At 64.1% G+C, this 230686-nt stretch carries 176 protein-coding genes, 2 tRNA genes, 1 other RNA gene and 1 pseudogene (2 of these 180 running past the window's edge); 78 read left to right on the top strand and 102 right to left on the bottom strand.

Annotated elements, in window-relative coordinates; translation table 11 throughout:
- Window positions 1-381, bottom strand: partial view of a hypothetical protein gene (locus VT84_RS01810; RefSeq protein WP_082838283.1) — the start only. 921 nt of this gene lie to the left of the window's left edge; the window shows 381 of its 1302 coding nt (coding positions 1-381); its start codon is at window positions 379-381; its stop codon lies off the left edge, out of view.
- A gap of 675 nt (window positions 382-1056) precedes the next feature.
- Between VT84_RS01810 and VT84_RS01805 the strand changes: the two genes are divergently transcribed.
- On the top strand, window positions 1057-1740 hold the full coding sequence (locus VT84_RS01805) for a metal-dependent hydrolase (protein WP_052561062.1): 684 nt from the start codon (window positions 1057-1059) through the stop codon (window positions 1738-1740).
- Here the strand turns inward: VT84_RS01805 and VT84_RS01800 are convergent.
- The 4 genes from VT84_RS01800 to VT84_RS01785 all read right to left on the bottom strand — a co-directional run bounded on the left by VT84_RS01800 (window position 1737) and on the right by VT84_RS01785 (window position 3393).
- Complete coding sequence (locus tag VT84_RS01800; RefSeq protein ID WP_052561061.1) at window positions 1737-2039, bottom strand: hypothetical protein; 303 nt, start codon at window positions 2037-2039, stop codon at window positions 1737-1739. The two genes, VT84_RS01805 and VT84_RS01800, sit on opposite strands and share 4 nt — an antisense overlap.
- 18 nt (window positions 2040-2057) lie before the next feature.
- Window positions 2058-2129, bottom strand: a tRNA-Arg gene (locus VT84_RS01795).
- A 4-nt stretch (window positions 2130-2133) separates the two neighbouring features.
- Window positions 2134-2218: transfer RNA gene (locus tag VT84_RS01790), tRNA-Ser, on the bottom strand.
- 65 nt (window positions 2219-2283) lie between these two features.
- Complete coding sequence (locus VT84_RS01785; RefSeq protein ID WP_052561138.1) at window positions 2284-3393, bottom strand: N-acetylglucosamine-6-phosphate deacetylase; 1110 nt, start codon at window positions 3391-3393, stop codon at window positions 2284-2286.
- 86 nt (window positions 3394-3479) lie between these two features.
- Between VT84_RS01785 and VT84_RS01780 the strand changes: the two genes are divergently transcribed.
- Window positions 3480-4193, top strand: a complete 714-nt coding sequence (locus VT84_RS01780) for a hypothetical protein (protein ID WP_157469093.1) — start codon at window positions 3480-3482, stop codon at window positions 4191-4193.
- A 59-nt stretch (window positions 4194-4252) separates the two neighbouring features.
- On the opposite strand, the gene VT84_RS01775 is transcribed toward VT84_RS01780, so the two are convergent.
- Both VT84_RS01775 and VT84_RS01770 read right to left on the bottom strand, forming a co-directional pair.
- Window positions 4253-5872: a serine/threonine-protein kinase gene (locus tag VT84_RS01775; protein ID WP_082838281.1), complete on the bottom strand. Its 1620-nt coding sequence runs from the start codon at window positions 5870-5872 to the stop codon at window positions 4253-4255.
- A gap of 91 nt (window positions 5873-5963) precedes the next feature.
- The gene (locus VT84_RS01770; protein ID WP_082838280.1) at window positions 5964-7535 is read right to left on the bottom strand and encodes a serine/threonine-protein kinase; all 1572 of its coding nucleotides are present in this window, start codon (window positions 7533-7535) and stop codon (window positions 5964-5966) included.
- An 87-nt stretch (window positions 7536-7622) separates the two neighbouring features.
- Between VT84_RS01770 and VT84_RS01765 the strand changes: the two genes are divergently transcribed.
- Complete coding sequence (locus tag VT84_RS01765; protein ID WP_082838279.1) at window positions 7623-7997, top strand: sirohydrochlorin chelatase; 375 nt, start codon at window positions 7623-7625, stop codon at window positions 7995-7997.
- 40 nt (window positions 7998-8037) lie between these two features.
- Here VT84_RS01765 and VT84_RS01760 read toward each other — a convergent pair whose 3' ends face one another.
- The 7 genes from VT84_RS01760 to VT84_RS01730 all read right to left on the bottom strand — a co-directional run bounded on the left by VT84_RS01760 (window position 8038) and on the right by VT84_RS01730 (window position 14158).
- A complete protein-coding gene (locus tag VT84_RS01760) occupies window positions 8038-9072 on the bottom strand; it encodes a DUF1464 family protein (RefSeq protein WP_082838278.1) in 1035 nt (344 codons plus the stop codon).
- Window positions 9073-9085: 13 nt separating this feature from the next.
- A complete protein-coding gene (locus VT84_RS01755) occupies window positions 9086-9724 on the bottom strand; it encodes a PEP-CTERM sorting domain-containing protein (RefSeq protein ID WP_082838277.1) in 639 nt (212 codons plus the stop codon).
- A 72-nt stretch (window positions 9725-9796) separates the two neighbouring features.
- Window positions 9797-10672: an NADP-dependent methylenetetrahydromethanopterin/methylenetetrahydrofolate dehydrogenase gene (locus VT84_RS01750; RefSeq protein ID WP_052561051.1), complete on the bottom strand. Its 876-nt coding sequence runs from the start codon at window positions 10670-10672 to the stop codon at window positions 9797-9799.
- 86 nt (window positions 10673-10758) lie between these two features.
- Window positions 10759-11256: a formaldehyde-activating enzyme gene (gene fae / locus VT84_RS01745; protein ID WP_052561050.1), complete on the bottom strand. Its 498-nt coding sequence runs from the start codon at window positions 11254-11256 to the stop codon at window positions 10759-10761.
- 180 nt (window positions 11257-11436) lie between these two features.
- Window positions 11437-13278: a DUF1501 domain-containing protein gene (locus VT84_RS01740; RefSeq protein ID WP_082838276.1), complete on the bottom strand. Its 1842-nt coding sequence runs from the start codon at window positions 13276-13278 to the stop codon at window positions 11437-11439.
- Window positions 13275-13508: a hypothetical protein gene (locus tag VT84_RS01735; protein WP_052561049.1), complete on the bottom strand. Its 234-nt coding sequence runs from the start codon at window positions 13506-13508 to the stop codon at window positions 13275-13277. Before VT84_RS01735 ends, VT84_RS01740 begins: the two co-directional genes overlap by 4 nt.
- A 56-nt stretch (window positions 13509-13564) precedes the next feature.
- Entirely contained in the window at window positions 13565-14158 is a 594-nt protein-coding gene (locus VT84_RS01730) for a DUF2760 domain-containing protein (RefSeq protein ID WP_052561048.1), read from the bottom strand.
- A gap of 275 nt (window positions 14159-14433) precedes the next feature.
- Here VT84_RS01730 and VT84_RS01725 point away from each other — a divergent pair, with 275 nt between their 5' ends.
- The 9 genes from VT84_RS01725 (at window position 14434) to VT84_RS01680 (ending at window position 24117) form a co-directional block, all read left to right on the top strand.
- Window positions 14434-15276, top strand: coding sequence for an SDR family NAD(P)-dependent oxidoreductase (locus VT84_RS01725; RefSeq protein ID WP_082838275.1), 843 nt, complete (start codon window positions 14434-14436; stop codon window positions 15274-15276).
- Between the two features lie 4 nt (window positions 15277-15280).
- Window positions 15281-15679: a hypothetical protein gene (locus VT84_RS01720; protein WP_082838274.1), complete on the top strand. Its 399-nt coding sequence runs from the start codon at window positions 15281-15283 to the stop codon at window positions 15677-15679.
- A 16-nt stretch (window positions 15680-15695) separates the two neighbouring features.
- Window positions 15696-17699, top strand: coding sequence for an asparagine synthase (glutamine-hydrolyzing) (gene asnB, locus VT84_RS01715; protein ID WP_082838273.1), 2004 nt, complete (start codon window positions 15696-15698; stop codon window positions 17697-17699).
- Window positions 17700-17775: 76 nt separating this feature from the next.
- Window positions 17776-18903, top strand: a complete 1128-nt coding sequence (locus VT84_RS01710) for an ABC transporter permease (RefSeq protein WP_052561045.1) — start codon at window positions 17776-17778, stop codon at window positions 18901-18903.
- A 68-nt stretch (window positions 18904-18971) separates the two neighbouring features.
- Complete coding sequence (locus tag VT84_RS01705) at window positions 18972-19700, top strand: ABC transporter ATP-binding protein (protein ID WP_052561044.1); 729 nt, start codon at window positions 18972-18974, stop codon at window positions 19698-19700.
- 91 nt (window positions 19701-19791) lie between these two features.
- Window positions 19792-20916: an HlyD family secretion protein gene (locus tag VT84_RS01700; protein ID WP_082838272.1), complete on the top strand. Its 1125-nt coding sequence runs from the start codon at window positions 19792-19794 to the stop codon at window positions 20914-20916.
- 34 nt (window positions 20917-20950) lie between these two features.
- Window positions 20951-21922, top strand: a complete 972-nt coding sequence (locus VT84_RS01695) for a phytoene/squalene synthase family protein (protein WP_082838271.1) — start codon at window positions 20951-20953, stop codon at window positions 21920-21922.
- Window positions 21922-23442, top strand: coding sequence for a hydroxysqualene dehydroxylase HpnE (locus VT84_RS40405; protein WP_315850294.1), 1521 nt, complete (start codon window positions 21922-21924; stop codon window positions 23440-23442). The genes VT84_RS01695 and VT84_RS40405 overlap by 1 nt, the downstream gene beginning before the upstream one ends.
- 183 nt (window positions 23443-23625) lie before the next feature.
- Entirely contained in the window at window positions 23626-24117 is a 492-nt protein-coding gene (locus tag VT84_RS01680) for an acetolactate synthase (protein ID WP_052561038.1), read from the top strand.
- A 71-nt stretch (window positions 24118-24188) separates the two neighbouring features.
- Here VT84_RS01680 and VT84_RS01675 read toward each other — a convergent pair whose 3' ends face one another.
- Window positions 24189-26816, bottom strand: coding sequence for an amidohydrolase family protein (locus VT84_RS01675; RefSeq protein ID WP_082838270.1), 2628 nt, complete (start codon window positions 26814-26816; stop codon window positions 24189-24191).
- Between the two features lie 138 nt (window positions 26817-26954).
- Here VT84_RS01675 and VT84_RS01670 point away from each other — a divergent pair, with 138 nt between their 5' ends.
- The 4 genes from VT84_RS01670 (at window position 26955) to VT84_RS01655 (ending at window position 28876) form a co-directional block, all read left to right on the top strand.
- The gene (locus VT84_RS01670) at window positions 26955-27386 is read left to right on the top strand and encodes an amino acid-binding ACT (protein ID WP_052561033.1); all 432 of its coding nucleotides are present in this window, start codon (window positions 26955-26957) and stop codon (window positions 27384-27386) included.
- A 489-nt stretch (window positions 27387-27875) separates the two neighbouring features.
- The gene (locus tag VT84_RS01665) at window positions 27876-28142 is read left to right on the top strand and encodes a helix-hairpin-helix domain-containing protein (RefSeq protein WP_052561031.1); all 267 of its coding nucleotides are present in this window, start codon (window positions 27876-27878) and stop codon (window positions 28140-28142) included.
- A gap of 75 nt (window positions 28143-28217) precedes the next feature.
- Window positions 28218-28475: a hypothetical protein gene (locus tag VT84_RS01660; RefSeq protein WP_082838269.1), complete on the top strand. Its 258-nt coding sequence runs from the start codon at window positions 28218-28220 to the stop codon at window positions 28473-28475.
- 113 nt (window positions 28476-28588) lie between these two features.
- The gene (locus tag VT84_RS01655) at window positions 28589-28876 is read left to right on the top strand and encodes a PIN domain-containing protein (protein ID WP_204249705.1); all 288 of its coding nucleotides are present in this window, start codon (window positions 28589-28591) and stop codon (window positions 28874-28876) included.
- A gap of 3 nt (window positions 28877-28879) precedes the next feature.
- Here VT84_RS01655 and VT84_RS01650 read toward each other — a convergent pair whose 3' ends face one another.
- The 13 genes and pseudogenes from VT84_RS01650 to VT84_RS39415 form a co-directional block, all read right to left on the bottom strand.
- The gene (locus VT84_RS01650; protein WP_082838268.1) at window positions 28880-31096 is read right to left on the bottom strand and encodes a DUF1549 domain-containing protein; all 2217 of its coding nucleotides are present in this window, start codon (window positions 31094-31096) and stop codon (window positions 28880-28882) included.
- Between the two features lie 130 nt (window positions 31097-31226).
- Complete coding sequence (locus tag VT84_RS01645) at window positions 31227-36017, bottom strand: hypothetical protein (RefSeq protein ID WP_082838267.1); 4791 nt, start codon at window positions 36015-36017, stop codon at window positions 31227-31229.
- 57 nt (window positions 36018-36074) lie between these two features.
- A complete protein-coding gene (locus VT84_RS01640) occupies window positions 36075-39503 on the bottom strand; it encodes a hypothetical protein (RefSeq protein ID WP_082838266.1) in 3429 nt (1142 codons plus the stop codon).
- Between the two features lie 164 nt (window positions 39504-39667).
- A complete protein-coding gene (locus VT84_RS01635) occupies window positions 39668-41239 on the bottom strand; it encodes a glycosyltransferase family 87 protein (protein WP_082838265.1) in 1572 nt (523 codons plus the stop codon).
- A 74-nt stretch (window positions 41240-41313) separates the two neighbouring features.
- Window positions 41314-43380: a hypothetical protein gene (locus VT84_RS01630; protein WP_157469090.1), complete on the bottom strand. Its 2067-nt coding sequence runs from the start codon at window positions 43378-43380 to the stop codon at window positions 41314-41316.
- 72 nt (window positions 43381-43452) lie between these two features.
- On the bottom strand, window positions 43453-44946 hold the full coding sequence (locus tag VT84_RS01625) for a TIGR02996 domain-containing protein (protein ID WP_162271559.1): 1494 nt from the start codon (window positions 44944-44946) through the stop codon (window positions 43453-43455).
- 514 nt (window positions 44947-45460) lie between these two features.
- Complete coding sequence (locus tag VT84_RS01620) at window positions 45461-46738, bottom strand: alpha/beta hydrolase family protein (protein ID WP_082838262.1); 1278 nt, start codon at window positions 46736-46738, stop codon at window positions 45461-45463.
- A gap of 273 nt (window positions 46739-47011) precedes the next feature.
- Window positions 47012-48976 (bottom strand): hypothetical protein, encoded by a 1965-nt coding sequence (locus tag VT84_RS01615; protein ID WP_082838261.1) that lies wholly within the window; start codon window positions 48974-48976, stop codon window positions 47012-47014.
- Between the two features lie 139 nt (window positions 48977-49115).
- A complete protein-coding gene (locus VT84_RS01610; RefSeq protein ID WP_082838260.1) occupies window positions 49116-50528 on the bottom strand; it encodes a DUF1501 domain-containing protein in 1413 nt (470 codons plus the stop codon).
- 122 nt (window positions 50529-50650) lie between these two features.
- Window positions 50651-52300, bottom strand: coding sequence for a DUF1800 family protein (locus tag VT84_RS01605; protein WP_082838259.1), 1650 nt, complete (start codon window positions 52298-52300; stop codon window positions 50651-50653).
- Between the two features lie 190 nt (window positions 52301-52490).
- Window positions 52491-53246, bottom strand: coding sequence for a YHS domain-containing protein (locus VT84_RS39915; protein WP_082838258.1), 756 nt, complete (start codon window positions 53244-53246; stop codon window positions 52491-52493).
- Between the two features lie 367 nt (window positions 53247-53613).
- Window positions 53614-53781 (bottom strand): annotated as a pseudogene (locus tag VT84_RS42080) (carbon storage regulator); the annotation flags it as partial.
- Window positions 53782-54211: 430 nt separating this feature from the next.
- The gene (locus VT84_RS39415) at window positions 54212-54928 is read right to left on the bottom strand and encodes a hypothetical protein (RefSeq protein ID WP_162271558.1); all 717 of its coding nucleotides are present in this window, start codon (window positions 54926-54928) and stop codon (window positions 54212-54214) included.
- Between the two features lie 270 nt (window positions 54929-55198).
- On the opposite strand from VT84_RS39415, the gene VT84_RS01580 reads away from it, so the two are divergent.
- A complete protein-coding gene (locus tag VT84_RS01580) occupies window positions 55199-56038 on the top strand; it encodes a hypothetical protein (protein WP_052561003.1) in 840 nt (279 codons plus the stop codon).
- Between the two features lie 148 nt (window positions 56039-56186).
- Here the strand turns inward: VT84_RS01580 and VT84_RS01575 are convergent, their stop codons facing one another.
- Window positions 56187-57344 (bottom strand): WD40 repeat domain-containing protein, encoded by a 1158-nt coding sequence (locus VT84_RS01575; protein WP_162271557.1) that lies wholly within the window; start codon window positions 57342-57344, stop codon window positions 56187-56189.
- A 385-nt stretch (window positions 57345-57729) separates the two neighbouring features.
- On the opposite strand from VT84_RS01575, the gene VT84_RS01570 reads away from it, so the two are divergent.
- Window positions 57730-58077 (top strand): HU family DNA-binding protein, encoded by a 348-nt coding sequence (locus tag VT84_RS01570; protein WP_052561001.1) that lies wholly within the window; start codon window positions 57730-57732, stop codon window positions 58075-58077.
- Window positions 58078-58264: 187 nt separating this feature from the next.
- Here the strand turns inward: VT84_RS01570 and VT84_RS01565 are convergent, their stop codons facing one another.
- Both VT84_RS01565 and VT84_RS01560 read right to left on the bottom strand, forming a co-directional pair.
- Window positions 58265-59134: a hypothetical protein gene (locus tag VT84_RS01565; RefSeq protein WP_082838253.1), complete on the bottom strand. Its 870-nt coding sequence runs from the start codon at window positions 59132-59134 to the stop codon at window positions 58265-58267.
- An 18-nt stretch (window positions 59135-59152) separates the two neighbouring features.
- Window positions 59153-60178 carry a histone deacetylase family protein gene (locus VT84_RS01560; protein ID WP_162271556.1) on the bottom strand — a complete coding sequence of 342 codons (1026 nt, stop codon included), beginning with the start codon at window positions 60176-60178 and terminating at the stop codon, window positions 59153-59155.
- Window positions 60179-60356: 178 nt separating this feature from the next.
- Here VT84_RS01560 and VT84_RS01555 point away from each other — a divergent pair, with 178 nt between their 5' ends.
- Both VT84_RS01555 and VT84_RS01550 read left to right on the top strand, forming a co-directional pair.
- Window positions 60357-60785 (top strand): response regulator, encoded by a 429-nt coding sequence (locus tag VT84_RS01555; RefSeq protein WP_052560998.1) that lies wholly within the window; start codon window positions 60357-60359, stop codon window positions 60783-60785.
- Between the two features lie 326 nt (window positions 60786-61111).
- The gene (locus VT84_RS01550; RefSeq protein ID WP_082838251.1) at window positions 61112-62299 is read left to right on the top strand and encodes a class I SAM-dependent rRNA methyltransferase; all 1188 of its coding nucleotides are present in this window, start codon (window positions 61112-61114) and stop codon (window positions 62297-62299) included.
- Window positions 62300-62438: 139 nt separating this feature from the next.
- Here VT84_RS01550 and VT84_RS01545 read toward each other — a convergent pair whose 3' ends face one another.
- Complete coding sequence (locus VT84_RS01545; RefSeq protein ID WP_082838250.1) at window positions 62439-65150, bottom strand: fused MFS/spermidine synthase; 2712 nt, start codon at window positions 65148-65150, stop codon at window positions 62439-62441.
- A 279-nt stretch (window positions 65151-65429) separates the two neighbouring features.
- On the opposite strand from VT84_RS01545, the gene VT84_RS01540 reads away from it, so the two are divergent.
- The 6 genes from VT84_RS01540 to VT84_RS01515 all read left to right on the top strand — a co-directional run bounded on the left by VT84_RS01540 (window position 65430) and on the right by VT84_RS01515 (window position 70946).
- Window positions 65430-67289, top strand: a complete 1860-nt coding sequence (locus VT84_RS01540; RefSeq protein WP_082838249.1) for an Hsp70 family protein — start codon at window positions 65430-65432, stop codon at window positions 67287-67289.
- 27 nt (window positions 67290-67316) lie between these two features.
- Entirely contained in the window at window positions 67317-67811 is a 495-nt protein-coding gene (locus VT84_RS01535) for a hypothetical protein (RefSeq protein WP_082838248.1), read from the top strand.
- Window positions 67808-68407 (top strand): hypothetical protein, encoded by a 600-nt coding sequence (locus VT84_RS01530; protein WP_082838247.1) that lies wholly within the window; start codon window positions 67808-67810, stop codon window positions 68405-68407. Before VT84_RS01535 ends, VT84_RS01530 begins: the two co-directional genes overlap by 4 nt.
- Window positions 68404-69213: an ATP-grasp domain-containing protein gene (locus VT84_RS01525; RefSeq protein ID WP_082838246.1), complete on the top strand. Its 810-nt coding sequence runs from the start codon at window positions 68404-68406 to the stop codon at window positions 69211-69213. Before VT84_RS01530 ends, VT84_RS01525 begins: the two co-directional genes overlap by 4 nt.
- Before the next feature lie 384 nt (window positions 69214-69597).
- Window positions 69598-70671, top strand: coding sequence for a DUF1559 domain-containing protein (locus VT84_RS01520; RefSeq protein ID WP_082838245.1), 1074 nt, complete (start codon window positions 69598-69600; stop codon window positions 70669-70671).
- Window positions 70672-70745: 74 nt separating this feature from the next.
- Window positions 70746-70946 (top strand): hypothetical protein, encoded by a 201-nt coding sequence (locus tag VT84_RS01515; RefSeq protein WP_082838244.1) that lies wholly within the window; start codon window positions 70746-70748, stop codon window positions 70944-70946.
- A 102-nt stretch (window positions 70947-71048) separates the two neighbouring features.
- Here VT84_RS01515 and folK read toward each other — a convergent pair whose 3' ends face one another.
- Complete coding sequence (gene folK / locus VT84_RS01510) at window positions 71049-72353, bottom strand: 2-amino-4-hydroxy-6-hydroxymethyldihydropteridine diphosphokinase (RefSeq protein ID WP_082838243.1); 1305 nt, start codon at window positions 72351-72353, stop codon at window positions 71049-71051.
- An 87-nt stretch (window positions 72354-72440) separates the two neighbouring features.
- Window positions 72441-72674, bottom strand: coding sequence for a small basic protein (locus VT84_RS01505; protein ID WP_082838242.1), 234 nt, complete (start codon window positions 72672-72674; stop codon window positions 72441-72443).
- A 188-nt stretch (window positions 72675-72862) separates the two neighbouring features.
- Between VT84_RS01505 and VT84_RS01500 the strand changes: the two genes are divergently transcribed.
- Complete coding sequence (locus VT84_RS01500; protein WP_082838241.1) at window positions 72863-73840, top strand: hypothetical protein; 978 nt, start codon at window positions 72863-72865, stop codon at window positions 73838-73840.
- 107 nt (window positions 73841-73947) lie between these two features.
- On the opposite strand, the gene VT84_RS01495 is transcribed toward VT84_RS01500, so the two are convergent.
- Window positions 73948-75105, bottom strand: coding sequence for a tetratricopeptide repeat protein (locus VT84_RS01495; RefSeq protein WP_162271555.1), 1158 nt, complete (start codon window positions 75103-75105; stop codon window positions 73948-73950).
- 175 nt (window positions 75106-75280) lie between these two features.
- Between VT84_RS01495 and VT84_RS01490 the strand changes: the two genes are divergently transcribed.
- Window positions 75281-75628 (top strand): hypothetical protein, encoded by a 348-nt coding sequence (locus VT84_RS01490; RefSeq protein ID WP_157469087.1) that lies wholly within the window; start codon window positions 75281-75283, stop codon window positions 75626-75628.
- Between the two features lie 272 nt (window positions 75629-75900).
- On the opposite strand, the gene dps is transcribed toward VT84_RS01490, so the two are convergent.
- Both dps and VT84_RS01480 read right to left on the bottom strand, forming a co-directional pair.
- Window positions 75901-76413, bottom strand: coding sequence for a DNA starvation/stationary phase protection protein Dps (dps, locus tag VT84_RS01485; protein WP_082838238.1), 513 nt, complete (start codon window positions 76411-76413; stop codon window positions 75901-75903).
- Between the two features lie 127 nt (window positions 76414-76540).
- Window positions 76541-77452 carry a hypothetical protein gene (locus VT84_RS01480; RefSeq protein WP_082838237.1) on the bottom strand — a complete coding sequence of 304 codons (912 nt, stop codon included), beginning with the start codon at window positions 77450-77452 and terminating at the stop codon, window positions 76541-76543.
- A 370-nt stretch (window positions 77453-77822) separates the two neighbouring features.
- On the opposite strand from VT84_RS01480, the gene VT84_RS01475 reads away from it, so the two are divergent.
- Window positions 77823-78164, top strand: a complete 342-nt coding sequence (locus tag VT84_RS01475) for a hypothetical protein (protein ID WP_082838236.1) — start codon at window positions 77823-77825, stop codon at window positions 78162-78164.
- Between the two features lie 81 nt (window positions 78165-78245).
- Here VT84_RS01475 and VT84_RS01470 read toward each other — a convergent pair whose 3' ends face one another.
- The 3 genes from VT84_RS01470 to VT84_RS01460 all read right to left on the bottom strand — a co-directional run bounded on the left by VT84_RS01470 (window position 78246) and on the right by VT84_RS01460 (window position 80631).
- On the bottom strand, window positions 78246-78803 hold the full coding sequence (locus VT84_RS01470; protein ID WP_052560981.1) for a hypothetical protein: 558 nt from the start codon (window positions 78801-78803) through the stop codon (window positions 78246-78248).
- A gap of 86 nt (window positions 78804-78889) precedes the next feature.
- The gene (locus VT84_RS01465) at window positions 78890-80110 is read right to left on the bottom strand and encodes a PQQ-binding-like beta-propeller repeat protein (protein WP_052560980.1); all 1221 of its coding nucleotides are present in this window, start codon (window positions 80108-80110) and stop codon (window positions 78890-78892) included.
- Between the two features lie 26 nt (window positions 80111-80136).
- Complete coding sequence (locus tag VT84_RS01460) at window positions 80137-80631, bottom strand: hypothetical protein (protein WP_052560979.1); 495 nt, start codon at window positions 80629-80631, stop codon at window positions 80137-80139.
- A gap of 249 nt (window positions 80632-80880) precedes the next feature.
- Between VT84_RS01460 and VT84_RS01455 the strand changes: the two genes are divergently transcribed.
- Both VT84_RS01455 and VT84_RS01450 read left to right on the top strand, forming a co-directional pair.
- The gene (locus tag VT84_RS01455; RefSeq protein ID WP_052560978.1) at window positions 80881-81870 is read left to right on the top strand and encodes a DUF1559 domain-containing protein; all 990 of its coding nucleotides are present in this window, start codon (window positions 80881-80883) and stop codon (window positions 81868-81870) included.
- A 91-nt stretch (window positions 81871-81961) separates the two neighbouring features.
- On the top strand, window positions 81962-82393 hold the full coding sequence (locus VT84_RS01450) for a hypothetical protein (protein ID WP_082838234.1): 432 nt from the start codon (window positions 81962-81964) through the stop codon (window positions 82391-82393).
- 40 nt (window positions 82394-82433) lie between these two features.
- Here the strand turns inward: VT84_RS01450 and VT84_RS01445 are convergent, their stop codons facing one another.
- The gene (locus tag VT84_RS01445) at window positions 82434-82868 is read right to left on the bottom strand and encodes a YkgJ family cysteine cluster protein (RefSeq protein WP_082838233.1); all 435 of its coding nucleotides are present in this window, start codon (window positions 82866-82868) and stop codon (window positions 82434-82436) included.
- A 148-nt stretch (window positions 82869-83016) separates the two neighbouring features.
- On the opposite strand from VT84_RS01445, the gene VT84_RS01440 reads away from it, so the two are divergent.
- Window positions 83017-84018 carry a beta-ketoacyl-ACP synthase III gene (locus VT84_RS01440; protein ID WP_052560975.1) on the top strand — a complete coding sequence of 334 codons (1002 nt, stop codon included), beginning with the start codon at window positions 83017-83019 and terminating at the stop codon, window positions 84016-84018.
- A 209-nt stretch (window positions 84019-84227) separates the two neighbouring features.
- Entirely contained in the window at window positions 84228-86558 is a 2331-nt protein-coding gene (locus tag VT84_RS01435; protein WP_052560974.1) for a spermidine synthase, read from the top strand.
- Window positions 86559-86914: 356 nt separating this feature from the next.
- Here the strand turns inward: VT84_RS01435 and VT84_RS01430 are convergent, their stop codons facing one another.
- From VT84_RS01430 to VT84_RS01370, 13 genes are all read right to left on the bottom strand, one after another.
- Entirely contained in the window at window positions 86915-89113 is a 2199-nt protein-coding gene (locus VT84_RS01430; RefSeq protein WP_082838232.1) for a protein-disulfide reductase DsbD family protein, read from the bottom strand.
- A gap of 170 nt (window positions 89114-89283) precedes the next feature.
- A complete protein-coding gene (locus tag VT84_RS01425; protein WP_082838231.1) occupies window positions 89284-89868 on the bottom strand; it encodes a hypothetical protein in 585 nt (194 codons plus the stop codon).
- A gap of 149 nt (window positions 89869-90017) precedes the next feature.
- Window positions 90018-91841 carry a thioredoxin-like domain-containing protein gene (locus tag VT84_RS01420; protein ID WP_082838230.1) on the bottom strand — a complete coding sequence of 608 codons (1824 nt, stop codon included), beginning with the start codon at window positions 91839-91841 and terminating at the stop codon, window positions 90018-90020.
- A gap of 90 nt (window positions 91842-91931) precedes the next feature.
- On the bottom strand, window positions 91932-93473 hold the full coding sequence (locus VT84_RS37935) for a M48 family metallopeptidase (protein ID WP_157469081.1): 1542 nt from the start codon (window positions 93471-93473) through the stop codon (window positions 91932-91934).
- A 341-nt stretch (window positions 93474-93814) separates the two neighbouring features.
- Window positions 93815-94465 (bottom strand): TIGR03000 domain-containing protein, encoded by a 651-nt coding sequence (locus VT84_RS37930; RefSeq protein ID WP_157469078.1) that lies wholly within the window; start codon window positions 94463-94465, stop codon window positions 93815-93817.
- A 20-nt stretch (window positions 94466-94485) separates the two neighbouring features.
- Window positions 94486-95088 carry a hypothetical protein gene (locus VT84_RS01405; protein WP_082838228.1) on the bottom strand — a complete coding sequence of 201 codons (603 nt, stop codon included), beginning with the start codon at window positions 95086-95088 and terminating at the stop codon, window positions 94486-94488.
- Between the two features lie 66 nt (window positions 95089-95154).
- Complete coding sequence (locus VT84_RS01400) at window positions 95155-98616, bottom strand: efflux RND transporter permease subunit (protein ID WP_082838227.1); 3462 nt, start codon at window positions 98614-98616, stop codon at window positions 95155-95157.
- A gap of 75 nt (window positions 98617-98691) precedes the next feature.
- Window positions 98692-102354, bottom strand: coding sequence for an efflux RND transporter permease subunit (locus VT84_RS01395; protein WP_082838226.1), 3663 nt, complete (start codon window positions 102352-102354; stop codon window positions 98692-98694).
- A 146-nt stretch (window positions 102355-102500) separates the two neighbouring features.
- Window positions 102501-103622 carry an efflux RND transporter periplasmic adaptor subunit gene (locus VT84_RS01390; protein WP_162271554.1) on the bottom strand — a complete coding sequence of 374 codons (1122 nt, stop codon included), beginning with the start codon at window positions 103620-103622 and terminating at the stop codon, window positions 102501-102503.
- A gap of 343 nt (window positions 103623-103965) precedes the next feature.
- Window positions 103966-104601, bottom strand: coding sequence for a rhodanese-like domain-containing protein (locus VT84_RS01385; RefSeq protein ID WP_082838224.1), 636 nt, complete (start codon window positions 104599-104601; stop codon window positions 103966-103968).
- A gap of 110 nt (window positions 104602-104711) precedes the next feature.
- Window positions 104712-106145 carry a DUF1501 domain-containing protein gene (locus tag VT84_RS01380; protein ID WP_082838223.1) on the bottom strand — a complete coding sequence of 478 codons (1434 nt, stop codon included), beginning with the start codon at window positions 106143-106145 and terminating at the stop codon, window positions 104712-104714.
- A 37-nt stretch (window positions 106146-106182) separates the two neighbouring features.
- Entirely contained in the window at window positions 106183-106590 is a 408-nt protein-coding gene (locus VT84_RS01375; protein WP_082838222.1) for a hypothetical protein, read from the bottom strand.
- A gap of 45 nt (window positions 106591-106635) precedes the next feature.
- On the bottom strand, window positions 106636-109284 hold the full coding sequence (locus VT84_RS01370) for a PSD1 and planctomycete cytochrome C domain-containing protein (RefSeq protein ID WP_082838221.1): 2649 nt from the start codon (window positions 109282-109284) through the stop codon (window positions 106636-106638).
- A gap of 161 nt (window positions 109285-109445) precedes the next feature.
- Between VT84_RS01370 and VT84_RS01365 the strand changes: the two genes are divergently transcribed.
- Window positions 109446-111791, top strand: a complete 2346-nt coding sequence (locus tag VT84_RS01365) for a serine hydrolase (RefSeq protein WP_082838220.1) — start codon at window positions 109446-109448, stop codon at window positions 111789-111791.
- 187 nt (window positions 111792-111978) lie between these two features.
- Here the strand turns inward: VT84_RS01365 and VT84_RS39910 are convergent, their stop codons facing one another.
- Window positions 111979-112755: a hypothetical protein gene (locus VT84_RS39910; RefSeq protein ID WP_082838219.1), complete on the bottom strand. Its 777-nt coding sequence runs from the start codon at window positions 112753-112755 to the stop codon at window positions 111979-111981.
- A 207-nt stretch (window positions 112756-112962) separates the two neighbouring features.
- Between VT84_RS39910 and VT84_RS01355 the strand changes: the two genes are divergently transcribed.
- Together VT84_RS01355 and VT84_RS01350 are read left to right on the top strand one after the other, a co-directional pair.
- The gene (locus tag VT84_RS01355) at window positions 112963-113592 is read left to right on the top strand and encodes a sigma-70 family RNA polymerase sigma factor (RefSeq protein ID WP_052560960.1); all 630 of its coding nucleotides are present in this window, start codon (window positions 112963-112965) and stop codon (window positions 113590-113592) included.
- 134 nt (window positions 113593-113726) lie between these two features.
- A complete protein-coding gene (locus VT84_RS01350) occupies window positions 113727-116222 on the top strand; it encodes a serine/threonine-protein kinase (protein ID WP_082838218.1) in 2496 nt (831 codons plus the stop codon).
- 134 nt (window positions 116223-116356) lie between these two features.
- Here VT84_RS01350 and VT84_RS01345 read toward each other — a convergent pair whose 3' ends face one another.
- Window positions 116357-117376: a ThuA domain-containing protein gene (locus VT84_RS01345; protein ID WP_082838217.1), complete on the bottom strand. Its 1020-nt coding sequence runs from the start codon at window positions 117374-117376 to the stop codon at window positions 116357-116359.
- Window positions 117377-117578: 202 nt separating this feature from the next.
- On the opposite strand from VT84_RS01345, the gene VT84_RS01340 reads away from it, so the two are divergent.
- Window positions 117579-119984 (top strand): prolyl oligopeptidase family serine peptidase, encoded by a 2406-nt coding sequence (locus VT84_RS01340; protein ID WP_082838216.1) that lies wholly within the window; start codon window positions 117579-117581, stop codon window positions 119982-119984.
- Between the two features lie 144 nt (window positions 119985-120128).
- Complete coding sequence (locus VT84_RS01335; RefSeq protein ID WP_082838215.1) at window positions 120129-121067, top strand: N-acetylglucosamine kinase; 939 nt, start codon at window positions 120129-120131, stop codon at window positions 121065-121067.
- 13 nt (window positions 121068-121080) lie between these two features.
- On the opposite strand, the gene VT84_RS01330 is transcribed toward VT84_RS01335, so the two are convergent.
- The 4 genes from VT84_RS01330 to glnA form a co-directional block, all read right to left on the bottom strand.
- Window positions 121081-121800, bottom strand: a complete 720-nt coding sequence (locus VT84_RS01330) for a hypothetical protein (protein WP_157469075.1) — start codon at window positions 121798-121800, stop codon at window positions 121081-121083.
- A gap of 224 nt (window positions 121801-122024) precedes the next feature.
- Entirely contained in the window at window positions 122025-123224 is a 1200-nt protein-coding gene (locus VT84_RS01325) for an anhydro-N-acetylmuramic acid kinase (protein ID WP_052560954.1), read from the bottom strand.
- A gap of 101 nt (window positions 123225-123325) precedes the next feature.
- Window positions 123326-124111, bottom strand: coding sequence for a gamma-glutamyl-gamma-aminobutyrate hydrolase family protein (locus tag VT84_RS01320; protein WP_082838214.1), 786 nt, complete (start codon window positions 124109-124111; stop codon window positions 123326-123328).
- Window positions 124112-124298: 187 nt separating this feature from the next.
- The gene (gene glnA / locus VT84_RS01315; protein WP_082838213.1) at window positions 124299-125735 is read right to left on the bottom strand and encodes a type I glutamate--ammonia ligase; all 1437 of its coding nucleotides are present in this window, start codon (window positions 125733-125735) and stop codon (window positions 124299-124301) included.
- Window positions 125736-126015: 280 nt separating this feature from the next.
- Here glnA and VT84_RS01310 point away from each other — a divergent pair, with 280 nt between their 5' ends.
- The gene (locus tag VT84_RS01310; protein ID WP_082838212.1) at window positions 126016-128037 is read left to right on the top strand and encodes a hypothetical protein; all 2022 of its coding nucleotides are present in this window, start codon (window positions 126016-126018) and stop codon (window positions 128035-128037) included.
- 788 nt (window positions 128038-128825) lie between these two features.
- Here the strand turns inward: VT84_RS01310 and VT84_RS01300 are convergent.
- Window positions 128826-131222 carry a hypothetical protein gene (locus VT84_RS01300; RefSeq protein ID WP_082838210.1) on the bottom strand — a complete coding sequence of 799 codons (2397 nt, stop codon included), beginning with the start codon at window positions 131220-131222 and terminating at the stop codon, window positions 128826-128828.
- A gap of 25 nt (window positions 131223-131247) precedes the next feature.
- The gene (locus VT84_RS01295; protein WP_082838209.1) at window positions 131248-132663 is read right to left on the bottom strand and encodes a VWA domain-containing protein; all 1416 of its coding nucleotides are present in this window, start codon (window positions 132661-132663) and stop codon (window positions 131248-131250) included.
- A gap of 1034 nt (window positions 132664-133697) precedes the next feature.
- Here VT84_RS01295 and VT84_RS01290 point away from each other — a divergent pair.
- From VT84_RS01290 to VT84_RS01260, 8 genes are all read left to right on the top strand, one after another.
- The gene (locus tag VT84_RS01290; RefSeq protein ID WP_052551189.1) at window positions 133698-133988 is read left to right on the top strand and encodes a hypothetical protein; all 291 of its coding nucleotides are present in this window, start codon (window positions 133698-133700) and stop codon (window positions 133986-133988) included.
- Between the two features lie 134 nt (window positions 133989-134122).
- A complete protein-coding gene (locus VT84_RS01285; protein WP_157469072.1) occupies window positions 134123-135049 on the top strand; it encodes a hypothetical protein in 927 nt (308 codons plus the stop codon).
- 81 nt (window positions 135050-135130) lie between these two features.
- Window positions 135131-135344: non-coding RNA, 6S RNA (ssrS, locus tag VT84_RS01280), on the top strand.
- A gap of 838 nt (window positions 135345-136182) precedes the next feature.
- Window positions 136183-139005 carry a homocysteine S-methyltransferase family protein gene (locus VT84_RS01275; protein ID WP_157469069.1) on the top strand — a complete coding sequence of 941 codons (2823 nt, stop codon included), beginning with the start codon at window positions 136183-136185 and terminating at the stop codon, window positions 139003-139005.
- Window positions 138954-139781 (top strand): vitamin B12 dependent-methionine synthase activation domain-containing protein, encoded by an 828-nt coding sequence (locus VT84_RS37915; RefSeq protein ID WP_157469066.1) that lies wholly within the window; start codon window positions 138954-138956, stop codon window positions 139779-139781. Before VT84_RS01275 ends, VT84_RS37915 begins: the two co-directional genes overlap by 52 nt.
- Before the next feature lie 127 nt (window positions 139782-139908).
- A complete protein-coding gene (locus VT84_RS01270; protein WP_157469063.1) occupies window positions 139909-140766 on the top strand; it encodes an ABC transporter ATP-binding protein in 858 nt (285 codons plus the stop codon).
- A gap of 9 nt (window positions 140767-140775) precedes the next feature.
- On the top strand, window positions 140776-141108 hold the full coding sequence (locus VT84_RS01265; RefSeq protein WP_052562190.1) for a hypothetical protein: 333 nt from the start codon (window positions 140776-140778) through the stop codon (window positions 141106-141108).
- Between the two features lie 30 nt (window positions 141109-141138).
- Window positions 141139-142365 carry an ABC transporter permease gene (locus tag VT84_RS01260; protein WP_082838206.1) on the top strand — a complete coding sequence of 409 codons (1227 nt, stop codon included), beginning with the start codon at window positions 141139-141141 and terminating at the stop codon, window positions 142363-142365.
- 72 nt (window positions 142366-142437) lie between these two features.
- Here VT84_RS01260 and VT84_RS01255 read toward each other — a convergent pair whose 3' ends face one another.
- From VT84_RS01255 to VT84_RS39410, 5 genes are all read right to left on the bottom strand, one after another.
- The gene (locus tag VT84_RS01255; RefSeq protein ID WP_052562194.1) at window positions 142438-142677 is read right to left on the bottom strand and encodes a hypothetical protein; all 240 of its coding nucleotides are present in this window, start codon (window positions 142675-142677) and stop codon (window positions 142438-142440) included.
- Window positions 142678-142860: 183 nt separating this feature from the next.
- Window positions 142861-143415, bottom strand: a complete 555-nt coding sequence (locus VT84_RS01250; protein WP_052554770.1) for a transposase — start codon at window positions 143413-143415, stop codon at window positions 142861-142863.
- Window positions 143416-143431: 16 nt separating this feature from the next.
- Window positions 143432-143923 carry a winged helix-turn-helix domain-containing protein gene (locus tag VT84_RS01245; protein WP_082838205.1) on the bottom strand — a complete coding sequence of 164 codons (492 nt, stop codon included), beginning with the start codon at window positions 143921-143923 and terminating at the stop codon, window positions 143432-143434.
- A 55-nt stretch (window positions 143924-143978) separates the two neighbouring features.
- Window positions 143979-144245, bottom strand: coding sequence for a hypothetical protein (locus VT84_RS01240; protein ID WP_052562196.1), 267 nt, complete (start codon window positions 144243-144245; stop codon window positions 143979-143981).
- Window positions 144246-144480: 235 nt separating this feature from the next.
- A complete protein-coding gene (locus tag VT84_RS39410; RefSeq protein WP_052562198.1) occupies window positions 144481-147000 on the bottom strand; it encodes a S8 family serine peptidase in 2520 nt (839 codons plus the stop codon).
- 593 nt (window positions 147001-147593) lie between these two features.
- Here VT84_RS39410 and VT84_RS01230 point away from each other — a divergent pair.
- Complete coding sequence (locus VT84_RS01230) at window positions 147594-148517, top strand: HDOD domain-containing protein (RefSeq protein ID WP_162271553.1); 924 nt, start codon at window positions 147594-147596, stop codon at window positions 148515-148517.
- 38 nt (window positions 148518-148555) lie between these two features.
- Here the strand turns inward: VT84_RS01230 and VT84_RS01225 are convergent, their stop codons facing one another.
- Window positions 148556-149560 (bottom strand): leucine-rich repeat domain-containing protein, encoded by a 1005-nt coding sequence (locus tag VT84_RS01225; protein WP_157469060.1) that lies wholly within the window; start codon window positions 149558-149560, stop codon window positions 148556-148558.
- Window positions 149561-150234: 674 nt separating this feature from the next.
- Between VT84_RS01225 and VT84_RS01220 the strand changes: the two genes are divergently transcribed.
- On the top strand, window positions 150235-150465 hold the full coding sequence (locus tag VT84_RS01220; RefSeq protein ID WP_052562201.1) for a hypothetical protein: 231 nt from the start codon (window positions 150235-150237) through the stop codon (window positions 150463-150465).
- On the opposite strand, the gene VT84_RS01215 is transcribed toward VT84_RS01220, so the two are convergent.
- The 10 genes from VT84_RS01215 to VT84_RS01170 form a co-directional block, all read right to left on the bottom strand.
- On the bottom strand, window positions 150458-151912 hold the full coding sequence (locus VT84_RS01215; RefSeq protein WP_082838202.1) for a DUF1501 domain-containing protein: 1455 nt from the start codon (window positions 151910-151912) through the stop codon (window positions 150458-150460). The genes VT84_RS01220 and VT84_RS01215 overlap by 8 nt on opposite strands.
- 11 nt (window positions 151913-151923) lie before the next feature.
- Complete coding sequence (locus VT84_RS01210; RefSeq protein WP_082838201.1) at window positions 151924-152811, bottom strand: hypothetical protein; 888 nt, start codon at window positions 152809-152811, stop codon at window positions 151924-151926.
- A gap of 80 nt (window positions 152812-152891) precedes the next feature.
- The gene (locus VT84_RS42075; RefSeq protein WP_410000388.1) at window positions 152892-153320 is read right to left on the bottom strand and encodes a type II toxin-antitoxin system VapC family toxin; all 429 of its coding nucleotides are present in this window, start codon (window positions 153318-153320) and stop codon (window positions 152892-152894) included.
- A gap of 69 nt (window positions 153321-153389) precedes the next feature.
- Entirely contained in the window at window positions 153390-153677 is a 288-nt protein-coding gene (locus tag VT84_RS01200; RefSeq protein WP_052562205.1) for a hypothetical protein, read from the bottom strand.
- Between the two features lie 35 nt (window positions 153678-153712).
- On the bottom strand, window positions 153713-156256 hold the full coding sequence (locus tag VT84_RS01195) for a PSD1 and planctomycete cytochrome C domain-containing protein (RefSeq protein ID WP_082838199.1): 2544 nt from the start codon (window positions 156254-156256) through the stop codon (window positions 153713-153715).
- Window positions 156253-156744, bottom strand: coding sequence for a type II toxin-antitoxin system VapC family toxin (locus VT84_RS01190; RefSeq protein ID WP_082838198.1), 492 nt, complete (start codon window positions 156742-156744; stop codon window positions 156253-156255). The genes VT84_RS01195 and VT84_RS01190 overlap by 4 nt, the downstream gene beginning before the upstream one ends.
- Window positions 156741-157007, bottom strand: a complete 267-nt coding sequence (locus VT84_RS01185; protein WP_052562211.1) for an antitoxin family protein — start codon at window positions 157005-157007, stop codon at window positions 156741-156743. Before VT84_RS01185 ends, VT84_RS01190 begins: the two co-directional genes overlap by 4 nt.
- A 34-nt stretch (window positions 157008-157041) precedes the next feature.
- Window positions 157042-161481: a PVC-type heme-binding CxxCH protein gene (locus tag VT84_RS01180; protein WP_082838197.1), complete on the bottom strand. Its 4440-nt coding sequence runs from the start codon at window positions 161479-161481 to the stop codon at window positions 157042-157044.
- Window positions 161482-161658: 177 nt separating this feature from the next.
- On the bottom strand, window positions 161659-162825 hold the full coding sequence (locus tag VT84_RS01175; RefSeq protein ID WP_082838196.1) for an ROK family transcriptional regulator: 1167 nt from the start codon (window positions 162823-162825) through the stop codon (window positions 161659-161661).
- 388 nt (window positions 162826-163213) lie between these two features.
- Window positions 163214-164575, bottom strand: a complete 1362-nt coding sequence (locus VT84_RS01170) for a sensor histidine kinase (protein ID WP_162271552.1) — start codon at window positions 164573-164575, stop codon at window positions 163214-163216.
- A 279-nt stretch (window positions 164576-164854) separates the two neighbouring features.
- Here VT84_RS01170 and VT84_RS01165 point away from each other — a divergent pair, with 279 nt between their 5' ends.
- The 3 genes from VT84_RS01165 (at window position 164855) to VT84_RS01155 (ending at window position 170181) form a co-directional block, all read left to right on the top strand.
- Complete coding sequence (locus VT84_RS01165; RefSeq protein ID WP_052562224.1) at window positions 164855-168778, top strand: hypothetical protein; 3924 nt, start codon at window positions 164855-164857, stop codon at window positions 168776-168778.
- Window positions 168779-168832: 54 nt separating this feature from the next.
- On the top strand, window positions 168833-169222 hold the full coding sequence (locus VT84_RS01160; RefSeq protein WP_082838194.1) for a virulence factor: 390 nt from the start codon (window positions 168833-168835) through the stop codon (window positions 169220-169222).
- 110 nt (window positions 169223-169332) lie between these two features.
- The gene (locus tag VT84_RS01155) at window positions 169333-170181 is read left to right on the top strand and encodes an alpha/beta hydrolase family esterase (protein WP_082838193.1); all 849 of its coding nucleotides are present in this window, start codon (window positions 169333-169335) and stop codon (window positions 170179-170181) included.
- A gap of 6 nt (window positions 170182-170187) precedes the next feature.
- Here VT84_RS01155 and aat read toward each other — a convergent pair whose 3' ends face one another.
- Together aat and VT84_RS01145 are read right to left on the bottom strand one after the other, a co-directional pair.
- Entirely contained in the window at window positions 170188-170916 is a 729-nt protein-coding gene (gene aat / locus VT84_RS01150; RefSeq protein WP_082838192.1) for a leucyl/phenylalanyl-tRNA--protein transferase, read from the bottom strand.
- Between the two features lie 31 nt (window positions 170917-170947).
- Window positions 170948-171559, bottom strand: coding sequence for a hypothetical protein (locus VT84_RS01145; RefSeq protein ID WP_052562235.1), 612 nt, complete (start codon window positions 171557-171559; stop codon window positions 170948-170950).
- 224 nt (window positions 171560-171783) lie between these two features.
- On the opposite strand from VT84_RS01145, the gene gyrA reads away from it, so the two are divergent.
- The 5 genes from gyrA (at window position 171784) to VT84_RS01120 (ending at window position 179467) form a co-directional block, all read left to right on the top strand.
- Entirely contained in the window at window positions 171784-174498 is a 2715-nt protein-coding gene (gene gyrA, locus VT84_RS01140) for a DNA gyrase subunit A (protein ID WP_082838191.1), read from the top strand.
- 179 nt (window positions 174499-174677) lie between these two features.
- Entirely contained in the window at window positions 174678-175691 is a 1014-nt protein-coding gene (locus tag VT84_RS01135) for an NAD-dependent epimerase/dehydratase family protein (RefSeq protein WP_204249704.1), read from the top strand.
- A gap of 342 nt (window positions 175692-176033) precedes the next feature.
- Window positions 176034-176219 (top strand): hypothetical protein, encoded by a 186-nt coding sequence (locus VT84_RS01130; RefSeq protein WP_052562243.1) that lies wholly within the window; start codon window positions 176034-176036, stop codon window positions 176217-176219.
- A 296-nt stretch (window positions 176220-176515) separates the two neighbouring features.
- A complete protein-coding gene (locus VT84_RS01125) occupies window positions 176516-177790 on the top strand; it encodes a hypothetical protein (protein WP_157469057.1) in 1275 nt (424 codons plus the stop codon).
- 123 nt (window positions 177791-177913) lie between these two features.
- Window positions 177914-179467, top strand: coding sequence for a DUF11 domain-containing protein (locus tag VT84_RS01120; protein ID WP_082838189.1), 1554 nt, complete (start codon window positions 177914-177916; stop codon window positions 179465-179467).
- A 126-nt stretch (window positions 179468-179593) separates the two neighbouring features.
- Here the strand turns inward: VT84_RS01120 and hflX are convergent, their stop codons facing one another.
- From hflX to VT84_RS01105, 3 genes are all read right to left on the bottom strand, one after another.
- The gene (hflX, locus tag VT84_RS01115) at window positions 179594-180952 is read right to left on the bottom strand and encodes a GTPase HflX (protein ID WP_082843198.1); all 1359 of its coding nucleotides are present in this window, start codon (window positions 180950-180952) and stop codon (window positions 179594-179596) included.
- Between the two features lie 241 nt (window positions 180953-181193).
- Window positions 181194-184256 carry a hypothetical protein gene (locus VT84_RS01110; RefSeq protein WP_082838188.1) on the bottom strand — a complete coding sequence of 1021 codons (3063 nt, stop codon included), beginning with the start codon at window positions 184254-184256 and terminating at the stop codon, window positions 181194-181196.
- A gap of 25 nt (window positions 184257-184281) precedes the next feature.
- The gene (locus tag VT84_RS01105) at window positions 184282-185697 is read right to left on the bottom strand and encodes a VWA domain-containing protein (protein ID WP_082838187.1); all 1416 of its coding nucleotides are present in this window, start codon (window positions 185695-185697) and stop codon (window positions 184282-184284) included.
- Between the two features lie 505 nt (window positions 185698-186202).
- Here VT84_RS01105 and VT84_RS01100 point away from each other — a divergent pair.
- Window positions 186203-187216, top strand: coding sequence for a hypothetical protein (locus VT84_RS01100; protein WP_082838186.1), 1014 nt, complete (start codon window positions 186203-186205; stop codon window positions 187214-187216).
- Window positions 187217-187375: 159 nt separating this feature from the next.
- The gene (tkt, locus tag VT84_RS01095; RefSeq protein ID WP_082838185.1) at window positions 187376-189427 is read left to right on the top strand and encodes a transketolase; all 2052 of its coding nucleotides are present in this window, start codon (window positions 187376-187378) and stop codon (window positions 189425-189427) included.
- A gap of 50 nt (window positions 189428-189477) precedes the next feature.
- On the opposite strand, the gene VT84_RS01090 is transcribed toward tkt, so the two are convergent.
- Complete coding sequence (locus VT84_RS01090; RefSeq protein WP_052562277.1) at window positions 189478-189837, bottom strand: STAS domain-containing protein; 360 nt, start codon at window positions 189835-189837, stop codon at window positions 189478-189480.
- A 108-nt stretch (window positions 189838-189945) separates the two neighbouring features.
- Between VT84_RS01090 and VT84_RS01085 the strand changes: the two genes are divergently transcribed.
- Entirely contained in the window at window positions 189946-190941 is a 996-nt protein-coding gene (locus VT84_RS01085; RefSeq protein WP_082838184.1) for a prenyltransferase/squalene oxidase repeat-containing protein, read from the top strand.
- A gap of 171 nt (window positions 190942-191112) precedes the next feature.
- Here the strand turns inward: VT84_RS01085 and VT84_RS01080 are convergent, their stop codons facing one another.
- The gene (locus VT84_RS01080; protein WP_082838183.1) at window positions 191113-191871 is read right to left on the bottom strand and encodes a DUF1080 domain-containing protein; all 759 of its coding nucleotides are present in this window, start codon (window positions 191869-191871) and stop codon (window positions 191113-191115) included.
- 328 nt (window positions 191872-192199) lie between these two features.
- On the opposite strand from VT84_RS01080, the gene VT84_RS01075 reads away from it, so the two are divergent.
- The 3 genes from VT84_RS01075 to VT84_RS01065 all read left to right on the top strand — a co-directional run bounded on the left by VT84_RS01075 (window position 192200) and on the right by VT84_RS01065 (window position 195033).
- A complete protein-coding gene (locus VT84_RS01075; protein ID WP_082838182.1) occupies window positions 192200-193279 on the top strand; it encodes a hypothetical protein in 1080 nt (359 codons plus the stop codon).
- Window positions 193280-193581: 302 nt separating this feature from the next.
- Window positions 193582-194037: a hypothetical protein gene (locus VT84_RS01070; protein ID WP_082838181.1), complete on the top strand. Its 456-nt coding sequence runs from the start codon at window positions 193582-193584 to the stop codon at window positions 194035-194037.
- A gap of 126 nt (window positions 194038-194163) precedes the next feature.
- Window positions 194164-195033: an isochorismatase family protein gene (locus tag VT84_RS01065; RefSeq protein WP_082838180.1), complete on the top strand. Its 870-nt coding sequence runs from the start codon at window positions 194164-194166 to the stop codon at window positions 195031-195033.
- A gap of 71 nt (window positions 195034-195104) precedes the next feature.
- Here the strand turns inward: VT84_RS01065 and VT84_RS37910 are convergent, their stop codons facing one another.
- Window positions 195105-195551 (bottom strand): carboxypeptidase-like regulatory domain-containing protein, encoded by a 447-nt coding sequence (locus tag VT84_RS37910; protein WP_157469054.1) that lies wholly within the window; start codon window positions 195549-195551, stop codon window positions 195105-195107.
- Window positions 195552-195568: 17 nt separating this feature from the next.
- The gene (locus VT84_RS01060) at window positions 195569-196573 is read right to left on the bottom strand and encodes a DUF1559 domain-containing protein (RefSeq protein WP_162271551.1); all 1005 of its coding nucleotides are present in this window, start codon (window positions 196571-196573) and stop codon (window positions 195569-195571) included.
- A gap of 266 nt (window positions 196574-196839) precedes the next feature.
- Here VT84_RS01060 and ettA point away from each other — a divergent pair, with 266 nt between their 5' ends.
- The 6 genes from ettA to VT84_RS01030 all read left to right on the top strand — a co-directional run bounded on the left by ettA (window position 196840) and on the right by VT84_RS01030 (window position 205114).
- Entirely contained in the window at window positions 196840-198507 is a 1668-nt protein-coding gene (gene ettA / locus VT84_RS01055) for an energy-dependent translational throttle protein EttA (RefSeq protein ID WP_082838178.1), read from the top strand.
- Window positions 198508-198542: 35 nt separating this feature from the next.
- Window positions 198543-199280 carry an ABC transporter ATP-binding protein gene (locus VT84_RS01050; RefSeq protein WP_239465640.1) on the top strand — a complete coding sequence of 246 codons (738 nt, stop codon included), beginning with the start codon at window positions 198543-198545 and terminating at the stop codon, window positions 199278-199280.
- A 49-nt stretch (window positions 199281-199329) separates the two neighbouring features.
- A complete protein-coding gene (locus VT84_RS01045) occupies window positions 199330-202053 on the top strand; it encodes an FtsX-like permease family protein (RefSeq protein WP_082838176.1) in 2724 nt (907 codons plus the stop codon).
- Window positions 202054-202129: 76 nt separating this feature from the next.
- On the top strand, window positions 202130-203185 hold the full coding sequence (locus VT84_RS01040) for a Gfo/Idh/MocA family protein (RefSeq protein WP_082838175.1): 1056 nt from the start codon (window positions 202130-202132) through the stop codon (window positions 203183-203185).
- Between the two features lie 69 nt (window positions 203186-203254).
- Window positions 203255-204106, top strand: a complete 852-nt coding sequence (locus VT84_RS01035) for a class I SAM-dependent methyltransferase (protein ID WP_082838174.1) — start codon at window positions 203255-203257, stop codon at window positions 204104-204106.
- Window positions 204107-204130: 24 nt separating this feature from the next.
- A complete protein-coding gene (locus VT84_RS01030) occupies window positions 204131-205114 on the top strand; it encodes a lysophospholipid acyltransferase family protein (protein WP_082838173.1) in 984 nt (327 codons plus the stop codon).
- A 12-nt stretch (window positions 205115-205126) separates the two neighbouring features.
- On the opposite strand, the gene mnmA is transcribed toward VT84_RS01030, so the two are convergent.
- On the bottom strand, window positions 205127-206200 hold the full coding sequence (mnmA, locus tag VT84_RS01025) for a tRNA 2-thiouridine(34) synthase MnmA (protein WP_082838172.1): 1074 nt from the start codon (window positions 206198-206200) through the stop codon (window positions 205127-205129).
- A gap of 88 nt (window positions 206201-206288) precedes the next feature.
- Here mnmA and VT84_RS01020 point away from each other — a divergent pair, with 88 nt between their 5' ends.
- Together VT84_RS01020 and VT84_RS01015 are read left to right on the top strand one after the other, a co-directional pair.
- Complete coding sequence (locus VT84_RS01020; protein WP_082838171.1) at window positions 206289-207230, top strand: PLP-dependent cysteine synthase family protein; 942 nt, start codon at window positions 206289-206291, stop codon at window positions 207228-207230.
- A 30-nt stretch (window positions 207231-207260) separates the two neighbouring features.
- A complete protein-coding gene (locus VT84_RS01015; protein WP_052548952.1) occupies window positions 207261-208478 on the top strand; it encodes a hypothetical protein in 1218 nt (405 codons plus the stop codon).
- Between the two features lie 39 nt (window positions 208479-208517).
- Here VT84_RS01015 and VT84_RS01010 read toward each other — a convergent pair whose 3' ends face one another.
- The 7 genes from VT84_RS01010 to VT84_RS00980 form a co-directional block, all read right to left on the bottom strand.
- Window positions 208518-209555: a class I SAM-dependent methyltransferase gene (locus tag VT84_RS01010; RefSeq protein WP_052548956.1), complete on the bottom strand. Its 1038-nt coding sequence runs from the start codon at window positions 209553-209555 to the stop codon at window positions 208518-208520.
- Window positions 209556-209646: 91 nt separating this feature from the next.
- On the bottom strand, window positions 209647-210198 hold the full coding sequence (locus tag VT84_RS01005; protein ID WP_052548957.1) for a hypothetical protein: 552 nt from the start codon (window positions 210196-210198) through the stop codon (window positions 209647-209649).
- Window positions 210199-210273: 75 nt separating this feature from the next.
- Window positions 210274-210909 (bottom strand): hypothetical protein, encoded by a 636-nt coding sequence (locus VT84_RS01000; RefSeq protein WP_082838170.1) that lies wholly within the window; start codon window positions 210907-210909, stop codon window positions 210274-210276.
- Window positions 210902-211453 carry an RNA polymerase sigma factor gene (locus tag VT84_RS00995; RefSeq protein ID WP_052548961.1) on the bottom strand — a complete coding sequence of 184 codons (552 nt, stop codon included), beginning with the start codon at window positions 211451-211453 and terminating at the stop codon, window positions 210902-210904. The genes VT84_RS01000 and VT84_RS00995 overlap by 8 nt, the downstream gene beginning before the upstream one ends.
- Before the next feature lie 49 nt (window positions 211454-211502).
- A complete protein-coding gene (locus tag VT84_RS00990; RefSeq protein ID WP_082838169.1) occupies window positions 211503-212336 on the bottom strand; it encodes a hypothetical protein in 834 nt (277 codons plus the stop codon).
- A 121-nt stretch (window positions 212337-212457) separates the two neighbouring features.
- On the bottom strand, window positions 212458-212973 hold the full coding sequence (locus VT84_RS00985; protein WP_052548964.1) for an NUDIX hydrolase: 516 nt from the start codon (window positions 212971-212973) through the stop codon (window positions 212458-212460).
- 265 nt (window positions 212974-213238) lie between these two features.
- Window positions 213239-214708, bottom strand: a complete 1470-nt coding sequence (locus VT84_RS00980; protein ID WP_082838168.1) for a tetratricopeptide repeat protein — start codon at window positions 214706-214708, stop codon at window positions 213239-213241.
- Window positions 214709-214804: 96 nt separating this feature from the next.
- Between VT84_RS00980 and VT84_RS00975 the strand changes: the two genes are divergently transcribed.
- Window positions 214805-215806 (top strand): L-threonylcarbamoyladenylate synthase, encoded by a 1002-nt coding sequence (locus VT84_RS00975; protein ID WP_082838167.1) that lies wholly within the window; start codon window positions 214805-214807, stop codon window positions 215804-215806.
- A 69-nt stretch (window positions 215807-215875) separates the two neighbouring features.
- On the opposite strand, the gene VT84_RS00970 is transcribed toward VT84_RS00975, so the two are convergent.
- Window positions 215876-216796, bottom strand: coding sequence for a DUF1559 domain-containing protein (locus VT84_RS00970; protein WP_162271977.1), 921 nt, complete (start codon window positions 216794-216796; stop codon window positions 215876-215878).
- A 374-nt stretch (window positions 216797-217170) separates the two neighbouring features.
- On the opposite strand from VT84_RS00970, the gene VT84_RS00965 reads away from it, so the two are divergent.
- Window positions 217171-218937 carry a sigma-70 family RNA polymerase sigma factor gene (locus VT84_RS00965; RefSeq protein WP_162271550.1) on the top strand — a complete coding sequence of 589 codons (1767 nt, stop codon included), beginning with the start codon at window positions 217171-217173 and terminating at the stop codon, window positions 218935-218937.
- Window positions 218938-219069: 132 nt separating this feature from the next.
- Here VT84_RS00965 and VT84_RS00960 read toward each other — a convergent pair whose 3' ends face one another.
- The gene (locus tag VT84_RS00960) at window positions 219070-221067 is read right to left on the bottom strand and encodes a methyl-accepting chemotaxis protein (RefSeq protein WP_082838164.1); all 1998 of its coding nucleotides are present in this window, start codon (window positions 221065-221067) and stop codon (window positions 219070-219072) included.
- Between the two features lie 32 nt (window positions 221068-221099).
- Complete coding sequence (locus VT84_RS00955) at window positions 221100-221585, bottom strand: chemotaxis protein CheW (protein WP_052548973.1); 486 nt, start codon at window positions 221583-221585, stop codon at window positions 221100-221102.
- A 436-nt stretch (window positions 221586-222021) separates the two neighbouring features.
- On the opposite strand from VT84_RS00955, the gene VT84_RS00950 reads away from it, so the two are divergent.
- The 5 genes from VT84_RS00950 to crcB all read left to right on the top strand — a co-directional run bounded on the left by VT84_RS00950 (window position 222022) and on the right by crcB (window position 227249).
- Window positions 222022-223698 (top strand): hypothetical protein, encoded by a 1677-nt coding sequence (locus tag VT84_RS00950; RefSeq protein WP_082838163.1) that lies wholly within the window; start codon window positions 222022-222024, stop codon window positions 223696-223698.
- Window positions 223607-224284 carry a hypothetical protein gene (locus tag VT84_RS00945; RefSeq protein ID WP_157469048.1) on the top strand — a complete coding sequence of 226 codons (678 nt, stop codon included), beginning with the start codon at window positions 223607-223609 and terminating at the stop codon, window positions 224282-224284. Before VT84_RS00950 ends, VT84_RS00945 begins: the two co-directional genes overlap by 92 nt.
- Window positions 224281-225126 carry an IS5 family transposase gene (locus VT84_RS00940; protein WP_239465478.1) on the top strand — a complete coding sequence of 282 codons (846 nt, stop codon included), beginning with the start codon at window positions 224281-224283 and terminating at the stop codon, window positions 225124-225126. Before VT84_RS00945 ends, VT84_RS00940 begins: the two co-directional genes overlap by 4 nt.
- 151 nt (window positions 225127-225277) lie before the next feature.
- A complete protein-coding gene (locus tag VT84_RS00935) occupies window positions 225278-226774 on the top strand; it encodes a hypothetical protein (protein WP_082838161.1) in 1497 nt (498 codons plus the stop codon).
- Window positions 226775-226829: 55 nt separating this feature from the next.
- Window positions 226830-227249, top strand: coding sequence for a fluoride efflux transporter CrcB (gene crcB, locus VT84_RS00930; RefSeq protein WP_052548978.1), 420 nt, complete (start codon window positions 226830-226832; stop codon window positions 227247-227249).
- A gap of 13 nt (window positions 227250-227262) precedes the next feature.
- On the opposite strand, the gene VT84_RS00925 is transcribed toward crcB, so the two are convergent.
- From VT84_RS00925 to lpdA, 4 genes are all read right to left on the bottom strand, one after another.
- Window positions 227263-227985 carry an FHA domain-containing protein gene (locus VT84_RS00925; RefSeq protein WP_082838160.1) on the bottom strand — a complete coding sequence of 241 codons (723 nt, stop codon included), beginning with the start codon at window positions 227983-227985 and terminating at the stop codon, window positions 227263-227265.
- Window positions 227986-228234: 249 nt separating this feature from the next.
- Window positions 228235-228528, bottom strand: a complete 294-nt coding sequence (locus tag VT84_RS00920; protein ID WP_052548982.1) for a hypothetical protein — start codon at window positions 228526-228528, stop codon at window positions 228235-228237.
- Between the two features lie 116 nt (window positions 228529-228644).
- On the bottom strand, window positions 228645-229277 hold the full coding sequence (locus tag VT84_RS40400) for a hypothetical protein (RefSeq protein WP_239465638.1): 633 nt from the start codon (window positions 229275-229277) through the stop codon (window positions 228645-228647).
- Window positions 229278-229291: 14 nt separating this feature from the next.
- Window positions 229292-230686, bottom strand: partial view of a dihydrolipoyl dehydrogenase gene (gene lpdA, locus VT84_RS00910; RefSeq protein ID WP_082838159.1) — the 3' portion only. Its footprint extends 21 nt past the window's final position; only the last 1395 of its 1416 coding nucleotides appear in the window; its start codon lies off the right edge, out of view; the stop codon is at window positions 229292-229294.

The raw sequence follows: 230686 nt of genomic DNA, 5'->3' as shown, positions 1-230686 counted from the left end.
CTCGTCGTCGTCATCGTCCCGGCGCCGGCTTTTGCTCCGCGGACGGTCGTCCTCATCGTCGTCGTAAGAACGAGTTTTCTTCTTCTGGGGCCGGTCGTCTTCATCATCCTTGTAGTATTGGAGCCCCTTCCGCGGCTTCTCCTCCACGACCTCAAAGTCTGCGTCGTTTGCGACAACGGGCTTCGCGGGTTTCGGGACTGCAATCGACCGTGATCCCGGCGCGGGGGCCTTTGGTGCGGGAGTATTCACCACCTCAAATGCGACCGCTTGAGGTTCAGTTATGGGGAAGATCGTGCTGCATTTGGGGCACTTCGCGCTGCCCTTAGCCCCGTCGGGGATCTTCAGTTGAGTGGGGCACTTGGGGCAAGTAACGACCGGCACCGGGGCGTCCTCGGCGGGGGGCGGTAGTGGGGAGAATTATTGTTTTAACGTGTCCCCCGCGGAGTGAGCAATGCCGGATGCCCTGGAAAACGTGACCGGTCGGGCGAACGATGGCCGCACCACAATTTAGCCCCGAGAAGCTCCAAGGGCCTCGCGATCCGGGCGCAAATCGTTTCCGAACACACGTTCGGCAACGACGACCCTGGCCTGTGTGGACCTCCGAACCTTCGAGCAGGTCGCCCCGAAACAAGGTGATGACGGGTGTGGCGAGTACGGGAACGGTGCGGTCCTTTGATGGCGCCCGAGGCCCAGGAACGATACTTCCACCAAGCGCCTCGTCGCACGTTCGTGGCCGGTGGGAGTGCGTGTAACGGTCGATCCGTCAGGTACTTCGTTGACTCCGAGCCGAGCACTGGCGCCTCGCACGCGGTCCGTTGCGTATCGTTGCGCCGTGCGGTACGCGCGGATGAGTCGGCGCGGCGGGTCGTAATGTGCGGCACGGCAGCGTGTGGGCGAGGTCGTACAGGTACTGTCGGAGTTGAGCACCGGGCGCGAACGCGCCCCGCAGCGTAACCTTTCCAGGGCCGGTGCCCGCGACCCGGCTAGACCGCGGGCGCCCGGAGGTGGTAAAAGAGCGTTCTCACGGACGCACCGAGAATTGGCCGGAGGAGAACCGTGGCCGGATTTCGCACACACATTACGGTGTCGAGTGCCCTGGGCATCGCCTACGGCGGGTTCGCGGTACAGCCCGTGGGGTTCACGACCGAGGCCGGGGTTCTCGCCGCCGGGGTCACCGCCGTGGGCGGGATGCTCCCCGACCTCGACAGCGATTCCGGAATCCCCGTGCGCGAGATGTTCGGGCTGCTCGCCGCGGTCGTGCCCCTCATGCTGGTCCCGCGCCTCATGCACGCGGGCGTCTCGCGCGAGGGCATCCTCGCGACGCTCCTCTTCGGCTACCTCTTCATCCGCTACTTTGTGGCGAACGTGTTCAAACAGCTCACGGTTCACCGCGGGATGTACCACAGCATCCCGGCGATGTTCATCGCGGGGTTGTGCGTGTACCTGGCGTACCCGGAGCGCGGCGTGCGCATCCTGCTCAGCGCGGGCGTGATGGTCGGGTTCCTGTCGCACCTGGTTCTGGACGAGATCTATTCGGTGGACTGGCGTGGGTTGAAGCCGAAGTTGAAAGCCTCAGCGGGAAGTGCGGTGAAGTTCGGTTCGTCATCGATCGCAGCGACCGGGACGTGTTATTTGCTGCTCGGCGGGCTGATCTACCTCGCGTACCTCGACTTCAAGAAGAACGGTGGCGACCTGAGTTGGTTAGAGGGGTTCGGGACCGGTCGGGCTCCGGGCGGTTAATCTTCCACCGCGACAACTTTACCAATCACTGCCGAGCGCGCGACCCAGCCGTTGATTTTACCGACGTTATTGCCGATCAGCAGTTGATCGCCCTTCGCGTCTTTCACGATGTGCAAAAGGAACCCGCCGCGCCAGGCGACCAGCACTGCGTCGTCGACGTTCACCGCGAGCGGATCGACCGGGGCAATCGTGACGAGCTGGCCGCTTTCAATGCGCCCGCGCATCGAGCCGCCAGTGGGCCTGACTTGCACCGTTCGGCCCGCGGTAAGACCCGCTCGCGCGTCGTTCACCCAGCCCATTTCGCGCCCTCGCGACAGTACCCCGGCCAGGAGTCGAACCCGGAACGTCTCGTTAGGACCGAGATGTGATGTCCGTTTCACCAACGGGGTGCAGCGGAAGGGACAGGATTTGAACCTGCAAGGGCTTGCGCCTCGTCCGCTTTCCAAGCGGGTGCCTTCGCCAATCGGCTCGCCCTTCCGTGTTCTGCGAAGACGGACAGGCAGGCCGCGTGAAAGGTTCGCTGCGCGATCTGAAATGCCGGGCCTAAAAGACCTCGCGAACGGCGATCTCGCCGCCCGGTTTCCAGTCGAAGAGCATGAGGGACGCGGGCGCGCCCGTTTCGATTCGTGTGACCGGCAGCCCGAGGAGCTTACGCGGTTGCACGGACGCCAGATCGATCGCGTCCTTTAAGCTCATCCCGGTCATCCGAATCACGTTCGCGACACACGTATCGGTGAAGTGCCCGCTGCCGGCGAGAAACGGCGCCCCCGCGACCACGATCTTGCCCGTGGGCAGAACTTCCAGGTCCGTGCCCCACTCGCGATACTTGCCGGGCGGCATTCCGGCCAAACTCCCGACGTCAGATGTAATCAGCAGTCGATCAAGGCCCTTCATGCGGCTGAAACACTTCACCAGCGCCGGAGGCAGGTGATAGCCGTCTGTAATGATGCTCGCCCACAGATCGTCGCACGCGAGTTGTTCCCAGATGTAGTTGTCGTGCCGCGGGAGGACCGCGTGGCACCCGTTACCGAGGTGTGTACTCGTGCGGGCACCCGCCGCGACCGCGTCGCGGATCTGCTGACCAGTGGCGGCCGTGTGGCCGATCGCGACGACTACGTTTGCCGCAGTGAGCCGCTCAATGAACGCGAGCGCGCCGGGGCGCTCGGGCGCGAGCGTGACCATGCAAATCCGTCCACCGGCCGCGTCCTGCCAGCGGCGGAACTCGTCCCAGTTCGGGTCGCGGGTGTGTTCCCGGGGGTGCGCGCCGCGCGGGCCGTCTTCACCGGACAGGTACGGCCCTTCCAGGTGGAAGCACGGCATGAGGCGCGCGAGTTCGGGGTCCGTATCGAGCGCCCGAGTGAGTGTGATGAACCCGTGGTGTAGGGCCTCGAAACTGTTCGTCACGAGCGTGGGCGCGAACGCACCGATACCGTGCCGCCGGCACACGTCCGCCACTGTACGCACCTGGGCGGGCGTGAGTGCCGGTGAGTTGAAACTGGTACCGAGGCACCCGTTGATTTGCGGGTCGAAGAACGCGGGCGCGATCCACACGTCCGGCTTCTGGTCAGAGACATTCACGTCTGTGATGCGCCCGCGCGCGACTGTGACCGCGATCGGTTCACTTGTGGCGTAGTGACGGGCGTGAAGGATCATCGATTTTGCCATTGGTGCGGGCGAACCGGCGCAGGTAGATTAAAAAGTTGGAGTTTGCACTTCACTACGTGTTTCGGATGAACACCATGCCGCGGTACGCGCTTCTGGTGCCCACGATCTTGTTCGCGGCTCCCCTGTTCGCCGCTCCGGTGCCCCCGGCTCCCAAGGGGGACGATCCCGTTGTACCGTCTGCCGCCAAGCTCCTCCAGAACCGCAAGGTACAAAAAGAGCTGAAAATGACGGCCGAGCAGCGCATTGTCGTTCTCGACGGCCTGGCGGATCTCGATGAGGAGTACGAAAAGAAATTCGAGCAGTTGTCGCGTGCGCCGAACCCGGCCGAGGACGCTTACGACAAACTGGACAAGGAACGCAAGCAAGGGGTCGACCGGTTGCTCACGGAAGTGGCCACGAAGAGCCTGACCAGCGCGCAGCGAAAGCGACTCGCTCAGCTCGATCGGCGCGTCCAGGGCATCGGGGCGTTCAACGACCCGCGCGTGCAGAGCGTGCTGCAACTCACGGACGCCCAGAAAAAGAAAGTCGCGGAACTCGCAGAGCGGCAAAAAAGCGAACTCACCCGCTACTTCGACAACCTCGGCAATGAGGACGACGTGAAGCGGAAATCGGACCTGCTCGAGTTTCGCAAGGACATGCTGAAACAAGTGGACGGCATACTGACCGCGGACCAGAAGACCGGTTGGGCGGTGCTGCTCGGCGAAACCGCCACCGGGTTCGTGCCCGATGAACTCTGGATCAAGATGGAAGACGAGATGGACCTGCCTCTACCGGGCATCGCGAAGTAGGTTCCACCAACCGGTAAGGGTGTTCGCTCCCCCTATTCTTGGCGAGCACCCGCTTGCGCTCACTTTTCTTCTTCAGTCGATTCCGGTTTACGGCGCAGCGCGCGCGCCAGGCCGTAGCCGATGCCGACCGCGGACAGCACGCCTGTTGCCCCCACCGCCAGCATGATCCAGTCGCGCCGGTCCGGTTGCCAGAGCGGGCGCGGTGGAACCGGTGCAGGGAGTGCTTGGGGAATCGCTTGAGGGATCGCAAACGGTTCCGTGACCAGTTCGACTTCAACCTCTTCGACTGCCGGGATGGGAATGGGGAGCGGAAGGGGCTGCGGTGCCGGCGCAGCCACTGGTACGGGCATCGGCACCGCGCGCGAACCGCCGGGCTTGGTCGGCTGTGGCGTCGCGCCGCTTTTGTGTGAGGAAGCTAGTTTGGGCGCCGCAGCCTTCGATACGGCGCTCGGTACGGGAGCTTTCGCAGGTGCGGGGACACTCGAGTGGGGCCGCACGACTGTGTCTTGGAGCAACTCTTTGGGTTGAGGCAGGTGCGCTTCGCTCGCCAGCCAGTCTTTGTAAGCCGGCATCACCTTCGAGGGCGTGGCGGGGGCGCCGGTGGTGTCGAACGGCTTCAGCGCTTCGGCCGCTTCTGCGGGCGTCTGGAACCGTTCGTTCGGCGATTTCGCCATGAACCGATCGAGCACCTGTTGGAACCCGAACGGAAGACCGGTTACGAGTGAGCTGATCGGCGCCGGGGTTTCGGTCGCGTGCCGGAGGATCTGGGCCATGATGTTCGTTTCGGGGAACGGCGTGCGCCCCGCGACGCAGTGGTACAGCACACACCCGACGCTGTAGATGTCCGCCCGGATGTCGGCCGCGCGCGCGTCTTTCGCCTGTTCCGGGGCGAGGTAGTCCGGCGTGCCCAGGACCGACCCTTCTTGCGTGAGTTGCGTCTCGATCTGGGCTTCCGGCATCTCGTCGTCGAAGAGTTCGCGCCCGAGTCCGACGTCCAGAATCTTCGCGGTCGCGTCCCAGGTGGTGTCGGGTTTCCCCTTCGCCGGCTCCGGGGTGAGCATGATGTTGGCGGGCTTCAGGTCGCGGTGGACCATGCGCCGATCGTGCAGGTGCTGGAGCCCGTCGAGTACCTGACGCACCAGGCGCGTGGCCTCGGCCCACGGCAACTGCTTGCGTCGATCCAGCACTTCGCCGAGGGTTTCGCCCTCCAGGAACTCCATTGCGATGTAGTGGATGCCCGAACTGTCCCCGACCTGGTACCCCCGCACCACGTTGGGGTGATCGAGTTGCGTCAGCAGCCGGGCCTCGCGCTGGAACCGGCCCAGCGTGTGCGGGTTCTTGGCCTTCGATGCGGGCAGGATTTTGAGCGCGACGAGCTGGCCGAAGTTGTGAACGGCCTTGTACACGCCCCCCATCTGCCCCTTACCGATGCGGTCGAGGATCTTGTAGCCGTCCAGAAAGAACCCGTCGGTGCGCCCGCGCTGGAGGAGCGCGGCCTGGTAGTCCGTGAGGCACTTCCGCGCGACGAGGAACCGGCGGAACGAGTCCACGCGCTCGTCCGATCCGGGGCGATCTTGCTGCCACTGGCGGTACTGGGCTTCGATTTCCTCTGGCGGCAGCAATTTGCTTTTCGCGATGAGTACCCGGTACTCGCGCGCGGTCGTGGCGGGTGTGGCCATGAGTTGAGACGTGAGTAGGAATCGGAATCAAAACGGGTTCGCGAATACGAGAAGCAGAGATCGTGCCCGGCTCCGCTCCTCACCGCCCATTTCACTTCTTTCGTGAGTCGTCGACCATCTGGCGCACGACCGGGTCGCCCTCGGCGAGCGCGATCAGCGCGTCCCGGATCGCCCGGGCGTCGGCGTCGCGCCCCTGCGCGTCGAGTTCCTTCGCGCGATCGAGGGCCGCGCGCACGGGGTCGCGGTCGAGCGGCTGGCGCGCGGGGCGGTTGTTCGGTTGGGTCAAGAACGTCACGCCGGCTCGAGAAAGAGCCACCCACCGTTCTTCGCTCTTCACCGAACCGAACGCCGTTACGACCCCGTCCCACGTGGCGCGTGCCTGTGCGACCTCACCGGCCTGAGCGTACCGCAGCCCCCGGAGGTACCCGCGTGCGGCGTCCGTGCGCGGATCGACTCGCGTACCGTCACCGATCGCGTGGCGCAAGTCCCGGCGGTCTTTTAGCTTCCGCCTTGCATCGGCTACCTCGTCCTTATATCGGTCGGGGTACTTTCGCGCAAGCGGGTCCAGGTACTTCTCCGCCGCGTCCCAGTCGTCCGGGTTCTCGGATTCGATCAACGGGCGCGCTGCGGTGAACAGCTCGTCGGCGGATGGCGAGGGCCACGCGAATGGGAGCACCAGTGCCGCGATCGCGAGCAAGAACAGTGGAATCACGACCACGGGGCGTTTGAACAGAGGGCGTGGCTCCTGTGGCGCATCGTTTCCCTCGCCAACGCCCCCCAACGCCGCGGGTAGTGCCGCCATTTCCGCGGTGTCGGGCGTGATCTTTGTGGGCCAAGTGAGCTTTTCGCCCTTGCGTTCCAGCTTACCGCGAATTCGTTCGAGTTCTTCGAGCAGTGCGCCCGCGGTACCGGGTCGGCGCGCCGGGTTCTTGTCCAGGAGCGTGCAAATAAACTCGTCGATCTCGGGCGGGAGATCGTTCACCAGGAGCGCCGGGCGCTCGGGAAGCGTGTAACACTGCTTGTGCATTAACTCGACGACGGACCCGGCCGAGAACGGCGGTCGGCCGGTGACGAGAGTATAGAGAACGCCGCCGAGCGAGTACAAATCGCTGCGCCGGGTGAGTGGTTTCCCGCTCGCGGCTTCGGGCGGCAGGTACGCGGACGATCCGATCGCGGGGGCGTGGTTGGGCGGAGGGGAGAATACTTTCGCGAGGCCGAATGCCAGCACCTTGAGCGTGCCGTCGGGCATAAGAACGAGGTGCGCGGGCTTGAGATCCCGGTGAAGCACGTTCCGGTTGTGGGCGTGCTTGAGGGCGCGGGCGGCCTGTACCGCGATGCTGAGTACGTCGCGCCACGGCAAGCGCCCGGCTTCGAGGCGCTTCGCGCAGTCTGTGCCGGCCACGAACTCGGTAGCGACAAACGCCAGCCCGCCGTGCGTCCCGCAATCGAGCGTTTTGGCGATGTTCGCGTGGTCGAGGCGCTGGAGCGGGAGCAGCTCCGCCGACAGGCGCTGGACCGCGGCCGGGTCGCGGACCTCGGTGAACACTTTGACCGCGGCAATGCGCTCGGACTCGTCGAACCCCCGGGCGCGGTACACCACGCCGAGCGGTCCCCGCCCGATCTCCTCTTCTGCGAACCAGTTGCCAACGCGCGCTCCGAGCATGCGACTAATATAGAAAAGCCCGTTCGTCCCAACCGCTTCTCTAAAAATACGGGACGAACCTGTTGCGCCGCACCCCTGGAGAGTTCCGTGCCAACCGCGCTTTTGCTCATCGCACACGGGAGCCGTCGGCCCGAAGCGAATGCGGACCTGGAGTTCGTCGCGACCGCCCTGCGCGAGCGCGGGCGGTACCCGATCGTCCGGGTGTCGTACCTGGAACTGGCCGAACCGAACATCGAAACAGGCGGCGCCCAGTGCGTGGGAACCGGCGCGACGGACGTGATCCTCGTGCCGTACTTCCTCTCGCCCGGTGTCCACGTCGCCGAAGACCTGACCGAAGCACGCGACACATTGGGCGCGCGCTTCCCCGGCGTGCGCTTTGTGCTCGCGGAGCCGCTGGGCCGGCACCCGTTGTTGGTGGATGTGGTGGAGCAGCGTGCGAGTGAGTCTTTGGGCAGGCGGTGAGTTAAGTCCGGAAGGACACCCTACAATCGCCCTCGATCGCTCACTCCGGTCGTTCGCCCAAGGCAAACCACTCCCGCACTTCTGCCGCACGCGGGTGAGCGAGCCAATCCAGCACGGTCCCGCTCGCTTCGCGCAACTTCAGCCACTCAATCAGCGGAGCGAACGTACCCCCACACAGCCCCTCCGCGATCAGCGTTGCGCCCTGCGCGGCGTGCTTCACCCACGCGCCCGGAAGGTCGCCCGCGTAGTGCAATCGATAAAAGCTGGAGGGCAGTTCGCCGAGAGCTTGTTGCACGAGGTCCGAATCACTGCGGAGCAGGCTACCACCGTAATAAACGTCCTGGAACCCGTGGATGTTGAGTAACCCAGAGACGGTCTTGGTGAACGATTCGCGGAACGCCGCGCGTGCCGTTTCGCGGTCGGGGATGTTAGCCACCCCTCCGCGGAAGAGGTCCATTTTCTGGAGCGGCGAGAGCAGGTACGCGGTTTCGCCGTCCCACGAACCGCCGCTCCGGGCGCCCAGTGCCCCGCACGTTCCGCCCAATCCGTCGACGATCTGTTTGTCCTTAAGAACCACCAGTGCGGTGAACGCGGAGCCGAATTCCACCGCGAGGGCCGGTTCGTCGCGATTGTGCTGTGCGAGCGCCAGAGCCGCGACGCATAGTTTGTCTGCGGTGCCGAGATCGATTTTGTTCAGTTTCCGGTGAACGGGAACCGTCGGGAGGTGGATGACACCGGGTAGGAACACTACGGGTAGCCCGGAGTCGCGCAGCGCGCGGACCATCGCGGAGAACCCGCCAACGCCGCCCGCCCCCCGCTCATCGGGGCGCACCAGCGACATCAGATCGAGTTGCGCGTCCGTGCAATCCGCCGCGTGTACAAGAGGCAGTCCGTAACCTGATGGTCCCGCGATGAGGTCGAACGGTCCCTCGGCTCGGAGCCACTGCACGGGAATGGTCGGGTCGGCACGCAGTTCATCCGGTTCGATGCGCACCTGGGCCACGACGCGCCCGTCTTCGAGTGCGAGCATGTCGAGCGACGACGATCCCGGGTCACAACCGGCTACGCGGGGCATGAGAAGAGTCCTATCAGATCCGCCGTAGCCGGCGCAGGCCCGCTAGAGGAGCCAGTCCCAGTGCGAATAGCGCGAACGTGCCGGGTTCCGGGCTGAGTGTGGCCGGCACGTTCGGGCCGACCCAGACCGAGAGCGCGGGCAGTTCGGACGTGTACTGCCCCTGGCTCCCCGGTCCCCAAATCGTGTAATCGTTACCGCCGAGCGTGACCTTCTGGACGCCCCCGAACCAGAAGTACGTGGTCCCGCTCCACTGGCCGTTGCCGTACACGTTGTACATGTGGGCGCGCCCCCACGCCGAGAACTCCGCGGACTCGCCGGAGGCCACGTCCGTGAAGCAGTAATCGACGCGGAAGTAGCCGTCGTTGTTCCAGTGGGTGGTGCCGTCCGGGTGGATGTCGATCGGCGCCGGCTGTGCCAGGCGCGTGGGATCGTAACCGACTAGAGGGACGACTGTCGGGGCACCGGTAATGGGATCGAACGTGTTGCACATACTGGACGGTTCGAGTGAATAGAGCGCGGCGGAGATCGCGGGCGTTCCCGGCTGGACCTGTAAGTTGGTCGGGGTCAGTTGGAACTCGATCGGCCCGGCGGAGCACAGCGCGGGTGCGCAGAACAGCCCAAAGAGAACGAACACGAAGCCTCGAACGCGCATCAGCCGCTCCTGGTGGGGTGGGCGGCTGATGATCAATAATCGGTGCGCGCGAGTCAACCCGAATTGCGCACCTTACGGCAACTGCAGCGCGAGATTGTACACTTCTTCGACATCCAGAACCGCGTTGTTCGACTCGAAGAGGCGGTTGACCGCGGCCCGGTGGATCTTCATCTTGGTGCCGCCGACGCCGAGCGCGCCGTAGCAAATGTGCCCGTCGCGGTCGGCTCCCTTGTCCGGAAGCTCGACGCCCTCGATCCCGGCCGGGGGAACACCGTTCAGGTCGATCGCCACTTTCAGTGACTTGCACCCGAGTCGGAGTTTCCTGGGGAGCAGCACCGCGCCTGCGGCGCCCGCGGCGACCACCAGGTTGCGCCCATCAAGTGCGACCGGGGCATCGGAACTGGAAGCCACGCTCACGGCCTGGATGTCCGCACCGGGGACGTGCGCGCGGATCACGGCGCACACCGCTTCTGCCCGTTCCTTTTGCCGGGAGCCGAGCCGAACGTTCCCGCCCGCGCGGGCCAGTAGTCGCGCGACCCGCTGACCGACCGGTCCCGTCCCACCGAGCACGAGCGCGTTCGCGCGGCTCAGGTCGAGGTGCCGGCCGGCGGCGCGCACGGCAGCCGCGGCGGTGGTGTTCGAGCCGTTGGAATCGAGCATCAGCGACACGCTCAGCCCGTATTGCGGGATGAGGTGTTTTTTGACCTCCGCGAGCACCGCTTCGCCTGCATTCACGTCGGACCCGCCGACGAAGATCGCGGTCCGGCGCAGGTCAGCCCCGCCGCGCGTGAAGATGCACCCGTGAATGAGCGGCATCACGTTCTGAGGCGTCACCCCGCCGTAGCTGAAAATGTGCTGAACGCCCGCGTCCACCGCGACGACGCGGTCGAACACGCTCGGGAGCGGGTCGGTATCGAGTTGGACGAGGATTGTTGCTTTTTCGGACATAGTGAAGAGAGGGGTGAGCGGGTGAAGGGGTGAACGGGTGAGAAGACGAGTTCGGGAGTCACCCCTTCACCCCTCCGCGTGCAGCGTTACTTCGGGCTGAACGGGTGCTTGACGCTGTCCTTCTTGGCGAGGATGTCGGCGATCTTCGGCTCGCCGGTCATCGCGCACTTGATGGCCAGTTTCGTGGCCTCGTAGTTGTACTGGTAGATCTTGGTGTCGTCGGCCGCGTCCCAGTGGATGAACACGCCACACACGATCACGTAGTCGTCGGCCTTGCTCGCCGGGATCACGCCTTCGGCGACGCTGTCGGCGACCGCACGGGCGACCGCGGCCTGGGCCGGCCCGAACATCTGAACGGCCTGCTTCGCGCCCTTGATGGTGACCTTGGTGATCATCACCGTGGCGGGCTTACAGATCAGGTTCGGGGTGACGACTGCGAGCAGGCTGGAGTGGCCCTGGCTCTGGGTCGCCAGCGCGTTCGCGAACGCGACGCCGACCGGACCGGTCTTTTCGCCGATCAAGAGGTCGATGTGCGCGATCTCGTTGCCGTCGCCGACCAGACCTTCGCCGATGAACATGGACATTGAAACGCCTCGGTGGTGAGAGGGAGTAACTCGTGGACCGACGGCGTAGATGGTAGCGGCACAGCGCGTGAAGGCAACCACGAAGGCCGAAGAATACGGGTTCGACCCGCACCGGCGCAGGCCACGTGTTCCAATTCGGGGCAAGGAACACGCGGCCTGCGCGAGTGATTACGGCGGTCGTTACGCGAGAACTTCGCGAATCGGATTCCCCCACGGGCACAGGGTGAACGGCCGGGAAAGGCGGTCCCGCAGTTCGAGATCGTGTGGCACGCCGAGGCACTCGTAAATTGTGGCGATCACGTCCGCCGGCGACACCGGGTTGCGCCCGGGCTTCGCGCCGATCTTGTCGCTCGCGCCGTGGACGTACCCGCCCTTCACCCCGCCCCCGGCGAGCACGAGCGAGTAACAGAAGTTCCAGTGGTCGCGCCCGCCCCCGTTCGTGTTGATCTTCGGCGTGCGCCCGAAGTCCCCCACCACCACGACCAGCGTGCGCTCCAGCATCCCGCGCGCGTCGAGGTCGTCGATCAAGGCGGAGTACGCCGAGTCCAGTTGTGGGAGCAACTCACCCTTGAGCTTCGTGAAGTTGTTTCCGTGCGTATCCCAGGTCGCGTTCGCGTCCGGCGCCCAGGACACGCACGCGACGCGGGTGCCGGCCTCGATCAGCCGGCGCGAGAGTAGTACGCTTTGGCCGTAAATGTTGCGCCCGTAAGCGTCTCGGAGTTTGCCCGGTTCGCGGTCGATGCGCACGGCTTCGCGCATCGCGGGCGCGGTGAGCAGGTCGTAGGCCTTCGCCCGAATTCCCTCCAGGTCGGGGTCGGAACTTGTGGCGCGGGTGGCGCTCAACTTCTCTGAAAGAAGCTTGCGCGCGTCGAACCGCGACGGGTCGATGTCCGGCCCCAGCGTGAGTTCGGGAAGCGCGAAATCGGCCGCGTTCGGGTCGCGGAGGACGACGAGCGGGTCGCGCGGTTTCCCCAACCACCCGCCGAAGAACCCGGGCTGTGGTGGGCCGCCGGCGCCTTCTTTCGTGATGTACGGCATGAGTACGTGCGGCGGGACCGCGGTCGCGGGCGGGCGCTGCGTCCCCACAACGGACCCGATGCACGGGTAGTCGTCGGGCCGCGCCCCGCCGCCGATCTCACCGCGGTCGTGCCCCGTGAGGGCACAGTACACGGCTGCGGCGTGGGCGTTGTTCACGCTGTGGTGCGCGGAGCGGATGAGCGAACAGCGGTGCATCCGGCGCGCGAACTTCGGCAGGTGCTCGCCGAACATTACCCCCGGCACACTCGTTTGAATCGGCTTGAATTCCCCCCGTACCTCCGCCGGCGCATCGGGCTTCGGATCCCACATATCGAGGTGGCTCGGCCCGCCGTTCAGGAAGATTACGATGCACGCATCCGCGGTCGCGGCGGTGTTTTTTCGTGCTTCCTTCGCGCGGAGTAGTTGCGGGAGCGAGAGCCCGAAGTACGAGGCGGCTCCGGCCTGGATCATCTGGCGCCGGGACAGGCGCGGACCGGGGCACGCAGGGAGGGAGGGCATGCGGTGGACCTTGAATGGGAGTGGTCGGCGGGTGAGTCGATTGTGCGGTACCCGCGCGCGAAATGCAAGCGCGAGGTTTAGTGCCAAAACTGCCACCAGCGCTTCGGCGCGTCGAGCGCGACCGCGTGCGAAGTCGAGCGTGAGGACGAGGTCGCGGAAGAAGTCCAGACCGAGGAGTCCGTCGATCATGACGCCGGGATCGAACGGGAACCAGAGAACCGGAAACTCGGTGCGCACGCGACCAAGCGCTTGAATACGGGTGACTGGTACCATCCCGGCCCGGGTTGAGCCGCTTCCGGTTCTGGCGATGCGCCGCGCTGCGGGCGGCGGTTCGTGGTACCCGAGTAATTCGAGCACGTGCGCGGCAACAGCCGTTCGCGTTGCGCCCGTATCGACGCCGAAACGAAACAGGTGCGTCCCGGTCGGTCCGGTGAGCACGACCCGAATTAAGACCAACCGGCCCGTCGGATCAAATGCTTCGCTCATAGGACGAAAAGTACGTCTTCGGGAATCGGGCCGGTGTAAAATATCGCAACGTCGCGCGGGACGGGGAGCGATTCCGCGATCTGGTATACGGCGCCGCGTTCGGCGCCGTGGGCCGCGACGATTCCGCCCACGGCGAACCCGTCGCGCCCCTTTTTCAGCTTGTCCACGAGTACCCACTCGTTGGGGTACTTGGCCTCGATCTCGGCCATCGTCAAATACGGTTCGACCATGCGGCACCTCCGCAACCAGTATCTCACGTTCCGGGACCGGGGCCAAGCGAGCGCGACTACGGGATCTGCACTTCGGCCGGTTGCAGCACGAACTCGTCCGCGCCCTCGGCCGGGGCCGCGAGCTTCATCTCCTTCACGCGCCAGCCCGGGTGCTGGATCGCGCCCTTAAACGGCGGTTCTCCGGTCACGTTCCCCACCACCCGGACCGCGGACGGGTCGAACCCCTTCGGCACCGTTACCTGCTCGTCTTCGTTGCCGGGCAGGACCGGTTCGAGCACCAAGTGCTGTTTGAGTGCCGCTTGCGCCTTTTTGTGGACCTCGCGAACCGCCTGACCGATCTGTTCGTCGCTCGCGCCCTGGATGTCTTCGAGCAGGAAGTCCACCAACCGCGACTCCGCCTGGAGCAGCGCGAGCATCCGCAACGGCGCGCCGCTCGGTTTCACGGGCTTCGGCGGTTCCGCGGTCTTGACGTCCCCGCCGCCCAGAATCGCCTGGAGCTTGGCCGCGAACGCCGCGTCCTGGTTCGCCCGGCCCGCGACCGAAAGCCCTGTGATCGCCTTCCCCAATCCCCCGGCCCGGGCGATCGCAAGCCCCAGTGCGGCGAGGAACCCGAGCGGCAGGCCGATCGCTAATCCGATAACAATGTCCATTTTTCCCCTCGTAGTTCGGTCGGTCGCGGGTGCCCCTGTGCACGCACTTTAACGATACCGATGAGCACTTTCGGCCACGATTTCCGTGTCCGGGCACGCGAATCGCCGCTGTTATACGGATGGGCGGGCTGGGTGAACTGCGTTGGCACTACCAGTTATTAAGGCAGGTCTGACGCTTCTGGGGGCCGTGCGGCTCTGGCGAATGGGACCGATAACACTAAAATGCCCGAATAGATTTGATGTGCTGTGTGTACCGAAGACGATGAAGGGTGAACATGCGCCGGGACGTGCGCGGGCGGGTTGTGCTGGTCACCGGGGCCTCGCGGGGCATCGGGCGCCGCGTCGCCGAACGGCTCGCGAAACTCGGCGCAATTCTCGCCCTCACCGCACGATCGGTTGACGATCTGACCACGCTCGCGGAGGCTCTTAAAGCGACCGGGGCGCGGGTGGAGGTGTTCGCGGGCAACCTCACAAAGTCGGAAGACCGCACGCGGATCGTATCTCAGACCGTTGAGTGTTTCGGTCGGCTGGACGTGCTGATGAACTGTGCGGGCGTGTGCAGCTTCGGCGAGTTCAGTTCGTCGAGCGAGGACGTCGTGCGGAAGGTGCTGGAGGTGAACTTCTTCGCCCCGGTCGAGATGATCCGCGTGGCCGCCCCGCACCTCACCCGCAGTTTCGAGACCGCACGCGACGGGTGGCGCCCGGCGATCGTGAACCTCGCGAGTATCTGTGGGCGCTGGGGCATCCCGTCGATGTCCGAGCACTGCGCCAGCAAGCACGCATTCGTCGGGCTGACGGAATCCCTGCGTGGCGAGTTCGAGCGGTTCGGGATCGACGTGCTCCTTGTACTCCCGGGGCTGGTTCGGAGCGACGATTTGCAAAAACACTTGCTCCGAAACGAGGGGAAGATCCATCTCAACTTCGAGGGCGCTCAGCCGTCCGACGAGGTCGCGGATTCGGTCGTGCGGAGCTTGCTGAACAACCGTGTGGAGCGGGCGGTCGGGTTCGCGTCGTGGTGGGTCTGGTTCGGGAAGCGGATGTTCCCGCGCGGGGTGCGGTTCTTCATGCAGCGCAAGGTCTGGAAGTACGCGCGACGGGAGCGGGCCAAAACGGTGTAGTGCAATGGGAATGGGATTCGAGATCGTTGACGTCACGTTCACGAACCCCGCCTTCCTCGCGCTCACCGGTGCCGAGCGGGCGGACGTCGTGCGGCGGTTACTGGCCGATCCGGTGATGGCCGAGTTCAGCCGGGTGTCGAAGCGGCGCGGCCGGCGGATTTTTTGGCGGAGTTTCGGCTTACTCCTCGCGCTGTTCTTCGGACTGGATTTCGTTCGCCGCGAGGTGCCGTTTTCCTCAACGATCTATGCCGTGAGCGTACTCGGGCTCAGTGCGCTGTGGGCGGTTGGCGAAGTGTGGTTGTGGGTTCGGTGGATGAAACGGGAGTCGACCCGGCGGATGCAGTCGCTCCTCCAGGTAGAACTCGGCCGCGTGCGTATCAAGAACCGACTGCCGAAGGACTAACAACGAGGCGTTTTGCATGTGTGGGATCGCGGGGATGTTCGACCTGAGCGGCCAGCGGCCGGCGCCGGCAGGCGTTGTGCATGCCATGGCGCGGGCCATCTACCACCGCGGCCCGGACGAAGACGGGTACCTCGAGCGCCCCGGGTTGCACATCGCGAACCGCCGGCTGTCGATCGTGGGGCTCGCGGACGGCCAGCAGCCCATCGCGAACGAAGACAAGAGCGTGTGGACCGTCTTCAACGGCGAGTTCTTCGATTACAAGGAGAAGCGCGCCGCGCTCGAATCGAAGGGGCACGTCTTCCGCACGCACACCGACACCGAACTAATTCCGCACACGTGGGAAGACCACGGCGCGGACCTGTTACAGCATCTGAAGGGCCAGTTCGCGATCTGCGTGTGGGACAGTCGCACGAACGAGGTGCTGCTCGCCCGCGACCGCAGTGGAATCTGCCCGCTGTTCTACACGGTCGTCAAATACGACGGGTCCGATTGGCTTTTGTTCTCTTCTGAGATGAAGGGGCTGCTCGCGTCCGGGCTCGTCGAGCGCCGGGCGGACTTGCAGGGCCTGAACCACATTTTCACGTTCATGGCGATGCCCGGGCCGACCACGGTCTTCCAGGGCATCAAGTGCCTCGCGCCGGGCCGCTACCTGCACTTCAAACTCGGTCAAACGACGGTCGAACAGGCGACGACCCAGAAGACGTACTGGCAGATCACGTACCCGGACCGCGGGCACGAGGACTACGGCACCGACGAGAAGAAGCTCGTGGACGGCTTCGAGGAGGTGCTGTTCAAAGCCGTCCAGCGCCGCGTGTGGGCCGACGTACCTGTGGTGTCGTACCTCAGCGGGGGCGTCGATTCGAGCCTCGTCGTCGCGATGGCGAACAAGGTGATGGGGCGCCCCATCCCGACGTTCACCATCTCCGTGACCGACAAGAAGCTCAACGAAAAGTCCGAAGCGCTCCAGGTCGCGAAACACCTCGGGTGCGACCCGGTCGTAGTGGACTGCGGACACGACGAGCTGCGCGCGGGCTACCCGGAACTGATTGCCGCGGCCGAGTTCCCGGTCATCGATACGTCGTGCCTGGGGTTGCTCCACCTCGCGCGCTCGGTTCACCAGCAGGGGTACAAGGTTGCTCTAACCGGCGAGGGCGCGGACGAGTGGCTGGCCGGGTACTCGTGGTTCAAGATCCGCAAACTCGTCGGGTGGATGGACAAGATCCCGGGGCTGCCGCTCGGCTTCGCGGTGCGCCAACTCTTCCAGATGGTGAACGGCCAACCGCGGTTCCCGTACACCTCGTACCGCAACACGATGCGGCACATGGGCGGCTCGAACGGCTGGCTCGACGTGTACGGCCTCGTCAGTACGAACAAGCTCCGGTTCTTCACCGGGGCCGCGCGCGACGCGCTCCTGGCCCGATCGCCGCTCGAAGACCTGGAGATCTCACCCGACCTGTACCGGTGGCACCCGTTCAACCGGCAAATGTACTTCGGCGGGCGCGTGATGCTGCCCGGCCACTTGCTCGCGAGCAAGGGGGACCGGATCGCGATGCACTCGTCCGTCGAAACGCGGTACGCCTTCCTGGACGAAGACGTGATCGCGTACATGGCGAAAATCCACCCGCGCTGGAAGCTCCGCGGGGTGATGAACGACAAGTACATCGAGCGCAAGGTCGCGGAGCGCTGGCTGCCCAAGGAGATCGCGTGGCGGCGGAAGAAGATGTTCCGCGCCCCGATGGACAGTTGGGCGGACACGGGCGCCGCAGGCCGCGGACCGAACGCGCGCCCGGCGGAGTCGTGGATCGATCAGGTGCTCTCGCCGGAGTCGATCCGCAAAGCCGGGTACTTCGACCCCAACGCGGTCGAGAGCGCCCGGCAAAAGCTCGCGAAGCCCGGAGGCGGGTTCGCACGCACCAGCGTCGAGATGGGGCTCACCGGGGTGCTCGCCACGCAACTGTGGCACCACCTCTACCTGGACGGACAGTTGTGCTCTTTGGAGTCGAAAGTCGCGAAGCCATAAGGCGTCTCGTGTGGCGACCGGTGGCCCGAGTGCTTTCGACCTTGTCTTGTGACGGTGACCTTACGGCGTTCGACCTATGTCCTATGCCCTTCAAACACTCTGGCACGAGCGCTCGCGGTACGCTTCCGGCGTGCTGGCGGTCACGTTCTCGGCGGTGCTCATCGCGCTCCAGTGCGGACTGTTGCTGGGGCTGTTCAAGATCACCTCGATCCCCGTGGACAACACCACCGCGGACCTGTGGGTCGGGTCCACGGAGGTGCCGAGTGTGGATTTGGGGAAGCCGATCCCCACGTCTTACGTGTCGCGCGTCGCGGGGATGCCCGGGGTGACCGACGTCGAACTCTACATCGCCCACTTCGCGAATTTCACCAAGCCGGTCGGTGGGACCGAGCTGTGCTACCTCCTGGGGAGCAACCTGGACGAGGGGGCGGTCGGATCGCCGGTGGTCCTTAGCCGCGAGCAACGGGACGCCCTGACCGAACCGAACAGCATCATCGTCGACCAGTCCGATGTGGGGCGCCTCAAGTTAGATACCCCCGACGGCAAGGCCAAAATAAACGGCAAGGAAGTGAAGTTGGTCGGCACCGTGCGCGGGCTCAAGAGCCTCGCGGCGCCGTGGGTGTTGTGCAGCACGCACACTGCCCGGCACCTGCTCGGGTTCATCATGCCCGCGGAGCACGTGACGTATCTGCTGGCGAAGTGTGAATCGCCCCAACAGGCCAAGAAAGTGGCGTCCGAACTTCAGAACCAGTACGGCACCGAGATGGGGGCGTACACCGCCGAGGACTTTTCCCTGCGCTCGCGGTGGTACTGGCTCCGGCGCACGAAGGCCGGCATCGCCATCGGCTACGCGGCTCTGCTCGGCCTGTTCGTGGGTGCCGTGATTACCGCGCAAACGCTTTATTCCGCGACCACGGCCAGCGCTCGTGAGTTCGCCATTTTGCTGGCACTCGGGATTCCGCGGTGGCGGATTTCGCTGATGGTGCTGGGGCAGTCGTTCTGGGTCGGGTTGGTTGGCATCGTGCTGGCGTACCCCGTGTGCCAGGGGTTGCGGTACGCCGCGCGCCAGGTCGGTGCGGACGTGGACCTCCGCTGGGAGGTGCTCCTGGGTACGGCCGTTGTGACTATTGGTATGGCGCTCGTTTCCGGCATCTTCGCGCTGCGGAGCGTCCGGCAGATCGAGCCGATATCGCTGCTGCGTTAGCGCGAGGGTGGTCGGTGGCTCGACGGCTGCAAGGCCGCAGGCCCATAACCCGCGAAGAAGGACGTGCGATGGCCCGGGCCGGTAACAGTACGATTCCGAGCTTGAGGGGCGTGAAACTGATCCGCACCTTCGGCGACGGTACGGCCCGGCGCGCGGCCCTCCAAGAAGTGTCGATGGACCTGTTCCCGGGGCAACTCGTGCTCCTGATGGGGCCGTCCGGGAGCGGGAAATCGACGCTCCTCGCGATCCTGTCCGGGCTGCTCGAACCGGACTCCGGGCAGGTGCTCGCGGACGACGACGGGGTGCTGCGCGACGTGTGGCAGATGACCGGTAAGGAGCGCGAACAGTACCGGCGCAAGCACACGGGGTTCATCTTCCAGGGGTATAATTTGTTCCCGGCGCTCACCGCGCGCCAGCAGTTGGAAATCGTGCTGAAGTGGGGCGAGGGCACCGGCCCCGGCGACGCCCGCCGGCGCGCCGACGAGATGCTCGACAAGCTCGGGCTGGCGAAGAACAAGCACAAGAAGCCGGCCCAGTTGTCCGGCGGCGAGAAGCAGCGGGTCGCCATCGGGCGCGCGCTCGTGAAGAACCCCAGCTTCATGTTCGCCGACGAGCCGACGAGCGCACTGGACTGGGAAAACGGTCAGAAGGTGATCGAGCTGCTGCGCGACGCGGCCCACCAGAACGGCGCCTCGGTGCTGTGCGTGTCACACGACCACCGCATCCTGCCGTTCGTGGACGTGTACTACCACCTGGACGACGGGCACCTGGAACGGCGTGCCCTACCGCACGAGTGACCGCGAACGATTGCCCGAGCGGTACGAACGAATCGGGTCCGACGCACTGGTTCTCGCCCGGCCCGTGGCCGGCTCACACCGGAGGAACCCCATGAATTGGCTTCACAAGGCACGACCCGTACTCGTCGTCACCGGTCTGGCCCTAGTGATCGGGAGCCTGATCGGGGCGCGCGAACTGGCCCACGGCAGCACCTCTGATGCGAGTGCCAAGGGTGAGGCGCCGCGCGGGGGCGCAGGGACGATCGTCCTCGGGACGGTGGACACGGACCCGCCGCCGGTTTCTTACGGTCTCCCCCCGGTACTGCAGTCGGGTACCGTACTGAAGGTGTTCGTCAAAGAGCACGAAGACGTCAAGGTCGATCAACCGCTTTACGCCTTCGACGCGACACTCCAGCAGGCGACGGTCGATAGCGCGAAAGCCGCGGTCACGCTCGCCGAGACGAAAGTGGCCGAGGCCAAAGAAGGGAAGAAGCGGCACGTTCGGAACATTGAAGTGATGAAACAGGGTGTCGAGGCCCTCGAACGCCGGGCGCGAGATGTTGTCAATTACCGCGACAAGATCGTCAAGAAAAATCTAGAGGATTCTTACAGACGGAATACGATTCCGCCGGAAGAGTGGCCGGCGAAGTTGAGCATCGACCCGACTTACGCCGAAGCGGAGAACAAGTACACGGCCGCGTACAACGAGCTGGAAGTGGAAAAGGCCAAACTCAAGGCGCTCGAAGCGGTCGACACTCAGATACCGGTCGAGCAGGCCGAGGCCGCGGTGAATCAGGCCCAAAAGGAGCTCGCACGGGCTCAGGTCGTTGTGGACCTGTGTGTGGTGAAAGCGAAGACGGCCGGGACCGTGGAACAAGTGTCGATCAGCCCCGGCGCCACGCTCGGTATTAGCACGCGGACGCCGGCGCTGTGGCTCATCCCGGCCGGTCCGCGCGTCGTTCGTGCTGAAGTGGAGGCCGAGTTCGCCCACCGTGTCGGTAACGACCGGATCGGCAAGCAGGTCACGATCTCGGACCACAGTGATGCGAAACTTACCTACACGGGCACCGTGCGTGACATCGGCAAAACGTTCCTCCCGAAGCGCGCCAACGCGGAGAACCTCATCGGTAACGACACGCGCGTGATCGAGGCCGTCATCGACATCACCGACGCATCCCCAGCGGGCAAGCCCCCACTTCGCGTCGGTCAGCGCGTTCGGGTGAACTTGGGCCAGTAACATCGCCGAAGGGCGCGACGGCGAAGGGCCAAGGATGAGGGGCGAAACCAACACGTTCGAGACCGGGCCGGGGCGCTTGCTCGCGGCCCGCCCCCGTTCCCCCTCGGCCCTTCGTGCGTCGTTCGCCGCGTGTCGCGCGATCACGTCTGCTGCGAACAGTTCCTTTCCATTCGCGTTCCGCCTGCTCGGACCTGCCAAGCGCGACGCGATGTACGCCCTGTACGCCTACATGCGGGCGACGGACGATCTCGCCGACGAACCGGCCGACACCGCTCAGAAATCTGGTGCGTGCTGCAAAATGGCTGGCGCCGTAGCGCGCAAGAAACTTGCCGCGTGGCGAGAGAGCCTGCGTGCCGCGCTCGCGGGAGATTTTACCCACCCGATTCACCCGGCGCTTGTGCAGACCGTGCGCCGGTTCAACATTCCGCCCCAGTACCTGTTCGACGCCATCGACGGCATGGAAACCGATACCGAACCGGTGCGGATGGGGACGTTCGCGGACCTGTACCCGTACTGCTACCGCGTGGCGTCGGCGGTTGGGCTCGCGTGCGTTCGCATTTGGGGAAATCAGCCTGGGGTATCGGCCTGCGAAACTGAGCCCAGCGCGGAAGCGGCCGGGATCGCGTTCCAGCTCACGAACATCCTGCGCGACCTCGCCGAAGATTACGCCCGTGATCGCGTGTATCTGCCGGCCGACGAACTCGCACGGTTCGGATGCCCACCGGAGCGGTGGCGCGATCCCGCCGTGGGCGAGAATTTCCGTGCGCTGATGCGATTCCAGATCGCTCGCACGCGCGAACACTACCGGCGCGGTGCCGCGCTTCTACCGCTGCTCTCGGCCGAAGGACGGGCGATTTTCCACGTCATGCACGGCACTTACCGCGGCCTGCTGGACGAGATTGAACGGAACGATTACGACGTGTTCACCCGGCGGGTGCGCGTGCCCAAGTGGCGCAAGTTGCTCGTGTGCGGGTCCGGGTACTTCGTGAAGTGGGGCTGGCTGTAATGGCGACGGGGACCGCGGTCGTGGTCGGAGGTGGGCTCGCGGGGCTGGCCGCCGCCGCGGGACTGGCGCAACACGGGATCCGGGTTACGGTGCTCGAATCGCGCGGGCGGCTCGGCGGGCGCGCCGGGTCGTTCGTCGACCCCGCGACGGGCCAGATGGTGGATGCGTGCCAGCACGTCAGTATGGGGTGCTGCACAAACCTCGCACACTTCCTCCGCACCGTCGGCGTCGATTACCTCCTCGCACCACAACCGAAACTCTACTTCGTCACACCGGACCGTCGAACGAGCGTGTTCAAAGCCGACCCCTGGCCGGCCCCTTTTCACCTCGGCCGCGCGCTCACGGGCGCGCACTACCTCACGCCGCTGGACAAGCTCCGGGTGGGCTACGGCTTGGTGCGGATGCTCGCGGAGCACCCGGACGCGGACCCGCCGCTGTTGCCGTGGTTGTGGGCGCACCGCCAGAACGATCGCACCATCGAGCGCTTCTGGGCGATCGTGCTGACGAGCGCGCTGAACGAAACCGTGGACCGCGTGGGGCTGAAGTACGCGCGCAAGGTGTTCCGCGACGGGTTCGTGCGGCACCGCGACGGGTTCACCGTTCACGTCCCAACGGTGCCGCTCGGTCGGCTCTACGGGGACGAACTGTGCGCGTGGTTTGGGGAACATAATGTCGAAGTGCGAGAGAACGCCGGGGTGAAGCGGCTGATTGTTGGGGAACCTAACCCCCTAACCCCCTTCCCTAAGAAGGAAGGGGGAACCGAACCAAATACACAGGCGTCTGCGCCGCAAGCACTGATTTTAAGCCCCTCTCCGTTTAGGGGAGGGGTTGGGGAGGGGTTGCAGACACAACCTCTTCCCTCTCCCCTCCCTGAAGGGAAGGGGAGAGGTATCCGGGGCGTCGAACTGCGCGACGGTTCGGTCCTTTCCGCCGACTGGTACGTTCTGGCGGTGCCGTTCGATCGCGTTGCCGATCTGCTGCCCGAAGACTTGGTCGCGCGCGAACCGTACTTCGGCAACGTGAAGAACCTCACCGCGTCCCCGATTACTAGCGTCCATTTGTGGTTCGACCGGGCCACGATGAAACTGCCGCACGCGGTCCTGATCGACTGCCTGGGGCAGTGGGTGTTCGATCGCGGGGAGGTCGCACCGGGCGAGTTCTATCTGCAAGTGGTGGTTAGTGCCGCGCGCGACCTGAAGGGGCTCGGGCGCGACGAAATTCAACGGCGAATCGTGGAGGAACTCGGGCGCGTGTTCCCGCCGATCGGTGCAGCGAAGTTACTCCGCGCGAAGGTGGTGACGGAGCATACTGCGACGTTCAGTGCGGTACCGGGAATCGATCAGTGGCGCCCGGTGCAAGCGTCTCCGATCGCAAACCTTGCTGTGGCGGGCGACTGGACCGCGACCGGTTGGCCCGCGACGATGGAGGGAGCGGTACGCAGCGGCTACCTCGCGGCGGAAGCGATCCTCACTCGCGCTGGCCAACCGGCAAAATTGGTACAACCCGATCTCGGTGCGTAACCACCCGCCCGGGCGCGCCGAGTCTCGAACGGAAGGCGCCACGCGGATTGATTGTTGCGCAACTCCGGCCCGCCTCCGCCCACACACCGGCGCAGTTCCGTTGACCCGCCCCCTTCGCAGCCGGTAAACTCACTCTGTACAAATCTTTGCACACGCCCGCCGAGACCGCGGGCAGGAGCTTCGATGAGCTTCGGCGATGAAGCCAACATAGAGTTCGATACCGCGAAGGCACGCGGGTGGCCGAGCGTGCGGCAGTTCAACGTGTTCCTCTCGAACCGCATGGGCGCGCTGCTCGATCTCGTTCGGCGCTTCGAGCAGACCGACGTGCGCGTCGTGTCGCTGACCGTGGTAGAAACGGCCGACTGCGCGATCATCCGGCTCGTACCGAGCGATTACGAGCGCGGGTACGAGATCCTCACATCCGCGAAGTTCGCGTTCACCGAGAGCGACTTGCTCGTGGTGAAGTTGCCCGACGACGACCGCCCGCTGCTGACGATCACGAAGGCGCTCCTCAGCGCCGAAATCAACATCTGCTACATGTACCCGCTGCTGATCGGGGTCGGGCCGCTGGGCAACACGGCCATCGCGGTGTACGTGGACGATTTCGAGAGCGCGGCCCCCGCACTGGAGGCTCAGGGGTTCACGCTGTTTACTGAAAGCGATTTGAGCGAGTAGTTTCCCCTGGGACCGTGGGCATCTCGCCCTCATGGTTTAGTGAGACGCCCGCGGTTCCAGGAAAGATCCCGTCACCAACCCATACAGCACCCCACGCCGCTCCCACCGCCGGTGAGAGTGAGAATGCGGCGCTCGAACGGCAGTTTCAGGTAATCGCTCCGGTCGTAGACGATCTTCCCGCGCATGATCGTCTGTGTGACGTGTGTCGCGTGCTCAAACGGGTCGCCGTCGTACAGCACGAGATCGGCGACTTTACCCACTTCGATACTACCGTACTCCTTCTCGATCCCGAGCAGTTTCGCCGCGTTGATGGTGATCGCACGCAGCGCGCGTTCGCTTTCCATACCGGCAGCAACGGCCATCGCCGCTTCGTAGCGCAACACGCGCGTTTTGGGCACGTAGCCCTCGAACCCGGTGCAGATCGTGACCGGGATTCCCGCCTCTTCCAGCACGCGAGCAGTTCCGGTGTATGAGTGAAGCGTTTCCATGCTCCCGCCCGCGCGCTGCATCGTCGGGTGAACCACGACCGGTACTCCGGCCTTCTTGAGTTCGTCCACCATACGGTACCCCTCGGTCCCAAGCGCGATGACCGGCTTCAGCTTGAACTCGGACGCGAGGCGCAGCGCGGTCTGGATGTCGTCCTTGCGGTGCGCAGCGAAATACACGGGTACCTTGCCTTCGAGTGCGGGAATCAGCGCTTCGTGCTTCGCGTTCTTGGTGGAGCCTGCTTGCTTCTGGTAAGTCTGAGCGTCCGCGAACGCCTTCCGCACGAGGGCGGCGACACCCATGCGCGACGTCGGCGTTTTGCCCTTCGATGACTCGCCGAGGTTCACGATCACCGAGCCGACCGGGACAATCGCCGCGCTATCAACGGTCGGGCCGTCCGCACGGAACACGCCCCCGCGCCCGGCGATCGGGTTCTGGCGGCCCGGGGTCGCGTGAACAACCGTGATCCCGTTCGCCTGGAGGAAGTCGAGGAGCGGCTCGCGCGGATTGAAGCCGTCCAGCGCCCGGAGATCGGACTGGTTCGGGTCGCTCGGTTCGTCCTGGTCCTGGTCCGCGGGGATGTTCCACGCACCGCTCAAGCCCACTGAACAGAACGGGTCGATCAACCCTGGCGTTACGTGCTTGGCCTTGTACACCGGCATGTTCTTGAACGTGTGCTCGCCGCGGAGGACGTGCAGTACCTTCCCATCCTTGACGATGACCGTTCCCGCGAACGTGCCGATCGGACCTGTTGTGTGGATATGATCCGCTTGTACCGCAACGGCGCCTTTCAGTTCGGCCGTGTTCCCGTCGAACGTGCGGTTCTCGGTTTTCGGAACGGGCCGGGCTCCCTCTCCGAAACGCCCCTTCTCTGACGGCAATTTCTCGCTCACGGGCAGCGCGAACCCGCCGTCGCGGTAGGCCCGGTCGGTCGTCTCGTCGAACACCTTTTTGCCGTCGATCCAGGTTTGCGTCACGCGCGTGTACACGCTGAACGGTGCGCCGCTAAGGATTGCGAAGTCCGCGTCCTTGCCCTTCGCCAGCGAACCAAGCCGGTGGTCGAGGTGGAGCAGTTTCGCGGCGTTAATGGTGACGGCCTTTAGCGCGTCCGCTTCGCTCATGCCGCCGCGAAGGGCGATCGCCGCCGAGCGAAGCATGAACCGCGATTCGGTGATACTGTCGTCGGTGTTGATCGTGACCGTCACGCCGGCCTTGTTCAGAACGGCCGCGTTCTCTTCGAGTAGCCCCATCGTTTCGGCTTTCCCACCAGGGCTGTCGATGATCGTGAGCGAAACGGGGATCTTCTTTTTCGCGAGCACATCCGCCACGCGGTACCCCTCGGTCGCGTGTTGCAGCACGATCTCGAAGCCGAACTCTTCACTGATGCGGACCGCAGTGAGCAGGTCGTCGGCCCGGTGGCAGTGGAAGTGGACCGTGCGCTTGCCTTCGAGCACCTCCACGAGCGGTTCGAGCGTGATGTCGCGGTCCACTTTTCCGCCCGCGTCGATCTTGGCCTTGTACTCCTTCGCCTTCTGGAACGTTTCGCGCTGGAGGGCCGCGATCTTCATGCGCGTGAACGGTGCGACGCCTTTGCCGCGCCCGTACCCTTTCGGGTTCTCGCCGTTGGCCATTTTTAAGCCACCCACGATCTCTTTTGCACCCGCGCGCCCGGTGATCCGCATCTCTTCAATGCTCCGCCCGCGGTACTTCACGTACACGGTCTGACCGCCGATGACGTTTCCGGACCCGGGCATCACGTTTGCAGTGGTTACGCCACCGGCGGTGGCCATGCGGATGCCGGGATCGTCCGCGTTGAACGAGTCGATCGCCCGCACACTCGGTTGCACGGGGCCGCTCATTTCACTGAGGTCATTGTTGGCCGAAACTCCCGGGCGGCTCGCCACGCCGACGTGGGAGTGCGTGTCCACCAAACCCGGAATAATGACCGCGCCCCTAAGATCAACCACCTCCGCACCGGCAGGAATCCGGACCGCGGTTGCCGCACCCAGGTCTATAATTTTGCCCCCGCGAACGACGAGCGTTGCGTTTTCCAGGGGCTTATCGTCGACCGCGGTGTGGATCGTTGCGTTCTTGAACGCGAGCACCTTTTCGGCATCGGCGCTTGTGTTTGTGACGGGTACGGGGTCACGCGCAGGAACAAATGGGAGTGACAGTGCGATGACAATTGGGGTGTACAATGCGAACCGGCGCATGCGGACCTCGTGGGGTGGTGAGCGACAGATTCAACAACGCTAACCTGTTGCAATGCACGGTGCTAGAGTTATCATCCCGAATGGCAGACCTGTCGCGTAGCACGTCACAACCGCGACATTATTTAGGAGGCAACTCTCATGAGCTTCAAGATGCAGCGGGTCCACCTCTTTCACGCAGAGGTAGAGGACAAGCCGGGCGGAACGGCGGCGAAGTTGAAGAAACTGGCCGAGGCGGGTGCCCACCTGGAATACGTGTACAGTCAGCGCTCGCTCACCAAAGCGGGCGTGGGCGACCTGTACGTGGCCCCGCTCCACGGCAACGGTGAGTTGGCCGCCGCACGCGCTGTGGGGTTGCACGAGGTCAGCGAGCCGATCGTCATGCGGGTCGAGGGCGACGACAAGGCCGGACTGGGCGGGCGCGTGACCCAAGCGTGGGAAATGGCCGGCATCAACCTGCACGGGTTGGTGATGTCCGTCGTCGGCGGGAAGTTTATCGGCTACGCGACCTTCGACTCCGTTGCAGACGCAAACAAGGCCGCGACCATCCTCGCCGAGCTGGGCACGGCCTGAGAGTGAACGCGGGGCGCGGAATTCAGAGCGAGAAACAAAGCAGGATCGCTGAATCGGACCGTTTCTCCGTTTTCAATTCCACGCCCCGCCTTCCACGGGGTGTAAACCGGGTGTGCAATCAAACAACCTCGGCACTCGTTTTGCTGTAAACTGAGCCCGGTCTAGTGTCGCGGTGCTTGGTTTGCTCTACCTCGTCAAAAATCGGTATTGGGTACAAGCTCGTCGTCGCCGTATGCGTTCCGAGTGACGATTTCGGCCTACTGTTTGGCGAGCCCTTCACGACAGCAAGTGATTCAGGTGACGGTCTATATTTTCCCATCGGCGCCCCTGCCTTACCCTTAAAACCAAATCCGGAATTAGTTTTCCATCCTTGTACCCCAACCGCGCCCAGTTCGCAAAACGTGCCCTATACCCACACCGAGCACGGAGCCACCACCGACATTGTGTACAGATGTTCCTTCTGGCACAATCAATCTTAGGAGGTGCGCTATGACGCTGACCAACCAGGATATTGCCCGTCGCCTACGCGAACACGCCAACAAACTCGCACGAGCGGGGAACAACCTCTACCGCATACGTGCGTTTCGCTCGGCGGCGATGGCCGTTCTCGGCTTGCCCGCGGACGTGACCGAACTCCTCGCGAGCGGCGGTCCCGGCGAACTGGAGCGCGTGCCGGGCATCGGTAAGAGCCTCGCGACCACCATCGCGGGCTATTTGATCGCCCCTGTCCCAACCGACGGCGGCATGGCGGCTTAAAGTGCGACGCGGGATTTGGGATCGTGACCGGAGCGGTTAGAATCACGCTTATTCACACCCGCTCGGAGCCAACACGTGGACGTGATTCGTCTCAACGCAACATCCGGCCCCGACGGGGTGTTACACCTCACGGTTCCGGTCGGAGTACCGGGCGAGTTCGAGGTCGCGGTCGTCGTGTCCCCGAAACCGACCGTTCACGGCGCGAAACCCAAAACGCCCGAAGAACTCGGGTGGCCGCCCAAATTTTTGGAATCCACGTTCGGCTCGGTGCAAGACGAAGCCTTTGCGCGCTACCCACAAGGGGAGTTTGAGAAGCGAGAGGTGCTCGATTGAAGTACCTTCTCGATACAAACGTTTGCATAACGTACATGCGCGGAAAAGACTTGCTACTTTTGAATCGGTTCACCGCACACCAGCCGAGCGACATCGTGTAGTGTTCGGTCGTTTTGGCCGAACTGCGGTACGGGGCCGAGCGAAGTGCCGACCCGATCAAAGTTCACAACGCGGTCGACGTTTTCGCGAGCCAGTTCATCAGCTTTCCGTTCGACGACAATTGTGCGCGTCGTTTCGGGGAAATTCGGCACGCGCTCATGTCCTTGGGGAAACCGATCGGGCCTTACGACACGATGATCGCCGCTGTCGCTCTGGCGAACGGCCTGACGCTGGTGACACACAACACGAGCGAATTCAGCCGGGTAGCGGGTTTGGTGTGGGAAGATTGGCAAAACCCGTAGTCATCACCGGTTGAACAAGAACTCTTTACTGTTGAGCAGTGCCCAAAACACGTCGCGGTAAAGTTCCTCGCGGGAAGCGTCCTTGTTTTTGAGTAACTCGGTGACCTTCGCTTTCTCCTCCACCTGCGGCTTGCGCGCGTAGGCCCGCAGGAAGAGTTCGTCGAGTAACTTCGCGTCGTCCTTCTCGTCCGTCAGGCGCTTCGCGAGCCAACCGCTGCCGTTGCTCACCTTGTTAGTCACCGTTTCGCCGCAAATCAGGTGCAGCACGTTCGGCAGCGTCACGTCACCCACGCGCTCACAGGCGCACGCGGTCACGCGCTCGCTCCGCCCGAACGCACGCAGAAAGTACGACGCCGAACCGGGATCGGGCACCTGTACCGCGCGCACGCCAACAGGATAGCCGTCGAAGCGCTCGGGCACACCGGTCGCGTCGCTGATCGCGTCGAGCATCACTTCTGCGGGTAGCCGCCGGGCGTAGTAGTGGGAGTAGAACCGTGCGTCCGTTTCGTTCCCCGGGCGCGTCGAGCTGGAAAGCTGGTACGTGCGCGACGTAAGGATCACGCGCATCAGTGCCCGTAAGTCGAACTTCTTCTCCACAAACTCCTTATTGAGCGCCTTCCACAGCGCCGGATTCGTCGGCGGGTTGGTCGCACGTAGGTCGTCCACCGGCTCAACCAGTCCCACACTCATGTAATGCCGCCAGATGCGGTTCACCATCGCGCCGGCGAAATACTCGTTGTTCGGGTCGGTGATCCACTTCGCGAGCATGATCCGGGGATCGTCGCCCGGTTTTACGTCACCCGTGGTTCGGTCCAGTGGTTGCGGGCGCATGAACGTGCCCGTGCGTGGTTGGCTCACCCCGACCGGGTTCTTGTTTTGGTTCTGGTCCGGGTGGCTGACGTTCAATCGCGTCGGCCCCATCTTCGCTTCGGTGCGGTCGAGCTTCACGCGGCTGAAGTACGCGGCGAAGTGGTAAAAATCGTCCTGCGTGTACCGTTCGAGTGGGTGATTGTGGCACTTCGCACACCCAATGCGCGTCCCGAGGAATGCTTGCGCGACCGATTCGGGAGCCTCCGAGTTCTCACCGTGCCGCTGTTCGCCGACCGTGACAATGAAGTACCCGACCGCGGGGTTATCGGCGTTCGAGCCGGTGGCGGTGAGCACGTCGCGTGCGATGCTGTCCCAGCCCCGGTTCGCCGCGACCTGTTTCCGCAACCAGTCGTGGAACTGCCGCACGCCCTTCGCACCGCGGACATCGTGATCACGTTCTTTGCGGTTCTGGAACAGGTCGCCCAGTTGCAGCGCCCAGTAGTCGTTGAATTCCGGGCGCGCGAGGATCGCGTCTACCAGTTTTTCGCGCTTCTTCGGGTCCGAGTCGGCGCTGAACGCGGTCGCCTCGGCCGGAGTGGGCAGCGCACCCAGCGCATCAAGAAACACGCGCCGGACGAACTCGTCGTCGGTGCAGAGGTCCGACGGCTCGATGCGAAGTTCCTTGAGCTTGGCCGAAACGTGTGTGTCAACGAAGTTATTTGCCGGGACGAAGCGCTTCTCGTCCACCGGCCGATCGAACGGCACGCTGAACACCGTGACGGCGACTTCGGTGAGGTACATCGCGCGCACCGCACTCGCCCCGTTTCGGACGGCCCGCGCTTTACCGGTCGCTGATACGTCAAGGTAAGCCGGATCGTTGGAATCGAACTTGGTGAGCCAAGTCACGTCGCGCGTGGTGCCATCGGTGAACGAGGCGGTCGCGACCAGTTGCACCTCTTCACCCGGCTTGAGCACCCGCACCGCGGGGGTCAGTTCGAGTTTGCGGACCTTCGGTTCGTTCTTGCCCGGCCCGGGGTACCCGGCCCTGAGCCAGTCGAGCAGGAGCTTGTATTCGCGGCTCGTGGTGGAGAAGAGGCGCCCGCCCTCGTGCGGTGTCGCACCGGTCGCTTTACGGAGGAACAGGCTCTCTTCCGGCCGCGTGCGATCGATCCGCCGGCCGCTGAACTCGCGCGTGATCCAGTTGTAGTCCTGGTCCGGCGCGAACCCGCGGAGCGACAGCCGGAACCCGTTCTGGCCGGCCCCCTTCCCGTGACACGCACCCTGATTGCACCCGGCCTTGGTCAACAGCGGGATCACGTCCGTGCTGAACGAGGGCGCGTCCCCCGCGAACGACACCGCGGGCGCACCGGCGACAATGGCCGCGCTGAGCAGGTACGAAAACCGGGGCATACGGACGCTCATGAAGAGGATTTCTGGCGAGCGGGGATAATACCCCGGAGTGCAGGCGGGCCACTTTCTGTAGCAAATCGAGTTTAGGTGAAGCTCTCGATGTGAGCAAGCGGAAAGGGTATCGCGCAACTCAGCGCGACGGGGACCGCGGCGACATCTGGACGCGAAGCCCCTGGGCTGCGGAATCCGTCCGGAATCGCAGTTCGCCTCCGGAAGCGGGAAGTGATTGCCACCCGCGAACCCGATCCGCGATCAGCGCCCAACCGTCGATCGGGCGAACGCGAACCTCGTCGGACACCAGAGTCGCGTGCGCGATCTTCGGGTGAGTGGGATCGAACGATAACGGGGCGGGGGTCTTGCCCGGGGGCGCGGGGACGGTCGTTCCCGTCCACTCGATCGTGTCCTCTTTGGTACCCGAGCGGAGCCAGACCTGAACTCGCGCGCCGGTCTGGTTCCAGCTCACGACATCCGGCCCGCGAACCTCCAGAACGTTCACGTTCGCGACGCTGAATTCGAGGAACGCGACCGATTCGCGCGCCGTCCACATCACGGTTCCGGTCACATCAGCCCGGTGCGGCCCGACGTGCCAGGTAGTGACCGTGCGCACGGCCGGCAGTTCACCCGCATGGAGATCGGGGCGTAGTTCTGCGATCGCGCCGGGCACCAAGCGAAACGCGCGAACCGGCTTGTTCGGATCGAGCTTCAGGTCCGGGACCGCGGCGAAATCCCGGAGCGCGTCGGCCGGGAAATCGATCACCCCCCCGCGCACCACCTCTTTCACGGTCACGCGAGACGCGCGCAAGCCGTAGACCGCTTCCGTTTCGCCCTTCACGGACCCGAATGCGACCCGCGGGAAGCGGAGCACGGGGCGCTGTGTGAGCGGTTTGCGCGGGGAGCACTCCAGTACAACGAGGAACCGCCCGCTGGTTGGCGTTTGGAAGTCGATCTGCAACGGGCGCGCGCCGGCCTGTTCTTGGCCCAACGTCCAGTCGCGCAGTGCGAGCGGTGCGGTCAACAAATCGGTGGACCGCACCGCGACGCGCAGAACCTCCAGTTCCGCGGGCACATCGAACCGCAACCCGTTCACCGCCCCCTGTTCGACGCGCACGAGATAAGCCGCATTCAGCTCGGCGCCGGCCTCGGTCACGTCCCAAACGCACCCCTCGCGAACCTTGACGACGGCCGATCCACCTGCGCCCTCGCGCCAGCGCAACTGAACGCTCCGCACCGCTCCGAGTTCGGCTTCGACGGTCGCATTCTCACCCGCGCGCGCCACTACCTGGCGCCCGATCCGACCGGCCGCGTGCGGTTGGGCCGCGGTTCCCGGCAGCACGGCCGACAGTTTCGTGTCCGCGATCTCGGGCACGCTGAACCGGACCTCGCGCTCGGACCCGGACACCGTCGCGGTCACGGCGAACCGGGCCTCGATCTCGTGCCGCCCCGAACCGGGCAGTGGTACGGCGTACCCGTCCGCGCGCACCACCGGGAACGCGGGCGCCCCGCCCACCGTCACGCGCTCCAGGCGCGCGTCCCCCAGTGGGAGCGGCACGACGTTGTCACTCGAGCGGAGCGCGTGAACCACGAACCGGGCGGTCACTTTCGCGCCTGATTCGTCCGCGCGTACTTGGTACGTTGCGGATGTAAGCGCGGGAGCAGGAAGTTGGGGGTAAGCAACCGCGTCGAGGCGGTCCAGGACCGCGCGCGGAGCGATGATCTCTTCGCTCCCGTCAGCCCCGGGCACAATCAACACGGTTACCGGGGGCGATTGCTGAGCGAAGGCACTAACCGAGTGCAATGCGACCCCCGACACGAGAACGCCGGCGACCACGAGTTCCCCAGAACGCCGGCGGATGCTGAGGTGCGCGAGTACCCCGCCCAGAGCAACGACCGCCATGCACAACACCGGCCACGCGACCCGCGCCCACCACGGCGGGCCGAGTTCCGTAATCACGAGCGCCCCAACCACGGCACTCGCCAACACGAGCGCCCCGCGTGGGCGCCGGCGCTGCGCCACGAACCACCCGAGGGCACTCACCAGAGCGACCGCGCTCACAGCGAGCGCATCGGCCGCGCGCACCGATCCGACCCGCACCCACTCGTCGTCGGATCGGGTCACGAGTTCCGGCCCGTCGCTCACGAGCGGTCCGCCCAATAGCGGAGGAGAATCCATGACCGCGTCCCCCGGGTACGCGGGCCATCCGGGAAGTACACCGGACGCAAAGCTCCACCACCGGCGCACGGGCGGGTCGCCAGGCACTGTCGGCACCGGGCTGGTAACAGACCGCGTCGGCCACCCGGTCGTCGGTGGCAGCCGGTACCTCACTTCAAAATGCACGCTCGAACCTGCGAGAACGGGAATGTGCAATGTCTCGTCCGGTCCGTGCGTACCGAACGCAGCCGGGTTCAGCCACCGACCTCCAACGCACACTCCGCGCACTTCCGCGCCCGGCGGCAACACGATCGGAAGTGTCCCACCAGAGGAATCACGCACCGTTCCGCCAAACGCGACGACCACATCGTCGGGAGCACTCACGGCCGTCAACAGGTACGCATCCGACACTGAAGACGAGCTACTCGTAGCCCGCGACACCGCACCCACGCGGACCGAGTCCCCGGTCACTTCGACTGTCACGCGGTCTTTGAACGCGGGAACGACATCCGCTTTCGTTGTTTGGCTCGCCCCGAGCACGCGCGGAATCGGGATCGAAACAGCGGTGTCACCGAGTGCGGGACCGGGCGCGGTCGTTTCGAGAACAGCCGTTTCGGTGAGCGGGCGGGCCAGCTGCAGCACCCACAGTGTGCCTTCAACCGCTCCGCGCGATCGTGCCCCCGCCGCGCCCGCGAGCACATCGACCGGCACAAACAACGGAACCATTTCCAGCAGTTCGGGTGAAACAACGGTCGCACCAGTCACCGAATTGGATGAATCAAGCAGTTTCCACGAGCGCTCGGGCGTGCGCGGCCCCGGAACGAATACAGTGAGCGTGGGAAGTGCGCCCTTTTGCACCGAGAGCGCGAGGCGCGTGGTCGCGACCCATCGCGTGCCGGGTGCGTCGAGAGACACAACGGCTTGCGCGCTGATTTTGGGGCGCGCCGGTACAAGGGTCACGAACCCGTCCGGCTCTTTCGCACGAAACGAATAGATGGCTCGCGCATCACGAGGGGCATCCGTCGTGAACCAGCCCCACAATCCTGCCGGTGTTGCACCCGCGCCGGGGGCGCTGCGCACGGACCAAACAGGATCAGCGACAATGCTCAGCCACCCGGCACGTTCGGTCACGCCGGCGACCGCGAACGCCGGAAAGGGAACGGCCTCACCGAGCTTCGTACTCGCCCCACGGAATTCGAGCCGGAGTTCGGCAGATTGTGACGCAAGCAGCGGCCGGGCCAGCTCGATCACTTGCCCCGCGGGGGTCGGTGCGTCGATGTGTGCGATCAGTTCATCGATCCCGGCCGAATTACGATCGAGTGTGAAACCCGGCGGCGGGCGCACCGTGAGTTGGAACAGCGGCCCCCTCAAGACGTGAACGCGCACGCGCGCAACGAGTACCGAATGGGACACACGAAGCTGCCATTCGAGCCGTTCGAGCGCGGTGAATTCGACGTCCGGGGCACTCGTCCGAACGGACGGCATGCGCCGGAACACTTCGTCCGTGCCCGTCGGGAGTAATGTCCCCACCAACGACACCACGCGCGTTTGTTCGGCTACACCGGTCGGAGAAAGGGCCGCGTCAACGAGGCGGTAATCACCGGGCGCCCAGGAATCGATCTTCAATCCCGGCGCGAGGCGCAATTCCACGCTCTCGCTCTCGAGTACCGCACCGAGCGGGCGCACGACCGGCAACGGCGCGTCCGGCGGGCGCGAGAGATCGGGTAACGGCGCGACCGCGTTGATGAGAACTTTCCCGCCGGGACCGGGTTGCCGGAGGCTGACGCGCACGCGGCGCGGGCCGTTGGGAGTTGCGGGCGGGTCCACGACCCACCCGGCGCGGTTGTTCGTGACCACTTCGGTCACGCGCAAACCGGGATCGGCCATAAACACCCATTCGCCCACGGACCCGCGCGTCGGGCGCAGGTCGTACTCGAACGTGGCCGACAGTTGCCCCGGGTTCAGCTCGTACTTTGCGACGAGGGCCGCGGTCGCAACCGTAGACGGGGCGCCCCCCGTGCGGACGGCGAATTCGAGTTTCGAGCGCCCGCCGAACCGCAAGTTCCAGGCGCGCCGGGCCGGTTTACCGGGCACCTCGAACGGGCCGGTGAGGAGCACGTCCGCGGACGTTGTGGGGACTTGATTGGCCGGCAGATCAAGCTGGAGTGCCGTGGTGGGGCACGCAGGGACGCGCAACTCGAACCGGCGCTCGCCGGGTTCTGCGGTACCGGCCAGGGACCACCGGAATTGTAGAACGCGGCGCCCCTCGCCGCTCACCCAGACGAACGGCGCGGACGTAATCGGGGAAGTCGACAGAACGGCCATCACCGCCTCGCCGCCCTGTGCCCATTTCGCGCCGTTCACGGCCAGTTTGAGGGGATCAAGCGGCAAAAGTGCGCCCGCCCCGCTCGCGTTCAGGACGCCGAATTCAGCCGTACCGGTCAGATCGCCGCCCTCGAGTTCGGCCGTGAAGTTCGCGTCCAGGATTCGCGGGCCGTGTTTTACCTGGGCACTAGCGCGCCCGGCCGCTCGCACACGCGCCTCAAATTCCGGACGCGACATCTGCACAACGGGACCGGCTTCGAGTTCTTTGAGCAAGAGAGGCAGCCGATCGTCCGTAGCTCGCACGCGCCGAATGGGGAACGGATCATCGGCTGGTATGATGTCGAGCGCGCCGCGGAGGATCGCCTCCGCGGGTGGACGCGGAACCGCCCCGAGCGCGGCACCGGCCGCGCACACGCACACCAGAAATAGCCAGCCCGAACGGGGCATGGTGTTAGTTCACCGGGGTTGGAATCGTCAGCTCGGATCTTCGTCGCGGTCGGCCGTTTAAGAACCACTTCCCGTCGGCGCCGGTGTTCCTGTGCTTCCCGGGCGCACCCGCACCGATGCCGCGGGTGTGGCATGAGAGATCGTTCCGGTCGCCGGTTCCGGGGCCGCCCGCGTGAAGCCCGGCAGGTTGCGCACCCGGCGCCGAATCTCCCAGCGCACAACCATCTGCAAACTCAAAGCGAGCAGCGCCACAACCAATCCCGGCTGCCCGGCCGCGACCACTTGGGCCGCCGGTTGCGGGTACAACACGGCCGCAACACCAAACGTGCCCCCGAGCAGCGCGACGGCCAAACCGGACGCGACCGTGTTCAACCACGTCAACAGAACCGCTACGAGGAACACGCCGAGCGAAGACACAATGACCAGCGCGATCCACGGCACGCGGGCTACGCGCAATGTGCCTGGAGTGTTTTGCCGGGCCGCGAGCGGTTCGCCCTCCTGAGTGGGCGTTAAGCCGACCGCGTCCGGTTCGCCGCCCGAGTTGAACCAGCGCTCGAGGTCGGACCGGGGCACGGCCGTGGGCGCGAGAACGGGGCCGCGCCAGCGCCACCGGAGTTCCGGACGGGCGCGGTCACTGAAGAGGAACGGAGCGGAGCCGGACGCTTCGGTCACGAGCCACCGGACCGGGCCGGAGTGCGCGGCTGAGAAGATGCGCGGCGGCTGGTACGCCGTTTCGCCGAGTACGCTTCGCGAGCCGGGTAGGGTGTATTGCAACTCCAGAACCACCGCACGCACGCCCGAGATTTCGGGCAAGTTCACGCGGAACCGGTGCCGGCCGTCCGCTTCGCCCGCCGGAACCAGCGCCGTGCCCGTGCCGTCTATGCGGGCCGTCGGGTTCGGCCCGATCGCACCCGGCAGCCACACTTCGATTGCAGGCGCGAGCCAGCGCGAGAGCCGGAACCGCGCGCGGTAGCTCACGGCCCCGTCTTCGGTCGCTCCGGCTTCGACAAGCGCGCGGTCGACCCATACGGCAACCGCCGACTCCGTAGTCGCCCGGCGCAATTCCAGCGCGAGTGAGTGTTCGGCGGACGCAGTGAGCGTGAGCGCGGGGAGCGTGTCGCGTTCGGGTAAAGCCTCAGTCGGGAGTTCGCGCCACCCGGGGGCCGCGGCACTTACCGTGCGCCCGGTCACGGAGTTCACCCACACGCGCACGTTCGTTTCGGTGCGGGCCGCGTCCGCGAGCCAGAACAGGCCGATCGGCAACGTGAGCGGCCCGTCCTGGGTCGGCAGCGGGAGCGCGAAACTCACGTTCAGCGTGGCTTCTTTGGCGTCCGGGGGCAAATAGGTCCACGCGCCCGGCGAAACCGAGTCGAGCGCCGGGGTCGCTCTCAGCCCGAACGCTTCCGCGGGACCGTGCAACCGCACGGCTTTGGGAAGGCCGTCCCCGGAGCGAAGGTGGAACTCCTGCTTCACCGTGATTTGCCGCTCCCCCACGGTGACGTCGGTTTTTGTGGTAACCGCGACATCGGGACGGTACGGCTGCCAGTTGAGCGCGACCCGTGCGAACCCGAGTTCCGATCTGCCGGTTACCGCAGTAACGGCCTTCGGAGTTTTGCCGTCGGCGCTCACAACGGCGGTAAGCGGAGAACTCCACCCGGCCGGCTGGTCGCCCTCCCAACCGCGCCCCGTACCCCGCACCTCCATTCCCTCATAAACCGTCGCGGTCACCACTGCGTCGCGCTCTACGGCTTTGGGGTAGCGCGGAAACGGGATCGTCACTTCGCGCCCACCGGACGGAACGGCGATCGTACCGGCCAGCACCACGTTGAACGGCAGTTTCGTCGCGTTGGCGAGCCGCACCGTAACCGGTACCCACGCCCCTTCGACCTTCCCCGGACTCGCGCTCTGCACGGTCTCTGGGTCGAACTCGGACTCTAGCCCGCGCCACTCCGCGGGCACGTTGATCGTGATCGCGTCCACCTCGGTGCGGATCGGCTTCACCGCGATCTCGGCGCGCACCTTCCAACTGGCTTCCGTTAGCTCCAACTTGTAGACGGGGCGCACCCGAACCGCGCCCTCGACGGGCCACGCCTCGACGGTGAGGAGCGGTGCGTTAACCGGCGTCGCACCCGTAGGGCCGGTCGTGAGCCGGAACAGCGCCGCACTCACGTCGTCATCGAGCGCGATCGGGAGTTCGACCCGCCGCAAATCCGGGCCGTGTTTGAACACGAACCGCGTGTGTGGTCCGGCTTTTACGTTCACCGTGCCGGTTTGCTTGAACACATCCAACACCGCGAACGGGCCGATCGGCGATGCGGGGGCTTTCGTGGTGCCGGTCTTCGGCCGCGCCTGGCGCACTACGACAGTGATGATCCAGTCGGCCGCTGTTGAACCACTGGGCAATTCGATCTTCCAGGCCGGCTTGTTCGGATCACCGGGCTTGCTCACAACGGGTTGTTGTGTCGGTCCCGTATCGCTCACCACCGCAACGCGGTCCACGCTCACGTCTGCGGAAGCAGGTGCCACCAGTTTCCACTCGCGTGCCGGTCCCCGGACCTTGATCTTGGCGGTGGACTCCACGAACCCGTCGGTGAGGAGCACGGTCACGTCGATGTCCGCGTTCTGAACCTGATCGACGGGCTGTGCAACGGCCGCGGGCGGCTCCCAGCTCACTTCGAGCGACTCCACCGCGCCGAGCGCGACGCCGGTTTCGCTGCCCTTCGCGGCCAGTTCCTTCACGTCCACCGTCGTGCGCCGCGGTTGGATCTGGTCCGGCGCCTTGGTGACCAAAGTGACGCGCTTCACGTCGCCGCCCGGCGGGTCGAGCGCGAAGGTCGTGATCGGCGCGCGGGGGAGGCCCAGATCGAAGCCGATTTCGGCCTTCGTGACCCGCGCGGTTACGGGCGCTTCCGTGTCGAACACGAGCGTGTGATCGCCCGCGGCTTCCACGAGGACCGTGAACCCGTCGTCGCTCGTGTCGAGTACGGGTAGTTTTGAGCCGTCGAGTGCAGCGCCGACCAAAAACGCCTTGCGCCCGCCAAGCGCGATCGCGGTGTTCGCCTGAGTCGTGCGGAACGTGTACGTGAGTTTGAGTACGGCAACAAGTTGCTCGCCGCGCTTCTCCACGCGCCCGCGAATGGCGCACCCGCTCGGCGCGGTCGGTTTGCGCGCGGCCAGTTCCTTCTTCAACTGGTCCACGCGATCGAGGAGTTTCTGGTACTCTTGCGGCGAAAGAGTAACGCGCTCGCCCTCACCGGAACCGAGCCAGAGAAACGTGCCGTCGGGCAGTTTCACAGCGAGCGGTTTACCGTCGGGCTTCTCGACCTTGCTGTCGGGTTTGTCGCTCTTTTCGGTTTTGGACGTGTCCGCCGGCTTCTTGAGAGGCTCCGCGCCCGGGGGCTGAGCAGAAAGTGTGACCGTTCCCGCCACCAGCGCCGCGAGGGCGAACGCGCCTGCGAGCGACCGGTGGCGGTTGCGTGTCGGCATTGGTGGTACTCGGAGCGGAATGTGACGCTATTCGCTGATGCGCTCTCATCCCCACACCCGCACGCGAGAACCACGCGAAAGGGCGGGCGACGAGGAATTCACCACCAGAGCGAAAGCGGCTATCTCCGCTCAGTATACCCAAACCCCGCAGCCGTTCCGCCCCATCAAATAGGAATCGTTTCACGCGCGGCACTGCGCGACCCGCACACGTCATTCACACGTCCCGACCGGCACGCAAGGAGCGTGCCCAGAGCTAAAGTCTGAAGGACGAACGCGATAGTGTGTGTGCCGTACACCATTGCAAGGTCCGCGGCCCGGCCCGCGAGCATTCCCGGCCCGGCCATCAACACAAACGACGCGACCAGTACCCCAATGAGAAACGCCCGAACGCGCCGCGGGAGTTCCACGACCGCAACGGCATAAGTGAGTGCCGCCAGTGGCAATAGCAGCACAACGGCGTGGTGCTTCCAGGTGCGCTCACTGAAAAGCAGCATCCCCAAGCAAATTAGCCCGCATTCTGTGGCGAACCGCCACCCCTGCCGCGCATCGTTCGGCCCACGAACCGGCCAGCGGCACAAGAACACGACCGCGAGCGCGAAGCACGCCGTGAGCGCCTTCACAATGACCCACGCGGCCGGGCGCCCGATGTCCGTGAGGTTGTGGTACTCGGCCGGCGTCGGGATGTTGTCCGGGTACACGATGTACGACGGGCTGTAGGTGAAAAGCCGGTACACGAAACCGGTTACTGCTTGGTTCGGGTGCTCGGTCGTGATTTCGCCCTTCAGAAGCGGCCGCTCGACCATGAGCGCGTACCAGCCCTCCATCAACTCGCGGTTGTGGTTCCAACCGAAGGTGAGTCCGGGAACGACCGCGAGCCAGAGCGCCAGGCCGACGAACGTTGCGCCGAGTACGCGCCAGCACCGTTTCCATGCGAAATACGCGACGAACAGCGCCGGCGTCACTTTGCAGGCGATCGCAAGGGCGAGTGTCAGCCCCGCGAGCGTATCGAGCCGGCGCCGGAACGCTTCCAGGCACCCCATAACTAAGAAGAGAATGAAAATATTCACGTTGTTGTGCGACAGATCACCGAGTAACGGCGGCAGGCACAACATGATCGCGACCGCACGCGCGAGATCGAGGGCGAAACCTCCAGCGTTCTGGGAAGAACCTACCCCCCCGTCCCCCCTCCCTGAAGGGAAGGGGGAGAATGAACGGTCGCGGCGCGTGGTCCCAATCTCTGAGACTTCGCGCGCCAGCTCCCCCTTCCCTTTAGGGAGGGGGGACGGGGGGGTAGGTTGTCTTTGGTCTTTCCCCCTCTCTTCGGAGGAAACCGAGAGGTTAGGTTGCCCCCGACAGAGTCGGAACGCCCACACCGCAGACAGCACCGCGAGCAGCACCTTCGTGTAGAACCACGTGAGGGCGCCGACGGTCGGCGGGAGCGCGGTGAACGGGCGCAACAGCACCGCCATGATCGGCGGGTTGGGGTACTCGTTCACACCGACGTAAATGTTTTCGCCGGCGAACACTCCGTTCACCATCTGTCGCCAGCGCAGGAACGCGGACCGGCTCTGCTGGCCGGAGTCGCCCGGCTTGGCGATCTTGACCGCATACTTGACGCTCATCAGCAGTACGATCGCGGTCAGCACCGCCAGGAACGCGATCCGCGACCCGCGCGGGTTCGCGGTGTGAGTGGCGCGAAACCAAGTTGCGAACCGCGAGAACGACAACACGCGCACGAATCCGCCTCCTGCGGGACGAGGAGGCGAGATGATGCCGGATGCGGGCACCCGCGGTCAACCCGAAGGCGCGGTCACTTGGGCAGGATGACGTCGTGTACAGCGGAACGGGTCGCGCTTCGTTGTGCGCCGCCGGTTACCGCCCCGGCCCCGGACTCGATGAAGCTCAGAGTTCCGAGCGAGTTCTCGCGCGTCACGAGTCGGTGGACGATGTACCGCCCCTGGTTGTTTCGCGTGCGGAACACGGTCGGCTGGTTGAACGGGAAGTCGGTGGGGTACGGGGTGACGACCGGGAGCAGGTCGTCCGGCGGGTTGCGCGCCGGGGCCAGGAACGGCGCCCGTTGCTCCTCGGTTTTGGCGGGCAGCGCGACCCACTCCAAGTCGTTAATAACAAACCGGGCCTTCGGCGTTTTCGTGGCCAATTCGCGCATCACCTTTACGCGGCCGTCCTCGCCGTTTGCGTCCTCGCCGATGGAAATGGCCGTGTACACGTGCATGAACCGCAGCCCCGGCTTCTGGTTCAGCATCAGGTACGCGGCGTGCGGCGAATCGAACCACGCGATCACCTCACCGTCGCTCACGCCCTGTCCGCGCAAGAAGGTCACGACCTCGTCGAGTTCTTCCCAACTGATTACCGCCTCGTGCGGCGGGTGCAACCGGAGCCGGTCCCACATTTTGTACCGCTCGGCATCGTCCAGATCCGGGCACCAGCACTGGGGCCACAGTCGGAGCCGCTCGGGCGCAAAGATCGGGTGCCGCGGAACGTAATTCTCGCGATCGTAAATAGGAATGCTGTCGATCTTTTCCCGGACGGCTGCACTGTGTTCGGCCAGGAACCACGCGCTCGTCGTCACCGCGAGCCAGAGCAACACGAGGAGCACCCACGCCCACCGGTGCGAGGCCCATACGCCCAACATGAGGAGCGTTTCCGGTACGTGTGCGTACTGGAACCCCCGCTGGAGGAAAAACGCTTGCGCGACCCAGGCCAGGTACAACCCACCCAGCACCCCGCGTGCGAACCGCGCGTCCGCACCGGCTTGTTTTTCCCACAACAAGGCCGGGAGTTGGTGCCCGGCGAGTCCCGCACGGTCCGGGTGCGCATTCGCAGCCGACCGACTCGACCAGGGGGCCATGTCCAGCACCGACACGAGCGCGAGCGGCACGGTCGGCAGCAACCCGAGGCTCCACGGAGGGAACCAGTAGAGTTCCTGCCCCACGCGCATCCCGATTTCCGCTTTCACCAGTTGTAAGTAGCCGGGGTTCCACTGCGTGAACACTTCGAGGAACGGCCCCCACGTCCCGGTCGCGAACAACCACGCGAGCCCCGCGAGCCCCACAACACCGCCGCCGAGCACGTTCCCGAGGAAATCGGCGCCCGCCGCGTGCCAGGGACGCGGGGACGCACCTGCGATGCGCCGCGCGGTGAGCAGCCACACCGTGGCCGCCATAATCACGATGTGCGGCTTGATCCAAACGCCCGCCCCCCACAACAAGCCTTCAAGAAGCGACGCTCGAAAGGGAGAAGGGGCGATCCATGAAGAACCTCCCCCCCCGTCCCCCCTCCCTGAAGGGAAGGGGGTGCAGGCGCGCGCAGGCGCTGTGCTGGAGACGACATCCGACGGTTCTGTCTCCCCCTTCCCTTCAGGGAGGAGGGACGGGGGGGTAGGTCTCCCCATCCCGCGGCGCACGCGGAGCGCGACGGCGGCGAGGGCCGGCAATGTCATCCAGGTGTCGCGCTGGGCGTGCGACATTTCCACCGTGAACGGGTAGAACAGCGCCACGCCCGCGAGCGCCCACCAGCGCGCCGCGAGCGACGCGCCCCCCCACTTCGCCAGTCGATCGATGAGGAACACGGTTCCCGAGACGATGAGCAGGTCCGTGGCCCGCACCGCGACCACGCTCTCCCCGAACAGCCACTGAAGGACCGTGAGCACCCACACGAACCCGGGCAGGTTGGTGTCGAAGATGTCCCGGTAGTGCGTTCCACCGTTGAGGATGTTGCGCGCGGCCATCTGGTACAGCGTGATGTCGCACCACGGCGGCGTTCGCAGAAACAGGGGGATGCCGATGACCAGGGCGACCACCGCGACGACTCGCGCGAACCAAACCGACCGCCACGGACAACACAGGGGAACAGTCATTCGAGGTGCGCGTGAGGAACGGGAGAGGGTACGGGAACAGGATATGAGGTCGCGCGCGGCACACCAGCGGCGTCAGTAGCCGTCCGGGTGCTTGAACCGCTCCCGCAGCCGCGCTTCCGCTTCGCCGCTCGCGGAAACGCACAGGGCGCTGAGGTTTGCCAGGTTCGGGCTGTCGAGCAACGTTCGCACTCCCGCCTCGGTCATCGGCGGGTTGTACTTCAAGTGCAACGCACTCAATGCGGAAGCCGCTTTCCACTTTGCCAGCACCTTCGCGCCGCTATCGTCGATCCGGTTGTACGCGAGCCACAATACCGGCGGGCACCACGTCCCCAACCCGCGGACCAGTGCGCGAACCGATGTCGTGCTCAAGTTGTTGTCATCAATGTCGAGATACCAGAGTGTGCGAACGCGCGGGCTCCGGGCGAGTGCCCGCACGTCCGCGGTCCGGAGCCGGCTCCCGTGAAAGTGGAGCATCCGCAGCGCGGCAGGAGGCGCGGCAGCCAGTCGCTCGGGGTCTAGTCCGTTGCACGGGTTCTCGTCCAAGCACAGGTTCACAAGGCTCGCTAAGTGCGGTGAGCACAGCAAGTTCGTGACACCGCGCCCGGTAATGTGGTTACCCGTCAAATCGAACGTGCGCAACCGGGCGAAATCGGGGCACGCGGCCAAAATCTCGACCGCATCATCTCCCAATCCCGCGTGCTCGAAACGAACCGAAGCGAGATTAGTGAATTCGCCCGCAGCCAAGGTTCGCGCGGTATCAACGGTCCAATTCCCACGCCAACTCTCTGACCCGCACAGGTGCAAGCGACGGAGCGTGCGCAAACTCTTGGCCCGAAACAATGTTTCAGCCGCCGTCGCGCTAATGTGCGGGGCCGATATATCGAGTGTTTGTAACCCGGTGAAGTGCGGTGAATCGGCCAGAGCCGACGCAATCTCTTCAGCGTCACCGCCCTGAACCTTGATCGTGCGCACGCGGGCCGCTTCGGGGCGATTACCGAACTCGCGCAACCCCGAAGCGCTTTCGTTCGTGAGTTCCAGTGAATCAATTCGATCGAGCAATCCCGTATCGGCAAGTTGCTCAACGACGCGCCCTGTGAGTCGGTCGGCTTTGAGTGTGACGGCTGGTAAAGTGGCGCGAATCCAATCCACCACCTTCGGCAAGTTTTGCAGGCTATTGAGCTGAACACGGCGCGGGAACCCGCGGTCGAATTCGTCGATCTCCACCTCGTACTTCTTCGGTACTTTGGGCACCCACCGGTTCTCGTGTTGTCTCAGCAGCTCCTCGCTCCGCTTTGCGAGCGTAGCGAGCCTGTGAACGCCCGAATCGATCCGGGGCCAGTCGGTCGCAGTCAGCCCAACAGAGTAGCGGTCGCGGAGGAAGGCGTACATCGCGTAGCTGTTGCCGTCCTCGGCAACAACGCGCGCGAACTCGCACTGCGAGCGGATGAACTCGGCGCGAGCGGCGTCGCCGTTTTCGTCGAGCCAGTCCGCGAAGACCAGGCGCGGGGTGTCGTCCTCCGAATTGGCCCGAATCGCGGCTAACAATGCGTCACGGTCTGAGGACATTTGGCTAACTCGCTGACCTCCGAAATTCGTTACATAACAACAACTTACGGCAAAAAAGCTAACATTTGCTAACATTTCCGGCCCGCACGGTACCGGAAGCCAAACCAACAATAAACAAGCACGCGCGGTGGCTACTTATTGTTCGGAGTGCGGTTGTGGTTCTTTGTCACCTCACGCGCATTGCCAGTATTTCTGGCTTCCATCAACGCCGAGTAACTCGGCACGTCTCACACATCATAAATCACGCGACTCATGAACACAAGTTCATATTCACAAAATATGAGCGAAGAATTTTGACAGGATTTACAGGATAAACAGGATCAAAACCACAGCCCCGGTCAAACGGGCTACATCCACGACAGCGGGATCGCACGTGCGTCTGTTTTGAATCCTGTTTATCCTGTAAATCCTGTCAAAATTCTTCTGTTATCTTCACCGGCCGGCTTACACCGGCCGTTCGCCGAGGCATTCGCGTGCCTGCTTTCTGTCCTCTGTCCTCTGTCCTCTGCTCGCCTCACTTCAGCCACTTGTCGGCGAACTGCGTGAACACCTTCCAATCATCGGGCGTCATGCTGTGCTTGCCCGCGCGAACAAAGTAGCCGAGGCGGTCGTCGCTCAGTTTGCCCTGCTCCGGCATTTTGTCCGCGACCGGCTTCGTATCGCTGTAGAGCTTGTACGCGGGCGCGGCGGCCGTCAGCACGTCGAACTGGCCGCTCGGGTTCGCCCACTGGTCGTCCTCCGCGTTGGTGAGGAGCACCGGGCGCGGGGCACAGATCGCGACGAGGGCGTGCTGGTCGAACGGGATCTTGGTGGTGTCGCCGCCGAACGCGCGGAAGTGGCCGCAGAACCAGTGCGGGAATGCGGTCGTGATGCGCTTGACCGTTTCCGCCTTCTCGTTCTTGCTGCGGCTCGGACCGGCCCCGCCGCACCCCGATTGGTGCGGAATCACTACCGCAATGCGCTCGTCGAACGCCCCGGCCAGCAGCGCCGTTTTGCCCAACCGCGAGTGCCCGACTACCGCGATGCGCTTCGCGTCGATGCTTTTGTCGGTCACGAGGAAATCGACGGCGCGGTGGCAGCCCCACGCCCACCACATGACGGTGGCCGTCTCATCGAGCAGGGCGTCGCCCTTGTAAACGGGCAACGTGGCCCGCATGCCCTCGCGCACGTCCGGGCGGTCGGGCTGGATATCGCCGCAGTAAAACGTCGCGACCGCGTACCCCTTCTCGACGATCTGTTGCAGCGGCCACGTACCGGGTTGCTTCCCGCGCCCCGCGGCGGTCGCCTTGTTCGTGCCCTTCTCGACGCCGGGGTAATTAGCCGGAACCCACGCGGTGGGGATGCGCACCTTTTCGTGCGACGTGAGCAAGTGGTTCCCACCGAAGTTCGGGCCGACGAAGCACGCGGCCGGTGCCTTCCCGTTGGGTGTGGCGATCAGCAAGTAAATCTTCGGCCACTGCGATTCGCTGAAGCTCACCTCGATCTCGCGGAGCGTTCCCGCGCCACCGAGGGCTTGTGCGTCCTCGAACAACACCTTCCCCGTCACCACGACCTTCACCGGTTCCATCAAGTGCGGGTACCGACCATACATGTAGTGCTGAAACAACTCCTTCAGCTCGGGGCGCCGTTTCTCTTCCCAGTCCTTCTTGCTGGTGATCTTGGTGCCGTCGCGCATCGCGAGCACGTCCGGGAATTCAGCGACCGATGGCAATTTGTCTGGTGGAGGCAGGTCCGCGGGCGTGGCAACGACAGTCATGACGAGGATTCCGAAGCCGGCGAGGGAGAGTCGCATCGGGAACGCGCTCCGACGAGGTGAGTGACTTACCGCACGGCGTTCCGTTTGCGCACACCCTGTTGAAATGACACGTTTGAGCCTTGATTTCGTGGCACAGGCCTCTGGCCTGTGGGATCGCTTCCACAGGCCTCTGGCCTGTGCCACGAGCAAAAACGCAAACTCTCAACACGGTGTCCACATCACAGACGCGCCGAACTTACTACGAAAACAAAGCGGGCCGGGGTTGCCCCCGACCCGCACAGTATCCGACGCGACCCGCGCCCGCAACGGTCAGAACACCAGCCCCAAACCGCTGAAAATGACGAGCGGCTCCAGCCCGATCACTTCGAGCGGCAGACTGAACGATTCGTTCACCTCGACGCGGATCGTTTTGCCGTCGTCGCGCGTCACGGTGAGGTTCGGGAACAGGTGACGGCTCAGCTCGTGCCCGTTCGGGACGAGCCCCACGTCGATCGGGTCGAAGTCGGTTTCGTTGTTCTCGCTGAACTGGTTCCGCAGCCCGAGCGTGCTGACCAGGAGCGGCCCGACGCAGCACAGATTCTGCACGGTGGACTTCGGGTTGCAGTATTGGAACCCGCACCCGTCCTGCGGCATCTTCGCGAGGCGCTTGACGGTCTCGGCCTCCGGCTTCCACTTTTCGATATCGCCCTTCGTGCGGAAGATCACGCCCTGCACCGCTTGCGGGTGCCCGGCGATTACGAGCCACTCGCCCACGATCGCGTAGGTGGGAGTGATGACGCCGAACCCGCGTGCGTAGAACTCGCGCACCTCGACGCCCTTCACCATCTTCTTCCGCACCTTGATCGGGCTGTTGGCGACCGCTTCGAGCGCGCGCTGCACGCGATCGGTCGCGGCCCGCACCTTCGCCGGATCTTTGCAGGACACGCAGACCACCGTGCCGAACACCGACAACCCTTCCGACGGGCTCTGGTACATCACGAACTTGTCGCCCAGGTGCGGCAGCAGATCGTCCTTCATCGAGATACCGAGAAACTTGTCCACCTCGCGCGCCATGAAGTCCTTGCGCGCCTTGATGATGTCCGACGGGGTTTGCTTCTTCCCACCATCCTCGACCCCGAAATCCTCGTTCATCGTGAGAAAATCGATGAGACTCAGGCCCGCATCGTAGGTCGCAGCCGGGTCGAGCCGGAGCGCGGAGAACCGGCTCACGTCCGGCGGCATCGGCGGCAGATCGTTCAGCCCGAAGGGTTGGTTCTTGAGCGCTTTCGCAAACCCCTTGCGCTCGCCGGGCACATCGAACTCGTACACCGCACGCGACTCCTTACCGTCGAATCCGGAGGTGAAGACGATCGCCTTCAGCCCGCCGATCCCGATCCCGTCGAGCCGCTCCTTCAACCCGGGTACGAACGGTCCCGCCAAACTCTTCGCGAGGCCGACGACTTTTTCAGTATCAACGAACCCGCGCGTGATCGTCTCGAACTCGCCCGTCTTCAGAGCGCGTTGGAACAGTGGGTGGCCGGTGATCCCGCCCTTCTTGGCGTTCGCTTCCATCTCCGTGATGATGGCCTCGGGCTTGCGCGTCCCGGTGTAGAAGACGAAGTGCTTGCCCTCGACCCACCACGCGACGTTTAACGAAACAGGCCCTTCGTCGTGTATGCCCAACTGGAACCCCTTGCGCCCCTTCACACTAAGCGATTCGATCTTGGCTTCGGCCTTGCGCATCAGGAGCCGGAGGGAGCCGAACAGCACCTCGGCCTTGTCGCCCGAGTCCGGCACGATGACGATCAACTGCGCGTCCGGCAGGATCGCGTCGGTGCTCGGCAACTTCCCGCTCAGCAGCCCGGTGAGCGCGCCGCCCACGCCCCGAATCGTCGGTGCGGGCTCGCGCACTTCCCCCGCGACGATCACTCCCCGATCCGTGATGAGATCGATGAGCTTCTCGGCCGACTTCAGGTCGACGAGGTTCGATTTGAGTTCCGCCGGCGACTGGCCGTCGAGCAGCGGATCGGCGAGCACGGAGGAACCGATCAACTTCGGCCCCTTAGCAACTAGCGCGCGAACGCTGTCGCCGGTCGGTCCGGCCATCACCGACCCCCAAACCGACTTCTTGTACGCCTCGTTGTGGGCCGTGATGCCGTCCCAGCGCACGTAAAACTGCGTCGTGGGCGGGAGGAGCCGTTCGGGTGCGGTATCGGATGCGGGCGACCCGTCCGCCGCGAAAGTCGGAGACGCGAAAGCCAGCGCGACCAGCGCCAGCGCGAGCGAACGGGGCATGGGAACTCCGGTCCGGGAAGATGAAGGGGTGAGAGGGTGAAGGGGTGAGAAGGGCGAAGCGGCGAGAGAATAAAGGTGAGGCGACAGAAGCGCGCTCCTGCCTTTCCCCCTTCGCCCTCTCGCTCCTTCACCCCTTCTCTTACATCTTCTCCAGCGGGGGCACATCCTCTTTCACCGGAGGTGCGCCCGCTCCCGGAAGAGGCGCATCGTCCGGGACCGCGCCGGGCGGGAGCGCATTGCCGGACTTGCTCGGCCCCGAGCCGGCCGGCGCCTTCTTCTTGCGGTCGATGAGCGGGAGCTTCTCGAACTTGTCGTCGAGGACGCCGCGACTGTCTACTTCGAGCCAGTCGTCGAGCAAAGTGGCGTACACGCGGCGGAAATCGGTGTGGTACTTGATGTCGCCGTCGGTGAGGTCCGAGAGGCTCGGGTGCTTGCCCACCAGCCCGCCGACGACCTGCGAACCCGCCAGGAACATGCACGAGCCGCTCCCGTGGTCGGTCCCGCGGCTGCCGTTCTCCTTCACCCGGCGCCCGAACTCCGAGTACGTCATCACGGCGACGCGCTCCGAGTGCTCCGCTTGCAGCCCGTTGAAGAAGTTGCCGATAGCGCTCGACAGTTCGCTGAGTAACTTCCCGTGCATCTCGGCCTGCCCGGAGTGCGTGTCGAAGCCGCCGAGCTGGACGTAATAGAGCCGAGTACCCAGCCCCTTCTGGATGAGGCGTCCGACGAGGCCGAGCTTGCCGCCGAGCGTGTTGAGGTCGTCCGGGTCGCGCTGCACGACGCGACCGCCCACGAACTCGTTGGTCCGCCCCTGGCCGCTGCCGCCCGCTTCGCGGAGCGCGTCGTCGATCTTCTTGAGGCTCGTGTACGTTTGGAGCTGGCGCTTCCGGACGAACGACGCGAGGTCGGCCTTACCCGTGTCCTTCTCGCCGTTCAGGTCTTCAATGAGCGCCTTGCGGTTCGCCTGATTGCCCGTCAGTTGGAGCTTGAAGCTCGCGCGATCGGCAAGACTGATGACGCCGCCGTCCGCGCCCTGCATCGCGACGGGAAGGCGCTCGTTCCCGAGGTACATCCCCGGCACGCCCGCGTCCTTGATGCTCATGCCGGGGATGCTGCGTGCGAGCCAGCCGCTCGTGTGCCCGCGCTTCGGGTCGGCGAGCTGCCAGATGTCCATGCTCTCAAAGTGCGAGCGGTCCGGGTTCGGGTACCCGACCCCCTGAATCACTGCGAGCCGCTTTTCGTCGTACAGGCGCTTCAGCTCGTTCATGCGCGGGTGCAGTCCGTGGTAGTCGTCGAGCTTCTGCACTTCCTTCTTGCCGAACGCGAGCGTGGGGCGCGCCTTGTGGTAGAGGTCGTCGCCGTAGGGCGCGACGGTGTTCAGTCCGTCGTTCCCGCCGGTGAGTTCGATCACCACGAGAACGGTGTCCTTCTTCTTGTCTTCCTTCTCCGCGGCGCGCGCGGTCGAGGCGAGGAACTCCGGCACCACCCCACCGACGGCGAGCAGGCTCGATGTGCCGAGGGTGGTCTTTAGGAAGTCGCGTCGGGTGGACATTGGCGAACCTCGGTGAAAGGGATTGGGCGAACCCCGACCGCAAGGTCGGGGGTAGTAAACCGTAGTGGCGCCCCGACGCAGCGGGGCGGCGATACACCCCGACCGCAAGGTCGGGGTTCGCCCTAGTTCAGTTGGTATTCCGGCAGACACATCATCGCGTGGTAGGCTTCGCGAACGCGCGCCTTGAACTCCGGCGAATCGAGCTTCACGTCTTTCGGATCGAGCGGTTTGGGCGGCTCCGCCTTCTTGGGCTTGGGTTCGGATTCCGTTTTGGCCTTTGGCCCGTCCGCCGATTTGGTCTCGGGAGGGGTTAGCCCCTTACTCTTTGGCTTCGGTCCCTTCGGGGCCGCGGGTGCAGCGCCCGCTGTGGGGCCGGGCGTCAACAGGAACGTTTCGAGCTTCTTGACCTGCGCGGGAGCGGCCGCTTCGCCGTAGAGCAGCGTGCTCATTTGCTTCACGACCGCCGCAATGTCCTTGGGATTCGCCGCGAAGATCGCGGTGCAGATGTCGTGCTTCGCTTCCGGAGCCGGCGGCGGAGCGGGCTCGCTCGGAGGGGCGTCCACTTTCGTCGGCTCGGCGACGAACCCGAACTGCTGCGACGGGCGCGGGCGCCCATTGCGGCTCCATTCGCCGACCGCGACCTTCTCCGCGAAGTTGTTCCGCGCGAGCAGCGTCGCGCTGTTCAGCCAGTCGGTCCCGGTGCGCCAGCCCTTCACGTTCGGCGGCGCAAACAGCGCCTGCCCCATCTTCGCGAGTGGATCGACCACGTCGGAGAGCGGGATGCGCTCTCCGACCGCACTGCGAACCGCGCCCAGCGCGCATTCGACCGGCCACTTCACGCACTTGTGGTAAGCGTGCTCGCTGAAGAACAACCGCGAACCGAGGATCGTCTTCACAAGGGCCGCGATATCGTAATCCGATTTGCGGAACTGGTCCGCGAGCGGCGCCAGCAGCGCCTTCGGCGGGGGCGTTTCGCTCACGAGGAACGAGTAGAGTTTCGACACCAGGAACGTCGCACACGCTTGCTGATCGCAACAGAGGCGAACAACGTCCTCGCCGGTCCACTTACCCGTTTTCCCGAAGACCGTCTTGCTGCCCTCGTCGTGTAGTTCGTGGTTAAACTCGAACTTCAGCACCTCGGCGTCGTGGTGCCAGCCGGTGAGTGCGCGGGCCGCTTCCTGAATGTCCTTCTCGGTGTAATTGCCGACCCCGAGCGAGAACAGTTCCATCACTTCGCGGGCGTAGTTCTCGTTGGGCGCACCCTTCACGTTACGGTTGGAGTCGAGCCACACCAGCATGGCCGTGTCCCTGCTCATATCGAGCAGGAACGGCCGGAACGCTCCGAGCGCGTGCTTCCGAATGGTGACGTTCTGTTCGTACATCAGCTTCGTGCTGCGCACCTTCGCGTAGCTGGTGGCGAAGTGGTTGTGCCAGAACAGGGCCAGCTTCTCGCGCAGCGGGTACCCGCCCTCCGTCATCGCGTAGAGCCACCACACGCGGAGGCTCACCGGCTCGGTGTAATACTTGCCCGTTTCGGTGAGCAGTTCGAGGCGGTCGGCCGCGTCCGCGTCCCCCGTCATGAAGTGTGAAAGGGTTTTGCTCAAACCCTCAGCGAGCGCCTTGTCTGTTTCGGCGGGCGTCGCGCCAAACCCGGCGCGGCGGAAGAGGTGCGCGACCCACTTGCGGTTCCACTCGCCGTTGGCCGGTTTCCACGGCGCCCACGCCTCACGCGGATCGACCTTGGCCAAATCAGAGGGGAGGGCTTCCGCCATGAGCGTGCTCCGAGAAGCAACCGGCGCTCGGCCGGTCGGGGGATCGGACTGGCGACCGCATTATTGCCGCCGGGGAGCGGACTTCAAGTTCCAAGTTGCGGGTTCCGCGTTTTGCGCGCGGGATCGAAACCAAGTAATTCGCGTCGCCTCTTGAACTTGGAATTCGGAACCCGGCGCGCGAATTCTGGAACTATTGCTTCTTCGCTTTCGCTTCGGCTTCCTTGATGTACTTTTCCGGATTCTCTTTGAACTCGTCGCGGCACCCGGAGCAGCACACCCAGTAGTCCTTGCCCTTGTAGCTCACCTTCATCGTGCCCAGTCCGCCGCTGACGATGCACTCCGGCCCCTTCGTGGTGGCCGCGAACGGCTCGCCCTCTTTGGTCGCACCCACTTGGTACTTCTTGCTGTAGGCGACTGTCGTTCCTGCCGGGCGCGTTTCCAATCGGTAAAGATGACGATTGCTGTGCAGCAGGCTGAAGACGATCCGCTGGTCTTCGGTGGTCGGACCGTCGGTGCGGGCGAGCGTGAGCACTTTGTCCTTGTCGGTCAGGCCGCCGACGAAGGTCGCGGTGGACTTGTCAACGGCCGTCAGTGTGAGTGTGAACCGCGGCGCTGCCTTCGTGTCCTTATCTGGGGTGTAGCGCAGCTCGCCCTTCGTGAAGTGCTTTCCCTTCTTGAACGTAACGGCCAGCCACGCATCCTGGTCCTTGAACTTCCACTCCCACGCGACCGTCTCTTCCCACGCGCCGGCCGCGCGCTCTTCCTTCGTGCCCTCGGGCATCCCACTTCCCTTCCAGGAACCGACTAACACGTTAAACGGCTGAAGCGCCTCCTTGGGGGCAACCGTTTTCGCCGGGTCACACTGGTCGCTCGGGGCTGGCTCAAAATGGCCCACAGGGTGGTCAGAAATGACACAGCTAACCACCAGCAGAATCGCGGTGAGCATGCCGGCTCCCAAGGTGTGGAAACGACGGAGTCCCCGGGTGGTTCTCCGGAATGACGACGCGGACGGCCAGGGATTTCAAACAGGTGAAAGAAAGAAAGCCCGCGCGAAGGCGCGGGCATTCATTTCTCATTGAAGAGAACTGTTGAGGCGAATGACGTGCGGAGTTGTAACCAACAGCGCGATTAGCGACCTAGCGGGGCTTGCGCGGCAGCCGGTACTTGCTCAGCTTCCCGAGCGGCGGCACCGTGGCCGGCGCCACTTGCGGCGCACCAACTGGAGCCGTGCTGATGGTGGTCGTGTCCGGGCCGCTGCTAATCATCGTGTTCTGGGAGTCGATACCGACTTCGCCACCCACGGCCGCCAAAACGTCGGCGGATTGTTCGATCTTGTCGTGGATTTCCTGGCGATCGACACGCACGTGCGGTGGGGCTTCGATACCCAACTTTACGCGGCCGGGGCCGACATTAACCACCGTGATCTTGATGTCTCCGGCAATGATGATAGATTCGCCGGGGCGCCGAGTGAGAACGAGCATGAGATGTCCCTCCTGGATGGTGCCGGCAGGCGGGTGAGGTTGGTATTGCCCCCGCCGGCGTTCCTCATTACTAGAGTCTACGACACAATTCTCCGCATCTTGCAGGCCGGACTCATTTTTCTCTCAAGTTCCGTCCTGCTGTTACCGAGACGTTACTATCCGCCCGCCTCCGAACCGATGTCGGTTGCGAGCGAAAGAAACATTAGCAATTCCGAAGCCAACATAAATATAGACGCAGGAAGAGGCCAAATGTTTCTCGTTCTGCGGAAAAAAGATACCGTTCTGTGTGTCAAAGCACACAGAACGGTATTGGGAGTCAATTTTTTGAGGCTATAGCAGAATTATCTGAACGTCGAGCACTCAGACGACGTACAAACACGCGCACGGAGGTTCGTGAACGGGCACCCGAGTGCGCAGGTCGCGTCGGGCGTCACTTTCCGAGCGTTGATTGGAGCGATTTCAGCCGGTCTGCTCCTTCTCCCGCTTTGAAGGGGTTCGGAGGCGGGGCGCCCGCGCCCATCCCTCCGCCCCCCATCCCTCCACCGCCCATTCCGCCACCGCCCCCACCGGGCCACCGGTAGCCGGCCGCCTCCAGCGTTTCCTTGTTGGCTTCAAACAACTTGAGTAGCGCGTCCAGTTTGCTCTTCGCGTCCTCTTCTTTTAGGTCGTCAGCCGCTTCCAAGCCGGCGAGCAACTCCTTGGTTTGCTTCTTCTGGTCCGCGGTCAGTTCGACCACGAGCGGTTTCTTGGTAAGCGCATCGAGCTTGTTCACGAGTTGCGTGAGCTGGAACTTGGCACTCGGTCCCCTCTGACCACCAGGAGCGCCTCCACCACCTCCGCCACCGAACCCACCGCCACCAGGCCCACCTCCCCCTCCGCCACCACCTTTCGCCCCTCCACCCTTTCCACCCCCTCCGCCTCCGCCACCCTTCCCACCCTTTCCGCCTCCACCACCGCCGGGCATGCCGCCCTTCCCACCTTTGGGATCACCGCCCTTCTCCTCGTCCCCGCCGGGTGCGGCTGCGGCCTGTTGGTCCGGCTTGCTCAGACTGTACGTCATGACGACCCCAACAAGGCCGCCCCCGAGTAAGAAGCCAACGATGCCGGTCGCAATCGCAACCGGCACCTTCGCGGTGAAAACTGCCATGAGCGACTTCCCAATAACTGAGGGAGGAATGAACCCGCCGTCATTGAGTCCGGTGGCACTCACGAACGCAAGTTAAAAATGGAAGCGGCGTGAGACTCTCACCGATGGCTCATACCAATGCGTGCTGATGGAGACGGGAAGCGCGAGAACTCGCGCTCTACGCGAACGAGCGTGTCGGTCGGGCGGCGTTATTTCTTTGACTTTTTTCCTTGCTTGGAACACACCTCTCGCTATCGTTCGCGGGCCATCACCATTACCGAGGGATCACGGATGAACCTGCGACTCCTCTGCGCTCTTTTTGTTGCCGGAACGCACCTGGCGCCCATCGCGGCGGCTGAGCCGGCCTCCACCCGGACCGCGACCGCGCCGCTGGTCACCTTCGAGGTGCGAGTCGTCCGGGTGTCCGCTGAACCCGGAGCCGTACTGAAAGCGGTGAAGCCGGAAGAAGGCGGCGTTGCGTTCCTGTCCGACGAACAACTCAAAGCCCTGTTCGCCGACGCACAATCCGATCCGCGCGCGAACATCCTCTGTACGCCGAAGGTGGTCGCGTCGAGCGGCGAACCCGCAACGGTCCGGGTCGGCAGCAACCGTGAGTTCGTCACCGGGCTCGAAGCCCGGCAGGTAAAAGGGAGCGTCGCACTGGTCGCAAAGAAGACGGTAGTCGAACTGGGCGACGTGCTGACCGTGTGTGGGAGCGTGTCTGCCGATCGCCGGTCCGTGTCCGTATCCACGGGGTACACGAACACGAGCCTCGCAAGCGACCTCATACCTCTCGTCCCGGTCACGACCCAGACCCCGGCAATGAACGGAGGACCGGCGATCCCGTTCACTCAGTTCCTTCAAGCCCCTCAAGTACGGACAATCGCGATCGAGAAGAAGGAACTGTCCCTACCGTCGAACGGGCATGTGGTGATTACCGGACCGGTGACGACGGTGGAAGAACGCACCGAGTACGGTCCCCCGGTGCTTTCCAACATCCCGTACCTCGGGCGCCTGTTCAAGTCAGTCGCGTATTTCAAACGCGAGGTGCGCACACTTCTCGTGGTGTCGGCGCGCGTGGTCGAAGAAGAGCTCCCGGTCGCCCCGGCACCTCGCTCGGTTGGGCGATAAGGGCTCCGGGTGCCATCAAAAGCCGTTCCACCCTCGTTGGCACTCGCGGTTCGCCCAGAAAGCTCCAGGCGAACCGCGAGTGCCAACGAGCGGGTGGTGCTTCTCGCACCCAGTGGCTTTGGATTGCGGTCGGTCGAACGGTTCTGCTTCACACCTTCCACACGAGGACGGCGCCATCCGCCCCGCGAATCTGGGCGCGCCCGTCGGTCGTGAACGCGAGGGCGTTCGGCCTCGTGCCCTTTTGCGGCCACGTGCGGAGCAATTTCCCGCTCGTCACGTCCCACAACTTCACCGCGCCGTCCTCGCCACCAGATAGTGCGCGCGAACCGTCAGGCGCGAACGCCACGCACGTCACCCAGCCCGCGTGCCCCGGAAGGCGCCGAAGCTCCTTCCCAGTGCGGGCATCGAACAGGCGCAACTTGCCATCGTAACGCGAACCGCCCAGCACACGCGACTCGTCCGGCGAAACCGCGAGGACGCCGTTCGTCTCGTCGCGGAACCGGTCGGCGACCGACGGGACCGGAACCTCCACGAACTCTTCTGCTAGCGGCAGTTCCTGGTCGCGCAGCGTCGCGTGCAGTGCGTCGAGGCGCGACATCACTCCCGCGAGGGCGCTCGCGGCGTCTTCCTGTGCCCGTCCGATGCGCTCCAACTGCGAGAACGCGAGCCCTTGAAAGAGGCGCGGATCGTCCTCCACCGCGCGCCGGAAGTAGTACCGCACCGCGACCGCCAGCAGCGGGTCCGCGTTCGGGTCACCGGCGGGACGCAGAACCAGGAACGCCGCGAGCGTGCTGAACCCGCGTGCGCGCAGTTCGGCACCGATTTCGTCCGCGAGCACCCACTGCCCGCGAACAACGGCCGCCGGGTCGCTGAAGTGCGCGAGGTCACCGAGGCGCGCGGCGAGCGCGTTCGGGTCCGCGTCGCCACCGAGCACCCCCGACATGCGCGCCGTGCGCAGCTCATCCAGGCAGCGCACGGCGAAGTCGGAATCACTCGCGGCCCGGCCGTCGAACTGAGCATTCAGTAGGAACAGGCGCGCTTGCTCACGAAACGCCCGGTCATCGGCACGGTCCGCGAAGGCGAGCGCCGAATCGCCCGCGAGCACAAGTTCCAGTGCGTGCCACGCGCGAGTCGACGCAGCACCAAGGGCGTCGGTCACGCGCCGGCTTTGGTCGGTCAGGCGCTCGGTGAGCACGCGGGCAACGGCCGAAACCCCGTCGGAAACCGCCGCCGCACCCGCGGCCCGGCACGCGGCCGCGGCCAGCGGCCCCAGAGCCAACAGCGACACGCGCGAAACCAGGTTCATTCGGATCACTCCCTGCAACCCCAATAACCGCAACAACCGCACTCGCGGTTCCGGCACCATTAGGGGACGCCCTGGAGCGACCACCGGTTCGTGTCATCCTGTCCCGGCGGGTCCGATTACGCGGATTGTGCGACTTGTGCCAATGAGCCGAAGCTCACGTATCGGCTCAATACTTGCTGTGGGCGGTTCGGGCGTGGCGCAAGTAGCAGGTGTAGCGTTGCGGAAGCCTGAAAATTCAGGCGAAATTCGCTCCCGTGTGGGTCCGATGGTGGGAAATACTGGATATTTCCAGGGAAATTGCGTTGTCTTGTTGACAACCAACTGCAAAACCCCTTAGTTTTCAAGCAGTTTCGGATTTTCCCCTCACCCGTGTTGGAGTGCTGTCATGGCAAAGGCTGCGAAGGCCGCCCCGAAAAAGGCGGCGAAGAAGGCGATGACGAAGTCGCAACTCGTCGGTCACCTCGCGGAGAAGACGGAACTGACCAAGAAGCAGATCGAAGCCGTGCTGGGCGCGATCGTCGACACGGTCACGGAACAACTCAGCTCGAGCGGCCCGAAGAAGTTCGTGTTCCCGGGGCTGGCCCGCATGTCGCTGACGCAAGTCAAGTCGCGGCCGGGCGGCGAAGTGAAGAAGAACCCGCTCAACGGCAAGGAATACACCACGAAGGCGCGCCCCGCGTTCAACAAGGTGAACATCCGCCCGATCAAGGCGATCAAGAGCGCCCTCGCGTAAGGCACGAGCACTCACCGATCGATCACTCACGCCCGGCCCGCGCCGGGCGTCGGCGTTTTGGGAGGTTCAAAAGCGTTTTGACAGGATTAACAGGATCGACAAGATGAAAACCAAAGCCATTAAACCTTTTGGCTCTTATCCTGTCGATCCTGTTAATCCTGTCAAAACGCTTTCCCCACAACCCGTCTCACGGGCGCCCGAACTGAACCTTCGCACCGGTGACCTCGAACGAGTCGAGGAACTTGCGCACGTTGGCGTTGCCGGGACTCACGAACCGCCCGCCAGCAACGACGAGGTACAAGTACCGGTTGGAGATGACGATTCGCCCCACATACGTGCCGCCGTCTTCGTAGAGGTACTCGACCTCGCGCCCCGGGTACCCGGACACGGTCACGCGCTCGTCGCGCACAATTCGCTTGATTGCCCGGTCCTTCCTCATGTCGTTAACGGCTTCATCGAGCAGCGCCTGCTCGGTCATCGCTCGCTGACCGACCGGGGGAATTGGCATGTAAGAGATCAAATAGACCTCCCCGCGCTTCCACAGAATCCCGCCCTCGGCCCGCTGCCCCGGTTCCAGTTTCACTCCCGGAATCGGCATGTCCTTTTTCACGGGCATTGGCACATCGACCGCGAAACTGCCCTCGGCCGACTGGTGCTTGTGCCACTTCTCACCCGGAATGAGCAGAAACCCGCCCCCACAGCACGCACAGGTTCCCAGAAAGAGAACACCGAAAATGATGACGATCCAGAACAGTGGTCCGCGCCCCGGTGGAGGAGGCGGTGGCCGGCGCCGCCGGCGCGGGCGCGGCTCCTCGTCGTACTCGCGGTCGTATTCACGATCGTAGTCGTCGCGCGGCTCCCGGCGCCGCGGTTCGCGCGGCGGATCGGGTTCCGGGTACCGGTCGTCGATCGGGAGCGGCTCAACCGTTTCGAGCAGTGGCGGTTCGGGCGAGGGGAAAACGGCCTGACAATTCGGGCACCGGACGTCGCGCCCGACGCGGTCCGCGGACCCAATCATCGCGGTCCCGCACGTCGGACAGTTGAACTGGAACGCCATCGTGCCCCCGTCTCCGGATCAGTTCGCGTCGATCGCCTTCAGCCCCTCGGTCACGCACGCGCCGAGCGTCGTGAGATTGTAACCGCCCTCTTGCACGATCACAGTCGGCAAACCGATTTCGCGCACCGCCGTCCCCATTTCCGCGAAGAACTTTGTGGACAATTTGAAGCCACCAATGGGATCGGACTCGTGCGCATCAGCCCCGAACGCGAACACCAGGAACGCAGGCTTGAACCGGCGCACCGCCTCGACCGCAGCGGCGAGCGCCGGGCGATATTCCTTCACACCGGTGCCCGGAGGTAGCGGAAAATTCGCGTTCGCACCGAGTCCAGCCCCGGTCCCAGTTTCGTCCGCGAACCCCGAAAAGAACGGATACAGCCCGGCCGGGTCGCCGTGGACCGAAACAGTCAGAACATCCGCGCGCGAATAAAAGATGTGCTGCGTGCCGTTCCCGTGGTGAACGTCGAGATCGAGCACCGCGACCGATCCGCGGTTCGCGAGTCGCTCCGCTGCGACCGCGGCATTGTTGAAGTAGCAGTAGCCCCCACAACGGTCGTGTTCGGCGTGGTACCCGGGCGGGCGCGTCAGCACGTACACGCTCCGCTCGGCGCCTTCGGCGATCAGGTCCGCGGCGCGTGCGGCCGCATTCGCACCCCCGAGCGCGGAAGCGAACGTACCCGGAAGAATCGGTGTGTACGTGTCGAAACAGAACTGTCCCCGGAGGGCGCGCGTACCAGTTGCACGCGGATTTGGCCCGAACGGGAATACGGTGGGCCAGAGCTGTTTCGCGGCCGGGTCGCGTGCCCGCTTCGCCTCCGCACTCGCTTCGCGCAGGTACGTGATGTACGCCGCGTGGTGAATCGCTGCGACGCACTCCTCGCTCGGCTTCGGCGGCTCCTCGAAGCGGAATCCGCCCGCGGACTCCAGTGCCGCGCGGATCACCTCGAACCGCCCCGGCGCCTCATAAGAGGGGATGACCGCGCCGCCCTCCATTTCACCGGGCGGGACGTGGTCCGCGTGCTTCGGGTTCAGAATCACTCGCATTAACCGCCTCCGGCTCGATCGGTGCCTTCCCAAGTTAATCGAGAAAGCCAGTTCGCGCATCACCGCGTTCCCCTATTCCCAAAGGAAATCGCGAGTCCCGGAACGCGGAACTCCGCCGCCCGGTGGGGCGGAGCTTTCGTATAATGCTTATCGAGCAAAAGGTACACAAGAGGGCGCCATGCCGCGGATTCTGATTGCCGACGACAACCCGTCCAACGCGGACCTGTTCGACGCCCACCTCGACGGCACCGGGTTCGAGACGAAGCTCGTTTACAACGGCGTGGACGCGCTCGCCGCGGCCAGCGAGTGGAAGCCGGACCTGATCCTGCTCGACGTCATGATGCCGAAGATGAGCGGATTCGAGGTGTGCCGCCGGCTCCGCGCCGATCCCGCGACGCGCGACGTCTCCGTGTTGATGGTCACTGCACTCGACCAGGCCAACGACGTGGAGACCGCCGTGGACGCGGGCACGGACGACTTCATCACGAAGCCGATCAGCGGGCGGGAACTGGTGCTCCGCGTGAACGCGATGCTCGCCAGCCGCAACGAACCGACGCCCACCGACCGCGCACTCGCGTACATCGGGCGGGTGCAACAGGGCCTCTAGGCGAACGGCCGGTGTGAGCCGGCCGGTAATTGCTCCACACGGCACCACCCGCGAGCGTTAACGAACGGGTGGAGTGCGAACGTAAGAAGTATTTTTGACAGGTTTAACAGGATCAACCGGATTAAGTCCGAACACAAACTTGTCTTCGGAATCCTGTCGATCCTGTTAATCCTGTCAAAAATGCTTCTGCGTTGAAAATTTGCACCGGCCGGCTCACACCGGCCGTTCGCCCAGAAACTTCTGAGCGAACCGCGCGTGTCAACGAGCGGGTGTGTCTACGACTAAATCCACCGGCCGGCTCACACCGGCCGTTCGCCAGGACCACCATGTCTGCCAAAGTGATTCTCAAGGCCAAGCGCGCACAACCGTTCTTCGGGCGGCACCCGTGGGTGTTCGCAGGAGCGATCGAGCGCGTCGAGGGCGAGCCCGCGGACGGCGACGAGGTCGAACTCGTTTCGCACGGCGGGAACTTCGTCGCACGAGGGCTGTATAACTCGCAGTCCAAGATCCACGTGCGGCTCTACTGCTGGGAGCCCGATGTCCTGCTCGATCGGGCGTTCTTCCACAGCCGGATCTCGCGCGCGGTCCAACTCCGGCACGACGTCCTGAAGCTCAACACCCCGGGGGGCGGGTACCGGGTCTGCTTCAGCGAATCGGACTACCTCTCGGGCATGGTCGTGGACCGGTACGGCGACTGGCTCACGGTGCAGTTCACCGCTTTGGGGCTGGCGAGGCGCCGCGAGATCATTATTGACGTGCTCCGCGAGCTACTGAACCCGAAGGGCATCTACCTCCGCACCGAAAAGGGCATCGGCAAGCTCGAAGGCGTCGAGCTTCACGACCAACTGCTGTGGGGTGAACCGCCACCCGCGGACCTGAGCATCGCGGAAAACGGGATGCGATTCCTCGTGAACCTCACGGAAGGGCAGAAAACGGGGTACTACCTCGACCAGCGCGACAACCGCGCCGCAGTCGCCCGGTTGTGCGTCGGGAAGCGCGTGTTGGATGCGTTCTGCTACTCCGGCGGGTTCGGGCTGTACGCGGCGAGCGCCGGCGCGAGCGAAGTGCTAAGCGTGGACGCATCCGAACCGGCACTGGAACTGGCCCGTCGAAACGCGAATGCTAACAACCTGAGCAACATCACGTTCGCGAACGCCGACGTCTTCAAGCACCTGGGGGAACTGGTCGCGGCCGGGCGTCAGTTCGACGTGGTGGTCCTCGACCCGCCGAAGTTCGCGCGCAACCGCGCGGCCGTGCCCGAGGCACTCAAAGGATACCGCCGACTGCACCAACTCGCGCTGAAGCTGCTCGCGAAGGACGGGATTCTCGTCTCTTGCTGCTGCACCGGGCTGATCGCGATGACGGACCTGGAAGAACTGCTCGCCCAGGTATCAACCGAAGCGAGACGCGACCTGCAAATCATCGAGCGTCGCGGACCGGCCGCGGACCACCCGGTCGCGGTAACGTGCCGCGAATCCGGGTACCTCAAGTGCCTCGTCAGTCGCGTGCTGTAGTCCGTCACAAAGAAAGACTGAAAAGCGCCGCGGATGACACGGATCACGCAGATCAAACAAGAAGGGTTTCAACCCATTCTTCTTGTCTGATCTGCGTGATCCGCATTATCCGCGGCGCTTTTACTGCTCTATCACCCGGCTACTTGTAGCGCTGGCGGAAGACTTCAGCCATCAAGTTGTCGATGGGGCAGAACTGGTCGGTGAGGATGACGCCCGGTTCGCGGTCAGTGTACGGTTTGAGGCGCGCGGCCGGCACCTCGGCCGTGTAGATCCGGACGCCGTCGCGTGCCAAAGGTGTTGCCGAAAGTGTGATCGGCAACGCGGCTCGAATATCGGCGCCACCGGCCGTCCCAACGGCGAGCCCGGCCGCGAACCCCGGGGACAACTGATCGACCACCGCACCGTGAAGCTTGTCGAGGTCTAAGGGCTTATCGGAAGCGTAAATCACCAGCACCCGTCGCGTTTGGTCCCACGAATCGCCCGCGGCGGTCCCGGCCGGCGCGGGCCTCTCGGCGGTGAGCAACACGATGTTCTCCGCCGGGAACGTTTTGGTCAGGGTCGCCATCGCCGCCTTCCACAGTTTGCCGTAGGCGATCGAGTCGATGATGGTGAGCAGGTACGCGCCGCCGGGCTTCAGCGACACTTTCACCGCGTCGTTGTACTCCTTCGTCATCAGGTGGGCCGGGACCGAGAGGTCGTTCACCGCGTCCTGAATGACCAGATCGTATGAACCGGGCGCCGCCTTCTCCGAAACGAACTGGCGCCCGTCCATGTGAATCGCCTGAAGCCCCGGGTAGTCCCGCAACCCGAGGTGGTCGCGAGCGACCTGCGTCACCTTCGGGTCGATCTCCACCACGTCCACGTGCGCCTCGGGCATCATCTCCAGCGCGTACCGCGGGAACGTGTACCCGCCGCCGCCGATGACCAGCGCCTTCGGCTCGGCCGTTTGGGTGCGCGCGAGCCGCAGGAACTCCATCTGCGTGTGCTCGTGGTGGTAGTACAGGTACCCGGGGTCGTAGGGGTCGACGCTGGAGTGAACCAGGTGGTCCAAGGTGAGCTTCAACCGCGTGTTGAACGGGCTCTCGCGGGTCACCTTAATCGTGTAATAATTCGACTCCACCATGATCCCGGTGTCGCGGTTGGTGCGCGCGGTCAGGATGAACCCGCCGACGATCCCGCCGAGGACGATACTGAACAGGTAGAGCAAGGAATTGTTGTTCCACACCTTCGCGACAATCAGGCTGGTAACCGTTACGACGAAGGAGGCCGCGAGCAGCGTCCGGTTCATACCGGCGGCGGACAGGAGCACGTACCCCGCGGCGAACGTGCCGACGATCGCCCCGACCGTGCTCCAGGCGTACACGCGCCCCGCGACCGCGCCGGCCTGTGACACGTCGGGCACTGCGAGCCGGATCACCTGCGGGGACACCATGCCCAGCGCGAACATGGGCAGGAAGAACATGCTAAACGTCCAAACCAAAACCTGAACGACCGGATCCCACAACTCGAACAGGTGGTAGCGCGAGATCAGGGCCATCGTCACGAAGAGGAAGACCGTAGCCGCGCCGCCGGCGCACAGCGTCGCCGCGAGAACGGAGCGCGGGTCCGGCGCGGAACCCCGCTTCAGCGAGCCGAACACGAAGTACCCCAACAGGGCACCCAGTATCACCCCAATGCCCACGCCCGCGAGTAGCTGGATCCGCAGCTTCGGAAGCAGTTCGGGCACCTCCCCCCGAATAAACACCCGGATCTCGTCACCGCGTTCCTCGAACGCCTCATACGAGAGGGGCGCGTACTTCGCCCAGTTTTGGGCCGGGATGCCCAGAACATGTTCGACCACGGGTTGGTCCTGGTCGTAAGCAGCCACCAGTGCCACCACGCCCGCGACCGCAATGGTGCCCAGGAACGTGACCGCGCCGGCTAACCACGCCAGCGTGTTCTTTGGCCGGTCCGCGAACTGCCCACCGGTGAAGTTCCCCAGCGCTGTGCCGGCCAGCATCACGCCGATGATCCCGGTCCAGGTGAACAGCGACACGCCGAGGTACTGCGCGAGCACCCGCGACGCGGTCAGTTCGAGCGTCATCCCGCAGAAACTCGCGAGGAAGACGATCAGGTACGCCCGGCGGATGTCGGAGAAGGCGTGCGGGTTGAGGCCAGCGGACGCATCAGTCGCTTCCGTCCGCCCACCGTTCGTGGCTGCGTCCGGAGCCGATGGGGACGGCTTCACCACAACCAGCGCCACCATCGCCAACACAACTAGTGCCCCGGCTGAGAACAGGACCAGCGCGTTCACGGTGAACGTGGGAATCAAATAGAAGCCGGTAACGTAGTTCCCCACCAAGCAACCGAGCGTACTGAGCGCGAAGATCAGCCCCGCGACGCGCCCGGTGTGGGCCACGTCCGGCAGCCCGAGCTTGATCGCGAGCGGCGTGAGGAGGCTGAGCACGAAGCCCGCGGGCAGGCACAAGATCGCAGCCAGTACCGGAATGCGCGGTCCGAGCGGGATCGACTTGTAAGCCCCGTTCGACGCGAGCAATTGCGGGAACAGGAGCATCCACAGCGCCGCGACCACACCGACACCCAGGAGTATGGCGAGGGTCTTCGGGGACGGGTAGCGGTCCGCGAGCCGGCCGCCGAAGGCGTTCCCCAGTGCGATACCCGCGAGGAACACGCCGATAATGGACGTCCACGTTTCCAAGCTCGAACCGATGTACGGCGAGAGCAGCCGCCCCGCGACCAACTGGAGCACGAGGAGGGCGGCGTTCGCGAAAAAGATGATCGCCCCGACACCGACGAGCCGGCCGACCGGCAACGGGATCGGGGCACTAACCGGAGCGGGTGCGCTACTCATGTGGTGTTCAAGGTCCGGTAGTGCGGGTGGTGCGTTGCACGCAAAGCTACGTTTGGAACCACCGAACGGCCATTCGGTTCCGCCGGAACGGTAGAATGTCGAGGTAGTGATTGGTATTTGATGGTGCGTGTTTCGTGTTCCTCTCGTTCTGGCGCGGAGCGCCGGGCGCCTCTCCCAGCGCTTCGTCACGGCCCGAACAGAGCCTGCGACCGACGGACACAAGCCCCACCGCCGAACACCCGGTCCTAAACACCGAACCCTCCACACTGGGGACACGCAATGTCTTCGCGCTTTGTCGTCGGTATCGACCTGGGAACCACCAACAGCGCGCTGGCCTACGTAGACACCGGCGCGGGCAAGGACGCGAAGGTCACCCCGTTTCCCATTCCGCAAGTTGTGGCGCAAGGTTCGGTCGAGGACCGGCCACTGCTGCCGTCGTTCCTGTACCTGCCCGGCGACGGGGAGCAACCGGCCGGCGCGATGAAGCTCCCCTGGGACGCCAAGCGCGATTACTGCGTCGGCGAGTTCGCCCGCGCGTTCGGGTCGCAAGTACCGACGCGGTTGGTCGCGTCCGCGAAGTCGTGGTTGTGTCACCCGGGTGTGGACCGCAAAGCTCAAATCCTTCCGCACCGCGCCCCGGATACCGGCGCCCGAAAGGTGTCGCCGGTCGACGCCACCACGCGCTACCTGAAGCACATCGCGGAAGCGTGGAACCACGTCATCGCAAAGGAAGTCGCAGCGAACCGGCTCGAAGCCCAGGACATCGTGCTGACCGTACCGGCTTCGTTTGATGCCGGCGCACGCGAACTGACCGTCGAAGCTGCGCGCGCCGCGGGCTTCGAGCACCTCACGCTCTTGGAGGAGCCGCAAGCGGCGTTCTATGCGTGGCTCGACCGTACCGGCGACGAGTGGCGCAAACAGGTATCCGTCGGCGAACTGGTGCTGGTCGCGGACGTGGGCGGCGGAACGACCGACTTCACGCTCATCGAAGTCGGCGAAGAGGACGGCAACCTGGCCCTCACGCGCCTCGCGGTCGGCGACCACCTGTTGCTCGGCGGCGACAACATGGACCTCACGCTCGCCCACCACGCGGCCCAAACGCTGGCCGCGAAGGGCACGAAGCTCGACGCGGGCCAGATGGTGCAACTCACTTACGCCTGCCGCAACGCGAAGGAAGAGCTTTTCGCGCGCCCCAAGCTCCAGAGCGCGCCGGTAACGGTACTGGGCAAGGGCCGGTCGATCGTCGGCGGCACGATCAAGCACGAACTCACTCGGGCCGACGTCGAGAAAGTGCTCGTCGACGGTTTCTTCCCGGACTGTCCGCGCGACGCAACACCCGGTTTGGGGCGCAGCTCGGGTCTTCAGGAACTTGGTCTGCCCTACGTTGCAGATGCGGGCATCACCCGACACCTCGCGTCGTTCCTGGCGCGTCAGGCAGAAGCGCTCGCGAACCGTGAATCGACGACTGCAGCCAGCAAAAAGAAGAAAGCCACTTCGGACGCGGCCAGCATTCCCGGGGCGATTCTCTTCAACGGTGGCGTATTCAAAGGCGACGTGCTCCGCACGCGGATGCTGAACGTTCTGGGCAGTTGGGCCAAATCCGCCAAGGCCGACCCGACTCGTGATCTCCCCGGCGCGGACCTCGACCTCGCGGTCGCACGCGGGGCGGCCTACTACGGCCTGGTGAAGCGCGGAAAGGGCGTGCGCATCCGCGGGGGAACGGCCCGTGCGTACTACATCGGCGTGGAAACGAACATGCCCGCGGTACCGGGGTTCGCGCCGCCGATCAAGGCGATCTGCGTCGCGCCGTTCGGCATGGAAGAGGGCACCGAAGCCGACATCCCGAGCTATGAAGTCGGCGTCCGCGTGGGTACGGAGGCGGAGTTCCGGTTCCTCGGCTCAACGGTCCGGCGCGACGACGGCGCGGGCGTGGTGGTCGAAGAGTGGGAGGGGCAGATCGACGAACTGTCCCCTGTGAAGACCACTCTTGAAGCAAAAGGCGCAGCGGCCGGCGGTCAGGTCGTGCCGGTCCACTTGCACAGCAAGGTAACGGCGGTGGGGCAACTGGAACTGTGGCTACAATCGCGCGACGGCAAGAACCGCTGGAAGCTGGAATTTAACGCCCGCGAGGGGAAGTAGAATAGCTGAATACAGGAGGGCAAAACGATGGGCAAGCTCAGAGATCTGTTGCAAACGGAGGCCGATAGATACCGCAATGAAAAGACCAAGCGTCAGCAAGCACTAAACGAGTGGCTAGAATTATTGAACAGCTTATTTGCCCAGATCGATTCTTGGCTGAAAGCGAGTGACCCAGACAATTTGCTTGAAATTTTGTCCGACGAACTCGTCGCTAACGATCCCGCGCTCGGAGAGTATAAGGCGCCGATGCGCCGAATCACACTCGGGAAAACGTCCGTGGAAATCGTTCCACGAGCACGTTACGTGATCGCCACCATTCAGCCCCCAAACGAACAACCGGTTCGGGCGCACGGATTGGTAGAAATTCGCTCACGCGGTTTCGCGACCCACAATTTGTATCAGCTCCCCGGCGGGCTCTGGTACATTTTCGATCGCTCCAGCCCACTCAGCACTGGAATCAACGCAGTAGAGCCACTCAATGCGGACCGCTTTGAAGCGGCCCTCGCGAGCCTGCTGCGATGAAAACTCTGGATGAAGCTTGGGCGTGGTACCGTGCCGTGGCAGAAAGGGCGAAGCGGCTCACGCACTTAGCGAAATTTTGGGACGGCTTCCCGTGGGATCAAGAACACGATTGGGTAGAGCAAGTTGCAAGAGACAGCGTTCTGCGGCAAGTCGCCGCCAACCAGATGGAAAAGGACGCACAGTTAGTCACGAACGAACTTGATGATCTCGCGGTGCTCCTCCTGTTCTCAGTTTTTGAAGCAAATGTACGCGATCTGGTTGAAATGCAAGTACGTCCCGAAGTCGACAAACTCTTACATCCGGCACTACGTAGCGCCGGCGAAGACGTGCTTCAAGCAATCACCGAGGGCAGTTTCTTCCGTGTACTAGAACCGTTCAAGTCGCAAGTCAGCCACTACCTCATCGAAACGGTCAACCAAGTCAGGCGCTACCGCAATTGGGTTGCCCACGGCCGCCGACCCCTCAAAGAGGATGAACAATTGGCAAGCGTCCAGCCAATCGAGGCGTACCAGCGGCTGAAGCGTTTTCTTGAACACCTCGCTCCTCCCCCCAATGTCGCAGAAGAAGCCCAAGCACAAGAGCACCCTCCCACGTGACTCTTCCCGTTTGGCTCATCGAGTCCGGCGTGTACGGTTCCGAGATCGAGCCGTTTGCGGCCGAGGTGAGGCGCCAGGGGATGGAATGCCGGTTCGTCACGTACCGCGAGATCGTGAAGGGACCGCCCCCGCTGCCGCCCGGTTCGTGTGCGATCACCTACGGCACGTACCCCACCGTCCGGCACGCGATACTCCGGCTCGGCTGGACGCCCGGCGGGTGGTGCTCGCCGGAGAACCTCGATTGCACGGCATACTACCCGCACTTCGCCGATTTTCTGCTCAATCAACGGCACGAAATCATTACGGGTGCGGGCGCGATTCGCGAGAAGGAGAGACTGTTTCATACGTTCGGCCGCAACGGGTACGTGTTCGCGCGGCCCACGAGTGTTCACAAGCTGTTCGTCGGGCGACTGATCGCGGAAGACGACTTCGAGACCGCACCCGCCCCGACGCGGTACGATCCCGAAACGAAGATCGTGGTCGCGGGGCCGCGCGAACTCGGAGCTGAATGGCGGTTGGTTGTTGCGCACAACGAGGTGATCGCCGCGAATCGGTACGCGGAAGGCGGCACCAGATCCGTTGCCGCGGGCTGCCCGAACGAAGTGCTCACTTTTGCCAATGCAATGTTTGAAACGGTCGGATGGCGACCAGACGATGTCTTCATGCTCGATGTGTGCGAATCGACCGATGGCTTACGACTCGTCGAACTGAACAGTTTTAGCTGTTCGTGGATTTATGCGTGCGACCTAGTTAGCATTATTCGCGCCACATCTCAATGCGCAATAAATGGGCGATTATACAAATAACGTGTGCTATGCGCTCGGTTCCTGAGCAATCTGCGCCATCTATCACTTCAACACTATACGATCTAATAGTTATCGCCTCATCTGAAACACGGGCCGGAGATGTGAAATTGGTGAAAAATGCGATTGACGTGCAGCGAAATTGGACGAAAATAGTATCGGTTACCGCGGAGAATGTTTTAACTGTTGATGACTCGCTTTGTGGCTTTGCAAGCCACATGTATCTGCCATCAACTCTCTCTCTCCTCCGCCCCACCCTCCCGGTCTTTTTGCTCTTTTTTCGTTCGCCGGTACAGCCGGCGTAATCGGGAGCCCGTTTAGGTACGCCGAAAGCTATTTCTGCTTATTCTCTTTCGGCTACGATGCGCGTTCCAACTCGGAGACTCAATGATGCCCGGTACCCGTCCGAATCGCAGCCGCAGCGCCTTCACGCTGATCGAGCTGTTGGTGGTGATCGCCATTATCGCGATCCTCATCGGTTTGTTGCTCCCGGCCGTGCAGAAGGTCCGCGAAGCCGCGGCTCGCATGAAGTGCCAGAACAATATGAAGCAGATCGGTCTGGCCGTACACAATTTCGAGAGCGCGAACGGGGTCATCCCGTACAGCAAGAACCGCTGGACGCTCGTCGGGCCGCTGGTTCAGTTGCTCCCGTATGTGGAGCAGGAGAACATCTACAAGCAACTCGACCCCCGGATCTACAATCTGGTCCCGTCCAGTGTGACGACCAGTCCGATCGACGGTGGCGACTGGCTCGTGGCCTTCTGGCCGTCAACGTTCTCCGTGAGCCGCAACCGGGTCAAGATGTTCGAGTGCCCGTCCGACCCGTCGCTGTACGAGGCTTCTGGCGCCATCGCGACCAACATCGGTCAAGGGAACATCAGCTCGTCGGGCGGCGCCACGCAGTCCGGTGCGGGGAGCGGGGGCGGCTACACTTCGTCCTCTCTTATTAACGCGGGCGGGCTGCCGGGGCTGACGAACTACATGCCCAACGCGGGTACGCTCGGCCAATACAACGTCACCAACACGGCCAGCCTCTCTCAACCGTTCTACGCGGCCCACGCCGGCCCGTTCACCTACGAAAACCGCACGACGATCATCGGCATCACCGACGGTTCCTCGAACACGATCGCGTTCTTCGAGTACACCGGCGACTTCGCGAACTCCGGGGCCTCCAGTGGCCCGCTCGGTGCACGGACCTGGAGCACCGCGTGGATGAGCGCGACCGGGATGCCGCTGTACTGGTCGGCGACCAGCCGGCCGGGCTTCTACTCGGCCAGCAGTTTCCACACCGGCATCATCAACGCGGTTTTCTGTGACGGGTCCGTTCGCAGTCTCCGCTCCGGGAACGCGCTGCCGACCTCGGCGGCCGAAATCGCCAACCGCACGAACACATCGTGGGACGCCCTCCAGCGCTACGCCGGGAGCCGCGACGGGGATACTCCGACCGACGCGATCAACTGACCGAAACGGCTGTCAAAAATCCGACCGGGCACTGCTCCCGGTCGGCTCTTTATTTTAGTTCTCACGGAGGCGATATGAAGCGTTTCACATTCCCGGTGCTTTTGGCCGCGTTCGTCGTCCTTGCCGCGGGTTGCGGCAAGGACGACGATCCGAACAAAAACCTGAAGCCGATTGACCCGAACACCCCGAAGCCCATGGGCGCGGGTGCCGGTCCCGCGCCGAAACAGGGTCCGGGTGATGGTTCTAAAGCCCCCGCTCCCGTTTCCCCTCCCTAAAAAGAACGGAATCCAGGCCCCACGATCAACGGACGGAAGAACCGAGCCGTCGATCGTGGGCAATCTCACGAACAATTGGAATCGGTCAGGACAGCACCCACTTCACGCCCGTACCGCCCCGCCGTTGACGCGGATCGTTTGACCGGTGACGAACGCGGCCGCTGGGCTTGCCAACCACCGTGCCGTAGTAGCGATATCTTCGGGCAACCCCCACACTTCCAACGGCGTCTCATCTCGCACGCGACTCTGCCACACCGGAGAAGCCGTCTCCCCCCACGCGGTGCGAATCCAACCCGGCGCAATGCAGTTCACACGAACTTCCGGCGCCAGCGAGAGTGCGAGGCTGCGAGTGAAGCACGTCACCGCTCCCTTCACGGCCGCGAACAGTTGACCACTATCGCCTTCCATGCCCGTTTCGGCCTGATCCCAACCGATGGTGATGATGCACCCGCGCCCGCGCTCTTTCATGCGCGTGCCGATGTCGCGTGATAGGTGCATCGTCGCTTTAAGATCGATGGCGAGTAGCGCGTCCAGTTTCTCGTCGAAGGACCATTTCGCCGCCGCGCCGGTCAGCGTGTCCGCGCCGGCGTTGCATACGAGGATATCGAGGCCGTCAAAGGCGTCCCACGCGCGAGCCGCGAGACGTTTCGCGGCGCCCGACACGCTCAGGTCTTCCCCAATACCCACAGCACGAACGCCTCGATCGCGGTACGAGCGCAAAATTGCCTCTGTACCGATCCCGAACGCGGTCATTTCGTCTTCGCTCGCGGCACCGAGCGGCGGAATAAACCCGCGCCCGTGAAGCACCACATCGGCACCGTGCTCCGCGAACGCGGTCGCAATGGCCCGGCCGATGCCTGATGTGGACCCGGTGACGAGCGCTCGCAGTCCGGATAGTTCGCGCGCGGGCGGTCGGCCCGGTGCGGATAGCACACGCACGTCGTCACGTGCGAGCGCGGCCGCGAGTTCTCGGATCGTCTTCTTTAGTACCGGGTGAACGACGTCGGGAGCGATCTCAGCCAGCGGTACGAGCACGAACGCGCGATCGTGTGCCCGCGGGTGCGGGACGAGCAGTTCCGGGGTGTTGATAACCGCGTCGTCGTACAGGACGAGATCGAGATCGAGCGTGCGCGGGGCGTTAGTTTCCGTGCGAATGCGCCCGAATTGGTGTTCGACTTGGTGCAGGAACTGGAGCAGATCGTGAGGGGAGCGGTCCGTCTCAACGCCGACGACCGCGTTCAGAAATTCGCCGGCCCCGGGCGGACAATCGACCGGGGCCGTTTCGTAGAACCCGGACCGCGTGACCACGCGCAAACCCGGTTCGGCCCGAAGGCGCTGAACCGCGGCCGAGAGCGTGCCCCAGCGGTCGCCGAGGTTGGAACCGAGAGCAATGTACGCGAGTGGCATGGTTCAAGGGTATCGGTAACAGTTCGCGGCATCCGAGGGACGAATCCCCTCAATACCTTACTGGAACCGACACCCCGAGAACCGCAACTACTTCTTCCCGCCCTTGCCGGCCGCGGGAGCCGCATCGCCTTCGGCCGCTTCCTTCTTGACCTTCTTCTTCAGCGCGACCTTTTGAACGCGGGTCTTCGGCAGCCCATAGGGGCTGCTGTCGGTCCCGAACTTGCCGTTCTCCAGCATCTTCGCGATGCGTTCGGCGCGGGTGAGGACGCACCGTTGACGAGACATGCCGGCTTTGCGCTTCAGGCTCTTATCGATGGACATTGTCGTGTTCGGTGTTCGGTGTTCAGTGTTCGGGGTCGGGGCGACAGGGCACCGACCACCGCGAACTGTGATACTATAACCCCTACATTCCGGCGGCAAGCCAACCTCTCCGCCTCTCGGCTCCAATATGGCCCGTGTGTAGCGCTAGAGCCGTCGTTGCAAGGACGTGACCTAATTCGGAGCACGAAATGGCCGAGGAATCTGACGAACTGTTTATTCCAATGGTCGACGCGCAGGGACGCGTTACGGGCGCTATGGATCGGGCGACGGCCGACTATTTGGCTTCAGTCGCGCCCGATCCGACACAAGCAGCGCTCGACTCGGTCCTCTCCCGCACGACGCGAATCAAATTGTTTGCCTCGCGCGTCGACGAGAATCGCATCTTTCAGTTCGATGTGTTGCGCCTCGACATTTCCGATCCGGCGAGGCTCGCCTCACTTCGTGAGGCGCTGCGTATTGTTGAAGATCCCGACTCGTTCGGGCACCTGCTGTCGATCGAGGACCACCAATTGGAGTTGTGGGCGGGGGACGAACACCTCTCGACTCTCTCGCTCCTCTACTGGATGGCGATCCGCTGGCCGAATATTTGGAAGCACGACGCGCGGTTAGCCGATCGCCGGCGATTGGAAAACTGGCTCGTCGAGCACGGCATTCCCGACGCACAGCAGCAACGTGAACAAGATGAGCAGCGCGAGATCGAGCGCCAACAGCAAATCGAACAGTGGCGTCAAGCAATGCCGGAGTGCCTGCGTGCGCTGTGGCCGGACGGGTTCGGGCAATACGGCGATGATATCAGTACGGCGCGATCTTTATTGACCACCGGAGTTCCAGACGCGCGCTCTCGCATTCGGGCTTTGTACCACTGGCTTGGCTCCGGAGCCGGGCCGTGGAGCGGATTTCCGTCCTACGAGTCTGCGGCCCGACGGCTGTTAATGGAGTACCCCATTGATTCCCTGCTTCGTGCCATTGGGACAGAAAGTGCCACAGAAACCGAGTTACTGGGCGCGGCACGTCTTTTGAGTGATTGGTCTTTCGAGCAGTCGCGCGCAGCCGACCGTGCGAAGTGCCCCACCCCGCTGCGCGACCGAATGATGTCGCTCGTGCAGAAACGAGGCATCCTCGATAACCTTCAACGGTTTCAGCACGCATTCGATCTCCCCGAGTGACCAAACTGCTCGCAGCAAGTGCAGTTCGTCGGTACCCCGAACTCGAAGCAAAACCGTACCCGGCGCGAGGCGATACCCACCGCGCCGCACCGAGCGACGAACTACCTTCACTTCTTTGCGGGGTGAAGCACCAAGTCGAACGTTGGGCGTGTAGTGCCGTCCTTGAACGTAACACCCAGTTTCGAGTACGCGATCCGGTCCGGGTGCTTTTGGTCGCGGGTGAACTTGCACGACAGCGACACGATGCCGTGTTCGGATAGCGGCTTCACTTCGCCCGGGTCGCACAAGCCGTTGCCGTTCGCGTCGTGCCACAGTGACAAACCATCCAGTTCCTTGCCGGCAATAACTCCGTCACCGTTGTCGTCGAGAGAAGCGAGCGCGTCGTAGCCCGTATCCCAGAACAGCCAGAACGTGACGCCGCCGAACATCTGGAGTGCGGAAGTGACCTTCCCGCTGCGTTTCGGGTCGTGAACGAGCCACGCCGCGTTTGCGTTGATCCACGTCCACTTCTTCTGAAGGCCGGTGCCATCCGCATCGAACGCGACGCTCACGTTACGGTCTTCGAGGTCGGCCGCAGTGAGTCCGTCTTTTAAGGGCACGGCGATCGGCGTAACCGGGCGCGGGAGTTTCTTCAGCGTGTTCATGCGCTCGGTCAGAGTCGCGATCTCGTCCTTGTCCTTCTCTTTGTCGAGGAGTGGGATCAGGTAACCGGCACCTTCGGCCGTGATCGTGTGCCCGCCGAGGCCGAGCGCCTTCAAATCCTTGTCTTTCTTCCACCCCTCGTCGATCACCGCGCGCAGCGCCTTGATCGCGTCGTCTTTCTTGTCGGTCTGCGAGAGCAGCCATGCGTGCCCGAGCTTCGCACGCAGGTCGTCCGGAGCCAGTTTGATCGCGTCCTCGTAGAGCTTGATGGCGGTCTTCAAATGCTCCTGAGCGGCCTTGAGCTTCTCCTTGTCGTCGACCTTCACAACCGAGCGAAACGGTACAAAGGGCGATTCGTACCCGAACCAAATGGAATCGGGCGCCTTCTTGTCGACCGGCACGTCCTCGGAACGCAGCGAATAGGCCATCGCATGAACGCGGGCCAAGTTCAGGATCGCGTTCGCGTCCTTCGGGTTCTTCTTGACGACCTCTTCGAGATTTTTCGCGAGGCGCCCGACCGGGACTTTATCGGTTTCGACCCGCATATAAATCGCTCGCGCGCCCTCAGCGACAGTTCCGAGAGCAATTAGCGCGAGGACGAGTTTGAAGCTGAACCGTGGCATTGGCGCCCCCTGGGAGTGAACGAGCGGGCGAAAGCGGATGATAACCCTCCACCCACACACGTGTAAACTGCCGGCCCTCGCCTCGTTACCGAACCCAGTGACCGTGTGAAAGCCCCAGCAGATTCGGGCCGGTGAATGCTGGGTCGTTGATCGCCTTTTGGGTAAGAAATAGCCCATGAGTGACATCGAACTGGCCATCACGCGGACCAAAGCGCTGGAAGCGCTTCTGGAGCAAGCCTTCAATGCGACCGGTAAGGGCTTGCACGATAAGGTGACGAGCGTGCAGAACCGGCTCCCGCAACCCCTGGTGCGGAAGATCCGGTTCGTCGCGACCGTGCGGAACAAGATCGTCCACGAGTCGGACTACAAGCACATCGATGACCGCGACGGCTACATCCGCGCCTGCGACGAGGCCGAGGCCGAACTGCGTGCGCTGGCCGCTCCCCCGAAAGTCATTAACAAGGGTTGCTTCGGACTGGTGCTGTTATTCGGAGTTGTGGGCGTGGTTTGGCGCTTGGTGTGAGTCGCAAAGAGCAAAGCCGCCGCGGATGAACGCAGAAAACGCGGATTAAAACAGAGAACAGGCGCGGAATTGGCTTTAAGCCCCGTTAGGGGCGAAAGCGAGTAGCCAGGGGTGAAGCCACCCGCCAGGGGTTGTGCTCGCGGGGCCTCGCTTCACCCCTGGCTACTCGCTTTCGCCCCTAACGGGGCTTGTACTAATCGCTGTTCTCTGTCTTCTGATCTCTGCTCTGATCCGCGTTTTCTGCATTCATCCGCGGCGGATTTCATCTTGCCTTAGCCCTGCAAGTGCGATTCGAGGAAGTACAGCGACTGGTCGAGGTCGCGTGACACTTGCGTGAACAGGTCGGACGTTCCCTTGTCACCCAGTTCGTCCGCGGTGTCGATCGCTTCGCGGGTCGTTTTGCCGAGCGCCGCGAACCGCTCGGCCAGCGCCGCGACGACGTCCAGCCCCTTGTGCGTACCGGACGGGAACTCCGGCACGCGGCTCGACGACGCGGCCTGTCGCGTGGTACCCAGCGCGACCCCACCCAGGGCCGTTGCGCGTTCCGCGATCTCGTCGATGTGTTCTTCCAGCCCTTCCGCGAGTTCGTCGAACAGCTTGTGTAGCGCGATGAAGTCCGGCCCCTTCACGTTCCAGTGCGCGAACTTGGTTTGCGACATCAGGTCGAACGTGTCCGCGAGGTGCTGGTTCAGCAGCGAAATGGACTTCGTCCGGGTTTCGGCCGCGAGATCGTTTCGCGTGGAGAAGGTCGTGCCCGAGTCGCCCTTCTTGGTGGCAGTGCTCATGTTTGTCTCCTTCGGTGGCGAGTGTCCGTCCCCTAGCACGGGAGTGTACCCGATGTGAGACGGCACCTAACGCACTTTTCAACCGATAGAGAGCAACGGCCGTGCCGATACCTCGGCGCCGAAAACGTTACTTCGGTGAGCCAATCACCACCGCGGGCGCCGTCGTTGACGGCGGGAACTGGAACGGGATCACCGGCACCTCACTGATAATGGACGACTTGGGCGCGCCCGGGATCGGAAGCGGAGGAAGGTCACCCGGTGCCGGCGCCGGCGGGGTCAGTGTGCCCGGCAGTGCGGGCACGGGCAGCGGTTCGGTGCGCGGGGCCGGCAGGGTCGGCACCGGCAGTAGGTCGGAAGCCGAGGGCACCGGGAGCGGAGCGAGTTTCGCGTCGGGCACGGACGGGCTGAACGGCTTGATGACCGGCACTTCGGGCTTCGGCAACGGCGGAGGCGCTTGCGTCGGGGCTTCGACCGCCCCGGAATCGAGTGTGTCGAACTTGCCCGTGCCGCTCGACACCGGATGCGGTTGTGAAGCCGGCCCCGGCTTCGGGTTCGACCAGGCTGGCGGGACATAGGGAACGGACGGCGTGATCGGCGCCGGGCGAACCGGTTCAGCGGGCACGGTAATCGCGGAGGCCGGCTGGACGATGTTCACGCCCGCGACCTCACCGCCGTACTGGAAGCCGAGGTAGTAGTCGCGGATCAAGACGTTGTCTTCACCGGGACCGGCGGTCCTACTGCGCACGAGACTGGCCGGTGATACGACCGGTGGCTGCGCGCCCGCGCCGCGATCGAGGTACGCCGTGTACCCGTCCAGGAACCCGTCGCGGAACTCGTTGCTGAAGACGCGATCGGAGTGGCGGGCACCAACAGCCAGCCACGCGGCACGCGCGTCGCGCCGCTGTTCGCGCTCGATCCCGAGGCGCGTCCGGCTCGGCGCGGGGTCGTCCGACACCCGGTTCGCGACGTGACGAAGCGCTCCGCACCCGGCGAGCGCTGGGACGAGTAGCCCCGCCCACGCGATCGACTTCCACCCCATGACAACCTCGCCCGCGGGAGTTCCAACTCGGAGAAATCGAGTGTCGAATCCGTGACCCGGCGTGCCGCTCGATCCCGATTTCACCCGTTTTTGGGTGAACTTGGTCTAGATCGGCCGAACATACCGGCCGTGTTCAGCAGTTGGGCGAAATTCCGCGCCTGCGCCAGTTGCGCGGTTCGCGTCGTGTGCCAGATTTAACACAGTGAGTGTGGCGGCGCCGGTTGGCGCGGCGGGTAAGCACAAGATGTCCCGCAACTCGGCTTGATTCGCTGCCCGCCGATCTTGTCGCGGTCGATGAGTGCGACACCGGTTCGATTCGCGGTCACGGTCGAGCCGCCCTTATTCCCCCCAAGCTCAAGGAGTCCGCATCATGGCAAAGGCACCAGCAAAGGCCCCGGCGAAGAAACCGGCCGTGAAGAAGGCCGCTGCTAAGAAGCCCGCACCGAAGGCCGTTGCTAAGAAGCCCGCACCCAAAGCAGTGAAGAAGGCCGCACCGAAGACGGCCGCCGTTAAGAAGGTAGCCCCGAAGGCGGCCGCCAAGAAAGCCGCTCCCAAGACGGCCACCGTGAAGAAGGCCGCTCCCAAGAAGGCTGCTCCGGCCGCGAGCAAGGTCACCAAGAAGAAACCCGCCCCCAAGAAAGCTCCGGCCCCGGCGCCCGTGGCGACTCCGGAACCGGCGCCCGCGGCGACTCCGGCTGCCCCGCCTGCGTAAGTTCGCGGAACAGTGGGTACGCTTCGGACAGGGTGAGCTTCGGCTCACCCTTTTTCTTTGGTTGTGGGTGTAGAGGCGGGGTCACACCGGCGGTTCGTCGATCGAGGTGTCGTCGGCCACGGAGGGGGGCTTCAGCCCGGGGGCGCGGGCGTTCAACTTCTGCTGCCGGTACACGGCCAAATCGCGCTGCAACTTCACCTCGTGATCGGCCTTCAGTTCCTTGTAGCGCGCCATCCAGTATTTCCGCGTGGCCCAGAAATCGACCGTCGCGAGGCACACGGCGACGAACACCAACCCCATCACGCCGATCCAGTAAAAGCCGACGATCCGCGTGAACTGGCGGTCCTCGTCCGTGCGCGGGTCGGGTTCGGTATCGGGCGCGCCCCCGACCTTGCGCTCGGGGATCGCGTCCATCCGCGCGTCCATACCGGACACGTAATAGTTCGCGATTAACACGCCGAGAAGGACGAGCAACCCGGACGTGGCCACCCGGCGCCGGGCCTGTCCGCGCCGGTACGCGCGGTCCTCGTCGGGGAGAAAGGGTTCGTCCGCCAACGCGCGAAGTGCTTTGCGCTGGCGGGCGATCATGGCCGAGCCGACCAGCACCAGAACCGCCGCGAGTATCAGGCCGTAAATCACGGGGCACCTGGAACGTATGGAGCGGAGTTTTGGTCCGCGGCCTTGACGCCTTGGCGGACCGGCCGAACCCGGCCCGCCTTATGAAGTCACTTCTTCCCGTTCAGGTCGAAGCAGAACAGTTCCTTCTCGTCGCGGAGGTACAGTTTACCGTCCACGAGAGCCGGGTGCGCCCACGTGGTGCCGCACACTTTCGAGCGCGCGAGCTCCTTGAACTCTTTCGAGTTCGCCTCGAACAGCGACAGGAACCCGTTGTCGTCGAGCATGAGGAGCGTTTCCTTCCCCGCCGGGCCGCACCGCAGGATCGCCGCGTGGTACTTGCCGACGTTCTTCTTCTCCCACGCGACCTTGCCCGTCTTCAGTTCGACGCACCGCAGGGTGATGCTCGCGTTCGTCAGCGAGGCCATGCCGTTCACCATGTAAAGGTACTCGCCGACCACAACCGGAGTCGAGAAGTAACAGGTGAGCGCCTTGTTCTCCCACACTTTCTCGGCCTTATTGTCGGCTACCTTGACCGTGATGCTCCCGGCCGTCACGGAACTGGCGAAGATCAGTCCGCCGGCGGAAAGCGGCGTGGTGGAGGACTCGTTCAGTTTGTCCTTGAACGGAACTTCCCAGAGCGGTTTGCCGTCCAACCCCACCCCGCGGACGTGCGAACCGGTCAGCGCGACGATTTGCTCGTTGATAATGGTCGGCGAGGCGTAGCTCGACGGGTCGTCGGTCGCTTTCCACGCGGTCTTGCCGGTCTTCGCGTCGAGCGCGACGATCCCGGCTCCCTTCCCGCCCACCAGCGCAACCACTTTATCCCCGGCGACGAGCGGCGACGCAGAGGTGCCGAAGAACAGGTTCTTCGCGTTGAACTCCTTGAGCGCGTCCACCTTCCAATCGGTTTCGCCAGTTTTCGCGTCCCAGGACGCGAGGACGCCGGTCCCGCCGTAAGTGAAGACCTTATCACCACTCACCGACGGTGTGCCGCGCGGCCCGTTCCCGAACAGCGGCTTGAACTCCGGGCGATCGTAGCTCTTCTCCCACTTCAGGTCACCGGTCTTCGCATCGAACGCGGCCAGCGCGTCGGCGTTCTTGCCCTTCGGCTGATAGAAGGCGTACACGACCCCGCCGGCAACAACGGGCGAGCTGTGCGCCTCGCCGACCGGCTTCGTCCACACGGGCTTGAGGGTGCCCTCCCACGGCGCGACCGGTTCGGTCGTACTGTTGTCACGATTCAGCCCGAGGAACTGCGGCCAATCGGCCGCACTCAGCGAGAGCGCGGGCACGAAAGTGAGCGCTAAAGCAGCGAGGAAGCGGGACATGCGGACCTCCTGGCGACCCGGAGGCGTCAGCCCCCGGAGTGATTGACGACGGGCAGCGGCACCCGTGTCACGGGCGGTGTCATGCTATCGCCTGCCCGATCGTTTGGCCCCGCCTCGCGCGGGGCGTTCAAGAAGTGGTGGAGGGGCGCGTAGTGCCAGCCCGTGTCGTGCGCGTCGGCGATCCGCTTCAGCTTCGTGAGGGCCTCTTCCGTGATCTCCGTCATGCGCGCCTCGTACCCCGGATCGCAGAAGTAGATCCGGCACCCGAGCGGGCGCGCCTCACGCATGGTGCAAAGCCCCCCAACCTGGAACGGGCACCCGTCGCGTGAAACGGGCTGTTCGTAGTGGGGCGCGTGCGCGAGCAGGATCTCCGCCTCGAACGCACTAATGAAGAGCGTGTGCCCGTACTCGGTGAACCGACAGCACTGCCCAGACGCATCGCACCGCGGCCGGGCCTGAGCAACGCCCGCGTCCGCGTCCGCGTACACCGCGAGCACTTCCTTCCGCACCTCGTCAGTCATCAGAGCAGTTCCAGTCGTGGGTCAAAATCCGGAGCGGGAACGTGGGTCATTGTCACACGGAGGCGCCGCTGATAGCGTGGGCACATTTATGAACGCACACCACAACCGGGAGCCGATACTTCAAGCGGCCGCGCCGATTTAACGAAAAGCCTTGACGGAAATTTACACTTCGCTCATGATGAAGTCCCCGTTTGTTTTATGTTCGCCCCTACTTCGTGTGTTTTTCTCATTTTTCGTTCGGAGTCGGTCATGCCTCTCTCCCTCTCTCGTGCCCCCCGCTCGCGCGGGTTCACACTCATTGAATTGCTGGTGGTAATCGCCATTATTGCGATCCTCATCGGGTTGTTGCTCCCGGCGGTCCAGAAAGTGCGCGAGGCCGCGGCCCGGGCACAGAGCCAGAACAACATCAAACAGACGCTCCTCGCGTGCCACAACGGGCACGACACCACGAACTACCTGCCGCCGGTCGTGTCGTTCTGGTGGAGCAACCCGACGAACTTCACGTACTCCAGCAGCGACGCGACGTTCTACTTCTCCCTGCTCCCGTACTACGAGCAGGGCGCGATCTCCGCGGGCATCTCGAACTGGGGCGGCTCCGGTTTGGGCCAGGTCGGTGCCACCGGCAAGGCGGCGATGAGTTTCCCGATCAAGATCCTGACGGCCCCGAACGACCCGAGCGGCGGGGACGGCATCTTCGTCCGCGGGTTCAACGCGGACTGGATGTGGGATCCGGCGAAGAGCGCGGGCGGCGTGGACGTGGCCCTGTGCAGTTACGCCTGTAACTTCCAGGTGTTCGGGCGCCCGGGCCAGAACGCCAATGACCCGTGGGACTGGCAGAACACGGCCGGCAAGAGCACGCTGACGAGCATCTCCGACGGCACCTCGAACACCATCTTCGTCGCCGAGAAGCGGAAAGCGTGTGGCCCGTCCGGGACGCCGAACAACTCGAACACGTTCGGCACCGCATGGGGGCACCCGGCCGACGACCGGTACTGGCCGACCTTCGCCCGCATCCCGGTCAGCACGGGCGTGCCGGTCGATCAGCGCCAGTTCCCGGTCCCACAGTTCGCCCCGACGAACGCGAACTGCGACAACTACCGCGCCCACGGCATGTCCTCGGGCGTAATCATGGTCGGCCTCGGCGACGGCAGCGTGCGCGGGGTCTCGTCGAGCGTCACGCAACTCACCTGGAGCCAGGCCGTCCTACCGCGCGACGGCAGCGTGCTGAGCAACTGGTAACCCCCCACCCGGAGACCGGCCCCGCACTCCCGAGCGCCGGGGCCGGTCGCTTTTCACACCCTCTCCACCTCCCGCAAGCGGACGTTCAAGAATGCGCCGGACAGCCTCATTATTCCTGGGTATCGCAACGGTCACACTGGCCACACTCGGGTGCTCGTCGAAGTCGGAAACGAAAGAAACCGTCGTCACCGGTTCGGTCCTTCTCGACGGCGAAAAGCTGACGATGGGTGAAGTGTACTTTGAAGCCGAAGACGGCAAAGCGAGCGCACGCGGGGAGATCGCCCCGGACGGCACGTACCGGATGCCGTCCGCTCCGTTGGGCAAGGTCAAAGCCGCCGTGCGCACCGCGAACTACGCCCGGTTCGCGCGCCCGGCATCGAAAGACGGTAAGGCGATTACCGTGGGCGGGCGCGACGGCACCTACACAGCCGTGCCGAAGAAGTACGAAGACATCGCGACGTCCGGCCTCAGCTACACGGTGGCCGCGGACTCGGTGATCGAGATCACGATCTCCAAGAAGTAACAGCAATTCGCGACCGATCGGCCCTCCGACCGGTCGCCCCTCACATTCGGATGACCTTCAGCCGCCGGGAAATCTCCTCGACCGGGATCACCTCGCCCTTCCCCGATCCGGGACAGACTTCGCAGGTACGTTTCCAGTCTTCGGGCGTCGCCAGGTTGCTGTCCCAGAACGGCCACGTGCGGCACTGTGCCGGGCGCACGCGGTACACGGTGCAGCCCTTCTTGCGGTCGAAGAACACACAGTCGCCGTTGGTCTTCTCGCGGATCGTCCGGCGCCCGCGAGCTTTACGAGTGTGCAGGTCGCGCACTTCCTCAACTGGCTGCCCCAAAAACTCGGCGAGCGCCGCGAGTTCTTCGTCTGTTATCCACACGAAGCCGGGCGCCCCGGTGCAGCAGTCCCCGCACTGGGTACACTCGAACGCCAGCCCCTCGGCGAACCAGGGTTCGGGTGTGCGATTCTGCTTCGCGTCACTCACGTTATTCTCCGGAAATCAATGAAGCTGATGATACCGCGCGTACCGGGAGTCACCAACTGCCGCGGGAGCTTCGGCGCCTGGCGATCTGACCAAAATTCGCTATACTTAAACAGGAATTTTGTCCGTCCGCGCCCTCCGTGGTTCCGCGATGACTCAACTACTCGGTGTAGCTCTCCGCGGGACGGGTAGCTCGTTGCCCGCGCGCATCGTCCCGAACGAAGAGTTCACCGACGTTCTGAACCTGGACACGTCAGACGAATGGATTCGGACTCGAACTGGAATCCGCGAGCGCCGGTTCGCGGGCCAGGGCGAAACGTCCGCCACACTGGGAACCGCCGCGGCACGCTTGGCAATCGAGTCCGCCGGGCTGACGCCCGAAGACATTGATCTTATCGTCTGTGCGACCGTGACACCGGACCTGATGTCGCCCTCCGCGGCTACGCTTATTCAGGCCGGACTCGGGTGCCGGCACATCCCGGCTTTCGACGTGTCCGCCGCGTGCTCGGGGTTCCTCTACGCACTGTCGGTCGGGGCACAGTTCATCCGAACCGGGGCCGCGAAGCACGCACTCGTGATCGGGGCCGAGGTGCTCTCGCGCATCCTCGATTTCACCGACCGCAACTCGTGCATCCTCTTCGGCGACGGGGCCGGGGCCGTGGTACTCAGCGGCACCCCGGTGCTGAACGCGGGCGTCCGCACGATCCGGCTCTATTCCGACGGCTCGCGCCAGGAACTGATCCAGGTGCCCAGCCGCGTAACGCCGAATCCGCCGCCCGGTCCGCCGCAGCTCCAGCGCCTCGACCACATGCGGTTGAGCGGGCGCGAGGTGTTCCGGTTCGCGGTCACGCGGATGGTGGAACTGATCGAGCAAGCGGAAACGGACCTGCGCGAACTCGGGCTAAACGGAATCGACGCGCTGATCCCGCACCAGGTGAACCAGCGGATCATCGATTCGGCACTGGAGACAACCGGGTTCCCGCGCCACAAGGTCATGGTGAACCTGGACAAGTACGGGAACACGTCGGCCGCGAGCGTGCCCATTGCGCTCGATGAAGCGCTCCGCACTGGGCGCTGTAAGCCCGGCGACACGGTGCTGCTCGTCGCGTTCGGCGGCGGCCTGACCTGGAGCAGCGCGATCATCACGCTGTGAGTCAGCACGGGCGCGACAAAACGCCGTCTCGAACTCATTTTTGTATCACATTTTGCTTCGCGCGCGGCACGGGCGCTGCTGTTTTCGGGTTACGGCAAGTATCCTCTTGCCCCCGCGCGGTCGGGTCCGCATCCTGTTAACACCGGTGCCGCCGGTCGGGTCTCCCCGCCACCGCTCCGAGGGTCCACCGCCCTTCGCGGAGGTCGCGATTGCTCGCAGTCCTGTACGCGACGACTCTGTTCGTGGGGGCAGCTCTGCTGTTCCTCGTGCAACCGCTCGTCGGCAAACTGCTCTTACCGCTCGTCGGGGGTACACCCGGTGTGTGGAACACCTGCATGGTGTTCTTCCAGATCGTACTCCTCGCCGGTTATCTCTACGCGCACCGTAGCACCGGAAAGTTCGGCGTCCGCCGACAAGCGGTGTTTCACCTGCTGTTGCTCGCAGCAGTTATTGTGTCGTTCAAGGCGGCGATTGCTTACACGGGTTCGCCGGTCGCGGTCGTTCCCTCCATGCTGCCGGACGACCAGGACTCGTTGCTCCTGATGGTCGCGCGGCTCGGTGTCGTCGTCGGGATTTCGATCGGCGTGCCGTTCTTTGTGCTGTCTACTACCTCGCCGCTGCTCCAACGGTGGTTCGCCACGACCGGCCACCCGGCGGCCAAAGACCCCTATTTCCTCTACGCGGCGAGTAACGCGGGCAGCCTGCTCGGGTTGCTCGCGTACCCGCTCCTGATCGAACCGCGGCTCGCGCTCCAGGACCAACAGTGGGTGTTTGCGGGCGGCGTACTCGGGTACGTGGCACTGGTCGTGGTGTGCGCGCTCACCGTCATCCGAAATGGTGAAACCCGCGTCTCGAACGTGGAACTGAAAAAGGACGTGCCGCAGGATCTGGGGTCGGAACTCGTTCCCCCCACGTCCGTGTTTCCCGTTTCGGCCCGAAGAATCGGGCGCTGGGTCGTTCTCGCCACGCTACCGTCGAGTTTGTTGCTCGGGGTGACCACGCACATTTCGACCGACCTCGCCCCAGTACCACTCTTGTGGGTAGTACCGCTGGCGCTGTATCTCATGAGCTTCATCCTGGTGTTCGCCCGGTGGCCGGACAGCGTACACCGCGTCGTCGGCCGGGTGACGCCGATGCTGCTCCTGTTCGTCGTGCTCACGCTCTTGCTGAACGCGGCCGAACCACTGGCCCTGGTCGTGCTGCTACACATGGCGGCGTTCTTCGGCGTCTGTCTCGTGTGCCACGGCGAACTAGCCAAGGACCGCCCGCCTGCCGAGCACCTCACCGCGTTCTATTTCTGGCTGTCGCTCGGGGGCGTTTTGGGCGGGTTGTTTAACGCCCTGATCGCGCCGCTCCTGTTTTCGTCACTCGGAATGGTGGAGTACCCGCTAGCTCTCGTGCTAGCCGGGGCCGTCCGCCCGCACGACGACGAACAGGAAGGGAAGCTGCGCGTCGCCGACGTCGTGCTGGTGCTGGTGCTGCTCGGACTTTCGGTCGGGTTAGTGCTCACGGTGCAACAGTTCTTGAAGATGCCCGTGGAACAGAACACGTCCGACGCCGTTGCCCAGCGTTTGCTCCGCGGGGGGCTGATGTTCGGGATTCCGGGTGTCGCGGCGTTCGCACTGATCCGCAAGCCGGCCCGGTACTCCCTCGCACTCGCAGCGATTCTGCTCGCGGGCGCCCTCGACACGGGACTGTTCGGCGAGACGCTTCACAAGGAGCGGAACTTCTTCGGCGTGATCCGCGTGACACGCGACGGAAAGTTCATCAAGTTAATTCACGGTACCACACTTCACGGGCAGCAGCGCGCGGACGAATCCGGCCCACCGCGCCCGATGACGTACTACCACCAAAAGGGGCCGGTCGGGAACCTGTTCGACGCGCTGCCCCGGGAGCGGGTGAATAACGTCGCGGTGGTGGGTTTGGGGACGGGAGCCGTCGCGTCGTATGCGCAACCCGGTCAGAAGTGGACCTTTTACGAAATCGACCCGGCAGTCGTGCGCATCGCCAACGACAAGCAATACTTCCGGTTTCTGTCGGATTGCCGCGGGAAGTGCGAAGTGGTCCTCGGCGACGCCCGCCGGCACCTGAACCGTGCCCCGGACGGCGCGTTCGACGTTATCATCCTCGACGGCTTCTGCTCCGACGCGATCCCCGTTCACCTGCTCACGCGCGAGGCTATTGCACTGTACGTCTCGAAGCTCGCGCCCAACGGGATCATCGCACTCCACGTCTCGAACGCTCACCTGAACCTGCCGCCCCTCATCCGCCGATTGGCCGACGACCACAGCCCGTCACTGGTCACCCGCTACTGTTACGATGTGCCGCGCGACGGCGAGCCCGAAGACGGCAAGACCGAGTCGCAATGGATGCTGCTCGCACGATCGGAAAGCGACCTCGCGCCGGTTCTCAACTTCAACCGCACTCACGTCAAGAAATCGCCCATCCAGTGGGATCCCGTTAAGTTGGTAGACGGCCCTATTTGGCGCGACGACTTCGCGAACCTGCTCCGCGTGTGGAAGCGCCGCGGAGAGGAATAACGGAAGCGGCACCACTCAATGCAAAACGCCCCGAGGTAAACTCGGGGCGTTCGGCGTTAGTCGTGTGTAAGTCTACTTCCCGACCTGATGCGCGGAACGCTCACGGCAACGCCGGCCGGGTCACCCCCGGGTTCCCGGCGGAACCACGACCCGCGGGGTTGCTCCAGACCGCCGGGAACCCGGGGGTGACCCGGCCGATAGCGGTGCTAGAACAGCGTTCCCCGCGACGAGTGTGGTGGAATGTGCTCGGCTGACGCAACATCAGCCTGTCGCAGAGCGACGAGCTAAACGAATCCACAACCAACACTCGCCGTTTTACCCCGCTGGCCACGGGTTCGCAAGCACGGGAGCAGCCCTTACTTCTTCGCTTTCTCCAGCGAGTCTTTCAGGAACGCCGCGAACTGGGCCGGGTCGTTGATCTTGCCCTCTTCGTAAGTGCCGATCAGCTTTAGTTTGCCGTCGGCCTGCGGCATGAGCACCGCGTAGAGCGGGAGCTTGATGTCCTTGAAGACCTCAGTTTGGAAGTCGCGATTGACCCGCGCCTCGGCTTTGCGAGCCGCTAACCCCGGGTCGGACGAGTACGACGCGGCCGGGAGCCAGTCCGTATAGAGCTGGACCTTCTCGAAGCGCTGCATCTCCTCGCGCACCGCGGGTTGCGGGAACACCGAGTGCTCGTTGTACTTGCAGTTCGTACACGTTTCGCCGGTGAAGTCCATGAAGATCGGGCGCCCGCTCTTGCGGGCCGTCGCGATGGTATCTTTCAGGTCCGTGCTCCAACCCTCCTCCTTGTTTGTTTCCGGGAGGAGGAACGATTCGACCCAGGCGTACACGGTACCGGCCGGGCGCTGCGGTTTCCCGTCCTGGCCCTTGAACGTGGCCGGGAGCAAATACAGTGCGAGCCCGAGGAACAGTAGCGCGAAGATCAACCGCGGGACACCGATGTTGGGGCTCTCTTCGTCGTGCGGCAGGCGGTAGACGTTCAGCAGGTACAGCCCGCACGCGACGCTGATCGCGATCCACCCGCCCAGAACCACGTCGTAGGTGAAATATTGCGGTGTCGGGAGCACCCCGAGTTCGGCGGTACGAAGGAACTTGAGCGCCGCGGCCAGTTCCAAGAAGCCCATCACCACCTTCACGCTGTCGAGCCACCCACCGGATCGGGGCAGCGCCTTCATCAGCCCCGGTACAAGCGCGAGGACAAAGAACGGAGCCGCGAACGCGGTGGCAAACGCCAACCCGCCCGCAATCTCTTTCACGGTGGGTACCGCGATCAGGCTCCCGCCGGTGTCGTTCCCGGCCGAGATTCCCGCGAACCCGCCGAGGAACGGGGCCACACAGGTGAAACTGATCACCGTGAACGCCAGCGCGCCGAAGATCGTGCCGACTACGCCCCCCTTGGACTGCTTCGCCTGCAACCGCTTTTGGAGCGCGTTCGGCAGCGAGATTTCGTACATCCCGAACAGGCTCAGAGCCAGCACGAGGAACAACAGCGCGAGCAACACGTTGGTGACGGGTTGCGTGCTGAGCCACGCCATGAACTTCAGGAGCGCGAACGCGGACACCCCGAGAACCGAGATAATGGTGAGGCAGTACACACCGGCCAGTTTCAGGCGTTCACCGAACGATCCGTGTGCTTGTTTGAGGAAGATGCTGACCGTGATCGGGATCATCGGGAAGACACAGGGCGTCACGAGCGAGATCAGCCCCCACAGCGCCGCAGTCGCCACGAATGCCCACAGCCCCGTTTGCGCTCCCCCGTTACCCGCGTCGGTAGCCGTTTCAGCAGGAACGATACTCGCCGCGATCGTTTTCAGTTCGTCGGTGTAAGCCTCAACCGCTTTCGCAGTCTTGCGGGTATCGCCCTTCGCCGACGTAGGGTCAGCAGAACCGGCGGGAGCAGGCGGGGGCTTGGAACCGTTGGGGCCGCGATCAGATGTGGGTAACTTCTGCACTTTGAGGGCGTCCAACGCAGACGCAAGATCTTGTGCGTTCACACGGTCCGACGCACCTTCTTCTACCAGAAGTTCGACGGGCGGGAGCTTCCGGCCGTCCGCAGGGATACAGTTCTTGTCGTCGCACACCTGAAGATCCAGGGTGTCCAAAACGATCGCTTTAGCCCCGGGCTTTGCCTTCGGCGATACGACCGCCTTGAACTCCCAGGTAACCGGCTGATCGGTGTACTGATCCATCCCGGGCGAACCCTCGCGCGGCTTCACCTTCCATTTGACCGGCGGGTCCACCACGCCGCCGATGAAAATCAGATCGCTCGGAGAAGGGAGTTCGACGGTGTTACGGGCGCTTTGTTTCGGGTCCGTTGGGAACGCCGGATACGTCCAGGCATGCGACTTCGGCGTGACCGTCACTTTCACCGTGACGGTTTCGCCCCACTTCGCCTTTGCGGGTACGACCTGAACCGTCACGTCCCCGCGCTTAGTGAACTCTTTCGGTAATTTGCTGGCGACCTTCGCGAGCGGTTCTTCCCCGAACTGGGCACCGGCGGGCGCGGCGAGACCACACAGAACGAACAGGGCGGGCAGAAGGGCGGAGCGTGGCATGTGAGCACACCGCGATGAGGGACAAAAGCAAAGCCCACGGCTTCCGTGGGCTTTTCTATGGATCAAGGAGCGACATGCCGGTCTGCCCCGTTGATGGGGCATACAGCGGGCTTCGAGATGACCTTACAGACGCGGACCGCGTGCGCGTTATTCGCGCACCGGGCACAACGCTACTTCGTGCCGAGCGCCTTTTCGACTTCTTCCGCGAACGCCTTTTCTACCGGAACCGCGGGGCCTTCGAGCACCTTGAACGCGGCCTCGACCGGAACCGTCTTGGGGGGGAAGCAGTTGTTCTTGTCGCACACGTTCAGACTGAACGACGATAGCTTAACAGTCGTGGCGCCGGCCGCGGCCTTTGGCGACACGACCACCTTGCGAGTGTACACGGCCGTGCCCGGGCAGTACCGCAGTTCCCGGATTTCCAGGTCCGGTTCTTCCTTCGTGACGACGTCCTTCGAGTCTTCCGGCTTGCCCACGAAAATGAGTTTGTCCGGCGCGGGGAACTTGATGACGTTTACCATCCCCTCGGCCTTCTTGTCGGACTGGAACAGCGGGTACGTGTGGTACCCCTCGTTGAGTTCAATGGTCAGCGTGAACGTGACCGTTTGCCCGGGCTTCGCTTCCGCGGGCGTGAAGCGCCCCTCGACCTTCTTCACGGCCTTCTCGTACCACTTTTGAGCGCTCGCCGAACCGGGCACGAGCGCGAACGTCGCGGCCGCGGCAACCGCCAACACTGCCGCACGGGTGCGGATCATGGGAATCTCCTTCTTCTGTTGCTTTGCCGGCCTTGGTGCGTTTCGTTTTCGGCTTGGTGGCGCAGTCCCGTGCCGCAAACACAATACTTGCGCCCGCGGCACGGATTTTTCTGTTTTTCCCGGGCCTCACAAGGCGCGGAAGCCCGCGCTCACTTTTTCGGCTCGTCTGACTTGATCTCCCGCGCCACCGCGGGAGGTTCGACGCCCTTCAGTTGCAGCGTGGTCACGGCTTTCGTCGCCACGTCCACGACCCGAATGCGGTGCGCGTTCGTGTCCGCCACGAACAACTTGCCGCCCGCGAAGCTGATACCGGCCGGTTCGTTGAACGTCGTCGGCCCGAACCAGCCGATCGGGTTCCCGCCAACGAACGTCTTCAGGTCACCGGTTTTCAGGTCGAAGACCTTGATCTTGCTGTTGTAAGTGTCCGCCACGAACAGTTTACCGTCCGCGTAGGTCACGCCGAGTGCGTGCTGGAGCCGGGCCTCGGTCTTCATCATAAGCGGGTCGTCGGCCACCTGCCCCGGTCCGTCCACGTCGCCGAACGTGAACAACCCGCGCCCGACGAGTGTTTCCACCTTGCCCTCGGGGTCGAGCGGCACCTTACGCAGCGCGCTGATTTCGCTGTCCGCAACGAACAAGTTTTTGCCGTCGCTCGCCAGACCGCTCGGTTGCGCGAACATGGCCCGGCGCAGCGCCCCGTCGCCGATCGTCTCGCGCCCGTTACCCGCGTAGGGGGCGAGGCTCTTCTCTTTCAGATCCAGTAACCAAATCTGGTGGTGCCCGGCCATCGCGATGTAGAGCTTGTCCCCGTCCAGCGCCAGGTCCCACGGGCTGTTCAACCCAACTTGCTTCGCGGGCACCGCACTGGTGAGCCGGCGGTTATCGACTTCGTGGTCCTGTTCGCCGGTCCCCGCGATCGTGGTGACCGTTTTCGCCTTCAGATCGACCTCGCGGATGAGGTGATTCTTGCGGTCGGCCACGAACACCGTGTCGCCGCGAACCGCCATCCCCTGCGGGTCGTCGAATTGCGCTTTGTCGAACGCCCCGTCGGTCTTGCCCGGCGTCCCGGTGCCGATCACCGCGATCTTGTTGCCCTCAAGGTCGGTCACGACGAGCCGGTGGTGCGTGCTGTCCGCGATGAATAGGCGCTTGCCCTTCTCGTCCGCGACGACCTTACCGGGGAAGAACAGCGGGGTGTCGCCGCTCTCGCGGAACCGCGCGAGGTCGAACCGGATCGGCTTCTCGTTGAGCGTTTTCTTTTTCTTGTGCTCGTCGATCAGCTTCGCGATAACAGTGTCGAGAATCTCGTAGTTCCCCTCCCCGGAGGCGTACCCGACGAGATTGCCTTCCGGGTCGATGACCACGAGCGTCGGCCACGCCTCCACCTCGTACTTGTTCCAGATCGCGTGGTCCGCGTCGTTGATGACGGGGTGCTCGATCTGGTACCGCAGGACCGCTTTGCGGATGCTCGCGGTCGCCTTTTCGTTCTCGAACTTCGGCGAGTGGACCCCGATCACCACCAGCTCGTTCGGGTACTTCTTTTCGAGCTTAGCGAGGTCCGGCATGATGTGAATGCAGTTGATGCAGCACAGCGTCCAGAAGTCGAGAATGACGATCTTGCCCTTCAGATCCTTCTTGAGCGTGAGCGGGCCACCGCTATTCAACCACGCACTGCCCCCTTCAAGTTCCGGGGCCGCGACCTTCTTCTTTTCGTCCTTCTTGTCTTTATCATCGGCGCGGAACGCGATCGGTTCCGAGGTCTTGAGAGGAGCGATGTCCAGGTTCTTTTTGCTCTGCGATTCAGCGGGCGGGGTCGATTCCGCGCGCCCGGCTACCGCCTCGAACGTGAGGTATACCACGCCGCACCCGAGTGCCAGCGCGACGGCCCACGGCCACGCGAACTTGGTTCTGGGGGCAGGCGGTGTGGCGGTGACAACAGGCGCAGCGTCGGCCGGGGGCGGGGTGTCGCTCATCGTGCTCGCTCCTGGGTCGGTCGTGATCGGCACTATCGTAACCAATGTGGCTCCCCACGCATAGTGCGGAGCGCCGAACCCGCCCGATCCCTACAACGCATCGAACAGGTCTTTCCACCCAACGGCTTCGCCCAAAGCGACGAGCGCTGCGGCCAGGGATAACATCAGCACGCACTTGAACGCGAACAGCCGGCGCTGGAACCGGCGCTCGTCGACCAACCCGTTGGCGAGGTCCTGCAGGTACGAGATGCGCCGGGATATCGGGCCGTGCTGCCAGGCACGCACCCAGCCCCACACGGAGCGCAACACCCGGCGCAGGGTGAACCGGTCGCCGGCGTCGCACTCCATGCCGCTCAGCTCGCGCACGCGGTCGAGGGCGTGGGCGAACGTTCTGATACCGGTCGGGCACAAGCAGTTACCGCCCGGCGGGTAGACGGTCTTCTCGTCGTGCTCGGTACACGCCGGGTTCGCGCAGGAAATCGTTTTGCACCCGTACAAATCGGCCTGCCGCTCGCAGCGCCGCGACAGCGCCCCGAACACCACAAACAGGTACGCCGCAATCAGCGCGACCGGCGGAAGCAACATCCACGTTTTGGCCCCCATGAGCCAGCCCCGCAATCGTACCAACTCCTCGGACGTAGCGGCGCCGATGTACTGGTCGAGGTACAGCGTCAGTGCCGCGAGCACCGACAGACTCAGTGCGAGAAACACCGCGTACAACCAGAGGTGGCCGTGCTTCGCGTGCCCGATCTCGTGGCCGAGCACGCCGTCCAGTTCGTCCGGAGGTATGTCTTCCAGAATGCGATCGGTAAACACGACGTACCGCACTCGAGGCACCAGCCCGGTAATAAAGGCGTTTATCGCGGCCCCGTGCGTGTGCCACAGCAGGAAGTCCGCACAGCGAAAGTTGAGTCGCTTCGCCAGCGCCTCGAACCGGTCCCGCGTCGGTCCCGCGGGCATCGATCGCAGCCCCAGGAGCGGCTTCATCAGGAGCGGCATGAACAAGATGATGCACGGCACCACCGCCAGCGACGCGACCTTGTAGAGCGTGGTCCGCGACATCTCCGGCGCGTACCGGTTGAGCGTCTGCTGCGTCACGATCAGTACGACGGGCAGCGCCACCAGGAGCGCGAACTGCCGCAGGTTGTGGAGCAGGTACGCGGACCGGGACCAGTACGGGCGGTCCCCGAGGTGCAGCACGCGGTGCAGGGCGCGTTCGGCGTCGTAGTAGATGAACCAGCACCCCAGGAGAATGACGAAATAGGGGAGCGGCACCACAAGTTCAGCAAAGGGAGCGGTTTGCGCGGAGTTATTCCAGAAGACGAGCGTCTCGCGCCAGACGAGCCACCCCCACCCGAATACGAGCACGCACGCGGCGACGGTTGCGATGTTCAGGAAGAACAATGTCCGGCGCCACCAGTTATACGTTCGCGCGACCTCGTACCGACGGGCCGGGTCGAGCCGGAGCGCGCGCACGACCCAAACGCGGAGCGTGAACGCGAGTGCCAAAACGAACGCCACGGAACCGCCGGTCAGCGCGAGCGCGACCCGGCGCTCGGGGGCGAAGGGCGGGAACGGCCATTCAACCGGGAGGCAGGCCGCGATGAGTACGAACACCAAGAGTATCGGCATACTCACAGTGTACGTCGCGTCGCGGGAAATCGTTAGAGCAACCACCGTCAGACTAGCGCACTAATCGACCCGGATTTCAAGTGATTTGGTTCTTCACGTCGGGCAATATCGAGGCCCAGATCGGTTGGCAGCCTCGCACATGCGGAACGAAGTGAGTTGCGGATTTGGTGTTGAAAAGGAGGAGGGTAAAAACCCCGCACCGGTGGGTCCCTCGACCGGCGCGGGTGCCGCGCATCCCCTTCACGCGGCGTCAGAACGTAGTTCGCAACTCGTGCTGATGCAACCGTCGAAGATGTTTCGTTCTCGACGGATCGCGCAAAGTGTTGATGCGAATACTCTTATTATTTCACTTCGGCCCCGGAAACGACGAGCAACCGGCTGCGGTCACCAGAACCAAGCGTTACGGTTCGGATATTCTCGTAGGTCTTGCCGTTGACCGCCCAGCGCGCCTTGACGTCGAAAGTGTACTGTTCGCCCTGTTTGAGAATCGGCGATGTAAGCACGCGCTCCTCGCTCGCCTCTCCCTCCACCTTCTCCCCGTTCAGCCAGACTTCAGCCGCAGCCGGGAACTGAAGCGCGAGCGTCGCCGGGAACTCATTCGCCAACACGACACGCCGTTGGGGGGGACTCGGCGGAAGCACGGGCACCTCCACGACAACCGGCGCGTAGTCATATACCGGGCCGTACCCGTACCCCCCATAATCATAACCTCCATAGCCGTACCCGTACCCATATCCCCCGTAACCAAAGAGATTGTTGCGACCGTAGGGAGAGAAGTAGTGCCCTGGCCCGGCCCAGTTATGCCCCTGCATATTCCTTCCGCCCGCAGGGAATCGGTGCGTCGGTTGAGGAATGAATTGAGTGCCGGGACCAATGGGGCTGCCTTGGTGAACACCCGGCGAAAGGGGCAGAGGAGCATTGTGGCGCGGTTGTGCGCTCGCGAATCCGGCACTACCGGCCAGCGCCAGTAGTGTCGCAAGGGTGCGGATCATGGTGTCTCTCCGGTGGGCTTCTATTCCGGCACTTCGGTCCCGGATACGACGAGCAGCCGACTGTGATCCCCCGGACCGAGTGTCACGGTTCGGGCACTCTCAAAGAGTTTACCCTGATTCTTCCAGCGGGCTTTCACCTCGAAAGTGTACTGCGTACCCGGCCTCAATACGGGGGACGTCAGCGTGCGAGCGTCTTGCGCCTCGCCCTTCACTTTTTCCCCGTTGAACCAGATTTCGGCCGCGGCCGGGAACTGGAGCGCGAGGGTCGCCGGGAACTCGTTCGCCAGCACGATCCGCGGTTGAGGCTTCTGCGGGCGCTGAGCAGGCGCTTCCTGAGCGGGCGCGATAGATGTTGCCCCGTTGGGAAGGTACCCACCGAACGTGTACCCGAAGCCGGTCCACGGACTGTAGGACGATTGGTAGGCCCAACCGGTGGCCCAGCCCCACGGGGCAATGGCGGGGAAATAGATGACGCCCGGTTGGTCCGGGCGCGACGTCGCGGCGCCGATCCCCGCCGGCATCACCGGTCGAACACCCGGTGAGAGCGGCAGGTTGTTTTGCTGGGCGCTAGCGAGATCGGCGAACCCGACCGTAACCGCGAGTGCGAACAGAATCCGCGTCATGGGTGTTCCTCCGCGATGGAGCGATGCGCGGTATTTTACGGCAACGAGCGTGCCGGATGCACGCGCTTAATGTGCCGCGGGCGGCTCCGTGCTCATCGGCGCCGGCTCGCGGGCACCGGCCCAGGATTCCTTCAAGCGCTGAAGGACCACGAAGAACACGGGCGTGAGGAACAGCCCGAACGCGGTCACCCCGAGCATCCCCGCGAACACCGCCGTACCGAGCGTGTGGCGCATCTCGGCCCCGGCACCCTTCGCTAGCACCAGTGGAACCACACCGATGATGAACGCGACCGAGGTCATGATGATCGGCCGCAGACGCAGTTTGCACGCATCGAGAGCCGCTTGCCAGCGCGGCGCGCCCGCGTCGGCCCGCTGTTTCGCGAACTCGATGATGAGGATCGCGTTCTTACACGCCAGCCCCACCAGCACCACGAACCCCACCTGCGTGAAGATGTTCACGTCCTGGCCCGCGTACAACACGCCGAACGCGGCACTCAGGATACACATCGGGACCACCAGGATCACCGCCAGCGGCAGCGCCCAGCTCTCGTACTGTGCGGCCAGAACCAGGAACACGAGCACCACGCTCAGCACGAACGCCCGCAACGCGGTGTCCTTCGTTTCCAGTTGCAGCAGCGCGAGCTCGGTCCACTCGGCCTTCATGGTGGACGGCAGCTTCTCGTTCGCGGTGCGCTCCATCGCGGCGAGCGCCTGACCGGAACTGACGCCCGGCGCCGGGTTCGAGGTGATCGCTGCGGCGGGGTAGAGGTTGTACCGCTGCACCATCACTGGACCGCTCGTATCGCGCACGGAGAGGAACGAGGACAGCGGGACCATGATCTCCTTCGGCGGTGGGGCGGGCTTCCCGGCCGCCCGCGCCTGCTGCGCGGCCATCTGGTTTTCGAGTTCGACACCCGCACTCTTGACCCGCAAGCGTTTGAGGTCCGCGGAGCGCCGGCGGAACTTCTCGTCGGCCTGCACGTTCACCTGCCACGTGCGCCCGAACAGGTTGAAGTCGTTCACGTACAGCGAGCCAAAGTACACCTGAAGCGCGCCCACGATGTCGCCCACCGCGACGCCCTTCATCTGGGCCGCGTCGCGATCAATGTGGAGCCGCAACCAGGGCGTGTCCGCGCGGTAGCCGGTGAACGTGTCCCGCAACTCATTCTCGTCCGCGCTCTCGACGATGCTCCGCGCCGCTTCCTCGATCGCCTCGGGGCCTGTATCCCCGCGGTCTTCCACGATCAGCTTGAAGCCGCCGGTGTTACCCAACCCGTCCACGGGCGGCGCACCGAACACAGTGAGCCGCGCGCCGGGAACCTCGTCCGAAAGCTCGCGCTGGAGCTTGGCCGCGATCGCGTCGCCAGAGAGAACCGGATCGTGCCGGTTCGGGAAGTCGTCGAGCATCACGTAAAGCGTCGCGAAGTTCGGCGCGGTCGTACCGATCATCACCGAGTTCCCGGACACGCTCACGGTGTGCTTCACCCCGGGCGTGCGCTGCGCGACGGCCTCCAGCTTCCGCATCTCCTGTTCCGTGCGCTCGACCGACGCAGCGTCCGGGAGCACCACGTTCACGAGCAAGTACCCCTTGTCCTGAGCGGGAATGAAGCCCGTCGGAGTGGTGTTCAGGGTGTCGTATGTGAGGTACAGGAGGCCGCCGTAACCGATGAGAATGAGCAGTGATCCGCGCAGCGTGACCGCAACGACCCGCGTGTAGCCCACGGTCACCGCGTCGAAGCCACGGTTGAAGCCGGTGAACAGGTACCCCAGCGTGCGGTTCAGCACCGTCCGCAGCACCCACCCGACACCGCCGCCCACCAGCCCCGCGCCCGCAGCCACGGCAACGGACATCGGCAGGGAGAACGCGAGTGACCCGAGCGGCACGTCCACGGTCCCCACGGCCCACGGCGGCGGGTTGGTCGTCAGGTAGTAGTACGCGAGGCCAGCTCCCGCGAGCGGGAAGACCATCGAGGGCAGCGGGTCGCGTGCCCGGGCGTCGGAGTTGGACTTGAGCAACAGCGCACAAAGTGCCGGGCTGAGCGTGAGCGAGTTGAACGCCGAAATCAGCGTGCTGACCGCGATCGTCACCGCGAACTGGCGGTAGAACTCCCCCACGATCCCCGAGATGAACACGCACGGCACGAACACCGCCGACAGAACCAGGCCCACCGCGATAACGGGACCGGCCACTTCATCGAGCGCTTTTATGGTTGCGTCGCGCGGTGCGAGTCCGTGCTCGATGTGGTGCTGGACGGCCTCGACGACGACGATGGCGTCGTCCACCACGATCCCCACCGCGAGCACCAAACCGAAGAGCGTCAGGTTGTTCACCGAATAGTCGAGAACGGCCATCGCCGCGAACGTGCCGACGATGGCAACGGGCACCGCGGCGAGCGGGATGATCGCCGCGCGCCACGACTGGAGGAACACGAGCATCACGATCGCCACGAGCACCACCGCGTCGCGGAGCGTGTGGAACACCTCCTTGATCGATTCGTCGATGAACGGCGTGGTGTCGTAAGCGATCTGGTACTCGACGTTCGCTGGGAACCGGGGCCGGAGTTCGGCCATTTTCTCGCGCACGCGCCGCGCGGTATCGATCGCGTTGGTGCCGGGAAGCTGATACACCGCGAGTGCGACAGACGGTTTGCCGTCGAACGTGCAGGACTGGTCGTAACTGAGCGCGCCCAACTCGATCGTGCCCACGTCCTTGAGGCGCACCGGTCGACTGTCCGGGTCGGCCTTGAGAATGATCTCGCCGAACTGTTTGTCGTCGGTGAGCCGACCGAGCGTGTTGATCGTGTACTGGAACGCCTGCCCGCTGGGGGCCGGGGGTTGCCCCACCTGCCCGGCCGCGACCTGCGCGTTCTGCTGTTCGATCGCGTGGAGCACCTCGGCGGAAGACAGCCCCTTCACCGCCATCTTTTCGGGATCGAGCCAGATCCGCATCGAGTAGTCGCGCTGGCCCAGGTACGTGATGTCGCCCACGCCCTGGAGCCGGGCCAGTTCGTCGCGCAGTTGGATGGTCGCGTAATTACTCAGTTCGAGGAGCAGGCGCTGGCGCGCCTTCTCGTCGTCCGGCACGTCCTTGGTGTTGTACAGGTTGATAATCATCAACTGGCTGGGCGACTTCTTCTTGACCGTGACCCCGCGGCGCTTCACCAGATCGGGCAGCACCGGCTCGGCCAGATTTACGCGGTTCTGTACGAGCACCTGCGCGATGTTCAGGTCGATGCCGGGCTTGAACGTGACCGTCAGCGTGTACGAGCCGTCGTTCCCGCACGTGGACGACATATACATCATGTCCTCCACGCCGTTCACCTGCTGCTCAATCGGAGCGGCCACGGTGTCGGCAACCACCCGGGCATTCGCCCCGGGGTAGATGCCGTACACCTCGACCGTCGGCGGGGTGATGTCCGGGTACTGGGCGACCGGGCGCGAGTCCAACCCGACCAGGCCCGCGAGCACGGTCATGATCGCCAGCACCGCGGCGAAGATCGGTCGGTCGATGAAGAAGCGTGTGAACATGCCGCGTGTGGGATAGAGAGAATTTGGTACCCGGGCGCGCTCAACGGGCTCCGCGAACCGCGTTAGTGACCCCGATCATTTCGTTCCGCCACGAATCCGAATCTTGCGCGCGACGCTGCCCAACTTCCGGACGGCCCGGGTCGGAACAGCGAGCACGAGGCGCCCGGCCCCTCGCACCACGTCCCCGAGTGTGTGTACGGTGTCGCCGGTGGCCATCGCGACCATCCCGAGGAACACGACCGCGAGCAGGCCGACGAACCCAAACAGGAGCTCATAGAGCAGCGCGTCGGACCCGAACTCGATCGCCAGGAGCAGCCCCGGAATGGCCATGATGACGAGCGCGAGTTCGGCCAGCGACATCACCCGCGAGTGCCCGGTAAGGCGCCGCGCGCGGCGCACGAGGCGGTCCATGAGGGCGAAGAACACGGGCGTGAGGAACACGCCGAACGCGGTCACCCCGAGCATCCCGCCGAGTACGGCCACGCCCAGCGCCTGGCGCATCTCGGCCCCGGCCCCCGTCGCGATCGCGAGCGGCACCACGCCCAGCATGAACGCGACCGAGGTCATCATGATCGGCCGGAACCGGAGCGCGCACGCTTCCAAAATGGCGGCGTTCAGCTCCGCGCCCCGGTCGCGTGCGATCTTCGCGAACTCGACGATGAGGATCGCGTTCTTGCATGCCAGGCCGACCAGCACCACGAACCCCACCTGCGTGAAGATGTTCACGTCCTGCTTGCCGATGCCGGACGCGAGCGCCCACTTGTTGGCGTTCCCAATGAGTACGCGATCGATCCACGCCGCGGTCTCGAGCGCCCACGGCCCCAGTTTCAGGAACCCGGGACCGTCACCCGCATTCCACTGCAGAACTTGCTGCGTCGCGGAACCGGGGTCGCTGAGCCACACCGCCCCGAGCGAGCACGCCACGCACACCGGCACCACGAGGATCACCGCCAGCGGGAACGCCCAGCTCTCGTAGAGCGCGGCGAGGATCAGGAACACGAACGCGACCGACAGCCCGAACACCAACCCGCCCGTGTTGCGCGACTGCTTTTCGAGGAACGTGAGTTCCGTCCACTCGTAGGCCATCTTGTCGGGCAGTTGCTGCTCGGCGAGCTTTTCGAGCATCCCGATCGCGTCGCCGGTGCTGCTCCCGGCCGACACGTTGCCGTTGACCGCCGCGGCCGGGTACATGTTGTACCGCGTGATGACCAGCGGGCCGCTCCGCTCGTTCACGGTCAGCAGCGCGCCCAGGGGCACCATGTCGCCCTTCTTGTTCCGCACCTTCAGGCGCTTCACGTCCTCCAACTGGTCCCGGAACCGGGCGTCGGCCTGCACGTTCACCTGCCACGTGCGCCCGAACCGGTTGAAGTCGTTCGCGTAGCGGCTGCCCATCGTCCCCTGAAGGGTCGCGTACACGTCGCCCACGTCCACCTGGCGCTCTAAACAGGCATCGATGTTGATGGCCAGGACGAGCTGCGGCGAGTTCGTCTTGAACACCGTGAACAGCCCGACCACTTGTTTCTGCTGGTTCGCCTTCTCGATGAACGCTTCCGTTTGCTGCTGGAGCATGGCCGGACCGACGTCGCCGCGGTCCTCGATCATGATGCGGAACCCGCCCGCGCGCCCGAGGCCGGACACCGCCGGCGCACCGAACACCTGCACCTGCCCCTCGGGGCACAGCATGTTGAACCGCTTCCGTAACTCGGTCGCGATCGCGTCGGCCGTGAGCGTCTTCGAGCGCCGGTTCTCGAAGTCGTCGAGGATGACGAACATCGAACCGAAGTTCGAGCCGTAGGCGCTGATGACGAACGAGTTCCCGGCGACCGCGTTCACGTGGCGCACCGGGCGCACCTTGTTACCGGTGCCGTCGTCCAGTTCCGTCTCCAGCGCGATGCGGCTGATCTTTGACATCACCTCGCGCGTGCGCTCGGCGCTCGAGGCGTCCGGGAGCTGCACGCTACAAATCATGTAGCCCTTGTCCTGCTGCGGGATGAACCCGGTGGGCTGCGTGCGGAACGCGGCCATGCCCGACGCGACGATCGCTGCGTAGCCGGCGAGTACCAGAAGCGGCACGCGCAGCCCGAGGCTGACGAGCTTCACGTACCCGCGGTTGGTCGTCTCGAACACGCGGTTGAACAGCCGGCCCAAGTACGTCAGCGGGGCGAAGGCGTACCCCATCAGCACGGCGACGAACGACGGCTTCCGGGTCGGGTCGGGCGGCCCCTTGAGCAGCAGCGCACACAATGCCGGGCTGAGCGTGAGCGAGTTGAAGGTCGAGATCAGCGTGCTGACCGCGATCGTGAGCGCGAACTGGCGGAAGAACGCCCCCACGATCCCCGAGAGGAACGCGCATGGGAGGAACACCGCGCCCAACACGATCCCGACCGCGATGATCGGACCGGACACGTCCTCCATCGCACGGATCGTCGCTTCGCGGGGGGTAAGCCCCTTCTCCAACTGGTGCTGAACGGCCTCGACGACGACGATGGCGTCGTCCACCACGATCCCTACCGCGAGCACCAAACCGAACAGCGTCAGGTTGTTGATCGTGAACCCGGCCATCGCCATTGCGCCGAACGTACCGATGATAGCAACGGGCACCGCAGCAAGCGGGATGATCGCCGCGCGCCACGTCTGAAGGAATACGAGTACCACGATCGCGACCAGCACGATCGCGTCACGAAGCGACTTGAACACCTCGAAGATGGACTCGCGGATGAACGGGCTGGTGTCGTACCCGATTTCGTAAGTGATGCCCGGCGGGAAGTCCTTGCCCATCTTCGCCATGTGCCCCTTCACCGCCTCCGCCGTTTCGATGGCGTTGGCTTCGGGCAGGATGAAGACGGCGAGGCCAACAGTGGGCTTGTCGTCGAACCGGTTGGCGACGTCGTGGGACTTCGCGCCGAGTTCCACGCGGGCGATGTCCTTCACCTTCACCAACTGCCCCTGCGGGCCGCCCTTCACGACGATCTGCTCGAACTGCTCGATGTCTTCGAGCCGGCCGAGTGCCGCGAGCGTGAGCTGGTACGGCTGCCCGGACCCGTTGGGCGGTTGGCCGACCTGCCCGGCCGCGATGGGCAAGTTCTGTTGCCGCAGCGCCTGGACCACGTCGGCCGCGGTGAGGTTCCGGGCAGCGAGTTTGTCCGGGTCCACCCACAGGCGCATCGCGTAGTCACGCTGGCCGAAGATGGTCACGTCGCTGATGCCCGGCAACCGCTGCAACTCTTCTTTGAGCTTCAGGACCGCGTAGTTGCTCAGGTAGAGCTGGTCGTACCGGCCGTCGGGCAACCCCGGTTCCGGCGGGGACGTGATCCCGACCGTCATGAGCAGTTCGGGCGAGCGCTTCCGCGTGGTGATGCCCGTGGAGCGGACCACTTCCGGCAGTTGCGGGAACGCGAGGTTGACGCGGTTCTGCACCCGCACCTGGGCCATGTTCAGGTCGGTGCCGCTCTTGAACGTGACCGTCAGCGTGTACGTCCCGTCGCTCGTACACTGCGAGGTCATGTACAGCATGTCCTCGACGCCGTTCACCTGCTGTTCGATCGGCGACGCGATCGTTTCGGACACGACCTGTGCGCTGGCGCCGGGGTAGTTGCAGTCGATCTGGATCGTCGGCGGAGTGACCTTCGGGTACTGCGAAACAGGCAGCGTCCCAACCGCCATTGCGCCGGCGAGGGTAATCACCACCGAAAGGACGGTGGCGAAGATGGGCCGGTCGATGAAGAACCGTGCAATCATGGAGGCAGCAACGCGAGGTCGGGGAGGCGCTCGCCGGGGCGGATTCCCCGGCCATCAATGATCGCCGCTGTGCGGTTCGAAAGAGTGCTGCTTGAACGCGGTTGGGCGAATCGGGTTACTGCTGGAACCAGCAACCCGATTTGTGGCTAGAGGGAACCCGAAAGACTCTTCACGCGGGGGGCGGGTGCGAGCGGGAACGAGCGCGGAGAGTCGGTGGTACCGGTAGCCTTCGTCGGCTGGGCGGGTTTCGGATTCACTTCCGCACCGGGGCGCACGCGGAGCATCCCGTCCACAATGACCTTATCGCTCGTCTTGACCGCGCCGTCCTCGATTACCCGCAGTTGGCCGTACTGTTGGCCCACGCGGACGTTGCGCCGGACGACCTCGTTCTTTTCGTTGACGAGGTACAGGAACTTCTGCCCCTGGTCGGACCCGATGGCCTTTTCCGGAACGAGGATCGCGTCGTGCGGCTCGCCGATGGGCATGCGCACGCGGACGAATTGCCCGGGCGAGAGCATGTACCAAGGCGCCCGAGGAATGCGCGGGTTCAGGATCTCGGCCCGTACCCGGAGCGTCCCGGTGCCCGCGTCGATCTGGTTGGACGTGAACACGACCTGCCCGGAGAGCGTGTGCGTGTCGTCATCGGCCAGCGCGATCTGCACCATGCGCGGGTGCTCGCGGGACGACTTGACCGCCCCCTGCTCGATCAGCTTCCGCACCCGCGACACGGTCCGCTCGTCCACGTCGAACGTCGCGTACACGTAGTCGAGCCGGACAATGGTGCTGAGGGCCGTGTCGTCGGCCTTGATGAGGTTCTCTTCGTCCACGAACCGCTTGTCCAGCCGGCCGTCGAACGGGGCGCGGATGGTGCAGTACCGGAGATTGGTGGCGGCGAGTTGCACCGCGGCGCGGGCCACGTTCACGTCGCCCTCGGCCTCGGCCCTGTCACCCGCCTTGATGTCGTAGTCCTCTTTGGCCGCGCTCCCCTTGTCGTACAACCCCTTCACGCGGTCGTAGTTGTCGGTCGCGGTCTTCAGGTGAACTTCGGCCTTGGATAGGGCCGCCGTTGCCTGATCGAGTTGCGCACGATAGATGCGGCTGTCGATCTCGAACAGCGGTTGCCCCTCTTCGATGTCCTGCCCGTCCTTGAAGTGGATCTTCTTGAGGTGCCCGGTTACGCGCGACTTGAGTTCAACGACCCGGTACGGCTCCGTGCGCCCGGCGAAGTCCTCGTAGTCGTTCACCTTTTGTGACAGTGGCGAACTCACGATCACAACGGGTGGTGGGGTTTTCACCGGCTCCGGTGGCTTCCGGGCGCACCCGGCCAGCACAGAGGCAGTAACGACAAAAGCGACAGCGGCAGCGTATCGTCGATTTATCATGGATAAGCGGCAGTGGGAGCGGGACTGCGGCGGGCGCCAGTTGAATACCGCACCGGCACGCGGGGCTTACGCAACACTCATAGTTGCCTCATGGTAAGGCACGCGAGCCGCAGTTGCAAAGGTGTTGATTCACGTAAACTCCGTGAGTAGCTACAAGTTAGATCGAGCGAGAAAAACACGAAACGGGGGCTTTCAGCCCCCGTTTGTCTAGCACAGGATAGACCCGTCTTTACTTCGGGTTGGACTCGAAGGCGAACACCGAGCCCTTGGGATCGAGTTGCGGGGCGAGTTCGTACACGTTCTTGTAACCGTACCCGTATAGCGCGATGTAGGTCGAGATGTTCAGCGACGCGGTCGGGGCTTTCGACGGAAACGCCAGGACCGCTTTGGCGCCGACGGCCTTACCCGTGGGATTATCCCGCGTGACGCGGACGGTCGTGGGCGGGCCACCGTTGACGAAGTTGTTGTTGCAGTAGATCAGGATCTTGGCGTCCTTGTCCGGCAGGGTCTTCTTGAGGCTCTCGATGTCGATGTCCGGGAAGCTCAGGTTGATCGCGCCCTTAATGTGCAGGATGTCGTACTTCTCCTTGCTGCGGGCATCGAGCAGGATCACGCCCTTCTCCTGGCTCATCTTGAGGAACTCGGCTTCCGTGAGCCGGCGCTTCTCGCGGTGTTGTGCGGCTTCCTGAGCGATCTTCAGGTAACCGTTGAAATCGATGTTGGGATTCGCGAGCGGGTCCGGTGCTTGGGCCGTGGCTTTTTGAGCGGCCGGGGGCTGCGAGTCGGCCGAGTTCGCGGTCGGAGCGCCGACGTTCGCGGCCCAGTAACCGCCCACGAAAACGAGCGCCAGGACGAGGTACTTCATCGCGTCTCTCCCGTTCCAAGTGCTCGCGGCACACGACCGCGAGTGTTTGGACTATACCGGGCTTCCGCGAAAAGAGGCGCAACGATGGTGTAACGACCAACAAGGGCGCGTTACGCCAAAATGTCCTTCACCACGCGGCCGTGGACGTCGGTGAGGCGGTAGTCGCGGCCCTGGAACTTGTAGGTCAGGCGCTCGTGATCGATGCCGAGCAGGTGGAGCATGGTCGCGTGCAGGTCGTGGACCGGGAACACGTTCTCCTCGGCATTGTACCCGAACTCGTCGGTGGCCCCATACGAGACGCCCCCCTTGATCCCACCGCCCGCGAGCAACACGCTGAACCCCTTCATATGGTGGTCGCGCCCGTTGCCGCCCTGGGACATCGGCGTGCGCCCGAACTCCCCGGTGAGCACGATCAGCGTGTCCTCGAACATCCCGAGCCGCTTCAGGTCGCGGACCAGCGCGGCGAGCGGCTGGTCGATCTCCTCGATCTTCAGTTTGATGCCGTCCTTGATGCCGCCGTGGTGGTCCCAGTCGCGGTGGTAGAGCTGGATGAATCGCACGCCCTTCTGGGCCATGCGCCGGGCGAGCAGGCAGTTGGCCGCGAACGAGCCGTCGCTCCCCTTCGTGCCGTAAGACTCCATCACCTTCGCCGGCTCGTCCCGCATGTCCATCAGGTCGGGCACGCTCGCCTGCATTTTGAACGCGAGTTCGTACTGCCCGATGCGCGTGGCGATTTCCGGGTCGTCCACCGCGGCGTTCTGCATCTGGTTGAGCTTCGCGACGGCGTCGATGACGTCTTTTTGCTGCCCCGCGTCCACGCCGGGCGGGTTCGTGAGGTACAGCACCGGGTCGCCCTTCCCGCGGAGCTGCACGCCCTGGAATTTGCCGGGCAGGAACCCGGCCGACCACTGGCGCGACGCGATCGGCTGGTTCTGCCCGCCCCGCCCGTTCGAGGTGAGTACCACGAACCCGGGCAGGTCCGCGGACTCGCTCCCGATACCGTAGGTGAGCCAGCTCCCCATGCTCGGCCGGCCCGACACGCTCGACCCGGTGTTCATGAACGTGTGGGCCGGGTCGTGGTTGATCGCCTCCGTTTTGCACGACCGGACGATGCACAAATCGTCCGCGACATCGGGCAGGAACTTGAACAGTTCGTTCATCTCCTGGCCACTTTTACCGTGCTTCTTGAACCCCCACTGGGGGCCGAAGCAGGTCAACTTCGCGCCCTGAAGTTGCGCGATCGGCTGACCCTTCGTGACGCTCTCGGGCATCAGTTGGCCGTTCCGCTTCGCGAGTTCGGGCTTGTGATCGAACATTTCCAAATGGCTCGCGCCACCGGCCATCACCATGAAGATGACACGCTTGGCCTTCGGCGTTACGTGCGGCTTCGCGATCACCCCGCGCGACACTTGCGACTCTGCCGCACGCACGTTCCGGCCGGCGAGCAGCGACGCCAGCGCCGCAGTACCCACCCCGCGGCAGGCGTCACCGAGAAACGCGCGGCGCTGGAGGAACCGGACGCGGGAAAGAAAGTTCGCGTTCATCGCAGCACCAAACGGAGGAGGATTAACCGTAACGGGGTCAGGGTGCCAACGCCTTCGTGAGCTTGGTCATGGGCAATTCGATGGCGAAGGCTGTTATCCCACCGACCAGTGAAAACGGAACTACCGGACACACCACCCACGCAATCGCGTTGAGCCGAGCAGTCCGACTGAGCCCCCGGATCACGACGAAGTCGAGCCAGCCCAGCAGAGCGACGGCCGGAATCAGTGTCCACCAACACTCGACCAGCCAGGTCGAGAGGCGAATGACGCCCCAAGTCATCCACGGGAGCGTCATGCCGAACTCATCGAACGTCCTCTTGGCAGCCGGAACACGCACCAAATACATCACCGCCAGAATCAGCAACAGGACCGCGTGCAGCGCGGTTCCAAAAGCCGCGAACCCGAGTCCGCGCGTTCGACTCTCGACCGGCACCTGTGCGCTCATTGCAACTCTCGCTTCGAGGGCGGTTGCACTAACCAGAGAATGCCGTCACTGTCTCGTGATCGTCTCGTGCAGATTCAGGATCACGCGGCACACGCTCACCCACGCGGAAAGCTCCTCGGGCTTCGTATCCTTGGGCGGCGGCATGTCGCCGATCGCGAGGAGCTTCTTCGCATCATCCGGCTTGTCCGCGAACTGCTTGCGGTGCTTGTTCAGCACGCTCAACAACACCTGCGTCTCCTCGGGCTTGGCGGCACGACCGGTGGCGCGCTCGAACGCCCACGCCACTTTCGCGTCGTCAGTCGCGCCACCGTCCTTCAGCGCTTTGGCTGCGAACGCTTTAGCCGCCTCCACGAACTCCGGGTCGTTGAGCAGCACGAGCGCCTGTTGCGGAATGTTCGACTTCGGTCGATCACAGGTACATTCCTCGCGGCTCGGTGCATCGAACGCGACCATCGCCGGGTGCGGGAACGTGCGCTGCCAGTGCGTGTACATCCCGCGCCGGTACACCTGGCCCCCCGCATCCTTCTGCCACTCGCGCACAGGGAAGTTGAGCGCGGCCCAGTACCCGGCCGGCTGGTAGGGCTTCACGCTCGGACCGCCGATTTGTGAGTTCAGCAGCCCGCTCACGGACAGGGCGGTATCGCGAATGAACTCAGCGTCGAGGCGCTGGCGCGTCTGGCGCGCGAACAGCTTGTTCATCGGGTCGCGCTCGCGGACCGCGGGCGTTTCCACCGACGACTGCCGGTACGTCGCCGACGTGACCATCAGCCGAACGAGGTGCTTCACGTCCCACGGCGAAGAACCTAACCCCCCGGCCCCCTTCCCTGAGAAGGAAGGGGGAGCAGAACCCTCGATGCTTTTTAGCCCCTCTCCCTTTGGGGGAGGGGTTGGGGAGGGGTTTGAGAACTCGCTCGCGAGCCAGTCGAGCAGCTCCGGGTGCGTCGGCTGTTCGCCCTGAATGCCCGTTTCTTCGAGCGAGCGGGCGATGCCGTAGCCGAAGAAGAGGCGCCAGAGCCGGTTGACCGTGGCGCGTGCGACGAGTGGGTTCTCGGCCGAAACGGTCCACTTCGCGAGATCGAGCCGAGTGTAGCGTCCCGTGCCGCCTGCGAGTGGCGCGAGCGGCGGCAAGAATCCGGGAGTGCTCGGATTCATGACCGGGCCGGTTTCATCGAGCCAGTTACCGCGCGGTAAGACGCGCACCGTGCGCGCCGGTCCGCTGATGGAAATGAGCACGTGCGGGATCGCGTTCTCGAAATCCGCCCGTGCTTTTGTCGCGGCAGCGATGGCGTCGCGCTCAGATTTAAGATCGGGCGCGTTGTCGCGTGCGAAGGTCACGAGGCGCCCGTTCTCCGCGGCAGTTCGTTTGTCGGCGGCCTTCGCGAGAATTGCCTTTACGTCGTTGGGAACGGTAACCGCCGCGCCCTTTTTGTCGGGCTTCGGGTTGGACCACTTCTCCACGTCCTCGAATGCCTTCGCCCCCCCAGCAAATTTCTTCGCGGCGGCATCGAGTTTCGCCTGGGCCGCGGGGACGGCACCGGTGAGGCGCTTGAGTTCGGCTTCCTGTTCGGGCGAAGACGGTACGGGCACACCGGGGCCGCGGTTCCCGATCGCGGGTTCCTGAATGTCGGCGAAGAACGCGGCCATCGCGTAGAAGTCGGCCTGGGTGTAGGGGTCGAACTTGTGATTGTGGCACTCCGCACACATGAGCGTGCCACCGAGCCACACTTGCCCGAAGTTCCGCACACGGTCGGCTGCGTACTTCGCCTCGTACTCCTTCGCCTGCGCCCCGCCCTCCTCGGTCGTTTGCAAAAGACGGTTGTAGGCGCTCGCGACCTTCTGCTCCATTGTCGCGTTGGGCAACAGATCCCCCGCGAGTTGTTCGATCGTGAACTGGTCGAACCGCTTGTTCGTGTTGAAGCTCCGAATGACGTAGTCACGGTATGGTGACACGTTGATTGGGTTGTCGCTGTGGTAGCCCGCGGAGTCCGCGAACCGCACGAGGTCCAACCACCACACCGCCATGCGCTCGCCGTAGTGCGGCGACGCGAGCAGTTTCTCGACGAGGTTCTCGTAAGCCTTCGGGTCTTTGTCGTTCACGAAAGCCCGCACGTCTTCCGGCTTCGGCGGCAAGCCGGTGAGATCGAACGACAGCCGGCGGATCAGCGTGACGCGATCCGCTTCCTTCGCCGGAGCAACGCCCTCTTTTTCCAGTCGCGTGCGGACGAACGCATCGATCGGGTTCGTGGATTGGACCTTGGCTTTTGGAACGTCCGGTCGGTTCACTGGCACAAACGACCAGTGCTCGGAATACTTCGCCCCGTCCGCGATCCACTTCCGCAGCGTTTTGATTTGTGCTTCGGTGAGCGGCGGCTTCTTGGACTTCGCGGGCGGCATCCGCTGTTCGGGGTCGGTCGTGCAGATGCGGGTAAATACTTCGCTCGCGTCCGGCTTCCCCGGAACGAGAGCGCCCGATTTAATCGCGTCCTCGCGCACGTCCAGGCGCAACTTCGCCTTGCGGACCTTTTCGTCCGGCCCGTGGCACGCGAAGCACTGGCTCGACAGAATGGGGCGCACGTCGCGTGCGAAATCGACCGGGGGATCGGCCAGCGCTTGTGGCTGCTCGCCCAATCCTTCGGTGGGTTGGAAGAGGGGCACGAGCAAAAGGGCGCATGCGAGGGTGATGAAAGATCGCATGATGAGTGGTCGGTGGGGAGGCGAATTCGGTGAGGTTGGCATTATACTGGTGCCGACCACTTGAACGCGAGACTTGTTCCGCCGTCTTTGTCTCGTTGTTTCCTCTCCGGCTCGTCACGAATCCCGTACACAGACACCGCACACCACTTCGAGGAGGGGTCATGCGCTGCTTCGTAGCCGTCTTCGCGCTCTGTGCGCTCGGTCCGCCCGTATTCGCGCAGCCGTCCGTTCCGGCCGCCGAGCCGTACCGGGCCGCGGTTGCGGAACTGGAAAAGCTCATCAAGCACGAGGTGGGCGACAAGAAGTTGCCCGCGCTCTCGATCGCGCTCGTAGACGACCAGAAGGTCGTGTGGGCCGCGGGCTACGGGTTCCAGGACCGCGATAAGAAGATCCCCGCGACGGCCGAAACCGTGTACCGCGTCGGATCGGTGTCGAAGCTGTTCACCGACGTCGCGGTGATGCAGTTGGTGGAAGAAAGAAAGCTCGATCTCGACGCACCGGTGGCGAAATACATTCCCGACTTCAAGCCCACGTACAAGGACGGTGAGAAGCAGATCACGCTGCGGATGTTGATGTCCCACCGCTCGGGTCTGATCCGCGAACCACCGGTCGGCAACTACTTCGACCCGACCGAACCGGGCGTCGAAAAGACCGTCGCGAGCCTGAACGGAATCGGTCTGATCTACCCGCCCGAATCGCGCATCAAGTATTCCAACGCCGCCATCGGCGTGGTCGGGTACACGCTCCAAAAGTCGCAGAACGAGCAGTTCGAGAAGTACGTCCAGCGCCGCGTGCTCGAACCGCTCGGCATGAGCGCGAGTTCGTTCCTACCGACGCCCGCGGTGAAGAAGCGCCTCGCGGACGCGGTGATGTGGACGTACCAGGGGCGCGAGTTCCCCGCGCCGACGTTTGAACTCGGTGAAGCACCCGCGGGCTGCATGTACTCGACCGTGCTGGACCTCGCGAAGTTTCAGTCGTGCCTCTTCACCGGCGGAAAGCTCGGCGACAAGATGTTCCTCAAACAAGAAACGCTCGCGGAGATGTTCCGACCGCAGTTCTCGGAGAAGGGAACCAAAAGCGGCTTCGGCCTCGGCTTCTCGCTGGGGGAATTTGAAGGCAAGTCGCGCGTCGGGCACGGTGGGGCGATCTACGGCTTCGCAACAACCTTCGTCGCTCTGCCCGGAGAGAAAATCGGCGCCGTAGTGGTCGCGTCGCGTGACGTATCGAACGCGGTGACGGGGCGCATCGCGGACGACGCACTGCGCCAGATGCTCGCGGCGAAATCGGGCAAGCCGCTGCCGAAAATCGAAATGAGCGAACCGCTCACAACGGACGAAGCCGTCGCGCTGGCCGGCCGTTACCGCGCGGGCGAGCGCTGGGCGGACGTGTTCGAGTCCGGCGGGCGCGCGTTCTTCGAGCCGGATCGCGGAGGCGCGCGGATGCAGCTCCGGAAGTTCGGGAACGAGCTAATTGCGGACGACACTCAGGTGTGGGGCAACAAGCTCGGCCTTACCGACGGCAAAATCACGAACGGGAAGCTCGCGTTCGAGAAGGAGAAACCGGCACTCGCTCCCCCCGCGGAACCGCCGAGCAAGTATAAGGGGCTGATCGGCGAGTACGGCTGGGACCACCTCCCGCTGTACATTTACGAGCGCGACGGGAAGCTCCACGCGCTCATCGAGTTGACCGAAATCGACCCGCTCACCGAAGAATCGGAGAACGTGTTCGCGTTCCCCGCGGACCGCGGGATGTACCACGGCGAGAAGCTCGTCTTCACACGCGACGCGACCGGGCGCGCCACCAAAGTGACGTCCGCGAGCGTCGTCATGGAGCGCCGAAAGATCGACGGCGAGAACGGCGAAACGTTCAAGATCAAGTCCGTGCGGCCGCTTGCGGACCTGCGCAAAGAGGCACTCGCCGCCAAGCCGCCCGCCGAACGGGGGGAGCTCCTGAAGCCGGAACTGATCGATCTCGCGACCATCGACGGGGTGAAGTTCGACATCCGTTACGCGACCGACAACAACTTCCTCAGCACGCCGTTCTACTCCTCGGCGAAAGCGTACATGCAGAAGCCCGCGGCCGACGCGCTGGCCCGCGTTCACACAAAACTGAAAGAGCAGGGGTACGGGCTACTCGTGTTCGATGCGTACCGCCCCTGGTACGTCACCAAGATGTTCTGGGACGCGGCGCCGGAGAAGTTCCACGGCTTCGTGGCAGACCCGTCGAAGGGGTCGCGGCACAATCGGGGTTGCGCGGTGGATCTCACGCTGTACGACCTGAAGACCGGTAAGGTCGTCGAGATGGTGAGCGGCTACGACGAGTTCTCGGACCGCGCGTTCCCGGACTACATGGGCGGCACGTCCCGGCAGCGCTGGCACCGCGAACTGCTCCGCTCCGCGATGCACGCAGAAGGGTTCACGGTGTACGAAGAGGAGTGGTGGCACTTCGACTACAAGGACTGGAAGAAGTACCCCATCCTGAACAAGACGTTCGAGGAACTGAAGTAGAAACGCCGCGGCCCCGGTTCACTGCCGGGGCCGCGGCGTTTGTTTCTCTTGTACAACGAGCCGCGACCGCAAGGGAGTGGGAAGCAGCCCCCACACTCCCGATCAAATTCACGGACCACTGGAAACCGCAGCTCCGCTCCCTCGCAGTCGCGGCTCGTCAAGCCCGTCCGCAGATTCCTAAGTGGGGTTAGCGGTTCGCCAGATCGCGCGGCATCGGCGCGACTTCGAGTTCGTTCTCCTCTTCGCGCCCGGGGCGCCCCGGACCGCGTTCACCGGGGAACCCGCCGCGACCGCCCGGCCCCATACCCGGGAAGCCACCTGGCCCACCGAAGCCGCCCGGACCTCGACCACCCGGCCCCATGCCCGGCCCGCCGGGGAACCCACCGCGCCCACCCGGACCGCCCGGCCCCATTCCGCGTTGTCCGCCCGAGCCACCCAGCCCGCGCTGTCCCATCGGTCCGGCCCCGGGTCCACCGGAGAAGCCCGGGCCACGCATGCCGCCTCCGAAGCCGGGGTGACCGGGATGGTCGGCGTGAGCCGGGTGGTGCCCGTGGATCGCGTGGATCAACTTGCGGGCCGCGACCGCCTTGGCGGGATCGTCGCCGTCGGCCAGTTTCTGGAGCGCTGGGAGTGCCGCCGGGCCGACCGCGACGATTGCCCCACGGGCGCTGTCGCGCACCGTGTCGTGCGGGTCAGTGATCTTTTCGAGCAACACTTTCAGCCACGCATCCACCACCGCGTCGCTCTTCGGCGCCGGGGGCGGCCCCTTCTTGTCTTCAACCTTCTTCTTCTCGTCGGCTTTCTTTTGCTCGACCTTCTCGTCGGCCTTTTTGCCGCCCTTACCGAACTGCCCCTTCCCGCCGAACGGCGGTTGGTTGCCGTCCGGAGCAGCCGTCACAACAGCGGCCCCCACGAGTCCCAGTACCAGAGCGGCCGGAGCCAACACTTTTGAAACCCAGAACATCCCGTTTCTCCGCAGCGATAGGAGAGGACAACACGGGCGAATCGCAGCGCCCAAAGTGTCGCGTTCTCTGTCATAATGAAAAACGGCGAACGGCCCCGGTCACGACCTCTTACTCAGACCGTTATCATTACTTGCGCCCGCGTTCACGGTCGCGAGGAATGGGCCGGAGCCGTTTATCTTCACAACAGCGCTGACGCGAGGAATACGATGGCCGTCGAAGCGGAAGTGGAGATCGCGGAACTGCTCACCAAGGTGCGGGCCGGCGACCAGCAAGCCCTGGCAGAACTTTTCGCGCGGCACCGGAACAAGTTGCGCCGAATGGTTCAGCTCCGGCTCGATCACCGGCTTGCGGGCCGCGTGTCGCCGTCGGACGTGCTCCAGGAGGCGTACATCGATGCCCTGAAGCGCGTCGACCACTACTTCGAGAAGCCGGACCAGCCGTTCTTCGGGTGGCTGCGGCTGATCGTCGGCCAGCGCCTCGCCGACGTCCACCGCGAGCACCTGGCCCAGAAGCGCGACGTGGGGCAAGAGGTGTCCATCAACCGCGGCGGGCCGACCACGGACTCGGCGTGCCTCGCGGCGTGCCTGCTCGGGAACGGGAGCAGCCCCAGCCACGCGGCGGCGCGGACGGAAGCGTTCACCCACCTGGAAGAAGCGCTCAACAGCATGGACGCGCTCGACCGCGAGGTACTCGCACTGCGCCACTTTGAAGAACTGAGCAACACCGAGACCGCGGCACTGCTCGGGGTCCAACCCGCCGCCGCGAGCAAGCGCTACGTCCGGGCACTCGCCCGCCTGAAACAGATCCTCGAAACGATCCCGGGCTTCGGCGGGTAAGAGATTTCATGCCAACGAGAGGCGCGCCCGCGCCTCCTCCCCTCGCCTGATTTGCTATCCGTTAAACACCTCCGGGGCCACCGCCCACGCGGTATGCTATGCTGTCGCGCCCCAGGTGAAGAAAGCGGCCGATTATGAACTCCGACGATCGCGACCCGGTAGACGTACTGGCCGAAGAGTTCGCCGACCTGCTGCGGCGCGGGGAACACCCGTCCGTCAGCGCTTACGCCGCTGCGCACCCCGAGCACGCGGAACAACTCCAGGAGTTGCTCCCGGCCGTCGCTCAGATGGAATTGCTGAAGCGGTTCCGCAACCCCACGAGCCTGACGGAGAAATCGCTCCCCGACCGGCTCGGCGACTTCCGCATCGTGCGCGAACTCGGGCGCGGCGGAATGGGCGTGGTGTTCGAGGCGGTGCAGGAATCGCTCGACCGACCCGTCGCGCTCAAGGTACTCGCGCGGCACGCCCAACTCGACCCGGTCCAGCGCGAGCGATTCGTGCGCGAGGCACTGGCTGCGGCGAAGCTCCACCACACGAACATCGTTCCCGTATTCGGCGTCGGCGAACAGGACGGGCTGCCGTACTACGTGATGCAACTCATCCCCGGGTGCGGGCTGCATTCCGTGGTGCGCCAGTGGCGCAAGAGCCTGAACAAGAGCGACGAAGCCTCCAACGAAACGCGCGCCCACACGCCCAATACTCCCGTCGCGAAGCCCACGAGCACACCGGCCCCGTTCGAGGTGATCGAACCCGAACTCAAAGGCCCCGAGCGGAACGACTGGCGGTTCATTGCGGGGGTCGGGGTGCAGGCCGCAGACGCGCTCCACTACGCCCACAAGCAGGGCGTGTTGCACCGCGACGTGAAGCCCGCGAACCTCATTCTCGATGGCGAAACCGTCTGGGTCACGGACTTCGGCCTCGCGAAGATGATGCACATCCACGGTCTCACCGCGACCGGTGACATCCTAGGCACGCTCCAGTACCTCCCGCCCGAGTGCCTGACCGGGGCCGCGGACGCCCGGAGCGACGTGTACGGCCTGGGCGCGACCCTTTACGAGTTACTCACACTCGAACCGCCCTACGCGGCCGACAGCCCGGCCCAACTCATCAAGAAGGTGGCCGACGCGGACCCACCGGCCCCGCGCACGCTGAACCCGGACGTCCCGCGTGATCTGGAAACTATCGTCCTGAAGGCAATGGCCCGCGAACCGAAGAACCGGTACGCGACCGCACGCGACCTCGCACGCGACCTCGAAGCGTTTCTCGACGACCGCCCCATCAAGGCCCGGCGCATGACGCTCGTTTCGCGCGCGTGGCTCGCGTGCCGGCGCAACCCGACGGTCGCGTCGCTCGCGTTCACCACGACCGCGGCCCTTATTTTTGCGGCCGTGACAGGATGGATGGGGTACGCACGCGAGGAGAAACGCCGCAAGGATGCCGAAACCGCGACGAATGAAGTTCGCGAGATGTCCGACAAGCTCCGCGCGAACCTGAAGCTCTCACTCGAAACGTTCGCCAAGGTTTTCGAGGCCGCGAGCAGCAACTCGCACTCGAATTTCGGCATCATGATGCCAATGGCGGGGCGCGGACCGGAGAACCACATCTTCCTCAGTTTCGGGGGCGGTCCTGGGGGACCGGGCGGTCCTGGGGGACCGGGCGGTCCTGGGGGACCAGGAGGACCAAACGGTCCTGGTCCTGGTGGTCCCGGTGGCCCTGGCCCTGGGGGGCCGGGTGGCCCGAACGGTCCGCCTGAACTACCGGGACCGCGCGACTTCGGTGCGGACAAGGCCGCGATCCTGGAAGCGGTCCTCGCGTTCTACGACAAGTTCGTCGAGCAAAACGCGCCCGAAGACCCGCTACTCCAGTTTGAAGCAGCGAAGGCGTCGCGCCGCTTGTGCGAGGCGAACGTGCGACAGCGGCGCCCGGACAAGGCGATCACCGCGTACCGGCGCGCGGTCGCGCTGCTCAAGCCGCTCGTGGAGAAGTACCCCGACAACGAATCGATGCGAACGGAACTCGTCATTGTGTACCTGGTCGCGCCGCAGGAGGCGTACCCAAACGACCGCGACGTCCCCCTCCGGCGCGCGGCCGAACTCGCACGCGGGAACGTGTGGCTCACCGGGTCCGTGTTCGTTCGCGTCGGGCTGGCACACGAGCAGTCCGAAGACCGGCCCGAGGCCGCCGAAGCCGCATACCGCAACGCGATCGCAGCGTTTACTTCCGTGCCCGAAGACGACCGTCCGCCGCACGGTCACACGGAACTCGGATTCGTGCGCCAGCGCCTCGCGAGCACACTAAAATTCCAGGGAAAATTAACAGCCGCACGCGAGGAACTGGAACAATCGATCCGGGAACAATCCGAGTCCGTTGAACCGGGCGAGCGGCAACCGCAAGAGGGGCACCCGCGCTTCACCCCCGGGCGTATGCAACTGGCCGATACGTACTGGATGCTAGCGCAGGTCTGTAAGGAACAAAATGACACGCGCGCCGAGGAAAATACCCGCACGAAGCTTAGAGAGTTGGGTTTCCCCCCGGACTTCCCACCCGGGCCGTTCGGTTTGTGGTACGGGGGTAAAAAGGGAGAACGGGGTTGGGGCAAGAAAGACGGTTTCCCGCCAAAGAAGAACTGAGTGCAAGAGTGTTTCACCGCAGAGGGCACAGAGGGCGCGGAGTAAAGCAAAGACCGGAATGATTCGTTTTCAATCCCGTCTTTCTCCGCGCCCTCTGTGCCCTCCGCGGTGAAACACTCTTGCAAAAGTAAGTCTCACTTCAGCAAATCGGCCGGCGTAACACCGGGCTTCCAGTCGGCGTTGCCCTTGAACTTGAAGGCCGTCGGCTTGAACGTACCTACGAGGTCCACGTTCGTCTTGTCGGGGATCTTCGATTCCAGCCCCGCCGCCCAGAAGCACCCGTTCACGATCAGCCGCCGGGTGCCCTCGAACTCCAGATCTTGCGACGCGCCCATCGTGGTCGTGAACACGCGGCCGGTCTTGTCTCCCTCGCCCTTGTAGGTCTTGGTCCACGCGACCGGCATCATCGGGTCGTTCTTCTTGCCGTTCACGGCCTTCGAGTCGGGCTTCAGCGTTTCGGTCACCTCGCCCAGCACGAGGGGCGTGCTGTCACCGGGCAGCGGGAGCGTGACTGTGTACACGTCCGTGGTGCCGAAGATCGCGCCGGGCGCGATGCCCTTCAGAATCGCGTTCGACTCCTGGCCCTTCACGACGATGCCCCGCGTGCCCTCCTTGCCGTGCGAGCCGTGGTGCGCGACCCACGTTTCACCGAGCACCTGCTTGCCGAACCCTTGCTTGAAGTCCGACTCGCCGTTGCTCCACGAGAACTTCGCGAACTTCCGGTCCTTCGGGATGTTGAAGGCGTGGGTCGCGGTGCGTAGCCCGACCACGGGCTTCCCCGCTGCCACGTAATCAACGACGTGCTGCATCTGGTCGTCGGGCAGGTTGAGGAACCGCGTGAAAATCACCAGGAGGTCGGCGGTCTTGAGGGCTTCGAGTCCCGGAACGTTGTTGATGTTCGGGTTGACAGTTCCGTCTTTGGGGTCCACCGTGAACAGGACCGTACACTTGAACCCGTGGTGCTTGGAGAGGAGCTTCGCGAGCTGCGGGAGCGCCTCTTCGGAGCGGTACTCCTGGTCGCCGCTCACGAGGACAATGTGTTTGCCCTTCCCGGGACCGTCGCCGCCTTCGAGCACGACGGGTTTGTCTTCCGCGCGCCCGAGTGCGGGAAGCGCGACGAGAACGAGCAGGGCAGCGAATCGGATGCGTTTCATAGCGTGTACGGTGGGTGAGGGTGGCGGACCGATAACCTACCCCCCGGCCCCCTCCCTGAAGGGAAGGGGAGAAATCACCTGGGTTCGTTCTCCCCTTCCCTTCAGGGAGGGGGCCGGGGGGTAGGTTCTTCCAGGTCGTCGCTCAGTATACGCTCGGTACGCGAGCGGGTACACTGCCTGAACGACGTTCGGGAGGGCAGTCATGTTTCGTCTGCTGTTGTGTGGGGTGTGCGCGTTGACCATTTCCGTGGACGCCTTCGGGCAAGAGGGTTACCAGAAACCGCCGCAAGCGGTCATCGACATTCTTGATGCCCCCGCTCCGCCGGCCCTTTCGATCAGTCCGACGGGCGAAAACGTGCTGCTCGTGCAGTCCGCGCGGTACCCGTCGATCGAAGAGGTCGCGGCGCCGATGCTCCGGCTCGCGGGGTTGCGCATCAACCCCCGAACGAACGGCCCCGCGCGGCCCACGCGCGTCACCGGGCTGTCGCTGGTTCCGGTCACGGGCGGCGACCCGAAGCCGATCGCCCTGCCCGAGAAAGCCAAGATCGGGCTCCCGATGTGGGCACCGGACGGCAAGCGATTCGCGGTCCAGAGCACCACGGACGCCGGCATCGAGTTGTGGGTGTGCGCGCTCGATGAACTGAAGTTGGAGAAAATCAAAGGCGTGCGCCTGAACGCCGCGATCGGCGAATCTGCACAGTGGATGCCGGACAGCCGAACGCTGCTCGTGCAACTCATTCCCGAAGGGCGCGGCGATGCCCCCACTCCCCCGATCGCGCCGGCCGGTCCGGTGATCCAGGAGAGTGGCGGAAAAGCGGCACCTGTTCGCACGTTCCAGGACATGCTGAAAGACCCACACGACGCGGCACTGTTCGAGCACTACTGCACGTCGCAACTTGCGCTCATCAGCGGCGAAGCCGAGAAACCCACGATTCAATCGATCGGGAAGCCCTCGATCAACATCGGGTGCGATCCGTCGCCGGACGGTCAGTTCGTGCTGCTGTACCGCGTGCAGAAGCCGTTCTCGTACCTGTACCCGTACTCGGCGTTTCCGCGTGCGGTCGAAGTCTACAAGGCAACCGGCGCGAAGGACTCCACCGTCGCAGAACTGCCGCTGCAAGACAAAGTGCCCATTGAGGGTGTGCCGACCGGCCCGCGCTCGATCCGGTGGGTGCCCACCCTCCCACACGCACTCATTTGGGCCGAAGCACAAGACGGCGGCGACCCTAAGAAGAAAGTTCCACACCGCGACGCGCTCTTCACCGCAACTGCCGGCGGCGAAATTCGAGGTACGGAACTGTTGAAGGTCGAACACCGGTTGGCGGGGATCGATTTCTTCCCGACCGGAAACCGGATGCTCGTCCGCGATTACGACCGCGACCGCAAGTGGGGGCGCACGTTCCTAGTATCGAGTACCGCGCTGCTGGCCTCCGAGCCGAAGCTCCTCTTCGAGCGCTCCGTGCAGGATCACTACGGCGATCCGGGTACCCCGGTGATGCGGCAACTCCCGAGCGGGCACTCGGTCGTCCGCACCGCGGGCGACCCAGCAGGCGACACGTTCTTCCTGCGCGGCGACGGTTCGACCCCGAAGGGCGACCGGCCGTTCCTCGACAAGTTCGACCTCAAAACGACGAAAGCGGAGCGCCTCTACCACTGCCCCGAGGGGGTGTACGAGGAAGTGGTTCGAGTACTGAACGTGTCCGGGACGAAGGTACTCATTCGGCGCGAGTCGGTGAGCGAACCGCCGAACTACTACTACCGCGACGGCGCGCACGAAAAAGCTCTGACGAAGAATACGGACCCGGCGCCGGAACTGCGAAAGGCGAAAAAACAGCTCGTCACCACCAAGCGCGCGGACGGGACCACGATCTCGTTCACGCTGCACCTGCCCCCAGACCACAAAGAGGGCGCCAAGATTCCCGCGGTGTTTTACGCCTACCCGGTCGAGTTCGCGTCCGCGGATACCGCGAGCCAGGTCACCGGTTCGCCGCACCGGTTCACGAGCGTCACCGGTTACTCGCACCTGTTCTTCCTCACGCAAGGTTACGCGGTGATGGAAGTGTCCATGCCAATCGTCGGCCCGCCCGAAACGGCGAACAACGACTTCGTCGAGCAGCTTAACGCGAACGCGCAAGCGGCACTTGATAAAGCCGCCGAGTTCGGGATCGATACGGACCGCGTCGGGGTGATGGGGCACAGTTACGGCGCGTTCATGACGGCGAACTTGCTCGCGCACGCGAAGCTGTTCAAGGCGGGCATCGCGCGGAGCGGTGCGTACAACCGCACGCTCACGCCGTTCGGCTTCCAGAACGAGCGCCGGACGTTCTGGGAGGCACCGGAGATTTACGGCAAGATGTCACCGTTCTACCACGCGGAGAAGATCAAAGACCCGCTCCTCATGATCCACGGCGCCGCGGACAGTAACCCGGGCACGTTCCCGGTGCAAAGCGAGCGCATGTACCAGGCCGTGCGCGGAACCGGTGGCACCGTGCGACTGGTGCTACTGCCGCACGAGGACCACGGGTACTCCGCACGCGAGTCCATCGGCCACGTGCTCTACGAACAGATCGCGTGGTTCGACAAGTACGTCAAGAACGTTAAGAAGTAGTCCGAGGATCACCACAAAGCATCCGGAGCGGGGATCAAAGACTCACGCGAGTGGCGAGAGCGATCCTCGCTTCCACCGTGTCTCCTGGTCACTCCTTCGTATCTTTGTGGTGAGACATATTCGGTGTTGAGCAACGGGATTCGCATGGCTGCTTCGGCACAGTTGGTGATTGGGATCGACGGCGGGGCATCGAACACGGTGGCCGTACTCGCGGACGCGCGGACCGGCGCGACGCTGGGGCGCGGAGAGGGCGGGCCGTCGAACATTCAGGCCACTGGCGTCGAATCGGCCCTCCGGGAACTGAACGCGGCCGTTGTCGAAGCGTTCAAGGCAGCCGGGCGGCACCGCGAGCCGGTCGCGGCGGCGGCGCTCGGTTTGGCCGGCGTGGACCGGGCCGAGGGGCTGGAAGTCATCCGCGGGTGGGCCGATCTCGTACAACTCGCGGACAAAATCACGATCGCGAACGACGCCACACTCCTATTCGCGGCCGGCACGCCCGAGGGCTGGGGGCTGGCGGTCATCGCGGGGACGGGTTCGATCGCGTTCACGCTCGACGCCCGCGGAAACGACGCCCGCGCCGGCGGGTGGGGTTACTTGATGGGTGATGAGGGGAGCGCGTTCCGAATCGGGCTACTCGGTTTGCGGGCTGCGTGTCGCGCCGCGGACAACATCGGCGAACGCACTACGCTGCTACCCACCTACCTGAAGGCGCTCGGGGCCGACGACCCGCGCGAGTTCATTCCGGCGGTGTACCGCGGGAAGTGGGATAAGGCCGCGATTGCCGCACTCGCGCCCCTTGTGCTAACGGCCGCGTCTTCGGGCGACGCCACTGCGACCGCGATCTTTGAACAAGAAGCACGTGAACTGGCCCTGACAGCAGCCGGAGCGGTCGCAGCAGGCGGGTTGTCGTGCGAGAATGTTCCGGTGGCACTGGCCGGCGGGCTGCTACGCGAAAGCGAAATGTTCCGAAACCGCTTCCTGCACGAACTCCGCGGCTGCGGTGTTTCTCCGGGACCAGTGGGGTTGGTGGACGATCCCGTTGTGGGTGGGGTGGTGCTCGCGCGTCGGTTACTGGCGCAGTAGCAAGAACCGCACGCTACACAGTCGCCACGAGGTCGCCCCAACCGGGCGCCTCAAAGATTCGGTCCGCAATACGTTCGAGCCGGGCGCGGTCTTGGATCGCGCGCAACACACTCTCAACACCCGCCGGTACCGGGCCGAGTTTCTTCGCACCGATCCGGAGAATGAGTTGCTGAGCCTCGCGAACCTCACCGCGGGCCTCACCCACCACAACTCCCCGCGCGATCCACTCGTTCACGTACTCGGACTCGTCCACGTTCCAGTCCTCCAATTTTGCTTGCCAGATGGCTTTTCGACCGACTTTAGTCGCGAAAAGCATTGCGATTGCGGCCATTTGTGCTTTTCGCCGCCGATCGGGTTCGCTCCCGGCGAGCGCCTTCCATCGATCGATGATGTCGGAATTATCGCCTCCAGACATGAGCGGGAGCCAGGGCAGTAGTGCCGGCGCCCGGTGCCCCGCTTCGATCTCCGCTAACAGTTCTTCCGCCGATTCGAGTTCGAGATTGCGTTCGGCAACTTGGAGTTGAGCGTGAAGACCGGCCGCGGGCCAAGCCATCTCGCGCGACGCAGAACCGCATCCCGTCAGGTTAACGACCGCCGCGCCGAGGTGGAAGCGGCTGCCGCGCTCGGTATCCGGCTTTCGTTCGAGCCACAATCCGGACAGGTAGCCCACCAATCGCCCGAACATCTCCGGGTCCGGCTTCGTTTGGAATTCGATTGCAATCACCCACGGCACGCCGTTCTCACCAACGTTTTCGACGTGAGCCACTGTATCCGATACGCGATCCGCGTCGCCGGGAAACGGGACACCTCGCGTATCAAGCCAACCGCGAAATACGAAAGAACTCGTGGGCAACCGGAGGAGCTAACTCAGGAACGCGACCGGATCGAGTTTGGCCAAGAACCGACTCGCTTTGTCGTAATAGTTCTCTGGCATCTCGTCGCGTGAGTTGTGAGGTTCTACGCGGCCCAGTTCGAGCGGGGGTATTCGCCAGTTTGATCGGCGAGCCACGCGGCGCAGCGAGCCCAGTTGCGGCCGTCACCGGGGCAGATGTGGCCCAGCAAGCGCCCGCCGGTCGCGCCCGTGAGCACCGGTAAGTTCCCGGCCACCCCGTCGCAGGTTAGTGCGGCCAGAACCGCGGCGGCAGCGGCATTGCGCGATAGAGCCGGCACCCCCACGCATTCCGTACGCTCGACGCTATCGTTGAACTGCTTCGCCACCAGTTGCCACAAAAAGCCGTTCCGCACACCGCCACCCGAGAGCACTACGCGGCGCGGGCCGTCGGGCTTCATGAGCGCAAAGCGACACCCACCGCCGATCGCACGGGCAGCGAGGTGCGTTGCAGTGCAGAGTAGATCGGGAAGGCTCGCGTTCAGTTGGCGCACCGCGTCGAACGCGGCGAGCAAGAAACTGCGTCCGAAAGCTTCTGCGTGGACCGTTTTGGGCGGCGTGCGTGTGAGGTGCGGGTGTTCCGCCCAGCGCGCGAGGAGCGGCTCCAAGCACCGGCCCTGGACCGCGTGCTTTCCGACGCTGGCGGGCAGCTCTTTTCCGCGCGTTCCGTTGAAGAGGATCGCGTCGAGGAGTTGGTTTCCCGGCCCGGGTTCAAAGCCGAACGCAGTGGAAACTGTGCCCCCGGCGGGCACAAACAATACACTCGCCGCCGCTCCCAAGTGGATCAGGAGGCGCGATTCGGCAGCGTCACGGAATAACAGGAAATCGGCTGCGGCGGTGATGGGGCGCCCAGAACCGCCGGTCGCGCGGTCGCGGTCGGCGAAGCCGTGTAGCGTCGTGATGCCGGTCTGTTCGGCCACGCGCTCTGCGACTTCCGGCCAGTAAATCGGAACACTAGCAGCGGTTCGGTTCGGTTCGAGGATGCCGGCCGCGAACGTGTCGCGCGGCGATACGGCGGCCTTGCTCAGTGCCTGGCGCGCGGCGAATACGACCGTGTCGGCAACGGCCCGGAGGAATTCGGGGGGTATTGGGGTGGGTGAAGTGGCCGGTGCTCGAAGGATGTCGCGCACCGCGGGCGGGAACGCGATTCGGGGCGCGGCGACCGCGCGGGGCGTGAGGTCGAGGCCCAACCCTTCGACCCGCACCGCGGTCGCGTCCACACCTTCCAGCCCCGAGCTTACGGAAAGGCCGAGTAGGGTTCGGACCATGAGTAGTTCCGGGTTCCGGGTTCCAGGTTCCCAATATAAACGGACGGAGAACCCGGTGGTTCTCGGACCGGATCTGGGAGCGCGGAACCCGAAACTGAGGGCTACGCGGCCGCGAGGGCCACGTCCGAGTTCCGCACCGCGGCCTGGACGAAGCACTCGAAGATTTGCACGTCCAGCGCGCTGGCGGTGTCCGCTTCCGGGTGCCACTGCACGCCGACACAGAACCAGTTCGGGTCGGTCGATTCGATGGCCTCGATCACGCCGTCCGGCGCCTTGGCCGCGACGCGCATCCGCTTGCCCATCTGGTTGATGGCCTGGTGGTGCGTGCTGTTCACCCGCAGTTCTTGGGTGCCGTAAATGTCGTCGAGCCGGGTGTTTTCTTCGATGAGGACCATGTGCCGGTGCGGGGCGCCGGTCTGGTCGAAGTGCGGCAGCGCCTTCGGGTTGTCCGCGGGGAGGTGCATGTACAGCGTGCCGCCCGCGAACACGTTCAGTTGCTGCATCCCGACGCCGATGCCGAGAACGGGGATCTTGCGCTCAAAGATCTTGGCGAGCAGGTAGCGGTCCGAGTCCTCGCGGCGGCCCGGCATCGGGTTCACCACGGCCGTGAGCGGTTGCCCGTTGCGCCGCGGGTCCATGTCCGCCCCGCCGGTCAGCACGATCCCCGCGCACTGATCGAGCAGCGCGTCGACGTCCGCGAGGTTGTCCTTGCGGAGCGGCGGCAGCACGACCGGCAGCCCGCCGGCGGTCAGGATCGCATCGATGTAACCGACGTTGAGCTTGGCGAACGGGACGCCGTTCTTGGGGGCGATGAAGTCGGTGTTGACCGCGATCAACGGACGAGCGGGCGGCGCGGCGGGTTCTTTCTCTTTGGCGCGAGGGGGCATGTGCTGCAAGTCCTCCGTGACCGGCGTGCCTGGGGCGTCATGCCCGAGGTGAGAAATGTAGTGTAGCGGGCGAGAAAACTACGATACAAGGCCAATTCAGTGGCGCCCGGAATTCAGCCCCTGAGATTCAACGCTCGCAGGAAAAGCTCGGCGAATCGTAGTGGGGCTGAATTCCGGGCGGGCACGGTCACGAGTCGAAGTACAGTGCGAACTCGTAGGGGTGCGGGCGCACGCGGATCGCGGAGACCTCGGCCTTCCGCTTGTAGTCGATCCACGTCTCGATCACGTCTTCGGTGAAGACGCTGCCGTGCAGCAGGAACTCGTGATCGCGCTCCAGCGCGTTGAGCGCCTCCACGAGCGTACCGGGCGTCTTCGGCACGTTCTTGAGTTGCTCCGCCGGCATGTCGTAGATGTCCTTGTCGAGCGGGTCGCCGGGGTGCGTCTTGTTGCGGATGCCGTCGAGCATCGCCATGAGCATCGCGGCGAACGCGAGGTACGGGTTGGCCGCCCCGTCGGGGATGCGGAACTCCAGCCGCTTCGACTTCGCGCGGGACGAGTACACCGGGATGCGGATCGCGGCCGACCGGTTCCGCTGGCTGTACGCGAGGTTCACGGGCGCCTCGTAGCCCGGCACCAGGCGCTTGTAGCTGTTCGTGGTGGGGTTCGTGATCGCGCAGAGCGCCGGTGCGTGCTTCAGCAGTCCACCGAGCGCGTACATCGCGACGTCCGACAACCCGGAGTAGTCGCTACCCGAGAACAAATTCACGCGGTCCCCGCCCTTGTCCTTCCACAGCGACACGTGGACGTGCATCCCGCTGCCGTAGTCCTCGAACAGCGGCTTGGGCATGAACGTCGCGGCCTTGTTGTGTCGGCGCGCCACGTTCTTCACGATGTACTTGTATTTCAGCACGTTGTCGGCCATCGCGACGAGGTCGTCGTACCGCACGTTGATCGCGCACTGCCCGCCGCCGGCCTTCTCGTGGTGGTGGCTCTCCACGGTCATCCCGCACTGCATCATCGCGAGCATCATCTCGCTCCGCAGATCGTGTAACGAGTCCTGCGGCGGGCACGGGAAATAGCCCTGCTTGTACGGTACCTTGTACCCGAGGTTCGGGCGCTCGTCGCGCCCCGTGTTCCACTGCCCCTCGCCCGAGTCGACGTAGTAGAACGCGGAGTGCGGGGTCTGGTCGAATTTCACGTCGTCGAAAACGAAGAACTCCAGGGACGGCCCGAACATCGCCGCGTCCGCGACCCCGGTGGACTTCATGTAGTTGACGGCTTTTCGCGCCACGTTCCGCGGGTCGCGGGAGTAGTCTTCTTTCGTGAGCGGATCCTGGATGTTGCACAGCATCGCGAGCGTGACGTCTTTGCAGAACGGGTCGATGAACAGCGTATCCGGCTGCGGCATGAGCAGCATGTCGGACTCGTTGATCGCGACCCACCCGCGGATGCTGGACCCGTCGAACCCGATCCCGTCCTCGAAGGCGTTCTCGTCGAGCACCTCGGCCGGAACGGTGAAGTGCTTCCACAAGCCGGGAAAGTCCATGAACCGGAAGTCGACGGCCTTGACCTCGCGCTCACGAATGAACGCCAGAACTTCGCGGGGAGTGCGTGCGTGAGACATCGAGTATGTTCCGGGTGCGGCCGGGGCGCTCGGGTGGGGAAAGCGCGAACGCGGAGAGGAAGTGGCGCGTCCTGTCTTTATAAGTTCCGGGTTCCAACTTCCAATAGTTCTGAGTCTTGCAGTTCCAAGTTCCAACAGTTCCGAGTCTTGCAGTTCCAGCAGTTCCAAGTTCCAACAGTTCCAAGCCCGAGCCGGAGAGTGAGCGGCGGACAGCGACTTGCTTTCACTTGGAACTGCTGAAACTTGGAACTCGGAACTCGAAACTTCCAAAGGAGCACGTATGTCCGATTTACCGATTCGTCGGGTGGTCTTGTACAAGCACGGGGTCGGGTACTTCGAGCGCGAAACGAACCTTGAGGGCGACCAGTCGCTCTCGCTTTCGTTTAAGCAGCGCGAGGTGAGCGACGTCCTCAAGTCGCTGACCGTGCTCGATTTGAACGGCGGGATCGTGTCCGCGGTCAGTTACGACTCGACCACGCCGATCGAACAATTACTCGCGGAGATCGCACTCTCCATCCCGGATTCGGGCAGTCTGAAGGGGTTGCTGCCCCAAATTAAGGGCGCGCGAGTATCGGTGAAGCCGGCCGGCGGCTCCGCGGTTCAAGGCACAATTCTCGGCATCGACAAGACGGACGCGCGAACCGAGCACGGTCTCGAAGAAACGCACCGGCTCTCCCTCCTCACCGACGCCGGCGACATCCGCACGTTCGACCTCTTCGACCTCGAACTGACGCTCCTCGACGACGGCATCAAGCGCGACCTCGACTTCTACCTCCGCACCCAGCTCGCATCGAAGAAAAAGGACGCCCGCACGTTCACGCTGTTCGCGCAGGGCGAGGGGAAACGCACGGTCCGCGTGAGCTACGTGCTCGAAGCGCCCGTTTGGAAGGCGACGTACCGGATCTTGCTGGATGAAGGGGAAGGCTCTTCTCCCCTCATCCAGGGTTGGGCGGTCGTCGACAACACTTCGGACGAAGACTGGCAGGACGTGAGCCTGACGCTCGTTGCGGGACTGCCCGTGTCGTTCACGCACGATCTCTACACGCCGCGATACGTCCGCCGGCCCGTGGTCGAGGTGAAAGAAACGACGGGTGTGCTTCCGCCGATGGCCGAAGCCGGTGTGGAAGACTATGAACAGGCCGAGATGCTAACAATGGGAGCGTTTGCCGAAGCCGCACCCGCGCCTCGAACCGCAATGATGCGCAAGAAGTTGAGGGGTGAGGGTGGTGGTGGCTACGGCGGAGGTGGCCGCAAACCTGAGTCCGCGGTCTCCTCAGTTCAAGCGCAAACGCGCGAGCGGCAGGTAGGCGACCTGTTCGAGTACGGCATCGACAAACCCGTTACCGTGCGCCGGAACCAGTCCGCGCTCGTGCCGATTCTGCTGAAGCCGTTCGCCGGGCGCTCGGTGCTGCTCTACCAGAAGTCGGCGCGGGCGGAGAACCCGATCCGCTGTGTCGAGTTCGAGAACACGACCGGGCTCACGCTCGAAGGCGGGCCGGTCACGGTACTCGAACAAGGCAGTTACGTCGGCGAAGCGATGCTCGATACGCTCAAACCGACGGAAAAGCGACTGGTCGGCTACGCCGTCGAACTGGCGGTCCGTGTGCTCGACAACATCGACTCGCACAGCGACCGCGTGACGCGCGTGACGATCCGCAACGGCACACTCAAGACGCACTACGCCGAAGTGCAAAAGACGACGTACACGTTCAATAGTAAATCCGAAAAGGAACAGGTGGTGTACCTCGATCACCCGCGTGATGATTCGCACTGGAAACTAGTAGAGACCGCGAAACCGCACGAGACGACCGAAAACTACTGGCGGTTCCGGTTCCCGCTCCCGCCCGGCACCGCGAGCAAGTTCGTCGTCCAGCAACAGCAAACGCTGTTTCAGTCGTTCGGCCTCGCGGACATCACCGACAAGCAGCTCGCGGCGTGGGTTTCTGCGAAGTACCTCGACAAAGCGACCGAGAAGGCACTGAAAGAAGTGCTCGCGCAGCGACAGCAGGTCGGCCGCATTGAGGAGAAGCTGTCCCAGCTCAACGACGAGCGGAACAAGATCCACGCGGAGCAAAAGCGCATCCGCGAGAACCTCGGCGCACTCGGCGACCGGGCGAGCGAGAAGGCGCTCCGGGAGCGATTCGTCGCCACACTCGACAAACAAGAAGACCGCCTGGCGAAGATCACAGAAGAAGAGGTGAAACTGCGCGCCGACCGCGATGAGGCCCGCGAGCGATTGAACGCCGCACTCGCGAAACTCGAGTACGATGCGCCCGTACTCACAGAGCACGCGGGCTCGTGAAACGGCTAAAAACAAGAAGCTCGAACCCAACGCCACGGCCCGGCCGGGATGAGACATCCCGGCCGGGCCGTGGGTTCACGTTTCCGCGCCCGAACCGTGTTTCCCGATTCGGGTGGGATCGTGTTTACTTCTCACCGCCCGGGAGCAGTGGGACGGTGGGGAGCGCGATGTCGCCCCTGGTGCCGGTGAACACCGGGGTCACGTCGACCCGGAACGACTTGCGGTCCGGGTTCAGCTTGTACGTGGCCCGGATGTCCGCGGCCCCGGCCGAGATCCCGGCCTCGCGCGTCTCCGCCGGGGCCGACACGAGCGGGGCCTCGACCCCGCCCGACGACGTCACCGGGGCACCCAGCGCGCTCCCCGCGGTCCCGAACCCGGCACCCAGACCCGACTGCCCCGACCCCGCGCCCGGCGCCTCCGAGCGCACCTCACGGACCGCACCGAGCTCCTCGGACAGCACCGCCAGGGCCGTGCGCGAGCCCCCGTCCAGCTTCACCTCCACCCCCTTACCGCCCACCGGAACCTCCAACAGGTCCACGGACTGACGGTCCGTCCCCTGGAACCGGGTCACCTTGATCCGCGCGCTCCCACCCAGCGGGCGCCCGAACGCCTGCTTCACCGACACCGTGTACGCACCGGTGAACGCGCGCGCGGCCGCGTACACCTCGGACCGGTCCGCGCCCTGGGCCAGCAGGTCACCCTTGAGCACACCCCCGCCCGTGGTGCGCGTGTGGGTCGCCGAGCACACCGAGCCCGTCGGTTCCGACACCACCAGGTCCAGGTCCGCGTTACCCTGCCACTGGAGCTCGATCACCAGGTCCCGGCGCCCCTGCTCCGCGACCGCCCGGGTCAGGGCCTCGGTCCCCTGGCCCGCGTCCCGGAGCCGGGCCTCCAACTTGGGCAGGCGCGCCCGGGCCTGCTCGTGGTAGTCGATCCCGTCGCTCGTGTTCCAGTCCCGGGCCAGCAGACCGTTCGCCGCCCACACCACCGCGTCGGTCCGCACGTCGCTGGCCCGCTCCGCGTACGCCAGCGCGTTCGCATAGGGCGTCGGGTCCTCGGGGCTGCACGCGGCCGCGCGCCGGCAGAACGCCACCGCCCGGCCGTGGTTCTTCAGGTCCGCCTCGGCACGCGCCGCCCGCAGGTACGCCGCGGCACTGCCCGGGTCCAGGTCGACCCCCGACACCGACGCGCGCTCGACCTCGACCGGGCTCGCGCCCGCCGCACGGAGCGCCACGCCCAGGGCCTCGTGCGCCCACGCCTCGGTCGCCAGGCCCTTGCGCAGGTTCCCCTTGAGCACCTCGGCCGCGTGACCGTACTCCTCGAACTCCATCAGGAACTCCGCGCACGCCACGATCAGACCCGGGTCCGTCACGGTCCGGTCGATCGCGTTGCTCCACATCGTGCGCGGGTCCGTGCCCAGCTTCCGACGGTCCGCGACCGGGTCCACCTTCGGGTTCACCAGCGTCGGGGCCACACCCGCCACCGCGTTCACCGGCCCCCACCGTTGCCCGCGCCACCCGGCCCGATGACCAGGGCCCCGCCACCCGGGCGCCCACCCCCGGGCCCTGGGCGTTGCCCTCGGCCGTCTTCTTGAGCTTGATCGTGGTCGCCGAGTGGTACCGCGTGGTCCCGCGCACGATCAGCGCACGGGCCGGAGGGTAGTACCCCAGCGAGTTCAACTTGGCCGCGTCCACCGTGGGCACCTCGTCCTCCCCCATCCCCGGCATCGGCTGCGTGTTCGGGATGTTCGCCCACTCCCCCTTCGCCACGGTCTCAAAAATCAGGCGCATGAGCAACTGGCTCTGGTCACCGCCCTGGAGACCGAACTGACCCCCCAGGTTCCCGAACTGACCCAACTGCCCGCCCGTGATACCCGTGATCCCGCCCCCGGCACCCAGGTTCCCCTGGTTACCCAGCTGCTGGCCCGTGCCACCGAACGGCCCGCCACCGCCCATCGCGTTGAGCGGGTTCCCACCCACGCCCACACCACCCGCGCCGAACGGGTTCCCGAAGTTACCACCGATGTTCTGCAAGCCCCCACCGAACAGGCTCGCCTGACCGAAGATCGCCAGGCTCTGGTTCTGGAACTGCTGGTTCTGGAATAATGTTCGCTGATTAACGGACTGGGGGATCGGGATCACGAGGTCGGCGACCGGGAACACCTGGGTCACCTTCTCCTCGAGGCGCCGGTTGAACGTGGTGATCTCGATGTACTCGGGGCGCACGACGTACGTGGCGTTCATCGACAGGAGCACGATGTCCAGGAAGTTCCCGAGGGTGAGCCCCTGGAGCTGCGTGGACACGAGCTTCGCCTTGGCCTCCTTGATGTTCGGCTGCTGCTCCGCGTTGAAGTACTCCTCCATGATCACGAACGACACCTCGTACCGCTTGGACAGGAGCGACAGCAACTCGAACAGCGGGACCTCGTTGAGGTTCTTGTCCCCCAGGTCCACGGGCCGGGTCGGGTCCTCGATCTTGTCACGGATCTGCTTCAGCCCGGTGCCCCCGTTGGCACCCAGGTTCGAGTTCTCGTACACCTTCTTCCGGTACCCGGTGAGCTCCTGCCACACCTTCGCCGGGGGGAAGTGGACCGGGGGCTCGTCCGGGTACGGGATGTGAGACTTCTCGGTCTGCATCATCGCCTGCAGGAACCGGTCCTCGCGCACCCGGGTCAGCTCCTTCCACTCGCGCAGCTGCGTCGCCTGCTGACCGATGATGTAGCTCGCGGTCGCGGTCGGGGGCACCGCCAGGCCCTTGTTCGTCTTCTCCTGCACCATGAGCTGCGCCTCCTGGTACGCGAGCGCGTACCGGGCGTGCTGCATGAGCTGGCGGAACTGGTCGATCCGGTTCTTGTCGCTCGCCTGCGCGTCCGCGGCACGGTCGAACTCGCTGAGGTGCTGCCGGGTCCGGGCCAGGGCCTGGCGCTCCGCGTCCGCCTGGCGCTTGATCTCCGCCCCCTTCACGAACACCTCGCGCATCTGCGCCTCCAGGTCGCCCACCAGCTGGCGCCGGGCCTCGGCCCCGAGCCCGTCGTACCCCTGGATCTCGTCGCGCTGGCGCTTCAGGTCCTGGTACGCGCCCTCCGGGTCGGTCCGCAGGAACTGACGGGCGCGCCGGATCGTCGCGTCCACGAGCACCCGGTACCGCTGCTCCTCGATCTGGCGCCGGGCCGCGGCCTCGCGCACCAGGTCCGCCCCCCCGCGCCCGGGCTCACCGGCGGACCCGCCGCGGCCCCCCCTTGGGCTCCTGAGCGGCCCGGGCCGGGCCCCCGACCTGCTTGGCCAGGTCCGCCCGGGTCAGGGCCCCGGCGCGCATCTTGGCCACCAGCGCGGCCCCGTGCGCGGCCTCCCGGTCCGTCGGGTCCACCTTCCGGGCCGCGGCGTACAGCTTCTCGGCCTCGTCGAACCGGTCCACGCTCACGGCCCACACCGCCTGCGTCAGGAACTCGTCCCGGTACAGCTTCACCTGCGTGCTCGCCAGCGCGAGCGCCCGGTCCGACTGCAGCATCGCCGGCGCGTCCTTGTGGGGCGCGTTCCTCCACTGGGTCACCATCAGGTTCAAAAAGAAGTGGTCCACCCGCGGGGCCGGGAGCGCCTGCGACAGGTTCAGCACCACACCCTTGCCCGACACGGTCCCGTTCACCGTCGCGCTCACCCCCGTCGCACCCGGCCGGGCGATCCTGCCCATGACCAGCGTCGCCCGGTCCGCGCGCAGCGGGGGCAGCTTGGTCGGGTACGACTCGCCCACCTCGGGGCCGAACGACCACGTCTCGGGCTTCACCACCGCCACGTCCAGCGCGCCCACCAGGCGCCCCACGAACGCCTTCTGACCCGGCGCCTGCGACAGGTCCTCCTGGACCCGGACCACGGCCCCCCCCGTCAGGGCCGTGAGCCCGTGCAGGTTCTGCGCGTCCAGCTTCAGGCCCAGCGGCACCGCGAAGAACCCCACGTCGTCCCGGTCCATCCGCCCCCCCAGGGCCAGGCGCTGGGACTCACTCACGCGCTCGAACGCGCTCTCCCCGTCACCCAGGTACAACACCACCTGGTGCCGACCCCGGTTCGGGGCCAGCGTCGCGAGCGCCTTCTCGAGCCCCCCCTTGAGGTCCGTCGCACCCGAGCCGTACTCGACCTCGGTCAGGGCCCGCGCCGCTTCCGCCACGTCCTCCGCGCCCGGGGCCTGGAACCCCGCCGTCAGGGCCCGGGTCGCACCCGGGGTGCTCAGGGACCACACGCTCACACGGTCACCCGAGCCCAACTGCGCGGCCAGACCGGTCACGATCTGACGGGCCTGCTGGAGCGCGCGCCCGGCCTGGCTCGCGGACGTGTCCACCAGCACCAGCACGTCGCGCGGGCGCGGGGCCGGGGCCGGAACCTCGGGGCGCACCTGCCACGCGAACACGAGCTCCCCGTCCCGCGGCTGGTACGTGAGCACCGGAACCGTACCGAACTTGGTCGCCACCAGCTCGTCCACGAGCCGGCCCCCGTCCGGGCGCCCGCCCACCGGGCCCGCACCGGGCGCGGACGTACCCGTCCGCACGTCCCCGAACAAGGTCGTGCCCAGGGCCGCGAGGGTCGCGGACACCCCCAGCAGCACCGGCAACAACCGCAGCCGTTTCACGACACTCATTGCCCGTCGCTCCTACTGGTGAGAGGCCCAGTATCACTGGGCGGCTCGAATGAAAGGGAGAAGAGAGCGTGTTGAGAAAAGTACTCCGTCAGCCAGTTTCACGTTGGTAACGTTCGCCATTTATTTGCGAACGCGACCACCACGATGCGCTTCAAATGGAAAACCCATTCCAATCGTTCAACGATTGGCAAGCGTTGTGAAATTGGATATTGCTTGATAAAAATGAAAGCCAAAAATACTATTTAGCAAATGCCGCGCCAGTCGCGAACCGACCGATTCCGTGACCGCGAGTTAGCGTCTTCGCGGCTTTTTGTGATGCCGGGTCCGCGGTCGAGTTCAATGCTGTGATCGGAAGGCAACCACGGTGACCGTCACACAATCATTTCGTTGGAACTCGAGCACGAAACACATCATTTTGAGGTAATCGGGTGTTCTCGCTGGAACACGCCCCAACGAACAAAGCACCCGCCCGGAATCGCGGCGCGGGGCCTTACCAAACGAGACGAGTGATGCAAGAAGCCCGGCTGAAGGGGAGCGGACGCGCGAAATCGCCGCGCCTGAGATCTTGCCTAAATCAGATCGGATCAAGTGTCCATATTGAACGAAATTGATCTAATCAAGAAATTCCACACTGTCGCGAGTGAGCCGAACGAGGAACGAGGGCGCGCTGGCGATCGGCTCGGCGCGAAGCAACTGCGCGAGCGGTTAAGTGCCGCGCGAAACTGGAGTACGGTGCGCCCATCTCGGAGTGACAAAAGAAAGAGCGGCCACGGATCAACGCGGGTAACACGGATCAAAACAATGAGTACGGGCGACAAAAATGCGAGAAAACGAGGTTATCGCAATATATCGCGGCGTTTTTCGCGTTCTTTTTCTGACCGCCGCGCGTTTGAATTTGTTCCGATCCGTGTTATCCGCGTTGATCTGCGGCCGCTCTTAATATTTGCGTCCCCACAGGGTGTAACTAACTTCTCTGGTGGGGTTGGCGGAATTTGGGTAAGTGGGGTGTTCTCGGATGCGAACAGGGATGTTCTATGAGCAAGACCGTCACGATTGAAATCCCCGCCGAAAGCGAAGCGCTAGTCCGGCAGCTATTGGCCGTCCACGAAGAGCTCCAAGCTCTGGCGCTCTCCGCGGCCAACGGCACGGTCTTGGACGCCTGCGAAACGGCGGTCATACCCAAGGGACGCGAACTGACCAAAAACCTCTTGGCCGATGCGGTCACCCGACGCATCCAAGCCGCCGAAAAAAAGGGTCGCCGATCCGAATCTGCGACTGCGGGCGAGCCAAAGAAGACCGCGGGAAAAAGCCCCGGCAGTTCGTGACCACTGTCGGCCCTCTGAACCTCACGCGACACTATTGGCAATGCCGCTGTGGAGCCGAAGGAGCTTACGCAGCCGATGCCGTCATCGGTCTGACGCAGCGATTCAGCACGGTTCTTCAGAAGCATTGCTGTCGTTTGGCTGCCGATGTGTCGTTCGCCAAGACCCGCGAACATCTCCGGGAGTTGCTGGGAGTGAAGTTGGCCCCCGAGACCGCGCGCCAGCTCGTGGGAACGCATGGCCGGGCGATGACGACGTTCCAACCCCAGGATCACGCCACGGCCCAGACGTTTCGCCAAACCCCAGGCGAGATCGAGTTGGCGATTGACGCGGGCAAGGTCAATACCCGCGAAGAAGGCTGGAAAGACCTGAAGATCGCAGTGATTTCCAAGCGTGAGGCCGGCACGGCGGTATCACCCGAGCAGTGGCAGGACGACGAGCGCTTGCCCCCGGCCGGTGCGGTCGTGTCGTTCGCGATGATCGCCAAATCGAAAGTGTTTCGACGCCGTTGGGGTCCGTCGTTGCGTCAGTTGGGTGTGGCGCAGTGGTCGAGCGTCCATGCGTTGGGTGACGGGGCCAGTTGGATTTGGAAGTCGGTCAATCGTGTGCTGCCGGGTTGTCGAGAGACGCTGGACATTTACCACGCCAGTGAGCGGTTGAGCCTTTGTGCGCAGAGGATATTCGGCCAGGGGACCGACGAGGCCCGTGCTGCTTTTGAGCGCGGTCGCGACGTGTTGTTGCGTGAGGGTTGGGGTGGTGTGTGCGTGTGGGTGTCAGAACTGTTGTCCGTCGAGACTCTCGAAGAACGGACACGAAGGCAGAAGGCGACGGAGAAGTTGTTGGGCTACTTCGCCAAGCACACGAATCGTTTGGCGTATCGTGATCGGTTGGCCCGTGGCCAGGCCATCGGCAGCGGTGCGGTGGAAGGACAAGCCAAGACCCTGGGATTGCGTTTGAAAGCCCGAGGTGCTCGCTGGCTCAAGAAGAACGTCCGACCGATGGCGAGCCTGGTCTGCGTGCGGAACTCCATCCAGTGGCAGGCCTATTGGAGCTTGGCGGCATGACCCCAGAGAATTTGGATACACCCTCCCCACACAGGCAAGACACTTAGTTTGCTCTGCGCACACGTGCGAGGTAAGATGATCTCGCCTCTGCGGTGTTCGTGATGTGTCGCGCTCTATATTGGCGAACCTACACTAACCTGCTCGGGAGCCTTTATTTTAATGCTCGAGTCGCTCGCAAGCCCATCCCCGGCGCTCGTCGTCGGGACTGTAGTGGGATCCGAAACACTCGGGCGAGGCGCCCTTCTCAATTAGCGGGTTCCCAACTGGCGACGCACACGGCACAGGCGGAGGCGTTTTCTTTTTCCGCACATTCGATTTTTTCCTCGCACGCCTTTCACACCGACCGGCCCACTCACTCAACTCGCGCTGCAGCAACGAATTGCGATCCGAACCGCGGACGTGTTTCGTTCGCGTTACACCACACAACTCCGCCCTTGACTCACAAACACCGCGCAAGCCACTCCGCCCGAAGTCGTTCGCATTGTGCGAGTTGGAGCGATTATCCAATGACACCGCGTTGGCAATGGCTTACCCGTTGACACAGCCGGCGCAATGGGTATCGTTCCCCCCATGACTGAGACGCAAACGACGCGAGGAATCGGGATGACCCGAATAACTCTCCTGTCCAAGTCACAGCTCCCGCGTCGGAGAACCAGTCCCGGACTTTCCGCCCAGTAACGGCGGAACGGGTTCACGGCACAATCGAACTTCGGGTGCCGCGTTCTCCGCGATCGCTATCCGCCAACTCGCGGCGGTGATTTCGCACGACACACGCGACGCAACTCAGCGGCCCGAGAGCCGCAAGGGACCGCGTCGTCACGAAACACGGCACCGGGCCGGTTCGTGGCTCTTTCGCACCCGCCGCAGGGAACGCGCCGGGAACGGTGTCAGGGAAGACGCCCGGGACAGAACCGCTTCCTCTGTCCCGCTGCGGAGAGCCGCTGCGAACCCTACCCCGGCTGTGTGGCCTGTGGCACGGACGCCACGGCAGGCTGCGGCCGACCCGCCCACGGACGGAGCGGGTCGGCTGCTACTATTTCACGTCGCTCGAATCCGTTGCATATTCCAGTTAAGGCGCACCGGCACTTTCGGTACAACTATTAAAGCCCCATTGCGCACATAACGGACCCAGCATGCCCGCACCTCTCGACCACCCGTTCCTCAACGCCGCCCGCGAGCGCGTCGTCATCCTCGACGGTGGAATGGGGACCAGCCTCCACAAGTACAAGCCGGCGGACCAGGACTGGGGGCACGCGCCTAACGGCAAGTCGCTGATGAACCTGTCCGACGCGCTCGTGTACACGCGGCCCGAGTGGATCGCCGAGATCCACCGCGGGTTCTTCGCGGCCGGGTGCGACGGGGTCGAGACGAACACGTTCAACGCCTCACAGATCGTGCTCGACGATTTCGGCATGGGCGACAAGCTCGCCGAGATCAACCGGTTGAACATCCGCATCGCGAAGCAGGTCGCGTCGGAGTTCGCAACTTCAAGTCGGCCGCGGTTCGTGATCGGCTCGATCGGGCCGGGCACCAAGATGCCGTCGCTCACCGACCCCGCGATCTACGCGGACTTCGATACCCTCGCCGACGCCTACCGGCCGCAGATCCGCGTGATGCTCGAGGAGCGAGTGGACGCCCTCCTCGTCGAAACGTGCTTCGACCCGCTCCAGGCGAAGTGCGTCGCGATCGCCGCCATTGAGGAAATGAAGCGCGCCGGCGTGCGGCTCCCGCTGATGGTGCAGCTCACGATCATCGACGCGCGGCAGAAGATGCTGCCGGGGACCGATATCCCCGGCGCGCTCGTGGCTCTGGAGCCGATCGACGAGATCGACGTGATCGGGATGAACTGCGGGGTCGGTCCGGACCTGATGGCCGACGGTATCAAGCACCTGAGCCGGCACTGTAACCGGCTGCTCAGCGTACTGCCGAACGCCGGACTGCCCGAGACCCGCGGCGATGAGACGTACTTCCCGATGAGCCCCGAAACGGTCGCTGAGTGGCTGGATCGGTTCGTCACTGAACTCGGCGTGAACATCATCGGCGGATGCTGTGGCACGTCGCACGCCCACCTGAAGGCCGTGTGTGACAAGCTCCACGGGAAGGCGCCCGCGAAGCGCACGCCGGTCTACATCCCGGCCGTATCGAGCCTCCAGAGCACACAGGAACTGCTGGTCGACCAGCGCCCGCTGCTCGTCGGCGAGCGCACGAACACGAACGGCTCCCGGAAGTTCAAGCAGTTGCTCGAAAAGGACGATTGGCACGGCCTCGTGGAGATGGCGAAGGAGCAGGAGCGCGAGGGTGTTCACATCCTCGACGTGTGCGTGGACTACGTCGGGCGCGACGGCGTGCGCGATATGAAGGAGGTCATCAAGCGCTACAACGAGGTGCTGACGAAGCCGATCATGCTCGACAGCACGGAAGTGCCGGTGATCGAAGCCGGGTTGAAGTTGTGTAGCGGTAAGGCGCTCATCAACAGCATCAACCTTGAAGACGGCCGCAAGACGCTCGACCCGAAGACGATCCTCGCGAAGAAGTACGGCGCCTCGCTCGTCGCGCTGACGATCGACGAGAAGGGCCAGGCCGATACCGCGGAGTGGAAGTTCGAGGTCGCGAAGCGCATCTACGACATCGTGGTCCACGAGTACGGCATCCCGCCGACGGACCTGATGTTCGACACGCTCGTGTTCCCACTGTCCACCGGCCAGGAGCAAACCCGCAAGAGCGCAATCGCCACGTTCGAGGCGCTGCGGCTCATCAAGCAGAACCTGCCCGGCGCGCTCACGCACCTCGGTCTCTCGAATTGCTCGTTCGGGCTCGCGCCGTACACGCGACAGGTGCTGAACAGCATGTACCTGCACTACGCGCTCGAATACGGACTCGATTCGGCGATTCTGCACGCGGCCAAGATCATGCCGCTGGCCAGTATCGACGAAACAGGGCGCGAACTGTGCCGCCGGTTGCTGTTCGACGAGCGCGTGTTTGATGCGGCGGGTAACTGCACCGAAGACCCGCTGCAAATGCTCATCGCGCATTACGCGGACAAGAAGGCCGAGAGCAAGAAAACTCAGTCGCTCGGCGACACGGTCGAAGAACGGTTGCGCCAGGCGATCATCCAGGGGCGCCGCGAGAGCCTCGTCGCGGACCTGGATGGGGCGCGCGCGAAGCACTCGCCGATCGACATCATCAACAACGTCCTGCTCGACGGGATGAAGGTGGTCGGCGAGCTGTTCGGCAGCGGGCAAATGCAGTTGCCGTTCGTGCTCCAGTCCGCGGAAGTTATGAAGTCCGCGGTCGCGTACCTCGAACCGTTCATGGAGAAGGTCGAGGGCGCGGAGAAGGGCAAGATCGTCCTCGCGACGGTGAAGGGGGACGTCCACGACATCGGCAAGAACCTCGTGGACATCATCCTCACGAACAACGGCTACAAGGTCTACAACCTGGGAATCAAACAGCCCGTCGACGCGATGATCTCCGCGTTCAAGGAGCACAAAGCGGACGCCATCGGCATGAGCGGGCTGCTCGTGAAGTCCACCGTCATCATGAAAGAGGATCTCGTCACGCTGAACGAGCGCGGGCTGGCCCCGCCCGTGATCCTCGGCGGCGCAGCGCTCAACCGGCGCTACGTCGAACACGACCTGCGTGCGATCTACAAGGGCGAAGTCTTCTACGGCGCGGATGCGTTCGAGGGGCTGCACGTGATGGACGAACTCGCGCGCCGCAAGAAGTACAATGTGGGCCGGGCGAGCCCCGCACTCGCGAAACTCGCCGAAGGGCGCCCGGCGCGCGGGATCGGTGAAACCGGCGGGGCCGCGACACTCGAAGCCCCCCGCGTGCGCGTACTACCCCACGCGCACCGCGAGCCGACCTGCCGCCGCGATCGCCGTCGCTACCGAAGGCGCCGGACGTGCCCGTTCCGCCGTTCATCGGGTCGAGGCACCGCACCAACTTCGACATGAACGAGGTGTTCAAGTTCGTCAACGAGCTGACGCTGTTTAGCACGCAGTGGGGGTTCCGCAAGGGCGGCGTCGATCTCGCGGTGTACGCGAAGCAGATCGAAGAGGTGGCTAAGCCCGCACTCGCGCGGCTGAAGGCACAATGTTTGGCCGAGAACATCCTGCGGCCCGGCGTGACCTACGGGTTCTTCCCGGCGGCCAGCGACGGCACCACGCTCACGATCTACGAGGCCGACCACAAGACGCCGCGCAACACGTTCGACTTCCCGCGCCAGGACTTCGGCGAGTTCCTGTGCTTGTCGGACTACGTCGAGCCGCTGCGCGACGGCCGGGCGGTCGACTACGTTGGGTTCACTGCGGTGACGATGGGCCGCGAGGTGACCCGCGTGGCGCAGGAGTGGTACGCCGCGAACCGCTACCAGGACTACATGTTCCTGCACGGTCTGGGCGTCGAAAGTGCCGAAGCGCTGGCGGAATACTTCCACCAGCAGCTCCGGCACGAGTGGGGCATCGGGGGCGATGACTCCCCGGTGATCCAGAAGCTGTTCAAGGGCCACTACCGCGGGTGCCGGTACTCGTTCGGCTACCCCGCGTGCCCGAACCTCGAGGACCAGAAGCAACTCTTCGCGCTCATCGACCCGACCCGCGTCGGAATCACGCTGAGCGAACAGTTCCAACTCGAACCGGAGCAGAGCACCACGGCCATCGTGGTACACCACCCGGACGCGAAGTATTTCGTCACCACCCGCACCCCGGGTTGTGCGCCAACTGACGAGTGAGCCAGCAGTTGCGGCGCACGTGGCGGAAGCCCCCGTGCGCCGCTGTCGTTATGCTGCAAGTCGCACTGCGGCCATTTTGTGTTCTATCCTCCCTTCGGGCGCCCTGTACCCGAAGCGGTGAGTCATCTTGCTTCCACCTGACGTCATGATTCGCATCGCGGGGCTGCGCGTGCTGTACGGCGCGTTCGCCGCCGTTGACGGGCTCGACCTCGACATCCGCCGCGGCGAACTGTTCGGGCTGCTCGGGCCGAACGGGGCCGGCAAGTCCACCACGATCCGCGTGCTCATCGGTCAGCGCCAGCCGAGCGGCGGGAGCGTCACCATCGGCGGGCGCGACGTCGTGCGCGAGTGGTCGCGGATCAAACCCATATTCGGCTACGTGCCCGACCGCGAGAACCACTTCGAGGAGTTCACCGGCCGGCGCAACCTGGAGTTCTTCGGCCAGCTCTACAACGTACCGAAGTTGCGCGTGACACAAGTGCTGAAGATGGTCGAACTCGACGAGGCCGCCGACCTCCAAGTGCGCGGGTACTCGCTCGGGATGAGGAAGAAGTTACTCCTCGCACGCGCGCTGCTCCACGAACCGCAAGTTCTTTACCTCGACGAACCCACCGCGAACCTCGACATCCACTCCGCAGAAGTCGTTCACCGCATCCTGCGCGAGCGCGTGAAGATGGGCGCGACGATCATCCTGACTACGCACGACATGGACGAGGTCGAAAAGATCTGCGACCGCGTCGGGATCATGGCGCGCGGAAAATTAGTCGCGCTCGACTCGCCGCTGGCACTGAAGCAACAACACACCGAGCGCAAGGTGGACGTGATCCGCGACGACGGCGAGCGCCTCGTCTTCGATATGGACACACCCGCGGGCCGCACCGACCTCGCGGGTCTGGTCACCGCCGGCCGCGTGCTGAGCGTCCGCACGCGCGAGTTCGACTTCCACGCGACGTTCCTGAAGCTCACGGGGCACGCATTCGATTGAGGCCGTGACATGGCCAAGGCGCACACAAAGGGGGTTCGCAAGAAGATCGACCGACCGCCCCCACGGGTGTTTCTCGGTGTCGGGGCGCTCTTCCTCGGGCTGAACCACCTGTCGGTCGCGCTCGGGTTCGGGCTACACGCTGAAGCTCTGATGGCCGGGTGCTGGCTCGTGCTCGTGGGCGGCTGGGTCGCACTCGCGGGCCGCTCGTTCGACGCGGTATGGGCCTGGGCCGATCCCTCCGGGCGCCGCACGATCGGGCTGATACTGTTCACCCTCGGCGCCGCGTTCGGGGCCGCAGAAGGTGTCGCGCGGATCGCTTACGGGCAGCGCCTGTTAAATTAATCACCGATTCCCAACGGACGCGAACCCGCTATGCGCTGGTACATCCTGAAGGCGCTCATCAAGAAAGAGTTCGCGCGGCACCTGGCGAACCGCGGGGGCATCGCGCTCGCGTTCTTGCTGGTCGCCGCGGCGGTGCTCCTGAGCGTGTTCGCCCCCCGGGAAACCGCGGCGGCCGGCACGAGCATGGTCGGCGGCGTTCACCACTGCTACGTCGACTACGACCGGCCGTCGCCGCTGGTCGAGCACTTGCGGGACAACGTCCCCCCGGACCTGAAGGCACAGGTCGTCTTCCGCGAGATTGATCCGGCGAAAATCGGTACGCTCCTCGATTCGCCGCCCGGCACCGGCTCCATTCAGATCACGACCCGGTCCGAACCCGGGAAGCGGTCCACGGTTCAGATTTATGTGTGGCACCCCGACGGCGAACCCAACGCGCTCGCCCCCTACGAGCAGTGGCTCTGGAAGGAGAGCCGGCGCGCGTTCGAGGCCGAAGCCGCCAAGAAACTACCGGGCGCCGTACTCCCGACGGAACCGGCATTTGATTCCGACAAGTGGCTGATAATCGAAGCCCACAAGCACTTCCAGGAGCAGATTGAAACCGTGCGCAAACACGAGGGCGCGACCGGGGCCACGCCGATCGTACCGGACCTGGTGATCGATCGCCGCGGGTTGGGCGGGAAGGTACTCGACTTCCGCGCCGCGATCGCGACCGGCATGGTGGTGTTCGCGCTGTACTTCGCGTGCGTCTACTTGCTCCCGACGCTCAACTGTGAGGAGCGCGAGCGCGGGGTGCTACTCGCACAGGCGCTCACCCCGGCTTCGCCGACCGAACTGCTCGTGGCGAAGTTCGTGTTCTATCCCGCGTTCGGGCTGGGGCTCGCGGCCACGCTCGCGGCCGTCTATAAGCCGGACGTGCTATCGAGCCTGTTCTTCTGGCTGGCGCTGTTCGCGGTCGGCGGCGGGTTCCTCGGTATTGGAATGACGATCGCGGCGTGGGCGAAGACGCAGCGGGCCGCGTTCCTCGGCGGGATGTGCTACCTGCTGTCCGTGTCGATGCTGCTGCTCATTTGCTCGATCAACGGCATCCCGTTCCTGTCGTACCTCGCGGTCGAGTTCCACGGCCCGCGCATTCTGCACGCAGCGCTCAGCGGCGCGGTGCAAACGTCCCACTGGAAGCACTTGGCCGCGGCGCTGGGGCTGGCGGTCGCGTGGCTGTTCGCGGCGGGCTGGGTGTTCAAGCGCCGCGGATGGCAGTGAGTTTGAGTACGAAGGGGTGAAAGTGCGAGCGGGTGAAGGGGTGAAATGCCCCGCCCGCTGTGCCCCGAGACATTACGGCCAGAAGCGCACTTCCGGAACGAACAGCCCGATTCCGAACCAGATCGTTTCCAGAATCCACATCAGCATCGCGAATAGCCGGATGCCGTCGGCGGTCCACTCCATCGCGCTGAAATCAACGATAAAGGCGATCAGCCACGATCCTTCCAGCCACCGCGCTCCGCCCAGAAACAGGAGCCACGCCCAAAATAGCGAAGTGAGGAGGAACAAGCCGATCCAGGTATTGAGGCTCATTGCCCGCCCTCGGGACACCGATTGTGGTGTACTTCGATGGCGGGAGCGATTTATTTGGGTGTGAAAGCGAAGTGCCTGTCTTTTGGCGAACCGCGAGTGTCAACGAACGAGTGGAGCTTCCGCTCCCGCAAGACGCGCTCGCGGGAGCGGGGTATCATACCAAATCCGGTTGATCCGTAACCGTCAGGCGGCGACGGCCCAGTGGAACCCAACGGCCCCGCCGACAACCATCGGGTGTTCGGTCAGCCACTGGCACCGCGTCGTGAGCGTCGCGGTTAGCCCGTTGAGATCGTTGAACACTTGGTTGGCCAAGCCCTCGCGGACCAACGGCCACAAGTGCTCGGCGGGCTGCAATTCCGGGGTGCAACTGGGCTGGCGGTGGAGTACGACGTTGGGCGGCACCCGCAATCCCTTGGCCGTGTGCCCACCCGACCCATCGAGGATCACCACCAGCACCTTACGTCCATCCGGGTCCGCCCACCCCGCGAAGTCCGCCAGGGCTTGACCCATGCACTCGGCGTTCGCCTTCGGGAGGATCAGGAACCGGCTCCGCCCGCTGTTGGGATGGGCGAACCCGTACACGAACAGGGACTCGAACTTGTGCCGCCCGTTGCTCCTCGGGCGCGTTCCCTTCAGTGCCCACGCGCGCCGCACCACCGGCTTGAGCCCAAGCCGGGCCTCATCTTCACACCACAGTTCGACCTCTTTGTCGTGGTGGCTCTGGCGCAGTTCAGCCATGAGACCGACCAGCTCGTCAAAGCCACGCCCGTTGCTGGGAACGTGTGGCCGCCTTGGGGTGCCGGGGGCGTGGGACCACCAAGCGGAACCCCAGTTCCTTGAGCCACTGCCACCCGGTCTGCTTGACGATCGCGATGCCGAACCGGTCTTTGACGAAGGCGGAGACCTTGGGTCCGCTCCATAACCCGTGGTCAGGAGGGGGCTTCTGGAGCGTGGCGAACAGCTCCGCTTGTTGAGGGGGCGTCAACTTGAAGGCGGCCCCGTTATTCCGGCGTCGGTCGATGAGTGCCTCGGGTCCGCGCGCGTTGTACCGCTTGAGGATGGCACGGCCCCAGGCGGGCGTGAATCCGACCAACTGTGCGGCCGCCGTAGCCGAGAGCGATTGGTCAGGGCGTGTGACCAACCACAGGACATGCCACCGGCTCTTCTCGGCCCCGTCGGGACAACTCCGGTATCGCAGATCGATCTCTTCGTGTGTCAAGTGCGGAACAACAGGTAGTCGCGTCATGATAAACCCTCCCCAACATTGGAGAGGGTTACGGATCAATCGGATTCGGTATCAGTCACTCCTTGCCCATCAGTTCCTTGACGAGCTTCGCGAGCGCCTCCACATCTTTTTTCGCCACGATCACGTCGATGCGGGTCTTGGGCACCTTGAGCTTCTCCATGAAGCTTGCGGCGGAGGTCCACATCTTGTCGCGCTTCTTACCTTCGGCGAGGTACAAATCGGCCACCAGTTCCGCCAGCCGCTGCCACGAAACCTGATCGATGTTATCGTAATACCGCTTGATGATTTTCTGTTGGTGGGGGCTGTAGTTCTCCATTCCCATCGCGTACCACTCCGTAAGTTATGAACCTCCCTTAGCACACACGACCGGTGCCGGAACGTCAAGCCGAGTAGACGGACACGCACACCGGGGCACGAGCGCCCCGCCCGCACATCGCACCGGCCCCACAACCCGGCGCCGTCGTGGCGCACGATTCTACCGGTCAAAGGTGCGGACAGGGCTCTCGCGCCCCGGGAAGCTCCGGAAACACGGTAAACACCGTGCCCCGGACCGAGTTTTAGACTTCCGCGTCGAAGAAGAAGTCGATCACGCTACCGGAATCGGATGCCGACGCTTCCGGCGCGAAGTAGAGCGTCGCGACCGCCGCGCCGTGCGGCGAATCGGAGTCGTCGCGGTTCGCGAAACGGGTCTCGCGCGGCGTGAAGCTCGTGTCCGTTTCGCCCCGAGCCGTGTCCGCCCACGCGGACGACCGGCGCTCGGCTTCCGGCGCCATCCACGAGAGCGGGGCACGGGTGCTCGACGTGCCATAGTCGACGGCGAACGACGAGGTCGAGGTGCCGCGGGCCGGCGCGCTCACTTCCACCGCGATCGGGGCCGCGTCGAACGTGATCGGCGCGGGGGCCTCGTGCGCGAGGACCAAATCGTCGTGGAACCCGAGGGCCATCGACTTCCCGCTGGGGCCGGCGCCCGTGGTCCCGTTGACGACCAGCGACCACCCGGTCAGGCTCCCGGTGTCGTAGGCGGCCATGTCGGTCACCTTCAGCGTCCACACGCCCTGCGTGTTCAGGCCGTCAAAGGCGGAGAGCAGCGCGTCGGGCCGGAACGTGCCGTTGAACGGGGCCGCGCCGCTCGCGATTGCGATCGCCGCTTCGTCGTCGAACGTGGTGTTGGTGAGGTTGTCGCCGCTCCCGCCGCGCCGGTTGAACAGCGTCACCGTCTTGCCCGCCACGCCGTTCACGGTCGGGGACGTCAGCGTGATGACCAGGTCGCTGTCGTAGGTGTGCGTGAGGCTCACCTTCACGTTCAGGTCGCTGATCTTGATCGCGTCGGTGATGTTGATGGTCGAGGACGTCGTCATGTAATCGCGGATCGCCAGCGGCAGCCCGGTCGCGGAGTACGTCTTGGTGACGTTCAGGACGAGCGCGCCCGTCGCGGTGTACCGGTCCGCGGTCGTCTCGCCCAGAGTGCCGTTGCCGTTCTGGTCCATCAACTTGCCATTCACGTCGGCGATGTTCGGCCCGAACGTCAGCGAGTAGCTCCCGGCGACCGTTCGGGCGCCGAAGAGGATGTCGAACTGCGTGTTGTTCGACCCGGCCACGGCCACGATGCTGTAGCTTGCCGTGATCGCGCCGTTCGGCCCCGTGAGGCCGACGATATCGGCCGCGGTGAAGGTAGCGGCGTTGATGGCTCGGTCGAAGGTAACTCGCACCTTGTCGAGTTGTGTCGCTGTGGAACCACTGAAGGTCGCGGCAGTCACCTTGGGTCCGGTCGAGACGACCGGCGGCGGGCTGGTGGACGCGAACATCTTCCCGACGTTCAGTCGGCCGCCCGTGGAGACCTTCCCGCTCAGACCGGCGACCGGGTCCACGGAGCTCTTCAGCTTGGCAATCACCTGGGAATAGGTGAGGGTCGGGTTCGCGCTCCAGTACAGCGCAATGGCCCCCGTGACGTGCGGCGCCGCCATCGATGTGCCGCTGTAGCTGCTGTACGTGTTGTTCGGGGTGGTGCTCAGGATGCCCACGCCGGGCGCGGCGAGTGTGACGGCGCTGGCCCCGTAGTTCGAGAAGCTCGCGAGCCGGTCGGCGCTGTCGGTCGCCGCGACCGTGACGACGTTGTTGTAACTCTGGATGTAGCTCGCGGGGTAGCTCGCGATGCTGTCGATGTTCTGCCCGCTGTTTCCCGCGGCGGCCACGAAGATGTGCCCCGCGGTCTGGGCGCGCCCGATGGCCGCGGCCAGCGAGCTGTCGTACCCGCCCCCACCCCAACTGTTGTTCGAGAGCTTCACCCCGCGGGCCACCGCGTAGTTGAGCGCGGCGACGGCGCTGCTCGTGTACCCGCTCCCGTTGGCGCTGAGGAACTTGAGGGCCATGATCTGGACGTTCCAGTTCACGCCCGCGACCCCGACCCCGTTGTTCCCCACCGCGCCGATGGTGCCGGCCACGTGCGTGCCGTGCCCGTTGTCGTCCATCGGGTTGCTGTCGTTGTTGGCGAAGTCCCACCCGTAAATGTCGTCGATGTACCCGTTGCGGTCGTCGTCGACGCCGTTGCCCGCGATCTCCCCGGTGTTCTTCCACATGTTCGCGGCGAGGTCCGGGTGGTTGTAGTCCACGCCGGTGTCGATGACCGCGACGACAAAATTCCGGTTCCCGGTGCTGGAGTCCCACGCGGTCGGGGCGCCGATCTTCGTCATCCCGTAGAGCGACGAGTACGACGGGTCGTTGGGCGTGCGCTGGACCCGGATCATCACGTCGGGCGTGACCGTGGCCACCCCGGGACGCGCGGCGAGGTAGGCGGCTGCGGTCCCGAGGTCGGTGCCCGCGGTTAGCGCCACACTGTAGATCCCGAACCCGAGCGCCCGCACACTCGTGGCGAACGGCGCGGCGGCGAGAGTGGCCGCGTCCGCGGCGGTGTTGGTGCTCGCGCTCATGACCACGTTCACGCGGTCCCCGGCGACCGCTCCCGTGGCGACGAGTTCCGGCAGCGTCAGTTCGGCGAATTTGGTGGGCGTTGTGCGGTCTTCGAGCAGCTCCACGGCGAGGCGCGTGCGGCCAAAGCGCGACCGGTCAGGGAAGCCCATACTGGACCCTCTCGAACGATAGGAAGTGTTGAGTTGACGAGGAGCAGGACGGCGGTTGCGAGTTCAGAAGGGGCCGCCTCCTGCCGTCGGACATTCTTACCCCGCGAATTCGTCTGTGACTAGCTTGTAGATTCAAATATTTCCGGCGCGTGCGGGCCGGTGTCGACCGGGTTCCGACACCGTGTCTCCTTTGTTGACATGCACGGGAGCGCCAGTTTCCGGGCCGCCGCAAGATTGCGCCCGGCCCCGCGCTCCTCTGTTCGGGCCTGGATTTTATGCGTTTCGACCCGGTAGCGCGCTCGCGGGACTTTACGCCGCCCCACCCGCGTTCGTTTACCATCGCGATCTTCATACGGATCAAGAATCGTCCAACCGATCGCACTAGAGCTGCGGGCTGCGGTGACCGAGGAGTTTGCGGAGCGGGCGCGAGTACGAGAGCCCGAATTGTGATTGTGCAGAAAATGGCAGCGGGTTCGTTCGCGCGGCGGGAGCACTTTTCGGTACCGGAACTTATCCGTTTGGTGCGCGGTTGCCTCAAATCTATTTCCATCCTACTCATTCGTATCCCGTTCCCGCCCAATACGGAGGCGCGCGTGTCGCTCTTGTTGCTCCGAGCCCCCCGAACCGACCGCCCGTCCCAGACCGGCTCCCGCAAAATCACCGTCACCGATCTCGATCGCGCGGACACGTACCCGACGCTCTCGGATACCACGGTGCAGGTGATGGGAATGGCCAACCGCTCCGACGTGTCGGTCGCGGAAGTCGCCGGGCTCGTGCGCCGCGACGCGGTACTCGCGGCCGGCGTGCTGCGTGCCGCGAACAGTTGCGCGCTCCGGGGCGCGCGGGCGATCGAGGACGTGCAACAGGCCGTCCTGCGGATGGGGCTTCAAGAGTGCTGCAAGCTGCTCAGCACGATGGGCGTGAAAACCGTGTACAACCGCTGCTCGGCGGCCGTTCAGGAGCGGTGCGACGTGATCCTCAAGCACTCGCTGTTCGTCGCCCGGCTCGCGTCCGGACTCAGCAAGGACGCGGACATCGGGCAGCCCGGGGCGGCGTTCACGGCGGGCCTACTCCACGACATCGGGCGCCTCGTCGCGTGCGTGAAGTGCCCGGACGATGTGGACGCGGCGCGCCTGCTGACCGCGGACGAAAGCGAAGACACGCCCCGGCTCGAACGCGAGCAGTTGGGCAGCGACCACTGCTCGATCGGCCACGCCTTCGCGGTCCGCAACAAGCTCCCGGACACCATCGCCCGCGCCATCTTGAACCACCACCGGCCGGCCGAAGAGACCGCCCACCGCGAACTGGTCGCGCTGATCGCGGTCGCCGAGCGGCTCGCGGCCCACGTTCAGCGGAAGCACAACATCGTCGGGTACAACCTGGTCGCGTGCCCGCACTTCCCGGTCCTGGCGCGGGGGTGGACCCCGATCCGCGCCGCGGCGTTCCACAAAGCGCTACCGGGCACCGTCGTGCAGGCCATGCGCGACACCCGCGCCATGTTGAAATCGTGCGCGTAAAGCCGCCCGGCACGGATCATCGTGCGTACCCATTTGGCCTACAAGGACGGGTGCTCCCACACCATATTTACGATCGCAGGCACGGGGTCCGGTTCGTTCGGGAATATCTCGCAATCGGGCAGTGCGGCGCGCAGTTCTTGAAGCCCTTTATCCGTCACCTGAGTGTTGACGAGGTTCAGCACGGCGAGTTTGGTAAACCCCTTCAACTCCTTGAGCCCCTGATCCGTCACTTTCGTAGCGCCGAGGCACAATTGGGTGAGTTTGGTGAATCCCTTTAACTCCTTGAGTCCTCGATCCGTCACTCCCGCGAATCTGAGGTTCAGTACGGTGAGATTGGTAAGCCCATTGAGTTCTTTGAGCCCCGCGTCCGTCACCCCCGTGCGTTCGAGATCCAAGTCGGTGAGGTTAGTGAGCCCCTTCAGCTCTTTGAGCCCCGTGTCCGTTACCGGGGTGTGGTTGAGGTGCAGCGCGGTGAGCTTGGTAAACCTCTTCAGCTCTTTGAGGCCCGTGTCCGTTGTCTTCGTGTCGCCGAGGTCCAGGAAGGTGAGATCGACGAGTCCGCTCAGTTCCTTGAGCCCCCGGTCCGTCACAAGGGTGCAGCTAAGGTTCAGAGACGTAAGGCCGATGAGAGCGCCGAGCTCCTTGAGACCTTCGTCCGTCACCTTTGTGCCGAAGAAATCGAGCCCCGTGAGTTGAGTAAGCCCTTTGAGTTCCTTGAGGCCCACGTCAGTCACCTTCGTAGCCCCGAGGTTCAGGTCGGATAGGCCGGTGAGCCCTTTCAATTCCTTGAGGCCTTCGTCCGTTACCTCCGTGAAACTGAGGCCCATCCCGAATGCAAATGACAAGTTTGGTACCCGCTTCAGGGTCGCGTCGTCGGTCGTCCGCGGCAACGTGAAGTAGTGCACCGTGCCCCTTGCACCGGTCCCACGTAACTCTTCGTAAGCACCGCCGAGTTTCGCGAATGCTTCCTTCGCTTCCTTCAACTGCTCCGGGGTCGGGTGCGAGGGCTTCGGGGCCTTCGGAACTGGCGCCGCTCGGCCCACGCACTGTCATTTGGCACCAGCACGAATACCAGAGCGAATAGCGGAGCAAGCCAGTGCGTGCGAACCGTCATGGGCACCTCCTTGACTACGGAGGCGAGTATAACTTTCGCGTTCGCAGGAGCAAAGCGCGCTCTTACCTACAAGGGGTAAACTCACCCAGCGCGAATATGGGTTAATCGGTACCGGTTAATTGGACAATCGGGTATCGCGGGGCGCCCTGAAGCCCTCTCTCGTCCCTAGTTGTGCGACCGCGGTTCCTGCACGGCTCTCTGTTGGCTACCCACCGCCCTTGCGGGCGGGGTTCACCTGCGGGGGCACGAGCCGACGTAGTTCGCGACGGACCGCATATTGTTAAAGCCCTGGTATCGGCTCATTATTTCTTTCCGCCTTAGCTCGCGTGACGCAAGCCCGTTGCGAGTCGCTTCACAAAAGCAGTCGACAGATGTGCTGCGGTCCCGCATCCGTGACGTGCAGAAAATGCAGCCCGTCGCACGCTTCGACGCATCGCGAATTGTCTGATATGCAACCGTAAGACCGATTTGCTCGTCCCGATCAGTGAACTTGGTGGCAGATTAAAAGAGCAGACCGCCTCGTGATTCGGCGCTACAGCGCACGTGGTATCGCATCTCTACCAGTGCCCCGCTCTCATTTGTTGTTGCTGGTAGCGTTCGTTCATGCCCGACCAATTTGATACGCGCGAGGCCCGGACCCGGGCCGTTCTCGCTCTACTCGCGGCCAAAGGAGCGCTCAGTGCCGGGCGCATCGCGGCGGAACTCCGCACGACCCGCGACGCCGTCACCCGGTGCCTCGCGCTCCCGCTGTTCGAGCCGGCGACCCCCGGTCGGCGCACCCGCTACCAGTTGTCGGAAGCGGGGCGCCGCGCGGTCGACGAGTTGACTAAATGAGCTGCTTGATCGGCTCGGCCCCCTCAACGCCGACGAGCTTCTGGTCCAGCCCGCCGTAGAAGTACGTCAGTTTGTTCGGGTCCAAACCCATCTGCTGGAGCACGGTCGCGTGCAGGTTCTTCACGTGGAACCGGTCGTCCACTGCGAAGTTACCGAGTTCGTCCGTCGTGCCGACGCTCGTGCCCCCCTTGATCCCGCCGCCGGCCATCCAGGAGGTGAACCCGTAGGCGTTGTGGTCGCGCCCGGTGCCCTGGGCGTACTCAGCCGTGGGCTGGCGCCCGAACTCGCCGCTCCAGATCACGATCGTGCTGTCGAGCAGCCCGCGGCGCTTCAGATCCTTGAGCAACCCCGCAATCGGCTTGTCGGTGTTGCCCGCGTGCAGCGAGTGGTTCTTCACCAAGTCGCCGTGGGCGTCCCAGTTGTGGTCGTTGTGGTTCCCGCCACTGTAAATCTGGACGAAGCGCACGCCGCGCTCGACGAGGCGCCGGGCGAGCAGGCACTTGCGCCCAAAATCCTCGGTCCGTTTCTCGTCGATGCCGTAGAGCGCCTTCGTCTCCGCGGTCTCCTTCGAGAAATCCACGGCCTCCGGCGCGTGCTCCTGCATCTTGAACGCCAGCTCGTAACTCGCGATGCGGGCCATCAGCTCCGAGTTGTCGGCGCGCGCGGAAAGGTGCTGCTCGTTCTTCTCTTTGAGCCGGTCGAGCAAGTCGCGCTGTTGGGCGCGAGTGGTGCCCTCGGGGAGCGCGAGGTCGTGAATCGGGGTCTTGTCGGCGCGGATCTGTACGCCCTGGTACGCGGCCGGCATGTACCCGCTGGACCAGTTCTTCGGCCCGTTGATCGGCCCGCCGCTGTGGTCGAGCATCACCACGAACCCGGGCAGGTTCTCGTTCTCGCTCCCCAGGCCGTAGGTCACCCAGGAACCGAGGCACGGGCTGCCCGAGAGCAGGCGCCCGCTGTTCATCATCATCAGCCCGGACCCGTGGATCGGGGACTCCGCGTACATCGAGTGCAGGAACGCGATGTCGTCCACGCACGTGCCGACGTTGGGGAACAGGTCGGACACCCGCTTGCCGCACTTCCCGTAGTTCTTGAACGCGAACTTCGGCCCGACGACGCGGCCCGTGTTCTTGTGCCCGCCGCGCCCGAACGTCTTGACCGGGATCGTCTTCCCGTCGAGTTTCGCGAGCTCGGGCTTCTCGTCGAACGTGTCGACCTGGCTCGGCCCGCCGTACATGAACAGGAAGATCACGGCCTTGGCCTTGGCCGGGATCATCGGCTTCCGCGGGGCCATCGGGTTGGCGAACTTGATGCCCCCCCTCACGTCGTTCGCGAGGAGCGGGTCGGTGCCCATCAGCCCCGTGAGCCCGAGCGCGCCGAACCCGGCCCCGGTCTCCCACAGGAACTCGCGCCGGGTGCGGCGGCAAAACTGGTTCGCGTTATCGTGCATGGCGGAGGGCCTCAGTTGGCGTTAGCGGAAGTTTGGCGCGGGAGCGATTGAGCGAGCCGGGCGCGGAAGTCGTCGAGCGAGGTGCAGACGTAAGACGCCTTCCGGATCTCTCCGACGCTCATTTCGTCGGTAACCACGCGAACGGCAGCCGACACATCTTCTGGTACGGTACCAAACCGGACCTCCAGTCCTTCCAGTATTGCACGGTGGTACGCGGCGATTTCGCGCTGCCGGAACCACTTCTCAAGTACGGGTGACTCGATCATCTTCCCCTCCACTCGAAACAGCTTCTCAAGCATTCCCTCGTCGAACCGCAGGCCCGCGAGAATCTGTGTCACGCCAAGCAAATTCGCCCTGCGCCCGGGGGCGGGCAAGGTCTCGATCACGTCGCGGCACTGTTGCAACACCGGTTCCGGCGGCCCGTCGATCTTCATGAGCGTGACCCACGGGGCCAGCCCGGGGTCGGTCAGTGGCAAAAAATCGACCGCGTTCAACTCCCACAGGTTCACCACCCGCCACCCGGCTTCGAGTCGGGTGTATCCCGACGGGCTGCGCACCCGGATCTCGGGAGCGACCCGCACGTTACCGCGGTCGTGCAGCGTGATCGCGATCACCTCCGGCACCACCCGCCGGTTCAGGTACGTTAGGAGAACGTCGTCGAGCAGTTCGGACGCGGTGCTGGCGTATGAGTAGGTGTTGACCTCGATCAGGTGCAACACCGGCTCGCTCCGGTCGGAAAAGGTTACTTCGACGAGGCCGTCGGGCAGTTGTCGGGATTGCACCAACTCGCCCGGGAGCGGCTTCACACTCACTATCGGACCGACGCCCGCGATCCGCAGCAGTTCGGGCGCGAACGTCTCGATCAGCCACTTGCTGCTCGCGTCGTACTTAAACCGCATCGGGCGACCTCAGTCCAGGTACACGAACTCGTTGGCGCTAACGCCTCCAGGTCGGATGTCGGGTTGGGTGTGCTGGCTCCCTAACCAAGAGGGCCGCGCCGCACGTCACCACAAACGCCCACATCGCGGGCCGGTTCGTGCTCGATTCCCAGCAGGGAACACTTCAGCTCCAAACGTCGAAGGTCAGGCCCGGTACTTGAGCGTAGGTCGCGGGCGTTGCGAGTCACGAGCGTCGCTCCGTGCACGATACAAATGGCAGCGATCCGCAAGTCACGTGTTCCAACCCGAACTTTAGCGCGCCGGAGGGCTTGTACCAAAGCGTCCGCCGCGGCCGTATAGGGCAACGTGCGGAACGCGGCGAGGGCGCGGAAGCTCTGATCGAACAGATCATAAGCGTGCGGCAGATCGATCGGCCCTTTTCCAGCTTCGGCCTGTCGGATGGTCGCGAACCGTCCACGAATCATTTCCTCGACAACGACCGTCGGGACGGCCTGTTGCGCCGGATCGATCCGTGGCCCGCGTCACGACCGCCGGCAACCCGCGGAAAATGTCCGAGAGGACGTCCGTGTCGAACGCAGTCATTCCCGGAACTCCGCCGCCTTTTGCGCGTCCCGCTCGCGGTAGATGTCCTCCACCATGCCCTCGAATGTCGGGTCGTCCTTAAACAATCCGGCGAAGTCCGTCACGGCACGGTGCGGAACGTCGAGTAACACGAGTTCGCCCCGAGCGAACCGTTGATTGATACTCACTCGAAGGGCCGAAAGAGCCTCCTCCTTCGTTGCCCCGTCCGCCGCCATTACAGGGGAACCGAGGACGGACGCCTGGAACCGGCCGTCGTGCGGTTGCACCAAAATCGGAAACGTCATGCGATGCCCTCCTGCCGCCATCGTAGCAGGACCGGTCAGTCCAGGTACACGAACTCGTTGGCGTTCAGGCACAACAGGCAGTATTGAGTGAGGGCCTTGAAGTCATCGAGTTTGTGCTTGTCCTTCAGGTTTTGGATGAACGCCAAGTCGGTCTTGATCTCGTCCGGGGTCGGCACGCGGCCGGTCGTGAGGCGGATCGCCCGTGCGACCTGAGCGGGTGCGTCGGCCGCGTCCTTCTGGAGGCGCTTCGCGAATAGCTCGGCTTGCTCGTTCGCGAACTCGCCGTTGAGCAGCCCGAGCGACTGCGTGGGCACGGTGGTCACGTACCGCACCGGGCAGCTCGAGTCCGGGTCCGGCTGGTCGAAGCCGACCAGGACCGGCACGCGGAGCGACCGCTTGATGTGCGCGTACACGCTGCGCCGGTTCGCCTCCGCCGGGGCCGAGGTCGGCCACCCCTGGCCGGGCACCGACTGCCCCGCGAGCACTTCTTTCGGGATCTTCGGGTACGTGCTCGGCCCGTACTGCTTCAGGTTCAGTGATCCGCTCACAGTGAGAATGGAGTCGCGCACTTCCTCACCCGAGAGGCGCCGCATGTTGAACCGCCACAAGAGCGCGTTCGACGGGTCGGCCTTGAGGTTGTCGGCGTCCGCGGTGGCGGAGAGTTGGTACGCGCTCGACGTCATGATGAGCTTGTGCAGGCTCTTCAGCTTCCAGTTACCCGCCATGAACTCGGCCGACAGCCAGTCGAGCAGTTCCGGGTGCGTCGAGGCTTCGCCGAGTTTGCCGAAGTCGTTCGCGGAGGGCACGATCCCGCGCCCGAAGTGGTACTGCCACACGCGGTTCACGAACACGCGGGCGGTGAACGGGTTGTCCTTGTTCGCGATCCAGTCCGCGAGCACGGTGCGCCGGCCGCTCGACTTCATGCCCGCACGCGGCGCCGGGATGGTCGGCTCGGGCAGCCCGAGCACCTCCGGGAACCCGGGCTGCACTTCCTTACCCGGAGCGTGCGGCGACCCGCGCACGAGCAGGTGTGTGACCGGCGGCTTGCGATCGCAGTTGTTGACCGACAGCGCGAGCTGCTGACCGGCCGGTGAGGTGCGCCGTTCCAGCCCGATGCGCTCGCTCCGGAGCGCGGTGTAATCTTCCTTCACCTTACCCTTGAGCGCCGGAACCACCTTCGTCGCGATCACGGTCGGCCGGTCGAGTCCCTCCGAGGCGCGCTGGTCCTCGGCCGGGAGCGTCTTGATGAACTCGTCCTCGATCGCCTCCATCGCCTTCCGGATCGCGGCGACGCGGGCCTCGCGCTTCTTCAGGTCTTCTTCGTACTTCTGGCGCTGGTCCGGCGGGGTGATGTCGGTGAGGTTGAACGCGGACCGCACGTCGCGGTTCTCGGAGTACGGCTTGATGTCCCGGAAGAACGCGACGAACTTGTAGTAGTCCGTTTGCGGGATCGGGTCGGCCTTGTGGTCGTGGCACCGGGCGCAGTTGAAGGTGGTGCCGAGGAACGCCTGCCCCGCGGTGGCGACGAGGTCGTCGTACCCGTCGAAGACGGCCTGCAGCGGGTCGGCCGGCTCGTCGTCCCAGATCCCGAGCCGGTAGAACCCGGTGGCGACGACCGCGTCCGGGTTGTAGCCCGGGATCTCGTCGCCCGCGAGCTGCTCCTTCACGAACTGGTCGTAGGGCTTGTCGTCGTTGAAGCTCTTGATGACGTAGTCGCGGTACCGCCAGGCGTAGGGCTTGGGGCCGTCGCGCTCGTAGCCGTTCGTCTCCGCGAACCGCACCACGTCGAGCCAGTGCCGACCCCACTTCTCGCCGTAGTGCGGCGACGCGAGCAGCTTGTCGACGAGTTTTTCGTAGGCGTCCGCGGACTTGTCGTTCACGAACGCATCAACTTCCTCGGGGGTCGGAGGAAGACCGGTGAGGTCGTAGTACGCGCGGCGGATCAGTGCGGCGCGATCCGCGGGCTTCACGGGCTTGAGGCCCTTCGCTTCCAGTTTGGCGAGCACGAACGCATCGATCGGCGTCTTCGCCCACGCCCCGTCCTTGACGTTCGGAACGGCCGGGCGCTTGACCGGTTGGTACGCCCAGTATTTCTTCGATTCTTCGGTGATAACGCTCTTCTTGACGACCTCGGCGCCCAAGCGGTCGGCCGGAACCGGCAGCCCTTCCTTCACCCACTTTTCGAGCGTCGCGATGTCCTTGTCCGGCATCTTGCCCTTCGGGGGCATCCGGTGCTGGTCGTCCTTGTAGTGGATCATCTTGACGAACAGGCTCTCCGCCGGCTTCGCGAGGTCCACGGCCGGGCCGCTCTCCCCGCCCGCGAGGACGCCCTTGCGCGTCGCGAGATTGAACTCGCCCTTGATCTTCTCCGGGTCCGCGCCGTGGCACTTCAGGCAGTGCTGCTGGAGCACCGGGAGCACCTCCTTCTCGTAGAAGGTGACCTGCGCCGCGGTGAACTTCGGCGGGTCGCCCTTCTCGTCGGCCGCCGGCAACCGGTTCGGCGCCAGCGCGCCGAGCGCCACAACGCCCGCCGCGAGAGCGACGAGGGCCAGAACGTGCGGGAAACGGATCGGGGTCATGGCGTGGGTCCGGGCGGCGGGGATTGTACGGTGGGCGGGGACTGCTGTTGGAGCCATTCGTCCGGGGTCAGCACCGGGGCCGCTAACTTGCCCCGGAAGTGCTTCGCGTTCCAGGTCACGAGCGCGGTCGCGGTCGGCGCGAACTTGGCGACCTGGACCGCCATCACTGCGTCGCCCAGCGACATCTGCTGGGCGATTTGGGCGACTACTTCGTCGAACGAACAACCGGCGTACTCCGGTGTGGTCGCGGGATCGGGTACCGGTTTCAGGCAGTACCGAACCAGCAGAATCGTTGGTAACTTCGTGATCGCCGCAACGGGCGTGTTGTAGCTCCGCTTGCCAACAACTTCGAGGAGCCCTTGCGTCGTAATTCGGCAGTCGGTTCCGTTCGCCGCGAGGTAATCCAGGAACCGGCGGTTCACCGCGTAGTTCGGATCATTGGGGTACGCCAGGTCGACGATCAACACGTCCGCGTCCAGAACGATCACCCCTCACCTCGGCGCTGGCGCAGGTAGTCGTCGAACGTCGGTGGGTCCGGCGGGGTCGAGCGGTTTGCGCGCATGAACTCGACCCAAACTTCTTCCTCTTCGGCCGTGAGCGGGCGCGCCGGGGTCGGGGCACCGGCGCGCGGACCGGGGTATCCGTGGTCGGGCAGTTCCACAGTCACCTTCGTTCCGGTCGGCAGATCGACCGGAACGCTCGGCACGAACGTTTTGCCGTCGAAAACGACTTCGATCGTCTTGAGCACCATAGTACCCCCGGTCCGGATACCGGCATTTTAGCACTTACGGCGTTTCCACGGTAATCGCCATCACGATGGGCGCCGTGCGGTCCGGCCCCTTCACTAGTTCGATCGTCTTCACGACCGCGTCCGGGCGCTTCGTCGTTACCGCGAGGTAGCGCACCTGCTGTTGCCGGAGGGCGAACGCGAACTTGGATTCCGGCACGTCCACCTTGCGGATGTAGTCCGCGATGTGGACCGCGTTCTTCAGCTCGTGGTCCTCGGTTTTGCCGTCTTCGTAGGTGAGCCGGACGATCATGCTCACCGTCTTCTCATTGTCGTAGGGCGCCGCCCACCCGCCGATCCCACCGAGGATGTGAATCGCCTTCGCCTTACCGTTGAACGGCAGGCTCACGCTCTTGGGCATCTTCGGCGGGAGTCCCCCGTTGGGGCTGCGGAGCATCACCACGTTCTTGACCTTGTCCTTTTGCGGGTCCACCAGCACGAACGGCACCTCGCCCACGGCCTTTGGCTTCCAGTCCGGGAAGACGAGGCGCCCGGTGGTGTCCTCTTCGTCGAAGAACATCCCCTTCGTAGAAACGATCGTCGCAACGCGATCCAACGGGAGCGGGACGTATTTCCCCTTCTGCCCGAGGAACTCCAGCAGGTCCGTCAGCTCTTCCGGCTTCATGATCTTCTCGAAGCCCTCGGGCATGAGCGACTTGTCCGTTTCCTTGATACTCACGATGTCGGCCTTCGCGAGCGCGTGGCGCTTGGCCTCGGCGTCGATGATTTCGGTGGTCGTGCCGGTTTGCGCCCCGAGGATGCCGAGAATGCTCCGATCGTCGCTCGTCGTCACGCGGTACAGCTTGAAGTTCCCCTCCACGCTGCGCGACGGGTCGAGGATCGCGATGGCGAGTTCCTCCTTCGGGTGAACCCCGAACCCGGTGAGATCCGGCCCGATGGCCGTGCCCTCTGAGCCGTGCTTGTGGCACTTCGAGCAGTGGGCGATGAACATCTTCTTGCCGTTCTCCACGTTGCCGGTCTTCGCGAGAACGGACTTCAGCTCCTCGATCACCTTCTGTCGGTCCGGGCTGGGCAACCCGCCTCCGAGCGCGAGCAACTTGCGGGCACGCTCGCCGATCTCCTTGTCCGGGTGCGAAGCGAGCGCGGTCCGTTGATCGAGCGCGAGCGCGTCGAACCGCAGTGCGCCCTTCTCGACCGCGTCGAGGAACGTCTTGGTGGAATCGGGCTTCGCCAGCACGAACTGCAGTGCAACAGGACGTGCTGCCGGCGGCAGGTCTTTCAGCTTCGCGACGATCGCGGACCCGATCCCCTTCGCCTTAGATTGCGAAAGTGCCTCGAAGATTCCGCTCGCGAGTGCGGGCGACACATCCGGCGTGACGGCCGCGAGCACCTGATTGGCCGCGTCGTCGCTTGCGGGCTGGAATTCGATGACCTGTTGCGCAGCGCTGATGCGGTCGCCGTCTTTTGCTTTCGCGTCGGCGAGCGTAGCGAACGCGACCTTCGTGAGTTCCTTGAGCTGCTCGTCGATGCCTTTTACACCCCACGTCGAGGCGAGTTTGAGCAACCGCCCGCGCGACGCCGTCGGAAGCCCGCGAATGAGTTTGGCGACAGCGGCCTCGCCGTCAGCGGTCAGCGCTGCGGCCTTGCCCGTCGGCCAACCGGCCGCGAGCCCGGCCACGATCCGCTCGGCGACCGGCGCCTTCGAGCGGGCCGCGACCGTCAGGACGTCCGCCAGCCCGTCCGCGCCCGAATCCGCGAACGCGCGTGCCGCGGCTTCGGCCACGGGCAGTAGCCCCGGGTTGTCGGCGAGGTTCGGCGCGATCGCCAGGAACGCTTTGTGGTGCTTGGTGACTGCCGCGAGCAGTGCCAGCGATCCCGTATCCCCGCTCTCGGTCCGCGCTACGAACTTGGGCAGCGCGAACGCCCCACCCGTCCCCGGTTGCAGTTCGGAAAGGGCCAGCAGCCCCGCTTGCCGCACCTTCGCGTCCGTGTCGGCGAACGCCGTTTCGGGGATGAGTGCGAACCACTTGTCCTGACGTGGGAGCACCGTGAACGCGGTCGCACGAACGGCCGCCGAGGGGTGTGCCAGAGCCGCGAGTACACTTTCCGCTGCGGCCTCGTTGGTGCCGTCGAGGGCACCGAGCGCGGCCAGGGTACGCAGGGCGTGAACGACCGCCGGATTGTTCCCGGTTTCATCGACCGACTTGTCGCCGAGCGTCTTGAGGAGCGCCCCGACCGCGTCCGCCTTCGCGCTCGTCGCGAGCAACCGCTGGGCGTGCAAGCGCCACGTCATGTTCGGGTGCTTCAGCGCCGCGACCAGTTTTTCGGGCGTCGCGTCCTTCAGCGTGAACGGTTTCTCCTCTTTCGCCTTCGTGTAGACGACGCGGTAGATGCGGCCGTGCGTCTTGTCTCGCAGTTCCGTCTCGTAAGCGTTACCCCGACCGTTCTTGAAGCCGGCGGGCGTCGGGTTGTGCTGCACGATGAAGGCGTACCAGTCGATCACCCACATGTGACCGTCCGGCCCGACTTGCGCATCAATCGGCGCGCACCACTCGTCGTCGCTCGCGACGAGGTTCCAGGCGTACTTCGACCGGAAGCTCGTGCCGGACGGTTCGACGCTCATGGTCGCCGTGAGGTGCCCCGTCGGTTCCGAGATGAACGCGGTGCGGTTCCAGTACTCGCGCGGGTACGTGCGGGCCGTGTAGATCGAGATGTTCGACGCGGCCGTGAACCCGCCGTGGAAGTCCACCTGCCTGACCTTATCGGTGATCGGCTCGATGTGGTTGTCGGCGGCGATGTTTTGCAGCACCGTGGGGGCGAGGCCCTTCACCTTCTCGTAGTAACGGTTCGGGATCGGCATGTGGACGAACGGGCACCCGTTCGCGGTGCTGCCGAACAGTTCGCCGCTCTCGTCGAAGCACAGCCCCCAGGTGTTGTTGCTCGTGCTGCGGAGGAACTCGAGCTTCGTGACCTTTAGTTCATCAGAACCTAACCCCCCAACCCCCTTCCCTGGGAAGGAAGGGGGAGCAGAGTTTTTCTCCCCCTCTCCCTTTGGGGGAGGGGGCTGGGGGGTGGGGTTCTTCACTACTTCGACCTTGAAGCGGTAGAAGCCCTGGCGGAAGTTGTGGCGCTCCCCGCCAACGGTGCCCACGAACCCGGCGTAGCCGACCGAGCCGTACACCCAGTTATCGAAGCCGTAGTGCAGGTTGCTCGGCCCCGCGTGCGTGTCGCCGGTGCTCCACCCGCGGAACAGTTCCTGGCGGATATCGGCCTTGCCATCACCATCCGTGTCCTTCAGGAACAGCGTGACCGGCGCCTGGTGAACGATCAGCCCGCCCGCGTAGGGCAGCACGCTCGACGCGATGCTGATCTTGTCCGCGAACGTCGTGACCTTGTCGCACACGCCGTCGCCGTCTGTGTCCTCGCACACCACGATCTTGTCGCGGCCCTGGCCCGCGGGCTGCATTTCGTTCGGGTAGTCCACCGTAATCGACACGAACAACCGCCCCTGCTCGTCCCAGGCCATCGCGATCGGCTTACCGCCCAGATCCTTTTCGGTGACGAACACCTTCAACTGAAAGTCCACCGGCGTGCTGATGTGCTTCATGCTCTCTTCGACGGAGAGCGGCTTCTGCATCTTCGTCAGCGGCTCGCGGTTCCCGCCGCGTGCCGGGTAGAACGGTACTTTCGCATCAACGTACTCGAACGGTTTCACGTCCTTCGCGATCTTCGTCATCTCGGGCTTATCGAAGCTGAGCGGCTCGACGTAAGTGCCCGCGAGCGCCGGGTCTTGCCCCACGGACCAGCGGACGCCGCGCTCGAGCAGGTTGTGGAACCCGGGGTGGCTCCAGGTGCGCTGGTCGTGCCCCCACGCGGTGTAGAACACGCGCGCCTTGCCCTGCTCGCGGACCCACGTCCAGGGTTCCTTCAACTCGCCTTCCGCACGCACTTCCAGAACCGTGCGGCCCTTTTCGTTGTGCTTGGTGTGAACGTAGGTCTCGTCCCAGCTCGAAAAGCTCTTGAAGCCCTTCATGATCGCGTGATCGGCCTTCACGGTTTCCGTGCGGAACGTGCCCGTTCCGTGGCTGCGGAACTGTGCGCCGACCAACTCGATGTACTTCGGCGAGTTGAGGAAGCAGTAGCTCGCGCAGTGAACCGGCACGAACCCCTTCCCGCTCTCCACGAACTCCAGCAGCGCCGTCTCCTGATCCGCGCTGATCTTGGTGTGGTTGGCGTAAATCATCAGCGCGTCGTAACCCGCGAGCGTCTTCGCGTTGAGGTCGTCGAGTTTGTCGGTGTACGTCAGGTCGATGCCGCGCTTCGCGAGCACCGGCTGCAATTGCTTGAAGCGGTCCGCGGGTCGGTGCCCGGCCGCATCGCCGAGGAACAGCACCTTGAGCTTCGGTGGCGCCTTGTCCGGTTGCGCGAACGCGGTCGCGCCGAAGGCAAGTGCGACCAGGGAGAGTAGAAATCGCATGGGCTGCTCCAAGCAGTGAGAAATCAGCCACGGATGAACACAGAAAACACGGATCAGCAAAGAAGACTGAGTTTAAAACGCAAAATCGAGCCAACCGCCGCCTCGTCGGGCGCTCATTTCAAGTTGTCTTGATCCGTGTTTATCTGTGTTGATCCGTGGCGGCATTTCGCCCTGAATTTAAACCAGTTCTGGGGCCACGGAGTCTGTTAAGTGCTGGATGATGCCCGCGACGGCACCCTGTTGTTTGCTGCCCTTCGCTTGCACGATATTGCAATCGGCGAACGATGGCGGTAGCGCCCGCTCACGGGCCTTCGACACGACCAAGTCGAACAGCGCCGCGTCGATCTCGAACAGCGGCGTGTGAATGAACACGGTCCCGGGGTTGAACAGATTAATCACGGCGGCGACGCCGACCGCAACGAACCCCGCAACCTCACGCAGTTCCGCGCGCAAATCAACCGAGCCGGATTTCGCGAGTTCGACCACTTCGTCCACAGTAACCGGGTGCCCGAGTTTCTTGCTGGCGAGCCACGCGAGTGCGGAGTCACTGGCGACCGTTTCGAGGCACCCGGTGTTGCCGCACCCACAGCGCCGACCGCCCTCGGACACGGCCGTGAAGTGCCCGATTTCGCCTGCCAATCCCGAGCGGCCCTTCAGCAAGCGCCCGCCACTTATGATGCCCAATCCGACGCCCGCGCCAACGTCCAAAAGCGCGAAATCGTCCATGCCCTTCGCCAGCCCGTAGTGCCGTTCCGCGAGGCACAAAGCGTGCGATTCCTGGAGCAGAGTACATTCCACGCCGAGGCGCTCGGCGAGGTCCGTGGTCGGGCAGTGGCCGTTCGTGATCGGCACGTTCGGCGACAGTACCCCGCACCCCTTGCGGTAGTCCACCAGCCCGGGCAAGCTCATCCCGAGACCGAGTGTGGTAATGCCGGGACGGGCGATCAACTTCTTGGCCGCGTCTTCCAGTGCCCGAAGAAGTTCCGGGTACGTCGCGGGGGTGGGAACGATCAGCACATCGTCATGAAGCGAACCGTCCAGACCGGCAGAAACCACTTCGCAGTGGCCCACATCGATCGTGACACCGAGCACCTGTGCGGACGTGGTCGCGAGCCGGAGCTTGGGCGCCGGGCGCCCGCGTGCGAGTTCGGTCGCGTCCGCCTCTTCGAGTAACCCCGCCTTTATTAAGGAGGCGACCGCCTTCGATACTGTGGGAGCACTCAGGCCGCTCTCGCGGGCCACTTCCGCGCGCGAAAGGGCACCGCGAGACTGAATCACCCGCAGCACCTGTCGCTCGTTCAGTTTCCCGACAAGCGCAGGCCGAATGGTGGTGATGGCGGACATCAAAGCGCGCCCCGTCGTGGGTGGTGTGAGATAACAGAGTAAGGGGTGCGCCGCGTTTTGTAAAGCGGTTTTAGTAAATCGATTTTAGAAACTCGAATCAGCGCTCGCCGATGTGCGCCGACCACGTCGCGACCCGATGAATCTTGCGATAGCACGGGGCAAATCGCATACTGTTCTATTGTATATTTTCCAGCGCCTGGTATTATGCAGTAGGTCTATCCTTGTGCTAATATCGGATTGGTCAGTTGAAATGGATCGTGTCGGTGAAAATCGATGAATGTTGTTAGCAAATGCCACCCGCGGAAAATCAGTTTTCCCGGAGAAATCGATGTTTCCGAGGCGCCGGGGCGAGGATGTTAGCAAATGTTAGCCGGCGCGGGTGAGTGTTTCACGCTCCGCGCGGCAGATCGATAATGAACACGGTCCGGTTCTCTCGGCGCTCCCACGCGATCTTCCCGCCGTGAGCGTCGATCGCCTGTTTCGCGACCGCGAGCCCGAGCCCGATGCCCTGGTCCTTGCCGGTCACGAATGGGTCGAAGATCTTCTCCGCGATCGCGGGTAGTGGCCCCGGTCCGGTGTCACTGACCTCGACCGTTGCGCTGATCGGCGTTGCGGTCAATCGAACGCGAACCTCTCCCCCGGGACCGGCCGCATCAACGGCGTTGCCGATCACGTTTCCGAGGAGGTGAGAGAGCTGCGTGGAATCGCCGACGATAACCGCGTTCCCACCCGGTGGCGTCCAGATCACCGTTGTGCCCGCGTGTTGGCACTGCGGTTTTAGCAGGCTGACGGACTGATTGATGAGCTTTGCGAGGTCGCACGGTTCGCGTACACCGGCCGGCGGTTTGCCGAGTGCGAGGAACTGCCTGAGATTCGACTCGATGCGCGCAAGTTGTCGCAGCGCCACTTGGAGCGGCTCGGGATCGGCCGACGGGTTCTCGGCGAGAAACAGCTCCACCGCGAGTTTCGCACCGGCCGCGGCGTTGCGAAGCTGGTGGGCCAGACCACCAGAGAACTGACCGAGCACTTGAAGTCGTTCGGTGCGTTGGAGTTCGTCCTGAAACGCTGCGAGGCGCCGGGCCATCTCGTTGACGGCTTCGCACAGATCGCGGAACTCGTCGTCGCCCCCACTCACGGGCATGGGCCGGAAATCCCCGGCCGCGATGAGTCGCGTGCGAGCATCGAGATCGCGCACGCGGCGCACGAGCCCGGAACCGAACGCGAACGCCAGAATCACTGCGAACACGCCCGCGCCGCCGAGGATCATGAGGGGCCGAACCGCATCCGCAACGGCCGTTCGACGCAGCGATTCGGGGTAGAAGATGTACAGGCTGCCGCCGTGGTTCGGGTGTTTGGGCGACAACGGTAGGCGCAAGCACCGGTATTCCTGGTCCCCGATCACGACCGGTGGGCCGAGCGTGTGCGCCTCACCCGCCTCGGGCAGAGTCGCGGTGGGTACGTCGGTGGGCGGCTTCGGCTTCGGGTCCGCGAACGTCGATTCGGACGGCGCGGTCGGGTGAACGAAGAGAAACTCCGCCCCCGACAGCTTTTGCATCTTTTTGAGAACCGGTTCTGTGAGCGGAAAGAACGGTGGTTCTGTAAGCGTGCGTGCGACGGCCCATTGCTGTGTCGCGAGACGCTGTTCCGCTCCCCGCGCGGCAATGGACGCGGCCCACCCGGTCACCACCGCGTCCCCCAATAGGAGGAGCACGAACGGAAGGAGCAACCGGTATCGGAGTGACAGGCGCATGAGTGCGGTCGCGTGCGCGGGGGTTGAGTGATATTGGGCCGGATGAACGGGGGAAAACCGGAACCCAAACCCGGCCATTCTCCGGAATCTGTTCGTCCCGTTCGCGTGGGCGAATACTGTTCTTCTTTCGCAGTTCGCGCAGTGTGTAGAATAGGCTCCATTCTCCGCAAACGCGGCTGCATTGGCGCATCGGGGCTTTTTCACCCCGCGATGTTGTTTTATGCTGGTAGAGGCGCTGACACGGTTAGCCGGCGCGAACGAGTAAGGAACGGACGGCGGATGGACGGCATCTTCCACGAACTGTCCCGCAAAACCGACCCGGCCAAATTGCTCGGTTACCTCAACTTCTCGGACGGGCGGCCGGACCCGCGGTTCCAGAAGGGGTTAGCGGACGCCTGCGCGCATTTAATTGAGAGCGGTGACCCGCTCCCCTGGCACACGCTCTCGTTGTGGCTCCAACACGAGTTGAGCGACCTCGTTGCTGCCAGCGCCGGGGCGTTCCGCGACACGACCCAGGTCCGGGCGGTACTCGACGCGGGCCTTGTACGGCTCCCGGTGGCGTACCGCGCGCACCACTCCGACCAACTCGCGCACCAGCCCGATTTCGCCCTCTTCGGCCCGTTCTTCCTCGCACGCTGTTGCGAGGCGGTGCTGAAAGTGGGCCAACCGTGGAACGCGGAGCGGCTCGTGACCGGCGGGCTGAACCTGTTGAACGACTACGTCGGGTACCGACCGATCGCGGTGCTGGAAACGCGCCCCAACACCGAGTTCTACGCGCACGAGAAAGTGCGCCCGGTGCCGCTCGCACTCGCCGGCGCGGGTGTGTCCCCCGGAATCTACGCCGACATCGTCAAACCCGCGCTCAAGTTACTCGAAGAAACCGACCCGGCGCTGTTGGAAGAAGCGAGCTTCGAGCCGGGGAAACTCGACGAACTCGCGTTCGACCCACGGGCACACGATCACTTCCACCCCGTCAACAAGCGCCCGAACGTGCTGTTCGGCGAGTGGGATCCGCACACCATCGACAACGCCGGCTACTTCCGCCGGTTCGTGTTGCGGCAAATGACGCTCGACACGCTGCTCACGTGGGTCACGCCCGGAGAACCCGGTGCCCACGGGGGTTCGGAAAAGAGCGAGCGCCTGTTTGAAGCCGCGGCGGTGCTCGCCGGCACCATCCTGATGGGCGCCGGGGTAAGTGGAGCGGGACCGAACTTCCACGACTCCACCGTCACGCTCTCGAAGCTCGTTCCGCGCATCGCCCGATATCGCGACGCTTTCTATCAACGGCTCCTGAAACAACTTCCTGGCGCACACGGCGAACGCCTGCGCACCGAGGCCGAGAAGCGAAAACAGCCGTTCGCGGGCGTTCGGCAATTTCTCAATCAGGCGATCTCGACGCAGCGCGCCTCGCACCTTCAGGACCGCCGGCTCGCACAGTTCTACGCCGCGATGGGTTACCCCGCCGCCGCGCGCGAGCAATCGAGCAAGATCGCCGCGCCCGCGGTGCGGTTCGGAACCGAAATCCGTATCCGCCAAACAGAAGCGGGATTCGCCGCCGATCGCGGACGGCCCGCCGACGCCGCACCGCTTCTGGCGGAAGTCGAAGACCTGCTGCGACGCGGGATCGATTGCGGTGCGCTCATCGATCCGTGGAACATCCTCGGTTACCAGGGATTGTTCCCGATCTTCCCCGGCCGCGAAGACACTGTGCGGGACCCGCGAGCGGAGGAACTGATCCACATCGCGGGCCGGCAACTCGATCTTTACGCCCGCAGCAGCGCCGCGGCCGCGGTCGCTAACGACGGCGCCACCCGCGAGCGCCTTACGGCCCACATGCGGACCTTCGCGTCGTGGTGGGACAAGTTCGCGACCTCGACCGTAAACGACATGCCGCGAATTGTCGGCGGTGAGCGCTCGGACGCGGCCGAACACGTCGCGGACGCACTCGCGGCATGGGCACTGAGACAACCGAACTCGAACGACATCGCGTTCTGGCGCCAGCACCGCGAGGGGTTCACCAGCCCGACTGCGTTCGCGCAAGTGATCGAACCGCTCATCGAGCGCCGCGAGTGGCGGGCCGCGATGGGCCTGCTCATGACGTGGCTCTCCGAGAGCGACACGGTTCCGCTCGACGAACCCGGCGCGTCGTTCGAGGCGCTGGCCGAGCGCTGGCTCCGCGGCGCGGTCGCGTCCGAGCCGGCGAATGAGCGCGCACCGCTCCTGCGCCGGTTCTTCGAGATGCTCGAAGCGAACGCGAGCGAGGACTGGCACACGCCGCACGAGTGGCTCACCGAACCGCGCGAGCGCAACGAGGACGAGGACGGCGAAGAGTTCGCATCCGCTTACGAGGGAATGACGTACAAGGACTCGACCGACGACGGCGTGGAAGGCTCGGTGGCCGGAGACCCGCCCGAAATCATCGGTGAGTTCCAGTTGGAAGCACAAGCGGACGCGATCGAGGACCGGCTCGGGTTCCTGCACGCGATCGCGAAATTGTGGCGCCTCGCCGCCCGGCCGGAGGCGTGGGCGCCCAACGACCCGACCCGCGATACGACGCTGGCCGCGTGGCTCACCGCTGCCCGACGTGCCAACGATTCATTGGGGCTGTTCCTCGACCGGCTCACCGAAATCTCGGTCCCTGACCCGTCCGGCGGGCACGAGGGGATGATCGAGTTCGACCGCCGGCGCGCGATCAAGGGGCATTTACTCGACCTCGGCGTGGCGGCGTGTGTGGACGTGCGCCGGGCGGCCCTCGCGCTCGCTGCAGTGCGCTCACCGGGACCGGAACTACCGAGCGGCCCTCGCCCATCGTCTTCCGGGGACGAACAGAACCGCCCGCCCGTGTGGGAATCGCTGCTCGTGCGCATTGAGCGCGCGATCGGCCGCGGGGACGGTGCGAGCGTGCGAGTGCTCCTCCCTGGGTTTATCACGCACTTCCGGCGCGAACCGCTCCTGTATTGCCCACCGTCAGACGGCGGAAAGCCGCGCGAGGTACTAACCGCGCAGACCGCTCTGGGTGTGCTCGAAGACCTGGTCACGCGGCTCCCGCGGCTCGGGTTGTTGCGCGAAACGTTCCAGCTCACGAAACTCGCACGACAAATGGAGTGGAACAACCCACCCGAGGGCCGGCGCGTCAGCAGCTTCGACCAACTGTTCCGCACAGCACTGACAGGAGTGGTCGAAACGCTCCTCACCGCGGCCTCGACGTGGGGAGAAGAAGCGACCGGCGAAGAAGGCCCGCTCGCGGACGCGCTCTTCAAGATCGCCACCGAGTTCCAGAACTTGTGGCACCAGCACAGTCAGTCACTGCGGCTCTCGGTTCTGGAAACGGTCAGTGATGACGACGACTGGGAACCCGTGAAGGGCTTCGTGACCAAGTACGGCAGCGACCTGTTCACGGTGCCGTTCCTCGGGCTGTCGAACATGCGGGGCATTCTGGCCCGCGGCGTGTCAGCCTGGCTCGATCACGAGACCGAGAACGGCGAAAACGGGGCGAAGCGCCCGAAACTCGTTTCCGACTGGGATGCAGGTACGCTCGATCGCACCCGAACGGCACGCAGCGCGGAAGTGGTGCTCCAGGCACTCATCGAGCACTACGACGAGTACCGCGACTACAACACGACGACGACGCAGTCCGACTACGGCGAGAACATCCACATCCTGCTGGACATTCTGCGCCTCAAAGTGCGGTACGACCGCTTCGCGTGGCGGATGCGTCCCCTCGCACTCGCGCACGAAGCCCTGTGCCAGCGCGGGTACGAGGCACTCGCGGCCCGCTGGCGCACCTTCATCGCTGAGAAGACGGTGGAACTGGCCGACGAACTGCTGAACGAACTGAACGAGCGCGAAACACGCTACGGCGTGAAACTGCGCACGGTGCGAGATCGTTTAGAAGAACGCTTCACGCGCCCTCTCGAAATCGACCGCGCCGCAGCGCAAGTCGCGGCCGCGGCCGAAGCCGCCCGAAGCGGCCTGTCGGAAGACAACCCTGCGTTCATTCGGCTGCGAACCGCGCTCGAACCGCTCGAAGCGATCGTAAGTGGCGTGGGCCTGGACGTGCCCACCTGGGTGCGGCGCCTGGAAGACGCCCTGCGTCAAACGCGCGACCGCTCCACGGAACCGCCGCCCCCACCTCCAACCGGCCTCACGTTCGAGGAACTCGAACGCCAAATGGACGAATGGGATAAGGGATTGGGAGAGTAGAAGTAGGGGCATTCAGAACGAAACTACCTATCGGTCAGAACGCGGAGCCTTACCATGACGACCGCCGTTGCCAGAGATGCCCGCGCTGGTTTACTCCGGCACGGTCTTCCGGCCTCATTCAAGCGAGAGGGCACCGTGTACGCGATCGCCTTCGACATGGACATTGAGCAACTCCGGATTCACTTTGGCGACCCTTATAACAACGCTTATCTCGAAATTCGCCGAGTGCTGGAACGACACCAGTTTCAGTGGCAACAAGGCAGTATGTACTTCGGCAGCCCCGCGGTTACAGCGGCAACGGTCATGGTCGCGGTGATCGACTTGGCGACACAACTACCGTGGTTCGCCGTATCCGTTCGCGACATTCGCATGCTGCGAATCGAGGAACTGAACGACCTCATGCCCGTAGTTCAACGGGTCGCGGGCATGACAGAAAGCGAGTGATAGCTGCCTCCCTCATTTCACCCTTCCGAATTCTCAATCTACCGTGTAACTCCTCGGCTGCTGGTGGGTTATCACCGTGTCCGCGATTCTTCGGCGCCTGGGAGTTCCGTATGACCGTTCGTGGCATCGGTCTGTTGCTCGTCGTGGGTGGGCTCGTTGCCGGCACGGTTGCGGCTCAACCTCCGGTCGGCGTCATTGGCAAAAACAAACCCAACGACGATAAGGGCGATGCGTCCAAGCTGAAGAAAGTGACCTGGAAGGTCGGCGAAACCACACGTGAAGCGCTCGTGTACGCTCCGCCAGCCACCGACAAAAAGCGCCCTGTCGTATTCGCGTTCCACGGCCACGGCGGGAAGGCGGAACTGTCCAGCCGGAACTTCGCGTTCCACAAGCACTGGTCGGAAGCCGTCTCGATCTATCCCCAGGGGTTACCAACACCCGTTCCCGCACTGGACCCCGATGGCAAGTTCTCTGGGTGGCAGAAGTACATCGGCGATCAGAAGGACCGCGACCTGGAGTTCTTCGACGCGATGCTCAAGACGCTCGTCGCAGAGTACCAGATCGACGAAAAGCGCGTGTTCGTCGCTGGGCACTCGAACGGCGGGTTCTTCACGTATGTGCTGTGTGCGGCGCGACCCGATAAGTTGGCCGCAGTCGCGCCCGTCGCGGCCACAGTGTCGCTACGCGACTTCAAGAACCAAAAGCCGCTGCCAGTGTTACACGTCGCGGGAGAGAAAGACCGGATCGTTTCGTTCGCGTCCCAAGAAAAGACGATGGAGCAGGTGCGCAAGCTGAACGGGTGCGACGCAGAAGGGAAGGCCGCGGGTAAGTGGTGTACCGAATATAGTTCCTCGAAGGGATCTCCCGTCGTAACTTTCATTCACCCGGGTAACCACGGAATTCCGGACGGCGCCCCGGAACGGATCGTTCAGTTCTTCAAGGATCACGCGCGGAAGTGAGCCTGCTCACACGAAGCGCACACTACTCAGGCCAATGGCCTGACGCAGGCGCTTCAGGTACTCGCTCCGCGAAATCTCGCTCGCGCCCATCGTGCTCGTGTGGTCCGTTTTCATCTGCACATCAAGTAACACGTAGCCGCGCTCGCGCAGGCGTGACACTAGGGCCGCGAGCGCGACCTTTGACCCGTCAGTGACGCGGTAGAACATCGATTCCGCCGCGAACACCCCGCCGATACTCACGCCGTAAGTACCGCCGGCCAGTTCCCACACGTCCGGCCCTTCTTGCTCGGCTCGTACCCACGTTTCCAGACTGTGAGCGTGACCGAGACGGTGGAGTTCCGCGTACCCCGCGAGCATGTCACTCGTGACCCAGGTGCCCTCGGGTCGGCACTCACCACACGCCCGCATCACCGTCTCGAAGCACTGATTTACCGTGACGCGGAACTTGCCCGAACGAATCGTCCGAGCGAGCCGGCGCGAGACGTGAAGCCCGCCGTACCCGGGTGTGGCGTCCGGGTGCGTGCGCGAATCGGCATGAAGCTCGATGATCCCGCGCGGGTCCGGCGACCACCACAGGATCGGGTCGCCTTCGTTGAACCACGGGAACACACCGTCCGCATACGCGCGCAACAGCGTGGGCGGGCGCAGATCCCCACCTACACCAACGAAACCGTCCGGTTCCGCCAGTTCGGGCGGAATCCACGGCACGTCACGGTTCCCCCAGATCCCACTCACAAAGCACCCTCGTCTCAAACCGGCAATCGGTTCATTTCTCTAGTTTCATCAGCAATTGCTTTGCCTCGGCCGCAACTTTCGTGTTCGCGTATTTCTTGGTGATGAGCGTGAGTACGATCTTGGCGTCGTCCGGCTTCTTGTCGTCCAAGAGCTTCTTTGCCAGCGCCAGGCGCTCGGCCGCAGCCGCTTCGTCGGCCGCAGCCCCTGTCAGAGCGGCGGTACCGCGCTCGCCAGTCGTGTTGAGTGACACCCAGCCGTCGTGCTTGTCACCTTCCTTGGAAACGATGACGTACCCCAATCCACCCCCAGCCTTCGTAAGCAACTCGTCGAGCGCTTCCTCAAGCGGCTTGTCTTTGCAGGAGTAGGTCACCTTCTGCGAATACGGGAAGCCGGTCCCGTAGGCCCACATTACCAGCATATCCGACCGCATGTCGGCCTGCGCTGCGAACTCTTTCAGGACGTCACCGAGGCGCCCGTTCTTGGTATCGATGCTCACTTTTACTTTGAGCGATTTCGTGCGCGTTTTCTCCGCGGCGGGCGTTTCTTTCGCGTCCTTCTTGTCCTCTTTGGGAGCCGCGAGCGCCCACGCGAAACCGCTCAGCACGAGCGCGGCCGAAGCTGCAAATAGCACAATTGAACGCATGACACATCCTGTCGGTACGAGGTTCTACGGATCGAAACCGGGCGACCGTCCGAACAGCCTACCCAGATTGAACTTCGGGCACGGGAAAAAGGACCGCGCCGGGGGCAACGGTGCTGGTTCGGCGGGGCTAATTTTCCTAGAATAACAGAGTTCTTCGCGAGACATCAGTCTCCACGAAAACACCATCAATTCGGCCGCGCGGATCGCACTTGAAGGAGCCTTCTTTGGCCGACGCAACCACACCGCCGAACGGTCCGGATGCCCCCCCACCTGCCGGCGCCCTCGCAGTAATCGATCCACTCGACATCGTAGACGAACTCCGGGACAGTTACCTCACATACGCCCAGTCGGTCATCATCAGCCGCGCGCTGCCGGACGTGCGCGACGGGCTGAAGCCGTCCCAGCGCCGCATCCTCGTCGCGATGAACGACCTCGGGCTCGGGCCGAGTACGTCCACCAGCAAGTGCGCCGGTATCATCGGCGAAACGATGAAGCGGTACCACCCGCACGGCGACGCATCCATCTACGACTCGCTCGTCCGGATGGCGCAGGACTGGAACCTGCGGTACCGGCTCGTTCACGGGCAGGGGAACTTCGGCTCCATCGCCGGCCTGCCGCCCGCTGCCCACCGTTATACCGAAGCCCGCCTCACGACGGCCGCGAGCGAACTGCTCGAAGACCTCGAACGCGACACCGTCGACTTCATCGACAACTACGACGGCAAGTACCGTGAACCGCTCGTGCTGCCCGGGAAGTTCCCGAACCTGCTCGTGAACGGTTCGGACGGCATCGCGGTGGGTATGGCGACGCACATCCCGCCGCACAACTTGCGCGAGGTCTGCACCGCCCTAACCAAGCTCATCGACGAACCCGACGCTACGCTTGCCGATCTCTTTCAGATCATCCCGGGGCCGGACTTCCCCACCGGCGGCCAGATCATGGGGCGCCAGGGAATCGTCGACGCCTACTCGCGCGGGGCCGGTAAGATCACGCTCCGCGCCCGCGCCGACATCGTCGAAGAGGGGCGCGGAAAGACCCCGGTCATCATCATCCGCGAGGTTCCGTTCCAGGTCACGCGGAATGCCCTCACCGAAGAAATCAACCAACTCGTGAAGGACGAGCGGATCGCCAACGTCCGCGGCATCCGCGACGAGTCGTCCGCGCGCAACGGCGAACCCGTGCGCCTCGTCATCGAACTGACCAACAAGGGCGACCCGCACCTCATCCTGAATCAACTGTACCAGTACTCGAAGCTCCAAAAAACGGTCAGCATCATTATGCTCGCGCTGGTGGACGGCCGCCCGCGCGAACTCACGCTCAAGGAGATGTTGCAGAAATTCCTCGAGCACCGGGTCCACGTCATCCGGCGGCGCACCGAGTTCCTGTTACGCGAGGCGAAGCGCCGGGGGCACATCCTCGAAGGGCAGCTCATCGCCATCGCGGACATCGAGAACGTCATCAAGATTTGCCGCACGTCCCCGAACCGCACCGAGGCGAAGACCCGGCTCCAGGGGCTCGCGGTTCCGTCCAGCTTAATGCAACGCGCGATCGGCGAAGCGGCCTTCGACGCGCTCCAGCGCGAACTCGGCACCGTGTCCGAGTACCGCATGACGGAAGCCCAGGCCGAGGCCGTGGTCCGGCTCCAGCTCGGTCAGCTCGCGGCCCTCGAAAGCGACGAGATCCTAAAAGAGTATCTCCAACTCCGCGACCTGATCCGCGGGTACGAGACGCTGCTCTCGGACGACGCGAACGTCCGTGCCGTGATCCGCGACGATCTCGAAAAGATGGCCGCGAAGTACGGTGACGCGCGCCGAACCGAGATCACAGACGGCGACGGCGACGTGGATATGGAAGACCTGATCGTGGACGAGCCGAACGTCGTCACGATCACACACGAGGGGTTCGTGAAGCGCATGCCGCTGACCGAGTACCGCGTGCAGGGGCGCGGGGGCAAGGGCGTGCAGGGCGGGCTGCGCGACAACGACTTCGTGGAGCACTTCTTCGTGGCCAGCACGAAGGCCTACCTCTTGTGCTTCGCGAACACAGGCCAGATGTACTGGCTGAAGGTCTACAGGATCCCGCAGGCAGCGCGCACGAACGCGGGCCGGAGCATCGCGAACGTGCTCTCGCTCAAGCCCGAAGAGAAGATCACGAGCATCGTGCCGGTGCGCGAGTTCAGCGAGGGCTACCATCTGCTCATGACTACCCGCCAGGGCACGGTGAAGAAGACCGACCTGATGGCGTACAGCAACGTGCGGAACGGGGGGATCATCGGTATCACACTCGACGAGGGCGACGAACTCATCAACGTCGCGCTCACGAAGCCGGGCGACGAGATCATCCTGAGCACACAGAAAGGCATGGCGATCCGCTTTCGCGAGTCCAACGCTCGGACGATGGGTCGCACGGCCCGCGGGGTGAAGGGTATCAAACTCGGCAAGGACGACGCACTCGTCGGCATGGTGGTCGCGGACCCGGACGGGGTACTCCTCACCGTCTGCGAAAACGGCTACGGCAAGCGCACGCCGTTCGGCGCGAACACCCCGGTGCCCGAGGGGGCGACCGACTCCGACGACGATAACGCGGCCGAACCGGAGGTCGTGGAGCCAGAAGCGGAAAGCACCGACTCCGAAAACGAGAACGACCCGTCGAACATGCGATACCGGCTCCAGCGCCGCGGTGGTAAGGGCGTGAAGGACGTGAAGGTGACCGCCAAGAACGGCAAGGTGATCGCCATCACGAGCGTGCGCGACGGCGACGAAATCATGCTCATCACGAAGGACGGCATGGTAACTCGAAGCCGAGTGGACGCGATCCGCATCGTCGGCCGGAACACGCAGGGCGTGAAGGTCATGAACCTGAGCGACGGCGACCGGATCGTGTCGGTCGCGAAGGTGGCTCAAGATAACGTCGGCGACGCGGGGGAGGTAAAAGAATAAGACAGAAGACACTGAGCCGCGGGTGAACACAAACAGCGCAGATAAACCCCAGACGAGATTCCGTTCCGAATCACACGGGCCGACTTTCTTAGCTCGCGCCTAATTCCTGGGCTTTATCCGCGCTATTTGCGTTCATCCGCGGCTCCGCTCTTCTCCCCTAGATTTTGGAGCCTGGTTCAATGCGCGTGTTGATTACCGGCGGGTACGGGTTCATCGGGGCGTGGATCATCCGCAACCTGCTGTCGCGCGGCGATCAGGTGTGGGTCTTCGACCTCCGCGAAGACGCCCGCCGATTACGGCTGATCCTCCCCGAGAGCGAGGTCGCGAAGGTCACGTTCGTGCAGGGCGATGTGACCGACCTCAAGGCACTCTCTGCCGCGATTGCTACTCACCAAATTTCGCACATCATTCACCTCGCCGGATTGCAAGTACCGACGTGCCGCGTGGACCCGATGCTGGGCGCGAAAGTGAACGTGCTCGGCACGCTCGCCGTGTTCGAGGCCGTGAAAGCCGCGGGCGATCAGGTGAAGCGCCTCGTGTACGCCAGCTCTGCTGCGGTCTTCGGCGGCCCGGACAAGTACCCGGCCGGCCCCCAACCGGACGACGCGCCGCTCGTTCCCAGCACCCACTACGGCGTGTTCAAGTGCTGCAACGAGGGCAACGCCCGTATCTACTTCCAGGATTCCGGCATTTCGAGCGTCGGGCTGCGCCCGTGGACCGTGTACGGCGTCGGTCGTGACCTCGGCATGACCAGCGAGCCGACGAAGGCCATCAAAGCGGTGCTGCTCGGCCGGCCGTACCACATCAATTTCGGTGGGGCGAGTGACTTCCAGTACGTCGATGACGTGGCGAAGACGTTCATCTACTCGATGGACCGGCCGTACTCGGGGGCAAAGAGCTACAACCTCCGCGGCGCGGTCATCACGATGAAGGAGTTCCACGCGGCGCTCAGCACCGTGTTGCCAGAAGCAGCAAAGTTGGTCACGTTCGGAACCACCCAAATCGCCATCGCCTACGACCTCTCCGACGACGGCCTCCAGCGCGACCTGGGACCGATGCCGAAAACGCCACTCGAAGCCGGTATCCGCGAGACGGTCGCGATCTTTAAGCAACTTCAAAGCGAAGGGCGACTCGACACCTCGGACCTCGACGCGCCCAAAATGGCCCCGGTCGCGGTCGCCGACGAGCCGTAAAAGTTATTCCGCGTAGTCCGCTATTCCGCGGGCGGGCTACGCGGTGGCTATCCAAAAAGTACCAACCGAATCGCATCGGACACTTCTCCACATTTTGCCGTACCCCTACCTTCACGCGCAGTTGTAATTCCGCCATTTGCGGAATGTAGACTTTCTGTGAAGTCGCAACGGTTACAATGATCGCGCAGAAACTGCGGGCGCCAATCCGCAGCGCCAAAAACGCTCGAAAGCCTTGAAAACCCGGCACTCCGTCACTTCTCGTCGAATTTTGATCCGTTGTGGCACGGTCCCTGCATTACAGCACCTCATCGAAACGAAACCTAACCGCAAGGAAGCATAGAGATGACCCCGATCACCAACACCGCCCGCGTTACCACGACCGCCTCGACCACCACCGACGCCGAAAAGCTCCTTCGCGACATGGCCTACGTCCTCAAGCTGACCCGCCGCGTGAAGGAAGAAATGAGCGCCGACCGCGCTCAAACCCAGACCCCGGCCACGAACCCCGAACGTGCGCTGGTCGCGTAAGACTGAGCCATCCCCCATGCCGCTCCCTTAGTCTCCTTTGAAACAGGAGGACCAAGCAAAGCGGGCGGGAATTCCCAACGGCTTACTCCCGCCGTTCGGATCCCCGCCCGCTTTTTTCGTTTACCCACACGCCTTCACGTCAACGCCACCCGCCCATCTTGCCACCCTTTCGCTGGCCCAATCGCCGGGTTATTCCAATCGTGCGAACGAATCTGGATTTGTGCAAAGTTCGCGGAGCACCGTGGCCGAAAACTTTTCTGAAGCGAATGGTTCGTTGGGTCATCGGGGAGGGGGAAATGAAGCGTACCGCGACCACGTTGGTGCTTTTAGCCGGATTCGGCGGCGGGTGCGTGAGCCCCGAGCCGCAAGCCCAGCCACAAACCCAAATGCCGCCGCAGCGCGCCGGCGGGTTCGGCACCGTTACCCGTGGTAAAGAAGTTGGTGGGGTGCAGGGGCCGACCGGCGAACCGGTGATGGCCGTTCGCGGGTCCACTCCGATGGGTGGAGCGAGCGGAGTGAAGCAAGCCGGCGGGCCGACCGCGCTCGTCGGCGACACCGGCATTGTTCGCCCCGTGTCGGGCTTCGGCCACACGCGGGTCACCGCGAACGAGGGCTGCACGAGCTGCTCCGTGCCGGGCGTCGGCGGTGGCGTCATTCGTGACGCCGGTTCGAGCTATGGGCCGCCCCCGGGTTACGGGGCCGCCGGTCCTTACGGCCCGCAGGACTCACTGCGGCACGGTATCGTTCCGGTGCCTACGATGGGGCCGCCCGGAGCCGTTGCCGCGTTCGGGGCCATCGGTGCGGGTGGTGGTGGGATGGGCATGCGGGCGGGGTTGCCGAACGGCCGCTCGTCGATCAACTTCACCGGCCCGGCCGGGATGAAGGTGACGTGGCAGTTGCCGGACGGGAGCTTCAACGACGAGGCCAGCGCGCTGACCGCGCCGAAGGCTTACAACTTCCTGCAAGGGTCCGTGTACCGGTTGCGGCTCACGAGCATCCTGCCGGATCACCCGGGTAGCTCGTTCTACCCGACGCTCGAAGTGGCCCCGGCCAACCCGAAGACGCTCGTGTTTCTGAGCCACTCGTCGGTGCCACTCACGTTCACCGCGGACGACTTCGCTCAGGCGAAGGCGGGTAACCTCGTGGTGAAAGTGGTGTACCTGCCGGACCCGATCAACCAGGACTTCAGCACCGTCGCCGGCGCCGAAGAAGTGGTGTCCACGCGGCTCGAACCGGGTGCCGATCCGGTCGCGGAAGCCCAGCGCCGTGGGGCGATCCTGGCTATCATCCGCATGGGTAACATCGACCTGGAGAACCGCGTCTCGCCCACGATGACCGCGCCGCCCCCCGGTCTGATGCTGCCGCCGGGTGGTCCGGTGCCGGCTCCGAACGCAACGCCGCCGAAGCCGAAGGGCGCCGTCGAACTGCCGATCAACCCGCCGGGCACCGCTAGCGTCCGCCCGCTGGTCGCTCTGCCCGGACTACCAGCCGGTGCTCCGACGGACCTGCCGCTCGCACCGAGTGCTCCGGTGGCCCCGACCGCTCCTGGCCTGAAGTCGGCGATCAAGTAAACGCAAGTTCCAACGAGTTCCAGGTTCCGAGTTCCGGTTCCGAGTTAAAGACCGCGGGCGAACAGCTTGTGTCTTCAACTTGGGAACCGGAACTCGGAACCTGTTGCTGAATAGAGGTTCGCCATGAGAGCGAAAACGCTGACGCTGCTCGGTGCCCTGGCCGTTGCTCAGGGGCTCGCTCCGGCCCAACCGGGACCGGTCCCGACACAAGGGGGGGGCGCGGGGTTCGGCGCAGCGCAACCGGGACCACTCGGTCCGCCCCGCATGATTCCCGGAGCAGATGTGCTCCAACCTGGTATGGGCGCGCCGGTGCCCGCTCCGCTCGTCGCGGCCAAGTTCCTCGCACCGAAAGACGTGCGCGTCACCGCGTTCCCGGGTTCGGCCCAGAGCCGGATGTACGACGCTCCCGCCGTGATGGGCCTCCGGCCCGGTTACGTGTACCGCTTCGAGCTGAGCAACCTACCGTACAGCCCCGGTCAAGCGCTGTACCCGGAAGTAGAAGTGCGCGGAACACTGGTCCCGCGCCCCGGCATGAAGTACATGGATCACCCGATCCCGCTCGTGTTCTCGGCGTCCGACATCGAACGCGCGCTCAAAGGCGCGGTGATTACGAAGGTCATTTACCTGGAAGACCCGGAGAAGGCGTTGCCCACGGAAGTGGGGGCAAACTCCCCGGTCGAGATGACCGACAGCACCGACAGCGACGCGGTCAAATCCGCGCTCGCCAACGGCCGGCTCATGGCGATCGTCCGCTTGGGCAATCTGAAGCCCACCGCTGACCAACTCAAGACGTATGTAATCGAAGGCACGATTTTGCTCCCGGGCGAGAAGCTCCTGAAATCACCGATCGCTCCACCGCAGTTTTCGTACTTCGCGTGCCCGATGTACGACCCGCTCCTGGGACCGAAGGGGCCGAAAGAGGAGTGTTTCGTCGACGGTGGTGACAAGGGAGCCCCATTGGGGATCGGTCCGAACGGTCGGCTCGGCGGATTGAACGCGACCGATGTGGGTGTGGAGTACACCATCGGCGGGCGCAGAAAAGTAACGACCTCCAACGAGGTCTGCATCTGCTCGCCGCGGTTCATGATTCGCCGCGCGGAAGTGTTGCCGAACGGCTTGGATCACCAAGTGCGGGCAGCGGCAAACGTGGGCGCAATGGGTGCCGGGGCTATCAAAGACCGGCGCGCGCCAATGGTCGATATCGCCCGAACCAAACCGGCCGAGTTCGAGGGCAAGGTGCGCCCGTCCGCGTTCGTGGGTAAGGTGGGTACAGCGTTCTTCATCAACACCAGCCGGCCAGCAGCGGTCGGCCAAATCGCGGGTGTGAAGATCGTCGGCGTGGTGGTCGAACCGGAACAACTCACCGCGTTCCCGAGGCTGGCCCCGCTCACCGTGACCAAGAGCGTGGGCCCATCTGGCCCGAAGGAAGCAGGTGAAGTGGTAACGATCACGATCCGGTACGCGAACACCGGCTCGAAGGCCGTAAGCGACATCGTGGTCAGCGACAGTTTGAGCGGGCGCCTGGAGTACGTGGAGGGCTCGTCGCAGTCCGACCGGCCCTCGAACTTCACCGTCGCGGACAACGAAGTCGGCTCAACGGTAGTACGCTGGGAGTTACCCGGCACGATCCTCCCGGGCCAGAGTGGAACCGTGCGGTTCAAGGCAAAAGTGCGGTAACTTTTGGGATCAGACGTGTTCCGCGCAAAGACGAACCCGGCCCATGTGAGCCGGGTTCGTCTTTGCGCGAAATTTCAGATTTACAAAGGTCGCTCGCAAACAAACAAAAGGTTAGTCCGGGCAAGCTCACGCACTTTCGCGTTCGTGCGTGTCCACGGCAATCGGTTTCTCGCGCTCCACGAAGCGCACCTTTACGGTCGGACCGGCGATGTGATGGAGCAAGTGTTTTGGCAGGTGGCACCGAATCACGACTTCGTTCACGTCGTCGCGGAACTCCTGGCGGTAGATTTCCGCGTGCGCGTTCAGGAACGCCAGCACCCGACCGTTGCCCGAATCGGTGACGATCTCGGCTTCCGCGAAATCTTCGGCCAGCGCTTCCATCACCGCGTCTTCCAACCGCTCGATGCCCTCGCCCGTTAACCCGCTCACCGCCACCGCGCGGGGGTGGTGGGTTTCCAGCAGGGTGAGCAGCGAACGGTCCGCGAGTTTGTCGATCTTATTCAGAACTAGTAACGTCGGTTTCTGATCGCAGTCCAGTTCTTTCAGAACGGTGGTCACCGCGCGAATGTGGTCTTCGGCTTGCGGGCTGCTGGCGTCCACAACGTGCAACAACAGTTTCGCGTGCCGCGCCTCGGAAAGCGTCGCTTTGAACGACGCGACCAAGTGGTGGGGTAAATCGCGGATGAATCCGACCGTGTCGGAGAGCAGCACCCGCCCCCAGTCGCGGATGTGCCACTGGCGCGTGCGCGTGTCGAGCGTGGAGAACAGTTGGTTCTTCACGTACACGCCCGCCTTAGTCAGCGTGTTCATCAACTGTGATTTGCCCGCGTTCGTATAGCCCACGAGCGAAATCGTGTGCTCCTCGGACCGACTCTTCACCTCGCGCTCCTTGCGCGCGAGCACCTCGTTGAGTTTGTGCTTGAGGTCGCGGATGCGGTGCTGAACGAGTCGGCGGTCGCTTTCGAGCTGCGTTTCACCCGGACCGCGGAGCCCGATCCCGCCGCCCTTCTGACGCGACAAGTGCGTCCACATCTGCTTGAGGCGCGGGAGCGAGTATTCGAGTTGCGCGAGTTCGACCTGGAGCTTCGATTCGGCCGTGCGCGCCCGGCTCGCGAAGATGTCGAGAATCAGTTCGCTCCGGTCGAGTACCTTCACCCCCAGCGCGTGTTCGAGGTTGCGCGCCTGACCGGGCAAAAGGTCGTTGTCGAAGATGACCACGTCCGCGTCCGCCCCTTCGACCAGTTCGTGCAACTCACCGACCTTACCGCTACCGAGGTACGTCGCGAGTTGTACGTCGTGGCGCCGTTGGGTGAGTTGGCCCACCACACTCGCCCCGGCCGACTCCGCTAGGCCGCGGATCTCGTCGCACGGGTCGGCCTCGTTGGGCCAGGGCCGCTCCGGGAGCGCGACGCTGACCAGCACCGCTTTTTCGCTCGCGACCGAGAACTCTTCCCGCTGGGTGTCGAATGCCTTACTGATGGTCACGTCCTCCGGCGCGGGGTGCGCCGTACACATTGTAAACGAAGCGGATCGAACACAAAAAGGCGCAACGGCCACAAAAACACAGTACCCCACTTTGTATTCGTTCCATGTGCCGTGTGTTTTTGTGACCGGTGTGTCTGTTGGTATCAACGCCACGGCCCGGTCGGGATGAGACATCCCGGCCGGGCCGTGGGTTCACGTTTCCGCGCCCGAACCGTGTTTCCCGATTCGGGTGGGATCGTGTTTACTTCTCACCGCCCGGGAGCAGTGGGACGGTGGGGAGCGCGATGTCGCCCCTGGTGCCGGTGAACACCGGGGTCACGTCGACCCGGAACGACTTGCGGTCCGGGTTCAGCTTGTACGTGGCCCGGATGTCCGCGGCCCCGGCCGAGATCCCGGCCTCGCGCGTCTCCGCCGGGGCCGACACGAGCGGGGCCTCGACCCCGCCCGACGACGTCACCGGGGCACCCAGCGCGCTCCCCGCGGTCCCGAACCCGGCACCCAGACCCGACTGCCCCAAACCGGCACCGGTCGTCTCCGAGCGCACCTCACGGACCGCACCGAGCTCCTCGGACAGCACCGCCAGGGCCGTGCGCGAGCCCCCGTCCAACTTCACCTCCACCCCCTTACCGCCCACCGGAACCTCCAACAGGTCCACGGACTGACGGTCCGTCCCCTGGAACCGGGTCACCTTGATCCGCGCGCTCCCACCCAGCGGGCGCCCGAACGCCTGCTTCACCGACACCGTGTACGCACCGGTGAACGCGCGCGCGGCCGCGTACACCTCGGACCGGTCCGCGCCCTGGGCCAGCAGGTCACCCTTGAGCACACCCCCGCCCGTGGTGCGCGTGTGGGTCGCCGAGCACACCGAGCCCGTCGGTTCCGACACCACCAGGTCCAGGTCCGCGTTACCCTGCCACTGGAGCTCGATCACCAGGTCCCGGCGCCCCTGCTCCGCGACCGCCCGGGTCAGGGCCTCGGTCCCCTGGCCCGCGTCCCGGAGCCGGGCCTCCAACTTGGGCAGGCGCGCCCGGGCCTGCTCGTGGTAGTCGATCCCGTCGCTCGTGTTCCAGTCCCGGGCCAGCAGACCGTTCGCCGCCCACACCACCGCGTCGGTCCGCACGTCGCTGGCCCGCTCCGCGTACGCCAGCGCGTTCGCATAGGGCGTCGGGTCCTCGGGGCTGCACGCGGCCGCGCGCCGGCAGAACGCCACCGCCCGGCCGTGGTTCTTCAGGTCCGCCTCGGCACGCGCCGCCCGCAGGTACGCCGCGGCACTGCCCGGGTCCAGGTCGACCCCCGACACCGACGCGCGCTCGACCTCGACCGGGCTCGCGCCCGCCGCGCGCAGCGCCACGCCCAGGGCCTCGTGCGCCCACGCCTCGGTCGCCAGGCCCTTGCGCAGGTTCCCCTTGAGCACCTCGGCCGCGTGACCGTACTCCTCGAACTCCATCAGGAACTCCGCGCACGCCACGATCAGACCCGGGTCCGTCACGGTCCGGTCGATCGCGTTGCTCCACATCGTGCGCGGGTCCGTGCCCAGCTTCCGACGGTCCGCGACCGGGTCCACCTTCGGGTTCACCAGCGTCGGGGCCACACCCGCCACCGCGTTCACCGGCCCCCCACCGTTGCCCGCGCCACCCGGCCCGATGACCAGGGCCCCGCCACCCGGGCGCCCCACCCCCGGGCCCTGGGCGTTGCCCTCGGCCGTCTTCTTGAGCTTGATCGTGGTCGCCGAGTGGTACCGCGTGGTCCCGCGCACGATCAGCGCACGGGCCGGAGGGTAGTACCCCAGCGAGTTCAACTTGGCCGCGTCCACCGTGGGCACCTCGTCCTCCCCCATCCCCGGCATCGGCTGCGTGTTCGGGATGTTCGCCCACTCCCCCTTCGCCACGGTCTCAAAAATCAGGCGCATGAGCAACTGGCTCTGGTCACCGCCCTGGAGACCGAACTGACCCCCCAGGTTCCCGAACTGACCCAACTGCCCGCCCGTGATACCCGTGATCCCGCCCCCGGCACCCAGGTTCCCCTGGTTACCCAGCTGCTGGCCCGTGCCACCGAACGGCCCGCCACCGCCCATCGCGTTGAGCGGGTTCCCACCCACGCCCACACCACCCGCGCCGAACGGGTTCCCGAAGTTACCACCGATGTTCTGCAAGCCCCCACCGAACAGGCTCGCCTGACCGAAGATCGCCAGGCTCTGGTTCTGGAACTGCTGGTTCTGGAACAGCACCTGTTGGTTAACGGACTGGGGGATCGGGATCGCGAGGTCGGCGACCGGGAACACCTGGGTCACCTTCTCCTCGAGGCGCCGGTTGAACGTGGTGATCTCGATGTACTCGGGGCGCACGACGTACGTGGCGTTCATCGACAGGAGCACGATGTCCAGGAAGTTCCCGAGGGTGAGCCCCTGGAGCTGCGTGGACACGAGCTTCGCCTTGGCCTCCTTGATGTTCGGCTGCTGCTCCGCGTTGAAGTACTCCTCCATGATCACGAACGACACCTCGTACCGCTTGGACAGGAGCGACAGCAACTCGAACAGCGGGACCTCGTTGAGGTTCTTGTCCCCCAGGTCCACGGGCCGGGTCGGGTCCTCGATCTTGTCACGGATCTGCTTCAGCCCGGTGCCCCCGTTGGCACCCAGGTTCGAGTTCTCGTACACCTTCTTCCGGTACCCGGTGAGCTCCTGCCACACCTTCGCCGGGGGGAAGTGGACCGGGGGCTCGTCCGGGTACGGGATGTGAGACTTCTCGGTCTGCATCATCGCCTGCAGGAACCGGTCCTCGCGCACCCGGGTCAGCTCCTTCCACTCGCGCAGCTGCGTCGCCTGCTGACCGATGATGTAGCTCGCGGTCGCGGTCGGGGGCACCGCCAGGCCCTTGTTCGTCTTCTCCTGCACCATGAGCTGCGCCTCCTGGTACGCGAGCGCGTACCGGGCGTGCTGCATGAGCTGGCGGAACTGGTCGATCCGGTTCTTGTCGCTCGCCTGCGCGTCCGCGGCACGGTCGAACTCGCTGAGGTGCTGCCGGGTCCGGGCCAGGGCCTGGCGCTCCGCGTCCGCCTGGCGCTTGATCTCCGCCCCCTTCACGAACACCTCGCGCATCTGCGCCTCCAGGTCGCCCACCAGCTGGCGCCGGGCCTCGGCCCCGAGCCCGTCGTACCCCTGGATCTCGTCGCGCTGGCGCTTCAGGTCCTGGTACGCGCCCTCCGGGTCGGTCCGCAGGAACTGACGGGCGCGCCGGATCGTCGCGTCCACGAGCACCCGGTACCGCTGCTCCTCGATCTGGCGCCGGGCCGCGGCCTCGCGCACCAGGTCCGCCCCCCCGCGCCCGGGCTCACCGGCGGACCCGCCGCGGCCCCCCCTTGGGCTCCTGAGCGGCCCGGGCCGGGCCCCCGACCTGCTTGGCCAGGTCCGCCCGGGTCAGGGCCCCGGCGCGCATCTTGGCCACCAGCGCGGCCCCGTGCGCGGCCTCCCGGTCCGTCGGGTCCACCTTCCGGGCCGCGGCGTACAGCTTCTCGGCCTCGTCGAACCGGTCCACGCTCACGGCCCACACCGCCTGCGTCAGGAACTCGTCCCGGTACAGCTTCACCTGCGTGCTCGCCAGCGCGAGCGCCCGGTCCGACTGCAGCATCGCCGGCGCGTCCTTGTGGGGCGCGTTCCTCCACTGGGTCACCATCAGGTTCAAAAAGAAGTGGTCCACCCGCGGGGCCGGGAGCGCCTGCGACAGGTTCAGCACCACGCCCTTGCCCGACACGGTCCCGTTCACCGTCGCGCTCACCCCCGTCGCCCCCGGCCGGGCGATCCTGCCCATGACCAGCGTCGCCCGGTCCGCGCGCAGCGGGGGCAGCTTGGTCGGGTACGACTCGCCCACCTCGGGGCCGAACGACCACGTCTCGGGCTTCACCACCGCCACGTCCAGCGCGCCCACCAGGCGCCCCACGAACGCCTTCTGACCCGGCGCCTGCGACAGGTCCTCCTGGACCCGGACCACGGCCCCCCCCGTCAGGGCCGTGAGCCCGTGCAGGTTCTGCGCGTCCAGCTTCAGGCCCAGCGGCACCGCGAAGAACCCCACATCGTCCCGGTCCATCCGCCCCCCCAGGGCCAGGCGCTGGGACTCACTCACGCGCTCGAACGCGCTCTCCCCGTCACCCAGGTACAACACCACCTGGTGCCGACCCCGGTTCGGGGCCAGCGTCGCGAGCGCCTTCTCGAGCCCCCCCTTGAGGTCCGTCGCACCCGAACCGTACTCGACCTCGGTCAGGGCCCGCGCCGCTTCCGCCACGTTCTCCGCGCCCGGGGCCTGGAACCCCGCCGTCAGGGCCCGGGTCGCACCCGGGGTGCTCAGGGACCACACGCTCACACGGTCACCCGAGCCCAACTGCGCGGCCAGACCGGTCACGATCTGACGGGCCTGCTGGAGCGCGCGCCCGGCCTGGCTCGCGGACGTGTCCACCAGCACCAGCACGTCGCGCGGGCGCGGGGCCGGGGCCGGAACCTCGGGGCGCACCTGCCACGCGAACACGAGCTCCCCGTCCCGCGGCTGGTACGTGAGCACCGGAACCGTACCGAACTTGGTCGCCACCAGCTCGTCCACGAGCCGGCCCCCGTCCGGGCGCCCGCCCACCGGGCCCGCACCGGGCGCGGACGTACCCGTCCGCAGATCCCCGAACAAGGTCGTGCCCAGAGCCGCGAGGGTCGCGGACACCCCCAGCAGCACCGGCAACAACCGCAGCCGTTTCACGACACTCATTGCCCGTCGCTCCTACTGGTGAGACACCTGGTACGACAGCCAGGTGACCCGGACAAGTACGAACTAAGCCCAATTTTAAGCCACGCCTCAACAGTTCCGCCACGCAAAAGCAGCCGAACCCGTGCATTGCACGAGGCTTGGGGAGGCTGCTCCCGTGGCAGACCTTGCGATCGCAAGGCGCCGCCAATTGGGACAGTCTAGCCGGTGTAACGGGACTTCCGGCGTGCCGTTGGTAACTTCGTTTGATCCGCGTGCCAAAAGCAAAGTTAATGACCATTCCGCCCCTAAAACCGGCACCACCGGCCCGGGGATTTTGATTTGACTTGCCTGTTCCGCGGCCTAGGCTCCTTGAGGCCAGACAGAAGGATAATTCCGCCGGGACAGTGGGAAGTTCCAAGCTCTCGGTTCCAGGTTCCAGGCCGGCTCCATCCAAAACACGTGCCAGGTAACTCGTTCTGGCTTCATAACTTGGAGCCGAGAACTTGGGACTCGGAACTTAAATACTATGGCGAATCCGAACACGCCGAACGATCAACAATCGTCCCTCTCGGCCGCAGAGCTGCGCCGGCGGTTACTGGCTTCGACCCCGCCTCCAATCGCTGCGACCTCGGCCACGACCGACCCGATCGCGGAATTAGTGGAGGAAGTAGAAGAAATTCCGGCCACGCCGATCGCGTCTCCTGTGTCTTGGGCCGGTGGGACCAACGATCTCCTTGCGCGACTGCGAATGCCGGGCAAATCCGGCTCGGTCCCCGTACCGGCTGTGCGCCAAGCTCCGCTCACGCCGCCACCAGAACCACCACGCAGTCCTCTGACTCGGCGCACCGGGCCGGGTGGTTCCGGGAGCCGGTTTAACGACCCGTCCAGCGCCATCGCGGGCGCCCTGAACCAACTCGCCGACCTGTCGCCGACCGGCGGCCGGTACGACGACGCACCGATGAACGAGGTGCAGCGTCTGCGCGGGGAAAATAAAGAACTGCGCTCGCTACTCGATGAGATGAAGCACCTGCTCCAAGAGGCGAGTAACAACGAACAACAACTCGGCGCGAAGGAGAAAGAGTTCGAGGCGGTCGTAGCCGAAAAGGACGCTCAGATCGATGAACTGAGCGCACAACTGGGCGCGATTGAAGAACAGATCGCGAAGGGCGAGTTGGCCCCGCCGCCGCCGGCTCCGAAGACCCGCAACGAGCTGGAAGAGTGGGGCGACGAACTCGAACGCGAGAGCGCCAAACTGACCCAGGATAAGAGGAAGCTCGAAGACGAGCGCCGGCAGTTGCGCGAGGACGAAGAAGCACTCGAACAGCAAATGCGCCAGATGGAAGTATCGATGGCCCGCGAGCGCGCGATGCTCGCCCGGCAAGAAACCGAACTCAAGCGGTTGAGTGCGGAGATTCAACACGAACTCGACATTCTTCAGCGCGGCGACGCCGGATTGCGGGAACAGATGTCGAAGTTCCAGCGCCGGGCACAAGAAGTTATGGTCAAACCAAACGGCCCGCCGCCCAACGGCCGTCGTTAATAACAGCACCCGAGCTACAACAGTGAAGCCCGCGAACTCGTGTTCGCGGGCTTCACTGTTGTTCCCGAAAGCGTTGACATCTCAGCACATTCTTCATTCACAACCGCTCGCTCATCTCATATCCTCTACAACAATTCTCCCCACCACGAGAGGCACCCAATGAGCCAGTTCACCGCGCTCGACGTGACCGCTATCAACACCATCCGCACGCTCGCGATGGACGCGGTGCAGAAGGCCAACTCCGGCCACCCCGGTGCGCCGATGGGCCTGGCCCCGGTCGCGTACACGCTGTGGAACAAGTTCCTCAGCTACGACCCGGCCGACCCGATGTGGCCGAACCGCGACCGGTTCGTGCTCTCCAACGGGCACGCCTCGATGCTCATTTACTCGCTGATTCACCTCGCGGGTATCAAGAACGTCGATCACCACGGCAAGGTGCTGGACGAGCCCTCGCTGCCGCTGGACCAACTCAAACAGTTCCGCCAACTGAACAGCAAGACGCCGGGGCACCCGGAGAACGAGTACACCGCCGGCGTGGAAACCACCACCGGGCCGCTCGGCCAGGGCGTGGGCAACGCAGTCGGCATGGCGATCGCCCAAAAGTGGCGCGCGGCGCACTACGGGCGCCCCGGATTCGAGGCGCTGTTCGACCACCGGGTGTACGCCATCTGCGGCGACGGCTGCATGATGGAGGGCGTCGCGAGCGAAGCGGCGTCACTCGGCGGGCACCTGAAGCTCAACAACCTCACGCTCATCTATGACGACAACGGCATCACCATCGACGGGCACACGCACCTCGCGTTCAGCGAAGACGTGCCGGCGCGGTTCGCCGCTTACGGCTGGAACGTGCTCCGCGTGACCGACGGTAACGACCTCGACGGCATGGCGAAGGCGATCGAAGCCTCGAAGTCGTCCGACCGCCCCACGCTCATCGCGCTGAAGACGGTCATCGGCTACGGGTCGCCGAACAAGGCGGACACTCACGCGGCCCACGGCGAACCGCTCGGCCCCGACGAGATCAAACTCACGAAGAAGGCCTACGGCTGGCCAGAAGATTCCTCGTTCCTTGTCCCGGACGGCGTGTACGACCTCTTCAAAGGTGGCATCGGAAAGCGCGGTGCCGAGGCCCGAGCCGCGTGGCAGAAGCTGTTCACGGACTACAAGGCGAAGTTCCCCAAAGAAGCCGCCGAACTGGAAGCACTGGAGACGCGCGACCTGCCCGCGGGTTGGGACAAGGACATTCCCGTGTTCCCGACCGATGCGAAGGGACTCGCCACCCGGGAAAGCTCTGGCACGGTACTGAACGCGATCGCGAAGCACGTGCCGTGGATGGTCGGCGGGTCGGCGGACCTGAACCCCTCGACCAAGACGTTCATGAAGTTCCCGGAAGCGGGCGTGTTCACGCCGAAGACACCGGGCGGGCGCAACGTTCACTTCGGCGTGCGCGAGCACGGTATGGGCGCCATTATGAACGGTATGGCGCTCTCGAAACTGCGGTCCTACGGCTCCGGGTTCCTCATCTTCTCCGACTACGGGCGCCCGCCGATCCGCCTCGCCGCGATCATGGGACTGCCGGTGCTGTACGTGTTCACGCACGATTCGATCGGCGTCGGCGAAGACGGCCCCACGCACCAGCCGATCGAACAGATCATGTCGCTGCGTGCGATCCCGAAGCTGATCCTGATCCGCCCCGGTGACGCGAACGAAGTGGCCGAGGCGTACAAGGTCGCCCTCCAAGAAAAGCACCACCCCGTCGTGCTCGCGATGACGCGGCAAGCCCTGCCGACGCTCGACCGCACGAAGTACAACCCGGCGTCCGGCGTGGCAAAGGGCGGCTACGCCCTGAACAACGTGCCGAACCCGGACGTGCTGCTCATCGCGACCGGTAGCGAACTGCCGCTCTGCGCGGACGCGGCCGAAAAACTCGCCGCCGAGGGCATCAAGGCCCGCGTCGTCAGCCTGCCGTCGTGGGAACTGTTCGAGAAGCAGGACCAGGCGTACCGCGACAGCGTGATCCCGCCGATGGTGACCGCCCGCGTGTGCGTCGAAATGGGCGGCGCGTTTGGGTGGGAGCGGTTCGCGGGGAGCACCGGCGCGATTATCGGGATGCGGTCGTTCGGCGCATCGGCCCCGCTGAAGGATCTGCTGAAGCACTTCGGCTTCACCGTGGAAGCCGTCGTGAAGGCCGCAAAGGAACAGGTCGGGAAGTAGCCAGCGAACCCCGCCCCGCCGCTCTTGCGGGGCATGTTTGGTGAACAAATTCACCCGCCCGTGGCCGCGAGCGCGTCGTCACGGGTGGGGTAATTCGGGAGCACCTGCGTCAGTTTGGTTAATGTCAGCATCGAGAGCACTGAATCGCTCGGGTTACACACCGTAACCGCGCCCTCACCCCGAACTTGATTCTGAAGACCCACGAGCAACCGGAGCCCGAGGCTCCCGGCAAATTCCAGATTGGTCAAATCAAACACGAACCGGCGCAACCCCGCGCGGTACAGTTCCTGAATCTGCGGGTGCAGTTCATCCACCGCAACCGGGTCCAACTTACCAATAAGCCCGATCACCACCGCGCGGTTGTCCGGGGTGAACTCGAACTGGCTGGCGAACGCCGGCTTCGTCGACATGGCAAACTCGTTACGGGAGAGAAACGGCTCCAAACCATAATACGGACTCGCAGTACGAGGGCATTTGCGCGCAAAATATAGCGACGACACCGCTCCCGGAGTTCGCCGATGCTCTCCACACTGCTCCTCGTTACGATCCCGCTCCCCAATCTTACGTTACCCGCGCCCACCACAAAAGCCGTGCGCGCCGCGGTCGAAATCGCGCTGCCCCAACTGAAAAAGGGCGCGACCGGACACGTCGAGCAGAAAACGTGCTTCGCGTGCCACAACCAAACCCTGCCGATGTTGGCGTTCTCCACCGCGAACGGGCGCGGGTTCACCATTCCGCCTGCTCTGGCGAAAGAGCAAGCGGAGCACATTTCGAGCTTCCTCGAATCGAACCGCGAGCGGTTCAAAGACGGGCGCGGGACCGGCGGCCAGGTGGACACCGCAGCAGCGGCGATCTTCACGCTCGAACTCGCGGGGCACAAGCCCGACGAGAACACCGCCGCTGTGGTCGAATTCCTCCTCAAGTCGCAGTCCGATCGCGATCATTGGCGCGCGAGCGGCGATCGTCCTCCGAGTGAGGCGAGCGACTTCAGTACGACCTACTACGCAGTCCGGGGGCTGAAGTTCTGGGGACCGCCCGCGAACGCGGACAAGCAAAAGACCGCCAAACGCATCGACGCGGCCCGATCGTGGCTCGTGAAAACGCCCGCAAAAGACACAGAGGATCGCGTGTTCCGCTTGCTGGCTCTCAAGGAAACTGGTTCAGAGGCCAAGGAAGTGGCCGCCGCCGCGTGGGAACTTCAGCGCACTCAGCGTGCGGACGGCGGTTGGGCACAACTCGACAACGGGCGCAGCGATGCCTACGCGACCGGTTCGGCACTGGTCGCTCTGCACCTCGCAGGGGGACTGAAAACGGACGCGCCCGCGTACCGGACGGGAATGGCCTACCTACTGAAAACACAGCGTGCGGACGGGACGTGGTTCGTGAAGTCGCGGAGCAAACCGTTTCAGCCGTACTACGAAAGCGGCTTCCCTCACGAAAAGGACCAGTTCATCGCAATCGCCGCGAGCGGATGGGCAACGACCGCGCTGGCGCTGGCGGTGGAAAAGAAGTGAATCAAAAGAGAACCCGGGGTTGAACCCCGGGCTACTCCCGGTGGCCCCGTTGGGGCCGCACAGATATTCATTGCCTTTTGGACCCCGAATGGGGTCACCGGTAATAGCCCGGGGTTTCAACCCCGGGTTCTCTAGCAACCACCGAACTCTCCTTGGCCCCTGGCACTCGCCTCACTTCTTGATCGGCTTGTACTCGACCTTCTTGAACGTCATTACGCTGCCCGGGTCGTGGCCCTGGAGCGCGAAGTGACCCTTCGTGTAGGTGTTGTTCGGGTCTTTGAAGTCGATCGTCTTCTTGCCGTTCACGATGATCGTGATGTGGTTGCCGTCGGCGATCACTTCTTGGGTGAAGAATTCATCGGCCTTGTGCGGGGCGTCCTTCATCACGCAGATTTCCTTGCGGAACTCGCCCAGCTTCGTGCGGCCGTCCGGGTAGAGGCTACCGGTGCGGATCTGGTCGCTGTGCGTTGCGTTGATTTGAGCCTCGTAACCGGCCGGGAAGCCCGGCTCGAACTTCGTGCGGAAGTATTGGCCACTGTTACCCTTGTCGTTGATCTTAGCTTCGACGCGGTAGTGGAAGTTGTCGGCCTCGATCTCGGTGAAGATGTGGCTGGCCGGCCCGCCACCAACAATCAGCCCGTCCTTGATCTGCCAGAGGGTCACTTCTTTACCCGGGGTGCCGTCCTTTTTGTCCTTCTCGACGCCCGCGAAGGCAATCACCTTCCCGGCCTCGTTCTTCGTCTCCTTCACGCCCTTGAACTGGCCGCCCGGGGGGTTGGGGATCTTCCAGCCAGTAAAGTCTTTACCGTTAAACAGTTGCACCCACCCTTCGTCCGCAGCGCGAGCGACGGGTTCGGCGAAAGTCGCTACAGCGACGGCCGCGCACAGTGCCACCGCCATGAGCGAGCGAGAGAGGCATCGGGATTGCATACGTCGGCTCCAGTGAAAGTCGGCAATTTCGCGGACCGCGCGGTTGCCGGAGATGATCCTATTCGCACAAGTTGTGCCCCGCCACCACTCCGCAAGATCAACTGATACGATGCAACCGCACGAACCGAAAAAATTACCCAGAACGTGCAGATCCCGTTGCCTAACATTCGATACGCCAGTACGTTGTTTGTCGTCGAGCATACCTGGGCAGTCTGGGTAATCTTTATTGCCCTCCCGGAATAAGCCGACTAATCAGGGCCGGGCCGGTTCGCAGCAGGGAAGTCGCGAGCGCCCCACTCCCAAATCCCGTGTAAGTGGAGGCTTCGCAATGAAACGGCGTTTGTTGGGTACGGCCCTGCTCGGGGCCGCGGTGTGGTTCACGGCCGGTGACGCGGTCGGTTTCGGCGGGCGCAAGAAGAACGACTGCGGCAGCACCGTCGCGTGCGCCCCGTGCACCAGCTACTCGGTGTCCTACGTCGACAAGAAGGTGACGGCGTACAAGACCGAGTGGGAAACGAAGGACGTGAAGGTCACGGTCAACGAGTGGGTGACCTCCAAGGAAGACTACAAGTACTGGGTCAACGAGCCGGAAACGAAGAAGCAGAAGGTCAAGGTCAAGGAACTGGCGACCAAGGACGAGCCGTACAAGTACTGGGTCAACGAGTGGGTGACCACCAAGGAAAAGATCAAGGTCGCCGAGTGCAAGGCCGTCACGAAGGACGTGGAAGTCACGACCTACGACCTCAAGCCGACCGTGACGAAGCAGAAGCGGACGGTCTGTGAGTGGGTGTGCGTGCCCGTCACCGTGACCTGCGCGGCCCCGGCCCCGAGCTGCGACAGCGGGCGCGGCGGGCTGTTCAGCCGCCTCTGCAAGAAGAAGCACGACGACTGCGCCGCCCCGTGCGCGACTCCGTGCGAAACCCCGTGCGCCCCGGTCACCAAGACCGTGATGCAGCGCCAACTGGTTACCAAGGAAGTCGACGTCGACGTGACCACCTACGAGAAGATCCCGAAGAAGAGCACCCAGAAGGTCACCACCTACGAAACCGTTTGGGTGGAGAAGGAAGTCGACGTCAAGAAGTGCACCCCGGTCGAGAAGGCCGGCACCCGCAAGGTCTGCGTGTGGGTGGACGTCGAGAAGGAAGTTGACGTGACGACGTGGAAGAAAGTCGAAAAGACCAGCACCCGCGACGTGCGCAAATGCGTGGCGGTCGAGAAGACCGTCAAGCAACAGTTCCCGAAGCAAGTGGCTTACGAGACGACCGTGAAGGCGCCCGTGTACACCCTGGTGGTGGCCCCGGCGCCCGCACCGGCACCGTGCGAAACCCCGTGCGCCAGCCCCTGCAGCACCACCGGGTGCAGCAAGCCGGCTCGTGGCGGGCTGTTCCGCGGTCACTGCTGCAAATAAGTCGCACGTCAGCCTGAATTGACCCGACCCCCGGTCCGTGCCGGGGGTCTTTTCGTTTGTACACATCTCCGCGCGCAACACCTTGTAACGAATAAACTTCGGAAATTAATCGCAGCTCCGGCTCATGGGCAAAAAGGGGGCAGGGCGCAATTTGGGTAATTTTGGAGTTTCTATTTGACATATTTTCGCGCATGACGTTTAATCGCGCATATTCCTACCAAATGATTTAAACTGGAAAATCATCAGGGTAGGTAATTCATGGACTAGCCATACAGTTAGTCCCATATGCTCCGAGGTACACCATGTTTTCCCGTTCCCTGAAGTTCGTGGTGTTGGCGGCGCTCACAATGGCCGTCACAGCAGATTCGGCCGAAGCGTTCGGTCGGCGGCAGAGCACTTCGTGCTACACGCCGGTTTACTACTACCCGTGTCCGTGCCCGTGCCCGCCGTCGATTCCGACAGGGTGGGACTGTGCCAAGAACGAGACCAAGGAGTATCTCCGAATTCACATCACGTCGGGTTTTGGAAGCGAGGAAAAGATCGTCGCTCCGGGCGATTGCTTCTACTTCAGTTGGCGGTTGGATAACACTAACCCCCGTGTCTTAAGTGCCTTTACCCTCGACAATAGGTTGGTGGCGTACTTCGACTTCTATCCCCTCAATTTCCCTCTCCCCCACGACTGCTCGCACAACTGTCTGCGGGTCAGCGGCACCACCACGACAATGCAAAAGGCCTCTCCGCGCACAGACAAGAAGTAAGCCGGTGCAATGACGACTCTCGTGCGACGGTGAAAGTCGCCCCCCGGTCCGTGCCGGGGGTCTTTTCGTTTCCCGGAAGCACGAGCGGAGGAGTATCATCGGGCGCACCACAATCCGGAGGCTCCTATGCTTCGCTCACTCGCGTCACTCACGCTCGCCGCACTTTTCAGTGCCATTGCCGCAATTCCCGGTTCGGCCGCCGCGCCGCAAAAGCTCAAACTGACAGCGCGAAAGGTCACCGAGGTCGAAGAAACCGTTGCCGTCACCGACCCAACGACCAACGTCACCAAAACGGTAACCGCGAAACGGGGCGTCCCCACGAACGTTACCGTCGAAGTCGATCCCACGAGGACCGCCATCGTGGTGTGCGATATGTGGGACGACCACTGGTGCCAGAGTGCGTCGAAGCGGTGCGCGGAACTCGCGAAACAGGCGGAACCGGTCCTGAAAGCCTGCCGCGAGCAGGGTATGACGATCATTCACGGCCCGTCGGACACGATGCCGTTCTACAAGGATCACCCGGCGCGCAAGCGGGTCGCAGATGTGAAGAAAGTGGAGCCGCCGAAGTCGAAAGACCTACCCAACCCGCCGCTACCGGTAGACGACACGGACGGCGGGTGCGACGACGAGAAGCCCGCGAAGCAGTTCAAGGCGTGGACCCGCCAGAACGCAACCATCACCATCGACGAAAAGAAGGACTACATCACAGACAACGGGACAGAAGTATACAGCATCATGAAGGAGAAGGGAATCGACACGCTCTTCGTGATGGGCGTTCACACCAACATGTGCGTGCTGAACCGAACGTTCGCGATCAAGCAGATGGTGAAGTGGGACGTGCGGACGTTCCTGGTCCGCGACCTGACGGACGCGATGTACAATCCGAAGATGAAGCCGTTCGTGGCTCACGACAAGGGAACGCAGCTCATCATCGAGCACATCGAAAAGCACTGGTGCCCGACCATTGAGAGCAAATCGTTTCTCGCCACGAAGTGACCACGAAGGAGATGAATTGGTAGGCAATGTGCTGAGGTGAGGCAGGAACTTCACCCCAGCATACCAGTGAGTTACTTCACTTCCAAATCGATGACATTCTTCTGACCCGCAACTACGTCCTTCTTCAATGTTGTCTTCGCCGGATCGCCTAATTCCGCCCGGAGGCGACTTTTCTTACCCTTCGCGAAGTCCTGCTCGAGTTCCGCACGAGGAGGCAACCTATCTGGAAAGGCCGCACGGTCTCGTAAAACAATCCGATAGGTTCCAACCGCTGCCCCCGCGCGAGCACCGTCATCTGTTTTAAGTACGTACTTGCCATTCTCGTCTGTTTGGGCTGCGGATCGTGGACCGGGACCGTCCGGGTGGAATTCGACTCGTATCTTGTCGAGCGGTTTCCCATTTTGGGTTACCGTTCCCTCGACTTCAGCGAATTGAATCTTGTCACCACAGCCGGCTAATCCGGCCAAACAGCAAGCGAGCGCACTGGCAACCCAATATCGCGTGGACTTGTGCCTCATTGGTGCCGGCTCCTCCGTTAATAATCGCCAGAAATAACTTCCCCACCGGCCCGGGTACCCAACTTCTGGAGCGTGGGTAGGTCGATCGAGTCACGGATGAATCGAACCGAACCGTCGGATAAAGCGAAGTTCGCGCCTCCCGTGTGCCCGCTCCCGTAGGCGTTCATCCGGTCTTCAACATCAACGTCCGTCGCGGTAGCCAGTTTTCCCGGAGCCCAGCGGTAATTGATTCGCACCGAGGTGCCCAAAAACACGTCCGCCGTTCCACCGAACCAGCACCATCCCCAATCTGTAATCGGATCGTATTTGTCAAATTCGGGATCGAAGTAGTGCCGCTCACCGATCAGCAAAGTATTACTCGTTCCGTCAGTGATTGCCAGAAGGCTGAATTGCTTGTTTTGGACGAACACACCGTCCTGGTAGTCGAAGTGACTCGGCCGAACTGCGATTCCACCGGTGTATCCGCCGCGATTGTACCCCCGCGTACCTGCTGACCCGAGGTAGTGTGTGATGAAATACTGGCCGGCCGGGTTTAGTGAATTACTGGCATTCGGATTAGACGGACAGATCAAAGTCTTGACCTGTTGCTTCTGAAAGTACCAACCCGGTCCGAAGTCGACCCCGTTCTCGTCGCGACGGTTAGCATTGAAATCGTAATCGTTCCACCGACGGAAGAGAGCTTCTTGTTCGATGTACGGTAAAAGCTGGTGCATCAGCGCGAATCGTCGATATTGGTTCTGCGCGTTCGGCTGCTCCGGCGACGGCCAGTGAGCCAGCGGATTGCCGGTATTCTTCTGGTCTCGAAGAATGCCATACGGCAACTTGTCATACGCACTCTGGTAACTGTGGCAGGCGATGCCCAGTTGCTTGAGGTTGTTGCTACAGGTCATGCGCGCAGCAGCTTCGCGCACCTTCTGAACAGCCGGGAGAAGGAGCCCGATGAGGATAGCGATAATCGCGATCACCACCAACAATTCGATCAGCGTGAACGCCACGCGACTGCGGACACGAACGCGAAACATAGGGCCTCCGGACATGACAGAGGACGAGGAGACCAAGACACATGATTTGATGACCAAGATGATAACGCGCTACGCCCAAGAATCAATACGATTGAAATGTGAAACTCGTCTTAAGGTCTGGAGTTCGGATACTTGAGGCGCAAAAGAATCTGTACTCCACAGGTGGACCGGCGCCGACCGACACCACTCCATCAACTCGCGTTACCCCAGACGCACGGTTCCCGATAAGATTCCAGGATCGGAACCGGGTACCGCGCGAGGGATTCATGAGCGACCACTACATTTTCAACATTCGTGAACTGACCAAGCACTACGGCAAAAAAGAGATTCTGAAGAGTATTAATCTGAACTTCTACCCCGGGGCCAAAATCGGCGTGATCGGCTCCAACGGGGCCGGGAAGTCCACGCTCCTGAAAATTATGGCGGGCGTGGACAAGGAGTTCATGGGCGAGGCTTGGGCGCACGCGGGAGCCACCATCGGCTACGTTCCCCAAGAACCACACCTCACGCCCGGGAAAAACGTTCTGGAAAACGTCGAGGAGGCCGTTGCCCCGATTCGCGCCCTGCTGAAACGTCAGGAAGAAATCGGCGAGGCGATGGGCGACCCGGACGCGGACTTCGAGAAACTGTCCGACCAGATGGAAAAGGTGCAGGCCCAGATCGACGCGACCAACGCCTACGAACTCGACCGCACGCTCGAAATGGCAATGGACGCGATGAGACTCCCGCCCTCGGACGCCCCCGTTGAGCGACTCTCGGGTGGTGAACGCCGCCGGGTCGCGCTGTGCAAAACGCTCCTCCAGCGCCACGACCTGCTCCTGCTCGATGAACCGACGAACCACCTCGACGCGGAGAGCGTGGAGTGGCTCGAACACCACCTCGCGGCGTACACCGGCGCGGTGGTCGCGGTCACCCACGACCGGTACTTCCTCGATAACGTCGCGAAATGGATTCTCGAACTCGACTACGGTCGCGGGTACCCCTACGAGGGCAACTACTCCGGGTGGCTGGACCAGAAGAGGCGCCGACTCGCGGTGCAGGAAAAGCAAGAAAGCGCCCGACAGAAGCAACTCGACCGCGAACTCGAATGGGCGAAAAGCTCGCCGCGTGCGCGTATGGCGAAGAGCAAGGCCCGTCTCGCTGCGATCGACAAACTGCAAGAACAGGTGATCGACGAGGACGAAAAGGAACTGACCATCCAGATCCCGTCCGGTCCGCCGCTCGGGGATCTGGTGGTGCGTGCCGAGGGCGTGAAGAAGGGGTACGGCGACGTGCTCCTCTACGACGACCTGACGTTCAATCTGCCGAAGGGCGGGATCGTCGGCATCATCGGGCCGAACGGCGCGGGTAAAACGACGCTGTTCAAGATGATCGTCGGCCAGGAGCAACCCGACGGCGGAAAACTCACCGTCGGGACAACGGTGAAAGTCGCGCACGTGGACCAAAATCGCGACGCGCTGAACCCGAACAATACCGTGTTCGAGGAGATCACGGGCGGGTCGGATTACATCATCCTGGGTAAGCAGCGGATCGCGAGCCGGGCCTACTGCGCGAAATTCAACTTCAAGGGTCCGGACCAACAGAAAGTGGTCGGGAGCTGCTCCGGGGGCGAGCGGAACCGGATTCACCTCGCGAAGCTGTTGCGCAGCGGTGGCAATTTGCTGTTACTAGACGAGCCGACCAACGACCTCGACGTGGACACGCTCCGCGCGCTGGAGGAGGCGCTCATCAACTTCTCCGGCTGCGCGGTGGTGATCTCGCACGACCGCTGGTTCCTGGACCGCATCGCGACGCACATCCTGGCGTTCGAGGGCGACAGCAAGGTGGTCTGGTGCGAAGGGAACTTTGAAGTGTATGAAGAGCAGCGCCGCGCCCGGCTCGGGCCGGCGGCCGACCACCCGACCCGGATCAAATACCGGAAACTTACGTCGTGAGTCCGGGGTACAGTGGTGCGCGGGTGCCGGCGCCCGTGCGTCGTTTTCACAGCAGCCCCGACGCCTTGATACCTACGCGGTACTTCATGATCGAACTCCTCGACGCCGTGAAGACTTACACTCAGGGCCGGCGGACGGTGAACGCCGTCCGCGGGGTCACGCTCCGCGTGCAGACCGGTGAGTTCGTCACGATCATGGGGCCGTCCGGATCGGGTAAGTCCACACTCATGCACTTGATGGGGGCACTCGATACGCCCAGCGGCGGTCGGGCCGTGTTCCACGGGCAAGACCTTCAAACGATGTCCGATCGGCAGCGGTCTCTGCTCCGCCGCGACCGGATCGGGTTCGTGTTCCAGGCGTTCAACCTGCTCCCCACGCTGACCGCAGCGGAGAACGTCGCACTGCCACTATTACTCGCGGGCACGAATCGAGGGGCCGCCCTTGTTCGCGCCGCGGAGTGCCTGGAGCGCGTCAACCTCGCGCACCGGGCGGACCACTTCCCCGACGAAATGTCCGGCGGCGAGATGCAGCGCGTGGCCGTGGCGCGGGCGCTGGTCGCCGACCCGGAAGCGGTGTTGTGTGATGAGCCGACCGGGAACCTCGATACCGCCACGAGCCGCGAGATCCTCACGCTGCTCTCGAAGCTCCCCGAGCCGGGCAAGCGGGCCGTCATCATGGTGACCCACGACCCCAACGGCGCGTCTTACGGTACGCGCCTCGTGCGGATTCGCGACGGGGTGCTCGAGTCCGACGAACAAGTCGTGCGGCGCTAAACACAAGTCACGGAACGGACCGCGGGCCACGGGCGCCCGGAGGGCGTGAATGTCGGTGTACCGCCTGCTTGCTCTGCGATACCTGCTCCAACGGTGGGACCGCGCCGCGCTGATCGTCGCGAGCATCGCGCTGGGCGTCGCGACGCTCGTTTCCGCGCGCATCCTGAACCAGTGCATTGAGGCCGCGGCGCAGGACACCACCACGCCCGCCGGGAACGCGGAACTGTACGTGACCAACGGCGAAGCCGGCGTGCTGCGCGCGGTGGTCGACGACCTGCGTGCGGCGCACGTGCCCGGCGTCAAATCGGTGCAACCACTCATCTTCGATCGCGTCACGGTACCCGATCTCGGCGATCGAATCGCCGTTTTGGTTGGTGCGGAAGTCTCTTCGCAGTTACTCACCGAAGACAACGCCCTGAAGGTCAAAGTTCAACAACTCGAAATCGAGCGCATCATCGGGTGGCAATTGCTCCCGGTGCTCGCCGCAATCAAAGACGGCGATTTCACAAAGGCCAGCGAGCTGTGGGACCGCATCCCAGCGCGACTGGTGGTGGTATCGAAGTCGGTGTACGACGACTGGCTCGCGCGCACCGGCGGGAACCGGCCGTTCGTGATCCGGTACGCGACCCGAGACGTCGAGTGCCTACCCGTCGGCGTGGTCGAGTTCGAGAAGGATTCGCCGCTCGCGCCACTGGGGAAGAATTTCATCGGCATGAGCGTCGGACAGGCGACGCAGGTGCTCCGGCCGACGCCACCGCTCGTGGTTGTCGGCGGTGGCCTAGGTGAGGTCGTGGCAGGGGCGTTGAACCCACAGCGCGTGAACCGCATCGACCTGTTCCTCGCTCCGGGAACCGACAAAGAAGCAGTTGCGACCGCTGCAGGGAAGGTGGTCGGGCGCAGGGCCGAAGTGCGCACGCCCGACATGCAGCGTCGGAGCACGCAAGAAGTCGTGTCCGGGTTGCAAATCGGCGTGCTAATGTGCTCTGTCGGCGCGATGATTATCGGGCTGTTTCTCGTTTACAACGCTATGGCCGTGACCGTGGCCGAGCGCCGAGCCGATATCGGCATTCTGCGATCGATCGGCGGCACCCGCGCCCAAATCGTCGCGTTGTTTTCGCTCGCGGCCGCGTTCCTGGGGCTGATCGGTGCGGTGCTTGGCGTGCCGCTCGGTATCCTCCTAGCCGAAGTCACACTCAGTCAGTTCCGGGCCGAACTAGAATCGATCTTCCTGAACCCGGAAGTGAACCCCACGCGACTCTCGTGGACAAACTCGACTCTCGCCGTTTTAGTTGGCGTTACGACGGCAATTTTCGCTGCACTCGTACCCGCGATCCAGGCCGCAAACGATGACCCGGCTCACGTCGTGCGCCGATCCGCAGGTGGTGCAAAGGGACTGTGGAAACTTGCTCACCGCGTCGCGTGTGCGGGTATGGTCGTCACCGGCATCGCACTGGTTCTGCTGCGATTTCAGCTCCCCCCGCGCGTCGGCTCCGTGGGTGGCCTGACGCTCGTTCTCGTGGGGCTGCTACTCGCGTCACCGATCCTGGTCGCGGTGCTGGTCACCGTGCTCCGCCCCCTGGTTCGAGCGACGTTCCCGTTCACGCTCCGGCTCGCGTTCGACAACCTCTCTCGCGCCCCGGGACGCACCGGCGTGGTGATCGGCGCACTTGGGGCCGGTGTCGCGCTGATGTTCCAGACGGCGGGGGTGGGACGCAGTAACGAAGAGCCCGTGCTGTCGTGGATCACACAAGTAGTGCAGGCTGACCACTTCGTTTTCAGCGGAAATATGACTTCCGCGAACAGCTCGAACAGCCCGATGGTGTCCGCAGTGGCGCGCGAACTCAAGGCGCTACCGAGCGTCGAAAACGTGATGAGCATCCGGTACTGCCGGCCCGAGTACAACGGCACCATCGTGTACCTCGTCGCGCTCGATGTGAATACCTACAAGGAGGCCACCAGCGCCCGTGTACCCGAAATCGCGGCCAACTTGACCCGGTTTCCCGAACTCGACGACAAGCACCCGGACCACGCGGGCGTAAACAAGGTAATGGTGAGCGACAATTTCACCGCGCGACACCGGGTGAAGGTCGGTGACACGATCAGCATTCCCGGCCCTCGCGGCCCAGTAGACCTGCTGATTGTCGGCGCGGTGCGGGACTATTCGTGGAGCCGCGGAACGATCTTCATGGACCGCGCCCGCTACGCGAAACTCTTTGGCGACGATCTCATCGACATCTGCCACGTGTTCGTCAAAGCCGACCGTGCCTCGACCTCCGATGAGGATTTAGAAAAATACACTGCCAATAAGGGATTATTCCTCACTGACCGCGATTCGCTCCGCAAGTTCATTTCCGGACTCCTCAGCCGCGTGTACGTGCTCGCGTACATGCAGCAGATCCTGGTGGGGGTGGTCGCAGCCCTCGGCGTGGTAACAGCGCTACTCATCTCGGTGCTCCAGCGCAAGCGCGAACTCGGGCTACTGCTCGCGGTCGGGGCGACGCCCGGACAAGTGATGCGCTCGGTGCTAGCCGAAGCGTTTCTGATGGGAGTAATCGGCACCGCACTCGGCATCCTCATTGGGCTGCCGATGGAGTGGTACGTTCTGAAAGTGATGTTCGTGGACGAGTCCGGCTTCAACCTCGACATGCTCATCCCGTGGAAAGCAACGATCGGTATCGCGGTCGTCTCGGTTACGCTCGCGACGCTCGCGGGCCTCGTTCCCGCCTGGCGCGCCATTCAGACGCGCATCCCCGACGCGCTCCAGTACGAATAAATTGCCGTCCCCGCGCCCGGTGCGCCGGCGCGGATCGCGACTACAATCTCCCGCACGTCCACTCACGGGAGATGTCATGCCCGAACCACTCGGCTTCGCGATCATCGGCTGCGGGATGATCGCGCGGTTCCACGCGAAGGCCATTCAAGAGATCCCCTCGGCCCGCGTCACGGCGCTGGTTAGTCGCACCAAGGAGAGCGCGGAGAAGTTGCTCACGGATACGGGCCTGCCATCGTGTCCGATATTCGCTTCAGTCGAAGAGGCTGTGAAAGTGCGCGCGGTCGACGCGGTCATCATCACCACTCCCAGCGGCGCGCACCAGGAACCGGCCCTCGTTGCGGCCCGAGCCGGCAAACACGTGGTTGTTGAAAAACCGCTCGAAATTACGGGACCGCGATGCCAGACCATCATTGATACGTGCGACGCAGCGAAGGTGAAACTCTGCACGATCTTCCCGTCGCGCTTTGGCGACGCGAACACCACACTCAAAGCCGCTGTGGACGCGGACCGTTTCGGGCGCCTGACACTCGGCGAAACCACCTGCAAATGGTGGCGCACGCAGCAGTATTACGACGAAGGCGGTTGGAAGGGCACACAGGCACTCGATGGCGGCGGAGCCATGATGAACCAAGCCATTCACAACGTCGATCTGTTGCTGTGGATGATGGGCGACGCCACGCACGTGAGCGGGTTCACGGCCACGCTCGCGCATGAGCGCATTGAAGTCGAGGATACGGCAGTCGCGGTCATCCGCTTCGCGAGCGGGGCACTCGGTGTGATTCAAGCGACGACGAGCGTTCACCCCGGCTACCCGAAGACGATCGCGGTTCACGGCGATCGGGGGTCCGTGGTCATCGAACAGGACGACGTACTGCGCTGGGATTTCACGCCCTCCACAGCCGACGACGCGAGAGTGAAGGAACGATTCGCGCAGAAGGTCGGCGCGAGTGGCGGGTCGGCGGACCCGAAAGCCATCAGTCACGAGGGACACCGCCGGCAACTCGCCGATTTCGTCGACGCGGTGCAACAGAATCGTGTGCCAAAGGTGGACGGGCGCGAGGGCAAAAAGGCGGTCGATTTGATCTGCGCGATTTACGAAAGCGCCCGAACAGGGAAAACCGTAGCTCTGTGAGAAATCAGGCGGGGTTGTGGGGCGGAACGCGGGTGGGGTAGAATTCCGCCCGATTTCCGGAGGACCGCCGTGGCGCACGCGCCGATTGAACCGCCGCCGTACTTTGATGTCCTCTTGGAGCGGCTCGCGCAAGGTGATCCGGAGGCGACGGCCGCACTCGGTCGGCACGTTCATTGGGGTTACTGGAGCGATCCCGACGCTGTTCCTCTCACCGGCGCGGACTACGCGGTCGCGGCCGAAGAGTTGTGCCGGCGCGTGTGCGACGCCGTTCCGGTTCGCGACGGCATGCGCGTTCTCGACGTCGGGTGCGGTTTCGGCGGAACCATCGCCAGTCTCAACGAGCGATTTAAGAACCTCGATATGACGGGCGTGAACATCGACCCGCGCCAGCTCGCCCGCGCCGCCGAAACAGTGACGCCGATTAACGGGAACCGCACGACGTGGGTAGAAGCCGATGCGTGCGCCCTACCGTTCGCGAACGATCAGTTCGATGTGGTACTCGCAGTCGAGTGCGTGTTCCACTTTCCGAGCCGCGCGACGTTTCTCGCCGAAGTGAGCCGCGTGCTCAAACACGGTGGTCGACTCGCGCTCTCGGACTTCATCCCCAGCGCCGAGGGATTGGACGCGCTCCACAAGCACGGCATCGGTGGCTCCGAAACGCGCACCAGTTACGGCACCGTAAACGTGCTTTGTGCGGAACCCGAGTACCGTGCCTTGGCGCAATCGGCGGGGTTCACCGCGCCGACGTTCGAGGACATCACCCCGCACACGCTCCCGACGTACAAGTTCATCAGGAACACGGCCGCTCGCTGGCAAGCGGCCGGTGCGGACGCCTACGTTCGCACGACCCGGCGCCTGGAAGTGAGTAGCCGGGTGGGTTGGTTGCGGTACGTGATTTTGAGTGCCGGACTGGGCTTGTGACCGGATATTGCAGGAGAGCCACGGATGGCCAAGAAAGCTCGGAACCGGACGGTCGATTTCACGGTCTACCTGGTAGTGCGGTCGCTCGTCGCGGCGGTGCAAATGGTGTCGCCGCGAATCGCCTACGCAACGGCCGATTTCCTTGCGTGGCTCGTGTACACACTGGTGAAGAGCCGGCGCCGTATCGCGCTCGAAAACGTCCGCGCCGCGTTTCCCGAACTTAGCGCGAACCCCGCCGCGGCAGACCAACTCGTGCGCGGCATGTACCACCACTTCCTCCGGGCCATCATCGAACTGATGTTGCTGCCACGCAAGCTGCACCACACCACACTACGGAAGTTTCTCGTGTTACCGCACGGAGCGGAAATGCTCCCACCGCTCGTATCGGACCGGGCCGCGCTGCTGGTCACGGCGCACTTCGGTAACTGGGAGATGGCTGGGTTCGCGATGGGGCTGTTCGGGTTCCACACGCACGCCATCGCACGAGTGCTGGACAACCCGTACCTGGAGCGGTTCGCGCTCCACTTCCGCCAGCGCACCGGTCAAACCATCATCGCCAAGAACGACGACTTCGCGCGCCTCACCGATACCCTGACTCACCGCGGGAAGATTGCCACACTCGCGGATCAGGACGCGGGGCCGCGCGGGGTGTTCGTGGACTTCTTCGGGCGCCCCGCGAGCACGCACAAAGCCATCGCACTCATGGCGATGGAGTTCGATGCGGTTATGGTGGTAATGGGGGTGCCGCGCGTGAGTCGGACCGACTACCCGCAGTGCGCGGACTTTGATCCGAGCAGTCCACTGGCACCGATGTACTACGCGGTGAAGTGCGCGGACGTGATCGACCCGCGCGATTACGCCAACGACCCCAACGCGGTGAAGGCAATCACGGCCCGCTACACCACCGCGCTGGAGAAACTGATCCGCGAGCACCCGGAACAGTATTTCTGGCTGCACCGGCGCTGGAAACACCAACCCAAAGCGAAGGCCGCGAAGCCGGCCGCGTAACGCGCGGTACACTTAGCGCAACGCTTTTTCGACCCAGCCACCGCCGAGAACACGAGTTCCGTCGTAGAACGCAACTGCCTGTCCCGGCGTCACGGCCGGTTGTGGGGTGTCAAAGTTCACCCCGGCCCCGCCGTTTGGCAGCGCGGTGACGGTCGCGGGCACTCCCGTGTGCCGGTAGCGGATTTTCGCGGTGCAGGTGGTCGGCTCCACCGGCGCATCAATGAGCCAGTTCATTTCGCTCGCGATCAGGCCCGAAGCCAAGAGGTCGTTTTCGTCGCCGACAACAACCGTGTTCGTCTCAGGCAGAAGTTCGAGCACGAATCGCTTCTTTCCGCCACCAATATTCAACCCCTTCCGCTGACCGATCGTGAAACGGTCCAGCCCGTCGTGCGGGCCGAGCACGGTGCCGTTTCGCTCGGTGATGAGACCGGCCGTCGCAACTTCTGGCCGGCGCGAGCGCACGACATCGGTGTGATCGCCGCTCGGAACGAAGCAGATTTCCACACTGTCCGGCTTCTCCGCGACGCTCAATAGCCCCGCTTCGCGCGCAAACGCCCGGATCTGCGGCTTTGTGTACCCACCGACCGGGAACAGCAGGTGCGGCAACACGTCGCGCTTGATACCGTGTAGCACGTAACTCTGATCCTTGTCGCCATCAATGCCCTTGTGGAGTTCGCCATCAATCACTTGCGCGTAGTGGCCGGTGGCGATGTAATCGGCCCCGAGCTTCTGGCCGAAAGCCCAGAGTTGGCCGAACTTCAGCCAGTTGTTGCACACCACGCACGGATTCGGCGTGCGCCCGCGGGCGTACTCGTCCACGAAATAATCGATGATGCGGTTGAATTCCGCCTCGAAATCGAGCGCGTAGAACGGAATATCGAGCTTGTCGGCCACGCGGCGCGCGTCCCCGGCGTCGATCGCGGAACAGCAACCCTTCTTGTGATCCGCTCTCGTGTTCCCCTGGTCGTGCCCGTGCGTCCCGGTGCGCATGAAAAGGCCGATCACGTCGAAGCCCTGCCGCTTCAGCAGCACGGCCGACGCCGAACTGTCTACTCCCCCACTCATCGCCAACACGACCCGCGGCATACCTCACCCTCTGTTCGCGAACCCATCTTTCCAGTATAGAGGCGGGCGCGAGAGAAAATGTTTGGCGCACCCATTCTTGGAAGCCGCTATGTCCGCCGAGTTGCCGGGCTGTCACCGTTATTTGAACCGCATCGCCCCGCCGCCCCTGGTTCCGGTGCGGCTCGATCCGAGCCTGCCCGCGGTGTGGTGCAAACTGGAGTTCCTGAACCCGAGCGGGAGCACAAAAGACCGGATCGCGCGGTTCATCCTGGAAAAAGCCTGGCGCCTGGGCCGCGTGAAATGCGGCGACCGCGTCGTGGAGGCGTCCAGCGGGAGCACGAGCATCGCACTGGCGCTGGCATGCGCGCAGATGGGGCTGAAATTCCTCGCGGTGATGCCCGAGGGCGTGAGCAACGAGCGCGTGTTCATCATTCGGGCTTACGGCGGGGACGTGAAATTTACCCCCGCGGCACTCGGAATTCGCGGCGCGATCGCGGAAGTCGAGCGCCTGGGCGCTGAACCAGGCGTGTTCCTGCCGAAACAGTTCGCGAACCTGGATAACGCCGAAGCCCACCGACTCGGCACCGCGCGCGAGGTGCTCGACCAGATCCCGGGCGGAAAGGTGGACGCGGTCGCGAGCGGTGTCGGGACCGGCGGTACGCTCGTCGGGCTGTTTGAGGGGCTGCGCGAAAACGGCTGTCGAATCGTGCCCGTGCTCGCGCGCCCGGTGAATCTCACGCGGGCACCCGAAGTCGAATGCTGTAGCTTTTCGGCCCGCATTCCCGGCGTCGCGGATTCGATCTCCGAAATCTTCAGTACCGAGCGCCTACCGGGATTACTGACGATCGAAGTGCGAGACGAGGACGCGCTCGCGACTACACGCGACCTAATCCGCCTCGGTTTCCCCGTCGGCCCCAGTTCGGGGCTGAACTACCAGGCGGCGCTCGCGGTCCTGCGTCACCTCAACGACCCGACCGCACAGGTCGTCACCGTGTTTCCGGACCGAATGGAACGATACTTCACCACCGAACTGTTCAAGCCATTCGTATGATGGGTGTCGCCCGTTCCCACGAGATCGCGCATGAGCATCCGGTTGTCGTGCCCGTCGTGCAACACCGCGTTCACGGTCCCGGCGATCCCGGATCACCGGCGCGTACCGTGTCCGCGCTGCGGGGACGTGTTCCCGGTTCGCGGGGAGCTAGTTGATCAGGCGAACAGTACCTCCGGTGAAACGGTAAGCGAACGCCAAATAGTACCTCCGGCACCGACCGTTGAGCGCCCCAAAGGGGCGCCGCTGTTCGCGATTGGTTTGGGGATTTTGCTGGTTGCGGGTGTGCTCGGCGGCGGGATCTGGCTTGCGTTTGGCACCAAGCACAAGGAGAAGTCACCCGAGAACGCCCCTGTCCCCATTGTGGCTGCCAAACCGCCCGCCGAACTCGCCGCGCTCGGTTATTTGCGCGCGGATTGCAACATCGTGTTCGCGGTGCAACCCGGTCCGCTCCTCGATTTTGCCGCGCGCACGAAACAGGAACCGCGTGAGGTGCTTGCCCGGGCCGGTTTGCCTGAAGGCGTGCGAAACACAATCGAGCAACTCGGCGTCACGCTCCCTCAAATCGATCATGTTGCTGGCGGGCTGTACTTGGGCGAAGGTGAGGACGCGCTGCGGCTCGCGCTCGTTCTCGTGTTGAATCAACCGCTCACAGACGAAGCCGAATTCCTGAAATCGCTCAAAGCCAAGCCGATCGCGGGTAAGAAGTCGCGCCACGATGTGGTGGTGGGCCGATTCCCATTGCTGCTCACGCGCGTCTCACCAACGGTGTGGGTGTTCGGACTCGACGACAAGGATTTCGATGCCGTGGGTAGGGGGTACGGTCCCGGCGGGAAGCAGTTTCGTGGTGGCGCTGATGGGCAACCGGGTGTGCGGACGATGATCGCGTCTGTTCCGCCGGATGCTGCTATCTGGGTCGCAGCCAACGACGAACGCGATTGGACACAAAAGCCTATTGTGAAGCTGGCGGGTCAATCACCAGAAGTGAAAAAGCTGCTCCCCGCGGTGAAGGACGGGCGCGGCGGGTTGATTGCGATGAGCTTCGGCGAACACCCCCATCTGCGACTCCGTGTGCGTACCGCCAACGACGCGATCGCCGATCGCGTGCGTGCTTATTTCACCGCTCGCGCCGCCGAAACGGAATCGGCCACATCTAGCGGAAGTGGCGCCGCGGCCCAATTCGATGCGCCATTCGACGCTGCCAATAACGGGAAATTGCTTCAGCGGCTTCTGAACGATGTGGAGCGATAAGAATCGGAGCCGCAGGCACCTGTCCTGCGGCTCTCACATTCACATACCCGAAATGACCACAGAGTACCCGCGGTTCTCGATCACCGAGCAGTCACCGAACGTATCGAAGATGAGCGGCACCACCGCGGTCGGCATCTTCGTCACGATGTAGTACCGGCCGTGTGGCCGCAATAGGTCGCGGGCGCCCTCAATGAACAGGCGCGTGATTTCCGATTTCGCGTAATACGGCGGGTTCGCCAGAATCACGTCGAACGCACGTTCTTCCAGTCCCTGCAACCGCGTCGCGGTCACGAATCGCGTGTTGGTGATGTTGTTCGCCTTGGCGTTCAGTTCCGCGAGCGCAATGGCCCGCAGGCTACTATCGATGAACGTCACGCGCCCCTTCGGGCCGGTCATCGCACCGGCTAGGCACCCGACCGCGCCGTTGCCGCACCCGAGGTCGAGAATGCCGTCGCGCTCCTTGATTTCTGCCACTTCGAGCATCGCCCGCGAACCCGAATCGAACCGTCCGTAGCTGAACGTCCCCGGCCGCGACACGAACTCCATCGGCTCCCCCTCGCCGATCTTCGCGTGGTACGTGACCTCGTGCCTGCGGCGCGCGTCCGATGCGTCCGTTTTCGTGCTGAAGAACGCCATGCCGTTCTCGCTCGACGGCGTCTCGCCGCACTTGCCAAAGATCTTCTTCTGGAGCTTCGCGAACTGACTGTCCTTTTCGTACTCGGAAAGCGTGAGGAACAGCCCGCCGGGCGCGAGCACGTGGTACCCCTGCTCGACGACGTCGAGTTTCACTTCGCGGTCCGCGTGCGCGGATGCGGGAAAGATAACCGTGTTGAACTTCGGGGGCAGATCCCACAAGTCCGCACACGCGACGACTTCGGCCTTCGCGTCGACTTCCGCGAGCGTTTCGCGCACGCGGTCCGTCTGGTGCAAGTCGAATTGAGCGCAGGTAACTTCGGTTTCGGGTAACCCGAGCGCCTTCACGAGATTGGCGACCGGCCACGGGGGGCCGAGCGCGATAAGCACCGGTGGTTTAACACGATGCGCAACCGTTGCGAACAGTTCAGTGAGGTACTTCATTCTGGTATTGTAGATGCGCTGCGCGCGAAATGGGCACCGACAACACTCCGGACACAAACCATCCGCTTGAACCCTTGGGCCGTTAGCTGTCCTACGGCTTCTTCTTCTTGGCCCTTTCTAGCAGCGCCTCAAAGCGGTCCTTTGTGGCGCGATCGAGGTTGTCGCGGAACTTGGTGAGTTCGTCTTTCGTGGCCGTCAATTCGGCGCGCAGCACCTCGGCCCGGTGCTCCAACGATTGCAGTTCGAGTTCGACCAGTTCCCGCGCGAGCGTCTGAAGTTGCTCCTCCACCATCTTGCGCGTTTCTTCCTTCGGCATCGCGAGTTTCGCCACCAGCACGAGCGCCTGGTTCTCAGCCTTCCACATCTTCAGTTCGAGTTCGTACCGCTTGGGGTCGTCTTGAATGTCCGCGAGCAATTCCGTGACTTGGAACGTTTCGCGGATCTGGAGTTCGTAGGCCGGGCGCGCGGACTTCTTAAGGTCGTCGAGTAGCGGAACAAGGTCCGGGCAGTGTTTACGGACGAAGTGGAGCGCAGCGGCCTCGCGCTCTTCAGTAAATTTAGGGAGCGGGTCGGCGTGCGCGGCGCACGGAAACAGGACGAGCACCGCGATTGCGGTGGCGCGAACGAGGGCCGTCCTCGACATTGGTAAGCCTCTCACTTCCCCAGACGGGATCGGGCCGGCAGCGCGGACGGGAACAAAAAACGGGAGCGGGTTCGGTCACGGACTATCAGCCCGGCTCGCGGCTGACACGTGGTGCGGGTGCGAGAGGTTCTGCATCTTCTGGCGCCAGCGCACTTCTTCGTCGCGCGCCTTCTCGACGTTATCGTGCGTACTCAAATCGGCCCAAATCTCGGCCACGCTCCGGGACGCATCGTTCGTACCACACGGGGACGAAGCGAGGTGGTCCATGATCCCTTGCGCGCTCGGCTCGTGCGACTCCGGGGCACTCGCGCTCTCCGCGCTGTGCGAGTCCGGCGTCTCTTCGGTCGGGGGAGCTACGGCAACGCTCGCGGGCGCGCCGGCCTCCGTCAGTTCCGGTTCGGTACTGTCGGCTAGGGCCAACCCAATGAGGGTGCAAACGGCGACCACGGCGGCTCCGGCCCCGGCCCACATGAGTGGGCGCCCGCTGGCACGATCCCAGCTCGCACGAGCACGCAGAATCGCGCGGAACGAGGGGTGCGGGGCCGGCGCCTTCTGGCCGATCGCCGCCGCCGAAAGGCGCACGGCTTCGGAAAGCGCGTCGCGCGCGTCTTGGTCCTCCGCGAGTTGCATCTCGAACTCGGCGGTTTCGTCAGGGTTCAGGTCGCCGGCCGCGTAGCGGAGCGCGGTCGCCTGAAGGGTCGGCTCAGGCATGGCGGGCCTCCCACAACTGACGGAGTTTTTTCAGGCCGTCGTGCATTCGGGCCAGCGCGGTGTTGAGCGGGCACCCCAGCGCAGCCGCGACCTCACGGAACGTTTTGCCGTCGAACACGCGCGCGGATATTACCGCGCGCTGCGTTTCGGGCAACTGATCGAGCAGCGCGCGTACCTGGCGCGCGTCATCGGTGGCGCCCGCTCGCAGGTCCGCCGGGTCATCCCCGATTAGGTCCAGCAGGGCGAAATCGTCTGCTTGAGTAGGCAGGCGCTTCGTCTTGCGTTTCAGCAGCATCGCCTGACGGTACGCGACCGTAAACAGCCACCCGCGGAACGTGTCCGCGGCGACGGTATCGGCCTTGCGCAGCGCCTGCACGAAGGTCTCTTGTAGCGCGTCTTCAGCCGCGTGGTGGTCCTTGAGCACCCCGAATAGGAACCGGAACACCGGCTCCTCGTAGCGAGCGAATAGCGGCTCCAGTGCGGCCGAATCGCCCGCCCGGAACCGGGCGAGTAACTCCGCGTCAGTTGAGTCGGTAATCGTCATCCGCGCCGGCGCCTCCGTTCGTTCCCTTATCGGCCCGCATCTGCTTCAATCACCGGTTCCGGGCCTTCTCCCGACCACCCTTCTTCCCTCGCTTAGGCTCCTCGTCGTCGTCATCGCCATCATCTTCGTCGTCATCGTCGCCCCCATCTTCCTCTTCGTCCTCGTCGAGAGCACCCTCGACCTCCTCGAAGCCCGCTTTCACCTTCGGGTTCTGGAGCATGACGATGCCGTAAATGCCGATCAGGAGCGGCACGATCCCCATGATGGACCCGACCAGTGCCCAAGGGTACGACCCGAGTTCCTGCATCTGACTGGCGCAGAAGCAGACCATCCCGCCCCACAAGAAGGTCACCATCCCGAGCATCATGTAGATAATAGCCTCTTCCGTCTCTTCTTCGCCCGGCGGGGCGTCGTTGAAGATCAGGGGCCACACACCGTACAGGAACATCCCCAACCCGGCGATGCCCGTAATTAACCCTTCGAGCGTGAGCAGGTTGCTGGGCATGACCAGGAGCGACATCGCAGGACCGCGGGCGCTCTTCTTGAACTTATCCTGGACGTCGGTGAACTTCGGCTTGTTATCCTCGATCCGTTGCTTCTCTTCTTCCGTCTCACCAACGACACCGTAGCCCCTCTTAATCGAGGCCGCGTCCTCGTCGTCATCGTCATCGATCGGTCTCTTAACCGGAGCCGGGGACGGGGCCGGTTTCTTCGGCTCATCGGCCAGTTTGAGAACGCCCGCGCCGCCCGATGACGCCTCTTTTTCCGGTTCCGGTACGAACGTTTGGCCGCACTTCGGGCACGGGACCGTCTTCCCAACCTGCACACGTTTGGGCGTCTTGAGCGTTACCCCACAGTGGGTACACGTGTACGACACGGACATTCGACACTCCCAAAACGAAACCGACCTGGACTCGAAGAACGAGACGGAGATGGCAATTCTTAAAAACTATCCTACCCGACCGCCCCCTCGGATGCCAGCCGATAGAAAATCAGGCGCACGTTCAGGCCCGAACCGCGGCAATTGAGACTCGCATCGAGTCGAACGCGAGTTCGTCATCCGCCACGTCGCGCGGGAACCGCCATTCGATGCCGGCCACGCCGTCGAGTGCGGCGGCGGTGTCCGGTTCTACCGCGCTGGCCGTGAACACCAGGTCGACCACCGGGTACGTCACCTCGCGATACAAGTACAGATTCGGGAATGACATCAGGAACCGCACGTTCTCGACGACCAGCCCGACCTCTTCGCGGATCTCGCGCCGCAATCCTTCTTCGGCCGTTTCTCCGAAATCGATGAACCCGCCGGGAATGCCAAGTTTACCCGCGGCAGGGTCGTGCGCCCTGCGAATAAACAGCGCCCGCCCGTCGGGTCGGCTCACGAACGCTGCCGCCGCGACGGTGGGGTTAAAATAGAACGTAAATTGGCACACCGCACACTGTAGCGCCGATTGCCCGAGGTTCTCAGGCGCGCGCGGTGCGGTGCAGCGCGGGCAAAATTTGAAGACCTCGCTCGGACGCATGCTGAAAACTCGTGAGCGACGTCCGCCCCGAGAACATGTTCAACCCGCATCTGCGGTATGAACGCTGTCTGGTCGGCAGAGTGGTCAACACGGATTACCGCAGGATGCACCGCAGAAGCGGCAGCTTGGGCTAGTATGTGCGAAGCGATCGGTCGGAACCAGCCTCGGATTGAAATACAAAACGAAATCCGAAATGAAGGCTCCCAATTGAGTAGAGCCTACATTTCGGATTTCACACTTCAAATTTTGAATTTACCAGCCCCTGTTAGGCCGACTGCAACCGATCGTGCCACTCGTCGAGCAACTTGCCGATGTTCTTGAACGAGAAGTCGAGGTTGGCGAGTTCGTGGCCGAGGTCGATCGCACGTGGCAGGTCGCCGTTTTCGGCCGCGCCGCTCGCGAGTTGGAAGAGCAGTTCCTTTTTGACCGCTTCTTCGGTGTCTGGTACCCCGGCCAACCCCTCCTCGAAGTTGCGCTGAGCCAGCCGCCAGTTGTTCCGCTTCTTGAAACACATCCCGAGGAGCAGAGCCGCGCGCCACTTGAGCCGCTCGTCGCGCCGGGCGAGCTGCAGTTCGGCGATGGCTTCGTCCACGCGATCGACCTTCAGCAACCGCGTACCGAGTTCGATGCGGTGGTTCAATTCGTTCGGGGATCGATCCGCCTTGACGCGGAACAACTCAATTTCGCGCGAGATGATTTCCTTCACCAGTTGCGAGCGCAGCGACGCCAATTCTGCCTCGGTCATCTCCTCGTCGCTGGCGGGCACGTCGGTGTCGTCCGCGGTTCGCGCCTTCTCTTTGAGCTTGCGCAACCGCGTTTCAGCGATTTCGAGGTTCTTCCGCACCGGGGAGAGGTCGAGTTCCATCAACTCCAGTCGGATCTGGAACGCATTGCCGGTCGGCCCCAGCCCCCGCTGGAGCACGTCGCGTGCGCGGTCATCTTGTCCGTTCTTGCGGTACACGCCGGCCAGTTGGAGGTACAGCGACGGTTCGGTCGGGTCGGCCTCGATGCGCTTGAGCAGAGGTTCAGCTTCGCGCGTAAGTTTGTCCTGCTTCTCGCCCGCGCGCGCCTCGATCCGGCCGAGGATCGGCGACTCCTTGGTGCCGGCCGCAGCCTCCTCGTAGCCGCCTTTCTGAATGACGGAACTCGCGGCGAGGTCTTTCGCCTTGTGCTGCGCTTCAACGTCGGTCGGATTGGTGTCGCGAACGAGTTGCCACAGCACCATCGCCTTCTGGAAGTCGCCGCGCTTCTCAAACTGGCGCGCGAGCGCGCGGTTCAATGTGGCGTCTTTGGGATATTTTTGCCGCGCCTGATCGAGCGTGAACACCGCGAGGTCCGACAGCCCGAGCGCGTCGAACGCCTCGGCCATGTCCATCTGGGCGCCCTGGTCCCACGGGTTGCGGCAGAGCACCTGTTCGCCGAACTCGATCGCCTTCAGGTAGTCGCGGTTCCGCTTGGCGACGCGCAACTTGGCCTTCCACCGCGGCGTGGTGAGGAACGCGAATCGGCTGCCGCGCAAGTTATTCCCGTACTTAGATTTCTGCGTATCGCGGAGCTGTTTGCGGTAGAAGAAATTGCCCGGATCGAGCCGGCAGCACGTGAGCAGCAGTTGAATGGCGTAGTCGAACCCGCCGTCGGCAATTAGCTCCTTAGCTTTGGTGAAGCTCTGTTGCGCGATGCGTTTCTGCTCGGCAGTGGGGGTCGGAACCGCACTGGCGGGCGGCTGATCGGACATGGCGGTGGCCTCTCCTTGCGGGGCGGCGCCGGTGCGCGGGCTGCTCGGGGCACGTACCATGATGTTGTACCACAAAGGGAAGAGGGAAACTGCACTTTGGAAACGGTCGTTCTGAAAGTCGATCCCACGAATCCCGAACCGGACGTGATTCGGCGCGCGGCGGAGGTGATTCGCGCCGGTGGGTTGGTCGCGTTCCCCACGGAAACGGTTTACGGCCTCGGGGCGAACGCGCTGAATGCGGACGCGGTCGCGGGCATCTTCACAGCGAAGGGGCGCCCCTCCACGAACCCGCTCATCGTTCACGTACCCGGGCCGACAGAGCTCATGCCCGCTTCAGACGTGACTGAAGTATTAAACGTTGCGAGCGCCTGGCCCGAGACCGCAGCGCGGCTCGCGGCGCGGTTCTGGCCGGGGCCACTCACTTTAGTCGTACCGAAGCGAGACAGCGTTCCCGATATTGTAACCGCGCACGGGCCGACGGTGGCGGTAAGGTGTCCAAACCATCCTGTTGCCCGGGCACTAATTCGGGCCGCTGGCACACCCCTGGCGGCCCCGAGTGCGAACCGTAGTACCGAACTTTCCCCCACGCGCGCGGAACACGTCCTCAAGAGCCTTAACGGGCGAATCGATCTTCTGTTGGACGGCGGCCCGTGTTCCGGCGGACTCGAATCGACGGTCGTTGATGTGACGAGCGAATTCCCGCGCGTATTGCGCCCGGGTCTGATTACGGTGCCGATGCTGGAAGAGGTGTGCGGGCGGATCGAGTTCGGCGCGGCGAACGGGGGAATTGCGCGTGCCCCAGGTCAAATGGTGAAGCACTACAGCCCGCGAACGCCGCTCGTGCTGGCCGAGGATGCGGACGCGGATCACCGGCGGTTGATGGAGTTGGGGCTCCGCGTCGTCTCGCTCGGCTACGATCTAATATATGATTACAAGTTTATTTCAGACGATCCGGAAGAGTACGCGGCCGACCTGTACGCGGCTCTCCACGAACTCGACAATGGACGGTACGACCGCATCGTGATCGAAATGCCTCCCGACACACCCGAGTGGGCAGCAGTGCGCGACCGGCTCACCCGGGCCGCGGCCCGCGAATAAAAGCACGCGAGCGAATCGGGGACGATGCCCGATCCGCTCGCGTAGTTCAGACGGATTGCTCGGCTCAAATCAAGGAGCATCGGACGGCAGCGGGTACCCGTCGGCGATGTTCAACAAGAGTTGCAGCGTGGCCGTGCTGACGGAGAACTGCACACTCTTCACGGATCCGTCCAAATAAAGTGCGTTGAATACACCGGTGTGCGACGAACCGAAACCGTGCGTCCCCTCACTGCACCCGGTGCTCGTTCCCAGGTCGGCCTGGATCGCGAAATTGTGGTTGTTCGTCAGCGTGGTCGCGTCCCAGTTTCCCGTGTTGCCATAGTCCATGCCCCACGACCAACCGGCCCGGTCCACGTTATCGTTCCCGGTCCCGAAGGTCGCCTTGCACACGTTCTTTTCAGCAACCGCGATCGTGTTGCTCGTCCCGTCGGACACCGCCACCATGTTCACGCGGCCGAAGTTGTAGGGCCGAAACACCCCCTGACCGGCGCTGGTGGCGTAGCTGTTGAAGGCATTACCGTAGTAGTCGATCTGAGCGATCCCGTTGGCATTGGTTCCGTTACTGCGCCGCGACGGGCACGCATAAACCGGAACCGGTGTCCCTTCGATGGTAGCTATATTGACCGCTTTGTAAACGTTGTCCTGCTCCAGATACGGCAGGATCTGAAACGCCCAGCCACCACTGGCGTAGTTGCTCCACACGGGCGGCGATCCCGACACTGCGACGTTTTGGACGCTCGAATCCTGCCGCCCGTAGGGTTGGTAGTTGAACCCGCCCCCGGGAAACGCATTGTTCGCGTCGTGACAAGAGTGTAGAGCCAGCCCAATTTGCTTGAGGTTGTTCTGACACTTCATACGCGCGGCAGCCTCACGCACCTTCTGAACCGCGGGCAATAAAAGCCCGATCAGAATGGCTATGATCGCAATCACGACCAGCAACTCAATGAGCGTAAAGGCGCGCCGATCCGAACGGGCCTTGGGAGAGACCATTTGAACCTCACCAGAATTGAAGACGACTGCTCGGCAGGCACAAACAGGGCAGAACTGCGACATGGGCAAAAGCGGACGCAGTAATTCTAGATACCGTTTTCACGCACGGTACTTACAGCAAACTCAGGAGCGAAAAAGATGATAATCAGGCGATTCTTGTCATATTTACCAAAGTAATATTGAAACCAATAGCCCATCGTGTTTGTCGCCGCTGATGCGGCCCGGTCGCCTTTACACTCGTCGGAGTGTAATCCTTGAGAATGCCCTTCGGAGCGGAACCGCCGGGACGGAATTTTCAAAAAATCGGCAACTCGCGTATGCGATCGTCGGCCGCGTGCCTCTTCGGGGGTGAGAGGCCGATTGGCGGGGAACCTATGAGCGGATCTGCAATCAACAACTATCTGCGGGCGGTGGGCATCGATCCGGCCGCAACCGGACCGAGCGACGCGGAACTCGTCGCCCGGTTCAGTGCGACGCGAGACGAGTCCGCGTTCGAGTTGTTGGTGTGGCGTCACGCTCCGCTGTTACAGCGGGTGTGTCGGTCCGTGCTGAGGGACCAGCACGCGGCCGAGGACGCGACCCAGGCGACCTTCCTCGCGCTCGCGCGCAAGGCGGGCACGTTCACCGGGCGCGGGACCGTGGTCGGGTGGCTGTACCGCGTCGCCCGGCGGGTATCGGTTCGGCTCGCGAAACAGCGCGCTCGACACCCGCTGGCGAGCACGGAACTCGATCGCGTGCCCGCACCCGACGGTCTTCCCGCGCCCACAGGCGGCGCGGGTCCGCTTTGCGAAGAAGTCGACCGGTTGCCGGAGCGCTACCGCGTTCCCGTGCTGCTGTGCTTCTTTGAGGGGCTGACCCACACGGAAGCCGCGCGCCGCACCGGGCTACCGGTCGGCACAATCGCTGGTCGACTGTCACGGGCCAAGGCACTGCTCGCGCGCCGGCTGTCCCGGCGCGGGGGCGCGCTCGTGGCCGTGGCCCTTCCGGTCGTGTCGGGCACGTTCGTCGGCTCCACCGCCCAAGCCGCGACGCTGTTCGCTACCGACCGCGCCGTCGCGCCTCTCGTTTCCGGTTCCGTTCTTTCACTCGCCCGAGGAGCGACCCAACCCGTGATCTCGTCATTCAAACTGACCGCTGCGGCCGTCGCCGTAATTTGCACCGTGTCCGCCGGCGTGTGGGCCTTCAACGCCCCCACGCCCGTTTCCGTACCAAACGAGGACGCGCCCCGTGCCGCGGCGCCGGCCGCGACAGACCCACCGGCCCCGAAATCGGACGCGCGCATCGCCGGTGCGGTCCAACGGGCCAAGAGCGCGAACACGCTCAAGCAGATCCTGATCGCGATTCACAACTACGAGGCCGCCTACGGCGCGTTGCCGCAGGATATCGTGGACAAGGACGGTAAACCGCTCCTGAGCTGGCGCGTCGCGATCCTGCCCTTTGTCGAGCACGAGAGGCTCTACAAAGAATTCAAATTAGACGAACCGTGGGACTCAGCGGCCAACAAGAAGCTACTAGCACAGATGCCCAACCTGTTCCGCGTCGATGGTCAGGCGAAAGGCGAGGCTAAAACCTACTACCGCGTGTTCTCCGGACCGGGGGCCACGTTCGAGCCGGGTGAAAAGATCGCCTTCGCCGGCATCACGGACGGGCTGTCGAACACGATCGGCGTGATCGAGGCCGGTCCGCCGAGTGAGTGGACCAAGCCCGGGGACATCGCTTACGATCCGAAGAAGCCGTTCCCGAAGCTCGAAGGGCCGTTCAAGAACGTCGTCATGGCCGGCATGATGGACGGGTCGGTCGTTCCCTTCAAACCGGACCTCGACGCCACCGAGTTTCGCAAATTCGTTGAACGGGCCGACGGCCAGGTCGTGAACATCGATAAAGCGAAGACGCACGTCACCACACTCACGAAGGAAGACCTGAACGCGCTCGAAAAGGTTCTGAAGGAAGACACCGAATTGAGCACGCGCTTCTCGAAACTTCTGGCCGAACGAACGAAGCTACTGGAGCAGATCGCCAAGCGATCCGCGCCCGAGCTGGATCTCGAAAAGTTCGGTGACGAACAAACTGCGCTCCGGGCGCACATCGTTCGACTCGAAGAACAAATCGAAGTGCTCAAAAAGGCTCTCGAGAATAAGTAGCCTTCTTGACGATTTAGAGCGCGACCCGCTCGTGGAGCGAGCGGGCACTGTGAAGGGTGGCGTGTTCAGCTAAACGGTTCGGCCGGTGGGAACCGTTCCCGCCGGCCGAACCGTTTACTCTGAGGTGGCGCGTTAGAACTCGGTGAACCCGTCGTGGTCCCCGTTCCCGAGCCGATCCAGTTCGTGTCCGCGCCCGTTGCCGTTGGAGTGCCCGTTCTTGAGGGCCTTGGCGACTGCGGGGCGAGGTTTGGTCGTTGGGGCTTTGCTCCGGGGGGCGAGGCGCGGAACCGCGCGCCCGCTCTCACTGAGTTTGAACCGTGCGACGAGGTCGCGGAGTTGTGCGGCTTGGTCGGTGAGCGTTTGGGCGGTGGCCGACATCTCTTCGGTCTGGGAAGCGTTCTTCTGGGTCACGGTATCCATCTGAGTGACGGCCTTGTTGACCTGCTCGATGCCCGTGGACTGCTCCTTGCCCGCCGCCGCGATCTCCGTGATCAGGTCCGTCACGCGCTTGACCGAGGTCACGATTTCGCCCAGCGTCGTGCCCGACTGGTTGACCAGTTCGGTACCCGCGTCGACCTTCTTGACCGAGTCTTCGATCAACGACTTAATCTCTTTGGCCGCAGTCGCGGAGCGCTGAGCAAGATTGCGCACTTCAGACGCGACGACGGCGAACCCGCGGCCCTGTTCGCCGGCCCGGGCCGCTTCGACAGCGGCGTTGAGTGCCAGCAGGTTGGTCTGGAACGCGATCTCGTCGATCGTCGTGATGATGTCCGCGATTTTCTTCGAGGCCCCGTTGATCTCACTCATGGCCTCGACCGCGTTACCCACCACGCGCCCCCCGCGCTCGGCCACGTCCTTCGAGTTGCTTGCCAATTGCCGGGCTTGCTGAGCGCTGTCGGAGTTCTGCCGAACCGTGGCGGTGATTTCTTCGAGGGTGCTGGCTGTTTCTTCCAGGCTCGATGCTTGCTCCTGAGCACCGGTCGAAATCTCGTCACTGGCTGCGGACAGTTGACTCGAAGCATCCGCGAGCTGCTCGGACACTTCGCGCACGCCCTCCAAGGCCGCCCGCACCGAAACCACCGCTTTGTTGAGGGCCGAGGCCATCTGGCCCACTTCGTCGGTCCCCAGGTCCGGGATCTGTTGCGTGAAGTCGCCCGCGGCCAGGGCCGTTACCGAGGTCGTGACCGCCCCCATTTTGCGTTGAAGCTCGGCGGCCCGGGCCAGTTCCTGCTCGGTGCGCGCCCGGACTTCCGCGGCCTCGCGCTCGGTGCGCTCCCGGACCTCTGCGGCCTCGCGTTCGACCCGTTGGCGATCCTTTTCGATCTGCGCCTTTTCCGCTTCTTTAGACGCGACAAGTGATCCGATCGCCGTATTCAGGGCCGTGGCCATGCGCCCGAGTTCGTCCTGGGTATCGATCTCGGCGCGCTGGGTCAGATCGCCCTTCGCAACGCCCTCGAGTACGGTCATACACCGGTTCATGGGACTCGTGATGAGTTGGGCGATCATGTACCCCAGTGCCAGTCCGCCCACCATGCCCCCGATAACAGCCGCGATCATCGTGCTCCGGGTCGAACGGTAAGTTTCTGTGCCGGACTCGAACGATTGCTGGCTCACTTTGAACTTAGCATCTCTCAGCGCGCCCATGCCCGCGACCAACTGGTTAGCGCCCACAATCGATGACTTAAGCACCTCGAACGCCTCCTTGTCGCGCCCGGCTTCGGCCAGATTGTTCGCGCTGCCGAGGCTGTCGATCCACTGGGGCACGAGGGGCTTGATCTCCGACAACTTTTGTTTCGCTTCGGCGGTAACGAGCGTCTTCTCCGCGAGGTCCAGATTGGTGCGCACGTCGCGCAAGTACTGGCGCGTCTGGTCCGCGTTCTTCCTGCGCTCCTCGGGGGTCTGAGCCAAGATCGTCATGCGCACGTTGCGCCCCGCGAGGGCGATCGAGGTGTTAGTTTCATCGATCGCGTGCATCCCCTTCAGGTGCTTCTCGTACAGCGTTTCGGCGTTGTCCTGCATGGTCCCCATACCCGTGACCGCGAGGTACCCCATGCCGGCCATAAGGAGCGAGAGGGTGCAGAATCCGATGAGCAACTTGGTCATCGTTTGACGGTTGCGGAACCAGTTCATGGGCGTCTTTCGCAGAGAGAGTGATCGGTGTGTTAAGCAGAGAGTGAAAGCTCGCCGGCGTTACCAATGAGCTTGTCGATGTTGAGCAGTGAGACGAGGCGCTCGCCGGTGCGCGCGATCCCGGTGAGGAACGAGGTATCGACGCCCGCGCCCAGGTCCGGGGCCGGGAGCTTCTCGTCGGACTCCACGTTGAGCACGTCGGACACGGCGTCCACGACCAGGCCCACGATCTTGGTGCCCACGGTCACGACGATGATGACCGTGAACACGGTGTACTCGGCCTCGCGCATGCCCAGGCGGATGCGCAGGTCGATGACCGGGACCACGCTCCCGCGCAGGTTCATCACGCCCTTCATCTCCGAGGGCGTGTTGGGCAACGGGGTGATGCGCGAGTACCCCTTAATTTCTTGCACGCGCAGGATCTCGACCCCGTATTCCTCGTCCCCCAGCCGGAACGCCAGGAACTGGCTCCCGTGGGTCACGAGTTCGGTTTTGTCGTGTGAGTCGAGTGAACTCATCAGCGCTCTCTTCAGAAGGGAGAAAGGATCGCTCGCATCAACTCACTGCTGGCTGCAAGTGCGTGGCGCGACCCACTCACTCAGTATCATCGGGGCAGGCCGGAGAAATTTGCGTGGTTATCCACGTGCGTTGTTGTGCAATTTTAATATCGAATGTGGCATGCCACATATTTCAGACTCGGGGAACAATTAATCGCTCCGAGCGAACGTGGAGGTAAGACAAATTGCTTCTGAACCGCCCTCAAAGAGTTCTTGGGAACGGAGGACGACGTGGGTTAGCGAACCGGCGTTCGCAATCAGTGCGACGGGGTTCGGCTACAGAATTCCCAATACGCATGAACCAGCACAAGTTCGTGGAGGGGAAATAGGGCATTCGGATCGGCCCATCCGTTTCGCTCATTTCGGGAATAAACAAGTTGCCTGCGGCTCTTCAGGGATGAAGTCACTTGCCCCGCACCTCTGGGCTTCTCCATGTCACTCACACCTCGCGCGGCGCGCGATCGTATTCGCGTTTATTCTCGCTGGTACCGGCTGTCAGCCCGGTGTGCGCGAGGACCGCACCATCACCTTTGACTCAAACGGGCGTGCCGCCTTCCAGCACGGGGCGAACGGCGTGTTCGTCACCGACCCGAAGACTGGCGCGCCCAAGCGCATCTACGAATCGGTTCCGGGTGACATCGCCGTGAGTCCGCCCGCGTGGGACTCCAGCGGCAAACGAATGGTCTTTACGGTAGCCCGAGGGCTCTCCGACCAACCCGTCAAATTGCTTGGCGACGCACCCGCCGACGGGCGCCGGCACCCCGAAATCCCGATCGAGTACACGTGTTGGCTCTACGATCCAACCGTCGACGGCTCGCCACAGAAATTATCCGAGGCCGCGGCCGGGCACCCTGGCTACGTTGCCGCGGGCTTGGCGGTCAGTTGGCACGCGGATGACAAGCACCTGGATTTTGTCGAGCGCGTCGGAGACGGGCACCGCGTGCGCACGTTCGATTTGGCTACCAACATCGCTGAAGATTCCCCGCTACCCATTGCGAAGAACGTTGCACTCGGAAACGCGGCTTCTGCCCGGTGTGCGCTCCTCGGCGGCGCGGGCGGACAGAGTGGCTTGTGGGTTGCGTATGCGGACAACGCTTGGTGGCGAGTACCGGATTCCGATCCACCCAACTCTCACTTGGAGCACTTGCGTCAGCAGTTACCCCAGTGGGCGCCCGATGGTAAGAAATTGGCTTTCACCGATGGGGTTGAACTCCGCGTGTGCGATACCACAAAGCGGACAACGGACGTGTGGTTCCGCTCCTCGCGAAAGCCCGAAGAACGGAACCCGTTCCAACTCCTTCCACCAGTCGCGTTTCGGTGGCACCCGGACGGCACCCGTATCGGAGTCCTCGACGACTCGCGGCTCGGGTTGGTGACGGCAGCGGGGTGGCAGAAAGACTTAACGGAGACACGGGTCACAGCATTTTCAGGTTGGAACACGGCCGGTACCCGCATCGCCTATGTAACGACCGAACTCCCGCCGTACACCCAGGGCTTACATTGGACGACGCTGTTCGCCCCCAACATGCACGCCCGCACTGCACTCCGCACAGCGGACGCGGACGGTGCGAATGAGAAGGTACTCGTTTCCGGATTGCGAGCTACCTTCCCGCACTGGGCACCGAGCGAATCGCGACTCTCGGTCTGGCTGACAGTTGAACCACCTTATCGACTCGTGACTCTCGATCGAAGCGGAATGCCACCCGGCGACCCCGCTGCGCTCATCGATCCCGAAACGGGGAAAATTGACTGGCTCCCAGTTAAAGGAGCGGAACACGCGCAAATCGGGCACGTCGAATTGCGTGCCGGGCGCCTCGGTGCAGCTCTCAAGCGATTTGATGACGCCGCGGCCGGTTTGAGCGCGGACGAATCTGCCGACTGGGGCGTTCCGCGCCATCGCGTTCCAGAAAGCCGGCCGCGAAGCCGCCGCACGCGAAGCACGGAAGCGGTTCAACCCGCCCGCAGCACGACGGCTCACTCCTGTGAGAGTTCCACTTGGGCCGGAACTCCCAATAGCGGGCGACGCGGACGCGATCACCGCACGTCACCGGTTCATCGCCGAAGCGTTTGTTAGCCTGGAGATGATGGACGAGGGCCTCGAATACTTCCGCGCACAAGTCCGCGCCGCTGGCTCGAACGCGGATCGGCTCTCGGCGGCACTCGCGCTGGGGCAGTTACTCCTACTCGCGGACCGGAAGGCAGAATTCGCGGAGTGTGCGGCGACTCACCTCATGCCGTTGGCGGGCAACGTCGCGCAGTGGCCGGTTGCGGAGCAAGGTGCCGTGAATGCCACCGTCGCGTGGACGCTGTTGCCACTGGCCGTGGACGAGTTCGTTACCGCGCTACCGGAAGCGACCGTCCGCCGGGTTAGTGAAAAGGCGATCGAGTCGAGCGACGCAGCGGACATCAATTTCGTATGCCTCCTGGTGCAGCGCGCGTGTGGTCGGCGGTTGAAAGACGAGAAGTTGGTCGAACGAGCCGGAGAGAGGCTCGCACGCCACCCGGCACTAAGTCGGTGGAATTTACCCACCGGTGAGGTCGGTATTGATGCGCTGTCGCGTGTCCGGGCCGCATTTTTGTCTCAAGAGCTGTTTCGTGAAAGGCCGTCTAGAAAGCGGTCCCGGGAGCCGTTTGGGGTGGTCGTTACCATTCGGGTATGAGCACTCGCGAGCGCTACCCGAGCGACCTGACGGACCTTCAGTGGGACAACATCGGGCACCTGTTCCCGCAGGGTAATGGGAAGACCGGTCGTCCGCGCACGTACCCGGTACGTGAGGTGGTGAACGCGGCCCTGTACCTGGCCCGGGGCGGGTGTACGTGGCGCATGCTGCCGCACGACTTCCCGCCGTGGAAGACGGTCAGCTACTACTTCTACACGTGGCGCGATGCGGGGGTGTGGGAGCAGGTACATAACGCCCTGCGGTCCGAGATCCGGGTGTGCGGCGGAAGGGAACCAACTCCGAGTGCCGGGATCATCGACAGCCAGTCGGTGAAGACGACCGAGGCCGGCGGCCCGAAGGGGTACGACGCGGGCAAGAAGGTGTCCGGGCGCAAGCGCCACGTGCTCGTGGACACGCTCGGGCTGATCTGGGGTTTGGTCGTTCTTCCCGCGGCCCCGACCGACTGGGACGGGGCGGTGAAGGTGTTCGAGAAGGTCGGGAAGACGATGCCCCGGTTGGCCAAGGTGTGGGCCGACGCGAACTACCGGGCGAGCGCCCTGGGCGAGTGGATCAAGGGGCACGCGCGGTGGGTACTGGAGGTGGTCACCGGGCGCCCCGGTCAGACCACATTCGAGGTCCACAAGTGGCGATGGATCGTGGAGCGCACGTTCGGCTGGTTCGGCCGGTACCGGCGCCTGTCCAAGGATTATGAGCACAACACCAAGAGCAGCGAGGCATGGATCTACATCGCCATGATCCATCGCATGTCGCGGTTCGGCTTGCCCGACAAGAACAAGGACGATGACCTACTGAGGAGACCGCCCAAGGCGGTGAAATCCTAGCTTTCTAGACGGCCTTTGAGCACTTTGGTGCGGCCACATTCAACGCGACGCGCTGACGGGTGAGGTCTGTTACGCGCCGACTCTTGCTCCGCGCGTTCCGCGTCCGGTAATCTAGAGGGCCGGCTCCCGCTTCCCCTCTGGGGCACTGTCAATGCGGTACGCGCTTACCCTGTGTGTCTCCGCGTTCCTGGTCGCGATCTCCACTGCCGCACCGGTGCCGCCACCAAATGCGCGCGAAGTTCCCCACCTCGTTGAGAAACTCGGGAGCGAAGACTTTGCCGAGCGCGAAGCCGCGACCAAGCGCCTCGACGAGTTGGGGTTACTCGCGCTGAGCGACCTCCGCGCCGCGACCCTGTCCGAGAACGCCGAAATCGCCGACCGCGCCAAAGACCTCGTGCGGAAGATCGAGCGCCGGGCCGCGAACGATCGCGCGCTCGCGCCGACCCTCGTGGACCTGGACCTAAAGGACACGCCACTCGACACGGTGCTCGCTGAGTTGTCGAAGCAAGCTGGGGGCGAGGTCGTTCTTGGTGGCGCAAAGGCCCACGAACTCGCGGGAAAAAAGGTGACCGTCGCGACGGGTAAGGTGCCGTTCTGGACCGCGGTACTGCGCGTGTGCGACGCGGCAGAACTTCAGGTCGCCGGTGCGGGCGGGTTCTTTGCCCCGGGAACCGCTCCGTACACCGCGCGCGTCGACAAGAAGAAGGGAGACGGGGTTGCACTACGCCTCGCGACGAACCCGAATAAGGCGGTGATACTGGAAGCCCGCGACGGCAAGAAGCGGCCCGCGTCCGTTCACGGTGCGGTGCTGATCGAAGCGCTCGAGGTGCCAAAAATCGCGGCCCCGAAAATGGTCGCAACGGCCGTGCTCCAAGTGTGGCCCGAACCGAAGCTCGTGTGGCAATCCACGGCCGACGCAAAGGTGACGAAGGCGACCGACACCGAGGGCCAGAAAATCCTCCCCGACTTCACACGGGCGCTCGCGCGGCCGCAAGTTCAGCGCTTCAAGGACGGTGGCGTCGCCGTCGTTCGCAACGCGGACGGCACCGTAACTCTCGTGAATCTCAACGCCACGAATCCGATCGATGTCGGACCGAACTTCGCTCCCAACTCACGTCAGGCGGTCATCAAACTGAAGACCCAGGCAACGACCGCGAGTGAACTCGTCGGGGCCGTGTACGGTCTGGTACGGTCCGCCCCCGAACCGCTCGTGACGATCCCACTCAATTCGGACGCGACGACAGTGACCGGCCTCGGCGGTAGCGAAGTCACGGCTTCACTCCGTGCCGACCCGAAAGGCAAACAGTTTGTGGACGTGAAGTTGACCTACGATCCGCTGCGTGTGGACCCGGTCCGCACGAGTGACGAACTCCCGGACGTGAAGCCCGGGGCGAGTGGGAACCAAACTGTTCACGGCCTGCGAGTTACCGACACCGAGGGCAAAGCGTTTGATGCGTCCCTGGCGAAAGCTACCAACGAATTCGCCGGACGCGGACAGCGCGTCGTGTTGACGATGCAGCTCGAATTGCCCATGACAAAGGACGGTTCTCCTGCGCCCGCGAAGCTCGTGTTTTGGGGCCACTACGCGAAATCGGTGGAAGTGCCGTTCGTGCTGAAGAACGTGCCGCTCACCAGTAGCGCGAAGTAGCCATTATCGCTTCACAGTGCCCGCGTGATTCACGACCACTTACGCACGGTTCTCAATGCTCGACCGGTTCTTCGCGTTCGCGCTACACCCGGCTACGTTGATCGCGGTTGGAGGTGCGGTCGGGGCAAACGCCCGCTACTGGTTCGGCAAGTTGGTGGCGGCTTATGTGCCCCCGGGGGAAATTACGTTCCCGTGGGCGACGTTCGCCATCAACGTGTCGGGTTCGATTATTCTGGGATTTGTCGCGTCCGCGTTCCTAAATCACCCGGACGAGTCGCGAAAGAGTTGGTACCTGCTGCTCGGCACCGGCTTTTGTGGCGGGTTCACCACGTTCTCGACGTTCAGCCTGGAAGCGCTGCAACTAATGAGGGCGGAGCGCCCGGGAACCGCCGCGGTCTACGTGTTCGGTTCGGTCGCGGCGGGGTTACTCGGGGTCTGGCTCGCGACGAAACTCGGGGCCGGCGCGTCCGAGTAGCGCCGGCTCGGCCTCACCCAATGGCGAGCTTCAACTGAACGGTGCCGATCTGCACCACGTCGCCGGCCTTCACCTGGCGCGGCTGCCCGGCGTGAACGCGGACCCCGTTGAGCCACGTCCCGTTGAGGCTGTTCAGGTCTTCGAGGAACACGCTCCCCTTCTCGAACATCAGCACCGCGTGCTGGCGCGAGCACCAGATCTGTTCGACCGACTCCTGGCTCACGAGGTCGATGTCCACGGGCTTGTCGGCGAACCGACCGACGACGTTCCGGCCGTCGTACAGCGGGTACTCGGCCCCGATCTTCATCCCGCGCAGGACCACCAGTTTGGGTTTCACGGTCGGGGTCACGGGTCCGCCGGGCGCGTGGTCGGCGCGGTCGGTCGCGGGGATCGTGACGTGAACCGGGGCTTCATCGAGTTCGTTCATCGGATGATCCGGGAGTCCGGGGTGAGCCGGCAGCGTGGCACCGGCGACGCGGTCGCGGGCCGTTTCGTGCGGCACGGTTCGGGGACGATTCGGAAGGGCGGCCGAATCGTCGAACGGTTTGGCCAGAGCCGGCGTGGGCGGGAGCGGCTCGCAATCGAGAATATCGAGCACCATTACTGGTTCGGTCATCGGGGCCGGCAGCGGGGCCTCCAGATCTATCGGTGCGCTGAACAGCGGCGCACCGCACCGCACGCACACCCGCGCGCGGTTGAGAGCAGCGACTCGGCACCGGGGGCAACTGGCCACCATTGACTCTCCCTCGGGAGTCGGTTCGGTCGCGTGTGATAATGACTGGTCCGAGCGGGACCACCGCACCCACACGTCGGATCGAATCGCGATCTCGGACCGAGTGGGCGTCGGAACGGCCGATGTGTTCGCGCAAACCACTCTAGTTCACATTTCGATTTGTCAACTTCCCCGAAGGACGAATTGCGTCCCCAAATTGCGCGCCTGCGCGAAAACTGCGACATTTGGTGTCCGAAACCGCCACAAACCCGGTCACGCGGACCGGATTTCCAACACTACAGCACCGATCGGCGCTTCGGAAGCGACCGTGAACGCGACTTCGTTTCGGGGCAGGAGCAAAGAAGTGATGTCAACCGCGAATGGATCGGGCGTTGCGACGGCGGTCCCGTTGACGCGGACCTCGACAGCGCCGGGAACCTGGGCGCACACGAGCCAGACGCGCTCGTTGGCATCCAGGGTGCGCGGGCGCCCGAACTTCCGCGTGTGCCGCGTGCCGCTCGGGGTCGAGGCGACGTCCCACGGTGGGCCGAGGCGGATGGTGTGCATGGGAGATCAAATCCGAAACGCAAAACACAAAATCCGAAGGCAGACAGGGAACAGAAATTGGCGCGTCACACCACGGTGATGAAAGTACGAAAAGCGCGCATCAAAAAACTCATGAGCTACGCCTTACCCAGAACGCCATCCACTACCCAACACCCGCGTGCGTGAACGGTATCCGCGCGGCAGTGGGTCAGCACATCGGTATTGTCACAACCTGCTTCCTGGAGTGCGTCGGCCAAAATCGGCATCCGGTCGAACGCGCGATCGGCGTAAATCCCCTGCGCCAAGGCAACGACATCCGAAGTGCGCCACGCGGGATCGAACGCAACCGGGCGAAACGGGTTGTCGAGAATGCAGAGTATGTACGGGCGAAGTACAGCGCAATGCTGCTGCACTTCTATTCCCCGCGTAACGGAATCAGGGGTGCTCTTTTTGATTCCGGCGAGGTGCATTCGGATCGTATTTCCGATGCGACCGTCTGTCAGCACAAGGTTGGCAATTGCCCAGTCACCGTCGTACCCCCAACCTCTTATCGACTGGTCCCATAACTCTTCTAATGTTCGACCACCGTCCACAATTTCATCGCCTAAATGGGCGACGTGTTTGGAATCGGCGTATTCCGGCTGCGTTTCGAGAAACCGAGCGTAAACCGTAGCGAGTAAACGTAACTTGCGCGGTGACGGATTACAGTTCTGCTCGACGTAGTTGAGCATCAAGCCCGCGTTCAACGTGAGCCACTCGTCCTCCGTCACCGATCCGCCCTCACTCACGAGTTCAGTGGCTTCCCGGCCCATGCCATGCGAGCGGCTTCGCCGACGGCCTCGCTCAGTGTCGGGTGTGCGTGAGTGCAACGAGCGATGTCCTCGGCGCTACCCTTATACTCCATGATCGTCACGCACTCGGCGATCAAATCGGACGCGCGCGGGCCGAGAATGTGAACGCCCAGCACGCGATCGGTCTTCGCGTCGGCGAGCACTTTCACGAAACCGTCCTGTTCGTCCATCGCCTTCGCGCGCCCGGTGGCGCTGAACTTGAACTTGCCCGTGCGGTACTCGATCCCCTTCTCCTTCAACTGCTCTTCGGTCAACCCGACGCTCGCGACCTCGGGCCAAATGTAGATGACGCTCGGGATCGCGTCGTAGTTGACGTGCGGTTTCATGCCCGCGAGTGTCTCCGCGAACACGACGCCCTCTTCGCTCGCCTTGTGTGCGAGCATCGGGCCAGCGATCAGGTCACCGATCGCGAAGATGCCGGGCACCGAAGTCTGGAAATGCCCGTCCACCTCGACACGACCGCTCTTCGGGTCGTACTTCACCCCGACGTCGTCCAGCCCAAGTCCCGTGGTGTACGGCCGGCGCCCCACCGCCACGAGCACGCGGTCGCCCTGGATACTCAGTTCCTTGCCGTCCTTCGTCTGGGCGGTCACGGTAACTGAATCGCCCTTCACCGTGGCGCCGGTCACCTTCGTATCGAGGTGGAACTCGAACCCCTGCTTCACGAGCAGCTTGTGAACTTCGTTGGCAACTTCGCCGTCGCTGATCGCCAGGATGCGCGGGAGGAACTCGATCACCGTCACCTTCGCACCGAGCCGCTTCCAAACGGAACTCAGTTCCAGACCGATGTACCCGCCGCCCACGACAATGAGGTGTTTAGGTACCGGATTGAAGTTGAGCGCTTCGGTCGAGCTAACAATGTACTTCCCGTCGAACTTCATGAACGGCAGTTCGGTGCTCTCGCTGCCGGTCGCGAGCAGCACGTTCTTCGCTTCCAGCACGCTCTTCGCGCCGTCCGCGGCGGTCACCTCGACCTTCTTCCCCGCGAGCAGTTTGGCGGAGCCGAATACCGGCGTCACACCGTACTTCTTGAACAGGAACCCGACGCCGCCGGTGAGTTCGCTGACGACCTTGTCCTTGCGCTTGAGCATGGTGTCGAGGTCGAGCGCGACGCTCCCGACCTTGATGCCGTGGCGCGCGAGTTTGTGCGTCGTGACTTCGTACATCTCGGACGAATCGAGCAGCGCCTTGCTCGGGATGCACCCGACGTTGAGGCACACGCCGCCGAGCGCCTTGTTCGCGCGCTTCTCGACGCACGCCACCTTCAATCCGAGTTGCGCCGCGCGAATCGCCGCCGTGTACCCGCCCGGTCCGCCGCCGATCACCAC

Source organism: Gemmata sp. SH-PL17 (assembly GCF_001610855.1).
Taxonomy (GTDB): domain Bacteria; phylum Planctomycetota; class Planctomycetia; order Gemmatales; family Gemmataceae; genus Gemmata; species Gemmata massiliana.
The sequence above is the reverse complement of the archived record's forward strand: the minus strand, read 5'-3'. Positions and strand labels throughout refer to the sequence as shown.

Bases quoted from the DNA above. Each gene is read 5' to 3' on its own strand.
- VT84_RS01800 (WP_052561061.1), bottom strand. From the start codon at position 2,039: ATGGGCTGGGTGAACGACGCGCGAGCGGGTCTTACCGCGGGCCGAACG.
- VT84_RS01785 (WP_052561138.1), bottom strand. From the start codon at position 3,393: ATGATCCTTCACGCCCGTCACTACGCCACAAGTGAACCGATCGCGGTC.
- VT84_RS01780 (WP_157469093.1), top strand. From the start codon at position 3,480: ATGCCGCGGTACGCGCTTCTGGTGCCCACGATCTTGTTCGCGGCTCCC.
- VT84_RS01775 (WP_082838281.1), bottom strand. From the start codon at position 5,872: ATGGCCACACCCGCCACGACCGCGCGCGAGTACCGGGTACTCATCGCG.
- VT84_RS01770 (WP_082838280.1), bottom strand. From the start codon at position 7,535: ATGCTCGGAGCGCGCGTTGGCAACTGGTTCGCAGAAGAGGAGATCGGG.
- VT84_RS01760 (WP_082838278.1), bottom strand. From the start codon at position 9,072: ATGCCCCGCGTAGCCGGTTGTGACCCGGGATCGTCGTCGCTCGACATG.
- VT84_RS01755 (WP_082838277.1), bottom strand. From the start codon at position 9,724: ATGCGCGTTCGAGGCTTCGTGTTCGTTCTCTTTGGGCTGTTCTGCGCA.
- VT84_RS01750 (WP_052561051.1), bottom strand. From the start codon at position 10,672: ATGTCCGAAAAAGCAACAATCCTCGTCCAACTCGATACCGACCCGCTC.
- fae (WP_052561050.1), bottom strand. From the start codon at position 11,256: ATGTCCATGTTCATCGGCGAAGGTCTGGTCGGCGACGGCAACGAGATC.
- VT84_RS01740 (WP_082838276.1), bottom strand. From the start codon at position 13,278: ATGAGCGAAGCATTTGATCCGACGGGCCGGTTGGTCTTAATTCGGGTC.
- VT84_RS01735 (WP_052561049.1), bottom strand. From the start codon at position 13,508: ATGGTCGAACCGTATTTGACGATGGCCGAGATCGAGGCCAAGTACCCC.
- VT84_RS01730 (WP_052561048.1), bottom strand. From the start codon at position 14,158: ATGGACATTGTTATCGGATTAGCGATCGGCCTGCCGCTCGGGTTCCTC.
- VT84_RS01725 (WP_082838275.1), top strand. From the start codon at position 14,434: ATGCGCCGGGACGTGCGCGGGCGGGTTGTGCTGGTCACCGGGGCCTCG.
- VT84_RS01720 (WP_082838274.1), top strand. From the start codon at position 15,281: ATGGGAATGGGATTCGAGATCGTTGACGTCACGTTCACGAACCCCGCC.
- asnB (WP_082838273.1), top strand. From the start codon at position 15,696: ATGTGTGGGATCGCGGGGATGTTCGACCTGAGCGGCCAGCGGCCGGCG.
- VT84_RS01710 (WP_052561045.1), top strand. From the start codon at position 17,776: ATGTCCTATGCCCTTCAAACACTCTGGCACGAGCGCTCGCGGTACGCT.
- VT84_RS01705 (WP_052561044.1), top strand. From the start codon at position 18,972: ATGGCCCGGGCCGGTAACAGTACGATTCCGAGCTTGAGGGGCGTGAAA.
- VT84_RS01700 (WP_082838272.1), top strand. From the start codon at position 19,792: ATGAATTGGCTTCACAAGGCACGACCCGTACTCGTCGTCACCGGTCTG.
- VT84_RS01695 (WP_082838271.1), top strand. From the start codon at position 20,951: ATGAGGGGCGAAACCAACACGTTCGAGACCGGGCCGGGGCGCTTGCTC.
- VT84_RS40405 (WP_315850294.1), top strand. From the start codon at position 21,922: ATGGCGACGGGGACCGCGGTCGTGGTCGGAGGTGGGCTCGCGGGGCTG.
- VT84_RS01680 (WP_052561038.1), top strand. From the start codon at position 23,626: ATGAGCTTCGGCGATGAAGCCAACATAGAGTTCGATACCGCGAAGGCA.
- VT84_RS01675 (WP_082838270.1), bottom strand. From the start codon at position 26,816: ATGCGCCGGTTCGCATTGTACACCCCAATTGTCATCGCACTGTCACTC.
- VT84_RS01670 (WP_052561033.1), top strand. From the start codon at position 26,955: ATGAGCTTCAAGATGCAGCGGGTCCACCTCTTTCACGCAGAGGTAGAG.
- VT84_RS01665 (WP_052561031.1), top strand. From the start codon at position 27,876: ATGACGCTGACCAACCAGGATATTGCCCGTCGCCTACGCGAACACGCC.
- VT84_RS01650 (WP_082838268.1), bottom strand. From the start codon at position 31,096: ATGCCCCGGTTTTCGTACCTGCTCAGCGCGGCCATTGTCGCCGGTGCG.
- VT84_RS01645 (WP_082838267.1), bottom strand. From the start codon at position 36,017: ATGCCCCGTTCGGGCTGGCTATTTCTGGTGTGCGTGTGCGCGGCCGGT.
- VT84_RS01640 (WP_082838266.1), bottom strand. From the start codon at position 39,503: ATGCCGACACGCAACCGCCACCGGTCGCTCGCAGGCGCGTTCGCCCTC.
- VT84_RS01630 (WP_157469090.1), bottom strand. From the start codon at position 43,380: ATGACTGTTCCCCTGTGTTGTCCGTGGCGGTCGGTTTGGTTCGCGCGA.
- VT84_RS01625 (WP_162271559.1), bottom strand. From the start codon at position 44,946: ATGTCCTCAGACCGTGACGCATTGTTAGCCGCGATTCGGGCCAATTCG.
- VT84_RS01620 (WP_082838262.1), bottom strand. From the start codon at position 46,738: ATGCGACTCTCCCTCGCCGGCTTCGGAATCCTCGTCATGACTGTCGTT.
- VT84_RS01615 (WP_082838261.1), bottom strand. From the start codon at position 48,976: ATGCCCCGTTCGCTCGCGCTGGCGCTGGTCGCGCTGGCTTTCGCGTCT.
- VT84_RS01610 (WP_082838260.1), bottom strand. From the start codon at position 50,528: ATGTCCACCCGACGCGACTTCCTAAAGACCACCCTCGGCACATCGAGC.
- VT84_RS01605 (WP_082838259.1), bottom strand. From the start codon at position 52,300: ATGGCGGAAGCCCTCCCCTCTGATTTGGCCAAGGTCGATCCGCGTGAG.
- VT84_RS39915 (WP_082838258.1), bottom strand. From the start codon at position 53,246: ATGCTCACCGCGATTCTGCTGGTGGTTAGCTGTGTCATTTCTGACCAC.
- VT84_RS39415 (WP_162271558.1), bottom strand. From the start codon at position 54,928: ATGGCAGTTTTCACCGCGAAGGTGCCGGTTGCGATTGCGACCGGCATC.
- VT84_RS01580 (WP_052561003.1), top strand. From the start codon at position 55,199: ATGAACCTGCGACTCCTCTGCGCTCTTTTTGTTGCCGGAACGCACCTG.
- VT84_RS01575 (WP_162271557.1), bottom strand. From the start codon at position 57,344: ATGAACCTGGTTTCGCGCGTGTCGCTGTTGGCTCTGGGGCCGCTGGCC.
- VT84_RS01570 (WP_052561001.1), top strand. From the start codon at position 57,730: ATGGCAAAGGCTGCGAAGGCCGCCCCGAAAAAGGCGGCGAAGAAGGCG.
- VT84_RS01565 (WP_082838253.1), bottom strand. From the start codon at position 59,134: ATGGCGTTCCAGTTCAACTGTCCGACGTGCGGGACCGCGATGATTGGG.
- VT84_RS01560 (WP_162271556.1), bottom strand. From the start codon at position 60,178: ATGCGAGTGATTCTGAACCCGAAGCACGCGGACCACGTCCCGCCCGGT.
- VT84_RS01555 (WP_052560998.1), top strand. From the start codon at position 60,357: ATGCCGCGGATTCTGATTGCCGACGACAACCCGTCCAACGCGGACCTG.
- VT84_RS01550 (WP_082838251.1), top strand. From the start codon at position 61,112: ATGTCTGCCAAAGTGATTCTCAAGGCCAAGCGCGCACAACCGTTCTTC.
- VT84_RS01545 (WP_082838250.1), bottom strand. From the start codon at position 65,150: ATGAGTAGCGCACCCGCTCCGGTTAGTGCCCCGATCCCGTTGCCGGTC.
- VT84_RS01540 (WP_082838249.1), top strand. From the start codon at position 65,430: ATGTCTTCGCGCTTTGTCGTCGGTATCGACCTGGGAACCACCAACAGC.
- VT84_RS01535 (WP_082838248.1), top strand. From the start codon at position 67,317: ATGGGCAAGCTCAGAGATCTGTTGCAAACGGAGGCCGATAGATACCGC.
- VT84_RS01530 (WP_082838247.1), top strand. From the start codon at position 67,808: ATGAAAACTCTGGATGAAGCTTGGGCGTGGTACCGTGCCGTGGCAGAA.
- VT84_RS01520 (WP_082838245.1), top strand. From the start codon at position 69,598: ATGATGCCCGGTACCCGTCCGAATCGCAGCCGCAGCGCCTTCACGCTG.
- VT84_RS01515 (WP_082838244.1), top strand. From the start codon at position 70,746: ATGAAGCGTTTCACATTCCCGGTGCTTTTGGCCGCGTTCGTCGTCCTT.
- folK (WP_082838243.1), bottom strand. From the start codon at position 72,353: ATGCCACTCGCGTACATTGCTCTCGGTTCCAACCTCGGCGACCGCTGG.
- VT84_RS01505 (WP_082838242.1), bottom strand. From the start codon at position 72,674: ATGTCCATCGATAAGAGCCTGAAGCGCAAAGCCGGCATGTCTCGTCAA.
- VT84_RS01500 (WP_082838241.1), top strand. From the start codon at position 72,863: ATGGCCGAGGAATCTGACGAACTGTTTATTCCAATGGTCGACGCGCAG.
- VT84_RS01495 (WP_162271555.1), bottom strand. From the start codon at position 75,105: ATGCCACGGTTCAGCTTCAAACTCGTCCTCGCGCTAATTGCTCTCGGA.
- VT84_RS01490 (WP_157469087.1), top strand. From the start codon at position 75,281: ATGAGTGACATCGAACTGGCCATCACGCGGACCAAAGCGCTGGAAGCG.
- dps (WP_082838238.1), bottom strand. From the start codon at position 76,413: ATGAGCACTGCCACCAAGAAGGGCGACTCGGGCACGACCTTCTCCACG.
- VT84_RS01480 (WP_082838237.1), bottom strand. From the start codon at position 77,452: ATGGGGTGGAAGTCGATCGCGTGGGCGGGGCTACTCGTCCCAGCGCTC.
- VT84_RS01475 (WP_082838236.1), top strand. From the start codon at position 77,823: ATGGCAAAGGCACCAGCAAAGGCCCCGGCGAAGAAACCGGCCGTGAAG.
- VT84_RS01465 (WP_052560980.1), bottom strand. From the start codon at position 80,110: ATGTCCCGCTTCCTCGCTGCTTTAGCGCTCACTTTCGTGCCCGCGCTC.
- VT84_RS01460 (WP_052560979.1), bottom strand. From the start codon at position 80,631: ATGACTGACGAGGTGCGGAAGGAAGTGCTCGCGGTGTACGCGGACGCG.
- VT84_RS01455 (WP_052560978.1), top strand. From the start codon at position 80,881: ATGCCTCTCTCCCTCTCTCGTGCCCCCCGCTCGCGCGGGTTCACACTC.
- VT84_RS01450 (WP_082838234.1), top strand. From the start codon at position 81,962: ATGCGCCGGACAGCCTCATTATTCCTGGGTATCGCAACGGTCACACTG.
- VT84_RS01440 (WP_052560975.1), top strand. From the start codon at position 83,017: ATGACTCAACTACTCGGTGTAGCTCTCCGCGGGACGGGTAGCTCGTTG.
- VT84_RS01430 (WP_082838232.1), bottom strand. From the start codon at position 89,113: ATGCCACGCTCCGCCCTTCTGCCCGCCCTGTTCGTTCTGTGTGGTCTC.
- VT84_RS01425 (WP_082838231.1), bottom strand. From the start codon at position 89,868: ATGATCCGCACCCGTGCGGCAGTGTTGGCGGTTGCCGCGGCCGCGACG.
- VT84_RS01420 (WP_082838230.1), bottom strand. From the start codon at position 91,841: ATGAGCGACACCCCGCCCCCGGCCGACGCTGCGCCTGTTGTCACCGCC.
- VT84_RS37935 (WP_157469081.1), bottom strand. From the start codon at position 93,473: ATGCCGATACTCTTGGTGTTCGTACTCATCGCGGCCTGCCTCCCGGTT.
- VT84_RS37930 (WP_157469078.1), bottom strand. From the start codon at position 94,465: ATGATCCGCACCCTTGCGACACTACTGGCGCTGGCCGGTAGTGCCGGA.
- VT84_RS01405 (WP_082838228.1), bottom strand. From the start codon at position 95,088: ATGACGCGGATTCTGTTCGCACTCGCGGTTACGGTCGGGTTCGCCGAT.
- VT84_RS01400 (WP_082838227.1), bottom strand. From the start codon at position 98,616: ATGTTCACACGCTTCTTCATCGACCGACCGATCTTCGCCGCGGTGCTG.
- VT84_RS01395 (WP_082838226.1), bottom strand. From the start codon at position 102,354: ATGATTGCACGGTTCTTCATCGACCGGCCCATCTTCGCCACCGTCCTT.
- VT84_RS01385 (WP_082838224.1), bottom strand. From the start codon at position 104,601: ATGAAGTACCTCGTCCTGGCGCTCGTTTTCGTGGGCGGTTACTGGGCC.
- VT84_RS01380 (WP_082838223.1), bottom strand. From the start codon at position 106,145: ATGAACGCGAACTTTCTTTCCCGCGTCCGGTTCCTCCAGCGCCGCGCG.
- VT84_RS01375 (WP_082838222.1), bottom strand. From the start codon at position 106,590: ATGAGCGCACAGGTGCCGGTCGAGAGTCGAACGCGCGGACTCGGGTTC.
- VT84_RS01370 (WP_082838221.1), bottom strand. From the start codon at position 109,284: ATGCGATCTTTCATCACCCTCGCATGCGCCCTTTTGCTCGTGCCCCTC.
- VT84_RS01365 (WP_082838220.1), top strand. From the start codon at position 109,446: ATGCGCTGCTTCGTAGCCGTCTTCGCGCTCTGTGCGCTCGGTCCGCCC.
- VT84_RS39910 (WP_082838219.1), bottom strand. From the start codon at position 112,755: ATGTTCTGGGTTTCAAAAGTGTTGGCTCCGGCCGCTCTGGTACTGGGA.
- VT84_RS01355 (WP_052560960.1), top strand. From the start codon at position 112,963: ATGGCCGTCGAAGCGGAAGTGGAGATCGCGGAACTGCTCACCAAGGTG.
- VT84_RS01350 (WP_082838218.1), top strand. From the start codon at position 113,727: ATGAACTCCGACGATCGCGACCCGGTAGACGTACTGGCCGAAGAGTTC.
- VT84_RS01345 (WP_082838217.1), bottom strand. From the start codon at position 117,376: ATGAAACGCATCCGATTCGCTGCCCTGCTCGTTCTCGTCGCGCTTCCC.
- VT84_RS01340 (WP_082838216.1), top strand. From the start codon at position 117,579: ATGTTTCGTCTGCTGTTGTGTGGGGTGTGCGCGTTGACCATTTCCGTG.
- VT84_RS01335 (WP_082838215.1), top strand. From the start codon at position 120,129: ATGGCTGCTTCGGCACAGTTGGTGATTGGGATCGACGGCGGGGCATCG.
- VT84_RS01325 (WP_052560954.1), bottom strand. From the start codon at position 123,224: ATGGTCCGAACCCTACTCGGCCTTTCCGTAAGCTCGGGGCTGGAAGGT.
- VT84_RS01320 (WP_082838214.1), bottom strand. From the start codon at position 124,111: ATGCCCCCTCGCGCCAAAGAGAAAGAACCCGCCGCGCCGCCCGCTCGT.
- glnA (WP_082838213.1), bottom strand. From the start codon at position 125,735: ATGTCTCACGCACGCACTCCCCGCGAAGTTCTGGCGTTCATTCGTGAG.
- VT84_RS01310 (WP_082838212.1), top strand. From the start codon at position 126,016: ATGTCCGATTTACCGATTCGTCGGGTGGTCTTGTACAAGCACGGGGTC.
- VT84_RS01295 (WP_082838209.1), bottom strand. From the start codon at position 132,663: ATGAGTGTCGTGAAACGGCTGCGGTTGTTGCCGGTGCTGCTGGGGGTG.
- VT84_RS01290 (WP_052551189.1), top strand. From the start codon at position 133,698: ATGAGCAAGACCGTCACGATTGAAATCCCCGCCGAAAGCGAAGCGCTA.
- VT84_RS01275 (WP_157469069.1), top strand. From the start codon at position 136,183: ATGCCCGCACCTCTCGACCACCCGTTCCTCAACGCCGCCCGCGAGCGC.
- VT84_RS01265 (WP_052562190.1), top strand. From the start codon at position 140,776: ATGGCCAAGGCGCACACAAAGGGGGTTCGCAAGAAGATCGACCGACCG.
- VT84_RS01260 (WP_082838206.1), top strand. From the start codon at position 141,139: ATGCGCTGGTACATCCTGAAGGCGCTCATCAAGAAAGAGTTCGCGCGG.
- VT84_RS01255 (WP_052562194.1), bottom strand. From the start codon at position 142,677: ATGAGCCTCAATACCTGGATCGGCTTGTTCCTCCTCACTTCGCTATTT.
- VT84_RS01250 (WP_052554770.1), bottom strand. From the start codon at position 143,415: ATGGCTGAACTGCGCCAGAGCCACCACGACAAAGAGGTCGAACTGTGG.
- VT84_RS01245 (WP_082838205.1), bottom strand. From the start codon at position 143,923: ATGACGCGACTACCTGTTGTTCCGCACTTGACACACGAAGAGATCGAT.
- VT84_RS01240 (WP_052562196.1), bottom strand. From the start codon at position 144,245: ATGGGAATGGAGAACTACAGCCCCCACCAACAGAAAATCATCAAGCGG.
- VT84_RS39410 (WP_052562198.1), bottom strand. From the start codon at position 147,000: ATGGGCTTCCCTGACCGGTCGCGCTTTGGCCGCACGCGCCTCGCCGTG.
- VT84_RS01220 (WP_052562201.1), top strand. From the start codon at position 150,235: ATGCCCGACCAATTTGATACGCGCGAGGCCCGGACCCGGGCCGTTCTC.
- VT84_RS01215 (WP_082838202.1), bottom strand. From the start codon at position 151,912: ATGCACGATAACGCGAACCAGTTTTGCCGCCGCACCCGGCGCGAGTTC.
- VT84_RS01210 (WP_082838201.1), bottom strand. From the start codon at position 152,811: ATGCGGTTTAAGTACGACGCGAGCAGCAAGTGGCTGATCGAGACGTTC.
- VT84_RS01200 (WP_052562205.1), bottom strand. From the start codon at position 153,677: ATGACGTTTCCGATTTTGGTGCAACCGCACGACGGCCGGTTCCAGGCG.
- VT84_RS01195 (WP_082838199.1), bottom strand. From the start codon at position 156,256: ATGACCCCGATCCGTTTCCCGCACGTTCTGGCCCTCGTCGCTCTCGCG.
- VT84_RS01185 (WP_052562211.1), bottom strand. From the start codon at position 157,007: ATGGTGCTCAAGACGATCGAAGTCGTTTTCGACGGCAAAACGTTCGTG.
- VT84_RS01180 (WP_082838197.1), bottom strand. From the start codon at position 161,481: ATGCGATTTCTACTCTCCCTGGTCGCACTTGCCTTCGGCGCGACCGCG.
- VT84_RS01175 (WP_082838196.1), bottom strand. From the start codon at position 162,825: ATGTCCGCCATCACCACCATTCGGCCTGCGCTTGTCGGGAAACTGAAC.
- VT84_RS01170 (WP_162271552.1), bottom strand. From the start codon at position 164,575: ATGCGCCTGTCACTCCGATACCGGTTGCTCCTTCCGTTCGTGCTCCTC.
- VT84_RS01165 (WP_052562224.1), top strand. From the start codon at position 164,855: ATGGACGGCATCTTCCACGAACTGTCCCGCAAAACCGACCCGGCCAAA.
- VT84_RS01160 (WP_082838194.1), top strand. From the start codon at position 168,833: ATGACGACCGCCGTTGCCAGAGATGCCCGCGCTGGTTTACTCCGGCAC.
- VT84_RS01155 (WP_082838193.1), top strand. From the start codon at position 169,333: ATGACCGTTCGTGGCATCGGTCTGTTGCTCGTCGTGGGTGGGCTCGTT.
- VT84_RS01145 (WP_052562235.1), bottom strand. From the start codon at position 171,559: ATGCGTTCAATTGTGCTATTTGCAGCTTCGGCCGCGCTCGTGCTGAGC.
- VT84_RS01135 (WP_204249704.1), top strand. From the start codon at position 174,678: ATGCGCGTGTTGATTACCGGCGGGTACGGGTTCATCGGGGCGTGGATC.
- VT84_RS01130 (WP_052562243.1), top strand. From the start codon at position 176,034: ATGACCCCGATCACCAACACCGCCCGCGTTACCACGACCGCCTCGACC.
- VT84_RS01125 (WP_157469057.1), top strand. From the start codon at position 176,516: ATGAAGCGTACCGCGACCACGTTGGTGCTTTTAGCCGGATTCGGCGGC.
- VT84_RS01120 (WP_082838189.1), top strand. From the start codon at position 177,914: ATGAGAGCGAAAACGCTGACGCTGCTCGGTGCCCTGGCCGTTGCTCAG.
- VT84_RS01105 (WP_082838187.1), bottom strand. From the start codon at position 185,697: ATGAGTGTCGTGAAACGGCTGCGGTTGTTGCCGGTGCTGCTGGGGGTG.
- VT84_RS01100 (WP_082838186.1), top strand. From the start codon at position 186,203: ATGGCGAATCCGAACACGCCGAACGATCAACAATCGTCCCTCTCGGCC.
- tkt (WP_082838185.1), top strand. From the start codon at position 187,376: ATGAGCCAGTTCACCGCGCTCGACGTGACCGCTATCAACACCATCCGC.
- VT84_RS01090 (WP_052562277.1), bottom strand. From the start codon at position 189,837: ATGTCGACGAAGCCGGCGTTCGCCAGCCAGTTCGAGTTCACCCCGGAC.
- VT84_RS01085 (WP_082838184.1), top strand. From the start codon at position 189,946: ATGCTCTCCACACTGCTCCTCGTTACGATCCCGCTCCCCAATCTTACG.
- VT84_RS01080 (WP_082838183.1), bottom strand. From the start codon at position 191,871: ATGCAATCCCGATGCCTCTCTCGCTCGCTCATGGCGGTGGCACTGTGC.
- VT84_RS01075 (WP_082838182.1), top strand. From the start codon at position 192,200: ATGAAACGGCGTTTGTTGGGTACGGCCCTGCTCGGGGCCGCGGTGTGG.
- VT84_RS01070 (WP_082838181.1), top strand. From the start codon at position 193,582: ATGTTTTCCCGTTCCCTGAAGTTCGTGGTGTTGGCGGCGCTCACAATG.
- VT84_RS01065 (WP_082838180.1), top strand. From the start codon at position 194,164: ATGCTTCGCTCACTCGCGTCACTCACGCTCGCCGCACTTTTCAGTGCC.
- VT84_RS37910 (WP_157469054.1), bottom strand. From the start codon at position 195,551: ATGAGGCACAAGTCCACGCGATATTGGGTTGCCAGTGCGCTCGCTTGC.
- VT84_RS01060 (WP_162271551.1), bottom strand. From the start codon at position 196,573: ATGTTTCGCGTTCGTGTCCGCAGTCGCGTGGCGTTCACGCTGATCGAA.
- ettA (WP_082838178.1), top strand. From the start codon at position 196,840: ATGAGCGACCACTACATTTTCAACATTCGTGAACTGACCAAGCACTAC.
- VT84_RS01045 (WP_082838176.1), top strand. From the start codon at position 199,330: ATGTCGGTGTACCGCCTGCTTGCTCTGCGATACCTGCTCCAACGGTGG.
- VT84_RS01040 (WP_082838175.1), top strand. From the start codon at position 202,130: ATGCCCGAACCACTCGGCTTCGCGATCATCGGCTGCGGGATGATCGCG.
- VT84_RS01030 (WP_082838173.1), top strand. From the start codon at position 204,131: ATGGCCAAGAAAGCTCGGAACCGGACGGTCGATTTCACGGTCTACCTG.
- mnmA (WP_082838172.1), bottom strand. From the start codon at position 206,200: ATGCCGCGGGTCGTGTTGGCGATGAGTGGGGGAGTAGACAGTTCGGCG.
- VT84_RS01020 (WP_082838171.1), top strand. From the start codon at position 206,289: ATGTCCGCCGAGTTGCCGGGCTGTCACCGTTATTTGAACCGCATCGCC.
- VT84_RS01015 (WP_052548952.1), top strand. From the start codon at position 207,261: ATGAGCATCCGGTTGTCGTGCCCGTCGTGCAACACCGCGTTCACGGTC.
- VT84_RS01010 (WP_052548956.1), bottom strand. From the start codon at position 209,555: ATGAAGTACCTCACTGAACTGTTCGCAACGGTTGCGCATCGTGTTAAA.
- VT84_RS01005 (WP_052548957.1), bottom strand. From the start codon at position 210,198: ATGTCGAGGACGGCCCTCGTTCGCGCCACCGCAATCGCGGTGCTCGTC.
- VT84_RS01000 (WP_082838170.1), bottom strand. From the start codon at position 210,909: ATGCCTGAGCCGACCCTTCAGGCGACCGCGCTCCGCTACGCGGCCGGC.
- VT84_RS00995 (WP_052548961.1), bottom strand. From the start codon at position 211,453: ATGACGATTACCGACTCAACTGACGCGGAGTTACTCGCCCGGTTCCGG.
- VT84_RS00990 (WP_082838169.1), bottom strand. From the start codon at position 212,336: ATGTCCGTGTCGTACACGTGTACCCACTGTGGGGTAACGCTCAAGACG.
- VT84_RS00985 (WP_052548964.1), bottom strand. From the start codon at position 212,973: ATGCGTCCGAGCGAGGTCTTCAAATTTTGCCCGCGCTGCACCGCACCG.
- VT84_RS00980 (WP_082838168.1), bottom strand. From the start codon at position 214,708: ATGTCCGATCAGCCGCCCGCCAGTGCGGTTCCGACCCCCACTGCCGAG.
- VT84_RS00970 (WP_162271977.1), bottom strand. From the start codon at position 216,796: ATGGTCTCTCCCAAGGCCCGTTCGGATCGGCGCGCCTTTACGCTCATT.
- VT84_RS00965 (WP_162271550.1), top strand. From the start codon at position 217,171: ATGAGCGGATCTGCAATCAACAACTATCTGCGGGCGGTGGGCATCGAT.
- VT84_RS00960 (WP_082838164.1), bottom strand. From the start codon at position 221,067: ATGAACTGGTTCCGCAACCGTCAAACGATGACCAAGTTGCTCATCGGA.
- VT84_RS00955 (WP_052548973.1), bottom strand. From the start codon at position 221,585: ATGAGTTCACTCGACTCACACGACAAAACCGAACTCGTGACCCACGGG.
- VT84_RS00950 (WP_082838163.1), top strand. From the start codon at position 222,022: ATGAAGTCACTTGCCCCGCACCTCTGGGCTTCTCCATGTCACTCACAC.
- VT84_RS00940 (WP_239465478.1), top strand. From the start codon at position 224,281: ATGAGCACTCGCGAGCGCTACCCGAGCGACCTGACGGACCTTCAGTGG.
- VT84_RS00935 (WP_082838161.1), top strand. From the start codon at position 225,278: ATGCGGTACGCGCTTACCCTGTGTGTCTCCGCGTTCCTGGTCGCGATC.
- crcB (WP_052548978.1), top strand. From the start codon at position 226,830: ATGCTCGACCGGTTCTTCGCGTTCGCGCTACACCCGGCTACGTTGATC.
- VT84_RS00925 (WP_082838160.1), bottom strand. From the start codon at position 227,985: ATGGTGGCCAGTTGCCCCCGGTGCCGAGTCGCTGCTCTCAACCGCGCG.
- VT84_RS00920 (WP_052548982.1), bottom strand. From the start codon at position 228,528: ATGCACACCATCCGCCTCGGCCCACCGTGGGACGTCGCCTCGACCCCG.